General features: G+C 70.4%; 216 protein-coding genes, 5 pseudogenes and 2 riboswitches (2 of these 223 running past the window's edge). Of the genes and pseudogenes, 110 read left to right on the plus strand and 111 right to left on the minus strand.

Translation table 11 applies throughout. The features are described 5' to 3' along the window. Nucleotides 1–261, minus strand: the 5' portion of a protein-coding gene (locus OG714_RS49155) for a zinc-binding dehydrogenase (protein WP_406130997.1). It extends 762 nt beyond the left edge of the window; only the first 261 of its 1023 coding nucleotides appear in the window; its start codon is at nt 259–261; its stop codon lies off the left edge, out of view. Between the two features lie 135 nt (nt 262–396). Here OG714_RS49155 and OG714_RS49160 point away from each other — a divergent pair, with 135 nt between their 5' ends. After that, entirely contained in the window at nt 397–990 is a 594-nt protein-coding gene (locus tag OG714_RS49160; protein WP_406130998.1) for a TetR/AcrR family transcriptional regulator, read from the plus strand. Nucleotides 991–1021: 31 nt separating this feature from the next. Here OG714_RS49160 and OG714_RS49165 read toward each other — a convergent pair whose 3' ends face one another. Genes OG714_RS49165 through OG714_RS49185 form a run of 5 tightly spaced genes read right to left on the minus strand, consistent with a single transcriptional unit; the run spans nt 1022 to nt 5198 of the window. Then, nucleotides 1022–2251 carry an amidohydrolase family protein gene (locus OG714_RS49165; RefSeq protein WP_406130999.1) on the minus strand — a complete coding sequence of 410 codons (1230 nt, stop codon included), beginning with the start codon at nt 2249–2251 and terminating at the stop codon, nt 1022–1024. Between the two features lie 6 nt (nt 2252–2257). Next, complete coding sequence (locus tag OG714_RS49170; protein ID WP_406131000.1) at nt 2258–2578, minus strand: hypothetical protein; 321 nt, start codon at nt 2576–2578, stop codon at nt 2258–2260. After that, nucleotides 2565–3830, minus strand: coding sequence for an aromatic ring-hydroxylating dioxygenase subunit alpha (locus OG714_RS49175; protein WP_406131001.1), 1266 nt, complete (start codon nt 3828–3830; stop codon nt 2565–2567). The genes OG714_RS49170 and OG714_RS49175 overlap by 14 nt, the downstream gene beginning before the upstream one ends. Nucleotides 3831–3834: 4 nt before the next feature. Next, complete coding sequence (locus tag OG714_RS49180) at nt 3835–4497, minus strand: carboxymuconolactone decarboxylase family protein (protein WP_406131002.1); 663 nt, start codon at nt 4495–4497, stop codon at nt 3835–3837. Further along, a complete protein-coding gene (locus tag OG714_RS49185; RefSeq protein WP_406131003.1) occupies nt 4494–5198 on the minus strand; it encodes an SDR family NAD(P)-dependent oxidoreductase in 705 nt (234 codons plus the stop codon). Before OG714_RS49185 ends, OG714_RS49180 begins: the two co-directional genes overlap by 4 nt. A gap of 236 nt (nt 5199–5434) precedes the next feature. Here OG714_RS49185 and OG714_RS49190 point away from each other — a divergent pair, with 236 nt between their 5' ends. The 14 genes from OG714_RS49190 to OG714_RS49255 all read left to right on the plus strand — a co-directional run bounded on the left by OG714_RS49190 (nt 5435) and on the right by OG714_RS49255 (nt 18619). Continuing rightward, nucleotides 5435–6166 (plus strand): SDR family oxidoreductase, encoded by a 732-nt coding sequence (locus OG714_RS49190; RefSeq protein ID WP_327406530.1) that lies wholly within the window; start codon nt 5435–5437, stop codon nt 6164–6166. Continuing rightward, complete coding sequence (locus OG714_RS49195; RefSeq protein ID WP_406131004.1) at nt 6163–7602, plus strand: aldehyde dehydrogenase family protein; 1440 nt, start codon at nt 6163–6165, stop codon at nt 7600–7602. The genes OG714_RS49190 and OG714_RS49195 overlap by 4 nt, the downstream gene beginning before the upstream one ends. Then, the gene (locus OG714_RS49200; RefSeq protein WP_406131005.1) at nt 7599–8804 is read left to right on the plus strand and encodes a CaiB/BaiF CoA transferase family protein; all 1206 of its coding nucleotides are present in this window, start codon (nt 7599–7601) and stop codon (nt 8802–8804) included. Before OG714_RS49195 ends, OG714_RS49200 begins: the two co-directional genes overlap by 4 nt. A 41-nt stretch (nt 8805–8845) precedes the next feature. Then, nucleotides 8846–10213 (plus strand): ABC transporter substrate-binding protein, encoded by a 1368-nt coding sequence (locus OG714_RS49205; RefSeq protein ID WP_406131006.1) that lies wholly within the window; start codon nt 8846–8848, stop codon nt 10211–10213. Between the two features lie 66 nt (nt 10214–10279). Further along, nucleotides 10280–10474 (plus strand): ferredoxin, encoded by a 195-nt coding sequence (locus tag OG714_RS49210; RefSeq protein WP_406131007.1) that lies wholly within the window; start codon nt 10280–10282, stop codon nt 10472–10474. A 36-nt stretch (nt 10475–10510) separates the two neighbouring features. Further along, entirely contained in the window at nt 10511–11887 is a 1377-nt protein-coding gene (locus tag OG714_RS49215) for a cytochrome P450 (RefSeq protein ID WP_406131008.1), read from the plus strand. Further along, nucleotides 11884–13545, plus strand: coding sequence for a thiolase C-terminal domain-containing protein (locus OG714_RS49220; RefSeq protein WP_406131009.1), 1662 nt, complete (start codon nt 11884–11886; stop codon nt 13543–13545). Before OG714_RS49215 ends, OG714_RS49220 begins: the two co-directional genes overlap by 4 nt. Continuing rightward, nucleotides 13542–14474, plus strand: coding sequence for an alpha/beta hydrolase (locus OG714_RS49225; RefSeq protein WP_406131010.1), 933 nt, complete (start codon nt 13542–13544; stop codon nt 14472–14474). Before OG714_RS49220 ends, OG714_RS49225 begins: the two co-directional genes overlap by 4 nt. Next, nucleotides 14471–15088, plus strand: coding sequence for a DoxX family membrane protein (locus OG714_RS49230; RefSeq protein WP_406131011.1), 618 nt, complete (start codon nt 14471–14473; stop codon nt 15086–15088). Before OG714_RS49225 ends, OG714_RS49230 begins: the two co-directional genes overlap by 4 nt. Further along, nucleotides 15088–15918 (plus strand): NAD(P)-dependent oxidoreductase, encoded by an 831-nt coding sequence (locus OG714_RS49235; protein WP_406131012.1) that lies wholly within the window; start codon nt 15088–15090, stop codon nt 15916–15918. Before OG714_RS49230 ends, OG714_RS49235 begins: the two co-directional genes overlap by 1 nt. Nucleotides 15919–16008: 90 nt before the next feature. Then, nucleotides 16009–17328: a cytochrome P450 gene (locus tag OG714_RS49240; protein WP_406131013.1), complete on the plus strand. Its 1320-nt coding sequence runs from the start codon at nt 16009–16011 to the stop codon at nt 17326–17328. After that, entirely contained in the window at nt 17325–17513 is a 189-nt protein-coding gene (locus tag OG714_RS49245; protein WP_405836079.1) for a ferredoxin, read from the plus strand. The genes OG714_RS49240 and OG714_RS49245 overlap by 4 nt, the downstream gene beginning before the upstream one ends. Nucleotides 17514–17523: 10 nt before the next feature. Then, nucleotides 17524–17835 (plus strand): DUF1330 domain-containing protein, encoded by a 312-nt coding sequence (locus OG714_RS49250; protein WP_406131014.1) that lies wholly within the window; start codon nt 17524–17526, stop codon nt 17833–17835. 211 nt (nt 17836–18046) lie between these two features. Further along, entirely contained in the window at nt 18047–18619 is a 573-nt protein-coding gene (locus tag OG714_RS49255) for a TetR/AcrR family transcriptional regulator (protein ID WP_406131015.1), read from the plus strand. Here the strand turns inward: OG714_RS49255 and OG714_RS49260 are convergent. From OG714_RS49260 to OG714_RS49270, 3 genes are read right to left on the minus strand one after another with little or no spacing between them, the layout of a single operon-like run. Then, nucleotides 18585–19385, minus strand: a complete 801-nt coding sequence (locus OG714_RS49260; RefSeq protein ID WP_406131016.1) for an alpha/beta hydrolase fold domain-containing protein — start codon at nt 19383–19385, stop codon at nt 18585–18587. The two genes, OG714_RS49255 and OG714_RS49260, sit on opposite strands and share 35 nt — an antisense overlap. Beyond that, nucleotides 19378–20097, minus strand: coding sequence for an enoyl-CoA hydratase/isomerase family protein (locus OG714_RS49265; protein ID WP_406131017.1), 720 nt, complete (start codon nt 20095–20097; stop codon nt 19378–19380). Before OG714_RS49265 ends, OG714_RS49260 begins: the two co-directional genes overlap by 8 nt. A gap of 4 nt (nt 20098–20101) precedes the next feature. Beyond that, a complete protein-coding gene (locus OG714_RS49270; RefSeq protein WP_406131018.1) occupies nt 20102–21142 on the minus strand; it encodes a 2Fe-2S iron-sulfur cluster-binding protein in 1041 nt (346 codons plus the stop codon). 64 nt (nt 21143–21206) lie between these two features. On the opposite strand from OG714_RS49270, the gene OG714_RS49275 reads away from it, so the two are divergent. Genes OG714_RS49275 through OG714_RS49315 form a run of 9 tightly spaced genes read left to right on the plus strand, consistent with a single transcriptional unit; the run spans nt 21207 to nt 30704 of the window. After that, on the plus strand, nt 21207–22745 hold the full coding sequence (locus OG714_RS49275; protein ID WP_406131019.1) for an AMP-binding protein: 1539 nt from the start codon (nt 21207–21209) through the stop codon (nt 22743–22745). Between the two features lie 35 nt (nt 22746–22780). Continuing rightward, the gene (locus OG714_RS49280; RefSeq protein WP_033282959.1) at nt 22781–23959 is read left to right on the plus strand and encodes an amidohydrolase family protein; all 1179 of its coding nucleotides are present in this window, start codon (nt 22781–22783) and stop codon (nt 23957–23959) included. Then, complete coding sequence (locus tag OG714_RS49285) at nt 23956–25383, plus strand: FadD3 family acyl-CoA ligase (protein WP_406131020.1); 1428 nt, start codon at nt 23956–23958, stop codon at nt 25381–25383. Before OG714_RS49280 ends, OG714_RS49285 begins: the two co-directional genes overlap by 4 nt. Then, nucleotides 25380–26981: a methylmalonyl-CoA mutase family protein gene (locus tag OG714_RS49290; RefSeq protein ID WP_406131021.1), complete on the plus strand. Its 1602-nt coding sequence runs from the start codon at nt 25380–25382 to the stop codon at nt 26979–26981. Before OG714_RS49285 ends, OG714_RS49290 begins: the two co-directional genes overlap by 4 nt. Beyond that, nucleotides 26981–27379 (plus strand): cobalamin B12-binding domain-containing protein, encoded by a 399-nt coding sequence (locus OG714_RS49295; RefSeq protein WP_406131022.1) that lies wholly within the window; start codon nt 26981–26983, stop codon nt 27377–27379. Before OG714_RS49290 ends, OG714_RS49295 begins: the two co-directional genes overlap by 1 nt. A 31-nt stretch (nt 27380–27410) precedes the next feature. Then, nucleotides 27411–28367, plus strand: coding sequence for an LLM class F420-dependent oxidoreductase (locus OG714_RS49300; protein ID WP_033282963.1), 957 nt, complete (start codon nt 27411–27413; stop codon nt 28365–28367). Further along, on the plus strand, nt 28364–29422 hold the full coding sequence (locus OG714_RS49305) for a CaiB/BaiF CoA transferase family protein (RefSeq protein ID WP_406131023.1): 1059 nt from the start codon (nt 28364–28366) through the stop codon (nt 29420–29422). The genes OG714_RS49300 and OG714_RS49305 overlap by 4 nt, the downstream gene beginning before the upstream one ends. Beyond that, complete coding sequence (locus tag OG714_RS49310) at nt 29419–29874, plus strand: VOC family protein (protein WP_406131024.1); 456 nt, start codon at nt 29419–29421, stop codon at nt 29872–29874. The genes OG714_RS49305 and OG714_RS49310 overlap by 4 nt, the downstream gene beginning before the upstream one ends. Next, on the plus strand, nt 29871–30704 hold the full coding sequence (locus tag OG714_RS49315) for an SDR family oxidoreductase (protein ID WP_406131025.1): 834 nt from the start codon (nt 29871–29873) through the stop codon (nt 30702–30704). The genes OG714_RS49310 and OG714_RS49315 overlap by 4 nt, the downstream gene beginning before the upstream one ends. Before the next feature lie 54 nt (nt 30705–30758). Here the strand turns inward: OG714_RS49315 and OG714_RS49320 are convergent, their stop codons facing one another. From OG714_RS49320 to OG714_RS49330, 3 genes are all read right to left on the minus strand, one after another. After that, complete coding sequence (locus OG714_RS49320; RefSeq protein WP_328685609.1) at nt 30759–30944, minus strand: hypothetical protein; 186 nt, start codon at nt 30942–30944, stop codon at nt 30759–30761. Between the two features lie 127 nt (nt 30945–31071). Continuing rightward, a complete protein-coding gene (locus OG714_RS49325; protein ID WP_406131026.1) occupies nt 31072–31833 on the minus strand; it encodes an SDR family NAD(P)-dependent oxidoreductase in 762 nt (253 codons plus the stop codon). Nucleotides 31834–31838: 5 nt separating this feature from the next. Further along, nucleotides 31839–32600, minus strand: coding sequence for an SDR family NAD(P)-dependent oxidoreductase (locus OG714_RS49330; protein ID WP_406131027.1), 762 nt, complete (start codon nt 32598–32600; stop codon nt 31839–31841). 66 nt (nt 32601–32666) lie between these two features. Between OG714_RS49330 and OG714_RS49335 the strand changes: the two genes are divergently transcribed. The 3 genes from OG714_RS49335 to OG714_RS49345 are packed head-to-tail and all read left to right on the plus strand — an operon-like array spanning nt 32667 to nt 36070. Beyond that, entirely contained in the window at nt 32667–34112 is a 1446-nt protein-coding gene (locus OG714_RS49335; RefSeq protein ID WP_406131028.1) for a class I adenylate-forming enzyme family protein, read from the plus strand. Next, on the plus strand, nt 34105–35253 hold the full coding sequence (locus OG714_RS49340; RefSeq protein WP_406131029.1) for a thiolase family protein: 1149 nt from the start codon (nt 34105–34107) through the stop codon (nt 35251–35253). The genes OG714_RS49335 and OG714_RS49340 overlap by 8 nt, the downstream gene beginning before the upstream one ends. A 55-nt stretch (nt 35254–35308) precedes the next feature. Further along, nucleotides 35309–36070: an SDR family NAD(P)-dependent oxidoreductase gene (locus OG714_RS49345; RefSeq protein ID WP_406131030.1), complete on the plus strand. Its 762-nt coding sequence runs from the start codon at nt 35309–35311 to the stop codon at nt 36068–36070. 27 nt (nt 36071–36097) lie between these two features. Here the strand turns inward: OG714_RS49345 and OG714_RS49350 are convergent, their stop codons facing one another. The 5 genes from OG714_RS49350 to OG714_RS49370 form a co-directional block, all read right to left on the minus strand. Further along, a complete protein-coding gene (locus tag OG714_RS49350) occupies nt 36098–36535 on the minus strand; it encodes a hypothetical protein (protein ID WP_406131031.1) in 438 nt (145 codons plus the stop codon). A gap of 116 nt (nt 36536–36651) precedes the next feature. Further along, nucleotides 36652–37458: an acyl-CoA thioesterase gene (locus OG714_RS49355; protein ID WP_406131032.1), complete on the minus strand. Its 807-nt coding sequence runs from the start codon at nt 37456–37458 to the stop codon at nt 36652–36654. Between the two features lie 20 nt (nt 37459–37478). Further along, a complete protein-coding gene (locus OG714_RS49360) occupies nt 37479–38264 on the minus strand; it encodes an acyl-CoA dehydrogenase family protein (RefSeq protein ID WP_406131033.1) in 786 nt (261 codons plus the stop codon). A gap of 2 nt (nt 38265–38266) precedes the next feature. Next, a complete protein-coding gene (locus OG714_RS49365) occupies nt 38267–39382 on the minus strand; it encodes an acyl-CoA dehydrogenase family protein (protein ID WP_406131034.1) in 1116 nt (371 codons plus the stop codon). Next, nucleotides 39379–39825 (minus strand): nuclear transport factor 2 family protein, encoded by a 447-nt coding sequence (locus OG714_RS49370; protein WP_406131035.1) that lies wholly within the window; start codon nt 39823–39825, stop codon nt 39379–39381. The genes OG714_RS49365 and OG714_RS49370 overlap by 4 nt, the downstream gene beginning before the upstream one ends. 159 nt (nt 39826–39984) lie before the next feature. Here OG714_RS49370 and OG714_RS49375 point away from each other — a divergent pair, with 159 nt between their 5' ends. The 7 genes from OG714_RS49375 to OG714_RS49405 are packed head-to-tail and all read left to right on the plus strand — an operon-like array spanning nt 39985 to nt 46213. Then, nucleotides 39985–42099 (plus strand): ABC transporter permease subunit, encoded by a 2115-nt coding sequence (locus tag OG714_RS49375; RefSeq protein WP_406131036.1) that lies wholly within the window; start codon nt 39985–39987, stop codon nt 42097–42099. Further along, complete coding sequence (locus OG714_RS49380) at nt 42080–42790, plus strand: ABC transporter ATP-binding protein (protein ID WP_406131037.1); 711 nt, start codon at nt 42080–42082, stop codon at nt 42788–42790. Before OG714_RS49375 ends, OG714_RS49380 begins: the two co-directional genes overlap by 20 nt. After that, entirely contained in the window at nt 42787–43494 is a 708-nt protein-coding gene (locus OG714_RS49385; RefSeq protein ID WP_406131038.1) for an ABC transporter ATP-binding protein, read from the plus strand. The genes OG714_RS49380 and OG714_RS49385 overlap by 4 nt, the downstream gene beginning before the upstream one ends. Continuing rightward, on the plus strand, nt 43491–43874 hold the full coding sequence (locus OG714_RS49390) for a hypothetical protein (protein WP_019070011.1): 384 nt from the start codon (nt 43491–43493) through the stop codon (nt 43872–43874). The genes OG714_RS49385 and OG714_RS49390 overlap by 4 nt, the downstream gene beginning before the upstream one ends. Beyond that, nucleotides 43840–44163 (plus strand): hypothetical protein, encoded by a 324-nt coding sequence (locus tag OG714_RS49395; RefSeq protein WP_406131039.1) that lies wholly within the window; start codon nt 43840–43842, stop codon nt 44161–44163. The genes OG714_RS49390 and OG714_RS49395 overlap by 35 nt, the downstream gene beginning before the upstream one ends. A 26-nt stretch (nt 44164–44189) precedes the next feature. Beyond that, a complete protein-coding gene (locus OG714_RS49400) occupies nt 44190–45488 on the plus strand; it encodes an amidohydrolase family protein (protein WP_406131040.1) in 1299 nt (432 codons plus the stop codon). Next, a complete protein-coding gene (locus tag OG714_RS49405; RefSeq protein ID WP_406131041.1) occupies nt 45485–46213 on the plus strand; it encodes an enoyl-CoA hydratase-related protein in 729 nt (242 codons plus the stop codon). The genes OG714_RS49400 and OG714_RS49405 overlap by 4 nt, the downstream gene beginning before the upstream one ends. Nucleotides 46214–46279: 66 nt before the next feature. Here OG714_RS49405 and OG714_RS49410 read toward each other — a convergent pair whose 3' ends face one another. Continuing rightward, complete coding sequence (locus tag OG714_RS49410; protein ID WP_406131042.1) at nt 46280–47269, minus strand: enoyl-CoA hydratase/isomerase family protein; 990 nt, start codon at nt 47267–47269, stop codon at nt 46280–46282. A 70-nt stretch (nt 47270–47339) separates the two neighbouring features. On the opposite strand from OG714_RS49410, the gene OG714_RS49415 reads away from it, so the two are divergent. Together OG714_RS49415 and OG714_RS49420 are read left to right on the plus strand one after the other, a co-directional pair. Next, complete coding sequence (locus tag OG714_RS49415) at nt 47340–48374, plus strand: CoA transferase (protein ID WP_406131043.1); 1035 nt, start codon at nt 47340–47342, stop codon at nt 48372–48374. After that, the gene (locus tag OG714_RS49420; protein ID WP_406131044.1) at nt 48368–49618 is read left to right on the plus strand and encodes an amidohydrolase family protein; all 1251 of its coding nucleotides are present in this window, start codon (nt 48368–48370) and stop codon (nt 49616–49618) included. The genes OG714_RS49415 and OG714_RS49420 overlap by 7 nt, the downstream gene beginning before the upstream one ends. Before the next feature lies 1 nt (nt 49619). On the opposite strand, the gene OG714_RS49425 is transcribed toward OG714_RS49420, so the two are convergent. The 11 genes from OG714_RS49425 to OG714_RS49475 all read right to left on the minus strand — a co-directional run bounded on the left by OG714_RS49425 (nt 49620) and on the right by OG714_RS49475 (nt 60442). Further along, the gene (locus OG714_RS49425) at nt 49620–50345 is read right to left on the minus strand and encodes an SDR family NAD(P)-dependent oxidoreductase (protein WP_406132205.1); all 726 of its coding nucleotides are present in this window, start codon (nt 50343–50345) and stop codon (nt 49620–49622) included. A gap of 46 nt (nt 50346–50391) precedes the next feature. Beyond that, nucleotides 50392–51540, minus strand: coding sequence for an acyl-CoA dehydrogenase family protein (locus OG714_RS49430; RefSeq protein ID WP_406131045.1), 1149 nt, complete (start codon nt 51538–51540; stop codon nt 50392–50394). Between the two features lie 11 nt (nt 51541–51551). Beyond that, nucleotides 51552–52697: a thiolase family protein gene (locus OG714_RS49435; RefSeq protein ID WP_406131046.1), complete on the minus strand. Its 1146-nt coding sequence runs from the start codon at nt 52695–52697 to the stop codon at nt 51552–51554. After that, complete coding sequence (locus OG714_RS49440) at nt 52697–53548, minus strand: enoyl-CoA hydratase/isomerase family protein (protein ID WP_406131047.1); 852 nt, start codon at nt 53546–53548, stop codon at nt 52697–52699. Before OG714_RS49440 ends, OG714_RS49435 begins: the two co-directional genes overlap by 1 nt. After that, nucleotides 53545–54750: a CaiB/BaiF CoA transferase family protein gene (locus tag OG714_RS49445; RefSeq protein WP_406131048.1), complete on the minus strand. Its 1206-nt coding sequence runs from the start codon at nt 54748–54750 to the stop codon at nt 53545–53547. The genes OG714_RS49440 and OG714_RS49445 overlap by 4 nt, the downstream gene beginning before the upstream one ends. Nucleotide 54751: 1 nt before the next feature. Beyond that, entirely contained in the window at nt 54752–56350 is a 1599-nt protein-coding gene (locus tag OG714_RS49450) for a FadD3 family acyl-CoA ligase (protein WP_406131049.1), read from the minus strand. A 15-nt stretch (nt 56351–56365) separates the two neighbouring features. Beyond that, a complete protein-coding gene (locus OG714_RS49455) occupies nt 56366–57508 on the minus strand; it encodes an acyl-CoA dehydrogenase family protein (RefSeq protein ID WP_406131050.1) in 1143 nt (380 codons plus the stop codon). Beyond that, complete coding sequence (locus tag OG714_RS49460; RefSeq protein ID WP_406131051.1) at nt 57505–58476, minus strand: acyl-CoA dehydrogenase family protein; 972 nt, start codon at nt 58474–58476, stop codon at nt 57505–57507. The genes OG714_RS49455 and OG714_RS49460 overlap by 4 nt, the downstream gene beginning before the upstream one ends. 2 nt (nt 58477–58478) lie before the next feature. Then, the gene (locus OG714_RS49465) at nt 58479–59279 is read right to left on the minus strand and encodes an enoyl-CoA hydratase/isomerase family protein (RefSeq protein WP_406131052.1); all 801 of its coding nucleotides are present in this window, start codon (nt 59277–59279) and stop codon (nt 58479–58481) included. A gap of 82 nt (nt 59280–59361) precedes the next feature. Next, nucleotides 59362–60162, minus strand: a complete 801-nt coding sequence (locus OG714_RS49470) for a FadR/GntR family transcriptional regulator (protein WP_406131053.1) — start codon at nt 60160–60162, stop codon at nt 59362–59364. 121 nt (nt 60163–60283) lie between these two features. Continuing rightward, nucleotides 60284–60442, minus strand: coding sequence for an Arc family DNA-binding protein (locus OG714_RS49475; RefSeq protein WP_406131054.1), 159 nt, complete (start codon nt 60440–60442; stop codon nt 60284–60286). A gap of 28 nt (nt 60443–60470) precedes the next feature. Here OG714_RS49475 and OG714_RS49480 point away from each other — a divergent pair, with 28 nt between their 5' ends. Then, on the plus strand, nt 60471–61751 hold the full coding sequence (locus OG714_RS49480) for an RNA-guided endonuclease InsQ/TnpB family protein (protein WP_406131055.1): 1281 nt from the start codon (nt 60471–60473) through the stop codon (nt 61749–61751). Here the strand turns inward: OG714_RS49480 and OG714_RS49485 are convergent. Genes OG714_RS49485 through OG714_RS49495 form a run of 3 tightly spaced genes read right to left on the minus strand, consistent with a single transcriptional unit; the run spans nt 61708 to nt 64309 of the window. Continuing rightward, complete coding sequence (locus OG714_RS49485; RefSeq protein WP_406131056.1) at nt 61708–62475, minus strand: SDR family NAD(P)-dependent oxidoreductase; 768 nt, start codon at nt 62473–62475, stop codon at nt 61708–61710. The two genes, OG714_RS49480 and OG714_RS49485, sit on opposite strands and share 44 nt — an antisense overlap. After that, the gene (locus tag OG714_RS49490; protein ID WP_406131057.1) at nt 62476–63642 is read right to left on the minus strand and encodes an acyl-CoA dehydrogenase family protein; all 1167 of its coding nucleotides are present in this window, start codon (nt 63640–63642) and stop codon (nt 62476–62478) included. A 46-nt stretch (nt 63643–63688) separates the two neighbouring features. Next, the gene (locus OG714_RS49495; RefSeq protein ID WP_406131058.1) at nt 63689–64309 is read right to left on the minus strand and encodes an HAD family hydrolase; all 621 of its coding nucleotides are present in this window, start codon (nt 64307–64309) and stop codon (nt 63689–63691) included. A gap of 141 nt (nt 64310–64450) precedes the next feature. Between OG714_RS49495 and OG714_RS49500 the strand changes: the two genes are divergently transcribed. The 3 genes from OG714_RS49500 to OG714_RS49510 all read left to right on the plus strand — a co-directional run bounded on the left by OG714_RS49500 (nt 64451) and on the right by OG714_RS49510 (nt 67717). After that, nucleotides 64451–64831 carry a DoxX family protein gene (locus OG714_RS49500; RefSeq protein WP_406131059.1) on the plus strand — a complete coding sequence of 127 codons (381 nt, stop codon included), beginning with the start codon at nt 64451–64453 and terminating at the stop codon, nt 64829–64831. Continuing rightward, nucleotides 64828–65295 carry a peroxiredoxin gene (locus OG714_RS49505; RefSeq protein ID WP_406131060.1) on the plus strand — a complete coding sequence of 156 codons (468 nt, stop codon included), beginning with the start codon at nt 64828–64830 and terminating at the stop codon, nt 65293–65295. Before OG714_RS49500 ends, OG714_RS49505 begins: the two co-directional genes overlap by 4 nt. Before the next feature lie 64 nt (nt 65296–65359). After that, nucleotides 65360–67717 (plus strand): SpoIIE family protein phosphatase, encoded by a 2358-nt coding sequence (locus OG714_RS49510; RefSeq protein ID WP_406131061.1) that lies wholly within the window; start codon nt 65360–65362, stop codon nt 67715–67717. Nucleotides 67718–67743: 26 nt separating this feature from the next. Here the strand turns inward: OG714_RS49510 and OG714_RS49515 are convergent, their stop codons facing one another. Beyond that, nucleotides 67744–68178, minus strand: coding sequence for a cupin domain-containing protein (locus tag OG714_RS49515; RefSeq protein ID WP_393763040.1), 435 nt, complete (start codon nt 68176–68178; stop codon nt 67744–67746). Nucleotides 68179–68311: 133 nt separating this feature from the next. Beyond that, entirely contained in the window at nt 68312–69142 is an 831-nt protein-coding gene (locus OG714_RS49520; protein ID WP_327406591.1) for an aldo/keto reductase, read from the minus strand. A 174-nt stretch (nt 69143–69316) separates the two neighbouring features. Between OG714_RS49520 and OG714_RS49525 the strand changes: the two genes are divergently transcribed. Then, entirely contained in the window at nt 69317–70297 is a 981-nt protein-coding gene (locus OG714_RS49525; protein ID WP_406131062.1) for a TauD/TfdA dioxygenase family protein, read from the plus strand. Nucleotides 70298–70305: 8 nt separating this feature from the next. Here the strand turns inward: OG714_RS49525 and OG714_RS49530 are convergent, their stop codons facing one another. Together OG714_RS49530 and OG714_RS49535 are read right to left on the minus strand one after the other, a co-directional pair. After that, on the minus strand, nt 70306–71334 hold the full coding sequence (locus tag OG714_RS49530) for an LLM class flavin-dependent oxidoreductase (protein WP_406131063.1): 1029 nt from the start codon (nt 71332–71334) through the stop codon (nt 70306–70308). Between the two features lie 72 nt (nt 71335–71406). Continuing rightward, nucleotides 71407–72912, minus strand: a complete 1506-nt coding sequence (locus OG714_RS49535; RefSeq protein WP_406131064.1) for a metallophosphoesterase family protein — start codon at nt 72910–72912, stop codon at nt 71407–71409. Between the two features lie 88 nt (nt 72913–73000). Between OG714_RS49535 and OG714_RS49540 the strand changes: the two genes are divergently transcribed. After that, on the plus strand, nt 73001–75289 hold the full coding sequence (locus tag OG714_RS49540) for a zinc-dependent metalloprotease (protein WP_406131065.1): 2289 nt from the start codon (nt 73001–73003) through the stop codon (nt 75287–75289). Between the two features lie 250 nt (nt 75290–75539). Here OG714_RS49540 and OG714_RS49545 read toward each other — a convergent pair. After that, a pseudogene (locus OG714_RS49545) lies at nt 75540–76433 on the minus strand (MHYT domain-containing protein); the annotation flags it as partial. Nucleotides 76434–76587: 154 nt separating this feature from the next. Further along, nucleotides 76588–76770 (minus strand): antitoxin, encoded by a 183-nt coding sequence (locus OG714_RS49550; RefSeq protein ID WP_363097619.1) that lies wholly within the window; start codon nt 76768–76770, stop codon nt 76588–76590. A gap of 222 nt (nt 76771–76992) precedes the next feature. Here OG714_RS49550 and OG714_RS49555 point away from each other — a divergent pair, with 222 nt between their 5' ends. Continuing rightward, nucleotides 76993–77928, plus strand: coding sequence for an SDR family oxidoreductase (locus OG714_RS49555; protein WP_406131066.1), 936 nt, complete (start codon nt 76993–76995; stop codon nt 77926–77928). A gap of 14 nt (nt 77929–77942) precedes the next feature. Beyond that, a complete protein-coding gene (locus OG714_RS49560) occupies nt 77943–78785 on the plus strand; it encodes a helix-turn-helix transcriptional regulator (RefSeq protein WP_406131067.1) in 843 nt (280 codons plus the stop codon). A gap of 63 nt (nt 78786–78848) precedes the next feature. Here the strand turns inward: OG714_RS49560 and OG714_RS49565 are convergent, their stop codons facing one another. From OG714_RS49565 to OG714_RS49600, 8 genes are all read right to left on the minus strand, one after another. Then, a complete protein-coding gene (locus OG714_RS49565) occupies nt 78849–80093 on the minus strand; it encodes an MFS transporter (protein ID WP_406131068.1) in 1245 nt (414 codons plus the stop codon). A gap of 49 nt (nt 80094–80142) precedes the next feature. Further along, a complete protein-coding gene (locus OG714_RS49570; protein WP_406131069.1) occupies nt 80143–81069 on the minus strand; it encodes a sugar phosphate isomerase/epimerase family protein in 927 nt (308 codons plus the stop codon). Then, nucleotides 81066–81677 (minus strand): nucleoside deaminase, encoded by a 612-nt coding sequence (locus tag OG714_RS49575; RefSeq protein WP_406131070.1) that lies wholly within the window; start codon nt 81675–81677, stop codon nt 81066–81068. The genes OG714_RS49570 and OG714_RS49575 overlap by 4 nt, the downstream gene beginning before the upstream one ends. A 31-nt stretch (nt 81678–81708) precedes the next feature. Next, the gene (locus OG714_RS49580) at nt 81709–83235 is read right to left on the minus strand and encodes a GMC oxidoreductase (protein WP_406131071.1); all 1527 of its coding nucleotides are present in this window, start codon (nt 83233–83235) and stop codon (nt 81709–81711) included. A gap of 34 nt (nt 83236–83269) precedes the next feature. Then, complete coding sequence (locus OG714_RS49585) at nt 83270–84400, minus strand: ROK family protein (RefSeq protein ID WP_406132206.1); 1131 nt, start codon at nt 84398–84400, stop codon at nt 83270–83272. Between the two features lie 97 nt (nt 84401–84497). Beyond that, a complete protein-coding gene (locus tag OG714_RS49590) occupies nt 84498–85394 on the minus strand; it encodes a carbohydrate ABC transporter permease (RefSeq protein ID WP_406131072.1) in 897 nt (298 codons plus the stop codon). Next, nucleotides 85391–86302 carry a carbohydrate ABC transporter permease gene (locus OG714_RS49595; protein ID WP_406131073.1) on the minus strand — a complete coding sequence of 304 codons (912 nt, stop codon included), beginning with the start codon at nt 86300–86302 and terminating at the stop codon, nt 85391–85393. Before OG714_RS49595 ends, OG714_RS49590 begins: the two co-directional genes overlap by 4 nt. A 7-nt stretch (nt 86303–86309) precedes the next feature. Then, entirely contained in the window at nt 86310–87614 is a 1305-nt protein-coding gene (locus tag OG714_RS49600) for an extracellular solute-binding protein (protein WP_406131074.1), read from the minus strand. A gap of 417 nt (nt 87615–88031) precedes the next feature. Between OG714_RS49600 and OG714_RS49605 the strand changes: the two genes are divergently transcribed. Then, nucleotides 88032–90404 (plus strand): M4 family metallopeptidase, encoded by a 2373-nt coding sequence (locus OG714_RS49605; protein ID WP_406132207.1) that lies wholly within the window; start codon nt 88032–88034, stop codon nt 90402–90404. Between the two features lie 65 nt (nt 90405–90469). Here OG714_RS49605 and OG714_RS49610 read toward each other — a convergent pair whose 3' ends face one another. From OG714_RS49610 to OG714_RS49650, 9 genes are all read right to left on the minus strand, one after another. Next, nucleotides 90470–91657 carry a glycoside hydrolase family 64 protein gene (locus OG714_RS49610; RefSeq protein WP_406131075.1) on the minus strand — a complete coding sequence of 396 codons (1188 nt, stop codon included), beginning with the start codon at nt 91655–91657 and terminating at the stop codon, nt 90470–90472. A gap of 165 nt (nt 91658–91822) precedes the next feature. Continuing rightward, nucleotides 91823–92584: a dienelactone hydrolase family protein gene (locus tag OG714_RS49615; protein ID WP_406131076.1), complete on the minus strand. Its 762-nt coding sequence runs from the start codon at nt 92582–92584 to the stop codon at nt 91823–91825. A gap of 102 nt (nt 92585–92686) precedes the next feature. Then, complete coding sequence (locus OG714_RS49620) at nt 92687–93307, minus strand: L-threonylcarbamoyladenylate synthase (protein WP_406131077.1); 621 nt, start codon at nt 93305–93307, stop codon at nt 92687–92689. Between the two features lie 198 nt (nt 93308–93505). Then, nucleotides 93506–94732, minus strand: coding sequence for a cytochrome P450 (locus OG714_RS49625; RefSeq protein WP_406131078.1), 1227 nt, complete (start codon nt 94730–94732; stop codon nt 93506–93508). Continuing rightward, complete coding sequence (locus tag OG714_RS49630) at nt 94729–95946, minus strand: cytochrome P450 (RefSeq protein ID WP_406131079.1); 1218 nt, start codon at nt 95944–95946, stop codon at nt 94729–94731. The genes OG714_RS49625 and OG714_RS49630 overlap by 4 nt, the downstream gene beginning before the upstream one ends. Then, nucleotides 95943–96566, minus strand: coding sequence for a GTP-binding protein (locus OG714_RS49635; protein WP_406131080.1), 624 nt, complete (start codon nt 96564–96566; stop codon nt 95943–95945). Before OG714_RS49635 ends, OG714_RS49630 begins: the two co-directional genes overlap by 4 nt. Beyond that, nucleotides 96538–96900, minus strand: a complete 363-nt coding sequence (locus tag OG714_RS49640) for a DUF742 domain-containing protein (RefSeq protein WP_406131081.1) — start codon at nt 96898–96900, stop codon at nt 96538–96540. The genes OG714_RS49635 and OG714_RS49640 overlap by 29 nt, the downstream gene beginning before the upstream one ends. After that, nucleotides 96897–97319, minus strand: a complete 423-nt coding sequence (locus tag OG714_RS49645) for a roadblock/LC7 domain-containing protein (protein WP_406131082.1) — start codon at nt 97317–97319, stop codon at nt 96897–96899. The genes OG714_RS49640 and OG714_RS49645 overlap by 4 nt, the downstream gene beginning before the upstream one ends. Further along, nucleotides 97316–98791, minus strand: coding sequence for a sensor histidine kinase (locus tag OG714_RS49650; protein WP_406131083.1), 1476 nt, complete (start codon nt 98789–98791; stop codon nt 97316–97318). Before OG714_RS49650 ends, OG714_RS49645 begins: the two co-directional genes overlap by 4 nt. A 199-nt stretch (nt 98792–98990) precedes the next feature. Between OG714_RS49650 and OG714_RS49655 the strand changes: the two are divergent. After that, nucleotides 98991–100099, plus strand: a pseudogene (locus OG714_RS49655) (alpha-hydroxy acid oxidase). Here the strand turns inward: OG714_RS49655 and OG714_RS49660 are convergent. From OG714_RS49660 to OG714_RS49670, 3 genes are read right to left on the minus strand one after another with little or no spacing between them, the layout of a single operon-like run. Then, the gene (locus OG714_RS49660; protein ID WP_406131084.1) at nt 100065–101105 is read right to left on the minus strand and encodes an NAD(P)-dependent alcohol dehydrogenase; all 1041 of its coding nucleotides are present in this window, start codon (nt 101103–101105) and stop codon (nt 100065–100067) included. The pseudogene OG714_RS49655 and the gene OG714_RS49660 overlap by 35 nt on opposite strands. A 20-nt stretch (nt 101106–101125) precedes the next feature. Beyond that, a complete protein-coding gene (locus OG714_RS49665) occupies nt 101126–101905 on the minus strand; it encodes an SDR family NAD(P)-dependent oxidoreductase (protein WP_406131085.1) in 780 nt (259 codons plus the stop codon). 7 nt (nt 101906–101912) lie between these two features. Continuing rightward, complete coding sequence (locus OG714_RS49670) at nt 101913–102617, minus strand: TetR/AcrR family transcriptional regulator (RefSeq protein WP_406131086.1); 705 nt, start codon at nt 102615–102617, stop codon at nt 101913–101915. A 182-nt stretch (nt 102618–102799) separates the two neighbouring features. Between OG714_RS49670 and OG714_RS49675 the strand changes: the two genes are divergently transcribed. The 3 genes from OG714_RS49675 to OG714_RS49685 all read left to right on the plus strand — a co-directional run bounded on the left by OG714_RS49675 (nt 102800) and on the right by OG714_RS49685 (nt 106981). After that, a complete protein-coding gene (locus OG714_RS49675; protein ID WP_406131087.1) occupies nt 102800–104149 on the plus strand; it encodes a transaminase in 1350 nt (449 codons plus the stop codon). 23 nt (nt 104150–104172) lie between these two features. Continuing rightward, the gene (locus tag OG714_RS49680; protein WP_406131088.1) at nt 104173–104613 is read left to right on the plus strand and encodes an Lrp/AsnC family transcriptional regulator; all 441 of its coding nucleotides are present in this window, start codon (nt 104173–104175) and stop codon (nt 104611–104613) included. 115 nt (nt 104614–104728) lie between these two features. After that, on the plus strand, nt 104729–106981 hold the full coding sequence (locus OG714_RS49685) for an MMPL family transporter (protein WP_406131089.1): 2253 nt from the start codon (nt 104729–104731) through the stop codon (nt 106979–106981). A gap of 36 nt (nt 106982–107017) precedes the next feature. On the opposite strand, the gene OG714_RS49690 is transcribed toward OG714_RS49685, so the two are convergent. Both OG714_RS49690 and OG714_RS49695 read right to left on the minus strand, forming a co-directional pair. Further along, the gene (locus OG714_RS49690; RefSeq protein ID WP_406131090.1) at nt 107018–108136 is read right to left on the minus strand and encodes a PP2C family protein-serine/threonine phosphatase; all 1119 of its coding nucleotides are present in this window, start codon (nt 108134–108136) and stop codon (nt 107018–107020) included. A gap of 44 nt (nt 108137–108180) precedes the next feature. After that, entirely contained in the window at nt 108181–109392 is a 1212-nt protein-coding gene (locus tag OG714_RS49695; RefSeq protein ID WP_406131091.1) for a beta-1,3-glucanase family protein, read from the minus strand. A 361-nt stretch (nt 109393–109753) separates the two neighbouring features. On the opposite strand from OG714_RS49695, the gene OG714_RS49700 reads away from it, so the two are divergent. From OG714_RS49700 to OG714_RS49710, 3 genes are all read left to right on the plus strand, one after another. Continuing rightward, entirely contained in the window at nt 109754–112174 is a 2421-nt protein-coding gene (locus tag OG714_RS49700; protein WP_406131092.1) for a GH92 family glycosyl hydrolase, read from the plus strand. Between the two features lie 225 nt (nt 112175–112399). Continuing rightward, on the plus strand, nt 112400–113290 hold the full coding sequence (locus OG714_RS49705) for a GNAT family N-acetyltransferase (protein WP_406131093.1): 891 nt from the start codon (nt 112400–112402) through the stop codon (nt 113288–113290). Between the two features lie 122 nt (nt 113291–113412). Next, the gene (locus OG714_RS49710) at nt 113413–113763 is read left to right on the plus strand and encodes a hypothetical protein (RefSeq protein ID WP_406131094.1); all 351 of its coding nucleotides are present in this window, start codon (nt 113413–113415) and stop codon (nt 113761–113763) included. A 25-nt stretch (nt 113764–113788) separates the two neighbouring features. On the opposite strand, the gene OG714_RS49715 is transcribed toward OG714_RS49710, so the two are convergent. The 3 genes from OG714_RS49715 to OG714_RS49725 form a co-directional block, all read right to left on the minus strand. Beyond that, the gene (locus OG714_RS49715) at nt 113789–114676 is read right to left on the minus strand and encodes a Gfo/Idh/MocA family protein (RefSeq protein ID WP_406131095.1); all 888 of its coding nucleotides are present in this window, start codon (nt 114674–114676) and stop codon (nt 113789–113791) included. Nucleotides 114677–115121: 445 nt separating this feature from the next. Further along, on the minus strand, nt 115122–116318 hold the full coding sequence (locus OG714_RS49720; RefSeq protein ID WP_406131096.1) for a GDSL-type esterase/lipase family protein: 1197 nt from the start codon (nt 116316–116318) through the stop codon (nt 115122–115124). 114 nt (nt 116319–116432) lie between these two features. Beyond that, nucleotides 116433–117008, minus strand: a complete 576-nt coding sequence (locus OG714_RS49725; RefSeq protein ID WP_406131097.1) for a TetR/AcrR family transcriptional regulator — start codon at nt 117006–117008, stop codon at nt 116433–116435. A gap of 71 nt (nt 117009–117079) precedes the next feature. On the opposite strand from OG714_RS49725, the gene OG714_RS49730 reads away from it, so the two are divergent. The 4 genes from OG714_RS49730 (at nt 117080) to OG714_RS49745 (ending at nt 120857) form a co-directional block, all read left to right on the plus strand. Beyond that, nucleotides 117080–117574 carry an FBP domain-containing protein gene (locus OG714_RS49730; protein ID WP_406131098.1) on the plus strand — a complete coding sequence of 165 codons (495 nt, stop codon included), beginning with the start codon at nt 117080–117082 and terminating at the stop codon, nt 117572–117574. Between the two features lie 255 nt (nt 117575–117829). After that, nucleotides 117830–118687 (plus strand): aldo/keto reductase, encoded by an 858-nt coding sequence (locus OG714_RS49735; protein ID WP_406131099.1) that lies wholly within the window; start codon nt 117830–117832, stop codon nt 118685–118687. Between the two features lie 89 nt (nt 118688–118776). Then, on the plus strand, nt 118777–120549 hold the full coding sequence (locus OG714_RS49740) for an ABC transporter ATP-binding protein (protein ID WP_406131100.1): 1773 nt from the start codon (nt 118777–118779) through the stop codon (nt 120547–120549). Nucleotides 120550–120623: 74 nt separating this feature from the next. Further along, nucleotides 120624–120857 (plus strand): DUF5133 domain-containing protein, encoded by a 234-nt coding sequence (locus OG714_RS49745; protein ID WP_406131101.1) that lies wholly within the window; start codon nt 120624–120626, stop codon nt 120855–120857. Nucleotides 120858–120862: 5 nt separating this feature from the next. Here the strand turns inward: OG714_RS49745 and OG714_RS49750 are convergent, their stop codons facing one another. Next, complete coding sequence (locus tag OG714_RS49750) at nt 120863–121828, minus strand: GlxA family transcriptional regulator (RefSeq protein ID WP_406131102.1); 966 nt, start codon at nt 121826–121828, stop codon at nt 120863–120865. 144 nt (nt 121829–121972) lie between these two features. Here OG714_RS49750 and OG714_RS49755 point away from each other — a divergent pair, with 144 nt between their 5' ends. Next, nucleotides 121973–122440 (plus strand): hypothetical protein, encoded by a 468-nt coding sequence (locus OG714_RS49755; RefSeq protein ID WP_406131103.1) that lies wholly within the window; start codon nt 121973–121975, stop codon nt 122438–122440. Between the two features lie 4 nt (nt 122441–122444). On the opposite strand, the gene OG714_RS49760 is transcribed toward OG714_RS49755, so the two are convergent. Then, the gene (locus tag OG714_RS49760; protein WP_406131104.1) at nt 122445–124484 is read right to left on the minus strand and encodes a SpoIIE family protein phosphatase; all 2040 of its coding nucleotides are present in this window, start codon (nt 124482–124484) and stop codon (nt 122445–122447) included. Between the two features lie 201 nt (nt 124485–124685). On the opposite strand from OG714_RS49760, the gene OG714_RS49765 reads away from it, so the two are divergent. Further along, nucleotides 124686–125843: a serine hydrolase domain-containing protein gene (locus OG714_RS49765; RefSeq protein ID WP_406131105.1), complete on the plus strand. Its 1158-nt coding sequence runs from the start codon at nt 124686–124688 to the stop codon at nt 125841–125843. A 43-nt stretch (nt 125844–125886) separates the two neighbouring features. Here the strand turns inward: OG714_RS49765 and tgmB are convergent, their stop codons facing one another. From tgmB to OG714_RS49780, 3 genes are all read right to left on the minus strand, one after another. Continuing rightward, nucleotides 125887–126873 carry an ATP-grasp ribosomal peptide maturase gene (tgmB, locus tag OG714_RS49770; RefSeq protein ID WP_406131106.1) on the minus strand — a complete coding sequence of 329 codons (987 nt, stop codon included), beginning with the start codon at nt 126871–126873 and terminating at the stop codon, nt 125887–125889. Nucleotides 126874–126889: 16 nt separating this feature from the next. Next, nucleotides 126890–127081, minus strand: coding sequence for a putative ATP-grasp-modified RiPP (gene tgmA, locus OG714_RS49775; protein ID WP_327406634.1), 192 nt, complete (start codon nt 127079–127081; stop codon nt 126890–126892). A 164-nt stretch (nt 127082–127245) separates the two neighbouring features. Then, complete coding sequence (locus OG714_RS49780) at nt 127246–127542, minus strand: YkvA family protein (protein WP_406131107.1); 297 nt, start codon at nt 127540–127542, stop codon at nt 127246–127248. A 156-nt stretch (nt 127543–127698) separates the two neighbouring features. Here OG714_RS49780 and OG714_RS49785 point away from each other — a divergent pair, with 156 nt between their 5' ends. Further along, entirely contained in the window at nt 127699–128502 is an 804-nt protein-coding gene (locus OG714_RS49785) for a helix-turn-helix domain-containing protein (RefSeq protein ID WP_406131108.1), read from the plus strand. A gap of 69 nt (nt 128503–128571) precedes the next feature. On the opposite strand, the gene OG714_RS49790 is transcribed toward OG714_RS49785, so the two are convergent. The 3 genes from OG714_RS49790 to OG714_RS49800 all read right to left on the minus strand — a co-directional run bounded on the left by OG714_RS49790 (nt 128572) and on the right by OG714_RS49800 (nt 131899). Further along, nucleotides 128572–129843, minus strand: a complete 1272-nt coding sequence (locus tag OG714_RS49790) for an alpha-L-fucosidase (RefSeq protein ID WP_406131109.1) — start codon at nt 129841–129843, stop codon at nt 128572–128574. Between the two features lie 162 nt (nt 129844–130005). Next, nucleotides 130006–131151, minus strand: a complete 1146-nt coding sequence (locus tag OG714_RS49795) for a hypothetical protein (RefSeq protein ID WP_406131110.1) — start codon at nt 131149–131151, stop codon at nt 130006–130008. 316 nt (nt 131152–131467) lie between these two features. After that, nucleotides 131468–131899 carry a hypothetical protein gene (locus OG714_RS49800; protein ID WP_406131111.1) on the minus strand — a complete coding sequence of 144 codons (432 nt, stop codon included), beginning with the start codon at nt 131897–131899 and terminating at the stop codon, nt 131468–131470. 245 nt (nt 131900–132144) lie between these two features. Here OG714_RS49800 and OG714_RS49805 point away from each other — a divergent pair, with 245 nt between their 5' ends. The 3 genes from OG714_RS49805 to OG714_RS49815 all read left to right on the plus strand — a co-directional run bounded on the left by OG714_RS49805 (nt 132145) and on the right by OG714_RS49815 (nt 134860). Continuing rightward, nucleotides 132145–132675 (plus strand): PadR family transcriptional regulator, encoded by a 531-nt coding sequence (locus OG714_RS49805; protein ID WP_406131112.1) that lies wholly within the window; start codon nt 132145–132147, stop codon nt 132673–132675. An 89-nt stretch (nt 132676–132764) separates the two neighbouring features. Beyond that, nucleotides 132765–133955: a DUF2306 domain-containing protein gene (locus OG714_RS49810; protein ID WP_406131113.1), complete on the plus strand. Its 1191-nt coding sequence runs from the start codon at nt 132765–132767 to the stop codon at nt 133953–133955. Further along, nucleotides 133952–134860, plus strand: coding sequence for a hypothetical protein (locus OG714_RS49815; protein WP_406131114.1), 909 nt, complete (start codon nt 133952–133954; stop codon nt 134858–134860). The genes OG714_RS49810 and OG714_RS49815 overlap by 4 nt, the downstream gene beginning before the upstream one ends. Here OG714_RS49815 and OG714_RS49820 read toward each other — a convergent pair. From OG714_RS49820 to OG714_RS49830, 3 genes are all read right to left on the minus strand, one after another. Next, on the minus strand, nt 134799–135764 hold the full coding sequence (locus tag OG714_RS49820) for a DUF1152 domain-containing protein (RefSeq protein WP_406131115.1): 966 nt from the start codon (nt 135762–135764) through the stop codon (nt 134799–134801). The genes OG714_RS49815 and OG714_RS49820 overlap by 62 nt on opposite strands. Nucleotides 135765–135930: 166 nt before the next feature. After that, a complete protein-coding gene (locus OG714_RS49825; protein WP_406131116.1) occupies nt 135931–137295 on the minus strand; it encodes an FAD-dependent oxidoreductase in 1365 nt (454 codons plus the stop codon). Between the two features lie 160 nt (nt 137296–137455). Next, nucleotides 137456–138214, minus strand: a complete 759-nt coding sequence (locus tag OG714_RS49830) for an SDR family oxidoreductase (protein WP_406131117.1) — start codon at nt 138212–138214, stop codon at nt 137456–137458. A 244-nt stretch (nt 138215–138458) separates the two neighbouring features. On the opposite strand from OG714_RS49830, the gene glnT reads away from it, so the two are divergent. The 10 genes from glnT (at nt 138459) to OG714_RS49880 (ending at nt 151249) form a co-directional block, all read left to right on the plus strand. After that, nucleotides 138459–139835, plus strand: a complete 1377-nt coding sequence (gene glnT / locus OG714_RS49835; RefSeq protein WP_406131118.1) for a type III glutamate--ammonia ligase — start codon at nt 138459–138461, stop codon at nt 139833–139835. A gap of 33 nt (nt 139836–139868) precedes the next feature. Then, nucleotides 139869–140744, plus strand: a complete 876-nt coding sequence (locus tag OG714_RS49840) for a glutamine amidotransferase (protein ID WP_406131119.1) — start codon at nt 139869–139871, stop codon at nt 140742–140744. After that, entirely contained in the window at nt 140732–141424 is a 693-nt protein-coding gene (locus OG714_RS49845) for a glutamate synthase (RefSeq protein ID WP_406131120.1), read from the plus strand. Before OG714_RS49840 ends, OG714_RS49845 begins: the two co-directional genes overlap by 13 nt. Nucleotides 141425–141440: 16 nt before the next feature. Further along, nucleotides 141441–142769 carry an FMN-binding glutamate synthase family protein gene (locus OG714_RS49850; RefSeq protein WP_406131121.1) on the plus strand — a complete coding sequence of 443 codons (1329 nt, stop codon included), beginning with the start codon at nt 141441–141443 and terminating at the stop codon, nt 142767–142769. After that, entirely contained in the window at nt 142766–143860 is a 1095-nt protein-coding gene (locus OG714_RS49855) for an FAD-dependent oxidoreductase (protein WP_406131122.1), read from the plus strand. Before OG714_RS49850 ends, OG714_RS49855 begins: the two co-directional genes overlap by 4 nt. Before the next feature lie 53 nt (nt 143861–143913). Next, nucleotides 143914–144564: a helix-turn-helix domain-containing protein gene (locus OG714_RS49860; RefSeq protein WP_406131123.1), complete on the plus strand. Its 651-nt coding sequence runs from the start codon at nt 143914–143916 to the stop codon at nt 144562–144564. Between the two features lie 112 nt (nt 144565–144676). Further along, nucleotides 144677–145945 carry an MFS transporter gene (locus OG714_RS49865; RefSeq protein ID WP_406131124.1) on the plus strand — a complete coding sequence of 423 codons (1269 nt, stop codon included), beginning with the start codon at nt 144677–144679 and terminating at the stop codon, nt 145943–145945. Continuing rightward, nucleotides 145929–148649: an MGH1-like glycoside hydrolase domain-containing protein gene (locus OG714_RS49870; protein ID WP_406131125.1), complete on the plus strand. Its 2721-nt coding sequence runs from the start codon at nt 145929–145931 to the stop codon at nt 148647–148649. Before OG714_RS49865 ends, OG714_RS49870 begins: the two co-directional genes overlap by 17 nt. Then, nucleotides 148646–150130, plus strand: coding sequence for an alpha-amylase (locus tag OG714_RS49875; RefSeq protein ID WP_406131126.1), 1485 nt, complete (start codon nt 148646–148648; stop codon nt 150128–150130). Before OG714_RS49870 ends, OG714_RS49875 begins: the two co-directional genes overlap by 4 nt. A 192-nt stretch (nt 150131–150322) precedes the next feature. After that, nucleotides 150323–151249, plus strand: coding sequence for a hypothetical protein (locus tag OG714_RS49880; RefSeq protein WP_406131127.1), 927 nt, complete (start codon nt 150323–150325; stop codon nt 151247–151249). Between the two features lie 60 nt (nt 151250–151309). On the opposite strand, the gene OG714_RS49885 is transcribed toward OG714_RS49880, so the two are convergent. Continuing rightward, nucleotides 151310–151765 carry a MarR family winged helix-turn-helix transcriptional regulator gene (locus OG714_RS49885; RefSeq protein ID WP_406131128.1) on the minus strand — a complete coding sequence of 152 codons (456 nt, stop codon included), beginning with the start codon at nt 151763–151765 and terminating at the stop codon, nt 151310–151312. A gap of 177 nt (nt 151766–151942) precedes the next feature. Between OG714_RS49885 and OG714_RS49890 the strand changes: the two genes are divergently transcribed. Beyond that, the gene (locus OG714_RS49890; RefSeq protein ID WP_406131129.1) at nt 151943–153400 is read left to right on the plus strand and encodes an MFS transporter; all 1458 of its coding nucleotides are present in this window, start codon (nt 151943–151945) and stop codon (nt 153398–153400) included. Nucleotides 153401–153630: 230 nt separating this feature from the next. Here OG714_RS49890 and OG714_RS49895 read toward each other — a convergent pair whose 3' ends face one another. Next, nucleotides 153631–154299, minus strand: a complete 669-nt coding sequence (locus OG714_RS49895) for a TetR/AcrR family transcriptional regulator (protein ID WP_406131130.1) — start codon at nt 154297–154299, stop codon at nt 153631–153633. 99 nt (nt 154300–154398) lie between these two features. On the opposite strand from OG714_RS49895, the gene OG714_RS49900 reads away from it, so the two are divergent. Together OG714_RS49900 and OG714_RS49905 are read left to right on the plus strand one after the other, a co-directional pair. Beyond that, nucleotides 154399–155244, plus strand: a complete 846-nt coding sequence (locus tag OG714_RS49900) for a patatin-like phospholipase family protein (RefSeq protein ID WP_406131131.1) — start codon at nt 154399–154401, stop codon at nt 155242–155244. Nucleotides 155245–155461: 217 nt separating this feature from the next. Further along, complete coding sequence (locus tag OG714_RS49905; RefSeq protein WP_406131132.1) at nt 155462–156685, plus strand: cytochrome P450; 1224 nt, start codon at nt 155462–155464, stop codon at nt 156683–156685. Here OG714_RS49905 and OG714_RS49910 read toward each other — a convergent pair. Together OG714_RS49910 and OG714_RS49915 are read right to left on the minus strand one after the other, a co-directional pair. Continuing rightward, entirely contained in the window at nt 156659–157030 is a 372-nt protein-coding gene (locus OG714_RS49910) for a hypothetical protein (protein ID WP_406131133.1), read from the minus strand. The genes OG714_RS49905 and OG714_RS49910 overlap by 27 nt on opposite strands. Before the next feature lie 25 nt (nt 157031–157055). Beyond that, nucleotides 157056–157928 (minus strand): helix-turn-helix domain-containing protein, encoded by an 873-nt coding sequence (locus OG714_RS49915; RefSeq protein ID WP_406131134.1) that lies wholly within the window; start codon nt 157926–157928, stop codon nt 157056–157058. Nucleotides 157929–158015: 87 nt separating this feature from the next. Between OG714_RS49915 and OG714_RS49920 the strand changes: the two genes are divergently transcribed. From OG714_RS49920 to OG714_RS49930, 3 genes are all read left to right on the plus strand, one after another. Continuing rightward, nucleotides 158016–158612 carry a non-oxidative hydroxyarylic acid decarboxylases subunit B gene (locus OG714_RS49920; RefSeq protein ID WP_406131135.1) on the plus strand — a complete coding sequence of 199 codons (597 nt, stop codon included), beginning with the start codon at nt 158016–158018 and terminating at the stop codon, nt 158610–158612. Between the two features lie 68 nt (nt 158613–158680). Then, on the plus strand, nt 158681–160105 hold the full coding sequence (locus tag OG714_RS49925; RefSeq protein WP_406131136.1) for a non-oxidative hydroxyarylic acid decarboxylases subunit C: 1425 nt from the start codon (nt 158681–158683) through the stop codon (nt 160103–160105). Between the two features lie 44 nt (nt 160106–160149). Next, on the plus strand, nt 160150–160377 hold the full coding sequence (locus tag OG714_RS49930) for a non-oxidative hydroxyarylic acid decarboxylases subunit D (protein ID WP_406131137.1): 228 nt from the start codon (nt 160150–160152) through the stop codon (nt 160375–160377). 15 nt (nt 160378–160392) lie between these two features. Here OG714_RS49930 and OG714_RS49935 read toward each other — a convergent pair whose 3' ends face one another. The 5 genes from OG714_RS49935 to OG714_RS49955 form a co-directional block, all read right to left on the minus strand. Further along, nucleotides 160393–160983, minus strand: a complete 591-nt coding sequence (locus tag OG714_RS49935; protein ID WP_406131138.1) for a TetR/AcrR family transcriptional regulator — start codon at nt 160981–160983, stop codon at nt 160393–160395. A gap of 31 nt (nt 160984–161014) precedes the next feature. Beyond that, nucleotides 161015–161464: a hypothetical protein gene (locus OG714_RS49940; RefSeq protein ID WP_406131139.1), complete on the minus strand. Its 450-nt coding sequence runs from the start codon at nt 161462–161464 to the stop codon at nt 161015–161017. Then, complete coding sequence (locus OG714_RS49945; protein WP_406131140.1) at nt 161454–162869, minus strand: APC family permease; 1416 nt, start codon at nt 162867–162869, stop codon at nt 161454–161456. Before OG714_RS49945 ends, OG714_RS49940 begins: the two co-directional genes overlap by 11 nt. Next, complete coding sequence (locus tag OG714_RS49950) at nt 162862–164772, minus strand: primary-amine oxidase (protein WP_406131141.1); 1911 nt, start codon at nt 164770–164772, stop codon at nt 162862–162864. Before OG714_RS49950 ends, OG714_RS49945 begins: the two co-directional genes overlap by 8 nt. A 120-nt stretch (nt 164773–164892) precedes the next feature. Then, nucleotides 164893–165312: an ATP-binding protein gene (locus tag OG714_RS49955; protein WP_406131142.1), complete on the minus strand. Its 420-nt coding sequence runs from the start codon at nt 165310–165312 to the stop codon at nt 164893–164895. 296 nt (nt 165313–165608) lie between these two features. Between OG714_RS49955 and OG714_RS49960 the strand changes: the two genes are divergently transcribed. The 3 genes from OG714_RS49960 (at nt 165609) to OG714_RS49970 (ending at nt 168314) form a co-directional block, all read left to right on the plus strand. Next, the gene (locus OG714_RS49960) at nt 165609–166706 is read left to right on the plus strand and encodes a PP2C family protein-serine/threonine phosphatase (protein ID WP_406131143.1); all 1098 of its coding nucleotides are present in this window, start codon (nt 165609–165611) and stop codon (nt 166704–166706) included. Between the two features lie 71 nt (nt 166707–166777). Then, on the plus strand, nt 166778–167233 hold the full coding sequence (locus OG714_RS49965; RefSeq protein ID WP_406131144.1) for a MarR family winged helix-turn-helix transcriptional regulator: 456 nt from the start codon (nt 166778–166780) through the stop codon (nt 167231–167233). A 28-nt stretch (nt 167234–167261) separates the two neighbouring features. Further along, nucleotides 167262–168314 carry an Atu2307/SP_0267 family LLM class monooxygenase gene (locus OG714_RS49970; RefSeq protein WP_406131145.1) on the plus strand — a complete coding sequence of 351 codons (1053 nt, stop codon included), beginning with the start codon at nt 167262–167264 and terminating at the stop codon, nt 168312–168314. A 47-nt stretch (nt 168315–168361) separates the two neighbouring features. On the opposite strand, the gene OG714_RS49975 is transcribed toward OG714_RS49970, so the two are convergent. Both OG714_RS49975 and OG714_RS49980 read right to left on the minus strand, forming a co-directional pair. Further along, nucleotides 168362–169309, minus strand: coding sequence for a chitinase (locus OG714_RS49975; RefSeq protein ID WP_406131146.1), 948 nt, complete (start codon nt 169307–169309; stop codon nt 168362–168364). A gap of 208 nt (nt 169310–169517) precedes the next feature. After that, nucleotides 169518–170366 carry a MerR family transcriptional regulator gene (locus OG714_RS49980; protein WP_406131147.1) on the minus strand — a complete coding sequence of 283 codons (849 nt, stop codon included), beginning with the start codon at nt 170364–170366 and terminating at the stop codon, nt 169518–169520. A 59-nt stretch (nt 170367–170425) separates the two neighbouring features. Here OG714_RS49980 and OG714_RS49985 point away from each other — a divergent pair, with 59 nt between their 5' ends. The 13 genes from OG714_RS49985 to OG714_RS50045 all read left to right on the plus strand — a co-directional run bounded on the left by OG714_RS49985 (nt 170426) and on the right by OG714_RS50045 (nt 190231). After that, a complete protein-coding gene (locus tag OG714_RS49985) occupies nt 170426–170908 on the plus strand; it encodes a DUF6194 family protein (protein ID WP_406132209.1) in 483 nt (160 codons plus the stop codon). Between the two features lie 181 nt (nt 170909–171089). Continuing rightward, the gene (locus OG714_RS49990; protein WP_406131148.1) at nt 171090–172118 is read left to right on the plus strand and encodes a hypothetical protein; all 1029 of its coding nucleotides are present in this window, start codon (nt 171090–171092) and stop codon (nt 172116–172118) included. Between the two features lie 196 nt (nt 172119–172314). Next, a complete protein-coding gene (locus OG714_RS49995) occupies nt 172315–173310 on the plus strand; it encodes a LacI family DNA-binding transcriptional regulator (RefSeq protein WP_406131149.1) in 996 nt (331 codons plus the stop codon). 502 nt (nt 173311–173812) lie between these two features. Then, nucleotides 173813–175342: an ABC transporter substrate-binding protein gene (locus tag OG714_RS50000; RefSeq protein ID WP_406131150.1), complete on the plus strand. Its 1530-nt coding sequence runs from the start codon at nt 173813–173815 to the stop codon at nt 175340–175342. Nucleotides 175343–175432: 90 nt separating this feature from the next. Continuing rightward, nucleotides 175433–176374 carry an ABC transporter permease gene (locus OG714_RS50005; RefSeq protein WP_406131151.1) on the plus strand — a complete coding sequence of 314 codons (942 nt, stop codon included), beginning with the start codon at nt 175433–175435 and terminating at the stop codon, nt 176372–176374. After that, a complete protein-coding gene (locus tag OG714_RS50010; protein ID WP_406131152.1) occupies nt 176371–178215 on the plus strand; it encodes a dipeptide/oligopeptide/nickel ABC transporter permease/ATP-binding protein in 1845 nt (614 codons plus the stop codon). Before OG714_RS50005 ends, OG714_RS50010 begins: the two co-directional genes overlap by 4 nt. Continuing rightward, nucleotides 178212–179150: an ATP-binding cassette domain-containing protein gene (locus tag OG714_RS50015; protein WP_406131153.1), complete on the plus strand. Its 939-nt coding sequence runs from the start codon at nt 178212–178214 to the stop codon at nt 179148–179150. Before OG714_RS50010 ends, OG714_RS50015 begins: the two co-directional genes overlap by 4 nt. After that, on the plus strand, nt 179147–180634 hold the full coding sequence (locus OG714_RS50020) for a glycoside hydrolase family 43 protein (RefSeq protein ID WP_406131154.1): 1488 nt from the start codon (nt 179147–179149) through the stop codon (nt 180632–180634). The genes OG714_RS50015 and OG714_RS50020 overlap by 4 nt, the downstream gene beginning before the upstream one ends. A gap of 58 nt (nt 180635–180692) precedes the next feature. Then, the gene (locus OG714_RS50025; RefSeq protein ID WP_406131155.1) at nt 180693–182855 is read left to right on the plus strand and encodes a beta-galactosidase; all 2163 of its coding nucleotides are present in this window, start codon (nt 180693–180695) and stop codon (nt 182853–182855) included. Next, nucleotides 182852–185395, plus strand: coding sequence for a beta-glucosidase (locus OG714_RS50030; RefSeq protein ID WP_406131156.1), 2544 nt, complete (start codon nt 182852–182854; stop codon nt 185393–185395). Before OG714_RS50025 ends, OG714_RS50030 begins: the two co-directional genes overlap by 4 nt. After that, complete coding sequence (locus OG714_RS50035; RefSeq protein WP_406131157.1) at nt 185392–186963, plus strand: DUF4038 domain-containing protein; 1572 nt, start codon at nt 185392–185394, stop codon at nt 186961–186963. The genes OG714_RS50030 and OG714_RS50035 overlap by 4 nt, the downstream gene beginning before the upstream one ends. Nucleotides 186964–186968: 5 nt before the next feature. Then, nucleotides 186969–189641, plus strand: a complete 2673-nt coding sequence (locus tag OG714_RS50040) for a family 78 glycoside hydrolase catalytic domain (protein ID WP_406131158.1) — start codon at nt 186969–186971, stop codon at nt 189639–189641. 176 nt (nt 189642–189817) lie between these two features. Continuing rightward, on the plus strand, nt 189818–190231 hold the full coding sequence (locus OG714_RS50045) for a DUF6069 family protein (RefSeq protein WP_406131159.1): 414 nt from the start codon (nt 189818–189820) through the stop codon (nt 190229–190231). Nucleotides 190232–190273: 42 nt separating this feature from the next. Here the strand turns inward: OG714_RS50045 and OG714_RS50050 are convergent, their stop codons facing one another. The 3 genes from OG714_RS50050 to OG714_RS50060 form a co-directional block, all read right to left on the minus strand. Next, nucleotides 190274–191074 carry an inositol monophosphatase family protein gene (locus OG714_RS50050; RefSeq protein WP_406131160.1) on the minus strand — a complete coding sequence of 267 codons (801 nt, stop codon included), beginning with the start codon at nt 191072–191074 and terminating at the stop codon, nt 190274–190276. Next, nucleotides 191058–191321, minus strand: coding sequence for a hypothetical protein (locus tag OG714_RS50055; RefSeq protein WP_406131161.1), 264 nt, complete (start codon nt 191319–191321; stop codon nt 191058–191060). The genes OG714_RS50050 and OG714_RS50055 overlap by 17 nt, the downstream gene beginning before the upstream one ends. Before the next feature lie 217 nt (nt 191322–191538). After that, nucleotides 191539–192249: a TetR/AcrR family transcriptional regulator gene (locus OG714_RS50060; RefSeq protein ID WP_406131162.1), complete on the minus strand. Its 711-nt coding sequence runs from the start codon at nt 192247–192249 to the stop codon at nt 191539–191541. A 103-nt stretch (nt 192250–192352) separates the two neighbouring features. Between OG714_RS50060 and OG714_RS50065 the strand changes: the two genes are divergently transcribed. Further along, nucleotides 192353–193480: an FAD-dependent oxidoreductase gene (locus OG714_RS50065; RefSeq protein ID WP_406131163.1), complete on the plus strand. Its 1128-nt coding sequence runs from the start codon at nt 192353–192355 to the stop codon at nt 193478–193480. Nucleotides 193481–193551: 71 nt separating this feature from the next. On the opposite strand, the gene OG714_RS50070 is transcribed toward OG714_RS50065, so the two are convergent. The 4 genes from OG714_RS50070 to OG714_RS50085 all read right to left on the minus strand — a co-directional run bounded on the left by OG714_RS50070 (nt 193552) and on the right by OG714_RS50085 (nt 196848). Next, complete coding sequence (locus tag OG714_RS50070) at nt 193552–194529, minus strand: alpha/beta hydrolase fold domain-containing protein (protein ID WP_406131164.1); 978 nt, start codon at nt 194527–194529, stop codon at nt 193552–193554. A gap of 133 nt (nt 194530–194662) precedes the next feature. Further along, nucleotides 194663–195586, minus strand: a complete 924-nt coding sequence (locus tag OG714_RS50075) for an NADP-dependent oxidoreductase (protein WP_406131165.1) — start codon at nt 195584–195586, stop codon at nt 194663–194665. 130 nt (nt 195587–195716) lie between these two features. Further along, nucleotides 195717–196127: a winged helix-turn-helix transcriptional regulator gene (locus OG714_RS50080; protein ID WP_406131166.1), complete on the minus strand. Its 411-nt coding sequence runs from the start codon at nt 196125–196127 to the stop codon at nt 195717–195719. 217 nt (nt 196128–196344) lie between these two features. Further along, nucleotides 196345–196848, minus strand: coding sequence for a hypothetical protein (locus OG714_RS50085; RefSeq protein WP_406131167.1), 504 nt, complete (start codon nt 196846–196848; stop codon nt 196345–196347). Nucleotides 196849–197284: 436 nt separating this feature from the next. On the opposite strand from OG714_RS50085, the gene OG714_RS50090 reads away from it, so the two are divergent. The 3 genes from OG714_RS50090 (at nt 197285) to OG714_RS50100 (ending at nt 199746) form a co-directional block, all read left to right on the plus strand. Continuing rightward, on the plus strand, nt 197285–198007 hold the full coding sequence (locus OG714_RS50090; protein WP_406131168.1) for a metal-dependent hydrolase: 723 nt from the start codon (nt 197285–197287) through the stop codon (nt 198005–198007). Continuing rightward, nucleotides 198007–198582 (plus strand): helix-turn-helix domain-containing protein, encoded by a 576-nt coding sequence (locus OG714_RS50095; protein WP_019056220.1) that lies wholly within the window; start codon nt 198007–198009, stop codon nt 198580–198582. Before OG714_RS50090 ends, OG714_RS50095 begins: the two co-directional genes overlap by 1 nt. 99 nt (nt 198583–198681) lie before the next feature. Further along, a complete protein-coding gene (locus tag OG714_RS50100; protein ID WP_406131169.1) occupies nt 198682–199746 on the plus strand; it encodes a threonine aldolase family protein in 1065 nt (354 codons plus the stop codon). A gap of 84 nt (nt 199747–199830) precedes the next feature. Here OG714_RS50100 and OG714_RS50105 read toward each other — a convergent pair whose 3' ends face one another. The 8 genes and pseudogenes from OG714_RS50105 to OG714_RS50140 form a co-directional block, all read right to left on the minus strand. Then, nucleotides 199831–201231: a glutamate decarboxylase gene (locus tag OG714_RS50105; protein ID WP_406131170.1), complete on the minus strand. Its 1401-nt coding sequence runs from the start codon at nt 201229–201231 to the stop codon at nt 199831–199833. A 203-nt stretch (nt 201232–201434) separates the two neighbouring features. Further along, nucleotides 201435–201998 carry a GIY-YIG nuclease family protein gene (locus tag OG714_RS50110; protein WP_406131171.1) on the minus strand — a complete coding sequence of 188 codons (564 nt, stop codon included), beginning with the start codon at nt 201996–201998 and terminating at the stop codon, nt 201435–201437. 283 nt (nt 201999–202281) lie between these two features. Beyond that, nucleotides 202282–203304, minus strand: coding sequence for a DNA-directed RNA polymerase subunit alpha (locus OG714_RS50115; RefSeq protein ID WP_406131172.1), 1023 nt, complete (start codon nt 203302–203304; stop codon nt 202282–202284). A 376-nt stretch (nt 203305–203680) separates the two neighbouring features. Further along, complete coding sequence (locus tag OG714_RS50120; protein ID WP_406131173.1) at nt 203681–203926, minus strand: hypothetical protein; 246 nt, start codon at nt 203924–203926, stop codon at nt 203681–203683. A 78-nt stretch (nt 203927–204004) separates the two neighbouring features. After that, on the minus strand, nt 204005–204727 hold the full coding sequence (locus OG714_RS50125; RefSeq protein ID WP_406131174.1) for an ATP-binding cassette domain-containing protein: 723 nt from the start codon (nt 204725–204727) through the stop codon (nt 204005–204007). A 159-nt stretch (nt 204728–204886) separates the two neighbouring features. Further along, nucleotides 204887–205036: a hypothetical protein gene (locus OG714_RS50130; protein WP_406131175.1), complete on the minus strand. Its 150-nt coding sequence runs from the start codon at nt 205034–205036 to the stop codon at nt 204887–204889. Then, nucleotides 204985–205479, minus strand: coding sequence for a hypothetical protein (locus OG714_RS50135; RefSeq protein WP_406131176.1), 495 nt, complete (start codon nt 205477–205479; stop codon nt 204985–204987). Before OG714_RS50135 ends, OG714_RS50130 begins: the two co-directional genes overlap by 52 nt. Next, a pseudogene (locus OG714_RS50140) lies at nt 205476–206030 on the minus strand (hypothetical protein); the annotation flags it as partial. The gene OG714_RS50135 and the pseudogene OG714_RS50140, both read right to left, overlap by 4 nt. Nucleotides 206031–206129: 99 nt before the next feature. On the opposite strand from OG714_RS50140, the gene OG714_RS50145 reads away from it, so the two are divergent. The 4 genes and pseudogenes from OG714_RS50145 to OG714_RS50160 all read left to right on the plus strand — a co-directional run. Next, complete coding sequence (locus OG714_RS50145; RefSeq protein ID WP_406131177.1) at nt 206130–206702, plus strand: ABC transporter substrate-binding protein; 573 nt, start codon at nt 206130–206132, stop codon at nt 206700–206702. Between the two features lie 13 nt (nt 206703–206715). Continuing rightward, nucleotides 206716–207153: an AAA family ATPase gene (locus OG714_RS50150; RefSeq protein ID WP_406131178.1), complete on the plus strand. Its 438-nt coding sequence runs from the start codon at nt 206716–206718 to the stop codon at nt 207151–207153. A 256-nt stretch (nt 207154–207409) separates the two neighbouring features. After that, complete coding sequence (locus tag OG714_RS50155; RefSeq protein WP_406131179.1) at nt 207410–208474, plus strand: LLM class flavin-dependent oxidoreductase; 1065 nt, start codon at nt 207410–207412, stop codon at nt 208472–208474. A gap of 20 nt (nt 208475–208494) precedes the next feature. Further along, a pseudogene (locus OG714_RS50160) lies at nt 208495–208662 on the plus strand (AAA family ATPase); the annotation flags it as partial. A 422-nt stretch (nt 208663–209084) separates the two neighbouring features. On the opposite strand, the gene OG714_RS50165 reads toward OG714_RS50160, so the two are convergent. The 7 genes from OG714_RS50165 to OG714_RS50195 form a co-directional block, all read right to left on the minus strand. Beyond that, on the minus strand, nt 209085–209615 hold the full coding sequence (locus OG714_RS50165; protein WP_406131180.1) for a hypothetical protein: 531 nt from the start codon (nt 209613–209615) through the stop codon (nt 209085–209087). Next, on the minus strand, nt 209612–210625 hold the full coding sequence (locus OG714_RS50170; protein WP_406131181.1) for an LLM class flavin-dependent oxidoreductase: 1014 nt from the start codon (nt 210623–210625) through the stop codon (nt 209612–209614). Before OG714_RS50170 ends, OG714_RS50165 begins: the two co-directional genes overlap by 4 nt. Beyond that, complete coding sequence (locus OG714_RS50175) at nt 210622–212352, minus strand: dipeptide ABC transporter ATP-binding protein (protein ID WP_406131182.1); 1731 nt, start codon at nt 212350–212352, stop codon at nt 210622–210624. The genes OG714_RS50170 and OG714_RS50175 overlap by 4 nt, the downstream gene beginning before the upstream one ends. Continuing rightward, nucleotides 212334–213278, minus strand: coding sequence for an ABC transporter permease (locus OG714_RS50180; protein ID WP_406131183.1), 945 nt, complete (start codon nt 213276–213278; stop codon nt 212334–212336). The genes OG714_RS50175 and OG714_RS50180 overlap by 19 nt, the downstream gene beginning before the upstream one ends. Continuing rightward, the gene (locus tag OG714_RS50185; protein ID WP_406131184.1) at nt 213275–214234 is read right to left on the minus strand and encodes an ABC transporter permease; all 960 of its coding nucleotides are present in this window, start codon (nt 214232–214234) and stop codon (nt 213275–213277) included. Before OG714_RS50185 ends, OG714_RS50180 begins: the two co-directional genes overlap by 4 nt. 3 nt (nt 214235–214237) lie before the next feature. Next, the gene (locus OG714_RS50190) at nt 214238–215860 is read right to left on the minus strand and encodes an ABC transporter substrate-binding protein (RefSeq protein WP_406131185.1); all 1623 of its coding nucleotides are present in this window, start codon (nt 215858–215860) and stop codon (nt 214238–214240) included. A 237-nt stretch (nt 215861–216097) separates the two neighbouring features. Beyond that, nucleotides 216098–216223, minus strand: a complete 126-nt coding sequence (locus OG714_RS50195) for a putative leader peptide (protein WP_406131186.1) — start codon at nt 216221–216223, stop codon at nt 216098–216100. Between the two features lie 34 nt (nt 216224–216257). Then, nucleotides 216258–216371, minus strand: a riboswitch (SAM riboswitch). Between the two features lie 169 nt (nt 216372–216540). On the opposite strand from OG714_RS50195, the gene OG714_RS50200 reads away from it, so the two are divergent. Together OG714_RS50200 and OG714_RS50205 are read left to right on the plus strand one after the other, a co-directional pair. Beyond that, nucleotides 216541–217560 (plus strand): MDR family NADP-dependent oxidoreductase, encoded by a 1020-nt coding sequence (locus tag OG714_RS50200; protein WP_406131187.1) that lies wholly within the window; start codon nt 216541–216543, stop codon nt 217558–217560. 30 nt (nt 217561–217590) lie between these two features. Continuing rightward, nucleotides 217591–218031 carry a MerR family transcriptional regulator gene (locus OG714_RS50205; protein ID WP_406131188.1) on the plus strand — a complete coding sequence of 147 codons (441 nt, stop codon included), beginning with the start codon at nt 217591–217593 and terminating at the stop codon, nt 218029–218031. Nucleotides 218032–218307: 276 nt separating this feature from the next. Here OG714_RS50205 and OG714_RS50210 read toward each other — a convergent pair whose 3' ends face one another. Both OG714_RS50210 and OG714_RS50215 read right to left on the minus strand, forming a co-directional pair. Further along, nucleotides 218308–218889, minus strand: coding sequence for a DUF6086 family protein (locus tag OG714_RS50210; protein WP_406131189.1), 582 nt, complete (start codon nt 218887–218889; stop codon nt 218308–218310). After that, nucleotides 218796–219776, minus strand: a complete 981-nt coding sequence (locus tag OG714_RS50215) for a ScbA/BarX family gamma-butyrolactone biosynthesis protein (protein ID WP_406131190.1) — start codon at nt 219774–219776, stop codon at nt 218796–218798. The genes OG714_RS50210 and OG714_RS50215 overlap by 94 nt, the downstream gene beginning before the upstream one ends. Nucleotides 219777–219885: 109 nt before the next feature. On the opposite strand from OG714_RS50215, the gene OG714_RS50220 reads away from it, so the two are divergent. Beyond that, entirely contained in the window at nt 219886–220524 is a 639-nt protein-coding gene (locus tag OG714_RS50220) for a ScbR family autoregulator-binding transcription factor (RefSeq protein WP_406132210.1), read from the plus strand. A 118-nt stretch (nt 220525–220642) separates the two neighbouring features. Here the strand turns inward: OG714_RS50220 and OG714_RS50225 are convergent, their stop codons facing one another. Together OG714_RS50225 and tnpA are read right to left on the minus strand one after the other, a co-directional pair. Further along, complete coding sequence (locus tag OG714_RS50225) at nt 220643–221329, minus strand: TMEM175 family protein (RefSeq protein WP_406131191.1); 687 nt, start codon at nt 221327–221329, stop codon at nt 220643–220645. A 104-nt stretch (nt 221330–221433) separates the two neighbouring features. After that, entirely contained in the window at nt 221434–221832 is a 399-nt protein-coding gene (tnpA, locus tag OG714_RS50230) for an IS200/IS605 family transposase (RefSeq protein ID WP_406132212.1), read from the minus strand. Nucleotides 221833–221834: 2 nt separating this feature from the next. Between tnpA and OG714_RS50235 the strand changes: the two are divergent. The 5 genes and pseudogenes from OG714_RS50235 to OG714_RS50255 form a co-directional block, all read left to right on the plus strand. Further along, nucleotides 221835–222978: pseudogene (locus tag OG714_RS50235) on the plus strand (RNA-guided endonuclease InsQ/TnpB family protein); the annotation flags it as partial. Nucleotides 222979–223199: 221 nt separating this feature from the next. Next, nucleotides 223200–223667: a cupin domain-containing protein gene (locus OG714_RS50240; protein ID WP_406131192.1), complete on the plus strand. Its 468-nt coding sequence runs from the start codon at nt 223200–223202 to the stop codon at nt 223665–223667. Nucleotides 223668–223711: 44 nt separating this feature from the next. After that, nucleotides 223712–224632: an alpha/beta hydrolase gene (locus OG714_RS50245; RefSeq protein ID WP_406131193.1), complete on the plus strand. Its 921-nt coding sequence runs from the start codon at nt 223712–223714 to the stop codon at nt 224630–224632. A gap of 64 nt (nt 224633–224696) precedes the next feature. Further along, nucleotides 224697–225611, plus strand: coding sequence for a helix-turn-helix domain-containing protein (locus OG714_RS50250; RefSeq protein ID WP_406131194.1), 915 nt, complete (start codon nt 224697–224699; stop codon nt 225609–225611). 70 nt (nt 225612–225681) lie between these two features. Next, nucleotides 225682–225762: riboswitch (cobalamin riboswitch) on the plus strand. Nucleotides 225763–225953: 191 nt separating this feature from the next. Further along, nucleotides 225954–226831: the 5' portion of a FecCD family ABC transporter permease gene (locus OG714_RS50255; protein WP_406132213.1), read on the plus strand. It continues 151 nt past the right edge of the window; 878 of the gene's 1029 nt are visible here — the first part of the coding sequence; its start codon is at nt 225954–225956; its stop codon lies beyond the right edge, outside the window.

Genomic DNA, 226831 nt, shown 5'->3' on the forward strand with positions numbered 1-226831 from the left:
CGGGATCCGGCGCTCGGTGCCGGGGCCGTAGTCCACGACCTCGGCGCAGTACTCGTGACCCATCACGATGTCGACGTCCTGGTCGTACGTCGACATCCCGCTGTCGTCGTCGGCGCCCGCCTCCGGATGGTCCATGAAGTGCAGATCCGACGCGCAGATCCCGCACGCCAGCGAGCGGACGAGGAGTTGACCCGGTCCGGGGACCGGATCGGCGACGGTCCGCGCCTCGACGCTCCCGCCCCGCAGCACAGCAGCACGCATCAGAACTCCCCTCCGAACTCCGAGGTCCGTCCCCTTCGGGACTGTAGCCACACAGCGGAAATTACAGAAGACCGTCTCCTATAATTGGGAGAACGCGGGAACACCGGGATGCCGCCCGGTCACTACAATCACGGCATGGCAGAACCGCGCCGCGCCCCGGGCCGTCCACGAGACACGAGCATCAACGAACGGGCCCTCGCGGCAACGCGCGAACTGCTCGTCCAGCGCGGCTTCGACGCGACGACGATCCAGGCGGTGGCCGAACATTCGGGCGTGCACGCCTCCGCCATCTACCGCCGCTGGCCGTCCCGGATCGAGCTGATCGAGGAGGCGACGTTCCCCGGGCTCAGCCCGCTGAGCGTCCGGCCCACGGGAGACCTGCGCCGCGACCTACGGCGGTTCATCCGCGCCTACTTGGCGGCCTTCGGCGCTCCGGCGGCCCGGGCCGCCGCGGCCGGTCTCTTCGCGTACTCCCAGACGTCGAACACGCCCCGGCCGCCGGAGATGCTGCTGCGCGTGTCGGCGCGACCGCAGTTCCAGGACATCCTGCGCGCCGCGCCGACCGGGACCGTCGACCCCGCCGTGGACCCGGACGACGTCTTCGACATGCTCCTCGGCGCCGTACTGACCCGCACCCTCCTGTCCACGGTCACGGCCCGCAACCGCCCCGTCGAGCGCACGGTGGAGATGGTCGTGCGGATGCTACGACCGCTCGACGGGCCGGTGTGATCAACTCCCGCAATCGGCCTGGGCGTTGGAATCAGCGGCGTTCGTCGCGGAACACCTTCCCGCCCTTCATCACGAACCGGACGTCCGCCATCACGGAGACGTCCTCCAGCGGATTGCCCGGCACCGCGATCAGATCGGCGAGCAGGCCGTCCGCGATACGGCCCCGGTCGTCGGCGTCGATCAGCTCCGCCGCGTTGACGGTGGCCGCCTGGAGCGCCTCCAGGGGAGTCATCCCGCGGTCGACCAGGGCGATCAGCTCCTGTGCTCCGCGGCCGTGCGGAATCGCCGGCGCGTCCGTGCCCAGCGCCATCCGGACGCCCGCCTTGCCGGCCCTGGCCACCACCGTCTTCGCCCGGGGGAAGATCTCGGCGGCCTTCTCCTTCAGCTCGGGCGCGGCATGGGACATGTCCATCCCGTCGATGAGAGCGGTGGTCGGCACCAGGAAAGTACCGCGCTCCGCCATCAGCGCGATGGTGTCGTCGTCCAGCAGGAAGCCGTGCTCGATGCAGTCGATGCCCGCCTCCACCGCCGACCGGACGGCATCGGCCCCATGAGTGTGGGCCGCCACCTTCAGTCCGCGCCGATGGGCCTCGTCGACGATGGCGCGCAGTTCCTCGTCGGAGTAGTGCTGCGCGCCGGGGGTGCCGGTGTGGGACATGACGCCCCCGGACGCGCAGACCTTGATGAGCCGAGCCCCGTGCTTGATCTGGTAGCGGACGGCCTTGCGCACCTCGTCGACACCGTTGGCAATGCCCTCCTCCAGGGAGAGAGGCATGATTCCGGGGGCGTACGCCGCGAACATCGTGGGGTCGAGATGCCCGCCGGTGGGTGTGATGGCGTGTCCGGCGGGCACGATGCGCGGGCCGTCGATCCAGCCGGCGTCGATGGCCTTCGCCAGCGCGACGTCCAGCAGATAGCCGCCCGTCTTCACGAACAGGCCGAGGTTGCGGACCGTGGTGAACCCCGCGCGAAGGGTCCGCCGGGCGTTGCCCACCGCGCGGAGCATCCGCAGCGGGGGATCGTCCTGGACGGGGGAGAACGCGAGCGTCTCGCCTCGGCCGCCCATCAGGAGATTGACCTCCATGTCCATGAGACCGGGCAGGAGAGTCACGTCGCCGAGATCGAGAACCTCGTTCTCGGTGACGCCCTCGCCTGTGCCGCCGCTGCGCGTGATGCGGTCGCCCTCGACCGTGATCAGGCCCGGCGACTCGAACTCGCCCGTCTCCACGTGCAGTACACGCGCCGCTCTGAGCGTGAGCACGACCGGTCAGACCTTCGGCTCGACGACGAGGTCCATATAGGCGGCCCCGCTGTCCGGCACCCGGGCCTGCTTCCAGACCTCGACCGGGAACGACACGTTCACCAGGGAGAACATCAGGAGCAGCAAGTTGCGCTCCTGCTCCGGGAGTTCGGACAGAGGGAACTTGTCGAGGTGGTCGGAGGCCTGCTCCAGCAGCGGGAACGCGGCGTCGTAGAAGGCCTGCATCTCCTCCATGGAGCTGGCCAGGCGCTTGCCGTACCGGTCGCGCTCGGACTCCAGGACCCACTCGCTGAACGGCTCGAGTGCCGCGAACTCACTGGGCAGCATCGGTGTGCTCCTTGACGTAGTCGGCGACCGTCTTGTGCAGATGGCGGAGCAGCAACTCCTGGTCGCAGAGCGGGAATTCGGTGACGACCCGGCTCTTGAGCATCGTCTGGGTGGCCTCCAGGGTGTTGCCGTCCTGGAGCGCGTACTCCTTGAACGTCACCGCCGCCAGCTCCTGCTTCAGCCGCTCGCGCGCCGTCTTGGCGGGCACGAAGTACAGGTTGGCCTCGAAGAGGTGCTTGTCCACCGCCGTCGGCCAGTAGTGGTACGTCAGGTACCAGCCGGGCTTCCAGATCAGCAGGGTCATGTTGGGGAAGAACTCGAAGGAGTCGTTGCCCCACGCGCGGTGCCGGCCCGGGTTGAGGCCCGTCGGCAGATTGTCCAGGCCCTCGATGTCGGGCGCCTCCCACGGCCCGAACAGGCCGCTGCGCAGGACGCGTTCGATGGGCTTGACGATGGTCAGGTCCTTGGGTGGGGACATGCCTCCCCAGGACGAGATCATCGAGTGCGGGGAGTGGATCTCGTAGTGCAGTGCCTCGTACCCGACGTTGAAGAGCTTGTCGGCCTCGTCCTTGACGGCCTGCTTCATGTGCAGGACGGGCGCGTGGTAGAACTCCGCGAACGCGTCGATGAACAGCTTCCAGTTGCTGCCGATCTCTGCCTTGTAGGTGAAGACCTCGGTCATCTCGTGGAAGGGGTAGCCCTCCAGACCCTTGGCGAACTCGCCCAAGTACTCCTTGAGCGGCTGGGCTTCGGGGTCGAGGTTGACGAAGACGAACCCCTCCCAGACCTCGCAGCGGACCAGCTTGAGGCCGTAGTCCGCCTTGTCCAGGTCGAAGAACTCCTTCTCCTGCTGGACGAAGGTCAGATCGCCGTCGAGGCTGTAGCGCCAGGCGTGGTACTTGCAGGTGAACTGGCGGCAGGTGCCCTTGACCTCCTCGCCCGGGAAGTCGTTCCACACGAGCTTGTTGCCGCGGTGGCGGCAGACGTTGTGGAAGGCGCGGATCTCCTTGTCCTTGCCCCGCACGATCACCAGTGAGGTGTCGGCGACGGCCAGCTCCTTCGTGAAGTAGCTGCCGACCTTGGGCACTTGCTCGACCCGGCCGACGTTCAGCCAGGTCTTCTTGAAGATCGCTTCCTTCTCGGCCTCGTAGTACGCGGGGTCGATGGAGTCCTCGTAGTTCACCGGGCTGGTGCCCAGCTCGGGGTAGTTCTCGGTCCAGCTCCCGGCCTCGGGCTTGGTGAAGTGTGGCATGGGATCACCCCTCTCGTTTGTGAGAATACCATTCTCGTTTTGGGAAACTGAAGTTCTCTTCCGAGATCGCGGGGTCGAGTTCCACGCCGAAGGTGTTGAGGGCCATCGTGAGCATCGTGTAGGCGCCGATGGTGAACACCAGGTCCATCAGCTGGTGTTCGTCCAGGTCGGCGGCGAGCGCCGCGTAGGTCGCGTCCGACAGGCCCGAGTCGGTGTCCAGTTCGTCCACCGCCCGGTTGAGCAACGTGTCCGCGCCCGTGCGGACTTCGTCGATCTCGGCCTCGGTCACCCCGGCCTTCCGGCCGATCAGGACATGACTCGCCCACTCGTACCGGCTGCCCCGCCGCCAGGCCACCCGCAGGACGGCCAGCTCACGGACGCGCACCGGCAGGGTCGTGGTGTTGAGATGCATGTTGAACGTCAGGAACGCCCGGGTCAGGGCCGGATGGCGCTGGAAGATCCCCAGGACGTTGGCCTGCGGCAGCTTCCGGGGATGGTTGATGGCCGAGAACAGCTCGTGGTCCCAGTCGTCGTACGGCACCGGGGCGATGCGAACCTCGTTCTCGGCGGCGGTGTCGTGGTGCAGGCCGTGCTCGCCGTGCCTGCTGTGCTCGCCGTGCCCGCTGCCCGTCTCGCCGGGTCCGTCGTGTTCGCTCTGCTGGCTCACGTGTTCCGCCCGCCGTTGACGCCCAGGATCTGGCCGGTGATGTAGCCGGCCTCCTCGGACGCGAGGAAGGCGCAGGCCGCGGCGATGTCCTCCGGGCGCCCGACCCGCCGTACGGGAGTGCGCTGGATGTGCTCCTCGACCGTCCCGCCGAGCAGTTGGCGCTCCTCCGAGCGGCGCAGCATGGGCGTGTCGATGAAGCCGGGCGGCACCGCGTTGACGGTGATGCCCTGCGGACCCAGCTCCAGGGCCAGCGATTTGGTCAGCCCGTTGACCGCCGACTTGGCGGCCACGTAGTGCGTCATGAACGGCTGGCCGGACTGCGCGCTGGACGAGGAGATGTTGACGATCCGGCCCCAGCCGGCCTCCACCATGTCCGGCAGAACGGCCTGGACGCAGTGGAAGACGCCGTGCAGATTGACGTCGATCACCCGCTGCCAGGCCTCGAACGTGAGGTTGGCGAAGCGCTTGTAGCCCTCCATCCCGGCCGCGTTGACCAGGACCGTGACCGGGCCGAGCTGCTCCCGGATCTCGGTCAGTGCCTCGTCCACCTGGGCCCGGTCGGAGACGTCGGCTTTCCGGGAGAAGCCCCTGTCGGACGGATTGAGGTCGAGGGTGGCGACCTGGAGACCGTCGTCCCCCAGGCGCTGTGCGATGGCTTGTCCGATGCCGGAGGCGCCGCCTGTGATGAGCGCTGTCCTCATGCCGGAACCCCCTTCGTCTCGATCATGAAAATCTCCCTTCCGGATCTGAGAAGCGTATTCTCGTCTCTGGTGCTTCCGGAAGTCCCGCGCAGGCGAGGGCTGTTCGTCGTGGTCCGAAGGGCTGTCAGCAAGTCGTCAGGATGACATTCTCGCTGCCGGATGGTTGATTCGCGTATAAGGAGAATGTAGTTTCCGCTTCATTGGAGCAAGCCGCCCATCCATGCGAGGAGAACAGGATGCGGTTCCAGGACAAGGTGGCGATCGTCACCGGAGCGGGACAGGGAATCGGCGAGGACTACGCCCGGGCGCTGGCCGCCGAGGGAGCACGGGTCGTGGTCGCCGACATCAACGAGGAGCAGGGACAGCGGGTCGCCAAGGAACTGGACTCCGCGCTCTTCGTCAAGGTCGACGTCGGGGACCCCGCCTCGGCCGACGCGCTGGCCGCGGCCACCGTCGCCGAATTCGGCCGCATCGACTACCTGATCAACAACGCCGCGATCTACCACAGCATGCGGCGCGAGGGCCTGACCACCGTCGACCTCGACTACCTCAACCGCTTCATCCAGGTGAACCTGATGGGCGCCCTGTACGTCACCCGGGCCGTCGTCCCGCACCTGACCGAGGGCGCCGCGATCGTCAACCAGTCGTCGGCCGCCGCCTACATGGCGAGCGGCTACTACGGCCTGGCCAAGATCGGCATCAACCACCTCACCGCGTCCCTCGCCGCAGAACTCGGCGGCCGGGGCATCCGCGTCAACGGCATCGCCCCCGGCCCCACCGACACCGAGGCCACGGCCACCGTCGTACCGGTCGAGTTCCAGGAGCGGATGACCCAGGCCCTGGCCCTCAAACGGATGGGCACGCCCGGCGACCTGACCCCCACCGTGCTGTTCCTGCTCTCCGACGACGCGGGCTGGCTCACCGGCCAGACCATCAGCGTGGACGGCGGACAGGTGGTGCGGCTGTGACCCGCCTGCTCATCGACGGCCAACTGATCGACGGGGAGCGGACGTTCCCCTCCCTCAACCCCGCCACCGGCGAGGTGTACGGCCACGCCCCCGACGCCACCACCGCCCAGGCGGAAGCGGCCGTGGCGGCGGCCCGCACCGCCTTCGACACCACCGCCTGGTCCACCGACGTACAGCTGCGCATCCGCTGTCTCGACCAACTGCACCAGGCACTCACCGACCACGTCGAGGAGCTGCGCGAACTGACCATCGCCGAGGTCGGCGCGCCCCGCATGCTGACCTACGGCCCCCAACTCGACGACCCCGTCAAGCTGGTGCGCTACTACGCGGACCTGCTGCGCAAGTACCCGCTCACCGAAGATCTGGGCGAGGTCGAGATCCGCGGCCAACGCCACCGCCGCTGGGTGGAGAAGGAGGCGGCCGGGGTCGTCGCCGCGATCATCGCCTACAACTACCCGAACCAACTCGCCCTGGCCAAGCTCGCCCCCGCACTCGCGGCCGGCTGCACGGTCGTCCTCAAAGGCGCCCCCGACACCCCGCTGACCACCCTGTTCCTCGGTCAACTCATCGCGGAGCACACGGACATACCGCCCGGCGTGGTCAACGTCCTCACCTCCTCCGGAGCCGACGTCGGCGAGACGCTCACCACGCACCCCGACGTCGACATGATCACCTTCACCGGTTCCACCGCGACCGGCCGCCGCATCATGGAGGCCGCGAGCCGCACGGTGAAGAAGGTCTTCCTGGAACTCGGCGGCAAGTCCGCCATGATCGTCCTCGACGACGCCGACTTCGCCACCGCCGCCATGTTCGCGGCCGGCACCATCTGCTCCCACTCCGGGCAGGGTTGCGCGCTCACCTCACGGCTGCTCGTGCCCAGGGAGCACCATGACGAGATCGTCGCCATGGTGGCGGCGGGCCTCGGCCGTATCCCGCTCGGCGACCCGGCCGACCCCAAGACCTTCGCGGGCCCGCTCATCAGCGAGCGTCAGCGCGAGAAGGTCGACGGCATGGTCGAGAGGGCCGTAGCCGCCGGTGCGAACCTCGTTGTCGGAGGCGAGAAGATCGATCCCGGATTCTTCTACAAGCCGACGCTCCTCAGCAACGTCGACCCGGACAGCGAGATCGCCCAGGACGAGGTCTTCGGCCCGGTGCTCGTGGTGATCCCGTACGACGACGATGACGACGCCGTCCGCATCGCCAACAACTCCGTCTTCGGCCTCTCCGGCGGCATCCAGAGCGCCGACGACGAGCGGGCCATCGCGCTGGCCCGCCGCATCCGCACCGGCACCTTCAGCATCAACGGCGGCAACTACTTCGCCGCCGACGTGCCGTTCGGCGGCTACAAGCAGTCGGGCATCGGCCGCGAGAGCGGTGTGGCCGGTCTTGAGGAGTTCCTGGAGTACAAGTCCTTCGCGGTCGTGGTCCGGTCATGATGCCGCTCGAAGGCATCCGCGTCCTCGAAGTCGCCATGTACGGCTTCGTACCCTCGGCGGGAGCCGTCCTCTCCGACTGGGGAGCGGACGTCATCAAGGTCGAGCACGCCGTTACCGGCGACCCGCAGCGCGGTCTGCGCCAGACCGGCACGATGCGCGTCGAGGGCGACCCCAACCCCAACGTCGAGCACGCCAACCGCGGCAAGCGCAGCCTCGGCCTCGACATCTCCCGCCCCGAGGGCAAGGAGGTTCTCTACGACCTCGCCCGGCGCTCGGACGTGTTCCTGACCAGCTTCCTTCCCGGTCACCGGGAGCGGTTCGGCATCGACGTCGACGACATCCGTAGCGTCAATCCCCGAATCATCTACGCCCGGGGCAGCGCCTTCGGCCCGCGTGGAGCGGAGGCGGGGAAGGGTGGCTACGACATGACGGCCTTCTGGGCCCGCGCCGGCACCGCCGCGAGCATCACCCCCGAGGGCACCGACGGCATCATCAACCCGCCCGCACCGGCCTACGGCGACACCATCTCCGGCACCAACCTCGCCGGCGGCATCGCGGCCGCGCTCCTGAAACGCGAACGCACCGGTGAACCGTCGGTCGTGGACGTCTCCCTGCTCGGCAGCGGACTGTGGGCGATGGGCCACGCCACCGCGCTCTCCCTGCACCTCGGCAAGCCCTGGATCCCGCCGCCCGTCGGCACCCACGGCTCGGTCACCAACCCCCTGTCCGGGCTGTACGAGACGTCCGATGGCCACCATCTGGCGTTCGTCATGATGCAGCCCGGCAAGTTCTGGGCCGATGTGTGCCGGCACATCGACCGCCCCGAACTCGCCGAAGACCCACGCTTCGACACGGCCGAGAACCTCGTTTCCCACACGGCCGAGGCCGTCAAGATCCTGCGCGAGGTCCTCGCCACCCGCACCCTCGCGGAGTGGAGCAGGCGCTTCACCACCCTGGCCGGGCCGTGGGCCCCGGTGCAGGACTCCCTGCAAGTGGGCGACGACCCGCAGATCAGAGCCAACGAGTACCTGCTGCAGGCAGGAGAACTCGAACTGGTCAGCAGCCCCGTGCAGTTCGACGTACAAGCCCCACAGCTCGGGCCCGCGCCCGAGTTCGCCGCCCAGACCGAGGAGATCCTCCTCGAACTGGGCCTGGACTGGGACCGCATCATCGCGCTCAAGGCGGCGGGCGCCGTCACCTGACCACCCGACAGCGGGACTCACATTCTCAACGAGGAGAACCGATGAGACGCTTGCTCATCCCCGCGCTCGTCCTGGCCCTCGCGGCCGCGGCCGGATGTTCCGGCCGCACCAAGTCCGCGGACACCAGCAGCCCTTCCACCACCGGAGCCGCCGACACCGCCACTGCGGACTTCGGCACGCTGAAGTCCGTGTGCGGGAAGGGGACGGCCAAGACCGTCACCAGCCAGGGCGTCACCAGCTCCGACATCAAGGTCGGCGTCTTCACCGACGTCGGGTTCACCAAGAACCCGGAGTTCGAGAACGCGGCGAAGGTCTTCACCTCCTGGTGCAACGCCGCAGGCGGCATCAACGGGCGCAAGATCACGCCCGTGACGCACGACTCCCAGCTCATGCAGGTCAACCAGCAGATGATCTCGGCCTGCCGCACCGACTTCTTCGAGGTCGGCGGCGGCGCCGCCCTCGACGGCCTGGGCGTCAAGACGCGGTTGAAGTGCCTGCTCCCCGAGTTCCCGGCACAGGTCACCTCCGAGGTCGGCGCCGATCTCCAGGTGATGACCCAGGGCGCCTCGTCCGGGTACGCACCCTACGCCGGCTACTTCTCCTGGCTGTTGAAGGAGGCATACCCGTCCTCGGCGAGCGGCGTCGGCATCATCACCGGAGATGTGCCCGTCACCAAGGTCATCGCCGCCGAGGACAAGGAAGTCCTCACCGCGATGGGCGGCAAGGTCACCTACTCCGACCTTTACCCGGCCCAGGGAGTCTCCGACTGGACGCCGTACGCCCAGTCCATCAAGACGAAGAAGGTCAAAGGCCTTGTCTTCCTGGGGGACTTCACCCAGTTGGCGAAGTTGGAGCAGGCGCTCACCAACATCGACTACAAGCTCGACTGGATCGACGCAAACAACAACGCCTACGGCCCGGCGTTCCTCAAACTGGCCGACACCGCGCTGAGCTCCCAGACCAACTTCGCGAGCATCGACGGGACTTACCCGCTGGAGAAGGCGGACGACAACCCGGCGACCAAGGAGATGGTCGCTCTGTTCAAGAAATACGCGCCCGACGCGCAGATCACCCTGCCCGCCGTGCACGCCTTCTCCACCTGGCTGCTGTTCGCCACCTCGGCCCGTGACTGCGCGGAACTGACCCGCAGTTGTGTCCTCGCCAACGCCAAGAAGCAGGCCGAGTGGACCGGGGGAGGGCTCCAGGCCCCGGTGAACCTGACCAAGCCCGACGAGCCCGTGAAGTGCTTCAACGTGGAGAAGGCCACCACCAGCGGCTGGGTCCCCGCCGACTTCAAGCCGACCGACGGCGCCTACCGCTGCGACGCGCCCGTCTACAAGTACAAGGGCAACTACGGCAAGCCGCCGACGCTGGCGGACGTCGGCAAGTCGATGGCCGACCTCAAGTAGCTACGCCACGCTACCCGTTCACCACTGCGGGCACCGCGGCATCCACCACGGCAGGAAGGAAGGACCGTGAAGGTACGAGTCGACCCGGAGCGCTGCCAGGGCCACACGCTCTGCGCGATGCGCGCTCCGGACACCTTCGAACTCAGCGAGATCGACGGGCACTCCTCGGTCGTCCACGAAGAAGTCCCCGCCGACCAGGAGGCGGCCGTCCGCGAGGCGGTCCTGTCCTGTCCGGAGCGGGCGATCTCCCTCATCTCCTGACCCCCACCTCATCCACCGAGCAGGAGAGGACTCCGCATGACCACGGAAGACGCGGCCGTCGACGACGACGCCGGCCGCAAGCACCCGCAGGTGCACTTCGACCGGCACACACCCGACTACCGCGACCGGTTCGAGGACATCACCCACGAGCTGCACGGACAGTGCCCGATCGCCTGGACGGAGACCCACGGCGGACACTGGGTCGCCAGCGGCAACCGTGAGGTCTTCGAACTCGCGAGGTCCGCCGAGTTCCTCTCCAACGACCATGACGTGAAAGGGGAACGGCGCGGCTACACGGGCATCTCCATCCCCCCGCCGCCCCGCGCCCGGGAGGCCCAGGGTGGTTTCCTGGAGATGGATCCGCCGGACCAGCGCTACTACCGGCAGACCCTCAACCCGTATCTGTCGCCGGCGGCCATCCAGCGCTGGATCCCGTTCGTCGACGAGATCGTGCGCGCCAGCCTCGACGAGAAGATCGAGTCCGGGCGCATCGACTTCGTCGACGACCTGGCCAACATCGTCCCGGCCGTCCTCACGCTGGCGATGATGGGCATCCCGATCGAGCGCTGGACCATCTACAACGAACCGGCCCACGCCTCCGTCTACACACCCCCCAACTCCCCGGACCGAGAACGGGTGTTGGACCTCAGTCGCAAGATGGGCATGGACCTCATGGGTCAGCTCATGGAGATCCGCAAGGCGCCCCGCCCCGGCCTGGTGGACGCGCTGGTCCGCGCCGACCTCAACGGCCGCACCCCGGACGACGGCGAACTCCTGGGCGTACTCGCCCTGTTGATCGGCGGCGGCTTCGACACCACCACCGCCCTCACCGCCCACGCCCTCGAATGGCTCTCGCAGAACCCCGGGGAACGCGCCCGGCTCAGCCGCGACCGCAAGACCCTGCTGGACTCCGCGACCGAAGAGTTCCTGCGCTTCTACACCCCGGCCCCCGGTGACGGACGCACCTTCTCCGCCGACTGCGAGATCGCCGGCACCGAGTTCAAGGAGGGCGAACGCCTCTGGCTCTCCTGGGCGATGGCCAACCGTGACCCGTCGGTCTTCCCCGACCCGGACACGATCGACATGGAACGCAAGGGCAACCGCCACAGCAGCTTCGGCCTCGGCATCCACCGCTGCATCGGCTCCAACGTGGCCCGCACGGTGTTCAAGCGGATGGTGACAGCCGTACTCGACCGGATGCCCGACTACGCGTGCGACCCCGAAGGCGCCGTGCACTACGAGACCATCGGCGTCATCCAGGGCATGCGCCACCTCCCCGCGACCTTCACCCCGGGCAAACGGCTCGGCGCCGGACTCGACGAGACCCTCGCCGAACTGCAGAAGGTCTGCGACGAGCAGCGCCTCGCCGAACCGGTCACCGTCCGTAGGGGGAAGGCACGGATCGGCACATGAACTCCCCAACCCGCCCGGGGCCGTTGGTCACCGAGGAGAACGCGTTCTTCTGGGCCTCCGGCGCGGACGGCCGGCTGCGGCTGGCGGAGTGCGGGTCGTGCGCGGCCCTCATCCACCCGCCGCAGCCGGTCTGCCGGTACTGCCACGGGCACGACATCGGCGTCCGGGCCGTCTCCGGCCGCGCGACGCTGATCGGCTTCACCGTCAACCACCGCTTCGCCCTGCCCGGCCTGCCCGCGCCCTACGTCGTGGCCCAGGTCGCCGTCGAGGAGGACCCCCGGGTCCGGCTCACCACCAACGCCGTCCAATGCGCCCCGGACGAGCTGGAGTTGGGCATGCGGATGGAGGTCGTCTTCGAACAGGTCGAGGACGCCTGGCTGCCCCTGTTCCGACCGGCCCGCGACCACCCGGCCTCCGACCCCCTGCCGCTCGCCGAGGTCGACACCCACCAACTCGCCCGCCGTGTACGGCCGATGGTGACCACGGAGAAGTTCGAGGACAAGGTCGCGATCACCGGCATCGGCATGTCGGAGATCGGCCGCCGCCTCCTGGTCCCACCGGTGTCCCTGACCGTCCAGGCCTGCGAACGCGCCATCGCCGACGCCGGCCTCACCGTCGACGACATCGACGGCCTCGCGACCTACCCGGGCGCCGGTGCCGCATACGGCGGCTTCGGCGAGGGAGGCGTCACCGCCCTGGAGTCCGCCCTCGGACTGGAACCCACCTGGTACAACGGCGGCAGCGAGACCTTCGGCCCCTGCGGCTCACTCATCTCCGCGATGCTCGCCGTCGCGGGCGGTCTGGCCCGCCATGTGCTGTGCTTCCGTACGGTCTGGGAGGCGTCGTACGGCGACCTCGTGCGCCGGGGCCGGATCGCCCAGCCTCCATCGCGCCAACTGGACGGCTGGATGAAGCCGTTCGGAGCGATCTCGGCTGCCCACACCCTCTCCCAGAACGCCCAACGCCACTTCCACCGCTACGGCACCACCCGCGAGACCCTCGGCTGGATCGCTCTCAACCAGCGGGCCAACGCCGCACTCAACCCCACGGCGATCTACCGCGACCCGATGACGATGGACGACTACCTCAACGCCCGCCCCATCACCACCCCGTTCGGCCTCTACGACTGTGACGTGCCCTGCGACGGAGCGGTCGCCGTGATCGTGTCGGCCGTGGACGCGGCCCGGGACCTCGCCCAACCCCCCGTCTTCGTCGAGGCAGTCGGTACCCAGATCCTGGAACGGCTCGAATGGGACCAGAGCACACTCACCCACGAACCCCAAGTCCTCGGCCAGTCCGCCCACTTGTGGTCACGCACCGCACTGCGCCCCGAAGACGTCGATGTGGCCGAGCTGTACGACGGCTTCACCTTCAACTGTCTCTCCTGGCTGGAGGGGTTGGGGTTCTGCGGCATCGGCGAGGCCAAGGACTTCCTGGACGGAGGCAAGAACATCGCACGGGACGGCGTACTGCCCCTGAACACCCACGGCGGACAGCTCTCCCACGGTCGCACCCACGGCATGGGACTGGTCCACGAGGCCATCACCCAACTGCGCGGCGGGGCCGGTGCACGCCAGATACCCGGCGCCCGCGTCGCGGTGGCGAGCAGCGGCGGACTCACCCCGAGCGGCGTGATCCTCTTCCGGGCGGATGGATGAACTCCCGTACCACGGAGGTCGTTTCGCGCGTCGTCGACGTCGACGGCATTCCCATGTCCGGGCTGTTGTGCGAGGTCCGCAACCCGCGTGCGGTCGTCGTGGCACTGCACGGGGGAGCGGTGACGTCGAGCTACTTCGACTACCCGGACCAGCCCCGGCTGTCCCTCCTGCGCACCGCGGCGGCACTGGACTACACGGTCGTCGCCATCGACCGTCCGGGATACGGCAGTTCGGCTCCGCACAGCGAGACCATGGCTTCCCCGGCGCGGCGCGTCGATCTCGCCTACGGAGCGGTGGAGCGGCTGCTCGCCTCACGTCCGCGCGGAGCGGGACTGTTCCTCTGGGCCCACTCGATCGGCTGCGCCCTGGGCGTGCACATGGCCGGCGACGAACGCCGGAACGACCTTCTCGGTCTGGAGATCGCCGGTACCGGACGCCACCACGCGCCCGGCGCCGTCGAGATCCTCGACTTCCGCCGGCGGGACCCGGCCGTGCCGCGACGCTCCGGACCCGGCCTGCGCGACCTCCTGTGGGAACCGTCGCGCCTGTACCCGGACGAGATCGTCGGCGCCCCTCGTATCCAGTCACCGGGGCCGCCGTACGAATCCACCGTCGCCCGCCGCTGGCCACTCGAGTTCGCCGAAGTCGCCGCCCGCGTACGGATTCCCGTCCACTACACGCTCGGCGACCATGAACGCGTGTGGGCCTCCGGGCCCGAGGCCATGGCTGACATCGCGAGCCTGTTCACCGACTCCCCGCGGGTCGTCACCGACGAACAGGCCCACAGCGGCCACAACTTGAGCATCGGGCACACCGCGACCGGATACCACCTGAAGATCCTCTCGTTCGTCGAGGAGTGCGTTCTCGGATACGAGAACGGTGGATACGGCAACGGCGGGATCGACCGTCTCCCGAGGAGGGCCGGATGAGTGACGCCGACGTCGCGGTACTGCTGCTCGTACGCGTGGTCGCAGGGCTGATCATGATCATGCACGGGCTGAATCACTGGCGAGGCGGCGGCCGCATCGAGGGCACGGCCCGCTGGTTCACCGGACTCGGCCTGAGACAGGGCGTGTTGCAGGCCTGGGCGAGCGTACTCACCGAGGTCGGCGCGGGCGTTCTCCTTGTCCTGGGCCTGCTCACCCCGCTGGCCTGCGCGGCCGTGATCTCCGTGATGCTGGTCGCGGGGCTGCTCGCCCACCGGCCCAACGGGTTCTTCGTCTTCAAGGACGGCTACGAGTACGTCCTCACGCTCGCCGTCGTCGCCCTGGCCCTCGCGGTACTGGGCCCCGGCCGCTGGTCCGTCGACCACGCGGCCGGCATCGGCCTGACCGGCTGGACCGGCGGCGGCATCGCGCTGGGCGCGGCCGTGGTGGCGACCGGGGGACTGCTGGGCACGTTCTGGCGACCGGAACCGAAGGCTGACGCCGAGGCCAAGGTGGGCGCCGAGCCTCAGAGCGCAGCCGAGCCGGAGCCCGACGCCGTACCGCCCGGACCGGAGTCCGGGAACACCCCCGAGTCGGTCGATCAGGAGGCCCGCTGATGCGCGTCGGATTCATCGGGCTGGGCAGTCAGGGCGCTCCCATGGCACGCCGGATCGTCGAGGCGGGCTTCGCCACGACGCTGTGGGCGCGCCGCCCGGCCACCCTCGCCGCGTTCGCGGACACGGCGGCGCGGCGGGCCGCGTCCCCCGTCGAACTGGCCGCCGCCAGCGACCTGGTGTGCGTCTGCGTCGTGGACGACGCCGATGTCGAACAGGTCGTCACCGGCGAGCAGGGCGTGCTGAGAGGACTGCGCCGGGGCGGGGTGATCGCCGTACACAGCACCGTCCACCCCGACACCTGCCGGCGGCTCGCCGAACGCGCCAAGGTGCACGGCGTCTCCGTGGTCGACGCACCCGTCAGCGGCGGCGGAAAAGCGGCAGCCGAGGGGCGCCTGCTGGTGATGGCGGGCGGCGAGTCCGGCACGGTCGCCTACTGTCGCAAGGTGTTCGAGACGTTCGGCAATCCCGTCGTCCACATGGGCTCGCTCGGCTCGGGACAGATCGCCAAACTCCTCAACAACCTGTTGTTCACCGCCAACTTGGCGACCGCGGCCGACACACTGGCCCTGGCGCCGGGGTTCGGCATCGACCGCGGTGCCCTCGCCGAGGTCGTCCTCCACGGCAGCGGATCGAGCTTCGCGCTGGACCGCGTGCGGGCCGCCGGCGGCACGCTCGACCGTCTCGCTGAACGTGCCGGACCGCTGCTCCGTAAGGACGTGAGGCTGTTGGCCGACCTCGCCGACGCGGCGGGTGCCCCGACTGGCACCGTACTGGCGGCCGCCGACGCGGCCCTCGGCCACATGGGCCAAGGACGCCTGACGGCACCGTAACTCCCGCTCCACGAAAGCGAAAACGACCTTCTCGCATCGGGAGAACATTGATATCGTCGCTCGTCGTCAGACTGGTGACGGAAGGGAACCGTGCACACCGTGAAGGACTTCGAGGCGATCGACTTCTTCCAGGACGACGAAGTCGTCGCGGACCCCTACCCCTACTTGGCGGCCCTGCGCGGGAAGTGCCCGGTGCAGCACGAGAGCCACCACGACGTGACGATGGTGACGGGATACGACGAGGCGATCCAGGTCCTCAACGACTCCGACACCTTCTCGTCCTGCCTCTCGGTGACCGGCCCCTTCCCCGGGTTCCCGGTCCCGCTCGTGGGCGACGACGTGAGCGCGCTGATCGAGCAGTACCGCGACCAGCTCCCGATGAGCGACCAGTTGCCGACGCTCGACCCGCCCATGCACACGGATCACCGCGGACTGCTCATGCGGCTGATCACCCCGCGCCGCCTCAAGGAGAACGAGGCGTCGATGTGGCACCTCGCCGACGCCCAGCTGGACGCCTATCTCGCCGCCGGCGAGGGCGACTTCATCAGCGGCTTCGCCGGTCCGTTCACCCTGCGGGTCATCGCCGATCTGCTCGGCGTGCCCGACGAGGACCGCAACACGTTCGTGGAGGGTCTGGAGCACCAGCCGCGGGGCGGCATCGGGAGTACGGACGGCGAGGTGGCGCACTCGCCGCTGGAGTACCTGTACGGGCAGTTCTCGGCTTATGTCGAGGAGCGCCGCCGCGAACCCCGCGAGGACGTGATCACGGGTCTCGCCACCGCGAAGTTCGCCGACGGCTCGACCCCCGACGTCGCCGACGTGGCCCGCGTCGCCACCAACCTCTTCGCGGCCGGCCAGGAGACCACCGTCCGGCTGCTGAGCAACGCGCTCAAGCTGATCGCCGAAGACCCCGATCTGCAGTGGCTGTTGCGCGCCGAGCGCGACCGCATCCCGAACTTCATCGAGGAGACGCTGCGCACCGAGAGCCCGATCAAGGGCGACTTCCGGCTGTCCCGCGTACCGTCCGCGGTCGGCGGCGTCGACATCCCCGCCGGCACCACCCTCATGGTCCTCAACGGCGCCGCGAACCGCGACCCGCGCCACTTCGAGGACCCCGAGACCTTCGACCCGGCCCGCGCCAACGCCCGGCACCACCTCGCCTTCGGCCGCGGCCCCCACACCTGCCCCGGTGCCCCGCTCGCCCGCGCCGAGGCCCGGGTGGGCATCGAGCGCATGCTCGACCGCACGACGGACATCAGGCTCTCGGAGAGCGTGCACGGCCCTGCCGACGCACGGAAGTTCCACTACCTGCCGACGTACATCCTGCGCGGACTCACCCATCTCAACCTGGAGTTCACGCTCGTCGAGGAGTCCGCGACCTCCGAGAAGTCCGAGGAGCCCGCGCGATGAAAGCCGTCGTCGACACCGACCGTTGCCGCGGTCACGGGATCTGCTGGTCGATCTGCCCCGAGGTGTTCGACCTGACCGACGACGGGTACGCCGAGGTGCTGACCCCCGAGGTCCCCGCGGAGTACGAGGAACAGGTCCGCACCGCCATCGGCAGCTGCCCCGAGCGCGCGATCACAGTGAGCTGAGGAGAACCGGATGCCCAAGGGGTACGTCATCCTGACCGAGTCCATCAAGGATCCGGCCGGGATGGACGCCTACGGCCGGGCGGCCGGTGCGTCGATGGCCCAAGGTGGCGCCACCGTCCTCGCGGTCGACGGCCGGCCACAGCTCCTCGAAGGCGAGTGGCACGGGGACCGGACCGTCGTTCTCGAATTTGAGAGCGTCGAAGCGGCGAGAGCCTGGTACGAGTTGGAGGCGTACGAACGCGCGAAGCCCCTGCGGCAGGCCGCGGCCGACACGCACGTCGTGATCATCGCGGGCTTCGAACCGCCGTCCCGGGGTGCCTGAGAGGGCCCCGTCCGGCGGGTCGTCACCGGGCCCGGCTTCCGGCCGGCGGCCCGGTCCGCGTACGCCCACCCTTCCGACACCTTCCGGAGCGCGCCGACCGGCTCCGGCACCGTCGTACGGTCCAATGGCTCCGCAATGGCCGGAAGGGTCGCCCGATCGCGACGGCAACCGTAATGTCACCTGGGTGTTGCCGTGGTGGAAGGGGTGCTCGATGACGACGGCCCGACACGAGGAGATCCTTGTCGCCGCGCTGGGGGTGTTCGCCGAGCGGGGCTACAAGAAGGCGTCGATCGATGCCGTGGCCGAGCGCGCCGGCCTGACCAGGCAGGGCGTACTGCACTACTTCCCGAGCAAGAAGCGGCTTCTCCTCGCCCTCGTCCAACTCCGCGAGGACCTCGCCCGCGAGCACTTGGCCGCCCTCCACGCGGACGCAGGCAAGGACCTGCCCGGGCTGCTCGCCGAGGTCATCACCTACGACCACAAGAACCCCGGTCTCGCTCAGATCCACAGCGTTCTCGTGGCCGAGGGCGTCACCGGCAGCGACGAGGCACAGCGGTTCTGCCACGACTACTACCGGTCGATCCAGGACCACACCGTCGCGCACCTCACCGCGCTCTACGGTGACCGCGTACCCAGCGGCCTGTCCCCCCGAGCCGCCGCCACCGCCGTGGTGGCGATGCTCGAAGGGGTTCAGCAGCAGTGGATGCTCGACGAGGAGCAGACCGACTACCCCGAGATCATCCGCGATGTCATGGGCGTGCTGCTCGGGCCCACGCCTGTATGAAGTCGGCCATGGCCGTGACGCTCTCGGGATGCAGACTCACCGCGTCCGGCCGGACCCGGAGATCCACCGTGACACCCGAGTGCGCCGCACGGGCGGCGAACGACAGGGAGTCGTCCAGCAGCGGATCGGTACCGGCGACCAGGAGCTGTAGCGGCGGCAGCCCGTGCAGGTTGGCGTGCAGCGGGCTCAGCAGCGGGTTGGTCCGGTCGGCGCCGCCCGCGAACCGGGCCGCGTGCAACCGGAGTTCGTCGATGTCGAAGCCCGGATCGGCGGCCGCGTTGAACAGCAGACTCGGCGCGTCCAGCGTCAGGTCGAGCAGCGCCGAGATCAGCACCGCGCAGTCCGGCTCCGGCGCCCCCATGTCCCGCAGCCGCACCAGCAGCGAGGCCGCGAGCCCGGCCCCCAGCCGCTCACCGGCCAGCGCGACCGGACCACGCGCCTGACAGGAGCTGTATACGGCGTGCACGTCGTCCAGCGCCCCCGGGAACGACGACCGGTACCGCGGGCACACCACAACTGCCCCCGTCCGCAGGGCGAGCCGCTCCGCGAGGTCCACCGCGGACTCCGGCGAACCCGACGACAACTGCCGGTCCCCGTGCAGATACAGGATGACGAGATCGCTCGCGTCCGGCGGCCGTACGATCGGCCCCACCGGGCTCGACTCGACCCGCACCCGTCCGTCGCCGGCCGCCGCACGGTCCGTGTCCGCTCGTACGTCCGTCAGGTCGGCGCTCGCTCCGGTCGCCCCAACTCGTGTGTCACCCACGGGATATCACCCTCTCCGCTGCCTGCCAGTGCTCGTCGGACACCCAGAGGCGGGCGAAGGCGCGGGCCGCCTCCTCCTCCGGGACGGCTCCGCTCATCACGCGTTTGATCTCCCGCGCCGGATTGGTCGCGAGGGACCTGGCGAGCGTGCGCCAGCCCTCGGCGAACTCGGCGCGGGGCAGGACCAGTTCGAGCAGTCCGACGCGCTGGGCCTCAGCCGCGTCGAGCACGGTCCCGGCACCGGCCAGCATCAACGCCCGCCCCTTGCCGACGAGTTCGGCGAGGCGCTCGGCGCCGCCCCACGCGGGCATGATGGCCAGGGCCACCTGGTTGAAGCCGATCCTGATGTCGTCGGCGGCGACCCGGATGTCGGCGGCCACCGCGACCTCGGCGCCGCCGCCGAACGCGTGGCCGTTCAACGCGGCGATCACCGGTCCGGGGAAGGCCGCGATGCGATCGCAGATTCCCCTCATCCGCAGGGCCATGGCCATCGCGTCCTCCTCGGTCCGGATCGCACTCAGCTGTTTCAGGTCCCCGCCCGAGACGAACGCCCGGTCGCCGGCCCCCGTGATGACCAGGGCCTTGGCACCCGCGGCCGCGTCGAGCGCCTTGTCCAGTTCGTCCATCGTGGTCGGGGCGATGGCGTTGCGGGCGTGCGGTCGGTCGATGGTGACGACCGCCAGGCCCTCGTCGAGTTCGAGATCTACGTCCATGGCCTCAGTCCTCGTATTCGACAGTGACGTGCGGGGTGGTCGGCTCGCCCTGGCAGGTCAGGACCCAGCCGTCGGCGATCTCGTCGTCGTCGAGCGCGTTGTTGACGCGCATCTTGGCCTCGCCCTCGGTGACTTGGGCGATGCAGGTGGCGCAGTTGCCCGCCTCGCAGGAGAACGGCGGGGCCAGACCCGCCCGACGCGCGCTCTCCAGGAACGTCTCACCGGAGCGCTGCGCGAGCGTGTGCCGCTTGCCGGAGAGCACGAGCGTGAGGGTGCCGTCCTGTTCGGAGGGTTCTTCGGGTTCCTGCTCGGGGTTCTCCTGGCGCGGGCGATCGGCGGCGGCCTGTGCGAACCGCTCGACCAAGATCCGCTCCGGGGCGACACCGTGGGCGAGAAGCGCGTTCTCCACCAACTCCATGAAGGGCGCGGGCCCGCAGAGGTAGAAATCCGCGTCCGGGTCGCCGCCCGCGAACTCCCGCACCTGTTCCGCGGTGACGAACCCCTGCCGGTCGTCGAGATGGTGAAGGACCTCGAACCGGTCCGGGTACCGCCCGGTCAACTCGCCCAGCGCTGCGGCGAAGATGACGGAGCCGGCGTCCCGGTCGGCGGTCAGGACCCGCACCGGGCGCCCGGTGCCGGCCAGCGCCGACTTGGCGAGCGACAGGATCGGCGTGATCCCGCTGCCCCCGCAGAACGCCACCACCGGAGCGGCCAACTCGTCGGCTGCGCCTGCCCCGTCGCCCTCCCGCAGACAGAACACCCCTGCGGGCAAAGTGGTTTCGACGACATCGCCGGGCGCGAGATGGTCGTGCATCCAGTTGGACACCAGACCCCCCGGAACCCGCTTCACCGTCGTCATCAGCTCGGCGTCCGTCTCCGGCGAACTGGACATGGAGTAACTGCGCAGCGTGCCACAGGCCTTGATCGTCACGAACTGGCCCGCCCGGTACGGGAAGGGCGCGTCGAGTACGTACGTCCGTGTGTCGGGCGTCTCCTGGATGATCCGTGTGATCCGCACCGGGTGGAACCCGTGGTCTCGTCCCATGTGTGGAATTTACCTTCTCGCTCTGAGAGAGTGCAATTCTCAATGACGAGAGGAAGTTTTTGTCGTGCGAACGATCCCCGCTGAACTGGTCGACCGCTACGAGGCGGAGGGCTGGTGGACCAGTGAGACGATCGGTGACCTGCTGACGCGGGGACTGGCGGCCGCCCCGGGGGCCGTGTTCCGCGTGCACTCGGCGGTACGGCCCTGGGAAGGGACCTTCGCCGAGGTCGAGTTGACGGCCCGCAGACTGGCCGCCGGACTGCGCGAACGCGGTGTGGGCCCCGGTGACGTCGTGGCACTCCAACTGCCCAACTGGATGGAAGCCGCCGCCGTCTTCTGGGCCTCGGCCTTCCTCGGCGCGGTCGTCGTGCCGATCGTCCACTTCTACGGCCGCAAGGAAGTCGGTTACATCCTGGAGACCGTCGAGCCCAAGGTCTTCGTCACCGCCGACCGGTTCGGACATCTCCGCCACGACCCCGAGCTGAGCGCGAAGATCCCCGTGGTCGGCGTCGTAGGGCGGGACTTCGACGAGCTGTTCGCCGACGAACCGCTCCTCGGTGTCCTACCGACGGACCCGTCCGCGCCCGCGCTGATCGCCTTCACCTCCGGAACGACCCGCGACCCCAAGGGGGTTGTGCACAGCCACCGCACCCTGGGTTTCGAGACCCGTCAACTCGCCGGCCGCTACCCGCCCGACCGCGGTGGCCAGCTCACCTCCGCGCCCGTCGGCCACTTCATCGGCATGGTGAACGCCTTCCTGATCCCCGTCCTCGACGGCTCCCCGGTGAACCTCGCCGACACCTGGGACCCGGGCCTCGCCCTGGAGTTGATGGCCCGCGACGGACTCACCGTCGGAGGCGGCGCCGCCTACTACATGACGAGCCTCCTCGACCACCCCGACTTCACGCCCGGCCACCTGGTATGCATGAAATACGCGGGCCTCGGCGGCGCGGCCGTACCGAACGCGGTGACCAGACGCCTCGCGGACCTCGGCATCACGGTCTTCCGGGCCTACGGCAGCACCGAGCACCCCTCGATCACCGCCTCGGCCCACACCGCGCCCGAGGACAAGCGGCTCTACACCGACGGGGACGCGCTGGCCGGAGTGGAGATCCGGCTCGCCGAGGACGGCGAGATCCTCAGCCGCGGCCCGGACCTGTGCCTCGGCTACACCGACGAGGCCCTCACCGAGCGGGCCTTCGACGCGGACGGCTGGTACCGCACCGGCGACATCGGTGAGTTCGACGAGGACGGATACCTGACCATCACCGACCGCAAGGCGGACATCATCATCCGCGGCGGCGAGAACATCGGCGCGCTGGAGGTGGAGGAGGTTCTCCTCGCCCTGCCGGCCGTCGCAGAGGCCGCGGTCGTGGCCGCCCCGGACGCCCGCCTCGGCGAGCATGCGGCAGCCGTCGTACGACTGCGGCCCGGCCACCCCGAACCCACCCTCGACGACCTCCGCGCCCACTTCGCCGCAACGGGTCTGGCCCGACAGAAGTGGCCGGAGGAACTGCATGTCGTCGAGGACTTCCCGCGTACCGCCAGCGGCAAGGTCCGGAAGTTCGTTCTCCGCAAGGATATTGCCGCCCGTCAAGAGTGAGAATAGGATTCTCGCAATCTGCGAAGGAGGATCTCATGCCATCGCGCGTGCCGCCGTATCCACTGTTCGACGCGGACAACCACCTGTATGAGACGGAGGATGCGCTCACTCGGTACCTGCCCAAGCAGTACGCGAGCGCCATCCAGTACGTGCAGGTCAAGGGCCGTACGAAGATCGCCATCCGCGGTCAGATCAGCGACTACATCCCCAATCCCACCTTCGAGGTCGTCGCCCGGCCCGGCGCGTGGGAGGACTACTTCCGCGAGGGGAACCCGGAGGGCAAGTCCCACCGGGAGCTGTTCGGCGAGCCGATGCGGTCGATCCCCGCGTTCCGCGAGCCCGGGCCGCGCCTGGCGCTCATGGACGACCTGGGCATCCAGCAGACCCTGATGTTCCCGACCCTCGCCAGCCTGGTCGAGGAACGGATGCGGGACGACCCGGAGCTGATCCACGTCGTCGTGCACGCCCTCAACCAATGGCTGCACGAGACCTGGCAGTTCAACTACAAGAACCGCATTTTCACCACGCCGGTGATCAGCCTGCCCATCCTGGACAAGGCGATCGCCGAACTGGAGTGGTGCCTGGAGCGCGGAGCGCGGGCGATTCTCATCCGGCCCGCCCCGGTCCCCGGCTACGGCGGCTCGCGGTCCTTCGCGCTGCCGGAGTTCGACCCGTTCTGGAAGCGGGTCGAGGAGGCGGGCGTGCTGGTCGCCATGCACTCCTCCGACAGCGGCTACTCGCGCTACTCCAGCGACTGGGAGGGCAAGAGCCAGGAGATGACGCCGTTCCAGGCGCAGGTCTTCCGGATGATGTCCGAGTGGCGGCCGGTCACCGACGCGGTCGCGTCCTGGGTCTGCCACGGAGCCCTGTTCCGCTTCCCGGAACTGAAGGTCTCGGTCATCGAGAACGGCTCCTCCTGGCTGCTGCCGCTGCTCGACCAACTGGGCAGCACCTACAAGAAGCAGCCGAAGGGCTTCCTCGGCGACCCGGTCGAAGAGGTCAGGAAGCGGATCCACATCAGCCCGTTCTGGGAGGAGGACATGGCCGCGCTCTCCGAGGTCGTAGGAGTCGAGCGCGTCCTGTTCGGGTCCGACTACCCGCACCCCGAGGGGCTCGCCGACCCGGTCTCCTACATCGACGCGCTCCAGGGCATGAAGGAGGCCGACCAGGCCAAGATCATGGGCGGCAACCTCGCCCGGTTGATCGGCGTATGACCTGGGAGAGCATCCCGCAGATGGTGCTGAGCGCGGCCGACCGCTTCGGTGATGCCGAAGCCGTGGTGGACGGCCCGCTCCGCCTCACGTTCACCGAGCTGGTCGAGCGGGTGCGTGTGGCTGCGGGTGCGTTCGCGTCGGCCGGGGTGGAGCAGGGCGACCGGGTCGCGATCTGGGCGCCCAACTCCGCCGAGTGGATCGTCGCCGCCTTCGGTCTCATGACCGCGGGCGGTGTGGTGGTGCCGGTGAACACCCGCTTCAAGGTGGACGAGGCGCACGACATCATCGTGCGCAGCGGTGCGAAGGCCGTTCTCGTCCAGGAGGCCTTCCTCGGCCTGGACTTCAAGGCACCGCCCGGCGTGCCGGTCATCGACCTCAAGTCCGGCTTCCTGGCGAGCGGTTCACCCTTCGAGCGGAAGGTGACCGGCGACCAGGTCAGCGACATCGTCTTCACCTCGGGCACCACCGGCCGGCCCAAGGGCGTCCTCATGACCCACGCCCAGACGCTCCGCCTGTACGCGGAATGGTGCGATCTGGCCGGGGTCAGGGAGGGCGACCGCTACCTGATCGTCAACCCGTTCTTCCACATCTTCGGCTTCAAGGCCGGCATGGTCGCCTCGCTCATCCGCGGCATGACCATCCTGCCCGTGCCCGTCTTCGACGTGGACACCGTCCTCGACCTGGTCGAGCGCGAGAAGGTGACGGTCCTGCCCGGTCCGCCCACGCTCTACCACTCTCTGCTCACCGCCCGCGGCACAAGAGACCTGTCCTCACTGCGCGTCGCGGTGACCGGGGCCGCGGACATCCCCGTCGAACTGATCCGCCGCGTGATGACCGAACTGCCCTTCACCTCGATCATGACGGGCTACGGCCTCACCGAGGCGGGCACGGCCACCGCCACCCGGCCCGGCGACTCCTTCGAGGACATCGCCACCACCGTCGGCACCCCCTGCGACGGAGTCGAGGTCCAAGTCGCCGACGACGGCGAGGTGCTGGTCCGCGGCTACAGCGTGATGCGCGGCTACTTCAACGACCCTGATGCCACCGCCGAAGCCATCGACGAAGACGGCTGGCTGCACACCGGGGACCTCGGCACGCTCGACGAGCGCGGTTACCTGAGGATTGTCGGCCGCAAGAAGGACATGTTCATCGTCGGCGGCTTCAACGCCTACCCGGCCGAGATCGAGGGCTTCCTGATGGAACACCCGGCGGTCGCCCAGGCCGCCGTGATCGGCGTCCCCGACGAACGGATGGGTCAGGTCGGCAAGGCCTTCGTCGTCCTCCGACAGCCGCTGACCGCCGACGAGTTGATCGAGTGGAGCCGGCTCCGGATGGCCGGGTTCAAGGTGCCCCGGACCGTGGAGTTCCGCACGGAACTGCCACTGAACGCCACCGGAAAGGTGATGAAGGACCTCCTGCGATGACGCCTCCCACACCGCCCCAGGGCGACGACCTCATACGGACCGCGTCCGGCCTGCCCCTCAAACCGGTCTACGGCCCCGACGACGTCGACGCCGCACCGCCTGCGCCGGGCAACTTCCCCTTCACGCGCGGCAATTACGCCACCGGCTACCGGGGACGGCTGTGGACGCTGCGCCAGTACTCCGGCTTCGGCACCGCCGAATCGTCCAACCGCCGCTACCACTACCTCCTCCAACAGGGCGGCACCGGACTCTCGGTGGCGCTCGACCTGCCCACGCAGTGCGGTTACGACTCCGACGACCCCGAAGTGGCCGAGGAGGTCGGCCGGGTGGGCGTCGCCGTCGACACACTCGCCGACGCCGAGGTCCTCTTCGAGGACATCCCCCTCGACAAGATCAGCACCAGCTTCACCATCAACGGAACGGCCGCGATCCTGCTCGCCTTCTACGTCGCCGCGGCCGAACGGGCGGGCGTGCCACGGGCGAAACTCACCGGGACGATCCAGAACGACATCCTCAAGGAGTACGCGTCCAGAGGCACTTGGATCTGGCCGGCCGAACCGTCCCTCCGACTCATCGCCGACACCATCGAGTTCTGCGCGGCCGAAGTACCGCGCTTCAACGCGATCTCGGTCGCCGGTTCGCACTTCCGCGACGCCGGCGCCAACGCCGTACAGGAGATGGCCTTCACGCTCGCGGACGGCGTCACCTACTGCGACACGGTGCTCGCCCGCGGCCGTATGACGATCGATCAGTTCGCCCCGCAGGTCTCCTTCTTCTTCTACACGCACGGCGACTTCTTCGAGGAGATAGCCAAGTACCGTGCCGGACGCAGGCGTTGGGCGACCATCGTGCGCGAGCGGTACGGGGCGGGCAGCGACAAGGCGGCCATGTTCCGCTTCGGCTGCGTCGCCGGAGGCGCCTCGCTGTACGCACCCCAGGCGCAGAACAACACCATCCGGGTCGCCTACGAGGCACTCGCCTCGGTCCTCGGCGGCGTCCAGTCGATGTTCACGGCAGCCTGGGACGAGCCGTTCGCCCTGCCCAGCGAGGAGTCGGCGACACTCGCGCTCCGCACGCAACAGATTCTCGCTCATGAGACGGGCGTTACCCGGGTCGCCGACCCGCTCGGCGGCTCGTACTTCGTCGAGGCGCTCACCGACGCCACCGAGGCCCGCATCGTCGAGATCATGGACGACCTGGAGCAGTACGGCGGCATGGTCCGGGCCATCGAGGACGGCTATCTGCAGACCCTCATCGCCGACGAGGCCTACCAGTTGCACCGCGAGGTCGAGGCGGGCACCCGGCCGGTCGTCGGCGTCAACCGCTTCGTCTCCGACGAACCACCGCCCGACCTCGCCACGTACGAACTCGACGCGGAGGGCCGCGACCGGCAGCTGAGACGGCTCGCCGACGTCAAAGCCACCCGCGACGCGGCTCTCGTACGGCAACGCCTCGCCGAACTGGCCCGCGCCGCGGAAGGTACCGAGAACCTCATGCCCATCCTGATCGACTGCGCCAACGCCTACTGCACGGTCGGCGAGATGGTCGCCGCGCTCAAGGCGGTCTGGGGCGAGTTCCAGCAGCCGGTGGTGTTCTGATGAAAGCCCGCGTACTGGTCGCCAAACCAGGGCTCGACGGACACGACCGCGGGGCCAAGATCGTCGCGCGGGCCCTGCGCGACGCGGGCTTCGAGGTGATCTTCACCGGGATCCGGCAGCGCGTCGACGACATCGTGGCCGTCGCTGTCCAGGAGGACGTGGCCGTGGTCGGCCTCAGCATCCTCTCCGGGGCGCATCTCGCGCTGACCACCCGCGTGATCGAGGCGCTGCGTGCCACGGGGTCCGAGGACATCGCCGTCGTGGTGGGCGGCACCATCCCGCCGGCCGACGTGCCGAAGCTGCTCTCGGCGGGAGCCGTCGCGGTCTTCCCCACGGGCACGCCGCTCGACGCCCTCGTGGCCAAGGTGCGCGCTCTGACATCCGTCACCCCGCCATGACCCGGCGGCGACCCGAAAACCTGGAGGCAGCGTGCGTATCGGAGTGATGATCGGGCCCGAACGCGGGGACTCGGTCCGCAAGGTCACGCGGATGATCGACGACGTGACATGGGCCGAGAAGGCGGGCTTCGACACCGTGTGGGTGCCGCAGATCCCGACCGACTTCGACGCGCTCACCGCGATCGCGCTGATGGGCGCGCGGACCGAACGCATCGAACTGGGCACCGCCGTCGTCCCGTTGCAGGCCCAGCACCCCATCGCCCTTGCCCGGCAGGCGATCTCGGCCCAGGCCGCGGCCGGGGGACGGCTCGCGCTGGGCCTCGGACCGTCCCACCACTGGATCATCCGGGACATGCTGGGACTGCCGTACGAGAAACCGGCCGCCTTCACCCGCGACTACCTGGACGTCCTCGACGCGGCGTTCGGCGGAACGGACATGGTCGATGTCGAGAACGACACTTTCACCGTCCACAATCCGCTCACCCTCGCCCCCGTCTCCCCGCTGCCGGTCCTGATCGCGGCCCTCGGCCCCGTCATGCTGCGGCTCGCCGGGGAACGGGCCGACGGGACCGTGCTGTGGATGGCCGACGAACGAGCCGTCGCCGAACACGTCGTCCCCCGCATCACCAAGGCCGCCGAGAGCGCCGGACGCCCGGCACCGCGGATCGTCGCGGGCATCCCGGTCTGCCTGTGCAGCCCCGACCGGGTCGACGAGGCCCGCGAGCGCGCCAACCGGATCCTCGGCGAGGCCGAGATCTCGCCCAACTACCAACGCGTTCTCGAGTACGGCGACGCCCGCGACGTCGGCGATCTCTGTGCGGCGGGCGACGAGAACGCCATTGCCGCCCGCTTCAAACGGTTCGCGGACGCGGGGGTCACCGATCTTTCCGTACGGCTGCTGCCCATCGGCGACAACCGCGACGAGCTGGTCGCCTCCAAGTATCGCACCCGCGACATGCTCGCCGCCCTCGCCGCGGACCTGCGATGACCGCCGGACCGCTGGACGGAATCCGCATCCTGGAGGTCGGCCACATGCTGGCCGGTCCCTACGCCACGATGATGCTCGCCGACCTCGGCGCCCAGGTCACCAAGATCGAGCCGCCGGGCGGGGACATCTCCCGTCAGGTGAGCGAGGCCTACTTCGCCAGCCTCAACCGCGGCAAACGCAGCATCCGCCTCGACCTCACGACCGACGACGGACAGGCCCGGCTCGGTGAACTCGTCGCCGACGCCCACGCGTTGCTCGTCAACCTCAAACCGTCGGCCATCCACCGGCTGGGCCTCACGTACGACGTGCTGCGCAAGTGGAACGAGCGGATCGTGTGCGTCGCGCTCACCGGATACGGGCTGGACGCGGGCGACGAGCCCGCCTTCGACTACGTCGTCCAGGCCGCCACGGGAGTCGCCGCCCTCACCGGCGCCCCGGACGACCCGCCGACCCTGCCCGGCTACTCCTCGGCCGACAACTCCTCAGGACTGACAGCCGCGTTGGGGCTCCTCGCCCAGATCGTCTCCGGGCGCGGCGGCCAAGTCGAGGTGTCCTTGCGGGATGTGATGCTCTCTCAGCTCAACTACCGTGCCTCCGCCTACCTCAACGAGGGCGTCGAACCACGCAGACTGCCGCTCGGCGCGCACTCCTACTACGTGCCCGCGCAGCTCTTTCCCACCGCCGAGGGCTACTTGGCGCTCTTCATCACCCACGACGGCTTCTGGAAGTCCTTCGCCACCGAGGCCGGCGTCCAGGGATTCCCCACCATGGCCGAACGCGCGGAACGCCGCGAGGAGGTGCTCGCCGCGGTGACGGACGCCCTGGCCGATGACACCGCCGCGGCCTGGGAGGCGCGGCTGCGTCCGCTCGGGGTGCCGGCTGCCGCCGTACGCACGCTGCCGCAGGCGTTGGCGGCGACGCCGGAGGCCGTCGTGACGGCCGGGGACTTCCGGCTGGTGCGCAGTTCCGTGCGGGTCGAGGGGTACGAGCCGGACTACGGGCCGCCGCCCCGGCTGGGCGAGCATGACGTCTCCGGGGTGGTGGGGGAGTCGTGAGGGCGGAGAACCAGTTCCATCTCGGGCTTGTCGTCGAGGACTTCGAGGGCACGCTGGCCGAGTTCTCGGCCGCGTTCGGGTACGAGTGGTGTGCCGAGATCGGCGGGGCGGTTCCGTTGACGCTGCCGACTGGAAACGCCGTTCTCGACATCAGCTGCGCCTACTCCCGGACACTGCCCCGGCTGGAGATCGTCCGCCGTATCCCGGGGACGCTGTGGGAACCGGTGCCCGGCGGCGGTGTGCACCACGTCGGCTACTGGTCCGACGACGTGGCCGCGGACGCGGCCGAACTCACCCGGCAGGGCTTCACCACCGAGGCGACCCGGGCCGGTTCCGGCGGAGCGCCCTTCGCCTTTCTGCGCGGCCCGAGCGGCCTGCTCGTGGAACTCGTGGACCGGGTGGCGCGGCCGGGGCTGGAGAAGCTCTGGGGCCATGGAGGAGGGGACGCATGACGACCGTAGGCATCGCGACCGGCGCCGGGCGCGGCATGGGACTGGCCTGCGCGCGGCGGCTCACCGACTTGGTGGACACGCTGCTGCTGGTGGACCGGGACGAGTTGGCCGTGACCGCCGCGGCGAAGGAACTGGCCGCAGCGGAGGACGAGATCAAGGTCGAACCCTTCGTCCTCGACATCACCGATACGGCCGGGCTATCCCGACTCACTTCCCGCGTCGCCGAGTTGGGCTCCCTCAGGGCCGTCTCCCACGCCGCCGGGATATCGCCCACCATGGCCGACTGGCGGCGCATCTTCGAGGTCGACCTCGTCGGCACCGCGCGCCTCGCCGAGGCACTCCGCCCGCTCGCCACCGAGGGGACCGCGATGGTGTGCTTCGCCTCGATGGCCCCGCTCCTCGGCAACCTGGAGGCCGATCCCGCCGTAGCGGCGATCCTCGACGACCCGCTCCAGGACGACTTTCTCGACCGGCTCCGCGAGGCTCTCGGGCCTTCCGTGGAGAACACCGGGCTCGCGTACGCGTGGGCCAAGCACGGGGTGCACCGGTTCGTACGGCGGGAGGCGGTACGGCTCGGGCCGCACGGCGCCCGGGTGTGTTCCGTGTCGCCGGGCGTCATCGACACCCCTCAGGGGCAGCAGGAGGCCTCGGCCCAGCCCGCCATGGCCGCTCTGGTGGAGCAGACGCCGCTCGGGCGGGTGGGCCGGGCCGAGGACGTCGCGGCTGCGGTGGCGTTCCTGTTGTCGGACGAGGCCGCTTTCGTTTCCGGAATCGACGTTCTCGTCGACGGCGGGGTCTGTGCGGCGGTGCGAGAACGCGCCGGGCGGTGACCGGTCAGCGGCTGCCGGAGGCGGGGCGCGCCATGGACGGAGCGCGCCGCTTCCTCAGCGCCGACGTCCGCTGCTGCGGCGGGCGGACCAGCCGGACCCCACGCCGGCCGAGTGCGCGGCGAGGAAGGCGAGCCCGAGAAGCATGAGGCTCGTCGAGCTGAAGACGATCTGGGTCGATGTCTCGGTGACACGGATGATGAAGGCGATGAAGAAGAGTGCGGCCGCCACGAATGCAAGCATCTGTTAACCCCTACGGATAGACGGCGAGCCACCGGTGATCCCGGTGGCTGCGCCGTTGTCTCCCGAGTGCCCCGGATGATGCCGAACAGTCATGGCCATCCCGCGTCGCCCGCAGGCCAACTGCCTTTCAGGCAAGGGATTCCGAGCGCTGGACGGTTCCCGTGAGGCCGGTGGCGTCCTGCCCCGCGAGGATGACCGCGGCCCGCGCCATCGCCTCCGGAGGCTCCACCATCTCCGGCGGGATCTCCCGGCCCCCGCCACCCGCCTGCCAGCCCTCCGTGAGCACCACCCGTGACGGAGCAAGGCAGTTGACCGCGATGTTGTCCTTCCTCAGGTCGGCGGCGAGGCCCAGGTAGAGGCGCTCGACCGCCGCTTTGGACACCCAGTACGCGTTCGCGCCCCGGTCCGTCATGCCCACCCCGCCGGTCGTCACGGCCACCAACGAGCCACCGCCACGCGTGCGTACGTGCGGAATCACCGCGCGGGTCACCAGGAACACCCCGGTCAGATTGACGTCCAGGGACAGCTGCCAGCGCTTGAGCGGTGTCGACTCGACCGGGCCGAGCCACAGCACCCCGGCATTGGCGATGAGAATGTCGATTCCGCCGAACTCCGCGACCGCGGCGGCCACGGCCGCGTCGACCGACGCCTCGTCGCTGACATCGCAGGGCACCGGCAGGGCGCGCCCGCCTGCCGCGGTGATCCGGTCCGCGACCGAGTGGATCGTCCCGGGCAGCCGCCCCTCCCGCTCGGTGCGCGCGGCCACCGCGACCGACGCGCCGGCCTCGGCGAGCGCCAGCGCGACCGTACGGCCGATGCCACGGCTGGCGCCCGCGACGAACGCGACCTTGCCCTTCAACTGCCCGCTCACGCCCGGCACTTGACTCATGCCCGCTACTTCGGCGGGAACCGGAGGGCGCCGTCGAGACGGACGACCTCGCCGTTGAGATAGTCGTTCTCGACGATGTGCTGCACGAGACCCGCGTACTCGACTGGCAGCCCCATGCGCTTCGGATACGGGATCTGCGGTCCCCAGTAGGCCTCCAACTGGTCGCCCGCCTTGCCATAGGCCGGTGTGTTGAAGGTGCCCGGCGCGATCGAGACAACCCGGATGCCGAGCGGGGACAGGTCGCGGGCGGCGACCAGGGTCATGCTGACGACCCCGCCTTTCGCCGCCGCGTAGGGGAGTTGGCCGATCTGGCCCTCGTACGCGGCGATCGAGGCCGTGCTGACGATGACGCCCTGGCCGCCCTCGGCGGGCTCCTGGCGGGCGATGGCGGCCGCGGCCAGGCGCATCACGTTGAACACGCCGGTCAGATACACGTCGATCGTCGTGCGGAACCCTGCGAGGTCGAGGGGCGAGCCGTCCTTGCCGACGAGCCTGCCACCGCTCGCCGGGCCGCCGTGCGCGTCCACCGAGATGCGGAGCGGTCCCGCCGACTCGGCCTCGGCCAGGGCCGCTTGGACGTCCTCCTCGGAGGTGGCGTCGGTGCGCACATAGCGGACCCCCAGCTCCTGCTCCAGGGTCTTGCCCTTCTCGTCGGCCAGATCGGCTACGACGACCTTCGCTCCCGCCGCGTGCAGTCGACGGACGGTGGCCTCGCCCAGGCCGCCCGCCCCGCCGACGACCACCGCGGAGCTCCCACTGATCTGCATCAAGGATTTCCTCTCTTGCGAACAGCGCTCTAGTGAGACGAGAATAGCATTCTCATGAATATAACCATGATTCTCGAGATGGTGGCCTCGGGCGGCGACCGACCGGTGGTCACGGCGAACGGCCGCTCCCTGACCGCCTCGGACCTGCTCGCCTGCGCCCGCGCCGCCGCGCACCGCTTCCAGGGCCACCCGGCCGTGCTCTATCTGAGCCCCAGTCACCTCGCCTACCCGGTGGCCCTGTTCGGCGCCGCCCTGGCGGGCATCCCGTTCATCCCCCTCAACTACCGCCTCGGCGAACAGCAGTTGGCCCGCCTCCTGGCCCGCCACCCCGGCGCCCTCGTACTGGGCACCGACGACCTCGACGCCCTGCTGAGCGCAGAAGAGGTCACCGGCGCACCGGAGTCGGCCCAGGACCAGGACTCCGTCGCCGTGGTCCTCTACACGAGCGGCACCACCGCCGAGCCCAAGGCGGCCCTGCTGCGCCACCGGCACCTGCTGGCGTACGTCCTGAACACCCAGGAGTTCGCCTCCGCCGAGGAGGGCGACGCGGCACTCGTGGCCGTTCCGCCGTACCACGTGGCCGGGTTGATGAACCTGCTCACGAACCTCTACTCGGGCCGCCGCCTGGTGTATCTGTCCGCGTTCGACGCGGGGGAGTGGCTGGAGACCGCGCGCCGCGAACAGGTCACCCACGCACTCGTCGTACCCACCATGCTGGCCCGCATCGTCGCGGAGGTCCCGTCCGGCGACGCAGGCACTCCCACGCTCCGGAGCCTCGCCTACGGCGGCGCCAGGACCCCACGACCGGTGGTGGAGCGCGCGTTGGAGATCTTCCCCGGGACGGGGTTCGTCAACGCGTACGGCCTGACGGAGACGGCCTCTTCCGTCGCCGTGCTGGGGCCCGACGACCACCGTGACGCGCTCGCGGCATCCGACCCGGCCGTCCGGGACCGACTCGGTTCCGTGGGCCGGTCGTTGCCCGGCGTCGAGATCGAGATCCGTGACGACGACGGGAAGTTGGCCCGTGCCGGGGAGACCGGGCTGGTGTTCGTGCGCGGGGAGCAGATCTCCGGCGAGTACGTCGGCCGCAGCGCCGTCGACGCTGGGGGCACCTCCCAGCCCCCTGGGGCTGGGGGAGGCTGGTTCCCCACCCGGGACCGGGGCCGGCTGGACGCCGACGGCTATCTGTTCATCGAGGGACGCGCCGACGACACCATCATTCGCGGCGGCGAGAACATCGCTCCCGCCGAGATAGAGGACGTTCTCGTCGCCCACCCCGGCATCGTCGAGGCGGCGGTGATCGGCGTGCCCGACCCGGAGTGGGGGCAGCGGATCGTCGCCGTCGTGGTCGGCGAGGGCGACCCGGCGGAGGTCCGCCAATGGGTCAAGGACCGGCTGCGCTCCTCCAAGACCCCCGACGCCATCGTGTTCCGCGCCGAACTCCCCAAGACCGAGACCGGAAAGCTGCTGCGCCGCACCCTGCTGGCCGAGTTGGAGACCACCCATGCCTGAAGCAGTCCTCGTGTCCGCCCTGCGCACCCCCGTCGGCACCGCCGTCAAGGGCACCCTGCGCGACACCACCGCGTTCGACCTGGCCCACCACATCGTCGCCGCGTCGGCCGCCACGGACGGCCTCGACCCGGACGCGATCGACGACGTGATCCTCGGCGAGGGCCTGTACGGCGGCGGCGTCGTGGCCCGGCACGCGGCACTGACCGTCGGCCTCACCTCCGTACCGGGCCTCGCCCACAACCGCCACTGCGCCGCCGGACTGGCGGCCGTGCAGAGCGCGGCGGCGAGCATCCGCGCCGGCATGGACGAACTCGTCATCGCCGGTGGCGTCAACTCGGTTTCCACCTCCCCGAAACAGCGTTTCCGCGTCGACGGGGAATGGGTCGAACCCTGGAGCCCGCCCACACATCCCGACCGGCCCGACGCCCCCAACCTGGACATGTCGATCACGGTCGGCTGGAACACCGCCGTCCGGGCCGGCCTCACCCGCGCCGACATGGACGCATGGGCGCTGCGCTCCCACCAGAACGCCATTCGCGCCATCGACGAGGGCCGTTTCGACGCGGAGCTGGTGCCCATCGACACACCGCACGGCCTGTTCTCCGTCGACGAACACCCCCGCCGCACCACCAGCCTGGAGAAGCTTGCCTCGCTCAAGCCGTTGCACCCGGAGATAGACGGCTTCTCCATCACGGCGGGCAACGCGGGCGGCGCCAACGACGGCGCAGCCGCCCTGGTGGTGGCCAGCGACCGGCTGGGCCTGCCCGCCCTCGCGGTCGTCCGCTCGTGGGCGTCGGTCGGCGCCGACCCCGCCGAGACGGGCCTCACCCCGGTGAAGGTGATCCCCAAAGCCCTTGCCCGCGCGGGACTTTCGACCGCCGACGTCGACCTCTTCGAGATCAACGAGGCCTTCGCCGCCGTGCCCGTCGCCGCGGTGAAACTGCTCGGCCTCGACCCCGACCGCGTCAACGTCAACGGCAGCGGCTGCTCCCTCGGCCACCCGGTCGCCGCGACCGGCGCCCGGATGCTGGTCACCCTCGTGCACGAACTCCGCCGCCGAGGAGGCGGCATCGGCGTCGCCGCGATGTGCGCGGGCGGCGGCATGGGCTCGGCCACGGTCATCGAGGTACCGGCGCCCTGACGGGTGAGTTGTCGGACCCAGTGGTGGAGAGCGTCGACGAGGTGAAGGGAACAGTATGGAGGGCTTGAAGGAGAAGGCCGTTCTCGTCGCCGGCGCGGCCACCGGGCTGGGGGCCGCCTCCGCCCGGCGACTGGCCCACGAGGGTGCCAGGGTCGTCGTCGGCGACCTCGACCTCGACGGAGCCCGGCGAACCGCCGGGGTCATCCGCGATGCCGGTGGCGAGGCGATCGCGGTGGAGTTCGACATCGCCGACGAGACCTCGGTCGGCGAACTCGTGCGGACCACCGTGCGGACGTACGGCGGTCTCGACGCCGTGCACATCAACGCGGGCGACATGGGCACCGTCTCCAGGGACACGGACGTCGTCGACATGGAACTCGCCGTGTGGGACCGGACGTTCGCGGTCAATCTGCGCGGCCACATGCTCGTCACGCGGTACGCCGTTCCCGAACTCCTGGCCCGGGGCGGCGGCGCGATCGTCTACACCTCGTCCATCGCGGCCTTCACCGGCGAGGCCGCACGCCCCGCCTACTCGGCGACCAAGGCGGGCATCAACGCCCTCGCCCGCCATGTCGCCTCCCGCTGGGGCCGCGAGGGCATCCGCGCCAACGCCGTCGCGCCGGGCCTGATCCTGACCCAGGCGATCCAGGAGGGCGCGGCGCCCGACCTGTTGGAGGCGCTGCTCGCCCGCACCCGCAGCACCCGCCACGGCCATGCCGACGACGTCGCCGGCATGGTGGCCCACCTCATGTCCGCCGCGGGGGGCTGGATCAACGGCCAGGTCATCAACGTCGACGGCGGCACCGTCATGCGCTGAGCGCGCGGCAGCGGTCGCCCGCCCTGGTCAACGTGTCAGGTACCACACCGTCAACGGGAGGACGGGCAGCACGAGACCGGCCACGATCCACCCCTGGCGACTCTTGCGTGTCCGCTCGTCGTACGAGGCCAGGTCACCGACGAACAACCAGTCGGCGGGCGAGCGGTCGCTCCGGGAGAGCACGGGCACCTCCGCTCCGACCTCCGGCGGAAACGTCCACGGCCGCGCCTTCGACGTGATCTCCACAGGCTCACCGGTCTCGGGGACGAACCTGACCGTGGGCCGGTACACCTCGTGGGAGCCGCCGTCGTCGGAGTACGACTTGTCCTCGTACCCCGTCACCACACCGGACGTGCACGTCAGCCGCGCCCTGACGGCCTGGTGATACGAGCGCAGCAGCAGAGGAACGACTCCGGGTACGACCACCAGCCACAGGACGAGAGCCAGGACGCCGGTCGAGCTCAACTCGGCGCTCCCTTCCGACGAGTTCCTTCGCGTAATGACCATGGCAGTCTGCCAGTTGCCCGGCCGAGGTGTCAGTAGTGGAACCACGCGTTGATCGCTCCACACCAGCGCAGGAGCTACTCTTCGGGCGCCCGGAAACGCAGCAGCGCCTCCTGCGCGAACGACGCGACGAGCGACCCCCGCGCGGTCAGCACATCGCCCCGGCCGTAGCAGCGGCCGTGGGCGAGAAGCGGGCTCCGGTGGCGCAGGAGAAGCCAGTCGTCCGTGGTGAAAGGGCGGTGGAACCACACCGTGTGCGCGGTGACGGCGGAGGTGAACGCCGTTCCCGAATCGTGCTGGGTGACCCCCTCCAGCGGGCGGAGCGCCGTACCGATCAGACTCAGATCGCTCGCGTACGCCGTCAACGCCGGGGCCAGCTCCGGGGCGACGGTCGGCGTGCGCATCCACAGGTCGTACTCGGGCGGCTCCGACTTCGGCGAGTCCACGTCGACCGTGGCCCGGGTGTCCCAGGGAAGCAGCGACAGGTCCACGTTGCGCTCCGCCCCCGGCACCGGGGGCATCGGGAACCCGATCTGCTGGTCGGGGCCGTCCTCGTGGGAGTGCAGCGATACGGCGGCTACGGCCGCGACGCCCTGTGTCTGCCGCGCCACGACCGTCAACGTGGCGAAGGAGCCGCCCTCGTGATGACGCGTCACTTCGTACCGCACCGGTTCCTGCGGGCGCCCCGCGCGCGCGAACTGCACGTGAAGGCTCTTAACTGCTTTCTCCGGGCAGGCCAGTTGGGCGGCGCGCACGCTCTGGGCGAGCAACTGCCCGCCGAAGATGCGGTGGTAGCCGAGTCGTTGGTTGCGGCCCTCGAACACGGAGCCGGGCCGGGGGTCGAGGTCCAGGCAGGAGAGCAGGTCGCTCCAGAGATCGGTCACTGATGTCACTCCTCGGTCGATCACAGGTGGACGAGCCGTGGCGCGGACCCGCCGGCCCGCAGCAGTGCCCCCGCCTCGCGCGTCAACTCCCGTGCGCTGCCGAGCAGTCCGTCCAGCACCATGGCCCGCCGCACGTGCCGGTGCAGATCGTGCTCGGCGGTGAAGCCGATCCCGCCGAGGACCTGCTGGCAGTGCCGGGCCGCCGTCAGAGCCGCCTTTCCGGCCGCCGCCTTGGCCAGCAGCGCGCCCAGCCCGTCCTCGGCGGCCACCAGCGTGGCCTCGGCACCGTCCAGCGTCACGAGGGTCTCGGCGAGCCGGTGCCGCACGGCCTGGAAGGAGGCGAGCGGGCGGCCGAACTGTACGCGGTCCACGGCGTGTTGGCGGGCCAGCGTGAGCATGGCGCGACCGGTTCCGAGCAGCCACCAGCCGAGCGCGACACGGCCGGCCGCGAGTGGTACCGGGGTTCCGGCGGGCACGGTGTGCAGGGGGAGTTCGGCGTCCAGGGTCGTCCCGGCGGCAGCGTCGTCGCGCTCCCAGACGACCCACGAACCACCCGTGAACGGCAACGGCAGCGTCCCGCCGGCCGGACGGCCCGCCGCGCTCAGCAGGACGTCGTTCAGGAGCGGTGCGTGGGCACCCGTCTCGCCCAGCAGACGGAAGGCGATCGGGACGGCGATGTCCGGTTGATCCGCGAGGAGTTCGGCCCAGCCGAGGTCGGCCAGGGCGGCGTCCAGCGCCTGTCCCGACGCCGCTGTCATCGTCTTTTGGAGCGTCTCGGCGAGCAGATGCCGTTCGGCGGCGTCCACGGCTACTCCCTCCCCAGGTCGAGCAGTCTGCGCGCGATGATGTTCCGCTGGATCTCGGCCGTGCCGCCGTAGATCGTCGCGGCCCGCGCGTAGAGGTACTCGGAGCGCCACGGCGTGTCCGTCAACTCCACTACGCCGGGCAGGAGATCGCGCACGGTCTCGAAGAGGTGTTGCTCGGCGGTGGCCAGCAGCACCTTGTCGACCGACGTCTCCGGGCCCAGCCGCTCACCCGCGGCCAGGCGTCGCTGTGTGCCGTGGGAGCGGCAGCGGACGGTGTGCAACGCCAGGTAGGCGGCGCCGAGTTCGGCGTCGTCCGGGACGCTCGTCTCGGCCAGCAGACGGTCAAGTCGCGTGTAGAGATGGGCGATCCGGTGCCAGAAGCAGGTGGACCGCTCGTGCGGGAGCAGGTCCATCGCCAGGCGCCAGCCGTCGCCGGGGCGGCCCAGTATCCGGTCGGCGGGCACGATCACGTCGTCGAAGAACACCTCGGCGAACTCGTCCACGCCGTGCATCGTGCGCAGCGGCCGGACGGTGATGCCGGGGGTGTCCATGTCGACGAAGAACGCGGTGATCCCATCGTGGCCCGGCGCGGTGCGGGTCAACAGGACGCAGCGGGCGGCGAATTGGGCGAGGCTCGTCCACACCTTCTGCCCGCTGATCTGCCAGTGGTCGCCGCGCGGAACGGCCCGCGTGGTGAGGGAGGCGAGGTCGCTGCCGGAGCCGGGCTCGGAGAAGCCCTGGCACCACTGCTCACGGCCGCTGAGCAGCCGCGGGACCATCTCGGCGGCGAGCGCCGCAGGGGCGTACGAGATCATCGTCGGGGCGAGGACCTCGATCATCGAGTAGATCCCCGGCTCGGCCAACTCCCTCGTGGCGACCTCCTCACCGAGCACCGCCCTCAGCACCGCGGGCCCGCCGAGCCCCCTCACCTCGGCGGGCCAGCCGTACCGCATCCAGTCCGCGTCGAACAACGCCCGGCGCACCCGGGCCAGTTGAGCGACCTGGGCGTCCAGGGAGTGGTCGGAGCCGGGGGACAGGTCGTGCTCGTCCAGCCAGGCGCGCAGGCCCGAGCGGAAGTCGGCGACGTTCATGTTTCCCGGCACTGAGGCGACGCTCATGTACCCGGGCGCTGATAGGCGTGCGGGCGGCCCGAGTCGTGGACTCCGCTGCGGCGGATGAACGTCATCGCCCGCGTGCGCAGCCGCCACCCCTCGTCCGTGCGGACATAGGTGTCGTTGTAGTAGCCGATCCGCAGGTCGTGTGTGGCGTGGTCGACGAAGCAGAGCGGCTGCGTGCCGGTCGCCGTGTCGCCGGACAGGTCGACGGCCGGCGTACCCGTGAGGAACAGCCCCTTGGGTGCGGCGGCCACGAGCGCAGGGAACTCGTCGAGGCCGTAGGAGTCCCCGAAGGCGCTGTACGTGCCGTCGGGAGTGAAGACGCCCAGCACCCCGTCCAGGTCACCGCGGGTGATGCACACCGCGTAGCGGGCGAGGAGCTGCTGGATCTCCGTCAGGTCGTCGGTCGGACCAGGAGGAGGAGCCGGAACGGGCAAGGAGGACAAGGACTTTCCACCCTTCACCATGAGTGAGAATGGCATTCTCTCAGATGAGTGGCAGATTTCCATGGTGGGTGAGGCGACGTCAACAGTCTCTGTCTGAATGGTTGATTCTCCGTAGATGAGAAGCTAGTTTCCAGCGATGGAGAGGGGAGATCCGACGCGATGGACCAGTTCCTCACCTTCGGGATCGTCGGCCTGAGCACGGCCGCGATCTATGCCGTCATCGGCAGTGGGCTCGTGCTCACCTACACCACCACCGGCGTGTTCAACTTCGCGCACGGCGCGGCCGGCATGCTGTCCGCGTTCATGTACTGGCAGCTGACCGTCGGCTGGGGCTGGCCCGTTCCGGTCGCCCTGGTCGTGGTGCTGCTCGTGCTCGCCCCGGGCTTCGGACTGCTCGTGGAGCGGTTCGTGCTGCGACCCGTCCAGGCCCTCGGCGAAGCCGAACGGCTGGTGATGACGGTCGCGCTGCTCAGCGGGCTCATCGCGGCCGCGCGCTGGATCTGGGACCCGAACGTGGCGCGGCCCCTGCCGATGTTCTTCGCCGCCCGCAAACCCATCCACCTCGGCCCGGCCGTCATCACCTGGCACCAGGCCATCACCATGGCGGTGGCCGTCGCCGTCGCCGTCGGCCTGCGCGTCCTGCTCTACCGGACCCGCGCCGGAGCCGAGATGCGCGCGGCCGTCGACGACCGGGCACTCGTCGGCCTCACCGGCGCCGACCCGGTCCGCGCGGGCCGGGTCTCCTGGATCCTCGGCACCCAACTCGCCGCGATCGGCGGCATCTTGATCGCCCCGACGGTCACCCTCGACGCCGCCCAGCTCTCCCTGCTGATCGTCAGCGCGTACACCGCGGCCGTCTTCGGCCGGCTCCGCAGTCTGCCGCTCACCTTCCTCGGCGCCGTCGTCGTCGGCTGCATGGAGAGCTACCTGACCGGCTACCTCCCGCAGAACGATTACCTTCCCGGACTACGGCTCGCCGCCCCCGCCCTGCTGCTCCTCCTCGCCCTGCTGGTCTTCCCGCACCGACGCCTGCGCGGCCGCGAACGACGGCTGGCCCGCGTGCCGCTGCCGAGCGCGCGCGGCACCCTCGTGTTCGCCGCGGTCGTCGTCGCCTTCGGCGCGGTACTGGCCTCCCTGCTCGGAGAAGCCGACCTGATCACCTACGGAGCGATCTTCTCGCTGGGCGTAGTGGCTCTCTCGTACGTCCCGCTCGCCGGATACGCCGGACAGGTCTCCCTGTGCCAGCTCAGCATGGCCGGCATCGGAGCCGTCGTCTGGGGACACCTCGGCGCGCACGGCCAACTGTGGGCACTCGGGGCCGCGATCCTCGTCTCGGCGGCGGCCGGAGCACTGGTCGCACTGCCCGCACTGCGACTCTCCGGCGTGTATCTCGCCCTGGGGACGGCCGCGTTCGCCGTGATCCTCGACCGCTGGATCTTCACCATCCCGGCGTTCCACGTCTTCGGCCTGCGGATCGCCCTGTTCGACCAGGGCTCGGTCGACGTCTCCGGACCCCACCTCCTCGGCCTACGGCTCGACAGCGGGCGGGAGTTGATGGTGTTCGCCGCCGTCTGTCTCGCTCTCGCCTCGATCGGCGTGGCGGCCCTGCGCCGCAGCCGCTTCGGCCGACGGCTGATCGCCCTGCGCGACAGCGAGGCCGCCTACGCGACCCTCGGCGGCAACCTGCTGGTCGCCAAGGTCGCCGTGTTCGCCCTCGCCTCCGGCATCGCCGGACTCGGCGGAGCACTGTACGGAATGCAGCAACGCACCGTCACCGCCGACCAGTTCAGCCTCATCGCAGGACTGCCCATCTTCCTCGTCGCCGTGGTCGGCGGACTCGGCGCGGTCGGCAACGGCCTCTTCGCCGGCACCGCCTTCGCCGGCCCGACGAACGCCCTGATCGCCATCGCCCCCGGCACCGCGAACCTGGTCGCCCTGCTCCCCGGCCTGGCCGGCGTCGGACTCGGCCACAACCCCGACGGCATCGTCCCCCGCTTCCGCCGCCAGTGGGAGCCCCTGGGCCGCGACCGCCTCGCCCTGTCCACCCTGCTCTGTGCCCTCGCCCTGGCCTGGGCCCTGCGCTTCACCGAGGTCATCAACGACTGGACGTACTACGGCGGTTCACTCGTCCTCGCCGTCGCGCTCCGCATCTGGGCCAGCGCCCGGCAGACCACTCCGGCCGAACCGGAGATCCCCGTCGAGTGGTGGGGCCTACGGCGTGACTGGCGCCCCGAGGACGAGGAGGTGCTGGCCCGTGGCGTCGCTGCAGGTTAGTGGAGTGACCGTCTCCTTCGGCGGGAACCGCGCTCTCGACGGGGTCGCCCTGACCGCCGAGGCGGGCCGGGTCACCGGACTCATCGGACCCAACGGGGCAGGCAAAAGTACTCTGTTCGACGTCGCCTCCGGACTGCGCAGACCCTCCTCCGGGCAGGTCCGGCTGGACGGCCGGGACGTCACCCGCGCCCGGCCCTCCGCACGCGCCCGGCACGGACTCGCCCGCACCTTCCAGCGCCTGGAACTGTTCGGCCGGCTCAGCGTGCGCGACAACCTCCTCGTCGCCGCCGAACTCGGCCCCGAACGCCGCCGCGCCGACCAGGTCGTCACCGAGATCCTGCACCGGCTCGGACTCGCCGACATCGCCGACACCTCACCCGACGCCCTCCCCACCGGAGTCGGCCGTCTCGTCGAGGTGGGAAGGGCGCTCGCGATCCGACCGAAGGTGCTTCTCCTCGACGAACCCGCCGCAGGACAGGACGCGGAGGAGACCGAACGCTTCGCGGAACTCCTGCGCGCCCTCGCCGACGACGGAACCGCCGTCGTCCTCGTCGAACACGACATGAGCCTCGTGATGGCCGTCTGCGACGAGGTGTACGTCCTCGACCTCGGCAAGATCATCGCCGTCGGCCCGCCCGAGGTGATCCGCAGCGACGAAACGGTTCTCGCCGCCTACCTGGGGGACGCGTGAGCGCACTTCTCGAACTGCGCGGCATCCGCGCCGCCCACGAACGCATCACCGTCCTGCACGGCGTCGACCTCGACGTCGCCGCCGGACAGGTGGTGGCGCTGCTCGGACCGAACGGCGCCGGAAAGACCACCACCCTGCGCGTCGCCGCCGGAGTCCACCCCGCCGAGTCCGGCCAACTCGTCCTCGGCGGACGGGACGTGACCGGCGCCGACCCCCGCGACCTGGCCCGCGCCGGAGTCTGCCTCATCCCCGAAGGACGAGGCGTCTTCCCGAACCTGTCCGTCCGCGACAACCTCCTCATGATGACCTTCACCGGCCGCAGCCGCGAGGAGATCGAGGAGATCGCGTTCGCCCGCTTCCCCGTCCTCGCCCAGCGCGCCGGACAGGCCGCGGGCACCCTTTCCGGCGGCGAACAGCAGATGCTCGCCCTCGCCCGCGGCCTCGCCACCGACCCCGCCGTACTGCTGCTCGACGAACTCTCCATGGGGCTCGCCCCGTTGGTCGTCGGCCGGCTCTACGAACAGGTCGGCGAGATCGCCCGGCAGGGCGTCGCCGTGCTCGTCGTCGAGCAGTTCGCCGCCGCCGTCCTCGACATCTGCGACCACGCCGCCGTCCTCGTACGCGGCCGGGTCGAACGGCAGGGCCACCCCGACGGCGACCTGCGCGCCGAACTGTCCGCTCTCTACCTGGGGAGTTCCACATGACGTCCACCGAGACGCGAGCGGACCGCTTCGTCCGCGAACTCACCGTCCTGAAAATCCCCGACCCGGCCGCTGGAAGGGCCGCTCTCTGGCTGCGCGCCGGCGCCGCGCTGATGACGATCGGCGTCGTCCTCGGCGTGAGCGCCTACTTCATCTCGCACAACACCAGCGATCCGCTGGTGCAGAACGACGCTCTCACCCTCGGCCTCGCCGCGGTCGCCGGGAGCGTCGTCGGCTCCGCGCTCTTCCTGCGGTACTCGCTCACCGGCTTCCTGCGGTACTGGATGGCCCGTCAGTCCTACGACGTGGAACTCCTCGCCGACCGCCTGCTCGAAAGGGAACTCCGCCATGACCCCACCGGCACCGACGCCGCGCCCCGGTGACCAACTCGCCAGCACCGTCTGCGGCACCCGCGTGGTCGTCATCCGCGCACCCGGCGCCGCCCAGCCGCAGCCCCAACTGACCTGCGGCGGCAGCCCGTTGGTCCCCGCGGCCGACGCACCCCCGGCGAAGCCCGGACCGGCCGGCACCACCACCCTCATCGGCAAGCGGTACGTCGACACCACCGGGACGCTCGAACTCCTCTGCACCGCCTCCGGCGCCGGCGAACTCACCTGCGACGGCGCCCCCATGACCCTGAAGGCGGCCAAGCCGCTGCCCGCCTCCGACTGACCGACCCACCCCCGTAAGGAGCCGTCATGGACCGCGACGACCTCATCCTCATCAGCGTCGACGACCACATCATCGAACCCCCCGACATGTTCGTGAACCACCTCCCCGAGCGCTACAAGAAAGACGCGCCCCAACTGGTGCACCGGGACGACGGAACCGACGTGTGGCAGTTCGGCGGCGCGACCATCACCAACTCGGCGCTCAACGCGGTGGCCGGCCGGCCCAAGGAGGAGTACGGCGTCGAACCGCAGGGCCTCGACGAGATCCGCCCCGGCTGTTACGACGTGCACGAGCGCATCAAGGACATGAACGCGGGCGGCATCCTCGCCCAGATGAACTTCCCGTCCTTCCCCGGCTTCTCGGCCCGCCTGTTCGCCACCAAGGACGTGGACTTCTCCCTCGCGCTCGTCCGGGCCTACAACGACTGGCACATCGACGAGTGGTGCGCCGCCTACCCGGGACGCTTCATCCCGATGGCGCTGCCCGCCATCTGGGACGCGGAGCTGTGCGCGGCGGAGGTCCGCCGGGTCGCCGAGAAGGGCGTTCACTCGCTCACCTTCACCGAGAACCCCGCCGTCCTCGGCTACCCGAGCTTCCACGACCCGTACTGGAACCCGCTGTGGCGCGCGCTGTCCGACACGGACACCGTCATGTCGGTGCACATCGGCTCCTCCGGCAGGCTCGCCGTCCCGGCCGCCGACTCGCCGCCCGACGTGATGATCACGCTCCAGCCGATGAACATCGTCTCCGCTGCCGCCGACCTGCTCTGGTCGCCCCCGATCAAGCAGTTCCCGAATCTGAAAATCGCCCTCTCGGAAGGCGGAACGGGCTGGATCCCGTACTTCCTGGAGCGTCTCGACCGCACCTTCGAGATGCACTCGACCTGGACCCTCCAGGACTTCGGCGGCAAGCTGCCCTCCGAGGTGTTCCGGGAGCACTTCCTGACCTGCTTCATCACCGACAAGCTGGGCGTACGGCTGCGCCACGACATCGGCATCGACAACATCTGCTGGGAGGGCGACTACCCGCACAGCGACTCCCTGTGGCCGGACGCCCCCGAGCAGCTGCACGACGTGCTCTCGAGCTGCGACGTCCCCGACGACGAGGCCCGGAAGATCACCTACGAGAACGCGATGCGCTGGTACTCCTTCGACCCCTTCGCGCACATCCCGCGCGAGCAGGCCACCGTGGGCGCACTGCGCAAGGCCGCCGAGGGTCACGACGTCAGCACCCGTTCCCGCAGCCACCAACTCATCGAGCCCGCCGAGAAGTTGGAGGCCTTCCGCTCCAAGGCCCGGGCGGCCGTGGCGGCGGCGGCCCGATGAGCGACCTGGTCCTGACGGAGCGGACCGGCGCCGTCCTCGTGGCGACCCTGAACCGTCCGGAGGCCCGAAACGCCCTGAACCCGGAGCTGATTGACGAACTGTCAGCCGTGCTCCGGGAGGCGGACACCGACCCGGCGGTCCGTGCGATCGTCCTCACGGGCGCCGGAACGGTCTTCTGCGCCGGCATGGACCTCAAGGCGTTCGCGAAGGGCGGCGGCAGGTTCGACGGTCTGGTGTGGTTCTTCCGCGAGGGCATCACCACACCGGTGATCGCGGCCCTCAACGGTTCGGCACTTGCCGGCGGCTTCGAACTCGCCCTGGCCTGCGATCTGGTGGTCGCCGCCGAGGACGCCAAACTGGGGATCGCGGAGGTGAAGCGCGGGCTGTTCGCGGCGGGAGGCGGTACGACCCTCGCCGACCGGGTGCCGCTGGCCGTGGCCCTGGAGATGGGGCTGACCGGCGACCTCGTCACCGCGGCGGACGCGAAGCAGTTCGGTCTGGTCAACCGCGCGGTCCCGGTGGGGGAGGTACGGGATACGGCACTGGCCCTGGCCGGGCGCATCGCCGAGAACGGTCCTCTCGGCGTCGCGATGACCAAGAAGCTGATGCGCGAACACCGTTGGGCCGAACCCGCGGAGGTCGAGTCGGTGTTCAGGAGCGCCGACGCGGTGGAGGGGGCACGGGCCTTCGCCGAACGCCGTAGCCCGGTGTGGACGGGGAAGTGACGGAACTCCGGTGTCCCCGAGGCAGAGGGATGGTCTCGGGGGTACTGGAGTGAAGCTCCCAGTGGCTTAGTGCCGGAAGGCTTGCTGAGGATCCGCAGAAACGTCGTCCGCGTCACTGATCTCGTCCACGAGCCCCCAGCGCAGCGCCTCCTCGACGCTCAACTCGGCTCCGGACAGGGCGAGATACGCCGTGCGCTCCCGACCGACCCGAACGGGAATGCTCGCCGTACCGCCCGCGCCCGGAATCAGCCCCATCCCGATCTCCGGCAACCGGATCACCGTGTCCGGAGCGGCGACGACACGCCCCGCGAAGGCCGCGAGCTCGATCCCCGCGCCGACACACGCACCGTGCAGATGCGCGGTCACGCGGGGACCGCAACGGTTCAGTAGCGCGCCCGGGCTGCGGTGAACGCGCACCAGGTGAGCTTGCGCCGGGTCACGTGACGTACCGAACTCGGCGAGGTCGCCGCCGCTGCAGAAGGCCGGACCGCTGCCGTACAGATCGACTCGACTGATTGACGGGTCGGCCACGGCGACCTGGAGCGCCTCGCACAGCGCGTCCCGCGTCGCCGCGTCGAACGCGTTGCGCACCCAGGGCCGGTCCAGCGTGATGGACAGCCGGGAACCGTCACGGTCGAGCTGTACGGGAGTCTCGGCGGGGCGGGGGGTGCGCCGGGGAGCGGCGGCCAGCCAGGACCGGAAGTCCACTCCGCCCTGAAGCGTCGAGTACGCGAGGGATTCGAGAACCAGCCTGTCGGGGATCGAGAGCCCGCTGCCCATCCGCAGCACCTGCACCAGCGCGACGGACGCGGCGGGCCGACTCTCGACGACGTGCCCCAGCTTGCGGGCTGTCGCATGCGGATCCACGCACCCCACCCACGGCCTGGGCGGATCGGGGACACCGGTGAGCAGGATGTCGCATCCCTCGACCGCAACTCGTGGTTCCGCTGCCACACCGATCACGACACGGTCCCGGTCACGAGCCTCCGTTTCATATGCGGGGGTGTGGCTCTCGGGGGAGTGGTCGAGGTCGACGATCACGAAGGTCGACTCCACAGTGATCTCCCTCCAGGTGTGGACCGGAGTGTAATTTGAGATCACCTTGGGAGAGAAGGGGGTTCGACTCATGGAGAATCACGTTCTCCGTGCCTGGATGGACTCCATCGAGCCGTTCCTGGCCCCCCTCGCCGATGTGGCCCGTTCCTTCACGGACCTGACGGGTGTGCCGGTCGACCTGCCGACCGCTCTCTTCCTACGGGCCCAACTGGCAGGCCTGGAACGCCCGGGCAGGACATCCGCCAACGGCTCCTGCCACCTTCTCAGAACCGCCGATGGCTGGGCCGCCTTGAACCTGGCCCGTCCCGACGACCTGGCCGCCGTACCGGCACTACTGGGTCTTCTTGGCTCACCGGATGAGCCCGGGGGCCTGCCGACTGCTGTACGACGGGTCACGGCGGCCGAGGTGGTCCGGGGCGCGGAGCTGCTCGGCATCGCCGCCGCGGTACCGGGATCGGCTCAGGGTGCGCGGCCTGCGGTTCATGCCGAGCGGTGGGGTGAAGGGAGTACCCCCCGTGCGATGGCGGAGATACGGATCGTCGACTTCTCCGCGCTCTGGGCGGGACCGCTGTGCGCACGGCTGCTGGGGCTGGCAGGCGCGCGGGTCGTGAAGGTGGAGAGTGCGACGCGACCCGACGGCGCGCGCTTCGGGACGCCCGCCTTCTATCGCTGGCTGCACGACGGGCACGACAACCTGGTCGTCGATTTCGCCCCCGGTGCGCTGGATGAGATCGTCGCCGAGGCCGACGTCGTCATCGAGGCGTCACGGCCACGCGCGCTGCGCCGACTCGGCCTCCGCGCCGAGGAGTTCCTCGCAGCCAGGCCCGGTCGGGTGTGGGTCGGCATCACCGGATACGGACGCGAGAACGACCGTATCGCCTTCGGAGACGACGCTTCCGTGGCCGGCGGGCTGACCGGTGTCGACGCGAACGGCGACCCCGTGTTCCTGGGCGACGCGCTCGCCGATCCCGTGACCGGTGTGTTCGCCGCCCAGGCCGCGGCCCGTTCCCTCGCCGCGGGAGGCGGAGAACTGCTCTGCGTTTCCATGGCGGCCTGTGCCGCGACACTCGCGGACGTACGAAACCGGGTCCAACCGCCGTGTTGATCAGGAACGTTGAGGTCGAGGGCCACGAGGTGGTGGTGGATGTACGGATCGACGGTGGGCGGATCACCGAGATCGGGTCCGGGCTGAGGGGCGCGGTCGACGTGGACGGCCGGGGCGGTGCGTTGCTGCCGGGCCTGCACGACCACCACGTACACCTCGCGGCGCTGGCCGCCGACGCGGTCTCCGTGCGTGTCGGGCCGGCGGACGTGCGGGACCGAACGGCGTTTGCGGAGGCCTTGGTTGGTGGGCCAGCGGGGGAGTGGGTGCGGGCGGTCGGCTATCACGAGAGTGTCGCGGGGGAGTTGGACCGGTGGGTGCTGGACGCGCTCGCGCCGGATCGGCCGGTGCGGGTGCAGCATCGCACCGGTGCGCTGTGGGTGTGGAACAGCGCCGCGCTCCGGGCGGTCGGGCTGGACGGCGACGGGCTGTTCTGGCGCGAGGACGAGCGGTTGCGCGGGTTCGTGCCGCCCGTGCGGCTGGATCTGGAGGGGGTCGGGCGGCGGGCCGCGGCGCTCGGCGTCACGGGGTTCACCAACGCCGACCCGCACCCCGCGAGCGGGCTCACCCAGATGCTGTCGGTCCTCCCGCAACGGCTCCTGGTGATGGGCGTCGACGAGCCCGTGAAGCTGATGCTCGACGATCCGACACTCCCCACTCCCGCCCAACTCGCCCGCACCATAGGGGAGATCAGGCCCCGTCCGGTCGCCGTGCACTGTGTGACCCGGGTGCAGTTGCTGGTGACGCTGCTCGCCCTGGACGAGGCGGGACCGGCCGACGGCGACCGGATCGAGCACGGGTCGGTGATCCCGGCCGAGACGATTCCCCGGCTACGGCGGCTCGGCGTGACGGTCGTGACCCAGCCCCACTTCCCGGTCGAGCGGGGCGACGCGTACGCCACCGACGTGGACGCCGACGACCACCCGCACCTCTACCGCTGCCGGACCCTGATCGAGGCGGGCGTGCCGCTCGCAGCCGGCACCGACGCGCCGTACGGCACCTCGGACCCCTGGGCGGTCATGCGGGCCGCGACCGAGCGGGACGACACGGAACGACTCCAACCCCGGGCGGCCCTGCTGCTGTTCACCGGTGAGCCCCAACACCCTGCGAGGGCACGTCGGTTGACGGTCGGCGCGGATGCCGACCTGTGCCTGCTCCACGTGCCGTTGCGCGAGGCCCTCCGCACGCTGTCCGCGGAGCTGGTCCGTGCCGCCTATGTGGCCGGCCGGCGCATCGACGCCCTGTGACCTACACGCTGTATCCGCCGTCAACTCCCAATGCCTGCCCGGTGATGAACCCGGCCCGGTCCGAGGCGAGGAAGGCGACCGCCTCCGCGATGTCCGTCGCATCGCCGAAGCGGCGCATGGGGATGTTGCGGCGGGTGACGGCGAGCGCGGCCTCGTCCAGTTCGCCGGAGCTGATCAGGCGGCCGGCGATACCGTCGTTGAGCATGCCGGGTGCCACGCAGTTCACGCGGACGCCGTAGCGGCCCTCCTCGGCGGCGAGCGCCCGGGCGACCGCCTCCACGGCGCCCTTCGCACCCGACGAGAGTCCGTCCCGTACCGGGAAGCGGCGGGTGGCGACGGTCGTCACGGCGACGATGTTGCCCCGGCTCTCGCGCAGCAACGGCAGCGCTGGATGCACCAGGTTGAAGAACGCCACGGCGTCGCCTTCGAGTTGGGCGCGGTACTCGCCCGGCGTCACCTTGCTCAGGTGCCGCATCGGTACGTGCGGGCCCGCCGCGTACACGAGAGTGTGGATGCCACCCGCTGTCTCCGACACGGCCTCGGCTGTGGCGGACTCGTCGGTCAAGTCCACTCGGATAGAACGGATTTGACGGCCCAGCTTCGTGACCTCGGCGGCCACCACGTCGGCCGCCTCCTGGTTGGCGCGGTAGGTGAAGACGATGTCGCTGCCGCGCTCGGCGAGGAGCCGGACGATCGCCGCCCCGATTCCGCCCGAGCCGCCCGCCACGAACGCGACACCTGGTCTGCTGGAGAAGTCCGGCACCGTAACCGCCTCACAATCCGAGGGACTTGGCGATGATGACCTTCATGACCTCGCTGGTCCCGGCGTAGATGCGGGTGATGCGTGCGTCCGCGTAGAGCCGGGCGATGGGGTATTCCAGCATGTAGCCGTAGCCGCCGAACAGTTGCAGGCAGCGGTCGACCGCGCGGGCCTGCATCTCGGTGCAGAACAGCTTGACCTTGGCGGCGTCGGGTCCGCTCAGTTCGCCCGCGACGAGTTCGAGTACCGCGCGGTCCAGCATCGCCTGCGCGGCCTCGATCTCGGCTGCCACGGCGGCGAGTTCGAACTTGGTGTTCTGGAAGGAGGCGACCGTCTTTCCGAACGCCTTGCGCTCCTTGACGTACGCGATCGTCGTGTCCAGCGCCGCTCGTGCCTGTGCGACCGAGCCGACCGCCACGGTCATCCGCTCCTGCGGCAGGTTGTTGCCGAGGTAGCCGAACGCGGCGCCCTCCTCGCCGAGTCGATTGGCGACCGGTACCCGTACGTCGTCGAAGGCCAACTCCACCGTGTCCTGCACCTTGATGCCCATCTTGTGCAGCACCCGGCCGCGCGTGAAGCCGGGCATGCCGTCCTCGACGACCAGCAGGGTGAGCCCGGCACGCCGGTTGTCGGGGTCGGTCGACGTACGGGCCACGACGATCACCAGGTCGGCGAGGAGGCCACCCGTGATGAACGTCTTCGCGCCGTTGAGAACGTACGAATCCCCGTCGCGCATCGCGGTCGTACGGATCCCGGCGAGATCGGAGCCGGTGCCGGGTTCAGTCATCGCGATGGCCGTCAGCAGCGTCCCGGACGCCAGGCCGGGGAACCAGCGCTCACGCTGATCGGGGTCGGCGTAGGTGAGGAAGTACGGGAGCACGACGTCGAGTTGGGTGCGTACGGTGCCCAACGTCACCAGGGCGCGAGCGGATTCCTCCTGGAGGACGACGTTGTAGCGGTAGTCGGCGAGGCCCGCTCCGCCGTACTCCTCGGGGACGGCCGTGCCCAACAGGCCGAGCGAGCCCAGCTGTTCGAAGAGCGCGCGGGGGAGTCGGCCGGCCTCCTCCCATTCGGCGTAGTGGGGGACCACCTCCTTGGCGATGAAGTCCCGCGCGAGGCGGCGGAACGCCTCGTGGTCGTCGGTGAAGACGTCTCGGCGCACAACATCCCCTGTCAGGAGGCGAGTTCGACGACGGTGGCGTTGGCGGTGCCGCCGCCTTCGCACATGGTCTGCAGGCCGTAGCGGATCCCGTGGTCCCGCATGTGGTGGATCATGCGGGTCATCAGGACGGCGCCCGACGCGCCGAGCGGATGACCGAGCGCGATGGCGCCGCCGAGCGGGTTGAGCAGGGCCGGGTCCGCGCCGGTCTCGGCCAGCCAGGCGAGCGGGATCGGCGCGAAGGCCTCGTTGACCTCGAAGACGCCCACCTCGGAGAGCCCCACTCCCGCCTTGCGGAGCACCTTCTCGGTCGCCGGGATCGGACCGGTCAGCATGAGGACCGGGTCGGAACCGGTGACCACGCCCGCGCGGTAGCGGACGATAGGTGTCAGCCCCAACTCGCGTGCTTTTTCAGGGGTGGTGACCAGCAGCGCGGCGGCCCCGTCGGAGATCTGCGAGGAGTTGCCCGCGTGGATCACCCCGTCCTCCTGGAAGGACGGCTTCAGCCTCGCGAGAGTGTCGACGCCGGTACCGCGCCGTATGCCCTCGTCCGCGGTCACCGTGTTCGCACCGTCGGCCACCGGCACGATCTGCGCGTCGAACGCCCCGCCGTCCTGCGCGGCCGCCGCCCGTTCGTGCGACAGCGCGGAGAACGCGTCGAGCGCACCCCGACCCAGTCCCCACTTCAGCGCGATCTTCTCGGCGGAGATGCCCTGGTTGAAGGAGAACCCCTCGTAACGGGCGAGGACTTGGGGGCCGTACGGCATTCCACCGGCGCGCGAGGCGCCGAGCGGTATCCGGCTCATCACCTCGACACCGCCCGCCACCACGACGTCCTGCTGGCCGGACATGACCGCCTGGGCGGCGAAGTCCAGCGCCTGCTGGCTCGACCCGCAGGCCCGGTTGACCGTGGTCCCCGGGATGGTCTCGGGCCAGCCCGCGGCCAGCACCGCGTAGCGGCCGATGTTGCTCGACTGGTCGCCCAACTGGCCGACGCAGCCCCAGACCACGTCGTCGACGACTTCGGGGTCAAGACCCGTGCGGTCGACAAGGGCCTGAAGGACGACGGCGGAGAGATCGGCCGCGTGCACATCGGCCAGCCCGCCGTTCCGTTTGCCGACCGCGGTGCGGACCGCCGCCACCACCACTGCCTCACGCATCACATGTCCTCCGTAGCTGTCGGCACGGCTGCTCCCGGCACCGCTGTACCTGGCACCGCCGTTGCCGGCACCGCCCAGCACCCCGTGTAGTGAGGCGGGCGCTTCTCCACGAAGGCGGCGTACGCCTCCGGGACGTCTGCCGTGGCGAAGTTCATGGCCTGCGCGCGTGCCTCGCCGGCAAGGGCCTCGCGCAGGGTGCGATCGGCGTTCTCGTTGAGGAGCGCCTTGTTCTGGGCGAGCGCGACCGGCGCTCCGGCCACCAGCCGGACGGCGAGGCCGTCCACGAAAACGTCGATCTTGTCGGCGTCCACGACCCACGTCACCAGGTTCAGCGCGTGGGCCTCCTCGGCGCTGATCGCCTCGGCCAGCAGCACGAGCCGCTTCGCCTGCTGCAACCCCACCAGCTTCGGCAACAGCCACGAGCCACCACAGTCCAGGGACAGGGCGCGGCGCGCGAAGATCTGCGAGAACGTGGAGGCCGGGGTGGCCACGACGAAGTCGCAGCCCAGGGCGAGATTCCAACCCGCCCCGACCGCAACGCCGTTCACCTTGGCGATGGTGGGGATCGGCAGCTCGTGCAGCAGCAGCGTGACCTCGCTCAAGGTCCGCATCCGGTACAGGGGATGCTCGGTGCTCACGCCGTTGCGGATGTCGGCCCCGGAACAGAACGCGCCATCGGCACCGGTCAGGACCAGCCCACGCACCGTACGATCGCTGCCCGCTGCGGAGAGTGCCTGTCTCAGGGCATCCCACAACTCGGCGTCGATCGCGTTCTTACGGTGGGGCCGGTTCAGGGTGAGTGTCCGAACGCCCTCGGCGTCGCTCGTGAGCAGGACCGGCTGCCCGGTCATCGCACCGCCCCCTGCGCCCGGAGAACGGCGATCTCCTCGTCCGCCAGCCCGAGTTCGGCGAGTACGGCGTCCGTGTGCTGGCCGAGAGCGGGAATCGCGCCCATCGGCGGGTCGTACCCGGCGATGACCGGAGGCGGCAGCAGCGCCGGGACGGGACCCGACGGGGTGTCGATCTCGCGCCACCGGTCGCGGGCCTGGAGATGGGGGTGGGCGATGACGTCGCTGGGCGTGTTGTAGCGGGAGTTGCCGATCCCGGCCGCGTCCGCGCGGTCCTGCACGTAGGCGAGGTCGTGCCGTGCGCACCAGGCGGAGATCTCCGGCTCCAGCACGGCACGCTGTTCCACCCGCCCCGCGTTGCTCGCGAAGCGCGGGTCGTCCGCCAGGTCCGGCCGGTCGATCAACTCCCGTGCCAGGCGCTGCCATTCACGGTCGTTCGTCGTGCCGAGGACCACGGTGTGGCCGTCGGCGGTGCGGTGGGCGCCGTACGGCGCGACGGCGGGGGAGCTCATGCCGAGCGGCTGTTGCTCGATCCCGGAATGGCGGGTGTAGGTGAGGGGATACCCCATCAGCTCCGTCATCGTGTCGAACAGACTCACCGCGACGGACGAGGCCGCAGGTCCCGGCCCCACTCCGCGTTCCCTGCCGCACAGCAGCGCGACAACCGACAGGGCCGCGTACAGGCCGCTGCACACGTCGGCCATCGGCGGTCCCGGCTTGGCGGGCGCTCCGGGGTGGCCGGTCACCGCGCAGGCGCCCGACTCGGCCTGTACGAGAAGGTCGTAGGCGCGCTTGTGGGAGAGGGGGCCGCCGGCGCCGTATCCGTCGATCTCGACGGCGATCAGTTCGGGGTGGCGTGTCTTCAAGTCGTCGGGGGAGATGCCGAGTTTGGCCGTGGTGCCGGGTGTGAGGTTGGAGACGAGGACGTCGGCGCGTTCCAGCAGCCGGTGCAGAATGCCCATGCCGCCGGGTGTCTTCACGTCCAGGGCCACCGACTCCTTGCCCCGGTTGACCCACACGAAGTGCGCCCCCAGGCCCTTGACCACGTCGTCGTAGTGGCGGGCGAAGTCGCCGCCCTTGGGGTTCTCCACCTTGATCACGCGGGCGCCGAAGTCGCCGAGCGTGCGGGTGCACATGGGAGCCGAGATCGCCTGCTCCAGCGCGACCACGGTGATTCCGGCCAGCGGCCCTGTTGTTGTCGTCATCTCAGATCGTCGCGTCTCGGGTGGCGGCCGTGAACTGTGCCCGGAGTTCGTCCTTCAGCACCTTCTGGCTCGCGTTGCGCGGGAGTTGGTCGACGAAACGGACATGCCGGGGGACCTTGAAGTTGGCCATGTGCTCGCGGGCCCAGGCGATGACCTCGGTCTCGGTCGGCGTCTGTGCCGGGGACGCGACCACGAAGGCGCAGCCGACCTCGCCGAGCCGTTCGTCGGGAACCCCGATCACGGCGACCTGCTGGACGTTCTCGCAGCCGAGAAGCAGCTTCTCTATCTCCGCCGGGTAGGCGTTGAAGCCGCCGACGATGTACATCTCCTTCTTGCGGTCGACGATGGCGAGATTGCCGTCGTCGTCGAGCCGCCCGACGTCCCCGGTGTGCAGCCAGCCCTCGGCGTCGATCGTCGCGGCGGTGGCGTCGGGGTCGTCCCAGTAACCGCGGGTGACGTTGTAGCCCCGGACGAGGATCTCGCCGTCGAGGCCGATCGGGACGTCGAGACCGTCGGCGGCGACGATCCGGACCTGGACACCGGGAATGGCGCTTCCGGTGGTGTGAGCGACCGTCTCCTCGGAGTCGCCGACGCGGGTCGTGGTCACCAGCGCCGTCGACTCGGTCAGGCCGTAGGCGCTCATCACGATGTCGAACGACAACTCCGTTTTCATGGCGCGGATCAGCGATTCCGGGATCGTCGTACCGCCCGTCATGGAGACCCGCAGCGACGACAGGTCGCGGGCGGCACGGTTCGGGTGGTTGACCAGGTCGTGGAAGATGGTCGGCGGCCCCAGGAGGATGCTCACACCCTCCCTCGCGATGATGTCCAGCGCGCGCCCGGCGTCGAACACGGGCATGGGAATCACGGTCACGCCGTGCATGAGGGAGGCCAGCCAGCCCGCCTTGTATCCGAAGCAGTGGAAGAACGGCGGGATCACGAGGAAGGTGTCGGAGGCTTCGAAGGTGTACTCCTTCGCCATCCACCCATAGGCACGCAGGGACTGGCCGTGGGTGAGCATCACGCCCTTCGGATGGCCGGTCGTGCCGGACGTGAACATCACGTCGGACACGTCGTCCGGCGCCAACCGGTCGATCGACTCATGGGCCGCCGCCGCGGAAACGCCTTCTCCCGCGCCGAGAAAGTCGTTCCAGGTCAGCTCGGCCGCGCCCTGCGGACCGAGAACGGACACCGTCTTGTGCAGGGCCGACAGGCCAGGATCGGCCTTCCGTAGTTCGCCGATGTAGTCGTTGCCCAGGAAGGGTGAGGCGAAGACGGCCGCCGCCTCCGACTTCCGCAGGATGTAGGAGATCTCCTGCGCCTTGAACCGCGTGTTGAGCGGAACCAGGATGGCTCCGGCGCCGTGGATGCCCAGCGCGGTGAAGATCCACTCCGCCGAGTTGGGGGCGCACAGCCCGACCCGGTCCCCCGGCTTTATGCCGAGCGCCATGGTGGCGCGGACCGAGTCGACCATCTGCTCCGCCAGCTCCCGGAACGTCCAGCGGCGGTCACCGTCGATGAGCGCCGTGGCGTCCCCGAAATGCCTGGCCGCCAGCCTGATGACGTTCGGGATGCTCAGGAATTCGTCGTCGTAGCGCATCAGTTGGCTCCAGGGCTAGCCGTTCGAGGGCAGGTGCAGGATCCGCTTGGCGATGATGTTCCGCTGGATCTGGGAGGTGCCGCCGTAGACGGAGGCCGCACGGGAGTAGAGGTAGTCGCCGAACAACTCGCCTCCTTCTCCGGCGAGTTCGGCCGGGAACACCTCGAGTGCCGTGTCGTAGAGCCGCTGTTCGGTCCTCGTCATCAGCAGTTTGTCCACGGACGACTCCGGGCCGGCGACCTGCCCGGCGAGACGTTCGGCGGTGCGGCGGCGGGCGTGCGCGACCAAGACCTCGTAGTCCACGACACACCGGCCGATCCGGGACAACAGCCCGTCGGGCAGGCGGCCTTGGTACTCGGCGGCGTGGCTCCGCAGCCGTTCGACGAGCAGGCCGTACTTCGAGATGTGCCCGGTGTCGAGGGCGTTGCGCTCGTACGACACCGTCGTCATCGCCAGCGCCCAGCCGACGCCCTCGGCGCCGACGCGTTCGGACTCCTCGATGCGGACGTCGTCCAGGAACAGCTCGCAGAACTCGTCGTCGCCGTTGGCCGCGCGCAGCGGTCGTACCGTCACGCCGGGCCGGTCCAGGGGCAGGACGAACGCCGAGATGGACTTGTGGGCCGGTGCCGAGCGGTCGGTGCGGGCCAGCAGCAGGCACAGGCCGGAGTACTGGGCGTAACTCGTCCAGAGCTTCTGTCCACGCGCCGTGTAGTGGCCGTCGTCGTGCCGCTCGGCGAAGGTGCTCATGCCCGCCAGGTCCGAACCGGCACCCGGCTCGCTGAAGCCCTGGCACCACACCTCGTCACCGGCCAACATCCTTGGCAGGAAGCCCAGTCGCTGCTCCGCCGAGCCGAACTCCAGCAGCGCGTGGGCGAGATAGCCGATCCGGGGGACACCCGGGGCCCGGCAGGCGCCCAGTTCGTCACTGATCGCCACCTGGTGCAGCGCGGTCAGGCCCCGGCCGCCGTAGCGTTCCGGGACGTCGAGGCCGACCCAGCCGCCCGAGTGCAGCAACCGGTGCCAGCGGCGCAGGAAGACCGGTACCGGTTCGCCCGACTCCCGCTCGGGGAGCGGGTGTTCGGCCAGCCAGGCACGGAACTCCCGCCGCAGCCGATCCAGATCGGCCGGGTCGCCGAAGTCCAGCGGGGCGTCGGTCATCGCGTCACCTCCGGCACGGCCAGCGCGGGGAGCAGATCGGCCGTCGTGGCGAGCAGCGTCGAGCCCAGCCGCACCTTGCGCAGATACAGGTGGGCGACGTGCTCCCACGTCTGGGCGATACCGCCGAAGACCTGCATCCCGGCGTAAACCGCCTCCAGCGCCGAGGAGTTGACCTCCACCTTGGCGACACGCGCCGCCGTCAGGGCCCGCTCCGGGGGTTCGTTGTCGAGACACCAGGCCGCGTAGCGCGTGACGCTGGCGCACGCCTCGACGAGGACCGTCGCGTCCGCGAGGAGATGCTGTACGGCCTGGAAGGAGCCGATCGGCTGTCCGTACTGGCGGCGGACGCGGGCGTATTCGACCGCCTGGTCCACGAACGAGCGCGCCGCGCCGACGAGTTCGGAGGCTACGACGACAAGTGCGTAGGCCTGCCAACGGAGTTGGCCTGGTGGGGCGAGACGGCCGACGGCCTCCACGGGGGCGTCGGACGGCACCGCACGCACCGAGCGCAGGAGGTCCGTGCTCGGCGCCGCCGGTCCCAACTCGACCCGGCTGACCGTCCCGTCGGCGGTGACACAGAGCGCGCTGTCGGCTCCCTCACAGTCCCAGGCGACGAGATCCGTCGGCGTCCGTCCGGGGAACCGGAGCTCACGGGTGAGCGCGATGGTGGGGGTCGACTGCGGGGTGTCGGCGCCGAGCAGGCGGAGCAACTCCGGTGCCAGCAGAACGGTGCCGAGCAGGGACGTCGTGAGCGGGCGGCGGCCGTGTTCCTCCGCGAGCAGCGCGCACTCCTGTGCGGTCGCCGCCGGGGGAGAGGTGCGCCGTAGATCTGCCAGACCCAGTTCGTCCAGGGCCTGTTGCGTGGCCGTCCGGGTCGAGGGCTTCACCTCGTCCGCCGAGGTCACGCCGAACCGGGTCGCGAGTGAGCGCACCATGTCGCGGACCAGGACGAACTCCTCGCGGTCCACGCTCAGTTCTCCTCAGGGGGGTTGGCGCGCCGTTCGGCGCGGGCCGCGAGTTCGGTGATGATGCGGATGTGGTCAGGGCTGGTCATCGTGGCCCGCTCGGCCATCAGCGCCGCTTCCATACCGCCGCGCGACACCTGCTCGACGACGGCCGCGAGGGCCAGCTTGGTGGCGCGGAGGGCCTCGGCGGGCTGGGCCGCGAGCCGGTGGGCCAGGGCGAGCGCCTCGCGCATCAGGTCGTCGTGCGGCACCGTGCGGTTGGCGAGGCCGAACTCGACCGCCTTGGCGGCGGGGATGCGGTCCCCGGTGAAGAGGTACTCCTTCACGCGCAGCAGGCTGGTGAGCATCGGCCACAGGGTGACCCCGCCGTCGCCGGCCACCAGGCCCACCGAGATGTGCGGGTCCGCGAAGTAGGCGTCCTCGGAGATCAGCACCAGGTCGCAGGCGAGGGCGAGGCTGCAACCCAGGCCCACCGCCGGGCCGTTGACGGCGGCGATCACCGGCAGCGGGAAGCGGATCATCTCGGTCTGGATGGTGCGGTCGAGACTGATGGACCGCTCCCGTAGCTCCGGGTCGGTGTGGTGCCGTAGGAGATGGTCGAAGTCGCCGCCGGCGCTGAACGCCCGTCCCGCGCCCGTGAGGACGACGGCTCGGGCCTTGGTGTCGTCCGCGAGTTCACGCCACACCTCCGACAGGCGGCGGTGCAGTTCCTCGGACACGCCGTTCAGCCGGTCGGGGCGGTTCAGGGTGACGATGCGGACGTCTCCGTCGGCGGCCACGGTCAGCACGGGAGTCACCTTGCTCATACCGGGATGGTATTAAAGGTCAGACCGATACTGTCAATGGTGTTGCACGAAGAAGAGAATCACATTCTCACGTTCGGGTGGGTCAGTTCTCGGAATCCGTGAGCTCCACGCCGTCCCGGCGGTCCACCTCTGCGGCGGCGCGGGCGAATCCGCACACATGGCGTGTCATACGGCGCATGGCCGCCTCGCTGTCGCGGTCCCGGATCGCCTCGGTGATCCGGGCGTGCGCGCGGGCGGTGAGTTTGCGGATGTCCGCGTCCATGAACTGCTCGATGTTGGTGGCCGCGTGGATCGACTGGGAGAGAGCGCTCATGAACCCGATGAGAAGCTCGTTCTCACCGGCCCTCGCCACGGCGTTGTGCCAGCGGATGTTGGCGCGCAGGAAGCGCTGGATGTCCTCGCCCGCCGAGACCAGGTCCGTGTGGGCGTCGTCCAGCTCCGTGAGGTCGGCGTCCGTGTGGCGCCGGGCCGCCAGTGCCGCGCAGGCGGGCTCGATCGCCTCCCGCGTCTCGTGCAGGTCCTCAAGGCGAATGCGCTGCCCCCGGATCACCAGCCGCACGGTGTTGGCGAGCGATTCACGGCCCGGCCGGTGCACGAACGCGCCGCCCCCGCGTCCCGGCCGGATCTCCAGGAGCCGTTCGACCTCCAGGATGCGCAGCGCCTCGCGCACTGTCGCCCGGCTCAGCCCGGTCTGCTCGACCAGTTGCCGTTCCGGCGGCAGTGCCGTGCCCTCGGTGAACTCCCCGGAGAGGATCCGCTCGCGCACCTCCGTCGCCAGTACGTCCGAGGCCTTGGGGACGGTGAGCGTGTCGAAGCGCGGCCGGGGCTCACCGGCCGTAGCGCGCCCCCGAAGGGTGCGGGAAGGGTGCTCGGCGCTCTGCACAGGTTCAGGCCTCTCGTCGAAAGCCGTGCTCTTCGGCCTCTTTGGCTGAACCATTCAACACAGCACGCGCGTCGACTGCCACCAGGTACCTCTGAGGATGCCCTGGCCTTGAGGATCGCCGTCAGGGCGATTTGGCGTCCGCAGTGGCGGCGTCGCGCTCACCCTCCAGCCTGTAGACGATCTCGGAGTTGAGAGACCTGCGGGCGGACTTGGCCTGAGCGGTGAGCCATCGGTGCAGTTCCGTGGGGAGCCTGAGTGTGATCTTTGTTTCTCCATCCATGCCCCTAGCGTAGTAGTAGTGTGGTGGCATGACGACCCTAAAGGAAGCCGAGGATTCCGGAGGCGCCCGGTACACCTATCGGCTCCGCCTGTCGTCGACCGCTCGCACCGCGCTGGAGGCGGAGTGGGCGCGCTGTCGGTGGATCTGGAACGAGTGCTGCGCCCGCTCCAAGAAGGCTTACGCCGACGAGGAGAAGTGCGGCCCGGCCCGCCTCGACAAGATGCTGACCGAGGCCCGCACCGCGAACGCCTGGCTGCGCGAAGGTAGTTCGGTACCCCAACAGCAGACGATCCGCGACTTCGCCAAGTCCCGGGCCAAGGCCCTGAAGGACATCAAGGCCCGACTGCCGCAGCACCAGCGGGCTGGGATGCCGAAGCGCAAGAAGAAGCGGGTGGCCGACCCGACGCTGAATTACACGCAACGCGGGTTCCGACTCAAAGAGGGCCGCCTGCATCTCGCAGGCGGGATCGTGCTGAGTGTGGTGTGGTCGCGGGACCTGCCCAAGCCGCCGTCCTCCGTCCGCGTTTACCGCGACAGCCTCGGCCACTGGTACGCCTCGTTCGTCGTGGCGACTACCACCGAGGCACTGCCTGTCACCGGCCGGGTGATCGGCATCGACTGGGGAGTGAGGGAAACCGCGACCACCACCAGCGACGCCTACGACCTCCCGCATCCCCAGCACGGCAAGACCGCAACCGCCCGCCTCGCCCGCTACCAGAAGCAGATGGCCCGCCGCCGTGCCCCCAGAGGCAAGCCGCGGTCCAAGGGCTACCGGCAGGCACAGGCTCAGGCCGCGAAGGTCCACAAGAAGGCCGCGCGGCAACGGCAGGACACCGCTCGCAAGTGGGCCAAAAGCATCGTCTGTGACTTCGACCAGTTGGCGGTTGAGGATTTCCGCCCGAAGTTCCTGGCGAAGTCCACGATGGCCCGCAAGGCTGCGGACGCGGCGATCAGCACGACGAAGGCGGCCCTGCTGGACATGAGCCGCAAGCACAGCCGGACCGTGCACCTCGTACACCCCGCATACACCACTATGGACTGCGCCCAGTGCGGAGCGAGAACCAAGCACGCACTGCCCCTCTCGGAACGAACCTACGCGTGCACCGCGTGCGGAACCGTGTCTCCCAGGGACAAGAACTCCGCCCGTGTGATGCTCGTCCGGGCTGGTCTCAACCCGGTTGGTGCTGATCGTGCAAGAGCTGCCGGACCGCAGGTCCACAGCCAACGTGAGCCAGGAATCCCGCGCCCATCGGGCGGGGGAGGTTTCAAATCACCATGCCGCCGTCCACCGGCAGGACCTGCCCGGTGATGAAGGACGCGGCGTCCGAGGCGAGGAACACGAAACTGCCCGCGATCTCCGCCGGCTCGGCCCACCGCCCCAGCGGAATGCGGGCGAGCATCTGGGCCGAGAACTTCTCGTTGGTGCGGATGGTCTCCGTCATGGGCGTGGCCGCCAGCGGCGCCAGGGCGTTGACCAGCACGCGCCGACGCGCCAGTTCGCGGGCCAGGGACTTCGTCAGGCCGATGATCCCCGCCTTGGCGGCCGAGTAGTTGACCTGCCCGAGCGTGCCGACCAGGCCCGCCGACGAGGTGACGTTGATGATCCGCCCCCTGCCGTCCTCCGGCAGGAACGGCAGCGCGGCCTGCGCGCAGTGGAAGGTGCCCATCACATGGATGTCGAGGACCCGCCGGAACGCCTCCTCCTCCAGCTTGTCGAACATGGCCGGCGCGATGACCCCGGCGTTGTTGACCAGGATGTGCAGCGTCCCGTCGGCGAGCGCCGCCGCGCGCGCCACCGCCGCGTCGGCGGCGGACCGGTCGCGTACGTCGAGTGCGGCGCTGTCCGCCGTCAGGCCCGCGGCGTTGATCTTCCCCGAGACGGCCGCGGCGGCCGGCTCGTCGACGTCGGTCACCAGCACCGCGGCACCCGCGCGCGCCAGCGCCTCGGCGACGGCGGAACCGATGCCGCCCCCGGCGCCGGTGACCAGTGCCGACCGGCCCGTGAGGTCGAACAGCCCTGTGCTGTCGGTCATTCAGTAGCTCCTCGGGAGTCCCAGCGTGTGTGATCCCAGGTAGTTCAGGATCATTTCCTGACTGATCGGTGCGATGCGCATGAGGCGGGCCTCGCGGAAGTAGCGGGCCACGGCGTACTCCTCGGAGTAGCCCATGCCGCCGTGCGTCTGTACGGCCCGGTCGGCGGCCGTGAACCCGGCGTCGGCGCACAGGTACTTGGCGGTGTTCGCCTCTCGCCCGCAGGGCCTCCCGTTGTCGTACAGCCATGTCGCCTTGCGCAGTACGAGTTCGGCGGCGTCGAGGCGGGTGAGGGAGTCGGCGAGGGGGAACTGGATGGCCTGGTTCATGCCGATGGGGCGGCCGAAGACGATGCGCTCCTTGCCGTACCGCACGGCCTTGTCGAGCGAGGCCCGGCCGATGCCGAGGGCCTCCGCGGCGATCAGCATGCGTTCCGGGTTGAGGCCGTCGAGGAGGTAGCGGAAGCCCTGGCCCTCCTCGCCGACGCGGTCCGCGGCCGGGATGCGCAGGTCGTCGATGAAGAGTTCGTTCGAGGTGACGGCGTTGCGGCCCATCTTCGGGATCGGGCGGATGTCGATCCGGTCGCGGTCGATGTCCGTAAGGAAGAGGGTCATCCCGTCGGTCTTCTTGGCGACCTCGTCGGCCTTGCTGGTGCGGGTCAGCAGCAGGATCTTCTCGGACTCCATGGCCTTGGAGATCCACACCTTGCGGCCGTTGACGACGTAGTGGTCGCCGTCCCGTCGTGCGTACGTCGTGATGCTCGCGGTGTCGAGTCCGGCGCCCGGTTCGGTGACGCCGAAGCAGACGTGCAGGTCGCCGGAGGCGATGCGTGGGAGCGTCCGCCGTTTCAGCTCCTCGGAGCCGTGCACCACCACCGGATGCATGCCGAAGATGGACAGATGGATCGCGCTGGCCGCGTTCATGCCGCCGCCCGACCGGGCCACCTCCTCCAGCAGCAGGCTGGCCTCGGTGATGCCGAGGCCGTGGCCGCCGTACTCCTCGGGGATCGTGATCCCGAGCCAGCCGCCGCCCGCGACGGTGTCGTAGAACTCCGTCGGGAACTCGTGCGCCTGGTCCTTCTCCATCCAGTACTGGTCGTCGAAGTCGCGCAGCAGTCCGGCGACGGACTTGCGGATCGTTTCCTGGTCCTCGGTCAGCTCAAAGTCCATGGAATGTGGACCCTTCTCCGGTTCCGATGGCGAAACATATCAAAGGTCAGACCGAAACTGTAGGGTCCAGATGCGCGGTGATCCGTGCGACCGTGCCGGCGTTGTCCTCGAACAGGTGCGCCCGCATCCCGGCGGCACGGGCGGCCTCGATGTTGCGCGCGAAGTCGTCGACGAACAGGCAGTCGCCGGGCCGCACTTGGAGCCGGGCGCAGGCGATGGCGAAGGCCCTGGGGTCGGGCTTGCGGACGCCGATCTCGTGCGAGTAGACGATCTCGTCGACCAGCCGGTCGAAGCCGTAGGCCGCCGTCTCCAGCTCGCGGGCGCCCACGAAGCTGTTGCTGAGGATGCCCAGCCGGCAGTGCGGGCGGCGCAGCCCCGCCACGTAGTCGATGAGTTCGGTGTTCGGGGTGCCCAGGTACTCGTCCCACAGGTCGGCCATGAAGGACTCGGTGTCCACCGGGCCGAGTCCCAGCCGGGCGGCCACCTGCTCGCTCACCTCGTCCTCGGCGATGGTCCCGACCTCTCCGGCCTCCCATACGTCGGCCAGCCGCCGGTCCGCCGTGCCCGGTGGGAGGCCGAGGCGCTCGTCCCAGCGGGCGAGCCAGCCCGTCCGGGGCGTGAGCTCCAGGACACCGCCGATGTCGAGGATCAGACAGCGCGCGTTCATGCGGGTTCCTCTCGTTCGTCTCCGCACGACCCTCCGGCCTCACCTTTGGGCAAGGTCAACCGGCACCGCTGGACAAGGCCGGCCGTCACCGCCCGTCTACCGTGGAGTAACATCGCGCGGCAGGCCATCAGAGGAGGAACCGTGCCACGGTCCGAACGCTCGTCGCTGCTGCTCGCCGGTCTGTTGGCGACCGCGGGGGTCGCCCACTTCGCCTCGCCGAGACAGTTCGACGCGACGATCCCGCGCTCCCTGCCGGGGTCGCCCCGGGCCTGGACGTACGCGAGCGGTGTCGTCGAACTGGCACTGGCCGCGGGGATCGCGGTGCCGCGTACCCGGCGTACGGCCGCGCTGGCCGCGGCGGGATTCTTCGTGGGCGTGTTCCCCGCCAACGTGAAGATGGCGCTGGACTGGCGGGACCGGCCGGCGCCCCAGAAGGCCGCCGCGATCGGGCGGCTGCCGTTGCAGGTGCCGCTCGTACTGTGGGCCCGTAGTGTCGCGAAGAATGGGGAGGGACGGTCATGACGGGACGCCTGAACGTCGGTGACAAGGTCGAGGACTTCACGCTGCCGGACGAGACCGGCGCCGAGCGCGGCCTCACCGAACTGCTCGCCGAGGGGCCGGTGGTGCTCTTCTTCTATCCGGCCGCCCTGTCCCCCGGCTGCACCACCGAGGCCTGCCACTTCCGTGATCTGGCCGCCGAGTTCGCGGCCGTCGGCGCGCGGCCCGTGGGCATCAGCGGCGACTCCGTCGACAAGCAGCAGGAGTTCGCCGGGAAGCACACCCTCGGCATGCCGCTGCTCTCGGACGCCGACGGCACGATCCGGGAGCGGTTCGGGGTGAAGCGCGGGTTCTCGCTGGCGCCCACCAAGCGGGCCACCTTCGTCATCGGCGAGGACCGCACGATCCTCGAGGTCGTCTCCAGCGAACTGCGGATGAACACCCACGCCGACCGCGCCCTCGCCGCACTCCGCGCCCACCGGAAGTGACACAGGAGCCACAAATGCCGTAGCGCGGTTGTTGCGGCGCGGTAATAGGACCATCCTGGACGATATGGAGCAGGCCTCCGCCGCGGCGGTCATCAATGCCCGAGGCATCGTGACGGGGTGGAGCGAAGGTGCCCGGACACTGACGGGATACCCGGCCGAGGAGGCCGTGGGCCGGTCGGTGGGGGCACTCCTCGCCGAACCTCCCTCCACCACGGCCCTGGCCGCGCTGGAGGGCCCCCTGGTCCTACGGCACCGGGACGGATCGCCGCTCCCGCTCACCGTGCGGGCCTGCCCGGTGCTCGGCGCGGACGGCGCACCGGACGGATACGTCCTCACCGCCGAACCCCTCGCCGCACCCGAACCTGAACCCACACCCGCGTCCACCTTGGCCGAGCAGGCCTTCCAGCAGGCGTCGATGTCGCTGTCCGTCTTCGACACCGAGCAGCGCTACCTCCGCCTCAACGACGTCGCCTGCCGGGTGATGGGAGTGTCCGAGGACGTCCTGATCGGCCGGTTCTTCCCGGAGAGCGTGGAGGACGCCGAGCACAGCCGGAGCTTCCTGAGCAACCTGCGCCTGGTCGCCGAGACGGGCAGACCGGTCCGCTACAACAGCTGGGCGGGCGCTCCCGCCCTGAACCGGGAGCACGCCTGGAGCATCGAGATGTGGCCCCTCAAGGACGACTCCGGCGGGGTGACCGCGGTCGCCCTCGCGGCGTTCGACAGTACCGAGCAGTACCTCGCCCAGCAGCGGCTGGCCCTGCTGAACGAGGCGGCGGCCGGCATCGGCACCACCCTCGACGTGGTCCGCACCGCCGAGGAACTGGTGGAGATCCTCGTGCCGCGCTACGCCGACTTCGCCAGCGTGGACCTGCTCCCGTGGGTGCTCGGCGCGGAGGAACCACCACCGGCGTCGGACGGTGAGATCGTGCTGCGGCGCGTCGCCCACGGCTCTGTCGACGAGGGCACGCCGGGCGCCGCCGTACGCCTGGGACAGACGGACGTCTACGAGCCGTCCTCGCCACCTGTGCGTGCCCTGCGCGAGGGACGGGCGGTGCGTAGTCAGGCGGGCGAACCCGATTTCGTGCGGTGGGTCGCGGACCGCAACGCGCGCTCCCCCGAGGGCAGTTCCTACCGCGTGGGCGTCCACTCGATGATCGCGGTGCCGTTGCGGGCGCGCGGCACCACACTCGGCGTCGCGGTGGGCGTCCGCATGGCCCACCCGGACGACTACGCCGCCGACGACGCCGTACTCGCCGAGGAGTTGGCCAGCCGAGCCGCCGTCTGCATCGACAACGCGCGCCGCTTCGCCCGCGAGCGCTCCACCGCGCTCGCCCTCCAGAACAGCCTGCTCCCCAGGGACTTGCCCGGACAGGCGGCCGTCGAGGTGGCCCACCGCTACCTGCCCTCCGGATCGCTCGCGGGCATCGGCGGCGACTGGTTCGACGTCATTCCGCTGTCCGGCAGCCGGGTCGCCCTGGTCGTCGGCGACGTCGTCGGACACGGCATCCCGTCCTCGGCGACCATGGGCCGGCTCTGCACGGCCGTCCGCACCCTCGCCGACGTCGACCTGCCGCCCGACGAACTCCTCACCCACCTCGACGACCTGGTCACCCACCTCGCGACGGACGACACCGGCGACGAGGTCGCGGAACTCGGCGCCACCTGCCTCTACGCCGTCTACGACCCGGTCTCGCGCCGCCTCACCATGGCCGCCGCCGGACATCCACCGCCGGCCGTCGTCCTGCCCGACGGGACCGCGAGCCTCGTCCCCATGACCGCGGGACCACCGCTCGGCGTCGGCGGACTCCCTTTCGAGGCAGCGGAGTTGGAGCTGCCCGAGGGCGCCACCGTCGCCCTGTACACGGACGGTCTGATCGAGGACCGCGACCGCGACGTCGACCACGCCACCGCCGAACTGTGCCGTGCGCTCACCGCGTCCGCCGAGTCGCTGGACGCGCTGTGCGACTCGGTGCTGAAGGCGGTGATGCCGGAGGAGCCCAGCGACGACGTGGCCCTGCTGCTGGTGCGCACCCGGGCACTGGGCGCCGACCGGGTCGCCACCTGGGACATCGACCCCGACCCCGCGCACGTGGCCGGGGCCCGGCAGGCCGCCACCGAGCAACTCACCGCGTGGGGACTGGACGAGGAGTCCTTCGTCACCGAACTCGTCGTCAGCGAACTCGTCACCAACGCCATCCGGTACGGCGAACCGCCCATCCAGCTCCGCCTGATCCGCGACAGCGCCCTCATCTGCGAGGTCTCCGACGGCAGTTCGACCTCACCGCATCTGCGCCGGGCCCACGCCTACGACGAGGGCGGACGCGGACTCCTCCTCGTCGCCCAGCTCACCCAGCGGTGGGGCAGCCGGCAGACCGGGAGCGGCAAGACCATCTGGGCCGAACAGCCGCTGCCGCCGAACTGACCGGACCGTTCGTCGACCGGGAGGGCCTACTCGAAGGGGCACCCGGGGTTCGGCGCGTCCTCCGAGAACGGCGATCCGTGCGGCAGGACGTACAACACGTCGAGGACGAGAGGGACGTTCCCCAGATTGCGGCCGATGTGCACGTTGCCCGAACCGGCCGGCTCCTGGATGGGACTGCCCGCCCGGTACACGCCGTCGGAGGCGCAGCTGGAGTCGAAGTGGCTGAGGGTGCCCTGCTTGACGATGCCGTAGAGAGGGCCGTCGTGGTAGTGCCAGCCGGTGGCCTGGCCGGGCGGAATGGTGATCTCGCGCAGGGTGTAGTCGGTGTCGCCGATCGTCGTCTGGCTGATCAGCCGGGCGGTGACTCCGGGCCCCGCCGGGGTTGCCTGGGCGGTGCCGCCGACCAGCAGGGCGGCGGCGGCCACCGACCCGGTCACGGCGGTACGGAACGCGGTGCGCATACGAGAACCTTCCGATGAGATCCTGAGCATCCGCCGTGAACATAGAGGCAGGGAAGGCGAGTTGGGGGCAGAAACGCCGACTTCCACCCCCTGAACCCTCAGACTTCCGGAAGCCCCGGAGCTCCCAGGGCTCTCAGAACTCCTCGTGCGTCTCCGGGTCTCCGCCCAGCCGCTGCGGCGTGTGGTCGGCGATGGCGGCCAGTTGGGCCGGGCCCAGCTCGAAGCCGAAGATGTCGAGGTTCGCGCGCTGCCGGTCGGGATCCGCCGACTTGGGGATCGGAATGGCCCCGAGCTGCGTGTGCCAGCGCAGCACCACCTGAGCCGGAGTCACACCGAAGGCCTCGGCGACCGTCACCACGGCGGGGTCGTTCAGCAGCTCGGAACCACGCCCGAGAGGACTCCAACTCTCCGTGAGAACCCCCTTCTCGGCATCGAAGGCGCGCAGTTCGTCCTGCGGGAACAGCGGGTGCAGCTCGATCTGGTTGACGGAGGGCAGGACGCCGGTCTCCTTCTCCAACTGCTCGATGTGCCCGGGGGTGAAGTTGGAGACGCCGATCGAACGGACGAGACCCTCCTCACGGAGCTTGATCATCGCCTTCCAGGAATCGACGAACTTGCCGACGCGGGGCAGCGGCCAGTGGATGAGATACAGGTCCACGTACTCCACGCCGAGCCGCGCCCGGGACTCCTCGAAGGAGGCGAGGGTCTCCTCGTAGCCGTGGTGGCGGCCCGGCAGCTTCGTCGTCACGAGGATCTCCTCGCGCGGCACCCCGCTGCGGGCGATGCCACGGCCGACGCCGGTCTCGTTGCGGTAGTTCGTCGCCGTGTCCACCAGGCGATAGCCCATGCGCAACGCGCCGGCGACGGCTTCCTCGGCCGTCGCGTCGTCCATCGGCCAAGTGCCCAGGCCGATGGCGGGGATCTTCGTGCCGTCGTTGAGCGTGTGCGTCGGGATGCTGATCACGGTCGGACCTTCCCTTGACTGTGCGGTACACCCAGTATGGGCGACCTGAACCCCTGTCGCCCTGTGCGGGGATCACTGACACGATCTTCCTTGGAACCCGTACGACCTGGGTACGACCCGGTAGGGAGGCCTGGTACGGACGACCGGCCGGGCACGTACGACGACGGAGCGGGCATGACGACGGACAGCAGCGGTACGACGACGGACGGGGCGGTGCGGGTGGACGGCATGGAGGTGCGGCCGGCCGCCGGGCACATCGGGGCCGAGATCACCGGTGTCGATCTGGCCGGTGAACTCGACGACGCCGTGGTCGCCGCGATCCGCGCCGCGGTGCTGCGCTGGAAGGTCGTGTTCTTCCGCGGGCAACGCCTCGACCACACCGGACATGTGGCGTTCGCGCGCCGCTTCGGGGAACCCGTCGTGCTCGGGCGGCGTGGCAGCGCGTCACCGGCCGGCTTCCCCGAGGTCGAGACGACCGCCGACCGGCTGGAGTTGGGCGGCCGGTTCGGCATGGAGCACGAGGAGTGGCTGGAGCGGCGCAGGCACACCCTCCTGCGCGGCTGGCACTGCGACCACGGTGCTCGCGTCGACCCGCCCGCCGCGACGATCCTGCGCGCGGAGACCGTCCCGCCGTACGGCGGCGACACCACCTGGTCGAATCTGGCGGCCGCGTACGCCGGACTGTCGCAGCCGGTGAGGGAGTTCGTGGACGGGCTGCGGGCCGAGCACCGGCTCGGCGTCGGCTATCAGCCGCGGCCCGGCGACGACGCGTACGTCCGCCACCTCCTGGACCACCAGGTCGCCTCGGTGCACCCGCTGGTACGAGTGCACCCCGAGACGGGGGAGCGGGTGCTGTTCGTCAACGGCTACTACCTGGAGCAGATCACCGACGTCTCCCGCGCGGAGAGCGCCGCGATCCTTGAGATGCTGCTCGCGCAGGCGACCCGGCCCGAGTACACGGTCCGCTTCCGCTGGGAGCCGGGCAGCGTGGCCTTCTGGGACAACCGGGCCACCATCCACCTCGCCCCCGGCGACAACGCCCATCTCAGCTTCCCGCGGACCATGCACCGGGTGATGCTGACCGGCGACATACCGGTCGGCGTGGACGGCAAGCCGTCGGAGCCGATCGTCGGCACCGAGCCCGGCCGCTGGTGACACCGAGGTCAGACGGTGGGCTTCCACCCGAGCGCCGGGCCCAGCTTCGTCGCCATGTCCGTGAGGATCTGCACGTAGTCCTCGTGCTCGAAGGTGAACGGCAGCGCGAACGCCACCTCGTCGATCTCCCTGAACGCGGCGTGCGCGTGCAGGAGTTCGGCGATCTCCGCCGAGGTGCCGACGATGTCCGGCGCGAACATCAGCCGGGCCGGGCCCTGCGGTGACGTCGTACGGGGAGTGCGCTTGCGGGCGAACTCCTCGTACTTCGCGCGCTGTTCGGGCGACGCGGAGTCGGTGGGGATGACCACCAGGCCCTGGGAGACGCGGGCGGCGTCGCCGTCGGGGTGGTGGGCGCGAAACGTACGGACGTGGGAGAGCTGGATCTCGGCGAAGTCCCTTGACTCGTCCGGCCCTTCGGCCTTGACGACACTGCTCGTCAGGAAGTTCATCCCGTGCTCGCCCGCCCACTTCGCCGAGCCCGCGCTGCCGCCGCCGTACCAGAGGCGACGGCCCAGGCCGGGGGAGTGCGGCTGCACCCGGTCGGAGAACACCTCGAAGCCCTCGACCCCGCTGAAGTCCGTGGCCGGTTTGCCGCGCACGAAGTCCAGGAGCCGCCGCACCCGCTCGTAGCCGAAGTCCTCGACGTCGGCCGTGTCGGGGTACAGCGCCTCCTTGAGCTGGTCGAAGTGCATCGGCGGGCCGACGCTCACGCCCGGGTTGACGCGGCCCCCGGACAGGATGTCGACGGTCGCCAGGTCCTCCGCCAGCCGCAGCGGGTTCTCCCAGCCGAGCGGGATCACCGCCGTGCCGAGTTCGATACGGCTGGTGCGCTGCGAGGCCGCCGCCATGACCGCGACCGGGGAGGAGATGCCGTACTGGAGATGGCGGTGGCGCAGCCACGCGCTGTCGAAGCCGAGGCGCTCGCCCAGTTCGATGATCTCCAGCGTCGATTCGTGGCCCCGGCGCGGATCGTCCTCGTCGAAGAGGCCGATCGTGAGGAAGCCCAGCTTCCGCAACGGGCGTGAGGTGGGCGGCACGGGCTCCTCCGGCGGTCGTACGTCAGTTCTGTTCTGTCCTGATTGTGACAGGCGAACATTGCGGGCGTGTGATCAGTGCAGCGGGATGGTGATCTCGTCCTCGACCGGCGGGTCGATCTCCTGGGCGTGGTTGCCGGTGGCCGCGAAGCAGCGCAGGCGGATCGCGTCCGGGGTGACGTCCAGCCGCAGGAAGCACTTGAAGAAGGGCGGGCTGTACGTCACCGAGCTGGGCGAGAAGAGCTGCGTGTAGATCTTGCGCACCGGGAGGCGGAAGCGCGAGCGGCGGTCGGGGCGGCCCCCGGCGCCGAGCAGGCTCGCGACCAGGCGGACGCGCCGGGTGATCCGGACGGGCGGGCCCGGGGTGCGGGTCGGCGGGATGCCGAGGCGCTCGCAGATCACGGCCGACGCCTCGGCCTCGGTGAGGGTGAAGAAGCGGCGCAGGTGCAGTCGGCGGCCGTACAGCCTGCTGTAGAAGGCGAGGGAGTCGCCGCGCAGCGGATAGCAGCGGAAGTCCCGCTCGGTGACGTCGGCGATGTCGACGCGCGGCACGGTGTGGGTCGCGTGCATGAACGCGCCGCCGCCGCCCGAGACCACGTACTGGAGCGTGCGACCGTCCGCCAACTGCACTGGATAGCGTTGGTAGTTGTGGATGTCGCCACCTATCGCGGCGACGAAGTGGTGGGCCGGATCGCTGACGATGTCGTCGACCGTGCCGCCGCCCTCGATGGCGCAGGGGTGGTGCTCGCCGTCCACGTACAGGGGTGAACCGGTGATCAGGATCTTCGGCGTGGGCCCCTTCGCCACCTCGCGCAGCCAGGCACCCTGTTCGGCGTCGATCGTGCCCAACAGGCCCGTGTCGATACCGATGATGCGCACCGGTCCCGCGTCGATCGCCCAGTACGGGCCCGGCTGCACGGCCTGTTGGACCGGTGAGGAGCGCAACTCCCTTGCCTTGTCCAGGCGTTCACCGTCGGACGGGCGGGGGCGGTGCCACAGCAGCGAGCGCAACCAGGCACGCGTCAGGGGGCGCGGCGCCTTCGGTGCGGGCAGCGCGGGCGCGTCGTCGCAGAAGACGCGCATGAAGCCGCCGAGGTCCTCGTACCAGTCGTGGTTGCCGGGTATCGCGTAGATGGGCGCCGGATAGGCCTGGTACGGGCGGAAGAACTTCGTCTCGTAGTCGTCCGCGGCGCCGACGGGATAGATGACGTCACTGGCGACCACCGCGAACGCCGTGTCCTGACTGGCCCTCAGGAAGCCCGGCACGACGGCGTATTGGGGATCGTCGCCCTCGCCGGTGTCACCGATGACCATGAAGGAGAAGGTGTCCGGATCGTCGCGCCGGATCACCTTGTCGACGGGTGCGCCGGCCTCCGCGCGCTGTGCCACCCAGCGGCTGCGGGTGTCGCCGGTCGGGTCCCCGAACCAGGACGCCAACACACCGTTGCGTGCGGCCCACAGGGTCTTCGGGTCGAGCCACGAGACCTTCTCGACGTGGGACGGCATGAGCTGCTGATACGCGCCGCGCTCCGCGGTGCCCCAACCGGCGCCCTCGGGAGTATCGCGTGAAGATTCAGACACCGGTGCACCGTAACAACGGGCCAGCGCGGTGCGAGAGGCAGGGGCCTGACAACATCAACTCGACGTTGCTCAACCGAAAGGCCCCCGCATGCCCGGCGAAGCCGACTTCATCGACCTGATCCCCGACCCCGAACTCCGTTCGGACCGGCTGCTGTTGGGCATCCGCCACTTCGACGAACCCTTCCTCCTCTCCGTCTCCCTCTCCCAGGGCCTGGGCTCCAGCGAGCTCTGGCTGGACCGGGGCAAGGCGGGCCGGACCTGGCTCGCGGAGTTCCGGCGGGTCGGCGACCGGGTCCTGTTCGCCGTCCGCAACAAGCACTTCCTGACCTCCGGCGACGCGGCCGCCGTACGGGCCGGGGACGAGTCGTTCGCGCTGTCCGTGCTGTGGAGCGGGCCCGTGCTGCGCGAGGAGAACGGCGCGGCGGTCGTCGATGCCACCGGGCTAGTCCTCGCCGACCACGACGCGATCGCCGAGCATCTGCACGCCCGCGAGCAGGGCGACTACACGATCGACGCGTCCACGAGCCTCCCGCTCGTCGCCGACAGCCGCACCGGCCCCACCGCCGTCCGGCTGCCCGCGCTGCTCACCTTCCGGGGCCCCGGCCGCGGCTCGGCGGTCCGGGCCGTCGCCGCCGACCCGCGCGCCCTCACCGTCGTCCAGCAGCTGAACCTGCTGCGGCTGCCCGCGTCCCCGCTGCCCGTACGGCGCTACCACCCCGCCTCGGGCGGCTACGGCATCGGCTACGCCGACCACGGCCTCGTCGGCCGGGCGAGCACCCAGGTCAAGCTCCAGCCCCGCTTCCGCGCGGAACCCGGCGGCGTCCCGATCGTCTTCCGGATCGACCCGGCCGTCCCCGAACCGTTCCGCTCGGCGGTCGTCGAGGGCGGCAACTGGTGGCAGCGGGCCTTCGCCCGGATCGGACTCCCGGACGCCTATCGGGTCGAGCCCGGCGACGACGGCTTCGACCCCTACGACTCCGACGTCAACGGGGTGGTCTGGGTGCACCGGGCGGGCCGCGGCTGGTCGCTCGGGCAGGGTCTGACCGACCCGCGCACCGGCGAGATCCTGCACGCCCGGGTACGACTCGGCTCCCAGCGCGTCGAACAGGTCCGCGCGCTCGGCGAGGCCCTCCTCGCACCGTACGGCCGCCCGGACGAGGCCGAACGGCTCGCCGCCGTCGAGGAGTTGGTGCTCGCCCGGCTGCGCCAGCTCGCCGCGCACGAGATCGGCCACGCCCTCGGCTTCATGCACAACTTCGCCAGTACGGGACACCCCGAGCCGTCCGTCATGGACTACCCGCACGCGCGCATCCAGGTCACGGAGGACGGGGACCTCGACCTGTCCGCCGCGTACGGCACGGGACTCGGTCCGTGGGACCACTTCCTGGTCGCCCATGCCTACGGCCGGTTCGACGCCTCCGACGAAGAGACCGCGCTCGCCGAACTGCGCCGCGAGGCAGCCGAGTCGGGCCTCGGCTACATCTCCGACGAGGATGCCCAGGGCCCGAACGCCGCCCACGCCGACGCCGTCACCTGGGTCAGCGGGCCGGACGCCCTCCAGGCACTGGAGACGATGCTGCGCGTCCGCCGCAGCGCACTGGACGGATTCTCCCGAGGGGTGCTGCCGCCCGACCGGCAGACCGGTGAACTGGAGGAACGGGCCGTCCTGGTGCACCTTCTGCACCGCCATGAGGTGACGGCCGTGGCCCGGCTGGTGGGCGGGGTGCGCTACGCGTACGGCCTCGCGGGCGAGGACGGCCGTGGCGCACAGGCGGTCGACGCGGCCACCCAGCACACGGCGCTGACCCGCCTCGCCGAACTGCTGAGGGCCGAGCAACTCGCCCTGCCCAACTCGGTGTTGGACACCCTCACCCCGCCCGCGATCCGCTACGGCCGGACGGACCAGTACCTCGACACGGGTGCCGGGCGGATCTTCGACCCCTTCGAGGCCGTACGGGTCGCGACCGCGCTGGTCACGGAGGAGTTGCTGGACCCGGCCCGGCTCAACCGCGTGGCCTGGCAGCATGCCGCCGACCCCGCGGTGCCCGGTGTCACCGACATCGTCGACGCGCTCCTCGCCCCCACCTGGCGCCGTACCGACCCGGTACCCGCCGAGCTGCCCGGCGGGGCCGCCGTGCAGCACGCGGCCGACTGGACCCTCCTGAACCACCTGCTGACCCTGCTCGACGACACGGCTCTGCACGCGCCGGTCCGCATGTCACTGCGCGGTGCCGTGCGGCGGCTCGGGACGGAGCTGCGGTGCCAGGGCGACGAACAGACGGGTGAGGCGGGCGAGTTGATCCGGGCCTTCCTGGCCGATGCCGGGTCGGTGCGGCTCGATCCGCTGCCCAGGGTGCCGCCGGGCGCACCCAACTGAGCCTGCCGTAGGGCCACGTGACGGCTACGGCAGTGAGGGGCTCAAGTCGGGCCGTGGCGCGCGGTGTTGGTCACCACTCCCCGGGGCGCCGCGGGGTGCCGTACGGATCGGGGCGGCCGCGTGCGGGAGCGGCCGGGGCGCTGTAGGCGTCGCGGGGACTCGGCGGCGACGGGATGGTGGGGCCGCCATGCGGGGCCTGTCGGCCCGGGGCCGGGGTGGCGGGGTCTCTGCGGGTGTTCCGGCTCCGGCTCCGGCGGCTGCCCGGTGGGGCGGCTGGGCTCTCGTAGCGGCCGGGTTGGCCGGCGGCGGAGCGCTCGTGTGTGTCGAAGAGCGAGTCGGGGCGCGGGGTGGGCCGCTTGCCGCCGGTGTCCGGGCCGACCGGGTGGCGTGCGAAGGAGCGGTCCCAGTCGCCCTCGCCCATCACCAGCAGCGGGTCGAACATCACGACGACCCCGGCCAGCAGCAGGAAGACGGCCGGTCCCAACAGCATGGGCAGCAGTATGGAGTTGGCCGAGTCGCCCGTCCACGCTCCGCTGGTGCCGTGCAGGTGGACACTCACGGCGGCCATGCCCGTGTAGTGCATCCCGGACACCGCCACGCCCATCACCAGGCTGGCGCCCAGACTCGCCAGGAAGCCCCGGATGGAGACTGCCGCCCACAGGGCCGCCGTCGCGGCGACGATCGCGATCACCACGGAGAGCGCGACCGTGCTCGTCCGGTACTCGATGTCGCCGTTCAACTTCAGGGCCGCCATGCCCAGATAGTGCATGGCGGCGACTCCCAGTCCGGTGATGACGCCGGCCGCGGAGAGTGTGCCGGCGGTCGCGCCGCGGTAGCCCACGGCGAACACGCCGACGCCGACCACGACGATCGCCACGGCCAGACTCAGCACCGTGAGGCCGGCGTCGTAGCCGATCCGGGTCTCCTCGACCTGGAAGCCGATCATCGCGATGAAGTGCATCGTCCAGATGCCGCTGCCGATCGACGTCGCGCCGAGCGCGAGCCAACCCGCTTTCCACGACTGTCTGTTGTGCAGGGACCGCACCACGCAGCGCAGTCCCAGAGCCCCTCCCAGGCAGGCCATCAGATAGGCCGCCACCGGGGTCACCGCACCGTAGCGGAACCCGTCGATCGTGCCTTGCATGAGCCAGCTCCCCCCAGAGTTGTGGCTTCTTGTGGGGGGAGTATGTATGGATCAGGCCCAGGGCGCGCAACCCTTTCACGTCAGCTGTCGATTAACTCTGTGCTTTCCGGGGTGCACTTCGGTCGCATCGCGGGCGATACGGGGACAGAAGCAGTCAGGGCTGTTGCGGCTTCTCGCGGTCGATGAAGTCCTTGGCCTTGTCCTGCGCCATGTCGACCTGCTTGGCGTGCTTGCCGCCCGTGCGCTCGTCGATCATGTCTCCCGCCCGGTCCACGCCTTCCTTGGCCTTGTCCGAGTGCTGGCCCAGCATTCCCTTGACCTTGTCCATGATCGACATGGCTGTCCTCCTTCGGACGTGCGTTGGCCCTCCCAGCATCCCCCGGCTTACCGCGCCCCGCATGTCGGTGCCGGGCGGGGCCCAGGCAGGGATCGGTTGTCCCTGGATGCGTTGTGCCTTCCTCCGCGCGGGCGGCGCCGGAATCGTGGGTGGTGGCGGATTCGCCGCCCTTCGTCTGCACATCCGGCCATCAGCCAGCCCCGACCGAGGAGCCGAACCATCATGAACATCCCCGAACCGGCCGTGCCCGATCTGACCGGAAAGCTCGCCGTGGTCACCGGCGGAAGCGACGGCATCGGGTTCGGTCTCGCCGGCCGTCTCGCCGCCGCCGGAGCCGAGGTGATCCTGCCCGTGCGCAACCAGGCCAAGGGCGGCGACGCCGTCGGCCGTATCAAGGCGGCCCACCCGGGCGCACAGGTCTCGACCCGCCCGCTCGACCTGTCCGCACTGGACTCCGTCGAGGCCCTAGCCGCGACCCTGATCGACGAAGGACGGCCCGTCCACCTCCTGGTGAACAACGCGGGCATCATGGAGCCGCCCGCGCGTGCGGAGACCAAGGACGGCTTCGAGCTTCAGTTCGGCACGAACCATCTCGGCCACTTCGCGCTCACGGCACGGCTGTTGCCCCTGCTGCGCGCGGCGGGCGGCCGGGTCACCGCCCAGTCGAGCGTCTCCGCGAACATGGGCGGCATCAACTGGGCCGACCCCCAGTGGCGCGCCACGTACAAGCCCTCCCGCGCCTACAGCCACTCCAAGATCGCGCAGATGCTCTTCGCCCTGGAACTCGACCGCCGTAGCGCACGGCTCGGCTGGGGGATCACCAGCAACGTCGCCCACCCCGGTGTCACCCCCACCAACCTGCTCGCGGCGCAGCCGCACATGGGCCGGTCCCAGGACACCGCGTCGGTGAAGATCATCCGGCGTCTCGCGGGCGCCGGTCTCCTCGTCCAGCCCCTCGACGCGGGACCGCTTCCGGCGCTGTACGCGGCGACCGACCCGGCCGCGCGGGGCGGCGCGTTCTACGGCCCCTCGGGCTTCCTGCACCTGAGCGGCGCCCCCGCCGAACAGGCCGTCTACAAGAACGTCCGCAGCGAGGCCGACGCCCGGCGGATCTGGGAGCTGTCCGAGGAACTGACCGGCGTCCGCTTCCCCGTCTGAGAAAGAATCACGTCATGGACCGAGCACAACTGTCCGACTTCCTGCGGACCCGGCGCGAGGCACTGCAACCCGAGGACGTCGGTCTGCCCCGCGGACCGCGCCGCCGCACCCGGGGCCTGCGGCGCGAGGAGATCGCCCTGCTCTGCGGCATCTCCACCGACTACTACGCACGCATCGAGCAGCAGCGCGGGCCGATGCCGTCCGAGGCGATGCTCGCCGCCATCGCCCGTGGCCTGCATCTGTCCCTGGACGAACGCGATCACCTGTTCCGGATGGCCGGCCACAACACACCCAGCCGCGGTCTCGGCACCGACCATGTCAACCCGGGCATCATGCGCATCCTGGACCGCCTCGCGGACACGCCCGCCCAGGTCGTCAACGGCCTCGGCGAGACCCTGATCCAGACCCGCCTCGCGGTCGCGCTGATCGGCAACGAGACCGGGTTCACCGGCTTCAGCCGCAGTCTGGGCTACCGCTGGTTCACCGACCCGCTGGCCCGACGGATCTACCCCGAGGCCGACCACGCGCTGAACAGCCGTGTCTTCACCTCCGAGATGCGCGCCGTCTACTCCCGCCACGGCGCCGACTCCCGGGTGGGTGAGATCGTCGAGGCGCTCCTGGCTCAGAGCGAGGAGTTCGCCGGACTGTGGAGCGACCACGAGATCTCGGTCCGCAGACCCGACGACCGCAAACGCATCAGCCACCCCGACCTCGGCATCCTCGACCTCCGGTGCCAGGTCCTCTTCGACGCCGACCAGGCGCAGGCCCTCCTCGTCTACACCGCCACACCCGGCACCGAGAGCCACGAGAAGCTCCAGCTCCTGTCCGTCGTGGGGGACCGTCAGCCACACCTCTGACGTCACCGTCGTAGTGCGCGGCCCTGCTCTCCCGGCCCTCGGGAAGCCCGGCGATCCCTGCGCTCAGGCACGTACGAGTGGCTCGAATCCGTCGGTGTCGCGGGCCTTGCGGGTGCGGGACACGGCGAGCAGGAGTGCCTGGAAGACCGCTCCGGACAGGCCCACCCACAGGGCGAACCGGTAGCTGACGTGGTCGGCGAGGAGTCCGCCCAGGGGTGCGCCGATCGCCACCATCCCCCAGTTGAACGAGCGGATCGTGGCGTTCATCCGTCCCCGGAGCCGGTCGGGCGTGACCGCCTGGCGGTAGCTCATCTCCACGGGACTCCCGAGCGAGATGGCGCAGGATACGACGAAGAAGGCCAGCGACACCGAGACCAGGGCCCACGGTCCACGCTGGGCGAGGACCAGCGGCAGCCAGCCGACGGCGGCGACGAGACGGCCGGCGACCAGCACGGCGCCGATGTCGAACCGCCGTGCCGCGCGTGCGGAGAACGCGCCGCCGAGCACTCCACCGAGGCCCGCGCAGGCGTACGTCACGCCCAGGCCGAAGTCCCCGATCCTCAGCTCACGCAGCGCGAAGACGACGAAGACCGTGCTGACGACGGTGTTGAAGAGGAGCATCAGGTGCGAGGTCAGCGCGATGGACGCCAGGATCCGATGCCGGTAGACCCAGGCCACGCCCTCACGCAGTTCGCCGAGGAGACCGCGCCGCGCGCCGCGGTCGGGCACGGGGTCGTCGGCCCGCACCGTGGTGAGCAGCAGGCCGGACACCAGATAGCTGACGGCGTCCACGAGCACGGCGAGCGGCGCGCCGACCACCTTGATCAGCACTCCGGCGATCAGCGGCCCGGTCGACCCGGCCGCCGCGTCGGCCTGTCCCACCCGGGCATAGCCCGCGTTGAGGAGTTCCTTGGGGACCAGCTGCGGGACGTAGGAGTGGTTGGCCGCGTCGAAGAAGAGACACAGCAGCCCGAAGGCGAAGACACACGCGCAGAGTGCGGCGATGCCGAGCCGGTCCAGCGCGTACAGCAGCGGGATCGCGCCGAGGAGGGCGGCCCTGCCGAGATCCATGGCCACCATGACCGGCTTGCGCCGGCAGCGGTCCACGAGCACCCCGGCCAGGAGCCCGAAGAGCAGATAGGGCGCCCAGCGGGCCGCGCTGACCAGACCCACCTCCGTGGCGGACGCGCCCAACGTGACGGCGGTGAGGATCTGAAGTGCCAGCCCCGTGATCTGTGAGCCGAACGACGAGATCGCGGAGGCGGTCCAGAAGCGTACGTACCCAGGAACGTCCACCAGGCGCGGCATGATCGGATCGTATCAAGTGGCCGTTCTGCCAAGGCAGTTGAGCCGCCGGTCAGGGCAGCACCGACGACGCCACCGCCCTTCCCGCCAGCAGCGCGGCGACCGGATCGGCGGCCTCGTCCAGTTCGATGAGCACCGTGCCGGCGCCGGGCGTACGGGACATCGCGTCCGCCCAGCCCTTCCAGTCGACGATGCCCGAGCCCAACTCGGCCATGTAGGGCTGCTGTTGGGCGAAGACCGTCTCGTCGATGGTGAGTTCCACGTCGATGGGCCTGACCGCGTCCTTCCAGTGCGCCAGGGCGACGCGTCGCGCGTGACGGCGTGCCACGGCCACCGGATCACCACCGCCGAGCGCGATGTGGCAGGAGTCGGGGCACAGCCAGACGTAGCGCGGATCGGTGAAGGACATGAACAGGTCGATGTCGCGCTCGTACCAGAGGGTGCTGTTGGACTCGGTGTGGAAGGCGAGCCGCACGCCCTGCCGCGAGACGGCCTCGCCCACCGCGTGGGCGATGTCGGCCATGCGGGTCATGTACGGGGCGTCGACGAAGAGGGGCGGCCGGGTCCCGAACGTCGTGCGCATCGGGAGCCCCGCGACGAGAAGTTCGGCCCCCACGTCGACGAGGAAGGCCGCGCGTCGCTCGGCGTCGGCGACGATCGCGGGCAGGTTGCCGGCGTCCCGCCAGTCGGGGCTGTCCTCCCCGGCGACGAACGCGCTCACGACGGCCAGCCCGCGGGACACCAGCTCGCGGCGGAAGCCCTGCGCGCTGCCGAAAGCCCGCAGCGCCGACTCGATGTCGCCCGGCGCGAAGGTGAGTTCGATGCCCGTGACGCCGGCCTCGTCCAGCGCGTCCATCACCCGCGCCCAGAAGAGCTCGGGGTGCGCCAGCGCCCACGCGCGCACCGCGTCCGCGGAGGGGAGACCCCAGAAGTCCGGGTGGTAGAAGGTGACGACATCGGTCGCGAAACGCGGGGTCACGCTGTGCCTCCCCGTGCGTTGTAGACGACGACGCCGTCCGCCGCGTCCACGGCCTTGCGGTAGTTCCGGAACACGGCCAGCGCCTCGTCCCGGAGCACATCTCCTACGACGTCGATGCCCCGTGCCTCGAACTGCCCGGCCCAGTCCGCGCCGAGCGGGCCCTCGTCGAACGTGGTGATCTCCTCCAGCTCCGGGCCCTCGCCCGCGACCACCAGACCGCGCACCCCGGACCACAGGGTGGCGCCGTAACACTGGACGCAGGGGCGCCAGTTGACGACGAGCTCGTGGAGCGGGAGGCCGGTGGCGCCCAAGTCCCAGCCGCCGGTGGCCACTTGGGCCAGACCGAGCGCCACGACCTCCGCGTGTGCGCTGGAGACTCCCGAGGCGAGGACGACGTTCACGCCCACCGAGACGATCCGGCCGGTCTCGCGCTCGGCGACGAGGGCCGCGAACGGACCGCCGTTCCCCTCCCGCCAGTTGCGGTCCGCGAGCCGGTGCACGAGGCGCATCCGGTCCTCGCGGCCGGGGACGACGGCGGGCACGTCGGCCAGCTCGTCGTCGATCCACGCCGGCAGCGCCACGCGGTATTCCTTCACGATGTCGATCACGATCGGGCTTCCTTCACGTTCGGGCTTCCTCTCAGTGCGCGGCGAGCGGCGCGGTGCGGGTGGTGACGGCTCGTGCGGCCCGTACGGCCGTGACCGCGCCGGTCAGTGTCACGTTGGCGGCCATCGGTGTGGGGATCACGCCGGTGCCGGCGACGTACAGGTTGTCGAAGCCCCACACCCGGCCGTCCGGGTCGCACACGCTGGTCCCGTCGTCGGCGGTGCCCGACCGGACGGTGCCGGTCAGGTGCAGGGACGAGCCGGGCGGGAGCAGGGCGAGTTCGGTGGCGGGGTCGAAGGGACCGAACTCCTCGGCCAGTGAACGGACTTCGGCGATCCCGCGGTCGATCAGCGCCCGGTCGGTGTCCGTGTAGGCGAACTCGACGCCGATACGCGGCAGTCCGGCGAGGTCGGTCTCCGACTCCGAGAAGACGAGCCGGTGTTCGGGCCGTGACTCGACGGGGACGAGCAGCGCCAGGCCCACGGCGTGTGCGAGGGGGCGACCGTGCTCGTCCACGTACGTCCGGTTCATGATCTGGCCGTGGAACGGCTGCGCCGGCCCGTTCTGCGGCACCCACAGCGAGTCCGTGCTGAACTCGCCGGGGCGCGGGAGCGGCAGATCGTCCAGGGCGATCCCGAACCGGTCCAGATCCAGCAGGACTTGGGCGGTGATGAACGCGTGCTCGTTGAGGTGGCGGCCCAGCGCCTCGGGGCGGATGCCCGAGGCGAACAGGAGTTGCGGGGATCGCAGCGCGTCGGCGCACACGACCACCGTGTCCGCGTGGAGTTCGGACTCCGTGCCGTCGGCGACGCGGCGCAGTCGGGCGCCGGTGGCACGGCCGTCCGCGACGAGCAACCGGGTCGCAAGGGTCCCCGTCAGCAGCGTGAACGCGGGGTCGCCGCCCGCCGCGATCGCCGGGAAGATCGTCCCCGGCGCCGTGCGCGGCATGGGGCCCGAGGCTGTCGGCGTGACGGCCATGGGCATCGGCTGGGGGCGCCGGCCGACGGGTGCGGTGTCGTCGTAGCGGCGGTGCAGGACGTCGAGGACGGTGCGGCCGACGTCGGTCGGGCCGATGGGGGAGGGGGAGACGGCGAGCAGGCGGCGCGCGGTGTCCAGGTCGGCCGCCCAGCGGGCCGGGTCGCCGTAGTCGAAGACCTCGGGGCCGGCCGGCCATGGCGTCGCGGCGGTCCAGTGGACGCCCATGCCGCCCGCGTTCCACGCGAACGCGGTCGCGGGCATCGCCTCGGCGTCCTCGCCGAAGGCCAGCGCGTGGAACATGCCGGGCGCCAGACCGGCCAGGCTGTCCGCGACCTCGCGCACCACCTCGGCGCCGGTGTACATGCCCTGGATACCGGAGTCGACCCGCTCGTTGTACCGCGACCAGAGGGCCGGGTCGGCGACGTCGTGCAGATGCAGCCCGGGCGCCTCGCCGATCGCGCTGCCGCCGTCGACCATCGTGATGCCCAGCCCCGGATCGCTCTCCCGCAGCAGCCGGGCCACGACGGAACCCATGATGCCGCTGCCCACGATGAGGACGTCGGTGTGCGGGGTGTCGGTCACAGGGAGACTCCAAAGTCGGTTGCTGTGGGGGGAGTTAGGAGCTGGGGACGAGCGGTCCGAACAGCTCGGTGTCCATGCGGTCGAGCGCCAGTTTCACGGCGCCGATCAGCGCGGCGTCGCGGCCCAGCCCGGTGGCGCGCAGCTCGATCGCCGGGGTACGGGCGACGCGCATCGCCTCGCGGACCCGGGGGAGCAGCACATCGGCGGCGTCCTCCAGTCCGCCGCCGAGCACGATGAGCGAAGGGGCGACCGTCCACGACAGGGTGGTGAGGATGGAGGTGATGTTCTCGACGAACTCGTCGACCTCGGCGAGCGCTTCCGTGTCTCCCGCCCGGGCGGCGTCGAAGCGTTCCCACGCCACCTTGCGCTGGGCCGCCTCCGGTGAACTCAGCCAGGCCACCGGGCGGTCGGCGATCGTGCCGGTCGGGATCGACCGCGCCTCGACGATCTCGCCCGCCGCGCCGTCCAGACCCCGGTGCACGGCACCTCGGATCAGGATGCCGAGACCGGTCCGGTTGCCGAGGATCGCCCACACGACGTTGTCGTGATCACCGGCCACACCCCGCCAACGCTCGGCCAGCGCACCGAGGTTGGAGTCGTTGTCCGCGAACCACGGGACCCTGATGCGCTGTTCGAGCTCCTTGGGCAGATGCACGCCCTCCCAGCGGGTGGTGTGCACCAGGCGTCGTACGACCCCCTCGTCGTCGATCGCGCCACCGGCCGCCACCGCGCCCGCGCGCAGCCGGTCCGGTGATCCGCCCGCGTCGTCGAGCGCCTCCCGCACCAGGGCCGCCGCGTCGTCGAGGGTGAGCTGAGGGTCCTGGTAGGCGCGCAGCGGGCGGTGCGCCCGGCCGACGATCCGGCCGCGTACGTCGGCGATCACCGCGGAGGCGTCGGCGGTGTTGACGTAGACGGCCGCCAACAGGGCGTGTTCCGCGCGCAGTTCGTACCGCCGGGCCGGCCGTCCAGCACTGCCGCTGGTCGGAATCCGCTCCAACTCGGCCACCCAGCCCGCCTCGACGAGCGAGTCCAGGATCAGCTCGATGGTACGGCGGGACAGCCCGGCCCCCTCGGCGAGCGCGGTCAGTGTCGTGGGCCCCGCGGACACCGCGAGCGCGCGCAGGACGACCGAGGTGTTGACGCGCCGCACGGCGCTCTGGTTCATCCCCGACATCAACACCCCTCCGCCTCCTCGGACTTGCCCAGTACGACGGGATCGGACACCCCGGTTGCGGGAGCGTGGACGGTGTCCGTCATGGGCGTCACCGCATTCCCGATCCGGCGATGCCCTGCACGAAGTACCGCTGCAGGAACAGGAAGAGTACGAGGACCGGCAGCATCACGACGATCGCGCCGGCGAGGACCAGACCGTAGTCGGTGACGTGCTGGGCCGCCTGGCTGGTGGCGGCGAGTCCGACCGGGAGGGTGTAACTCGCCGTGCTCTGGGCGACGATGAGCGGCCAGATGAAGTTGTTCCAGGAGTTCAGGAACGACATGATCGTGATCGTCGCGACCGCCGGACCGGCCAGCGGCAGGAAGATCCGGAAGAAGATCCGGAACTCGCCCGCGCCGTCGATGCGCGCCGCCTCCAGCAACTCGTCGGGCACCGACTGCGCGTACTGCCGCATGATGAACACCGACAGCGGGAGCGCCACCCCGGGCAGTGCGATACCGGTGAGGGTGTCGGCGAGGCCCATGTCGACGGTGATCACGAACTGGGTGACGAACACCGTCGTGAACGGCACCATCATCGCCGCCATCACCGCGCCGAACGCGAGCCGCTTGCCCGCGAACTCCAGCTTGGCGAGGGCGTATCCGGCCGCCGAGGCCGCCACGATGTTGCCGATCACCACCATGAGGGCGACCAGGACGCTGTTGGTGAGGAAGCGTCCGAAGCCCTCGGTCCGGAACAGCCGAACGAAGTTGTCGAGGGTGACGTGCTGCGGCAGCCACGCGCCCGGGTCGGACCGGATCTCGTCGAGACCGCGCAGCGAACCGCTGACCACCCAGAAGAAGGGCAGCAGGGTGAGCAGCGCGCACAGCGCCAGCGCGCCGTACAGCAGCGGGCGGGCAACGGACCGTGTGGGTACGGCGGTTCGGTCCTCGACGGCGATCAGGTCGGCGTCGGCGTCGGTCAACGACGCGGCTACGGCGGTCATGTGCGGGGCCTCAGCAGTCGGAACTGGACGACACTCACCAGCAGCACGAGCAACAGCATCACGAAGGACGCGGCCGAGGACATGCCCAGCTGGCCGGATCCGAACTGGTGGTAGGTGTACAGCGACACGGACTCGGTCGACCCCAACGGGCCGCCGTCGGTGAGGAGATAGGGCTCGTCGAAGACCTGGAGGTAGAACACGGTCAGCAGCACCGACACCATGAGGGTGGTGGGCAGGAGGAGCGGCAGGGTGATGTGCCTCAACTGCCGCCAGCGGCCCGCCCCGTCGAGCGCGGCGGCCTCGTACACGTCCTCCGGCACGGCTTGGAGCCCGGCGAGGAACAGGACCATCGCGGTGCCGAAGTTGCGCCACACGCCGAGCAGGATCACCACGGGCATCGCGAGGTGCGGATCGTCCAGCCAGTTCGGTCCTGCGAAACCCACCGCGGCCAGCGCCTTGTTGACGGTGCCGCCCGCGTTGAAGGCGTACTGCCAGATGAGCGCGACCGCGACGACGTTGGTGACGACCGGCGCGAAGAAGACCGTACGGAACACCCCGCGCATCCGCCGGATCCCCGAGTTCAGCGCCACGGCCAGCGCGAAGCCGATCGCCATGGTCAGCGGCACACCGACGGCGACGAAGACGGCGGTGTTCAGGATGTCCCGCAGGAAGGTCGGGTCCTGGAACAGGCGCAGGTAGTTGTCCAGGCCGGTGAAGTCGACCGCGAGGGGATGGCGCAGGTCCGAGCCGCGCAGGTCGGTCAGGCTGAAGCCGAGCGCGGCCACCGTGGGGATCGCGGTGTAGAGCAGGAACACGACGGCGAACGGCGCGAGGAACAGCCAGGCGACCGCCGTACGGCGGGAGTTGCGTGCCCGGCGCCGCGTTCCCGGGACGAGCGTGGTGGTCATCCGCGGCTCACTCCGTGCCCGTGCCGAGACTCGTGGCATACGCCTGGACGCTCGCCGCGGCCTGCTCGGCGGTCTGTGTGCCCTTCGCGACGGTCTCCATCTCCTTGCCCAGCCGGGTGGCGACCTGCTGCCAAGTACCCACCTGAGGAAAGGCCTTGGTGTTCTTCAGCTGGGTGAGGAAGGCGTCGAGGAGCGGCTGCTTCTTGACCGCCGGAGCGTCCCAGGCCGAGATCACGGCGGGCAGCGAGCCGTACGCCGAGTACTGCGCGACCTGCGTGCTCGGCTTCGCGGCGTAGCGGACGAACTTCCACGACGCGTCCGTGTTCCCGCCGTCCGCGAGGACGCCCCAAGTCCCCCCGGCGGAGAAGGAGACGCTGCCCGAGGCGCCGGCCGGCAGCGGGGCCGTGGCGACATGGGCCGCCGTCCAGCCGGACTTCTTCGCGGCGGTGTCCAGTTGCCCGAGCACCCAGGGCCCGGTGATCATCGTGGCCGTCTTCCCGGACACGAAGTACGGCTGCGCGTCGAGGAAGGTGGGCGTCGCGGTGTCGGCCGAACCCGAGGTGAAGAACGACGCGTTGTACTTGAGGGCGTCGACCATCGCGGGTGTGTCGAGGGTCCAACCGCCGCTGGAGGAGAGCAGGTTGCCGCCCGCCTGCCAGGCGTACATCGCGACGTCCTGGCCGTTGAAGATGTCCCAGCCGTTGTCCGCCCCGAGCCCGTGCACGGCTCCGGCACCCTTCAACGCCTTGAAGAACGGCACCATTTCGGCCCAGGTGGTCGGTGCCTTGACGCCCGCCTTCTCGGCGAGGTCGGCGCGATAGACGAGTGCGTACGTGTACGCGTACCAGGGCACCGTGTACGCCACGTCCTTGACCAGACCCGCGTCCCACAGGCTCGTGAAGAAGGCGCCGGAGTCGACGAGTCCGTCCGGTACGGGCTGGAGGATCGACGGGTCGAGGAACTGCGCCTGCGACTCGGGGAAGAACTGGGCCACATCGGGGCCCTTGCCGGCCGCGATCGCCGCCTGGAGCTTCGTGTAGTACTCGGAGTTCGGTATCAGCGTGAACTTCACGGTGACGTCCGGGTTCGCGGCCTTGAAGGGCTTGATCACCTTGTCGAGGACGTCGGCGTCGCCCTGGGCGGCCCAGACGTTGACCGTGCCGGTCGCCGGCTTGTCGTCGACCGACTTCGCGGAGGCCTTCGCGGAGGCGGTGGCGGTGTCGCCGCGCCCACAGCCCGCGAGGGCGAGGGTGCCGAGCAGAGCGGTGCCGGCGGACAGTCTGAGGACGCCGCGGCGGGAGGGATCGGACACTCGGGGGCTCCTGTCTCATGGGGCGCTGAGGACAGTGAAGGGATTTTCGGGGAAAGCAGCGTTATCGGTCCGGCGGCCGTAATGCGGCTGATGGGACCTCTGTGGCTGACTGCGACATTAGGAAGGGTCTGTTTCGCCGGCGTGGCTCAGCCGTCACGAATAATTTCGGAACTTGTAGCGAAATCCCTGACAGAGGGAAAACCCTTGAGTGCCCCTGACCTGCGTGACATGGACGGGTCAACGCTGTCATCCTCCACGCAGCCACCCCCACGATTCCTCCACGGATTGGTCAAAGTTCCGCCGGTCCCGCACAGCTCAGCTCTTCCCGGACAGCAGACCCGGCTGCCCGGTCTGTCACCGGCCGCGCTCGCGGTCGTCGCAGTAGGAGTAAGAGTGAGACGCATCCCCCGCAAGCGGATGGCGGTAGGAGCCCTGGTCTCCACCGCCGCCTTCCTGGCCGTCGGCATCCAGTCGGTGCCGGCGACCGCGAAGCCCGCCTCCCCCCACCCGAGTCCGCTGCTCACCGGCAGCCTGGAGGCGAAGCTCACCCCGGCCCAGCGCACCGCCCTGGTGAAGAGCGCCACGCAGAACACCACGGCGACCGCCCGCACCCTCGGCCTCGGCGCCAAGGAGAAGCTGGTCGTCCGGGACGTCGTCAAGGACAACGACGGCACGCTCCACACCCGCTACGAGCGCACCTACGCGGGCCTCCCGGTCCTCGGCGGCGACCTCGTCGTGCACACCCCGCCCGCCACCGTGGCCACGGGCACCGTGAGCGCCACGTTCAACAACAAGCGCACCATGGCGGTCGCCTCCACCACCGCGTCGTACACCAAGGCCGCGGCCGAGACCAAGGCCCTCACCACGGCCAAGGCCCTCGACGCCAAGAGCCCCTCCACCGACAGCGCCCGCAAGGTCATCTGGGCCGGCAGCGGTACCCCGAAGCTCGCCTGGGAGACCGTGGTCGGCGGCTTCCAGGACGACGGCACGCCGAGCCAGCTGCACGTCATCACCGATGCCTCCAGCGGCGCGGAGCTGTACCGCTACCAGGGCATCAAGACCGGTACCGGCAACAGCCAGTACAGCGGCACGGTCACCATCGGGACCACGCTGTCCGGTTCGACGTACCAGCTGAACGACACCACGCGCGGTACCCACAAGACGTACAGCCTGAGCAACGGCACGTCGGGCACCGGCACCCTGATGACCGACGCCGACGACACCTGGGGCACCGGCTCCGGCTCCAACACCCAGACCGCGGGCGTCGACGCGCACTACGGCGCCCAGGTGACGTGGGACTTCTACAAGAACACGTTCGGCCGCAGCGGCATCAAGAACGACGGCGTCGCCGCCTACTCGCGCGTCCACTACAGCACGGCGTACGTCAACGCCTTCTGGGACGACGACTGCTTCTGCATGACCTACGGCGACGGCACGAGCAGCACCCACGCGCTCACCTCGCTGGACGTGGCAGGGCACGAGATGAGCCACGGTGTCACCTCCAACACCGCCGGGCTCAACTACACCGGTGAGTCGGGCGGGTTGAACGAGGCGACCTCCGACATCTTCGGCACGGGCGTGGAGTTCTACGCGGCCAACTCCAGCGACGTCGGTGACTACCTCATCGGCGAGAAGATCGACATCAACGGCGACGGCACGCCGCTGCGTTACATGGACGAGCCCGACAAGGACGGCGGCTCCGCCGACAGTTGGTACTCCGGCGTCGGCAACCTCGACGTGCACTACTCCTCGGGCCCGGCGAACCACATGTTCTACCTGCTCTCCGAGGGCAGCGGCACCAAGACCATCAACGGTGTCACCTACAACAGCCCGACCTCCGACGGCGTCGCCGTCGCCGGTATCGGCCGGGCCGCGGCCCTGCAGATCTGGTACAAGGCGCTGACGACGTACATGACGTCCAGCACCACGTACGCCCAGGCCCGCACCGCCGCACTGAACGCCGCCGGCGCGCTGTACGGCACGAGTTCCGCCCAGTACGCGGGAGTCGGCAACGCCTTCGCCGGTATCAACGTCGGCAGCCACATCACCGTGCCGACCACCGGCGTCACGGTCACCAACCCGGGCAGCCAGTCCTCGACCGTCGGTACGGCGGTGAGCCTGGCGATCACGGCCAGCAGCACCAACAGCGGCACTCTGACGTACGCCGCGACCGGACTGCCGACCGGCCTGTCGATCAGCAGCTCCACGGGCGCCATCACCGGCACCCCGACGACCGCGGGCACCTACAGCTCCACCGTCACGGTGACCGACTCCACCGGCGCGACCGGCACGGCGTCCTTCACCTGGACGGTGAGCGCCACCGGCGGCGGCAGCTGCACCTCGACCCAGCTCCTGGGCAACGCGGGCTTCGAGTCGGGCGCCACCACCTGGACCGCGACCAGCGGCGTCATCACCAGCTCCAGCAGCCAGGCGGCGCGCACCGGTTCGTACAAGGCCTGGCTCGACGGCTACGGCTCCACCCACACCGACACGCTGTCCCAGTCGGTGACGATCCCGAGCGGCTGCACGGGGACGACGTTCACCTTCTACATCCACATCGACACGGCTGAGACCACCACCAGCACCGCGTACGACAAGCTGACGGTCACCGCCGGATCCACCACCCTGGCCACCTACTCCAACCTCAACGCGGCCAGCGGGTACGTCGCGAAGTCCTTCAGCCTGTCGGCCTTCGCGGGGACCACGGTCGCCCTGAAGTTCAGCGGTGTCGAGGACTCCTCGCTCCAGACCAGCTTCGTCATCGACGACACGGCCGTCACGACCAGCTGATCCGCTTTCCCCGCTCCATCCGGCACCCCGCACGCGCCCCCAGGCGTGCGGGGTGTCCGGTTTCCTCAGCTCAGCGGGTCCAGCGTCAGATAGGCCTGCTGCGGGTTGCCGTCGTTCACCAGGGACTCCTGGGCGCCGACGTCGTCGAACGCGAACGCGTACGCCTTGCCGTCGGCCATCTGCGCGTGGATCTTGCGCGCGTACTGGTTGGTCACCGTGTCCACGTAGAAGTTCGCCGTGGTGGTGTCCGGCTGGTTGGGGTTGACCAGGAGCGTGGAGCGGTTGAAGCCCGCGCACAGCGTGCGCGAAATCGGGCCGCGTACCAGGTCGTTGGGGGCGTCGAGGTACTTGTAGCAGCCGAAGATGCTGGCCGCGTCCGGCTTCTGGAAGGTCGTCACGACCGCCCCGGAGCTGTTGGTGAAGTTCATGACGTTGCCCGAAACCCGGCCGAAGTACTTCGTGTTCGGCTGGTTCGCGAACGGTGTCACGGTCAGCGTCGACGACGCGTACTTCGACCAGACACGGTTGATGTAGTCGTCCATCACGGTGCTCGGCAGGGCGCCCGTCTCGATCCCGTACGTCGGTGAGAGCGCTCGCAGAACCGTGCCGTCGGACCGGGTCTGGATCAGGTTGGCCCAGCCGCCCGGCTGCCCGCGCAGCGCGTTGAAGAACCCGGTGTAACCACCCGACTTGAGATGTCCGGTGGAGGCCGTGCTCCCGTCGGACCGCTGCACCCCGACCGCGTACGGTGCGGAGAACATGTCCACCTGGGTGCTGTTGATCCACAGCCCGGAGTCGTTCAGCGTGTACTCGGACCAGTTGAAGAGGATGTTGCGGTTCGGGTCGGTCGGGTTCTGCACCGCCGGCTGCACCAGACCGCCGGTGGTCAGCTTGAACACCAGCTTCTGGCCGTACGAGAAGTAGATGCGGCCCGAGAACTTGGGGATCCGGATGGTGCTGGACTGCCCGGCCGCCGGGCCCGCGATCGACGCGTCCGGCGCCGGGGTCGGCGGGTTGCCACCGGCGGGCCAGGCGTGGAACGTACCGGCCGCGTCGGCCCAGCCCTGTTGGCCCGTGGTCAGGTTGGTGCCCAGGTTGTAGACGTAGACCGCGTCGCCGCGGCCCGAGTTGTTGGTGATCTTCAGCGGGATCGTGGCGGGTACCGCGGCATCAGCCGTCAGCGGTGTGGCCAGCGCGAGCATGGTGGCCACCGCGGTCGCGGCGCCCAGTCGGCGCAGGAGTCTGACGAGCACTGCTCACCTCCGTGTGGGGGGTGTACGAATAATTGGTCCGTACCTATGTGAGAGCGCTCTCAGAGTCGCGCCGAGGCGCGGGCATGTCAATGAGTTGAACGAAAGGTGCCCACGGCAACTCGCGCCGTGGGCACCCGCGTTGAATGAGTGAAAGCGGTCTGTCGGTCAGAACGTGCGGTCCAGCAGGTCGAGCAGCGCGACCCAGTGACGCTCGTCGGCCTTCGCGTCGTACGACGAGGTGTCGGCCTGCGTGTAGCCGTGCCGAGCACCGGGGTAGACCTCGCAGCGGTGCCGGACACCGGCCGCGGTGAGCGCGTCCTCGAACCGCTCGATCTGGTCCTCGGGCAGCGAGGGGTCCTGGTCGGCGTGGCCGAAGTACAGCTCGGCGGTGATGTGTTCGGCGGCCAGGTGCGGGCTGTCCGGGTCGTCGGTGGCCAGCAGTCCGCCGTGGAAGCCGGCCGCGGCCGCCACCCGGTCCGGGTAGGCGCCGGCGGTGTACAGCGCGAGGCGGGCGCCCATGCAGTACCCGGTGATCGCGATCGGCCCGTCGGCGACCAGCGGGGACTCGGCCAGCCAGCGCAGATAGGCACCGGCGTCCCGCTCGATCAGTTCGGGATGCCGGGCCAGCCCCATGATCAGCGGGCCGACCTTCTCGAAGATCTCCGGACGCCCGTCGTGGTCGATGAACTCGGGCAGCTCGACGACCGGCGCGCGCCCCTCCCGGTAGAACACGTTCGGCACCAGAACCGCGTAGCCCGCACCGGCCAGCCGGTCGGCCATCGACCTCAGGTGCGGACGCAGCCCGAAGGCGTCCTGGTAGAGCAGCACGGCCGGACGGGGACGCTCGTCACCGGGATGCACCCAGTAGGCGTCGGCGATGCCGTCCTCGGTGGGGATGTCCACGGCTGTGCCCTGTACGGCGGTCATGGCGGAGGTGCCTCCCAGCGGATCGGCGCCGGGCCACCTGCCGGCCCGGCGCGGCGTGTTCCGATCATCGTGGCACGCCCGCCCACGGCCCCTCCGCCGGGGTCACTCGAAGCGGGAGACGTCGCCCGCGCCCTTGCGGACGATCTCGGCCTCGCCGCTGGAGAAGTCGATGACGGTCGTCGGTTCCGTGCCGCAGTCCCCGGAGTCGACCACCGCGTCCACCACGTGGTCGAGCCGGTCCTTGATCTCCCAGCCCTGCGTCATCGGCTCCTCCTCGTCGGGCAGGAGAAGGGTGCTGGACAGCAGCGGCTCGCCCAGCTCGGCCAGCAGCGCCTGGGTGACGACGTGGTCGGGGATGCGCACGCCCACGGTCTTCTTCTTCGCGTTCAGCAGCTGGCGCGGCACCTCCTTCGTCGCCGGCAGGATGAACGTGTAACTGCCGGGCGTGGAGGCCTTGATGGCGCGGAACACGTCGTTGTCGATGTGCACGAACTGGCCCAGCTGGGCGAAGTTCTGGCACACCAGCGTGAAGTGGTGCCGGTCGTTCAGCTGCCGGATCGTCTTGATCCGCTCCATGCCGTCACGGTTGCCCAGCTGGCAGCCCAGCGCGTAGCAGGAGTCGGTCGGGTACGCGATCAGCGCACCCGAGCGAACACTGTCCGCGACCTGGGAGATGGTGCGGGGCTGCGGATTGTCCGGATGCACGTCGAAGTACTTGGCCACCCGCCGAGCTTATGCCGTGCCCGCGCCGGTCGCCGCGCGGGCCCGCTGCGGGTGCTCGGTCCGGCGGGTGTGTACCCCGGCGAATCAGGGGAATCCGACGAGAGCGCTCGGGTCTCTCCCCCGAACCCGGGCAGGACCGGCTCCGCCCGCGGCCCACCTCCGGGGCCGCGGCGGGGCGGTTCCACGCTGTTGGACGGCTCAGCCGTCCAGCCGTACCGGCACTTCCTGCCAGCCGAAGGCGATGAACGACGGCACCTGGCGCAGTTCGTCCGCGTCCACGGCGAGCCGGGCGGCCGGGAAGCGGTCGAAGAACGCGGGCAGTGCGGTCAGCGCCTCCACCCGGGCGAGCGGTGCCCCGATGCAGCGGTGCACGCCGATGCCGAACGACAGGTGGTCGTCGGCTCCGCGGGCCGCGTCGAAGACGTCCGCGTCCGGGCCGTAGTGCGCGGGATCGAGCCCGGCCGCGGCGTACGTGGTGATGATGGCGTCGCCGGCCGGGACGGTGACGTCGCCGACCGTGAGATCACCGACCGCGAACCGCAGCGGCAGCGAGGCGATGGACGGATGCACGCGCAGGGTCTCGTCGACGACAGCGTCCCAGCCGATCTTCCCGGCGCGCACGTCCGCCAGCTGCTCGGGGCGCTTGAGCAGGGCGACGATCGCGTTGCCGATGAGGTTGACCGTCGTCTCGAAGCCCGCGCCGATCACCAGCAGCAGCGTGTACAGCAGTTCCTCGTCGCTGAGCCGGTCGCCGTCCTCGTCCCGCACCCGGATCAGCTCCGTGGTGAGGTCGTCGCCGGGGTGCTCGCTGCGGTGGGCGATCAGCGCGGGCAGCACCGTGCCGATCTGTTGCTGCACGAACGCCGCGTGCTCCGGGGACGGGTCCGAGGTGTCCATGATGGCCGCGATCAGCCGCCCGGTGTCGTCCACCAACTCGTCGGGCACACCGAACAGTTCGCAGATGATCCGCATCGGCAGGGGATGGGCGAGGGCCGCCCTGATGTCGACCACCTCGGCGTCGTCGGCCGCCACCGCGTCGAGCAGTTCGGTCGTGATCGCCTCGACCCGGGTCCGCATCGCCTCGGTGCGCCGGTGGGTGAAGCTGGGCGCGACGAGTTTGCGCAGGCGGGCGTGGTCGGTGCCGTAGGTGGAGAGCATGTTGATCACGCCGACCCAGCCCAACACCCAGCCCCAGGAGGGGTGTTCGCCGATCTCGGGCCACAGGTTCCAGTGCAGCCGGGGGTCCCTGCTGACCTGCGGGTCGAGGATCAGTTCCTTCAGGGTGTCGTAACCGGTGGGGGCCCAGGCGGGGATGCCGCCGGGCAGTTCGACGGGCACGATCGGGCCGAGGGCACGCAGCTTGGCGCTCTCGGCGGCCATGTCGGCGCCGAACGGGTCGAGGGCGATGCGGTCGGACACGGTCACGACGGGTCTCCTGGCTGGTCGGGGGAGCGCGGACTGAACCGGACGGGCAGCGAGGTGAGCGAGCGATGGAAGGGGCCGGGACGCCAGGTCAACTCCGCGCGCGGTACGACGGGTTCGAGGTCCGGCAGCCACAGGGTGAGCCGCTCGATCGCCTCCGTCGCGATGAGTAGCGTGTGCTGCTTGACCGGGCAGGCGTGCGGCCCCGCCGACCACGACAGGTGCGAGGCGTCCTTCGGGTGCCGGCCGGTGACGACCTCCTGCTCGGCGAAGTGCGCGAGCGCGCCGTACGAGACGACGACCGGGATCGCGGGCCGGATCCACGCCCCGTGGAACGTGACGGGTGAACGGGCGTAGTGGATCCCGTAGTTGGCGAGCGGGGTCTCGTGGTGCAGGACCTCCACCACGGCGTCCATGACCGGCCGGGCGCCACTGGTCAGCGTGGAGTAGTAGACCGAGGTGCCGAGGATCCGGGACAGGGCGTTGGACACCAGGTTCGCGGTCGGCTCGTGGCCCGCGCCCAGGGTGAGGAACACCTGCCAGGTGACCTCCTCCGGGGTGAGCCCGGCCGGATGGTCGAGCAGCCAGCTCGGGAGGTCGTCGCCGCGCGCCTGCGCCTTGGCGGCGATGAGTTCGAGGACGTAACCGCCGAACTCGGCCTCGCCCTCCGCCGCTTGGGCGCCGCCCTCCATCATCTTGCCCAGCGCCCGGTCCAGCCGCTCGCTCTGGCTGTCGGGCAGCCCGAACAGGCTGTTGAACACCAGCGCCATCAGCGGCCTGGCGAACTCGCCCACCAGATCGGCCTCTCCGCGCGGCCCGATGCGGCCCACCAGCACATGCACCGCCCGGTGCACCCGGGCCCGCAGGTCGTGCGGCTCGATCCGGTCGAAGGTGTCGATCAGCGAGGCACGGTAGCGGACGTGCGCGGTGCCGTCCGAGAACAGGGAGTTGGGCCGCCAGCGCATCATCCCCAGGACCGGCGAGTCCTCGGCGACCGTCGACTCCCACGGCCGGGGATCGTGCGAGAACGTGTCGGTGTCGCGCAGCAGCTCCAGCGCGGCCCGCCGCTCGGTGACGACGTACGCCGGTACGCCCGGGGCGAGTTCGGCCCAGCCGACCGGGCCCTGGGCGCGCAGGGCGGCGTAGTAGCCGTAAGGGTCCAGCGCGAAGCCGTCCTCCCACAGGCGGACGGGTCGGGTGGGCGAGGAGGTGGTCACCGGTGCTCCGGGGGGTCGCGGTCGATCAGATGCTGGACCAGGGCGAGCAGCGCGTCGAGGGACGAGTCCGCGTCCCGGGCGTCACAGGTCACCAGCGGCGTGCCCGGCTCCAAGTCCAGGGCGGCGCGCAGCTGTTGCCCGGTGTGGTGGCGGGGCGCGTCCGGGAAGGTGTTGAAGGCGACGGCGTACGGCAGCCCGCTCTCCTCCACCAGCCCGAGCACGTCGAAGGAGGCGTCGATGCGACGGCTGTCGACCAGGACGAGCGCCCCGAGCGCGCCGTACGCGATGTCCTCCCACAGGGCCCGGAACCGCTCCTGCCCGGGCGTGCCGAACAGATACAGCACGATCCCGCCCGGCAGGCTGATCCGCCCGAAGTCGATCGCGACGGTCGTCGTCGACTTCTCCCGCACCCCGTCGAGGTCATCGACGGGGACGGACGCCTCGCTGAGCCGTTCCTCGGTGTGCAGTGGCCGGATCTCCGACACGGAGTCGATGAGGGTCGTCTTGCCCACCCCGAAGGGCCCCGCGATCAGGATCTTGACCAACTCGCGTGCGGTGTCCGGCAGATGGATGCCGCTGGTGGTGCTGCCGCTAGTGGTGCTTGAGGGCGCGTAGGCCATCTGCGACTCTCTTCAGCAGGTCGGGGTCGAAGCGTTCGGCGGGCGGGATCGGGGCGCGGGCGAGCGCCAGGCTCAGATCGACGAGACCGGCGGCCAGGACACGCACCGCGGACACGGGCAGCTCCAGCAGGGCCGCCGCCTCCAGCACCGTCAGCGAACCGCCGTACAGGGCGTCCAGCAGGGCGAGTTGAGCCGCGGGCAGGCCGGCGGGGGCGGGCTCGCCGCTGCCGCTGAGGACCGTCAGCCGTTCCAGGTGCGGGCGGGTGGGCCGGGCCACACCGCCGGTCGCCAGATACGCGGGAACGAGAGGACGGCCGCCGCGGCGGCCCGTCATGCCGGCGCGCCGCCGTCAACTCCCCGCGGAGCGGCGGCCATCGCCTTCTCGCCCAGCCGCGCCACCTGCGAGTGCACCCGGTGCGCCAGCAGGTCCAGCCGCACCTCGGTGTCGCCGTAGGCCGCCACACAAGTCCCGTGATCCGTGGGGACGATGAGGACGTACCCGTGGTCGGACTCGATGACGACCTGCCGTATCTCGGCCCGGTCCCGGTCGGCGAACGCCGCCGCGGCGGTACGGCACGCCCCCTGCACCGTGCTGGTGATCGCGGCCACCCGCTCGCCCGAGGCCTGGGACAGCGCGTCGGTGTACCCCCGCACCAGCCCGTCCCGGGTCAACAGCACCGCCGCCACCACATGCGGCACCTCCAGGATCGGATCGAGCGCCCATGCCGTGTCGCCCCCATCGCGGCTGATCATCTAGCCGCTCCCCCTTCGTAGTTGTTCAGTGGTGTGTCATGCGCTGTCACTGTCTCGCCCGCCGCGGCCCGCTCTCCTACGGCGGTCCCGGCGTCGTCGATCGCGGCCCGCGCGGCGGCGGTGCCGGACTGGAGGGCGCCGAGTGCGGCGGCGGCCTGCTCCGGGCGACGCTCGGCCTGGTGCGTCTCCGGCCGGTGTGCTTCCGGCACGGCCGGTGCGACCGGTGGGGCGGCGGCCGGGGTGCGGCGACGTCGCCGCGGCAGGCCACCGGCATCGGGTACGGCCTGATGCCCGGACACGTCGGCGACGCCCCGCGCGGCTCGCTCGGCCCGCTCGTCGCGCTCGGAGCCGTAGGAGTGGGCCGGTGCGGTGGCGGGCGCGCGGGTGGGTGCGGGGGCCCGGCGGGTCGAGCGCGGGGCGCCGGCCGCGGGCGGCTGCTGCTCGGGGTCGATCCGGCTGAGGAGATGGCTGTCGATCCGCAGGACCGCGCGGACGCCGCCGTACGGCGAGGGCGAGGACACGTCGACGCTCAGGTCGAACTGCCGGGTCAGGCGACCGATCGCGGCGAACCCCATACGCGGCGGATCACCCAGGTCGGTGAGCAGGATCGGGTCGGAACCGGCCACCATCCGCCGGGCGTGGTCGCGTTCGTCCTGGGTCATGCCGAGCCCGGCGTCGTCGACGGTGACGCAGGCGCCGTGATGGACGTGCTCCAGGTTGACCACGACGTCGGTGTCGGGGGCGGAGTGCCGCAGCGCGTTGTCGAGGAGTTCGGCGACGATGATCGCGACCGGTTCGACGGCGTGCGAGACGAGCGCGGTGCCGGCCTCGAGGTGGTTGTGCACCCGCACGCGGTGGTACCCGGCGAGCCGGGCCTGCCCGCCGGTGACGGCCTCGACGAGGTGCGACTCCTCACGCGCGAGCCCCACCCACGCGCCGCACACGACGGCAGCGACCTGCGCACGGCGCAGCGACTGCTCGTTCTCGTGGTCCAGCATGAACAGGGTCTGTGCCAACTCCGGGTCGTCGTACCGTTGTTGGAGCGAGCGCAGGGCGTCCTGCAGGCGGTACAGCGCGGCCTGGATCTCCCGGGTGGCCCCGCGCATCCCGGCCTGCGCGGCGGCGTCGATGCGGGTGCGCTGCGCGGCGAGTTCCGAACGCACCGCCTTCAGCACGCTCTCGAGGGCGATCCCGAGGGGCGAGCCGATGAACTGCGGCTGCCCGGGCCCCGGCACGGCGACCCGCGGATGTGTCAGGTGCCGCGCGGCGGCCGGAATCCGCTGGAGTGCCAGATGCTCGACCTCGGCCGCCAACGCCGCCTGGACACCGTCCAGTCGGGCCCGCAGCTCGGCGATCTCCTCGTGTTGCAGGGCGCGTTGACGCCGCGACCGCAACAGCCCGGCACCGAGCGCCAGCGCGGACAGCGTGCCGGCGGCGAGAGCACCGGCCACCAGGTCCGGTAATTCGGTCATCGAATCGAGTCCAAGCGAAGTCGGGCAGGGCTGAGTCCGGGCCCCTCAGGCGGGGCGCCCGGAGCACAGTACACACCGTCATCGACCGCTCTCGCACGGTGTAACAGGACTTCCCTTCGAAACTGACCGGCCTCTGTTCACTTCTGCGCCAAGTGTCTGAAATGGCGTGTGGGGAAAGCGAGTTGAGTCGCTAAGGTCGATGCATCACGCACGAAGGGGGAGCGGTGTGACGGGCGTGGCCCGCTGGCTGGACGGCATCGAGGAGCGGGCTGCCGGTCTCCTTCCACCGGAGATCCACGCCTACTTCCGCAGAGGCGCAGGCCAGGGCCTCAGCGTGGCCGAAGCCGCCCCGGCCTGGGACGGATTCCGCCTGCGGCCGCACATCCTGCGGGACGTGTCCCGGTGCGACACCTCGACGACCGTAGTGGGCACGGCGGTCGACACCCCGGTCCTCATCGCCCCGAGTACCCTCCAACGCCGTGCCCATCCAGACGGCGAGGCGGCCACCGCGCTGGGCGCCGCGGCGCGGGCTCGCTGCTCGCGGTGACCTCGAACACCGCGGTCCCGTTCTCCGCCCTTGAGCCCTCCGGCGCGCCGTGGTGGGTGCAGGTGTACGTGGCCCGCGACCGGTCCCTGACCGAGGAGACGCTCCGGCGAGCCGTGGCGGCCGGCGCCCGGGCGGTCGTCCTGACCGCCGACACACCCGTCATCGGTTCGCATGGCCGACCCGGCGCGCACGTCGCCGACTTCGTGGGACCGGAGGACCTCTACGGCAACGTCAGCGGAACGCCCGACCGGGAGGCCGCCGAGCACGCGCCGGACCTCACCCCGGACGTCATCGCCTGGCTGCGCGACCTGACCGGGCTGCCGGTCGTCGTCAAGGGCGTCCTGCGCGGCGACGACGCCCGAGCCTTCGTGGACGCGGGCGCCGCCGGACTGATCGTCTCCAACCACGGTGGCCGCCAGCTCGACGGCCTGGTCCCGACCGCCTGGGCGTTGCCGGAGGTGGTCGACGCGGTCGCCGGGACGGGCGCCGAGGTGTACGTGGACGGCGGGCTGCGCCGGGGCACCCACGTCTTCGCCGTGCTCGCCCTCGGGGCCCGAGCGGTGTTCGTCGGCTGCCCTGCCCTGTGGGCCCTGTCCCTGGCCGGCGCGGCGGGCGTGACCCGTCTGATCGGGGACCTGACGGCGGAACTCGTCGAGACGATGCGCCTGACGGGAGTGCCGGAACTCCCGTCGATCGGGCGGGACTTGCTGTACCTGTCGGCGGACGTCAGCCGTTCGGCAGGATCACCGCGCGCCCGTTGATCTTCCCGGCGTGCAGCCGCTCGTACGCGAGCGGAGCCTCGTCCAGCGTGAACGTCTCCGTGTGGACCGACACCGCGCCGGAGCGGGCCAGCGCCAGGACCTCGCCCAGTTCGCTGCGGCTGCCCCAGTAGGGCGCGTTGACCGACACCTCGAAGGGCAGCTGACCGAAGCCCACGGGCAGGGCGCCGCCGCCGATGCCGACGATCGCCACCTCACCCTCGACGGCCGCGACCGCACCCGCCGTCCTGACGGTGGGGTCCGCGCCGACGAAGTCGAAGACCGCCTCGGCACCGATGCCACCGGTGAGTGCACGGACCACCCGCGCGGCCTGCTCGTCGGACAACACCGTGTCGTGGGCGCCGACTTCACGCGCCAGCCGGAGCTTGTCCTCGCTCACGTCCAGCGCGATCACCCGCGCCGACGTCATGGCGCGCAGCAACTGGATCGCCACATGGCCGAGTCCGCCCGTGCCGATCACGACCGCCGTCGAACCCGGTACCAGCTTGGGCAGCGCCCGCTTGATCGCGTGGTAGGGGGTCAGTCCCGCGTCCGTGAGTGGCACCGCCGCGACCGGGTTCAGCCCGTCGAGCGGGATCAGGTGCCGGGCGTCGTCCACGAGCAGGTACTCGGCCATCGCACCCGGCGCGCCGAGCCCCGGCGGGTGAATGCCCAACTCGGCTGCCCGCAGGCAGTAGTTCTCCTTGCCCTCGGCACACTTGGCGCAGGTGCCGCAGCCCCAAGGGCCGTACACCGCGACCGGGTCGCCCTCCCGTACGCCGGTGACTCCGGCGCCGAGCGCGGCCACCGTGCCCACGCCCTCGTGGCCCAGGGTGAGCGGGAGGTCGTAGGGAAAACTCTCGGCGGGCCAGCTCATCACGGCGATGTCGGAGTGGCAGACGCCTGCGGCCGTGACCTTCAACAGGACCTGGCCGGGGCCGGGTTCGGGGTCGGGGACCGTGAGCACCTCGGGGGCGGCGCCGATGGTGCGGTACTGAAGTGCCTTCATGGCCGGGCTCCTTTCCGGGCTCAGACGGCGGTGTAGGCGCCGTCGACGAGGTGGTAGCCACCGTGCACGAACGAGGCGCGGTCGGAGAGCAGGAAGACGATCAGTTCGGCGACCTCCTCGGGGCGGCCGAGGCGGCCGGCCGGGTGCAGGGCCACGAGACCGTCGTAGGCGGACTTGTCCATGCCCTGGAGGAGCGGGGTCTCGATGAAGCCGGGGCCGACCGCGTTGATCCGGATGTTCTTCGACGCGTACTCGGCGGCGGCCGTCTTGGTGAGGCCGACCACGCCGTGCTTGGCGGCGACGTACGCGGGGGAGCCGGCGAAGCCCGTCGAGCCGAGGATGGAGGAGACGTTGACGATCGCGCCGCCCCGGCCCGCGGCCTCGATGGCCGGGAGTTCGTGACGCAGCGAGTAGAAGACGCCGTCGAGGTTGGTGCGGACGACCCGGTCGTACGCCTTGACGTCGTACGCGCCGGTCGGCGCGCTCGGGCCGCCGATCCCGGCGTTGTTCACGGCCAGGTGGAGGCCGCCGAAGGTGTCGACGGCGAAGCGTACGGCCGCCTCGACGGACTCTGGGAGGGTCACGTCCAGCGCGACGGCGGCGGCCTTGACGCCCTCCGCCTTCAGCTCGGCGGCGGCCTTCTCGGCGCCTTCGGCGTTGTAGTCGGCGATGACGACGTTCGCGCCGCCCGCGCCCAGACGGCGGGCGGTGGCCAGGCCGATGCCGGAGGCGGCGCCGGTGACGAGGGCGGTCCTGCCGGCGAACTCGGTCGCGTAGTCGGTGACGGGGATGGTGCTCATGGTGGGCTCACTGTTCGGTAGTGCTCCGGGAGGCAGCGTCCGCGGCCTCCCCGATCAGGGCGTCGTAGGCCCGCTCCACCAGGGCGGCGAGGTCTGCGGCTCCCGAGTCGTGCTCGTCCGTGCGGCGCGCCCAGATGCGCAGGGCGGCCGTGAGGACTCCGGCGGCGGCGTCGACGACGACGGCCGGGCGTACGTCCCGGACGTCGTCGGTGCCGAGCCGGTCGGCGAGGATGCGGATCGACTCCTCCTGGGCGTCGACCCGGATGCGTTCGTAGGCGGCGAACAGGGCGGGCTCGCGGTCCACCAGGGCCAGCAGCCGCCGCATCCGCGGTCGTAGGTGCCAGGCCGGGTTCTCCCGGTCGGCGAGCCAGTCGCGCACGGCCCTGCGATAGGCGAGGAGCGGCGGTTCGGCGGCCGGCCGGGTCCGCAGCAGGGCGTTGATGCGGTCTCCGTCGCCCCGGACGAAGTCGAGCGCCGCGTCCTCCTTGCCGGTGAAGTGCCGGCTGAAGGTGCGCCGTGTGACGTCCGCGCGCTCCGCGATCGCCTCGACCGTGGTCGCGGCCAGGCCGTGCTCCAGGATCAGGTCCAGGGCGGCGGTGGCCAGCGCGTTACGGGTCTGCCGCGCCTTGCGCTGCCGCCGGTCCCCGGAGGCGGTCCCGGCGGGATCAGCCGGGGTGCTGTCGGGGTCGGCGAGGGGCTCCATTGCCTTCATGTCTTCGACCGTACACCCGTGATGTCCCACTGGGACATCAGTCCCGATGAGACTTGTGTCCCATCGGGACATAGGCGTGAATCACTTGTCGCGACAATCGATTCAGCGGCAAACTCTTGTCTGATGACTGGTTTCGGTCATATGGTCCGGGTATTCCATCGCCGATGCCACCGAGGTGCCCCATGGACCGCACTCGCCTGAAGGACCTGCTCGCCCGGGAGAGCGCCGAGGCCGAGCGGCTCAACCCGCGCTCGAAGGCCGCCTACGCGCGCGCCGAACACCTCTTCGGGCGGGTGCCGATGACCTGGATGAACAAGACCGCCGGAGCCTTCCCCCGCTACCTCGACACCGCCCGGGGCGCCCGCGTCACCGACATCGACGGCCACGAGTACATCGACTTCAGCCTCGGCGACACCGGAGCGATGGCCGGGCACTCGCCCGCCGTCGTCGCGGAGGCCGTGCAACGGCGGTTCGCCGAACAGGGCGGCGCTACGGCGATGCTGCCCACGGAGGACGCCGAGTGGGTCGGCGCCGAACTCACCCGCCGCTTCGGGCCGGCCCGCTGGAGCTTCGCGCTGACCGCGACCGACGCCAACCGCTGGGCGATCCGGCTCGCCCGTGCCGTCACCGACCGCCCCAAGATCCTGGTCAACAGCTACAGCTACCACGGCAGCGTCGACGAGTCGCTCATCGTCGTAGGACCGGACGGACACGGCACCGCCCGCCCCGGCAACGTCGGCGCCCCCTGCGACGTCACGCTCACCAGCCGCGTCGCCGAGTTCAACGATCTCGCCCAGCTGGAACGGGAGTTGGCGCACGGAGACGTCGCCGCCGTCCTCATGGAACCCGCGCTCACCAACATCGGCATCGTGCTGCCCGACCCCGGCTACCTGGCCGCCGTACGCGAACTGACCAGGAAATACGGCACGTTGCTCATCAACGACGAGACCCACACGTTCTCCGCGGGACCGGGCGGCTGCACCGCCGCCTGGGACCTCGAACCCGATCTGCTCACCATCGGCAAGGCGATCGGCGGCGGCATCCCGGCCGGTGCCTACGGCCTCTCCGTCGAACTCGCCGACCGCCTGCTCGGCCGCGCCGACCTGGACCTGGTCGACATGGGCGGCGTCGGCGGCACGCTGGCGGGCAACGCGCTGTCGGTCGCCGCGATGCGCGCCACGCTCGAACACGTCCTGACCGACGAGGCGTTCGCCCACATGGCCAAGCTGTCCGAACGCTTCGCGGCCGGCGTCCAGCAGGGCATCGACGCCCACGCGCTGCCCTGGACGGTGAGCCGCCTCGGCGCCCGCAGCGAGTACCGCTTCGCGTCCCCGGCACCGCGCACCGGCACCGAGTCCGAGGCCGCCGGCGACCCGGAGTTGGAGGACTTCCTGCACCTCTACCTCGCCAACCGGGGCATCCTGCTCACCCCCTTCCACAGCATGGCGCTGATGTGCCCCGACACCACCGAGCAGGACGTGGACACCCACACCCGGGTCTTCGCCGACGCGCTCGCCGAACTGGCGCACTGAAACAGGGAGTTGGAGGCAAGCACGTGGACGACATCGACCGCGCCATCCTGCGTGAGCTGCAGACCGACGGACGTATCGCGTACGCCGACCTCGGACCGAAGGTCGGGCTGTCCGCGTCGGCCGCCCGGCAGCGGCTCCAACGCCTGTTGGACTCCAAGGCGGTTCAGGTCGTCGGGGTCACGGACCCGATGGCCATGGGCGGGCAGGCCATGGCGATGCTCGGCATCGACGTGGACGGCGACCCGCGTGCCGTAGCGGACGAACTCGCCCTGCGCGACGAGGTGGTGTACTCCGTGCTCACCTCCGGCGGCTTCGATCTGTTCGCCGAGGTGGTCACCCCGGGGCCGCGGGACCTGCTCGACTTCGTCAACGACGTCGTGCGGCCGATCGAAGGGGTGCGGAGCGTCCAGTCGTTCCCGTACTTCGGCATCCACACGCACCGGTTCCTGTGGGACGTGGGCTGACCTCGCCCAGGACGCCGATATGCCTGAGACGGCGGTAGGCCCGAGATGCCGGAGTGATCTCTTGGGCGTCTAATAGGGATGTCGGAAATGTCACCCGGCGGAAGAGGCCGAGGCCATGGCGCCCACGGAATCCAGCGCAGGGGACGGCGGGACGGCTGCCAAGGGGGTGCTGCGGCGGCTGGGGGAGTGGTGCGCCCGGCACTTCGTGATCGTCATCGTCGCCTGGCTCGTCGCGCTGGCCGCGCTCCAGGTCCTCAACAGGTCTTTCGGGGGCGACTATTCGGACGACTTCTCGCTGTCCGGCGTCCAGTCCCAGCATGGTTTGCAGGTTCTGAAGGAGCACGATCCGGCGGCCGGCGGCTACAGCAGCCAGATCGTCCTGCACGACAAGGACAAGCAGCTCACCTCCCTGAACTCGCAGATGTCCGAGACCGTCGGCGACCTGCAGAAGCTCCCGCACGTCCTGTCCGTGCAGAACCCGCTGCCCCAGCCCGGAACGCAGACGCCGGCGTCCACCGGACCGAACGTCGGCCCCCTCTCCTCCGACGCGAAGACCGCGTACATCACCATCCGCTTCGACGTGCAGCCGTCCACCCTCGGCGACGGCTACCTCCACGGTGTCGACACCTCCGTGAAGCCGCTTCGCGCCGCCGGCGCCCAGGTCGAGTACGGCGGACCGCTCGGTGAACTGGCCCGGCCCGCCGCCGACGACCGGATCAGCGAACTCATCGGGTTCGCCGTGGCGATCGTCGTCCTGCTGATCGGCTTCGGCAGCGTGGTCGCTGCCGCGATGCCCCTGGTGACCGCGCTGATCAGCGTGATCGGCGGACTCGCGTGCCTCGGCCTGCTGGCGGCGGCGTTCACCTTCGCGACGGTGTCGCCGACCCTCGCGACGATGATCGGCATCGGGGTCGGCATCGACTACGCCCTGTTCCTGATCACCCGTCACCGGCAGAACCTCATGAACGGCTCCGATCCGGTGAGCGCCGCCGGACAGGCCACGGCGACCAGCGGCCGGGCTGTGCTCGTCTCGGGCTGCACCGTGATCATCGCGCTCGCCGGACTCTTCGTGTCCGGCGTGCCCTTCATCGGCAAACTCGGGCTCGCCGCCGCCGTGACGGTCGTGTCGGCGGTCATCGGCGCGCTCACCCTCGTGCCCGCCCTGCTCGGGCTCCTCGGCAAGCGGATCGACCGGTACCGGGTGCGCCGTCCGGTCGCCGAGACCGACGCCGCGCCGGGCACCGAACCCACGGGCACCTGGCACCGCTACGCACAGCGCGTGGAACACCGGCCGTGGACGTTCCTCGCGGCGGGCGTCGCGGCCGTCGTCGTCCTCGCGATCCCGGTGTTCTCCCTCCAGCTCGGCCACATCGGCGACGGCGCCGACCCCACCTCGTTCACGGACCGCCGCGCCTTCGACCTGATGACCGACGCCTTCGGCCCCGGCTCCAACGGCCCGCTCACCATCGTCATCGATCAGACGGGCGTTCCGACCTCCCAGCGCTCGGACCTCTCCAGCCAGGCCCAGAAGACCCTCGACGGGGTGCAGGGCGCCGCCAAGGTCACCCCGCTGACGACCACCAAGGACGGCGACGTCCTCGTCGGCACCGTCTACTCCAAGCAGTCCCCGCAGAGCGCCGACACCACCGACCTCACCAACCGGCTCGTCCACGACACCCTCCCGGACGCGGTGTCCGGCACCTCCGCCAAGGGCTACGTCACCGGCACCACGGCCGCCCAGGTCGACTTCCGCGACATCGTGTCGAGCAGGCTGCCCCTGATCATCGGCGTCGTGGTCGCCCTGGCCTTCCTGATCATCCTCGCCGTCTTCCGCGGCCTCCTCGTCGCCCTCAAGGCCGCCGTCCTCAACGTGCTCTCCATCGCCGCCTCCTACGGTGTCGTCGTCGCCGTCTTCCAGTGGGGCTGGGGCGGCCCCGCGCTGGGCGTCTCCGGCAAGGTCCCCATCGAGAGCTACGTCCCGATGATGATGTTCGCGATCATCTTCGGCCTGAGCATGGACTACGAGATCTTCCTGCTCTCCCGCGTCCACGAGGCCTGGCTGCGCACAGGCGACGCCGAGGCGTCCGTCGCCCACGCCCTGGAGATCACCGCGCGCGTCATCACCTGCGCCGCGCTGATCATGGTCAGCGTCTTCGCGGCCTTCGTCGTCAGCGACAACATCGTGGTCAAGATGCTCGGCCTCGGCCTCGCCGTCAGCGTCCTGATCGACGCGACCGTCGTACGCCTGCTGATGGTGCCCGCGGTCATGACCCTGCTGGGCCGGCACGCCTGGTGGACACCCCGGTGGCTGGACCGGATCCTGCCGCACATCGACGCCGAGGGCGACCACGAGCAGCAGCAGGCGTGAGCCTCAACTCCCTGACGGCGGGCGGGGCTTGCGTCCTCAACCACTGACCGGCCGTGTCCGGGGCGTGAGCACGAGCATCGTCACGTCGTCCCGGATCTCCGGGGAGTGCCGCAGCAGGTCGGCCCACACCCACTCCGTCATCAAGGCCGGTTCCTCGTCGGCGAGTCGGGTCAGCCGCTCGACGAAGGGATAGAAGGCGCCGCCCGTGTCCCGTGCCTCCCACACCCCGTCGGAGGCGAGGAACAGCCGGTCACCGGGCCGCAGTTGGACGCTCACCCCGCTCGGCGGACCGGCGTCGGACAGCCCGAGACCGAGCGGCGTCCACGCCTCGACGCCGATCTCCGTGACCCGGCCCCCGCGCAGCAGCACGGGCGACGGATGCCCGCAGGCCACGATCCGCACCGCCCCCGCGTCCGCCGTGAACTCCAGCAGCAGTGCCGTGGCGAACAGCTCCGCGTGCGCCGACCGCGCCGAGTCCACCACCAGCCGCCGGTCCAGCCGAGCCGCGACCGCCTCCAGGTCCGGCAGGTCGAGCACCGCCTCCCGGAACGCCCCGAGCAACGAGGCCACCGTAGAGACGGCAGACAGCCCGTGCCCCTGCACATCGCCCATGACCGCCCGCACGCCGTACGGCCCGTCCCGCACGTCGAAGAAGTCCCCGCCGACCAGTGTCCCGCGCTGCGCCGCCCGGTACAGCCCCGCACACCCCACCGGCCCCACCCGCTCCGGCAACGGCGGCACGACGGCCCGCTGCGCGGCCTCGGCGACCGTACGCTCCAGGTCCAGCTGGGCGTCGCGACGGCTTCGTACGAAGGAGATGAACACACTCAGCAAGGCGACGAAGCAGATCGTCAGCAGATCCGTACTGCCCGGATCATTGAGGTGGAAGGCCGGGACGGTCAGCAGGGCGACGCTGAGGCCGCCGAAGAGCACGGTCGCCACCGGGCCGTACGACAGCCCGGCCAGCGGCGGGATGGCGCCCAGCACGAAGCCGATGTCGAGGGAGTGCGGGCTCACCAGCGTCGCCACACCCACCCCGCCGACCAGTACACCCGGCAGCACCCGCACCCACCGCGGCGCCGGCGCGCCCCGAAGCCACCCCCGCCGGGCCGGCTCCCGGACCCGGCGGAACGACGGCACGCGCACCTTTCCCACACCACCACGCTCCTACGGCGGGACCGGCCCCGCACGCCGAGCGCCTAGAACGGCGTGAGCGTCAGCCGTATCGCCGTGGGAACCGTGTCCTGGACGTACGACGCGAAGTCCGCCACGTCGTCGAAGGCGAAGCCGTACGCCTTGCCGTCGGCGGTGGCCGCGTGGACCGCCTTCGCGTAGTGGTTCGTGAGGCCGGTGCCGTAGAAGCTCGACGGGTCGGTGGTCGGCTGGGCCGGGTTCGACAGGAGCGTCGAGCGGTTGAAACCGGCGCCGAGGACGGCCGCGACCGGGCCCGTGGTGCCGTCGTTCGGGGCGGCCAGGTTGCCGTCGCAGAACAGCACGTCCCGCGTCGACGGCCTGGCGAACGAGACCGAGGCAGGCCCCGTGAAGGTGAACCGGTCGGCGCGCACCCGCCCGGTGAAGGCGCCCGCGTTCGTGGTGACCGTGAGGTCCTTGCCGGTGTACGTGCTCCACACCTCGTCGATGTACGGCGCGAAGTAGTCCGCGGCGAACAGTCCCGCGTCCAGCCCGTGCCCCGGCGCGATGACCCGCGTGTCGCCCACGACCAGCGGGGCGAACGCCTCGACCTTCCGTACCGCGTCGAACACCGACGTCCGTCCGCCGTCGCGCAGGGTGCCCGTCGTCTGGTCCTGCGCGCCGGTCAGCCGGATGCTCAGCGGCACGCTGAACATGTCGACCATCGTCGTGTTGCAGAACATGCCGGACGCGTTGTGCGTGAACTCGGCGCAGTCGTGCAGGACTTCGTAGTTGGGGTCGGAGGTCACCCAGCCGGCCGGGTACTGCAGGGCCGGGTTGCCGTCGCCGTCCGCCACGGCCTTGAACTTGAGCTTCGCGCCGAGCGAGACGTAGATGCGGCCCGACAGGTACGGGAGCGAAATCGTCGTCTCCGCACCCGAGTCGAGGCTGATCGCGTAGTCGGTGAAACCGTCGGCGCCGTTGTCCGCGAGCGCGATCGGCGCGATCGTCCCGTCGGGAGTGACCCGCACCTGCTTGCCGTCCACGTTTCCGACGATGTAGACGTGCACGTTCGCGTTGTCGAACGAACCGCTGTTGTTGACCAGGGTCAATGGAAGTGCGCCGGCCTCAAGTGCGCTGGTCTCCATGGACTTGGTGTCCGCGAGGGCGTGCGGGGCGAGCGCCGCGACGGCGGGGGCGGCCACCACCGCGCCACCGAGGGCGAAGAGCAGCTTGCGGCGGCCGAGCGGGCGCTGGTGACGAGGAGTCGGGGGAGTCATGTGGGGGGACCTCCGGACGAGTCGGGCTGTTCGAAGCGGACGGTGCCGACGCTTTGAGAGCGCTCTCACAGCGTGCGCCGACACCGCCGCCGAGGCCCGATGTTACGCACGACCACGGGCGGGGCCAACGGTTCCGCGGGAAGTCGTCACCGCGCTGACCTGCACAGACGTGGTGGGATGGGTGGCTTAACCCCCACTTAAGGGCCACTTAAGCGCCCGGCGAAGCGTTCACCCGTACTTCATCACCCGTACGCGGGCGCCTCTTCCCTCCCATCGCGCGGCCTCCTAGCCTCGCGACGCCCCTGTCTCTTCGGCCCCCACATCCCTTCCCATGTCCCTTCCCCGAAAGGCGACTTGACGCATGCGTCATCAACTACTGGGCACGGCAAGACGGTTCGGCGTCGGAGCCGCTGCCGTGGCGGTCACGACCGCGCTCGCCGCGGCCGCCCCCTTCCCCGCCCTCGCCGCGGCGACCGGCGCGTCCGAGCGGCCGTCCGCGCTCGTCGACCCGCTGATCGGTTCCGCCAACGGCGGCAACACCTATCCCGGCGCCACCCTCCCGTACGGCATGATCGCCTGGTCCCCGACCAGCACCACCGGCGACCAGACCAGCACGGGAGCCGCCAACGGGTACGAGTACGGCGCCACCCGCATCCGCGGTCTGAGCCTCACCCACGTCAACGGCGCCGGCTGCAACCCCGGCGCGGCGGGCGACGTACCGATCATGCCGTTCGTCGGCGACGTCACCTCGTCACCCTCGTCCGACACCAAGGACGCCGTGTACGCGTCGAACTTCTCGCACGCCGACGAAAAGGCAACTCCCGGCCGCTACACCCTCGGCCTCGCGTCCGGCGCCACCGCCGACCTGGCTGTCGGCAAGCGCGCCGGAGTCGCCGACTTCACCTTCCCCGTCGACCGCCCGGCGAGCCTGCTCTTCCGCGTCTCCAACTCCCTCAACGGCAGCCAGGACGCACACGTCGACATCGACACCGCCCACCGCAAGGTGACCGGCTGGGTGTACACCGGCGCCTTCTGCGGGCGCCGCGCCAACGGGGGCGTCAACAACCGAAAGAGCTACTACAAGCTCTACTTCAGCGCCTCCTTCGACCGCGCCTTCTCCTCGGTCGGCACCTGGCACGACAGCACGGTGTCACCCGGGTCGACGTCGGCCTCCGGAGGCGAGGGATACGCCACGGGCGCCGACCGCGCGGGACGCGGTTCCGGCGGCTGGGTCGGCTTCGACACAGGATCTGACAACGATGTCCGCATGCGGATCGGCATCTCCTACGTCAGCCTCGGGGGAGCCGAGTCCAACCTGCGGCAGGAGATCGCCCCGCACGCGCGCGTGGCCGACGTCGCCGAGACGGGCGCCCGCGCGTGGGACCGCGAACTGAGCACCGTACGCGTCGACGGCGGCACCCCCGCACGCCGCCAGACCTTCTACACGGCGCTCTACCACGCCCTCATGCAGCCCAACCTGATCAGCGACGAGGACGGCCGCTACTGGGGCATGGACCAGGCCGTGCACCGGCTCGCGCGCGGGCAGCGGGCGCAGTACAGCAACTTCTCCGGCTGGGACCAGTACCGCGCCCAGATCCAACTCCTCGCCCTTCTCAAGCCCACCGTCGCGGGCGACTTCGCCCAGTCCCTCTACAACTTCGCCCAGCAGAACGGCGGAGTGTGGGACCGCTGGGTGCACATCAGCGGCGCCACCCACGTCATGACCGGCGACCCGTCGGCCGCGACCCTGGCCACCTTCTACGCCATGGGCGTCCGCAACTTCGACTACGAGGGGGCCTTCGACTCCCTCGTCCACCAGGCCACAGTCCCCAACCCGGACGAACTCTCGGACGCCGGCTGCCCCGGCCAGTGCGTGGGCCAACGCCCCAACCTCGCCCAGTACTTGACCTCCCACTACGCCGCCCAGGACGCGTGCCACTGCTGGGGCGGCGCCGCCGAGACCCTGGAGGACGCCGTCGCCGACTCCGCCCTCGCGCGCTGGGCGAAGCTGCTGGGCCGTACCGCCGAGGCGAAGACCTTCACTGAACGGGGCGCCTACTGGCGCAACGTCTTCAACCCCGCCACCGGATACATCCAGGCCCGCAAGCTCGATGGCTCCTGGGTGACCCCGTTCAACCCGGCGAGCGATCTCGGCTTCGCACAGGGCTCGGCCGCCGCCTACGTGTGGATGGTCCCGCAGGACGTACAGGGACTGGCCGAGGCGATGGGCGGCCGCGAGAGCGCCGCAACCCGGCTCGACGGCTTCTTCCACACCGCCGACGGCGCATGGTCGGTCCGGGGCGGCGACGCCCTGCGCTACGACCCGACCAACGAGCCCGACATCCACGCGCCCTGGCTCTACAACTCCCTCGGACAGCCCTGGAAGACCCAGGCGACGGTCCGCCAGATCCTCGACACCGCCTACGGCACCGGCCCCAAGGGCCTGCCCGGCAACGACGACCTGGGCACCATGTCCGCCTGGTACGTCCTCTCCGCCCTCGGGATCTATCCGCGCACCCCGGGCAGCGCCGACCTGCTGCTCGGCGCACCGCTCTTCCCGAAGGCGGTCGTGGACCGGCCGGGCCGCACGGACATCGTCATCACCGCACCCGACGCCGACGACACCCACCAGTACGTCGACGCCGTACGCCTCGACGGCCGTGACCTCACGCGCGCGTGGACCGGCGCGAACCTGACACTCAAGGGCGGCAGGCTGGACTTCCGGCTCGCCACCGAACCCGACACGAGCTGGGGGACCGACCCGGGACAACTGCCGAAGTGACGCACACCGGCCCGGCGGAGTCGCGCTCCGCCGGGCCGACCCGGAAATACGTTGGACGGACGGGAGATCAACCCCTTAGCGTGTGCGTGCACGCCCTGAGACCAGCGGAAGGAGGCGAGTGCCATGAGGTTCACAACACCCCAGCGCTCCCTCCCCGTTGACCCGGCGTGCCTCGCCTGACCTGACCGGGAGCGCTCCACGCAGCAACCCTCCCGGAGGAATCCGATGACCGATCTGGTCATTCGCTCGCTCGACGAGAGCGACGCCCATCTTTTCGACGCCCTTCCCGACTCGCTCGGCGCCCGAACCGAGCACCGCCTGACGACCTGGCGGCCCGACTGGCAGCGAGTGGCACTGCGCGACGGCACGGTCGTCGCGCGCGCCGCCTGGTGGTGCGGCCCGAACGACACCGAACCCCTTGCCGTCGACTGCTTCGACCTGATCGAGGGAGAGGAGGAGGCCGGCGCCGAACTTCTGCGCAGCGCACCCTGGCGCGTCGACGTGGAACTCAACCTCCCGGCCGGCTGGCGCGACAACCCCGAGACCCGCGCCGCCGCCGAGGCACGCTTCACCGCCCTGCGCGCGGCCGGATACGACCTCCTGGTCGAGCGTTTCATCTACCGGTGGACCCCGGAGTGCGGGCTGCCCGAACGCCCCGGACGTCTCGTCTTCGCCCCCGAACCGGACGACGCCGTGTTCTTCGACGCGCTGCGCCGCATCCACTCCGTCACCCTCGACGCCCACGCCCAACGGGCCATCCGGGAAGGGGGAGTCGACAAGGCCGCACAGGAGGAGATCGACTTCTTCCGCTGGTGCCCGTCCCCGCGCGAGTGGTGGCAGGTCGCACGCACCCCCGAGGGAGACCTCGCGGGCATCCACATCCCGGCCCGCAACCCGTCGGGCCCCTGCGTCGGCTTCATCGGCGTCGTACCCGAACAGCGCGGCCACGGCTACGCCCGCGACCTGCTGGCCGAGTGCACGCACCATCTCGCCGAGCGCGGCGCCGAGTTCATCGCCGCCGCCACGGACCAGGGCAACTTTCCGATGGCCGCGCACTTCGCCGAGGTCGGCTACCCGGTCATCAGGGAGCGGGCCAGCTTCCATTTCGTCGTGTAGGCGCGACCGAACGTAGACGGACAGCACATCGCCCCGGCCCGCTCGCGATGCGGGTCGGGGCGACTGTCAGTGCCGGGTGCCATGCTGGCGGCAGGTCGATCCACGGCGGGATGGAGGCGGGCATGGGGTTCGTCGGCGAGGTCTGGCAGGTGCGCAGGGGCGAGGAGCCGGTCGGGGAGATCCTGATCGACGACGCCGACTTCCCCTGGCTGTCGGGCAAGTTCACCGCCGGCCCGGCGTTCGGTGACGTAGAGGAGCTTTTCGCGCGGGAACTGGCCCTGACGAAGGCTGACGACGACGGGCACTGGGCGCGGTGGGAAGAGGCCTACGACGAGATCAGCCGACAGGTGACGCTGACCTCGCCGGACGGACCCGTGCCCGAGTTCCTGCTCCACATCGAGGGGGAGCGGGCCTGGTTCCGGTGGAGCGACGAGCCGTTCGACGAGGACGAGGAGCCACCGGGTGGTGCGTGATCAGGCGACCGGCCGCGGCGCCTGATCAGACGGTCTCGCTGTCCACCATCGCCTCGGCCTCGGCCAGGATCTCGGTGACTCGCTGCCCGAAAGCCGCGTCGCAGGAGTGCGGCCGCCCGGTGCGGACGGCCTCGCTCAGCGCGTCGGCGGCCCGGACCAGGGCGGACACCGCATCGCCCGAGCTGTCCGGAAGGCTGGTCACTCCGGCTTCCCCGCGCAGTTCGACCGTGACTCCCGCCGCCGCGGTCGGCGCGGTGAGACTCAGCGTCAGCGTGCTGGACGCACCACCGACGTGATCCAGGACCAGCAGGGCCGTGTCCCCGGGACCCCGCACGGCGGCGGCCACCCGGTGGACATCACCGAGGACCGGCAGCAACACGGACAGGGCATGCGGGCCCACGTCCCACAGCGCGCCCTTCTCCTGCCGCCACGGCGAGGCCGCGAACGGGCTGTCGCTGGTGAACACCGAGCCGAGCCACTCGGCCCGAGCCGTGAACCAACCCTCCGCGGCGGCCTGTTCGGTGATCCACGCGTCGGTCTCCGGCTGGAAGCGGCTGGTGAAGAACACGACCGACGCGACCCCGGCCTCCCGCACCGCGTCGACCACGGCCCGCCCCTGTTCCACCGTCGGGGCGAGGGGCTTGTCCAGCAGCAGATGCCGGCCCGCCCGCGCGGCCCGCACCGCCAACTCGGCCTGGACGGACGGCGGCAGCGCCACGGCGACGGCGTCCACGTCCGCGAGCAGGGCGTCCACATCGTCGTAGGCCGGTACGCCGTGCTGGTCGGCCAGTTCCTTGGCGGCGTCGGCGCGGCGACCCCACACGCCCGCGAAGTCCCATGCGTCGTGCCCGCTGAGGGCGGGGGCGTGAGCCATCTGAGCCCAAGGGCCGGTGCCGAGCAGTCCGATACGCATAGCGGTGCCTTTCCACGGTCGAACCTGGTGACGCGACCGGACCCGATCCGATCAGCCGGTCGCCGGTGAGCGTGCCACACGAACGGGGCGGGTGCGCAAGCCCTTACCGCGACCGGGCCTGCCGAACCACGCGCCGAGAAGCCTGTGGCCGGCGGTCCGGCTGGGGATCGTCGGTGGTCTGCGCGGCCCATGAGACGAGGACGCGGAATCGGTCGTGGCCAGGGGCGCCGAGCTCGGCCGGTCGGCCCCCTCCCATGACGGCAAGGCAGCTGCGGGCGGCGGTGCGCTCGCCGCCGCTATGCGTGGTTCCCGGCCCGGGGACGGTCGTTGGGCGGTGGTTGGACGGCGAGGAAAGCCGCTGGTTCCGCGGACCCGTCTCGAAGTCCCGCTCATGTCCGCCCAGTTGAGCCGCAGCGCAGCGCGATCGTGATCCTGCCAAGTCGCCTCAGCCGCCGCCGCCGCCGGTCCCGGTCCCGGTCGCGAAAACGCCGCCCTCGCCGAACACCAACCGCCCGAAGTTCTCCCCGATGCGCCGATGTCCCGCCGGATCGGGATGGATCTCGTCGGGGAGCGGCAGTTCGGCGTAGTCCTCCTCGCCGTAGAGGGAACGGCCGTCCAGGTAGTGCAGGTTCGGGTCCTCGGTCGCCCGCTGTTCGACGATGCGGGCGAGTGCGTCGCGGATGACGGTGAGGGTCAGGCGCCCGGCGGCGCGTTCGGCCGGGTCGCCCGTCGCCCTGAACCGCAGGGTCCCGTCCGCGAAGTCGGGCATGAGAGGGCCGGGCGTGTCCTCCTGGACCGGGCAGAGGATGGCGGACACGACCAGCAGCGGTGCGGTCGGATGCCCCTCGCGGATGGTGTCGAGGAAGCCGTGGACCGCCGGGACGAAGGCGCGCAGGCGCATCGCGTCGGCGTTGACGACATTGATGCCGATCTTGACGCTGATCAGGTCCGCTGGCGTGTCCCGCATCGCGCGGGCGGTGAACGGGTCGAGCAGTGCGCTGCCGCTGAACCCCAGGTTGACGAGCTCCACTTGGCCCCGGGCGGCAGCCAGAGCGGGCCAAGTGCCGGTCGGATGCGTGGCGTTCGAGCCGTGGCTGATGGAACTGCCGTGGTGCAGCCACACGTTGCGCCCGCTGTCCGGCGCCTTTTCGACGGGGGCGTCGGTGCGCAGCGCGATCAGTTCGGTGGCCTCCGTGTGCGGGAGCCAGATCTCGATGTCCTTGTCACCGGCCGGCAGATCGGCGAACCGGGCGGTGCCGGGCCGCCCCTCCGTCAACTCGAAGGACTGGGTCACCATGTCGGTGATCGTGCGCACGTTGCCGCCGGTCACCGTGGCCTGGGCGGTGGGACGGCCGTCGACCAGCAGGTCGTACACACCGTCCGGCGGGGCCGGGAACCCCAGGTGGACGCGCTTGGTGGGCAGCGTGTCCAGCTCGATCGTGGTGGCCCGGGTGCGGAAGACCAGCCGTACACCGGAGGGCTGTGCCTCGGCGACGGCCAGTTGGTCGTCGGGGATCTGCCGGCGCGCCCGGGCGGGCAGGCGGTGCGGCAGCAGACCGTGCGCGGTCGCCTCCACGTCGAGGAAGCCGCGCAGCATGTCGGTGGTGACGGGTGTGGTGATCGTGTCGTGCTCGGTGCTCATTGCCTCAGCCTGTTGATCGAGGAGTCCGGAACAGGCCGGACCCGGAAGCGGAAGACGGCCCTGGAAGCGGAGGACGTCAGCCCCGGAGCCGGGATGCGCCGGGCCAGGAATACGTCAGATGCGGGGCGCGGCCCGGTTCCGCAGCAGCGCGTCGAGCGAGTCCACGATCCAGGCCCAGGATTCCCGCGCGTCGGGCGCGCTGTGGTCGAAGCCGCCGGCCAGTTCCAGGCTGACGTAGCCGTGGAAGACGCTGCCCAGCATCCGGACCGCGTGTGTCTGGTCCGGCTCCGCCAGGTCGTAGCCGCGCAGGATCGCCCGGGTCATCTGCGAGTGCCGCACCCCGGCGCTGGCGGCCGCCGTCTCGGGGTCGAGCCGGAGCCGTGCCGCCGCGTACCGGCCAGGGTGCTCCCGGGCGTAGTCGCGGTAGGCGTCCGCGAAGGCGGAGAGAGCGTCCTTGCCGGCCCGCCCGGCCAGGGCGTCGGAGACCCGGTCGGCGAGTTCCTCCAGCGCGAACAGGGCGATCCTGGTCTTGAGTTCGTGGGAGTTCTTCAGATGCGAGTACAAGCTGGCGACCTTGACGTCGAACCGCCGGGCGAGCGCCGAGACGGTCACCTGGTCGAAGCCGACCTCGTCGGCCAGCTCCGCCCCCGCCAGGGTCAGCCGCTCCGCCGTCAGTCCTGCTCTGGCCATAACCTTCCTCCCATTCGACGATAGCCATTATGCATTTGCCTAAAGGTTTTAGGCAAACTAGCGTGCCATTCATGAGACCACTGACCGAGCCCGAGATCCGCGCCGCCTTCGTGAACTGCACCAAGGGCGAGGCCAAGCGGCTGTCCGTCCCCCGCGACCTGGCCGAGCGGCCCTGGGACGACCTGGACTTCCTCGGCTGGCGGGACCCCCAGGCCCCCGACCGCGCCTACCTCGCCATCGAGCTGGACGGCCGCCCGACGGCGATCGCCCTGCGCTCTCCCGGCGCCGCCTCCTGGCAGACGCGGCGCAGTATGTGCTCGATGTGCCTGACCACGCACACCGGCGGCGTCTCGCTGATGACCGCCGCGAAGGCGGGCAGGGCCGGACAGCAGGGCAACTCCGTGGGTGCCTACATATGCAACGACCTCGCCTGCCCGCTGTACGTCCGCGGCAAGAAGGTCGCGGGTATCGGCGCACGACTGCCCGAGTCGCTCACCCTGGAGGAGAAGATCCAACGGACCGTCACCAACCTCACGGCGTTCATCGCCAAGGTCGCCGCTCGTTGAGCAGTCCCGACGAAGCACTCCCGACGAAGTGATCCCGACCAAGCACTCCCGGCCGAACGGTTCCGACCAAGCGGTCCCGATTGAGCAGCCCCACTGCTGGATGCGTTCGATTTCTTCTATTGGACCTGGGGACCCGGGCCGGAGAGGCTGGACGATGCGTCCCGCCCGTCGTGAAGCCGATCCGCGATCCGAGATCCGGCTCCGGCGATGCTGGACGGCACGGTCCCGCGTGACAGCCGGAGGAGGAGCACCAGCATGGACACCCGCCGTATCGGTGACGTCGAGGTCAGTGCGATCGGCCTGGGCGGTATGCCCATGTCGATCGAGGGGCGGCCGGACGAGGCACGCTCCCTCGCGACCATCCACGCCGCGCTCGACGCGGGCGTGACGCTGATCGACACCGCGGACGCCTACCACCTGCACGCCGACGAGGTCGGACACAACGAGACCCTGATCGCCAAGGCACTCGCCTCCCACGACCGGGGCGCGGACGTCCTCGTCGCCACCAAGGGCGGCCATCTCCGCCCCGGGGACGGCAGTTGGACCCTGAACGGCAGCCCCGCATACCTGAAGGAGGCCTGCGAGGCGTCCCTGCGTCGGCTCGGCGTGGAGGCCATCGGGCTCTACCAGTTCCACCGCCCCGACCCGAGGGTCCCGTACGCGGACTCCGTGGGCGCGGTACGGGAGTTGCTCGACGAGGGCAAGATCCGCCTGGCCGGTATCTCGAACGCGGACCCGGAGCAGATCCGGCTGGCGAACGAGATCCTCGACGGCCGGTTGGTCTCCGTGCAGAACCAGTTCTCGCCGGCCTTCCGCTCCAGCGAGCCGGAGCTGGACCTGTGCGACGAACTCGGCATCGCGTTCCTGCCCTGGAGCCCCCTCGGCGGCATCGCCCGCGCCGGTGAACTCGGCTCCGCCTACGCGCCGTTCGCCCGGACCGCCGAGAAGCACGGCGTCAGCCCGCAGCGTGTGTGCCTGGCCTGGATGCTCGCCAAGTCGCCGGTCGTCGTACCGATCCCGGGCGCCAGCCGCCCCGAGACGATCCGCGACTCGGCCGCCGCACCCGAACTCACCCTCTCCGCCGAGGAGATCGCGGAGCTGGACGCCGTCTGAGTAGCCTGTGACGCCTGAGGTGCCGTCGTGGCGGGCAAGGATGGAAAGCGCTTGCCCGCCACCCGGTCGCAGGGGAAGGATCACTGCCCATGGCGTCCCCCGCAGAGAAACCGCTCGACCACCACTACCGCGACGAACACCCGATCCGCACCCTCGCCTACCTCTTCCGGGCCGACCGAAGACGACTGGCCCTGGCCGTCGGCGTGTTCACGGTCAAGCACAGCCCCATCTGGCTGCTCCCCCTGATCACCGCGTCGATCATCGACACGGTCGTCCAGCACCAGCCGGTCAGCGGAATCTGGATCAGCACCGGCATCATCCTGTTCATCCTGCTGATCAACTACCCCCTGCACGTGCTCTACGTACGCCTCCTCTACGGCAGCGTCCGCCGCATGGGCACCGACCTGCGCTCGGCACTGTGCACCCGCATGCAGCAGCTCTCCATCGGCTACCACTCCCGGGTCAGCGCCGGAGTGCTCCAGGCCAAGGTCGTGCGGGACGTGGAGACGGTCGAGCAGATGGTCCAGCAGACCGCGGAGACCGGGCTCGGCGCGATCACCGTGCTCACCGGCGGCCTGGTCATCATCGGCATCCGGACACCGGAGTTCGTGCCCGTCTTCATCGTCGTCGTACCGGTCGCCGCGCTGCTCGTCTCCCGGCTCAAGGCACGCCTGCGCACCCACAACGAGCAGTTCCGCCACGAGGTGGAGACCCTGTCCTCACGCGTGACGGAGATGACCCGTCTCATCCCGGTCACCCGCGCCCACGGCCTGGAGGGCAAGGCCCTGCGCCGCATGGACGGCACCTTGCGCCGCCTGCTCACCTCCGGAAACCGCCTCGACCTCCTCAACGGCCGCTTCGGATCGCTGGCCTGGGTCGTCCTCAACGTCGTCGGCGTCCTGGTCCTCGCCGGCGCGGCCCTGGTGTCGTACTACGGCGCCTGGGGAGTCACCGCCGGCGACGTCGTGATGCTGAGCGCCTTCCTGACCACCCTCACCAACTCCACCACGACCCTCACGACCCTGGCCCCGGTCATCACCAAGGGCCTGGAATCGGTCCGTTCGGTCGGCGAGGTGCTCCAGGCACCCGAGTTGGAGGACAACGAGGGCAAGGCGGAGGTCGCCGAGGTGCGCGGAGCCGTCACCTTCCAGAACGTCGGCCACACCTACGACAACGACCAACTACGGCCCGCCGTGCACGACTTCACGCTCGCCGTCGCACCCGGCGAGACCGTCGCCCTCGTCGGCGCGTCCGGCGCGGGCAAGTCCACCGTGCTCAACCTCGTCATCGGCTTCATCCGCCCCACCACCGGTCAACTGCTGCTCGACGGCACCGACATGAACACCCTCGACCTGCGCACCTACCGCCGCTTCGTCTCGGTCGTCCCCCAGGAGTCGATCCTCTTCGACGGCACGATCCGCGACAACGTGGCCTACGGCATGGACGACGCCGACGAGGATTCGGTGCGCGCGGCGCTGCGGGACGCCAACGCCCTGGAGTTCGTGGACAAGTTGCCGCAGGGGCTGGAGACCCTGGTCGGCGAACGCGGGGCCCGGCTGTCCGGCGGCCAGCGTCAACGCCTCGCCATCGCGCGGGCGTTGATCCGCGACCCCAAGGTGCTCGTCCTGGACGAGGCGACCTCGGCCCTGGACACGCGCTCGGAGGCCCTCGTCCAGCAGGCCCTCGCCCGGCTGCTGCGCGGCCGTACGACCTTCGTGGTGGCGCACCGGTTGTCCACCGTCCGAGGCGCCGACCGGATCGTGGTGATGGGGGAGGGGGAGATCCTGGAGATCGGCACGCACGACGAACTCCTGCGCCGGGGCGGGGCGTACACGGCGCTGCACAGCGGGCAGGTCGCCTGACCGGATCTCGCGGCCGGCTGGTTGGACCGGCGCGGGCTGGGCACACGGAGCGAAAAGCGAGAGAGGGGCGTTCCGTGCTGGTGCCGGACCCGAAGGTCGTCAGAAAACTGCTCACCCGGTACGCGGTGCTGCGTATCTCCCAGGCGGAGCGCCACCGAGCCCAGGCGGCCGACGAGTTGAACGACGTCGTCTACACCCTCTGCGTGATGATGGGCACCACCGGCATCCGGGAAGCCATCGTCAAGGCGGACGCCTTGTTGGCGACGGCGCGCGGGAGCGGGGTCGCGGACGGCCGTGCCGCGGCGTAGGTCCGTCAGGGGAGCGCCACTTCGGGGACCGTCCTGCCGTGGAACGCCGAGCGGTACGCCTGCGGACTGGTGCCGACCACCCGGCGGAAGCGCTCGCGGAACGCGGTGGGGGAGCCGAACCCGGCCTGCTGGGCGATGCGCTCGACGGTGTGGTCGCTGTTCTCCAGCAGGTACTGGGCGCGTCGAACACGGGCCCGCAGCAGCCACTGAAGCGGTGTGCTGCCCGTCTGTTCGCGGAAACGGCGGCTGAACGTCCGCTCGCTCATGCCCGATCGCGTCGCCAGCGCGCCCAGGGTGACCTCATGGGAGAGGTTGTCCTCGATCCACCGGAGCAGCGGTTCGAGGGTCGAGCCCTGGGGGACCGGCGGGTGCTGGTGGACGATGAACTGGGCCTGCCCGCCCTCGCGTTCGAGTGGCATGACCGACATCCGGGCCGCGTCCGCGGCGACCGCCGAGCCGTAGTCCCGCCGGATGAGGTGCAGGCACAGGTCGAGGCCTGCGGCGGCCCCGGCCGAGGTGAGGATCTGCCCGTTGTCGACGTACAGCACGTCCGGCTGCACCTCGACCAACGGGTAGGTGCGGGCAAGCAGTTCGGCGGCCACCCAGTGCGTGGTGGCGCGCAGCCCGTCCAGCAGACCGGCCTCGGCGAGCACGAAGGCACCTACGCAGATGGACACGATCCGGGTACCCGCCGCCGCCTCCCGCAGCGCCGCCAGCACCCGGGCGGAGGGCGGCGCGGCCCGCTCCGAGCGGCCCGGGACGATGATGGTGTCCGCGTCCACCAGCGCTTCGAGCCCGTGGTCGACCCGCAGCGCGAACCCGTCCGTCCGCACGTCCGGCGTCTCGGCGCACACCCGCACCCGGTACGCGTTCCGGCCGTCCGGCAGCCGGGTACGCCCGAACACCTCCATCGGTGTCGCCATGTCGAACGGCACCACATGATCGAGGACCAGGATCGCGACGGTGTGCATGAACGCCACGATAGACGGATTCCCGCCAGGGACGTGACATGGCCTTTCACCACCATGGCCCCCTCAGGGGCATTGGCGAGAATCCGTTGGAGGCTGTCATTTCAGCCCCTGTGTTCCCGCGTCGGACGTCCCTAGCCTGGGCCGGTGACCAAGATCCTTCTCACCCTGCACGTCCTGGCCGCCATCGTCGCGGTCGGCCCCGTCACCGTCGCCGCCAGCATGTTCCCACCGGCGGCCCGCCGCGCTCTCACGGGCCCGGACGGACCCGACGCGGGGGTGACGACCGTGCGACTGCTGCATCGCATCTGCCGTGTCTACGGCGCGGTCGGGCTGGCGGTGCCCCTCTTCGGCTTCGCCACCGCGTCCGCGATGGGCGTCCTGGGCAGCGGCTGGCTCATCGCCTCCATCACCCTCACCGCGGTGGCGGCCGGCATCCTGATCGCCTTCGTGCTGCCCCGCCAGGACGAACTCCTGGAGCAACTCGGCGCCCAGCGGCCCGTGGAGCGGGCCGGGACCGTTCAACTCGCCATGTTCACCGGCATCTTCAACCTGCTGTGGGCGACCGTCACCGTCCTCATGATCATCCGTCCCGGTTCGACGACGGGCGCCTGACCGGTCAGCCCGTGGCGCGGACCAGAAGCAGGGCGACGTCGTCGTCGGGTTCAGGGCGCAGCGCGTTGAGGAGCATGTCGCTCGTCTGCTCCAGGGGACGGCGGGAACTCTGCAACAGCCGCGTCAGCGCGTGCAGCCCCACGTCGATGTTCTCGCCGCGGTTCTCCACCAGCCCGTCGGAGTAGAGGGCGAGCAACGCGCCCGTGGTGAAGTCGACTTCGGCGGTCCCGAAGTCCACCCCGCCGACGCCGAGCGGGACTCCGCCGGGGATGTCGAGGAGTTCCGCGGTGCCGTCCGGGTGGATCAGGACGGGCGGCAGATGCCCGGCACTCGACAGCTCGCAGGTGCCGCGCCCGAGGTCGACGACGCCGTACGCACAGGTGGCGATCGCGTCGCCGAGAGAACCGGCGAGGTCGTCGAGGTGGTGCAGCAGTTCCGCCGGTGGCAGGTCGAGCCGGGCCAGTGCGCGGGTCGCGGTGCTCAACTGGCCCATGATGGCGGCGGCTTGGACGCCCTTGCCCATCACGTCGCCCACGACGAGCCCGGTGCGGCCCGGCCCCAGCGGCAGCACGTCGTACCAGTCGCCCCCGACCTCGCTCAGTGCCGGCAGATAGCGGGCGGCGATGTCGAGCCCCTCCTGGCGGGCCGGGGCCGGTGGCAGCAGGCTGCGCTGGAGGGTCAGCGCGGTGGTGCGCTCGCGGCCGTAGAGGCGGGCGTTGTCGATGCAGATCGCGGCGCGCGCGGCGAGTTCCGTGGCGAGGACGCGGTCCTGTTCGTCGAAGGGGCGCTCGTTGACGGTGCGGTAGAGGCTCAGCGTGCCCAGCACCTCGCCGCGCGCCATCAACGGGACGGCCAGGTAGGAGTGGACGCCCGCCGTGCGCAGGGTCTGCGCGGCGCGGCCGTCCCTGGCGATGCGGCGCATCATCGGCGGGTCCACCCGCTCGACCAGGATCGGGCCGGCCTCGCGGACGCATTGGGTGATGATGCGGTTGGGGCCGTAGGTGGCCAGTTCGCCCACCGGGTCCGCCGCGTGGATCGCGTCGGTGAGATAGCCGGCGGCGACGGCCAGCGCGCGGAACTCGACCTGCGCGTCCTCGGTCACCGGAGTGATCGTGCCGTCCGTGACGACCGACTCCAGTACGTCCACGGCGGCCAGGTCGGCCACATGGGGTACGGCGACGTCCGCCAGTTCCCGCGCGGTCTGCTGGAGGTCCAGCGTCGTCCCGATCCGCACCCCGGCCTCCGCCACGACCGACAGATGCTGGCGCGCCTGCGCGACCTCGGCCGCCGCCTGCTCCCGCTCGGTCACGTCCAGGACGGCCATCGCCAGCCCGAGCACCCGGCCCTGCGCGTCCTCGATGCGGTGATACGACTCCGAGTACGCCCGGTCCGTGACGTCAGCCGCCGTCCGGCCCACGGTCTGCTGGTCCAGCAGCGGATTGCCGGTGATCAGCACATGCCGCATCCGGGACTCGATCGCCGCCACGTCGAGATTCGGCAGCACCTCGCCGACCCTGCGCCCGACGAGCTCGGCCTCCGGCACGCCGTTCATCCGCTCCAGGGCCGGGTTGACGCCGACCCACCGCAGATCGGTGTCGAACACAGCGATACCCACCGGGGTCTGACGCACCAGGCTGTGGGACAGCGCCAGGTCCCGCTCCACACCCCGTACGGTCGTGGCGTCCGCCGCCAGCCCCAGCAGATGCGGCTGGCCGTGGCTGTCGCGCAGCCGCATCGTGCGGAACTCCACCGGGCGCTCCGTGCCGTCCCGGTGCAGCAGCGGGAAGACCCCCGCCCAGCGGGCGCCCGTACCGACCTGGGCGAACAGTTCACGCGCCCTGACCCGGTCGTCGGGCGACACCAGCAGCCGGTCCGCGCGCTGGGTCAGCGCCTCCTCGGGGGAGTAGCCGAGCAACTGCTCCGCCTCGGGGCTCCACAGCGCGATGTACCCGCCGGCGTCCAGGACCACCGCCGCGACCCGCAACAGGTCCAGCAGCCCTCCCGGGGCGGCCGAGACACCGTCCCCGGCACCGTAAGCGTCCATCCCAGCCGCTCCTTCCGGCGCGGCGAGGCACCACCAAGATCCGAACCGCGGGTCATCCGATTACGGCACAGCACGCCCCGCGGGGCAACACCGCGTGAGGTGAACAGGCGGAGGGGGCCGTATGGAGCACACGCCCGCGCGGACACCGACGGGCCCCCGGATTCTGGTCGTGCCCCGACCCCACTGCCCCCAGGACACTCCATGCCCCTGCCGCTCCGCCTCGTCTCCCTCCTGGTCGCCACCTGCGTGGGTGCCCTCGTGCCCGCGTCGCCCGCCGCGGCCGACGACCACTCCCTCCAGCGCGGCCTCGACGACCTGGTCGCCGCCCCCGACGGCCCGCCCGGCGTGATCGTCGTGCTCCGCGACGGCGACCGACAGCGCGTGCTGCGCGCCGGCACCGCCGACATCACCACCGGCCGCCCGCTCGAACCGGGTGACCACACCCGGACCGCGAGCACCAGCAAGGCGTTCAGCGGAGCGGTGGCCCTGAGTCTCGTACGACAACACAGGCTCGCCCTCGACGACACGATCGGCACCCGGCTGCCCCGCCTGCCCCGGGCCTGGCGGAAGGTGACCCTGCGCCAGCTGCTCCAACACACCAGCGGGCTCCCGGACTTCAGCCAGAGCCCACGGTTCCGGAGCCTCATCGCCGCCGACCCGCACAGGCTCTTCGACTCGCGGCGGCTGCTCGACTTCGTGGCCGGCGAACCGCTGAACTTCACGCCGGGCTCGCAGTACCGCTACTCCAACTCCGACAACATCGCCGTAGCGCTGATGGCGGAGGCGGCGACCGGCGCGCGGTACGAGGACCTGCTGCGCCACGACGTGTACCGGCCGCTGGGGTTGCGCGACACGAGCCTGCCGCAGGGGTACGAGATGCCGGACCCGTACATGCACGGCTATGCGGTCGGCGGACCGTCCGGACCGGAGGACGTCTCCGAGACGATCGGCATGTCGGGCGTGTGGGCGTCAGGCGGGATCACCTCCTCGCCCCGCGACCTGACCGCGTTCATCAGCGGCTACGCCGCCGGGGCCCTCACCTCGAAGGCGGCCGTGCGGGAACAGCGGCACTGGATCCCCGGCGCCTCCGAACCGGCCGGCCCGGGCCGCAACAGTGCCGGACTCGCCCTCTTCCGCTACGACACCCGGTGCGGGGTGGTCCTCGGACATACCGGGAACACCCTTGGTTACACACAGTTGATGGCGGCGACCCCGGACGGCCGACGCTCGCTCACTTTCTCATTGACAACTCAGGTGAACCAGGCGGGGAACCCGGAACTGCTGCGCAAGGTGCGCGCTGTCGAGGAGGACGCCGTGTGCAGCCTGCTGGGGACATACGGGGCAGAGCGCCACTCCTGACCCGGGGCGCTCACCCCCGCTGCCTCAGGTGAACCGTTACTGCTCAACCGACCGCGCTGTCCGACCCGTTGACGAGGCCCTCCCGTTCCGAGGCGGCGGGCAGGGCCAGCCACTCCGCGATCGTCCGGGCGATCGGCTGACCGGTCTCCGCCTCGACGAAGCCGAACTGGCCCGACTGGTTGCACTCCAGGAACCACCAGGTCCCGTCGCTGTCCTCGGCGAAGTCGAAGGCGCCGTAAGCCAGTTCGGCGTTCCGCATGTACGTCAGGACGGCCGCGGCGATGCGCGGCGGGACCTCGGTGGGACACCAGGGCTGCGCCGACACGGCGAAGCGGACGTCGACCTCGGCCGGGTCGGGGTCCGGGGCCGTAGCCGTGCGGGCGGCGAGCATCCGGTCGCCCACCACGGTGAGCCGGATGTCGGCCCGCTTGGCGACCCGGCGTTGCAGCAGTGTGGGACCGAACGCGACGGCGGCGAAGTCGGTGTCCGGCGCGACCCGGCTCGTCGGCACCGCCCGGGGCGGATCCTGCGGGTGGGCGCCGGAGACCGGCTTGACCACCAGGTCCGGGAAGCGCCGCGAGAACTCGCGGGCGGCCTGCGGGAACGTGGTGATGAGAGTGGCCGGCACGGGCAGCCCGCTGCGCTGCGCCAAGTGCAGCTGCCAGGGCTTGTGCCGGGCGCGGCGGGACGCGTCGGGGTGGTTCATCCAGCGGGCGCCGGAGCCGCGGAGCATGCCGTAGAGCGCCTGTGAGGCCTCCTCGGTCAGCCATGCGGAGGGCTGGGGCGCGCGGGTCGCCGGGGCGCCCGGTCGGCGCACCCAGATGGACCGCAGCCCGCTCACGCTCACCAGCCGCCCCCCGGCGGACAGATGGCCGCGGAAGGCTCCGTGCACGTACTCCCCGGACAGCGCGACCCCGCCGGTGAGGTCGGCGGGATCGATCCGGACCACGGGGACGCCGGACGCGTGGAGGTGGACCACCACCATGTCCGCCGTGACGTCCTCTTCGCAGGTAAGGACCAGGACGGTCATTTTCGTCGTTCCGTGTTCAGTCGTCGAAGTGAGTCTTCGATCCCGCGGTGGACGTCGTGGTCCCCAGTTCTCTCAGCAGAGCGAGATCATGGGCGGCGACCCGTCCGTCGGCGAGCACGTTCAACTGCAGTCCGGAGTCGTAGCTGTACGGAGCGCTGAGCTCCAACTGTGCTGCCGGGCGAGCGTAGTTGAGCGCGAACGGTTGCATCGTCTCTCCCTCGTCGGTACTGCCTCGTGCAAGCGGTGGCCACCCCGCGAGATCGCTTGGCCCGCTGACTTCCGTCTGCTTCCAGAGACTTATACGAATCGAACGAGTGAATGGTTTCCTTACGCTGCGTAATCACAGGAAGGAGTCCGGCACGCGCGCCGGGGTCAGTCGAGGTCGCCCGGCAGCCCCTTCTCCTGCTCGCCGAGGGAGTTGCGCATCGTGCGAAGAGCGAGGAGAAGTACGGCGATGTCGTCCAGATACACGGGATCGGGCATCAGATCGGTCGGCAGTACGAAGTAGAGGACGGCACCCCAGAAAACCCATTTGGGGCCGGTCGGAAGCCCTGCGCGCCGCATGGAGCGCCGCATGCGGACGAGCCGCACCAGCACTCCGACGGCCACGGCGAGCAGCACCACCGCGAGCACCGCGACGATGACGATCACGGTCGTGGTCGAGTCCACTGGCGCCCCTTTTTCCGGTACGGCCGCACGGCATGTGCCCTATCCGGATGCCCGGTTACGGCCCCGGTATGGCCGACGAGGGGAACATCACACCCGAACGCTTCGAAGAGTCTTGACAGGCGCCGGGCCCTTGTCGGGCACTGGTACGTTTTCACCGTGAGCGCGACCATCGGCACCGGAACCCACGTACGGATCGGCCTCGACGCCCCACCACGCGTGGCCAGCCTCGGCGTCGGCGTGCACGGGACGGCCGGCCCGCGTGACGTGTTCCGGCTGCCCGACCTCTGGCAGCTCCACCTGTACGCCTACGAGGCGGAGTTGACCGTCGACGGTGTGGCGCACGAGATCAGGCCCGGCCATGTGAGCCTGGTGCCGCCCGGCGCGCTGGTGCGGTTCCACTACCGGGGCCGTTCCGAGCACCTCTTCGCCCACCTGGAACTCCCGTCGGCCGGCGAGCGGTTGACCGTTCCCGTGATGCAGGACGCCGGTACGCAGACGCCCGTGCTGACCGACCTGATGCGGCGGGCCGTGGCGGCGGCACCGCGCAACTCCGCCCGCGCGGCGGCCGAGTTGTGGACCGTGCTGTGGCGCGTGGCGGACCTGGCGACCCCGGCGGCCGGTGGGACCACGGGACCGCACCCCGCGGTCGCCCTCGCCGTCGCGCACATCGAGTCGCACCTGGCGGCCCCGCTGACCGTCCCCGCCGTGGCCCACGCGGCCGGCGTCTCGCACAACCACCTCATCCGCCTGTTCCGCGCCGGGACCGGCACCACGGTCGTCGCCTACATCCGGCACCGCCGCATGGAACGCGCCCGGCACCTGCTCCGCGAGTCGACCCTGTCCGTCCCGGCGATCGCGGCCGCCGTCGGCATCGGCGACCTCCAGGCCTTCAACAAGGCGTGCCGACGCGAACTGGGCGCTTCACCCAGGGCGGTTCGGGCGCGGGTGGGCGGGACCTGAAGGCCGTGTGTGAGGGACCTGAAGGCTGGGCGTGCGGGCCGGTGTCACGGGTGAAGGGTGGCGGATGCCTCAGTCCCGGCCCGCTCCCCGGTACACGTCCAACTCCCCGTCCAACTCGACCGCCAGGACCGTCGCCGACTCGTCCACGTCGGCCGCGCCCGGGGCGTCGATCCACGTCACGCCCGGCACGTCGCCGAGCCCTCCGATGACGTCGTGGGCGAGTTCGGCACCGGTGCCGAGAACAGTGACCCGCTTGACCGGCGTACGCAGGCCACGCAAGGACACCGACTCGCGCGGCGGATCGAAGCACACCAGGTACAGCGTGCGGCGGTCGGCGGAGAGGGTGCTGGGGCCGTAGTGGTGCCCGGCTGGCAGACCGGCGACCGTGCCGTACACCGCCTCGGAGTGCCGGGCGATCCACGCGCCGAGCCCCTCAAGTCGCTCCGTCTGCGCGGGCGTTATCGTCCCGTCCGCCCTCGGGCCGACGTCGAGCAGCAGATTGCCGCCCATGCCGATCGTCTCCGTGAAGTAACGCACCAGCTGACGCACCGACTTGTGGTGCTCGTCCCCGTGCTGGAAACCCCATGAGTCGTTGACCGTCAGGCACAACTCCCAGGGCCCGTCCGGCGCTTGCAGCGGCACCCCCTGCTCGGGAGTCGCGTAGTCCCCGTAGCTGAGCATGCGGGCGTTGAGGACGGTGTCGGGGTTCCCGCCGAGAATCAGCTCGGCCAACTCCCGCATGCCCCACTGCTCTTCACTGCGCTCCCACTCGCCGTCGAACCACAGCAGGTCGGGCCGGAAGCGCTCGACCAACTCGCCGACCTGGCCGTCGCGGTAGGCGAGGTAGCGGGCCCAGGCGGCCGGGTCCTCGTGGCCGGGTCGTGCGGAGGCGTACGGGTTGGTGCGGATCTCCTCGTCGGGCGGCTGGGGGTGCACGGTGCTGGCGTAGTCGGGGTGGTTCCAGTCCGAATGGGAGTAGTACAGGCCGACGTTGAGACCCTCCTCGCGCAACGCGTCGGCGTACGGCCCGATCAGATCCCGGCCCGCCGGGGTGCGGCGGACCACGTCCAGGTCACCGTGGGCGGTGTCCCACAGGGCGACGCCGTCGTGGTGGCGGGCGGTCAGCACCGCGTACTTGGCACCCGCCCGCGCGAAGAGCCGTGCCCAGGCCCGTGGTTCGTAGCGGGCGGCGGTGAACCCGTCGAGCTGCCGCATGTACTGGTCGTGCGGGACCTGGCCCGAGTAGAACGACCAGGACTCCGGCACGCCGTCGACGGCGTAGATCCCGTAATGGACGAAGATGCCCAACTTGGCATCGCGGAACCAGGGTTGCATCGGCATGCCGCCAAGCTAGGACGGACGGTGCCGGGGGCGCGTGGGCGGCGATCACCACTGGTGGTCGATTTTCACCACGGGTATTGCGCTGCGTAGGCCTTCGGTAGGGCCGAGGTGCCTGGACGTCATCTGAGTGACGACGTTTTCCTCGGCCCCGCCGTCGATCGTCTACTGCTCCTCGGCCGGGCGGCTGCCGTCACCCGGTGGATCGGCACGGTCGCTGTCGGTCGGCGGTGAGGGGCGCAGAGCCTTCGTCGCGTCCCTCAACCGGCCGAACGTCCGCTGGAACGGAGACCCGGCGGACTGCTGAGGCAGGCCGGACATGGCGCCGGACGACTCGCGCAGCGCGGCCAGTGCCTCGTTGGCCCGGTCCGCGGACTCCCGGTACAGATCACGGGACTTGGTCATCGCCTCAAGCGCCTCGGCGTACATGGCCACGAGCCTGCGCTCGCGGGCCAGTTCCTCCTCCAGCGTCATCAGCTTCCACTGCTCGCGCAGCGCGGTGACCGCCTCCTGGCCGCCGTCCGGCAGGGGACGCGCGGAGGCGGCGTAGCGGCAGAGGACGTCCACGAGTTCGGTGGGCTCGGAGCTGTCGAGGAAGACGCTGCGCACGGAGAACTCGCGCACGTCGTAGGAAGGGGCCACCGGACTGGTGGGCAGGATCACGGCACCGCCGCGCGGCACCTGGAAGTCGAACTCGCGCAGCAACGCCCAGTTGACGGACCGTAGTTGGTCCGGCGTGGCCCGGTGCTCCACCACGCAGTGCCGGAGGCTCGCGGGCAGCAGCCGGGCCAGGGGCAGTCGGCCCTGCGCGTCGGGGGTCATCGCCTCGTGCACGACGACGTGGATGCTCCAGCCGTCCTGCGCGCAGCTGCGGAACAGGCGCCGTAGATCCTTCTCGTCGGAAGGCAGCGGATTGACCTGCCGGAACCGGAGCTCCGGAACCGTCACGTGGTCCCAGCCGGCATCCGCTTCCTCGGGCCAGAACATGGTCGCGGGGGAGGGCCACCGGGGATCCCAGACCCGCTCGGCCTCCGCGACCAGGAGCCACTCCTGGCCCTCGTCCGAATCGGAGCCGGCCGGGTTCGCGCCCGGTTCCGGAGGGGGCGGGAAGGTCAGCCGTGCCCGCACGGTCACCGTCCCCTCGACCCGCCACCGGGCCTCGAAGACCCGCTCGCGCGGATCCTCGTGCTGGTCGTCCTCCGGTTCCAGGTGGTCGTCGATGACCTCGCGGTCCTTGAGCCGTTGCAGCTGTCGCCGTACGACATCCGCGGCGTCCTCGGACCCGACGTGGCGGCCGCGAGCCAACCACACCGTGTGGGGGATCGTGGGCGAAGCTGTGGAGGAGTTCGACATAGGCCAATCTGCGGGCGGGGGCGGTGCTGACCCACCAGTATCACCGTGGGAGATCTTGGCGGGTCAAGCGGGGGGTCGAGCAGGGGTCGTAGCGTCTCGTATGCCCGATTTTCCTGGGATACGGCGCGAGTTTACGCGCGGGGTGTGATCGGTTCACTCCGGGCAGGCGGGTTTCACGCGTGCCTCTGACGTGAACCTGTCCGCAGAATGGTGGGGCGGACGGGACCCGCCCACCATCCGCTCGGGGCGGGTCTCTTCCGTGTGTCATCGGGTCTCACCGTCCCCGACGCCTGTCCGCGGCGCCCGGCCGGGACGGGGTGCCCGGTGCGGGCGGGGGCGCGCTGAAGCCGGCCGGCACCGAGCGGGCGCTCGTCGCGGACGGCGCCTCCAGCGGGACGACCGTCTCCTCGCGCGGCGGCCGGGTGCGCGGCAGCGGCTTGCCGACGACGCGGGTGTGCGTCATCAGCGAGGCGCAGGCCGCGCAGACCTCGGCCAGGGTCCACACCTGGCCGACCGCGGGATCGTGGCGCAGCACGAGCAGCACCGAGCCCGAGCAGTCGACCCGGGTCCCCTCGTGCGCCGCGCAGCGCTGGCGACGGCAGCCGCAGGCCGCGTCGGGGCGCACGGTCGCCGCTCTGACGTGGGCCGCCGCATGGGCTTCGGCGAAGCGGCGCAGGGCCGCGATGTCACGCGACCGGGCGGGCATGCCGCACCCGGAGGAGCAGCTGACCGAGGCGGTACGGTCGCGGTGACCTGTGATGCGAATAGTCCAGGTGCGCCCCGGCCGGCGGGCTGATGGGGCGTCAGGGTACGCGAGAGCCAAGACCACAGTTCCTTTGAGTGGAGGTGTTCACGCGGAGAAGGCGCTGAGTTAAGAACTACCCGTCGTGGGGCAGTTCACAGCATTTACGGCCCTGAAGTATTCGTTCGACACCGCGATACGGTCGGCGCATGTCTGACGCGCGGCTGACCACCTCCTCCTTCCTCGTCCTCGGCATCATCGACAAACTGGGCGAGGCGAGTCCGTACGACGTGAAGACGGAGGCCGCGCGCACGGTCGCGCCGTTCTGGTCGGTGCCCCACGCGCAGGTGTACGCGCAGTGCGACCGGCTGCTGGAGGCGGGCCTGCTGTCCCAGGTACGACAGGAGAGCGGCCGCAACCGCCGGGTGCTGACCCTCACCGGCCAGGGCCGGGCCACCCTCCGGGGCTGGCTCGATGACCCGGAGTTCGTGCCGGTGGAGGCCAGGGAGCGCGGCATTCTGAAGCTGTGGTTCGGCGGCCGGCCCGACGTCCTCGCCCCGGTCCAGCTCGGCGAGCACGAGAAGACCCTGCGCGGCTACGAGGAACTCGCGGACGGCGTGGGTGAGTTGCTGACCCCGGGACAGCGCGAGGCGCTGGAGTTCGGCATCCGGTACGAGCGGATGATGGTCGACTTCTGGCAGTGGGTGCGGCACCGCGACGAACGCGCGCAGGACCGTTGACCCCGACGACGGCCGCCTCTACCGTCTCGATAGTCCAGACGAGACTATCGAGGGCCGGGCCGAGGCCCTGAGCCGGCAGGGGGGCCGCCGTGCGCCGTCCGACGAACAGCACCTGGCGCCGCGCCACGATGATCGCCGTGACGGTCGTGTGCCTGGCGTACGCGCCGATCGCGATGACCGAACTCTGGCCGTACGCCCGCCCCGGCGCCCCCGCCCTCGGCGAGTGGGTCATGGGCCGCGTCGTCTCCCCGCGCTACGTCACCGACGCCCTCGCCGACCGCGTCGCGCCCTACCGCCACAGCCTCGTACCGATGATCGTGCACTCGGTCCTCGGCGGCGCCCTCATGCTGCTCGGCCCCGCCCAACTCCTCACCGCCGCACGCCGACGCACCCGCCTGCACCGCACGCTGGGCGTGGTCTTCGCGGTCACGGTCTACGTCTCGATGGCGGGCGCCGGAATCTACCTGGCGCGCACGGCCCCCGAGGACGCCTTCAGCGGCCCCGCGTTCTGGATCGTGCTCGCCACCCTGCTGGTCGGCACCGTCCTGAGCGTGACCTTCGGCATCCTCGCCGCGGTCGGCGGACTCCCCGACCTGCACCAGCGCTGGATGCTCCTCTGCTACGGATTCCTCCTCACCGCACCGCTGCTGCGCCTCGAATGGGGCTTCCTGCCCCGGCTGTTGCCCGGTCTGACCATGGAGCAGATCAACCAGGTGGCGATCACGCACCTCGGCGCGGTGGTCGCGTTCGGCGCGCTGATCGCCTCACGCGCACGGGACCGGCGTACGACGGTGGAGGGCGTCTCGGGTTCCTGGGCACCGCTGCCCGTGCTCGCCGTCGCGCAACTCGCCGGGGCGGCCGCCCTGTTGTGGATCGCCCGCTCCTACCTCGACTTCGGCGCGACCGGACGGCGACTGCTGTGGGCCTATCTCCTTCCCTACGCGGTCGGTTACGCGGTGATGGCCGTCAACGCCCGCCGCGCCGGACGTCAGGGCCGGCCCTGGGCCCGGGAGGAATGGCGACTGCACCTGACGGCCCTGAGCCTGGCCCCGGTGCTGTCGATCGGCGCGGCTCCGGTCTTCCAACGGGCCCTCGGCCTCGACCGGTTGACGGCCCTGTCCGCCGGTGTCGCCGTCGGCTGCGGCATGCTCGCGTTCGCCGCGACCACGGTGGTGAGCCTGCGCGTGATGTACGGCCGTGAACTGCTGAAACGGACCGAGCTCGCGGACTCGGCCCCAACGCCCCGTCTGTCCACGCCGGTCGCGCAGGGACGCCCATGACGAACGCACCGGCTGTGGTACCGGTGGGCGGGCGTCCGCTCACGGCCGGAGTCGCCGTGCTGGCCACCGCCGTCGCGGTCGTCAGCCTCCTCGTCGGTGGACTCCTCACAGCGGTGAGCCTCACCGGCCATGTCCTCGGTGCGTGGCCCTCGCCCGAGTCCGTGAGCCCGGGCCTGATCGGCGCGGCGATGCTGGGCACCGCGCCGGGTCTGTTCACGGTCGCCAGGGCACGGCTGTGGGAGGAAGTGCGCACGCTGGTCCACCCGTTGGGGATCGTGCTCGTCGGCCTCTTCGCCGTGACGCTGCTCAACGCGGGCCGGCTGTACATCGCGCGCGGCGGGTCGATCATCCCCGTGCTGTTCAGCCTGGGCTGGCTGTTCACGCTGGGCCTCCTGTGCGTGGCCGCGCTGATCACCCTGACCTGGCAGCACCTCACCCCGGCCGGCCCGCCACCGCCGCGCACGGCCCCGCTCCCGGGCTGGTCGAAACCGCCGCTCGCCGTACTCGGTTCGGCCTGGCTGGGCATCGGCGCGGGCCTTTTGACCCGGCCCGCCTTCTGGGCCGACTTCGTTCCCTGGGCCGTGAACCGGGTCGACGCCCAGGCCCTCGGCGTCTGGGCCCTGGCACTGGGCGTGGGTGTCCTCGGCGCCCTGGCCGAGGACGACCTCGACCGAACTCGCCCCGCGCTTCTGGCACTTCCCGGCACGGCGATCGCCGCCGCCGTCGTGCTGGCCTTCCGCGCGGCCGGCGTGAACTGGTCGTCCGGACCCGCCCTCGGCCTCGTCTGCATGCTGACCGGCCTGCTCCTCGCGGGCGCGAGCGGGCGCCTCCTTGTCGGTTCGGTCAGTGGGGATAGGCGCGCGGCGGCCGCTGCCGGGGCAGTTCGTCGCGGAACTCCTCGATGAGCGAACTCACTTGGCGGATGAGCGTGGTCCGCTCCAACCGGTCGAGATAGAGGTTCCGGCGCGCGAGTCCCGGTGCGTCCACGCAGAAGTACAGCGCCATCAGCGGATTGATGAACAGCTCGCCGCCGCGCGTGCGTTCGGTGAAACGGACGTCACCGAAGTCCCCGCGTACGGCCGCCGCGACGGAACCGTTGACGATGCTCGGATGGTCCGGCGTGCACTCCTGGGCGTGGGCCACCGCATCGAGATACAGCTGCCCCTCGCGGCTCCCACGCGGGAGCGAGAACGCGCCGAGGTAGGCACCCTCGCGATCGAGCGCGGCCAGATTCTCCAGCACCAGCGAGTGGTTGACCCCGTGATACGCGTCCACTCCGAACCCGAGGCAGGCCACCAGCCGCACCGGCACCTCGTCGAGCCCGTTCACCGCCGCGAGGCTGACCATGTCCTCCTCCGGGGTCCCCAGCCCGTGCTCGTCGCCCCGCATCAGGATGTCGGTGCCGCCGTCCACCAGCACGACGGCGTCGACGCCGCCGAGATGCGCGATCAGCGTGCGGTACGCGTCCCGCAGGGGCCCCACACCGGTCAGGGGGAACGCGTACACGGTCGACGGCAGGTCGTGCAGGTCGAGCCAGCGGGCGAGGGACCGCTCGGGGAAGTAGTCGCCCCTGGCCTGCGTGTCCGGGCGTACGGCGGCGACGTCGTGGTCCACCCACACGTCCTGGTCGAGGCCGTACAGATCGGCGAAGGACAGGTTCGCGAGGTGCACCTCCTTGCCGGCCGAGCGCAGCGCGAGGGCCAGCGGCAGCCCGGCGTAGACGTCGAAGCCGCCGCCCGCGCCGGCGACGAGGATCCGGCGCGCGTCGCGCAGACGGCTGAGGAACGGGGGTTCGAGGAGGGAGAACACCGGGGGACGTTAGCAGGCCCGTACGGCCCTGTCGGGCGGGTGGACTTGGAGCCGTACCGGGGCAGTTGGTGGTGAGAGGTTCCGGCCGGTCGGCACGCAGACCTGCGCGAGGGGCCCGGCGGTACGGCCGCCGGGCCCCTCGGTCTCAGCTGTGCGGGAGGGAGGCTTACGCGCCGCTCGCCCCGAGCATGTCCTCACGCTCGACGATCTTCACGCGCTCGCGGCCCTGCGGCTCGCCCAACGCCTTCTCGGCGGCGTCGAGTTGGTACCAGCCGTCCCAGGTGGTGAAGCGGACGTTCCGCTCGGCGAAGAACGCATCCACGGACTCCGGGTCGGGCGAAACAGGCGTGTGCAGACGGCCGTTGGCGTGGTCGTCGAGCAGGTTGGCGACCGTTTCGTTGGCGTCGCCCTTGGTGTGGCCGATCAGGCCGACCGGGCCGCGCCGGATCCAGCCGGTGACGTACGTCGACTGGAGGTGTTCGCCGGTCTCCTGGATGACCCGGCCGCCCTGGTCCGGGACCGTGCCCGAGTCGATGTCCCAGGGGAGCTTGGGGAGTTTGTCGGAGAGGTAGCCGACCGCGCGGTAGATCGCGGTGACGTCCCAGTCCTTGAACTCGCCGGTGCCCTTGACGTTGCCGGTGCCGTCGAGCGCGGTGCGCTCGGTGCGCAGGCCGATGACCCTGCCGTCCTCGCCGAGGATCTCGGAGGGGGACTCGAAGAAGTGCAGGAACAGCTTGTGCGGGCGGTCGCCGACATCGCGGATCGCCCAGTTCTCCAGGGTCTTGGCGACCATGTCGGCCTGCTTGTTGCTGCGCCGGGTGGTGATCGAGCCCTCGTCGTAGTCGATGTCCTCGGGGTCGACGATGACCTCGATGGTGGGGGAGTGGTCCAGCTCCCGCAGCTCCATCGGGGAGAACTTCGCCTGCGCCGGGCCGCGGCGGCCGAAGACGTGGACTTCGAGCGCCTTGTTGGCCTTGAGGCCCTCGTGGACGTTCGGCGGGATCTCGGTCGGCAGCAGTTCGTCGCCGGTCTTGGCGAGGATGCGGGCCACGTCGAGAGCCACGTTGCCGACACCGAGAACGGCGACCTTCTCCGCCTCCAGCGGCCAGGTGCGCGGGACGTCGGGGTGGCCGTCGTACCAGGAGACGAAGTCGGCGGCGCCGTAGGAGCCGTCGAGCTCGATGCCGGGTATCGACATGTCGCGGTCGGCCGTGGCGCCGGTGGAGAAGACCACCGCGTCGTAGAAGCTGCGCAGGTCGTCCAGGCTGATGTCGGTCGGGTAGTCGACGTTGCCGAAGAGGCGGATCTGCGGCTTGTCCAGGACCTGGTGCAGGGCGGTGATGATGCCCTTGATGCGCGGGTGGTCGGGCGCGACGCCGTACCGGATCAGGCCGAAGGGCGCGGGCATCCGCTCGAAGAGGTCGATGGACACGCCGGGTTCGGCGGCCACCTCGGACTTGAGCAGGGCGTCGGCGGCGTAGATCCCGGCGGGGCCGGCTCCGACGATGGCTACCCGCAGGGGGCGCGGCATGATCAGGTTCCCTTCGAGCGATGACAAGCGACTCGACGGGAAGCCTAAACTAAGGCATGCCTAAGTCGGTATGCGGGTCCGGTCTATGACCTCATAAGGCCGGCTTATGAGGTGCCCAAGGCTCACGCATGACCGGTGTGTGGACTGCGCGGGGGTCTTCTCAGCCCGCCGGACGGATGTGCACCACGTCCTGGACGACCTCGGGCGGTGTGCTGAGCAACTGGAACATCACCCGGGCGACGGTGGCCGAGGGGAGCGGCTTCATGGCTCCCACCCTGGTCAGATAGCCGTCCGCCTCCCATATCGGGGCTGCGCGCTGTCGGTCCTCGCCGGGGAAGTTCTCGAAGAAGGCGCTGTCCGAGATCGAGCCGAGGATCAGCAGGGCGACCCGGATTCCGTCGCCGCGCAGCTCCTTGTGCATCGCGGCGGTGAAGCCGTTCAGGCCGTGCTTGCTGGCCGCGTACATGGCCATCAGCGGCATGTGGTCCAGGGTGATCTCGGAGGAGATGTTGAGAATGTCACCACCTCCGGCCGCCCGCAGCAGGGGTACCGCCGAGCGGATCGTGTGGATCGGGCCCAGGAGGTTGGTGCCGATGCAGCTGTGGATGTCCTCGTCGGCGGTGTCCTCGATGGCGCGGATGCGGGCGACACCGGCACTGTTCACCAGGATGTCCACCCGCCCGAACCGCTCCTCGACCTGAGCGAACGCCGCGCGGACGCTGTCACCGCCGCTGACGTCGGTCGGGATCGTCAGCACCGACCCCGCCATCTCCCGCGCGGCCGCCTCCAGCCGGTCGGCGCGCCGGGCGAGCAGGACCACCTCCGCCCCGTTCTCGGCGAGCAGCGCTCCGACGGCCCGCCCCACACCGGTCGAACCTCCGCTGATCACGGCGACCTTGCCCTGCATCGTGCCTGCCATGACGGCCTCCCCGGCGAGACGTTGACGAGACGGAACGAGCTGCGACGATCAAGTGAGAGGCTACCTCTCGATAAATGAGAACGCCATAATCATCACCGGAGATCGGTCCTGCGTCACGGGCGGCCCCGCCCGGCAGTTGGCAACAGGCTGCTTCCGTGCGGGAAACGGGCCGGTAATGCCCGCGCGGTTTCCTCGGGAGAAATCGAGATTCACATCAGGAAACCCCGGATGCTGGGAGCCTCCCATGGCGATGGACACCGCAGCCGCACGGCCCACGAGTACCGACCCGGCACGGACCGCCGACCCGGCACCCGACCTCGCCGCCCAAGTCCGCGCCGACGGCATCGAGTTCGTCCTCGCCGTCTTCGTCGACCTCGCGGGCAAACCCTGCGCCAAGCTCGTCCCCGTCGAGGCGGTCGAGGAACTCCAGTCCGACGGCGTCGGATTCGCGGGTTACGCGGCCGGCGCCCTCGGCCAGCAGCCCAGCGACCCGGACGTCATCGCGCTCCCGGACGTCGCCTCGTACACCCCACTGCCCTTCGTGCGCCCGGGACTCGCCCTCGTGCACTGCGACCCGCACGTCGAGGGCAAGCCCTGGCCTTACGCACCCCGCATCATCCTGCGCGCGGTCCTGGCACGCGCCGCCGAACTCGGACTGTCCCTCGCGGTCGGCGCGGAGATCGAGTACTTCCTCGTCAACCGCGACAACCACGGCACGCTCTCCGTCGCCGACAGCCGCGACACCGCAGCCCAACCCTGTTACGACGCACGCGGGTTGACCCGGATGTACGACCACCTCACCGCCGTCTCCAAGGCGATGAACTCCCTCGGCTGGGGCAACTACGCCAACGACCACGAGGACGGCAACGGCCAGTTCGAGCAGAACTTCGCCTACGCCGACGCCCTCACCACCGCCGACCGGGTCATCACCATGCGGTACCTGGTGTCGGTACTGGCCGAACAGCGGGGCATGACAGCCACGTTCATGCCGAAGCCGTTCACCGACCGCACCGGATCCGGGATGCACATGCACCTGTCGCTGTGGCGGGGGAGCGAGCCCGCCTTCCCCGACGCCTCCGACACCCGGGGCCTCGGCCTGTCCCCGCTCGCCTACTCCTTCGTCGGCGGCATCCTCGACCACGCCCGCGCCCTCCAGGCCGTCATCGCGCCCACCGTCAACTCGTACAAGCGCACCGGCGCGATCTCGACCCGCTCGGGCGCGACCTGGTCACCCCGCAAGGCCGGCTACGGCGGCAACGACCGCACCCACTTCATCCGTGTCCCCGACGGCAACCGCGTCGAACTGCGCGGCGGCGACGGCTCCGCCAACCCCTACCTCGCGGCAGCCGCGGCCCTGGCGGCGGGACTCGACGGCATCGAACGAGCCCTGGACCCCGGCGAACCGGGAGACGCGGCGGCCACGGCGTCCCGCCCCGAACTGCCGCCGACCCTGCTGCACGCCGTTGAGGCACTGGCCGCCGACCAGGTGATCGGCGGGGCTCTCGACGCGGCGGGTCCCGGCGTCAGCGCGTACTTCGGCGAGGTCAAACGCCAGGAGTTCTTCGACTGGCACGGCACGGTCGGCGCCTGGGAGCTGGACCGCTACCTCACCGCCTTCTGACCCACCCGTTCCTCCTCATCGGAAGAGAGCCGCATGTGCGGAATCGTCGGGCTCCATCTGCGTGAGCCCTCCCTCGAACCCCGGCTCGGTGAACTGCTCACCGCCATGCTGGGCCAGGTCGTCGAACGCGGCCCGGACTCGGCGGGCGTCGCGGTCTACGGCGACCCGCGGCTGTCACCGCCAGGACACGCTGTCGTCTCGCTGCTGGGCGTGACCCCGCAGGAGGCGTCAAACGCCCTGCCGGACGCGGTGGTTGTCGCGGCCGACGCCACGACGGTGGTCCACGCGGAGTCGTCGATCCCCGAGTTGCTCGCCACCGTCGCGTCCGCACTGCCGCAAGCCACCGTCATCGGCTCGGGGGAGGGCTTCGCCGTACTCAAGGGCACCGGAAATCCAGTCCGGTTGGCCGAGTCGTTCGGGCTCGCCGGAGTGACCGGCTACCAGGGCGTCGGCCACACCCGCATGGCCACCGAATCGGCCGTCACCCCCGAGGGCGCGCACCCTTTCTCCGTCGGCCCCGGTCAATGCCTGGTCCACAACGGGTCGTTCGCCAACCACGCCACCATCCGACGCGAACTCCGTGCCCAGGGCGTGGAGTTCGACAGCGAGAACGACTCCGAGGTCGGTGCCCGCTTCGTCGCCCACCACCTCGCCCGTGGCACCGACCTGGAGAAGGCGCTGCGGCTGCTGTGCGAGCGCTTCGACGGTTTCTACACGCTGCTGGTCTCCACCACCGACTCCTTCGCGGTGGTCCGCGACGCCATCGCCTGCAAGCCCGCACTGGTCGCGGAGACCGACGCCTGGGTGGCCATGGCCTCCGAGTACCGCGCCTTGGACGTCCTGCCGGGCATCGAGCACGCCCGCATCTTCGAACCCGAGCCGGAAGAGGTGTACGTATGGCAGCGCTGACCGAGGCGGAAGTCGTAGACCTCGTGGCCTCCTCCGTCCGTGATCTCAACCAGGCTCTCCACGCTCCCCAACCTGCCGCATCCTGGCGGGTGTTGAACCCCCGAGGCGCCCACAGCGTCGCCTGCGGGCTCAAGGACGCGGTGACCGTCGACATCGAGGGCCACGTCGGCTACTACTGCGCCGGCATGAACCAGCACGCCACGGTCACCGTGCACGGCAACGCCGGAGTCGGCGTCGCCGAGAACATGATGTCCGGCACGGTCCGGGTGCGCGGCGACGCCTCCCAGTCCGCCGGGGCCACCGCACACGGCGGCCTGTTGGTGATCGAGGGCAACGCGGCGGCCAGGTGCGGGATTTCGATGAAGGGCGTGGACATCGTCGTCGGCGGGAACGTCGGCCACATGAGCGCGTTCATGGGACAGGCGGGACGGTTGGTGGTCTGCGGCGACGCGGGTGATGCCCTCGGCGACTCCCTCTACGAGGCCCGTATCTACGTCAAGGGCACGGTCAAGTCCCTCGGCGCGGACTGCGTGGAGAAGGAGATGCGGGACGAACACCTCACGGAACTTGCCGAGTTGCTCAAGGCGGCCGATCTCGACGAAGATCCGGCCGACTTCCGCCGCTACGGATCGGCCCGGCAGCTGTACCACTTCAAGGTCGACAACTCGACCGCGTACTGAGGGAGTTGTTACTTTCATGGACTTCGCATCCCGCGGCCTGCGCGAGTCGGCCACCTTCGACCGCGCCACCATCCACGCCATCCAACGGGCCGCCGCGACCGGCGTCTACGACATCCGGGGCTGGGGCGCCAAACGAGCCCTCCCGCACTTCGACGACCTGCTCTTCCTCGGCGCCAGCATGTCCCGCTACCCGCTGGAGGGTTATCGCGAGCGCTGCGACACGGACGTCGTCCTCGGCGCCCGCAACGCCAAGTACCCGCTGCACCTGGACATCCCGGTCACCATCGCCGGCATGAGCTTCGGCGCCCTGTCCGCGAACGCCAAGGAGGCGCTGGGGCGCGGGGCGAGCGCGGCCGGCACCTCCACCACCACCGGCGACGGCGGCATGACCCCGGAGGAGCGCGGCCAGTCCAAGCACCTCGTGTACCAGTACCTGCCGTCCCGCTACGGCATGAACCCCGACGACCTGCGCAAGGCCGACGCCATCGAAGTGGTCCTCGGCCAGGGTGCCAAGCCAGGCGGCGGAGGCATGCTGCTCGGCCAGAAGATCACCGACCGCGTCGCCGGGATGCGTACCCTGCCGGTCGGCGTGGACCAGCGCAGCGCCTGCCGCCACCCCGACTGGACCGGCCCCGACGACCTCACCATCAAGATCGGCGAACTCCGCGAGATCACCGACTGGGAGAAGCCGATCTACGTCAAGGTCGGCGCCACGCGCACCTATTACGACGTGAAGCTCGCCGTCCACGCCGGCGCCGACGTCGTGGTCGTCGACGGCATGCAGGGCGGTACCGCGGCCACCCAGGACGTATTCATCGAGCACGTCGGAATCCCCACCCTCGCCGCGATTCCCCAGGCGGTACAGGCACTTCGGGAACTCGGCGTCCACCGCGAGGTCCAACTCATCGTCTCCGGCGGCATCCGCACCGGCGCCGACGTGGCCAAGGCCATCGCACTCGGCGCGGACGCGGTCGCCATCGGCACCGCCGCCCTGATCGCACTCGGCGACAACCATCCGCGCCATGACGCCGAATACCGCCAACTCGGTTCGGCGGCAGGCTACTTCGACGACTTCCAGGACGGCCGCGACCCGGCCGGCATCTCCACCCAGGACGAGGAACTCGCCGCCCGCCTCGACCCCGTCGAAGGCGGACGCAGGCTCGCCAACTACCTCCGCGTCCTCACCATGGAGGCCCAGACCCTCGCCCGCGCCTGCGGCAAGGCCCACCTCCACCACCTGGAACCCGAGGACCTGGTCGCCCTCACCATCGAGTCCGCCGCCATGGCCCGCGTCCCCCTCGCCGGCACCGACTGGATCCCCGGCACCTCCGGAACCGCGCTGTGATCGCCGTCGTAGGAGCGGGCCTGATGGGCGCGGCCACGGCCTGGCAGCTCGCCCGGCAGGGCCACGAGGTCACGCTCGTCGAGGCGTACGAGATCGGCCACAAGTCCGGTAGCTCGCACGGCAGTTCACGCATCTACCGGCGCGCCTACGCCGATCCCCTCTACGTCCGCCTGACCGGCGAGGCCCGCGAACTCTGGCAGGAACTGGAGCACGACACCGGCGCCCGGCTGCTGCGCCTCACGGGGGGCCTGGACTTCGGCGCGGGCCGCGACCCGGAGGGCATCGCGGGCATCCTGGCGGCAGCCGCCGTACCGTACGAACTGCTGAGCGCGGCCGAAGCGACGGACCGCTGGCCGCAGTTCCGCTTCGACGGACCCGTGCTCCACCACCCGGACGCGGGTACGGTCGACGCCGACGCGACGGTGGCCGCCGCCGTACGCCGGGCCGCCGAACTGGGCGCCCGCGTACTCGCCGGCGTCCGCGTCACCGGCGCGGAGATCCGCAACGACGGCCGCGTCGCGCTGAGTTCGGACGGCCCAGCCGTCGTGGCGGACACGGTCGTGGTCGCGTCCGGTGCCTGGCTGCCCCAACTCGCCGCGCCGCTGGGCATCGTGGCGCCCCTGCCGCCCCTCCAGGTGACCCAGCAGCAGGTCTTCCACTTCCGCCGCCGCGACCCGGAAACGACAGCCTGGCCGGTCTTCGTCCACAAGGATGAACTGAGCCTCTACGGTCTCCCCTCCGGAAGCGACGGTGGCCCCCTCCCGGCGTTCAAGGTCGCCCAGCACGACGAGGGCACCCCGACCACAGCGAACACCCGCACTGGAATCGTGGACGCCGTCTCGCGCGACAAGGTCACCGCCTGGGTGGAACGCGCCATGCCGGGCCTCGATCCCGCCCCTGTCGCCGAGGCCAGCTGCCTCTACACCACCACCCCCGACGAGGACTTCGTCCTCGACCGCACCGGCCCCTTCGTCGTCGTCTCCCCGTGCTCGGGGCACGGCGCGAAGTTCACGCCGCTCATCGGCGGGGTGGCCGCCGACCTCGCACTGGGCCGCGCCGAACCCCATCCACGTTTCGCCCTGAACCGTTGACCACCGATCCGCAACTCCCGGGAAACCAGGGCCCATCAGGCAGAATGACCGCCATGGGCACCGACCACCACGACCAGACAGCCGCGCTGCCGGATCGGGAGATCACCCCCGAACAGGCCGACGGGCCAGTGGACTTGGAGACCGCGATCGCCCGCCAGGTGCGTCGCTACCGGATCGCGGCCGGGCTGTCGGTGGCGGAGATGGCGGCCCGGGTCGGCATCTCGAAAGCGATGCTCTCCAAGATCGAGAACGCGCACACCTCGTGCAGCCTCACCACGCTCGGCCGCCTCGCCACCGGCCTGAACGTCCCGGTCACCGCCCTCTTCCGCGGGGTCGACACCGAACGCGAGGCCGTCTACGTCCCCGCCGGCCACGGCGCCCAGATCATCCGCCGCGGCAGCCGGGTCGGTCACCTCTACGAACTCCTCGGCGCCCTGCGCGGCCCCCACAAACGCATGGAAGCCGTCCTGGTCACCCTCACCGAGTCCAGCGAGGTCTTCCCCCTCTTCCAACACCCCGGCACCGAGCTGCTGTTCATGCTCGAAGGCGTCATGGTCTACGGCCATGGAGAGGCGGCCTACACGATGCGCCCCGGCGACGCCCTCCAACTCGACGGCGAGGGCGCGCACGGCCCCCAGGAACTGGTCGAACTCCCCGTCCGCTTCCTGTCGGTCACGGCTTTCGGGGACCACGGAAGGGACTGAACGGTCTGGTGACGGGCCGGTTCGCTCGCTAGGCTGCGCGGCAGAACAGGGATCGTCCACGCGTTGGTGGCTGGGGTGGCGCGTCTCTCCGACGTGTTCACGGGAGACGCCGATGGCGTACCGATCCCTTGTCCGTATCCCCGGCGCGGCATTCTTCCCGCTGGGGTTTCTGGCCCGCCTTCCCTACGCCACCTCTTCCCTCGCGACGCTCGTCCTCGTCCAGGCCGCCTCCGGCAGTTACGCCTTCGCCGGACTCGCCGGGGCGGCCCAGGGCGTCGCCAACGCACTCGGCGCCCCGATCGCCGGGGCACTGGCCGACCGCCACGGCCACCGCCTCGTCGGGGCGGTCACCGCACTCGCCAACGCCACCGCCCTGACCACCCTCGTCCTGGCGAGCCACACCGGCCGCGCGAGCATGCTGGTCGCTGCGGCCCTGTCCGGGCTCACCCAACCACCGGTCGGCCCCCTGGTACGGGTCCACTGGGCACGCCTGCTCCACGCCCGTGCCCGGCCCGACCTCATACCCACAGCCTTCTCGTACGAGGCGACCGTCGACGAGATCAGCTTCGTCGCCGGGCCCGCGCTCGTCGGACTGTTCACCCTCGTCGGCCCGACCGCGCCGACCGTGGCCGCCATCGCCCTCCTCGTCCTGGCCACCCTGCCCTTCGCACTCTCCCTGGCCCGGGGGAGTACCGAGCACCGGCAGAGCCCGCGCGCCTCGCGAACTCCCCTGCCCCGACTGCCACTTGGCGCGATGTTCCTCGCGATGGCCGCGGTGGGCGCGCTGTTCGGCGCCGTGCAGACCGGCGTCACCGCCTACTCCGACGAGAGCGGGCACCCGGGCAGCGCCGGACTCCTCTACGCCGTCTTCGGCATCGGCAGCGCCCTGGCAGGCGCCGCCTGCGCCTGGCTCCCCGCGCGCTTCACTCTCCGCCACAGGTATGTGACCTTCGCGGCGACCTTGCTGCTGGGCGCGCTCACCCTGGTCGTGGGGGACGGACTGCACGCCGTTCCTACGGCCATGACCGTCGCCGGTGTGACCGTGGCCCCGTACCTGATCAGCCTCTACGCCCTCACCGAACGTCTCGTACCCGCCGACCGGGCGACCGTCGCCCTGACGATCCTGTGCGCCGGCGGACCGCTCGGCACCGCGACCGGGCAGGCGCTGGCCGGGTATCTCGCCGACCGTCATGGCAGCGGAGGAGCTTTCCTGGTGGCGCCGATCGCGGCAACGGCTGCTCTGCTCCTGGCCGTTGCGGTGTTCCTGGCGGACGCCGAGGCCTTCCGCCCGGCTGTTCGTGTTGCCGTCGGGTCCGGGACACCCGAGTCTGGGGGAATGGGCCGGGCCAAGGGGAGGACACACGATGGGGACGAGCGATGACACACCGGATGCCGAGCGGCGACGGCTGGCCGAGGCCGACGAATCCGGGGTGCCCTGGCGCCGTTGGGGCCCGTATCTGAGCGAGCGCCAGTGGGGGACGGTCCGGGAGGACTACAGCCAGGGCGGCGACGCCTGGTCCTACTTCACGCACGACCAGGCACGCTCCCGCGCCTACCGCTGGGGCGAGGACGGCATCGCGGGCGTCAGCGACGACAAACAGCGTCTGTGCTTCGCGCTCGCTCTGTGGAACGGCCGCGACCCGATCCTCAAGGAGCGGATGTTCGGCCTCACCAACTCCGAGGGAAACCACGGCGAGGACGTCAAGGAGTACTACTTCTACCTCGACAGCACGCCCACGCACTCGTACATGAAGTACCTCTACAAATACCCGCAGTCGGAGTACCCGTACGAGGACCTCAAGGCCACCAACCAGGCCCGTGGGCGCGGTGACTTCGAGTACGAACTCCTCGACACCGGCATCTTCGACGAGGACCGCTACTTCGACGTGTTCGTCGAGTACGCCAAGGCGGGCCCCGACGACCTGCTGATCGAGATCACCGCGCACAACCGCGGCCCCGACGAGGCACCCCTGCACCTGCTGCCGACCCTGTGGTTCCGGCACACCTGGTCCTGGGCCGGTGGTACCGCCGTACCGTCCATCCGCCAGGAACCCGGCGGCCCGCTCCGCGCCGACCACGAGGAGCTGGGCCCGCGCCGGCTCTACTGCGACGCGGACGCGCAGACCCTGTTCACCGAGAACGACACCAACAACGAGAAGATCTTCGGCAGTTCGAACTCCTCCCCGTACGTCAAGGACGGCATCGACCGGTACGTCGTCGGAGGCGAGACCGGAGCCGTCAATCCCGAGCGGACCGGCACCAAGGCCGCCGTCCACCACGTGCTCACCGTCCCCGGCGGTCAGAGCGCCACCGTCCGCCTGCGCCTCACCGCCACCGAACTGCCCGACTGGACCGGCGACTTCGACACCGTCTTGACCCAACGCCGCGCCGAGGCCGACGAGTTCTACGACGGCATCACTTCCGCCGACTCGTCGGTCGACGAACGGCGGCTGGTCCGGCAGGCGTTGGCGGGGATGCTGTGGAGCAAGCAGTACTACTACCTCGACGTCGAGCGCTGGCTGTCCGAGCACGGCGTCGACCCGCTCGCCTCCGACCCCCGGATACGGAACAGCAACTGGTACCACATGGTCAACGACGAGATCATGTCGATGCCGGACACCTGGGAGTACCCGTGGTTCGCGGCCTGGGACCTCGCCTTCCACACCGTCGCCCTCTCGATGGTCGATCTCACCTTCGCCAAGGGCCAGTTGGACCTGTTGCTGCGCCGCCTCTACCTCCATCCCAACGGCCAGATCCCGGCGTACGAATGGAACTTCGGCGACGTCAACCCGCCCGTGCACGCCTGGGCCACCCTGTTCCTCTACGAGCTGGAGAAGCACCGCACCGGCAAGGCCGACCGCGCCTTCCTGGAGAACGCCTTCCAGAAGCTGATGAAGAACTTCAGCTGGTGGCTCAACCGCAAGGACACCGACGGCAACAACGTCTTCCAGGGCGGCTTCCTCGGCCTCGACAACATCGGCGTCTTCGACCGCAGCGCCCCGCTCCCCACCGGCGGCCACCTCGACCAGGCCGACGGCACGGCGTGGATGGCGCTGTACTGCCAGAACCTCCTTGAGATCGCCATAGAGCTGGCCGTCGACAACCCCGTCTACATCGAGCAGGCGCAGTCCCTGTTCGAGCACTTCGCGTGGATCGCCGTCGCCATGAACCGCATCGGCGCCGACAACGCGAGCCTGTGGGACGAGGAGGACGGCTTCTTCTACGACGTGCTGCGGCTGCCCGACGGCACGGCGACCCGGCTCAAGGTCCGCTCCCTCGTCGGACTGATCCCGCTCGCGGCCACCAGCCTGGTCGGTGGCTGGGCGGACCAGCGCTTCCCCGAACTGGTCGCGGGGGCAAGGGAGTTCATCGAGCGGCATCCGGCGGTGGCAGCCACCATCTCCTCGCACGAGGCGCTGGGTCCGAACGCCGACGGCCGGTATCTGTTCGCCCTGTTCGGCGAGGACCGGCTGCGGCGCGTCCTGTCCCGGATGCTCGACGAGGGCGAGTTCCTCGGCCCGCACGGCATCCGCTCCCTCTCCCGTTACCACGCCGAGCACCCGTACACCTTCGAGGTGCACGGGGAGTCGTACGGCGTCGGCTATCTGCCCGCCGAGTCCGACTCCGGGATGTTCGGCGGCAACTCCAACTGGCGTGGTCCGGTGTGGTTCCCGGTCAACCTGCTGCTGATCCGCGCGCTGCTCAACCTGCACGCCTTCCACGGCGCCGAGTTCACCGTCGAGTGCCCCACCGGATCGGGCCGACAGCTCACGCTCTACGAGGTCGCCCGCGAGATCGCCGACCGGCTCACCGCCACCTTCCTCAGTGACGAGGACGGGCACAGGCCGGTGCACGGAGCCCAGGCCAAGTTCGCCAAGGACCCGCACTGGAAGGATCTGATCCTCTTCTACGAGTACTTCCACGGCGACAACGGCGCCGGCCTCGGCGCCTCCCACCAGACCGGCTGGACCGGCCTGTCCGCGGTCACCGCCACCCTCTTCCACACCCTGGGCGACGGCGAGTGGTCGGCACGGGGCCGCGAGAGCCTGCGCCCCACCGGTGACCGAGAGGAGCCCCTGTCGTGACCGCCTGGCCCGAGCAGCCGGTGATCTACGAGATCAACACCCTTATCTGGCTAGGGGAGTTGAGCAGCCGCTACGGCCGTACCGTCACCCTCGGCGAGGTGCCCGCGCCCGCCTGGGACGAGGTCGCCCTCCCGGGCGTCGACGCCGTCTGGCTGATGGGCGTGTGGGAACGCAGCCCGGCCGGACTGGAGATCGCACTGCGCGACGCCTCGCTCCAGGCGTCGTTCCGCGCGGCACTGCCCGACCTGCGCCCGGAGGACGTGGCCGGATCGCCGTACTGCGTCCGCAACTACGTCGTGGACGCAGCCCTCGGCGGCCCGGAGGGACTGGCGGCAGCTCGCGCCCAACTGGCCGCCCGTGGTGTCCGGTTGATCCTCGACTACGTCCCCAACCACGTCGCCCCCGACCACCCCTGGCTGACCGAACGCCCCGCCTGCCTGGTCCAGGGCACTCAGGACGACCTCGCCCGCGACCCGGCCGCCTTCCTGGAAGCCGGCGGCAAGGTCTTCGCCCGGGGCCGCGACCCGTACTTCGCGCCCTGGCCGGACGTCGTCCAACTCAACGCCTTCAGCGACGAGTTGCGCACCGCCGCCGTCGACACCCTGGCCTCGATCGCCGGCCAGGCGGACGGCGTGCGCTGCGACATGGCCATGCTGCTGATGACCGACGTCTTCGCCAAGACCTGGGGCGCACGGGCGGGCACGGCACCGGCCGAGGACTTCTGGCCGTACACGATCCCCAAGGTCCGCGAGCGCCACCCCGACTTCCTGTTCGTCGCCGAGGCGTACTGGGACCTCGAATGGGCCCTCCAGCAACAGGGGTTCGACCACTGCTACGACAAACGGCTCTACGACCGACTGCTGCACGAGGGCGCCGACTCGGTGCGCGGCCATCTACAGGCCGACGTCCGCTACCAGCGCGGCCTGGTCCGCTTCCTGGAGAACCACGACGAACCCCGGGCCGCCGCCACCCTGTCGCCCGAGCGAGAACGCGCCGCGGCGGTCACCATCGCGACCCTGCCCGGCGCGACGCTCTGGTACGAGGGGCAGTTCGAGGGGCGACGGGTGCGACCGCCGGTCTTCCTCTCCCGTCGGCCGGAGGAGCCCGTCGACAAGGAACTCCTCGCGTTCCACCACCAGTTGCTCGCCGCGGTCGCCTCCTCCGGTATGCGCGCGGGAGGGGAGTGGCGGCTGCTCGACTGCACGGGCTGGCCCGACAACCCCACCCACGAGAACCTCGTCGCCTGGTCCTGGACGACTGATTCCAGCCGTCACCTAGTCGTCGTCAACCTCTCGGACCAGCCCGCCCAGGGCCGCGTCCGCCTCCCGTGGACCGACCTGCGCGGCGACTCCCGCCAACTCACCGAACTGCTCGGCGACTTGACCTACGACCGGGACGGCGACGAGCTGGTCGACCCCGGTCTGTATGTCGAGTTGGAGGGGCTGCGCTGGCATCTGGTCGCGGTCCTGCCCCGATCTTGACCTGTGGCCAACTGGTGAAGGATTGACGGGAGTTGTGAAAGGTGACAAGAATTCGGCTTACTTCGCTGTGCCTTTACTGAGCGAAGTGCCTGCGAGCGGTCCGGTCGCGCACGCCCTCGATCGTCTCCCTTCGTGCGCCCGCCGCTCGCGATCTGCCACCTCCCACACCTTTCACCATCGTCGAGGCTCACTTTGTCACGTTCGCACCACCTCCCATCCCTGTCCGCCCTCGCGGCCACCGCGTTCATAGCCGCCGCCGCTCCCGTGCTCGCGGCCGGCCCGGCGAGTGCCGGCGACGCCGACGCCTGCCAGTCCGCCACCGTGCAGTACCGCATCGTCGGCGCCGATGGAAACGTTGTCGGCGCGGACTGGACCTCGCAGGGCGGGTTCCTCCAGTGGGACACCATCCCCGGCACCGTCGAGGTCCGGCTCGCTCCCGACCAGAGCGTCGGAGACAGCTGCAAGTACCCCGTCTCCCTCGCCGAGTACACCGCCGAGGGCTCCAACTGGTACACCTCCGGCCATCAGACCATGGTCGACAAGGCCACGGTCTACCTCACCGCCAAGGACGTCGCCGGCGCGACCGACGCACAGCGCACCTGGCAGCAGCTGAAGGTCAAGTCGCCCGACTGCTACGGCCAGATCGACCTGTACGGCGACGACGTCACCTATGACGGCGGTACGGGCGAGGGCCACGGCCCCCTTCCCTACGAGCCGGACAACATCATGACCCCGTACCACCTCATCGCGGCCTGGAACGGAGGCGACAAGGAGTGCACCCCGAGCACCCCGGACTCGCCCACCCCGACGCCGACGCAGCCGGCCTCCGCGCCGCCCGCGACGCCGTCGGCCCCGGCCGACAGCACGCCTCCCGCCGAGGAGTCGACCCCGTCGGCCAGCCCCAAGCCGTCGACGACACCTCCCACGTCCGCGCACGTCCCGCCGCTGAAGTCGTCGCCCTCGCCGACTCCGAAGGCGACGCCGAACGGCGGCAACCAGCCGCTGGCGGAGACCGGTTCCAACGCGCCGGTCGGACTCATAGCGGGCGGTGCGGCCCTGGTGATCGCCCTGGGCGCAGGCGGGGTCTACGCGGCCGGCCGCGCCCGCCGCTCCTCCTGACACGGACACGCCCGGCGTGAACTGACGGCCCCGCCCCGTGCGTTGTGCACGGGGCGGGGCTCACGGCCGTGGCCAGGGACGCCCGCCGAGCCGTTCGATGTCGGTGTTGAAGCGTCGTAGAAAAGCCGCGAAGGCGTCGATGTCCTCGTCCGACCAGTCGTCCATGATCTGGTCCAGGGACTGGACGAGACCCTCGCGCTCCTCGTCGAGCATCCGTGCGCCCAGGTCCGTGATGCGGAACTTGCGGGCCATGCCGCCCTGCGGATCGGGGATGCGCTCCACCAGCCCGGACCGCATGGCGGCCGCCGTCTGCCGGTTGAGGGTGGACGTGTCGAGACCGAACGCGTCGCTCAACTCCCCGATGGACATGGGCCCTTGGATGCGGATCCGGCTCAGCAGGATGTAGGCGCTGCGCTCCAGCACACCGTCCTTGCGGCGCCCGCCCTTCTGCGCGAGCAGCCCGTGCCGGCTGAGGAGCATCTGCTCGTACTCGATCTCGCGCGTGCGCCTGTCCATCGGTCCGCTGCCTCCTGCTTCCTGCCGATGCCGCCGCCGGATCCTGCGGTTCGGGGCGGCCGGGCCCATCCTCGCACGACGGTATGCATCATCCCCATCACATGGTTGATACATGCGATGTGTACGATGCACATTCCTTCATATCCCGACTGAACAGACATGCCGAGGAGTCCCGTCATGGACGCCCCCCAGCCCTCAGCCCGCGCAGGCGGCGTGATCGCCACGCTCGCCTTCGCCGGCACCACCGCGGCGATCATGCAGACGCTGGTCACACCGCTCATCGCCGACCTGCCGGAGATGCTGCACACCTCGTCCTCGAACGCCGCGTGGGTGATCACGGCCACGCTGCTGGTGGCCGCGGTCTGTGTGCCGGTCGTCGGCCGCCTCGGTGACCTGCTGGGCAAGCGCCGCATGCTGCTCGCCTGCTCCGTCCCACTGATCGTGGGCTCGGTGGTCTGCGCGCTCTCCTCCTCCGTCGTCCCGATGATCGTCGGACGCGGTCTGCAGGGCATGGGCATGGGCATGGTCCCCCTCGGCATCGCCCTCCTGCGGGACGTGGTCCCGCAGGAGCGACTGAGCCCCTCCATCGCCCTGGTCAGCGCCTCCATGGGCATCGGCGGCGGCCTCGGCCTGCCGATCGCCGCGGCCATCGCCCAGTACGCCAACTGGCGTGCCCTGTTCTGGGGTTCGGCCGCCCTCGCCGTGGTCGTCGCCGCGCTGATCTGGTTCCTGATCCCGGACGTACCGGCCGCCGCCAAGGGCCAGCGCTTCGACGCCCCCGGCGCCCTCGGCCTCGCCGTCGGCCTCGTCTGCCTGCTGCTCGGCATCTCCAAAGGCGCCGACTGGGGCTGGGGTTCGGCCACCGTGCTCGGCCTCTTCACCGTCGCGATCGTGGCCTTCCTGGCCTGGGGCGTGTGGGAACTGCGCACCGGTGACCCGCTGATCGACCTGCGTACGACGGCCCGCCCCCGGGTCCTGATCACCAACATCGCCTCGGTCTTCGTCGGCGTCGGCATGTACTCGAGCATGCTGGTCGTCCCGCAGCTGCTCCAGTTCCCCGAGGCCACCGGCTACGGCCTGGGCCAGTCGATGCTCGCCTCCGGCCTCTGGATGGCCCCCGGCGGCATCATGATGATGATCGTCTCCCCGCTCGGCGGAATGCTCACCAACGCCCGCGGACCGAAGTTCACCCTGATCAGCGGCGTCCTCGTCATCACCGCCGGCTACGCCCTGTCCATGGGCCTGATGAGCTCCGCCTGGGGCCTCATGGTCGTCTGCATCGTCATCAACAGCGGCGTCGGCCTCGCCTACGGCGCGATGCCCGCCCTCATCATGAGCTCGGTCCCCCTCTCCGAGACCGCCGCGGCGAACGGCTTCAACACCCTGATGCGCTCCCTCGGCACCTCGATCGGCGCTGCGGTGATCGGCGTGGTCCTCGCCCAGATGACCACCACGGCGGGCGGCTACACCTTCACGTCCGAGGGCGGCTTCCGCACGGGCCTCATCATCGGCGGCGGCGTCGCCCTGCTGGCGGCCCTGGTCGCGGCGGCCATCCCGGCGGTACGGGCAGCCGCACCGACCGAGGAGAAGGCCGAGCAGGCCGGCGCGCTGGAGGAGGCGGGGGCCGAGTCCTGACCTCGGTGGGCTGAACGTACGGAGGCGTGCTGCCCGGCGCTGGAGGATCGAGGGATCGGTCCTCTGCGCCGGGCAGCGCGCTGTCTGGTCGTCAACTCCCCGGTGGGCAAGGGCCCTTGCGGTGAGGTGACCGGACCTGGGATGCCGGTCCTGGACAGGGTTGGGGGCCAACTGCGGTCGGCGCACGGCCGTAGACCGGTCCGCGGCGGTGAACTCACGCCATAGACCAGTCAGTTGCCCGACCCGAGGCCTTGAAGCGCGTCGTTGAGCTGGGTCGCGGTGAGGGCGGGGGAAGGGAGCGCGGTCGTGGTGGGGGCGGCGCGCAGGCCGTCGAGAAGGAGTGCGAGCGGGCGGCGCCAGGCGTCAGGGCCGGCGGAGGCGGTGAGGGACGGGACGGTGCGGCCCAAGGCGGCGAGGGCGAACAGGACGTCCTCCGGGGTGACATCCGCACGGACCGTGCCCTGGTCGCGGCCCCGGCTCAGCAGCAGGTCCACGGTGTGGCGGTTGTGGGCGTGCACGGCCTGGAGCGATTCGACGCCGTCGAGGTGGGTGGTCATCAGGTCGTTGGTGCCGCGGTCGGCGGCCAGTCCGGCGAAGACGGTCTCCAGATAGCCGGTCAGCCCGGCCCACGCGTCCTCGGCCGCGCGCGCCTGCTCGCCCACGGTCATCGTGTCCGTGAGCAGGTCGCGGAAGACCGCGTCCACCAGCGCGGCACGGGTGGGGAAGTGGCGGTACAGCGTGGCGTTGCCGATGCCTGCGCGGCGGGCGATCACGTCGATCGGCGCGTGCAGCCCCTGCTCGGTGAAGACGTCGTGGGCGGCCTCGATCAGCAGCTCCCGATTGCGCCGCGCATCGCGGCGTCGGGCAGGTGCCGTCGCGTCGTTCGGGCCCGTCATCATCGTCCTCCGAGCTGGTGGGGAGTGCTCCCCGGTACTGATGCTATCGTCAATCCATCAAGTGGGGAGCAGTCCCCACTTTGACGACGATGGGGTGGCGTCATGCATGGCACGGCACTGGTCCTGGGTGGTGGTGGGCCCGTCGGCGGGGCGTGGATGACGGGCGTGCTCGCGGGTCTCGCGGAGGCAGGTGTCCACCTCGACCGAGCCGACGTGATCATCGGCACCTCCGCGGGTGCGATCTTCGGCGCCCGGCTCGCGGCCGGCGAGGCGCCGCAGGAGTCGTACGAACGTCAGGTGACCCGCGCCGACAAGGTGGAGCTGCGGGTCACCGCGGCCCAGACGATCCGATTCCTGTGGGCGGCGCTGGGATCCCGCGATCCGCAGCGCTCCGTACGACGGCTCGGCCGTGCCGCCCTCACCGCACGCACCGGACCCGAGTCCGAACTCCTCGACGCGGTCGGCACGTTGCTGCGCGGTGCACGGGACTGGCCCGACCGCGCCCTGCGGATCGCAGCCGTCGACGCCACGACCGGGGCTCTGGAGACGTTCGACGCCGACTCGAAGGTCCCCCTCCTCGAAGCGGTCGCCGCGAGCTGCGCCGTTCCCCTCGTCTCGCCGCCCATGACGGCCGCGGGCCGACGCTGGATCGACGGCGGCAGCCGCACGACCGCCAACCTGCACCTGGCCGCCGGCCACCGCCACGTCCTGGCCGTCGTACCGATCCCGAAGGCGGTCGGCCCGCACCCCAGCGCCCAACAGCAGGCGGCCCAACTCGCCGCCCAGGGAGCCGAGATCACCCTCGTGACCCCCGATCGCTCGGCCAGAGGCGCGATGGGGCGCGACTTGACCGCCGACACGCGCCGTCCGGCGGCCGCCAGGGCCGGCCACGTCCAGGGGACGGCCATCGCGCACGCGGTGCATGCCGCGTGGCGCGGCGGCGTGTGACCGTCCGATCCCGAGTGCCCGTACCGATCGAGAGGATGCTGTGCCGGACCTCCGATCGCGCGGCCGGGCATGCGCTGAGCCGCGACTTGACCGCCGACGCCCGACGCCCGACCGAGCCGGCCATGCCCGGGCGACGCTCCTCATGCACGCGGTGTGTGGCGCGGCGGCGTGTGACCCGACCGGCCCTGACAGCTCCGCGACCATCGAAAGGAGTGCCATGCCGGCACCCACCCTGCAGGACCTGACCCCCGACGGCCTCGACCCGAGCGCGGATCCCCACCTCGTCTACGCGGCCCTGCGTGAGCGCGGGCCCGTGCACCGGGTCCTGGTGCCGGGCAGCGGGGAGACCTGGCTGGTCGTCACCCGGGACGCGGCGCGCGCCGCACTGACCGACCCGCGCCTGCGCAACGACATCCGCCACTCCTCGATCTGGCAGGACGACGGCGGACACGCCCTCGGCCGCAACATGCTGCAGACCGACCCACCGGACCACACGCGTCTACGGCGGCTGGTCGCGGGGCACTTCACGCCCGCGCGGATCGCCGCCCTCCGCCCGCGCATCGTGGAGATCGCCACCGATCTGCTCGCCGAGCTGCCGGCGCGGGGGACGGTGGATCTGGTGAGCCGGTACGCTCTGCCGCTGCCCGTCACGGTGATCTGCGAGCTGTTCGGAGTGCCCACCGCGGACCATGCGGTGTTCCATGCCTGGTCGAACGAACTCGTCATGCCCGCGTCGCCCGAGTCGGGTGCCTCGGCCGCCGCCGCCCTGGGCGGCTACCTGACCGAATTGATCCACCGGAAGCGCGACGCACGCGACGCCGATCTGCTCGGTGATCTGGTCGCCGCAGCCCGCGAACCCGGCGCCGAGCCGCCCCTCACCTCCGAGGAACTCCTCGGGATGGCTTTCCTCCTCCTGGTCGCCGGCCACGAGACGACCGTCAATCTGATCTCCGCGACCGTCCACGCCCTGCTCACGCACCCTGACCAACGGGAACTGCTGCGCTCCGAACCGGACTTCGCCGGTGCCGCCGTGGAGGAGGCGTTGCGCCACTACTCACCCGTCCACGCCACCGCGTTCCGTTTCGCGGCCGAGTCCCTGGACCTCGCCGGTACCCGCATCCCGGCCGGGGACGCGGTGCAGATCTCCCTGGCCGCGGCTTCCCGCGATCCGCTGCACTTCCCCGAGCCCGACCGCTTCTCCCTACGGCGCCGGGGACCCGGACACCTAGCCTTCGGCCACGGCCTCCACCACTGCCTGGGAGCACCCCTGGCCCGCACCGAGGCGGCCATCGCCGTACGCCTCCTCCTGCACCACTGCCCGGACCTCGCCCTCGCCACCGACCCCGCGACACTGACGTGGCGAACGAGCATGCTGCTGCGGGGCTTGAGTGAACTGCCGGTGCGTATCGGCCCGTCAGGAGACCGGGGCGGTTCCGACTAGCCCAAGTCCATTACGCCGGTGGGCAGTTGGGGGTCGGGCCAGTGAGGTTCGTAGCGCCACTTCCCAAACCCCCCGTTCCGTCAGGTCCAGGAGCCGCCAAGTCCAGTGGCCGAGCCGCCGGTTGTCGTCGGCCAGGTTCGGCAGGGCGCGCAGCCGGACGGTCTCGTCGCCGGTGCGCGGCCACTCGATCCAGGTCGTCGGGACCAACAGCTCCGCGCCCGGACGGCGCCCCGGAACCAGCGCCTCCGCGGTGTCCTCGACGACCCGTAACGCGTGGGCGCTCCACACCTTCCGCCGGAACACGTCGCGCCACACGGCGGTATCACCCGGCTGGAACTCCCGCATACCCACATCCGGTTGCTCGGGTGAGTCATGTCTGCCCGCGCGCCACCGCCCGGAACTCCAACGGCGTACGACCCTCCCGCTTGCGGAAGAACTTCGCGAAGTCGGTCGGCTCGCCGAAACCGAGGGTGCGGGAGACGTCCGACGCCGTCGCGTCGGTGTGGACGAGGAGGCGCTTGGCCTCCAGGAGGACGCGGGCGTCCAGGTACTGCTTGGCGGTCGTGCCGGTCGCCGCGAGGGTCGCGCGGGTGAGGGTGCGCGGGCTGTAGCCCAAGGCGGCCGCGTAGTCGGCGACTTGGTGGCTGGTGCGGAAGTCGCGTTCCAGGGCGGCGCTGTAGCGACGGAACGGGTCGTCGGCCGGGGCGGACGACACCGGGTCCGGGCGGACGTGGGAGAGGCGGAGCAGCAGGACGGAGAGGAGCATGCGGAGGGTCTGGAGGTGGGCGTCGAGCGGGAGCGAGGCCAAGTCTGCGTACTCGTGGGTGAGATGACGGAGTGTCAGGCTTGCCGCTCGCGCGTGCGGTCCCGCCGGGAGCAGGGGTGACTGGTCGAAGGGGGGATCGGCCAGGACGAAGCCGGGCTGCCAGATGACGATCGTGCCGCGGGTCGTCGTCAGGTCGGCGAGGACGTACTGGTGCACCTGCCCCGAGCTCACCCACAGCCAGCCGCCCTCCTCCACGACGCAGTCCGTGAAGTCCACCCGGTGGCGCAGCGTGCCCTCCGTGACGTGGATCAGGTGGTGGAAGTCCGGCCGCTGCGGTGCCGACAGGTCGATGCCACGACGGGCACCGCGCGCCAGCAGCTCGGCGAATCCCACGATGTCCATACCGATGGGCGCGCTGAGTGAAGGACGGTACGACACGTCCGTGATCTCGGGTCGATACTGACCGTTTTTTCCCATGGTGAGTCCCGAGCCTACCCTTGTCGGGCCCCGAACCGCTCCTACGGTCGAAAGCACAGAGACCGGACTGGGCAAGGAGCTGGCGACGTGCGACTGATCGTGGGGATGACCGGAGCGACCGGGGCCGTCCTCGGCGTCCGGCTGCTGGAGCAGCTCGCCGAGCTGCCCGGGGTGGAGACCCATCTCGTCCTCAGCCGCTGGGCCCGGACCACCCTGGAGCTGGAGACGGGACGCACCGCCCGCGAGCTCGCCGAGCTCGCCGACGTCGTGCACAGCCCCGAGGACCAGGGCGCCACCATCGCCTCCGGGTCGTTCCGTACCGACGGCATGGTGATCGTGCCCTGCTCCATGAAGACCCTGGCCGGCATCCGCACCGGCTACGCCGACGGGCTGATCGGACGGGCCGCCGACGTGATCCTCAAGGAGCGCCGCCCGCTGGTCCTGGTCCCGCGCGAGACACCCCTGAGCGAGATCCACCTGGAGAACATGCTCGACCTCGCGCGCAAGGGCGTCCGGATCGTGCCGCCGATGCCCGCCTTCTACAACCACCCCGCCACGGTCGACGACATCGTCACGCACATCACCACCCGCGTCCTCGACCAGCTCGACCTGCCCGCCCCCGCCGCCAAGCGCTGGGAAGGCATGCGAACCGCCCGCGACGCCCGCGTCCACCCCGCCGCCTGACACACCACCAGAGACATCCGAGGCGCCCAAACCCCTGCGCCACAAGCCCCTTCACGTACGGAGCCCCCATGCCCTACGACGACCTGCGCAGCTTCCTGGACACCCTGGACAAGGAGAACCAGCTGCTGCGGATCACCGAACAGGTCCTCCCCGAACCGGACTTGGCCGCCGCCGCCAACGCGGCCGGACGCATCGGCGAAGGCGCCCCCGCCCTCTACTTCGACAACGTCAAGGGCTTCACGGACGCCCGGATCGCGATGAACGTCCACGGCTCCTGGCGCAACCACGCCCTCGCCCTCGGACTGCCCCCGGACACCTCCGTGCGCGAGCAGGTCGAGGAGTTCGCCCGCCGCTGGGACGCCTTCCCGGTCGCACCCGAGCGCCGCGAGGACGCGCCCTGGCGGGAGAACACCCAACAGGGCGCCGACATCGACCTGTTCAAGGTCCTCCCGCTGTTCCGGCTCAACGACGGCGACGGCGGCTTCTACCTCGACAAGGCCGCCGTGGTCTCCCGCGATCCGCGCGACCCGGACCACTTCGGCAAGCAGAACGTCGGCACGTACCGCATCGAGGTCATCGGCCGCGACCGCCTCGCCTTCCAGCCGGTCCCCATGCACGACGTGGCCCAACACCTGCACGCCGCCGAGGAGTCGGGCGAGGACCTGCCCATCGCGATCACCCTCGGCAACGACCCCGTCATCACGGTCGTCGCCGGCATGCCGATGGGCTACGACCAGTCCGAGTACGAGATGGCCGGCGCCCTGCGCGGAGCCCCCGCCCCCATCGCCACCGCCCCGCTCACCGGCTTCGACGTCCCCTGGGGTTCCGAGGTCGTCATCGAAGGCGTCGTGGAGAGCCGCAAGCGCCAAATAGAGGGCCCCTTCGGCGAGTTCACCGGCCACTACTCCGGCGGACGACGGATGCCGACGATCCGCGTCGACCGCGTCTCCTACCGCACCGACCCCGTCTTCGAGTCCCTCTACCTGGGCATGCCGTGGACCGAGGTCGACTACCTGGTCGGCCCCAACACCTGCGTTCCCCTCCTCAAGCAACTCCGCGCAGAATTCCCCGAGGTACAGGCCGTCAACGCCATGTACACCCACGGCCTCGCGGTGATCGTCTCGACGAAGAAGCGCTACGGCGGTTTCGCCAAGGCGGTCGGCATGCGCGCGATGACCACACCGCACGGCCTCGGCTACGTCACGCAGGTCATCGTCGTGGACGAGGACGTCGACCCCTTCGACCTGCCCCAGGTGATGTGGGCGATGTCCGCGAAGGTGAACCCCCAGGACGACGTGATCATCGTCCCCAACCTGTCGGTCATGGCCCTGGCACCGGCCGCCAACACCCCCGGAATCACCAGCAAGATGATCATCGACGCCACGACCCCGGTCGCACCGGACAACAGGGGCCACTTCGACACCCCGGTACGGGACCTGCCCGAGACTCCCGAGTGGGCCGACCGGTTGCGCGCCCTCATCGCCGCCCGCTGAAGCCCGCCGAACGCCCAGCGAACCGACCTCAGGAGTCACCCGCCATGATCTGCCCCCGCTGCGCCCACGACACGGTCGACACCGTGACCACCTCGCCGGTCCCCGGCGTGTGGGACGTACTCCAGTGCGTCCGCTGCCTCTACATGTGGCGCACCACCGAACCCGACCGCCGCACCCGGCGCGAGGCGTACCCCGTCGAGTTCCGGATGACGCGGGCCGACATCGAGGCCGCCCCGGAGGTGCCCGTCGTACCGCCGCTGCGCGTCGGCTGAATCACCCACGCCCGGCTACGGCCGCAACGCGCCCAACAAGCCCTCGAGTACGGCCTCTTGACGCCGGGGCGTAGTGGTGTGGGGCAGCAGGACGGCATTGATCTGGAAGCCCATGAGGGCCGCGAGCAGTGTGTCGACGACTTCGTCGTCCGGGGTGCCCGTGACGATGTCGCCGTGCCGGCGGGCCTTTTGCAGGTAGTCGCGTATCTGGGTGCGCCAGGCCGCCATGGCGTTCTCGTGCACCTCGGCCATGCGCTCGTCGTGGACGGCGCGGTCCCAGAAGGCGATGACGACCCGGGCCTCCATGAGGCGCGCCTCGTCGAGCGGCATGATCTCCAGGCAGAGCAGGCGCAGGGCCGGGAGGCCGGTCGCGTCGCCGATGGACTCGCGGGCCCGGACGTTGGTGCTCTCGAAGGCGTGCTGGAACGCGGCGAGAAGGATCTCGTCCTTGTTGCGGAAGTAGCCGGCCAGCGCACCGTTGGCGTATCCGGCCTCGGCGGCGAGGTCGCGCATGGTGACGGCGTCGAGCCCGCGTCTCGCGATCAGGGCCCATACGGCTTCGATGATCTCGCGGCGGCGAGCGTCATGATCGACGATTTTGGGCATGCCCAGACCTTAATCCAGCCGCTCCGGCCGGTCAGGCCAGCATGGCGGCCATACCGAGTGCCATCAGCGCGCCGCCCGCGTCGCCGAGCGGATCGGCGCAGGGCGCACCGGGACGCAGCGCCCGGTGCAGGACGGCGCCCGCCCGCGCCAGCACCCACAACACCACCGCAAGCGCGAACAGTCCGTGACCGTCGGTGTGGTGGTGGTGCCCCTGCGGAAGCCGGGCCATCGCCACCGTGACCACGGCCATCACCGCGAGGTCGGCGGCGACCGGCCCGCGGGCGAACAGGCACATGCCCGTCGTCACGGCGGCGCACGCCAGCAGCAGGTACGGCCCCGGGCTCCCCACCACCATCAGCAGCGTCACGGCGAGGACGACGGCGTGCGGCCCCCAGCGCCGTACGGGCCCCGGTACATGCCCCGCGAGGCACAGACCGGAGCCCGCCAACGCGACGGCGGCCGGGAGGACGTCAGGCGTCACGACGGCGCCGGACGACGGCCGAGACCGCACCGGCGGCGAAGAACAGCACGACGATCCCCTCGAAGAGCCGCGCGAGGCCGGCCGAACCACCGATCAGCGTCGTGAAGTTGGCCAGCACCATGAACGTGATCCCGCACAGCCCCAGGGCGCCGAGCGCCGGCGCGAGCCGGGTGTGCCACAGCCGGGTGTCCGCGCCGGTCCTGGCGAAGAAGGCGATGATCGCGACCCCGACCAGGATCATCAGCACCAGCACACCGAGCGTGGCCAGACCGCTCATCCAGGTGAACAGCTCCAGCACCGGATCCGACCCGGCGAGCACGAACGCCCCCACCACCACCGCAGCCGACCCGCTCTGCACCAGCGAACCGGCGTGCGGCGAGCCGTGCCTGGCGTGACTGCGGCCCAGGACGGCCGGGGCGTCGCCCTGGCGGCCGAGGGAGAACAGATAGCGGGAGATCGCGTTGTGGAAGGCGAGCAGCGCCGCGAACAGGCTGGTCAGCAGCAGGACTTCCATCGTGTCGGAGGCGGCCGGACCGACGTACCGCCCGGCCACCGTGAAGACCAGCCCGCTCGTGTCCTTGGCCGCCGCACCCCGTACGTCGTCCGTGCCGACGGCCAGCACGACCGCCCAGCTGGACACCGCGTAGAAGCCGCCGATGGCGATGACGGCGAGGTAAGTCGCCCTGGGCACACTGCGCTTGGGGTCCCTGGCCTCCTCGCTGTAGAGGGCGGTCGCCTCGAAACCGACGAAGGACGCGACCGCGAACATCACCCCGATACCCGGCGATCCCGTGGTGAAGGCGCCAGGGGTGAAGGAGCCGAAGTCGATGCCGTGGGCGCCTCCTTGGGCGAGGATCGCCACCGTCATCACCGTGACGATGCCGACCTCCAGGATCAGCAGCACCGACAGGACCTTCGTGCCGACCTCGATGTTGCGGTAGCCCAGCACCGCGACCAGTCCCCACAGCACACCGGCCCACAGCCACCACGACAGGTCGGGGCCGCCGTACTTCACGACCAGCCCTTGCAGGGTGACGCCGGCGAGGCCGTAGATCCCGGCCTGGATCGTGCTGTACGTGAGCAGCGCCAGCCCGGCCGCTCCGGTGCCGGTGATCCGGCCAAGCCCGGCACTCACGTAGGAATAGAAGGCGCCGGTGTCGACGACATGGCGGCTCATCGCCGCGTAGCCGACGCTGAACAGCAGCAGGACGACGGCGACAAGCAGGTAAGCGGCCGGTACGCCGGGGCCGTTGCCGATGGCCAGCATCACCGGCAGGGCACCGCCGATGGCGGTGAGCGGCGCCGCTGCCGCGACGACCATGAAGACGATCCCGCCGACTCCGATCGAGCCACGGAGTTTTGACGGTGCGTCAACTGTGCTGGTTCTGATGGTCTGTTCAGACATGGCAGCCCCCTGTGCCCGTCTCGCAGGTGGAGTGAGCGGAGGTGCTCGCAGGTATGTCGAGGGTGGGGTTGCGGTCGAAGAAGCCGACCGGCTTGAGCGTGAAACCCGTGGTGTCGACCGGCATGATCGGCCAGTCCTCGGGACGCGGTGCGTGGGTGAGGCCGAAGGTGTGCCAGACGACGAGGTCCTGCCCGTCGAGGTCCCGGTCGGCGGCGGCGTACGCGGGCAGTCCGGCCCCGCCGGGATGCTGGTTGACGAAGTCGCCCGCCGGATAGCGCTCGGCCGGGTCGTAGGCGGTGACCCAGAGGTGCTTGGTGGCGAAGGCCGCGCGGGCCGCCACTGACGATCCGGGATCGGCGAGCAGGGCCGGCTTTCCCTCCGGGTGCAGTGCGTAGGCGACCGGCCGGCCGAGCCGGTTCAGCGACCCGGGGTTGGAGATGTGCCACACGCGGTCCACGCCCGCGTCGGCCATCCGCTGTGCCTCGCTCTCCCGGGTCAGAGGGGTGCGCTTGAGGGCGAAGGCGTTGCCGCGCGTGTTGCCGGGGCCCATCGGCACCCGGACCGTCTCGACCTCCTCGACGCGGTTGACGGGGCCGTCCACGGCCATGTCCAGCCGTGCGCTGAACAGGTGTTGGTGGTAGGGCGCGCCGAGACCGGGGGCGATCTCGGTGGCGTACGGGTGGTCGCCGCCGGGGTGGGCGGAGGTGAAGACGACACCGGTGGCCTTGGCCTCGAACTCGATCGTGCCGTCGAGGTACAGGTACCAGTAGAAGCCGTAGTCGTAGTTGCCGACGGTGGTGAAGAAGGAGAGCACCATGCGCCGCTGCCGCCGGGTCTCGGCCGAGCCGGCCCAGAGGTCGGTGTGCTTCCAGAGGATGCCGTAGTCCTCCTCGTGCAGGCAGACGGCGTTGGTGAGGGTCTGGGGTGCGCCGGTCTCGTCGGCGACGACGGCATCCAGGTAGGTGATGTCGCCGAGACAGTCGCAGCCGAGCTGGAGCGCGTTGGCGCAGCGGCCGATGAGGTACTCGCCGGTGTCGAAGTAGTTCTGCCAGGACCGGACGGGGGAGGGGTCGGCGTACGGGACGACCATCTCGGCGATCGACGCGCGATGGATCACCGGGCGCCCGGCGAAGGCGAGTTGATGGAGTATCAGCCCCTCACGGGCGTCGAAGCCGATGCGCAGGGACCAGTTCTCCCACGTCAGGGCGTTGCCTTCGAGGGCGAAACTGGGACCCTGCGGCTGGGTGATCTCGATGGGCTTCAGGGTGGTGCGCGGCGGGCCGGTGACGGCCGGGTCGTCGAAGTTCCCCGACTCCGCCGGCACCGGTACCGGGCCGAGGTCGATGACCTGGTCCACGGTCCGGTTGAGGACGTCCACGTAGGCGACGAGGCCGTCGACGGGGTGCGCCCACGCGTGGTCCTTCGGGTGTTCCTGTAGGAAGGCCAGCCCGCGCAGGATGCGGCGGCCCCGTTCCTGCGGGTACTCCTCGTCGTACACGCCCGCGGACAGCGGGGCGACGCGCACCGAGTCGACGTCCAGGCCGCGGGCGGTGAGGGCGTCGAGCCAGCGCCCGTCCTTGGCGAGGATCTCCTCGACGAGCGCGAACTCCTCGTCCAGGACCGGGAGTTGCCCTTCCGTCGCGGCGTCGATCAGCCGGTGCGAGTCGACCCGCGTGTCGGTCAGTGAGACCGTCGCGTCGCAGGACGGGCCGCCGGAGATGTCGAGCAGCAGGACGCGCAGTCGGCGATCACCGCGCGCGGGCGTGTTCTTGGGCGGGTCCAGGAGTCCGAGATAGGCGAAGCGGGTGGTCTCCGTGACCAGTCCGGCCGCCGCGAGGATCTCGCGGGCGACGGTGATCTCTTCCGGGGCGAGCGGGTCGAGGGGATGACGAGCGGCAGCCATGCGGGCCTCCGGGGATCTTTTTCTCTACGTCTGTAGAGCAAAAAATCGCGCGGCCACGTTTCGCTCGGCAGTACGCCCGCGTTGCTTTGCTGTTAAGCCCGTCGGAGCCGGCGCGCCGGGTCAGATCGCCAGGATCGCCCGCACCCGCTTGCCGCCCCCGGTGAGCGGGGTGACGTCGAGGCGGTGGGCCAGGCAGCGGACCATGGCCAAGCCGCGTCCGCTCTCGCCCTCGGCCGTCATCTGCCGTACGCGGGGCGGGGCCGGGTTGTCGTCGTAGACCTCGACCGTGACCCGCTCGTCGGACAGTTGGAGGCGCAGCCGGCACTCGCCGCGTCCGTGCTCGGTCGCGTTGGCGACGAGTTCGGACACGATGAGCGTCGCGTCGTCGATCTGCTCCGCGTCCACCCGCGCCAGCTGATGGCGGGAACGCGCGAGGAACTCCGACGTCAACTTCCGTGCCTGACCCGCCGACGCGGCCTCGTCGGGCAGCAGGTACTCCACGCGTACGGAACGCCTATGGGTACGCCGATGCGCACGCATGGCGAATCACTTCCCCTCCTAGGACAACCCGGTATCCCCGCGGCGCCACCGCACCGGGGCCGCCGCAGATCTTGCGCGGCCGGTCCTACACAGTTCACTTGCCCGGAGTCCGTGATCGGCAACCAGGCGGCGCCACTTGGTTGTCGTCGATCAGGAAATGTCCGCTCTCGGACTCAATTGGGTAAAGCGCCGGGCGCGCCCAGGGGATTGCCTGGCAGCCTTGCGATGTCCAAAGGTGGGGGAGGGGCCCCTGCGGAAGGCGGCTCCCGAAAGCCGCGACGCCCTTGGAGTCGACCATGGCCGCAGCGAAGCCGCAGCGCAGTCTCTCCGTGCTGACCTGGCTCCCTGCCGCGGTGATGGCGGTGGTCGCGGTCGGGGACATTCTCACCGGCCCCGGACTCGGCTTCCTGCCCCTGGCCTCCCTCGGACCCGCCTTCGCCGGACTCGTCGGCAGCTGGCGCCGCACCGCGTGGTTCGGCGCCGCCGCGCTCGCCCTGTGCGTCGGACTCGGCCTCTACGACGGCCTGTTCCAGGAACGCCGGGGCTTCCTCGCGATGGTGTCGGTGGTCGGCGTGACCGGCGCGGGCATCGCCGCCGCCGTGATGCGCGGCCGTCGTGAGGCCGAACTCGCCAGCGTGCGCTCCATCGCCGAGGTCGCGCAACGAGTACTTCTACGTCCCGTGCCGCTGACCGCGGGCCCCCTCCAGGCGGCGGTGTCGTACACCTCGGCTGTCGCGGAGGCCCGTATCGGCGGTGACCTCTACGAGGTGGTCGCCTCCCCGCACGGCGTGCGGGTCATCGTCGGCGACGTACAGGGCAAGGGACTCGCCGCGGTCGAGACGGCGGCCGTGGTGCTCGGCGCGTTCCGCGAGGCCGCGCACGACGAACCCGACCTGGTGGGACTCGGCGAACGCCTGGAACGCAGCGTCTCCCGCGTGCTGTCCGACGAGAAGTTCGTCACCGCCGTCCTCGCCGAGATCGGCACGGACCACGAGGTGCTCTTCCTCAACTACGGCCACCCGCCCCCGATGGTCGTCCGCCGCAACGGCACCGCCGACTTCCCCGCGCCGCCCGCCTACGCCCCGCCGCTCGGCCTGGGCGGCGCCCAGGGCAGCGAGAGCCCGAAGCCGTTCTCCGTGTGCTTCGCACCGGGCGAGCAACTGCTGCTGTACACCGACGGCGTCACCGAGGCCCGCGACGACCGCGGCACCTTCTATCCGCTGGGCGACCGGGCGCACCTGTTGAAGGAGCCCGACGCGCAGAGCGCCCTGGACTCCCTGCGCGAGGACCTGGTCCGGCACACGGCCGGACCGCTTCACGACGACGCGGCGATGCTCCTGCTGCGCTATCACGGCCACGCGACCACGACGGGGGACGAGCCGCCCGACCGGTGAGCACGGAAGGTTCGAGGCAGCCGTGGTGGTCGACCCACTTGCTTGCTTCGTCAATCAAGTAAACTGGTGGCATGACCACGCCCGAGCAGCCACTGCGCCCCATGAGTCCGCACGAGGAGGAGCTGGTGCGCGAACTCGCGCGGGTGATGCTCGTGCTGCCCCGGGCCGTCGACGCCGACATGACGCGCGAGCAGCGCCTGCCGCTGTCCGAGTACACGACCCTCATGCACCTCTCCGAGGCCACGGACCGGCGGATGCGCATGAGCGAGCTGGCGTCCGTCTGCAATCTCTCGCTGAGCGGCATGACCCGCGTCGTCACCCGCCTGGAGACCCAGGGACTGGTCGGACGGGAGCGGTGCGCCGAGGACGCCCGCGGCTGGAACGCCGTCCTCACCGACCAGGGCCTCGCCCGCCTCCAGGAGGCATGGCCCGCCCACCTGTCCAGCGTCCGGCGCCATGTCCTCGACCACGTCGACGCCGCCGACCTGACCCGGCTCCTCGGCGTGATGCGCCGTATCGCCACCTGACACACCGAGCAGAGCCAAGGAGCATGAGATGACCACCCCGACCACCCCCTTCGACATCACGCTCGGCCTGGACACGTTCGGTGACGTCACCAACGACGCTGAGGGCACGCCCCTGACCCACGGCCAGGCCATCCGCCGCCTCGTCGAGGAAGGCGTCCTCGCCGACCAGGCCGGCGTCGACCACTTCGGCATCGGCGAACACCACACCGAGTCGATGCCCCTGTCGGCCGCCGACGTCGTCCTCGCGGCCATCGCCGCGCGCACCGAGCACATCCGCCTCAACTCGGCCGTCACCGTGATCAGTTCGGACGACCCGGTCCGCGTCTTCCAGCGCTACGCCACCCTCGACGCCGTCTCCGCGGGCCGCGCCGAAGTCATCCTCGGCAGAGGGTCGAGCACCGAGTCCTTCCCGCTCTTCGGCTACGAACTGAACGACTACGAGGAGTTGTTCGAGGAGAAGGTCGCCCTCTTCGCCGAACTGCTCAAGGAGAAGCCCGTCACCTGGTCCGGCACCACCCGTGCCGCCCTCGACGGTGTCTCCGTCTACCCGCACAGCGAGACGGGCTCGATCCCCACCTGGATCGGGGTCGGCGGCAGCCCCCAGTCGGTCGTCCGCACCGCCCAGTACGGGTTCTCCCTGATGCTGGCGATCATCGGCGGGGACGTGGCCCGCTTCGCCCCGTTCTCCGAGCTGTTCCGGCGGGCACTGGCGGAGTTCGGCCACCCCGCGCGCCCCATCGGCGTGCACGCGCCCGGTCATGTCGCCGCCACCGACGAACAGGCGGTGGAGGAGTTCGTGCCGGCCTTCCAGCAGCTGATCGCGAGCGTGGCGCGGGAACGCGGCTTCCGCACCCCGACCCGCGAGAGCCTCATGCGGGACGTCGGCCCCGGTGGCGCCCTGCACGTCGGTTCACCGGAGACCGTGGCCCGCAAGATCGCGAGCACCCTCAAGACCCTCGACGCGACCCGCTTCAACCTGAAGTACGGGATCACCGGAATGCCCCACGACACCCTCATGACCAACATCGAGCTCTACGGCACGAAGGTGGCGCCGCTGGTGCGCGAGATGATGCAGGACTGACGCGACGCCGCCCTGGGGGAGGCGGCGACACGCAGTCCGCCGAGCCGCTAGTGGTGGTAGCCGAAGTCGCGCGTGAACGACTTGAAGGTGTGGCTGAAGTACCAGGTGTCCTGGGCGATCCCGGAGCAGTTGTTGGCGCCCCCGGTGCCCACGCAGTTCCCGTTGTCGCGCTGAAGTGCCCAGAACGAGAGCGTGTTGATGCCCCGGGCGACGGCCCACTTCTTCACCGTGACCGCGTTCTGCGTGGTGAAGGTCTCCGCCGGGCCGAAGTCGTCGATGCCGGGCATCTCGGTGACGCCGATCGTCTTCCACAGCTTCGCCGGGTTCTTCTTCGGGTAGAGCGCGGCGAGTTGGGAGTGCAGGCCGGTCGCCGCGGTCTTGGTGTCCTCCGCCATGTCGTGGGTGGCGCCGTCGTAGTAGTCGAACGTCATGATGTTGACGACGTCGACGCGCGCGCCGTTGTCGACGGCATTCTGCAGCAGGGCGACGCCGTTGGGCGCGAGGCCGGTGGTGGTGGTCGGCAGCGTGTAGGAGAACTCCACGCTGCGGCCGGTGCGTTGGGCCCAGCGCTGCACCTTCGCGATCGCCTTGTTGCGGCGGTCGATGCCGGCCGTGTTGTTGATGGAGTCGGCCTCGATGTCGAGGTCGATCCGGCTCACGCCGTAGGTCGTGACCAGGCTCTCGTAGACCTTCGCGATGGCGTCGACATCGGTGCAGCTGTCGGCGAGTTCGGTGTTGGTGGTGTCGGCGCTGTAGCCGCCGAAGGACGGGATGACGTTGCCGCCGCGCGCCTGGATCGTGGCGATGTCCTTGCCGAAGGTGGACTTCGAGATCGGCTGGGCGGGCAGTCCGTTCCAGTACGCCGTGCACGAACCGGGCGCCTCGGTCTGCAGGAAGGCCATCGTGAGGTACTTGTTGCCGGACGCGGCGGCGAGCGCCGCCGGGCTCTCACCGGTCCACGCCTCGAAGTACGGCGCCGCCACATGGTCTGGCATGGGCTGCACGCGATGCGTCGCACTCGCGTCACCTCCGCCGAGAGCAACAAGCCCCGTGGACAAGGCGGTTACGGCCGCGCAGGACAGCGACGCGCGAAGAGGCCCAGGTCGTTTCATTGACGCTCCCATGCTGAAAGGAGGGAAGTCGCCCCTGACCGGGACGAACAGCGACCATATTTGGACTAGACCAATCGTCTGTCAAGGTTCTTTACAGTGAACTGGCCGTGCCGGTTCGGGAATTCGGTGAGGGGCGTCCGGGCTCCTCGGCACTGACCGGTGCCGGAACGGATCGGACGGCCGCCGGTTCCTGGGCTGCGGCAGCCGTGACGACGGCTGCCAGGTCGGCCCCCGCGTGGAGCAGCCCCACGGTCCGCAGCGCGATCCGGTCAAGACGTTCACGCAGGACGCGCTGGGCCTCCTCCGCGCCGTCGAGTTGCCGCAGGGACGCCACGATCTCGCGGACCGCGGGAACGCCGTAGCCGGCGCTGCGGAGGGCCGTGACGATGCGGGCCGTCCTGATGGCGGGGAGGTCGTAGCGGCGGGCCCGGAGGGAGGTCACCCGCTCGGGGGTGACGAGTCCCTCCTGTTCCCAGAACCGCAGGGTCGACGGGCGTACGCCGAGTGCTCTGGAGAGTTCGGTGATCGTCATCGCGTCGCTGTCCCGCTCGGAGTCCTGCTCCCACTCCGGTGTGTCCGCCTCGGCCCGGATCGCGTGCAACGCCTGTTGGGCGCGCAGGGCCTCCTCGCGTTCGCGCGCGAGCCGCACATGGACCTCGTTGATCGCCGACGCGGCCTCAGTGATCGTCGCCGTGCGCAGTTCGGCGAGCAACTGCCGTGCCACGACTGGTCCTACAGCACCTGCGAGGCCTCGATAAGCGCGGAGAGCGTTGACGTGCGGCGGTGCGTAGGAACGGTAGCCGTTGCTCGACCGGGTCGCCGGAGGGATGACACCCAGCCGCTCCAGGTCGCGCACCTGCTGCACCGAGTACCCCGACTCCCGCGCGACATCGGCCGTCCTGAGCGGCGCCTGCTGCGGACCGCCCACCGGCTCATTCATCGGCTCACCCATCGGCCAACCCCACATAAGCACTTGAAGGTCATGCTCGAACCATGAGTATGGAACAGATCATCGCGACCGTACGAGACTTCACCGGCGCGCTCGTCGTCGTACCGGAACCGGGCGGCGACTTTCCCGAACTCGCCTGGGGCGACGCCTTCTTCTACTACGCCCCCGATGGCCAACTGCCGCGCACCGTCCAGCCGTACGGGACCGTCGTCACCAAGAACTACCCCGACGACACCGCGTCCGACCTTGACCCGCCGGGGCGTTGGCGCGTGAACGTCCACGTCGGTCGTGCGGCGTTCCGCGAACTCACGGGGGAGCGGCAGCCGCACGGTCTCGACCGGTCCCACGACTTCGCGGCCACCGACACCGTGCTGCCGCACCCGGTGTACGGAGCGCTCGGCTGGATCTGCGTCGTCAACCCCGGTGAGAGGACAGGGGAGTTGGTGACGGAGTTGCTGCGCGGTGCCCATGACGACGCCCGAGCCAGGTTCGCGCGGCGCGAAGAACACGGCAGGCCGGACGGGAACGGTTGAGCTCCGTGCCCCTACGGGCAGTTGGAGTGGGTCTTCGGCGGAGATCACTGCCCCGGAGGACCTGGCGGGGGCATCCGGCCTGCGGTTAGACAGCGATGATCGCGATTCCAGGCCAGGAAGTGAGCACGTGCACGCCCGAGACGAAGTCCGCCCGAAGGAAGGCGCAGCCCGGCGCGCCTCGGTGAGCAGCCCCGCAGTCAATACCGTCCAGCCTCCGCACGAGTTGCTGTCGCTCCAGGGCAGGGCGGGCAATGCCGGAGTCGTGCGGATGCTCGGCGAGGGGGGTCACTCCTGGGCCGGGCAGGGGGTCGAGCCCGCTCCGGCCGTGCAGAGGGCGGTGGTTCAGCGGAGCAAGTTGTCGCACGGGAACATCTCGTTCACCAACGTGTCGCTCAAGTACCCGGAATCGCAGGGGAAGGCCACGCGGATTCTGGAGCTCCTGGCCTCCAACAGCAAGGTCACGTCCTTTCTCGCCGACCGGAGTTGTCGGATCACGCTGGAGAAGCGGACGACGGAGACGCCGGCGGACGTGGTCGACAAGGGGGCCGAGGGCGTCTTCGTCACGCTGGCCTCCTACTACCTCGAGAACTACGACATCGGCTACATCGTGGGCATGCTGTGCCATGAGTTCGGCATACATCCGATGGCGCAGGCCGCCCCGAACATGAACGAGGAAGAGGAGACCTTCCGGGGCATGCCGTACCCGGTGCCGGGTCTCGAGGGGAAGGACGTTCCCGACGGATTCGCGTCGATGAACTCCGACACCGCCAAGCAGGCCGATCACGTGCTCGGCGTCATCCCGGGAAGCCCGCGGTACACCGTCTACCGTGACGTCACCCTGGAGATGGCGGACCTGCTGCTGCGGGACGTGCACAACAAGCGGGACGGCGCCCGGGAGCAGGACGTCACCGACCTGATCGACTGCTTCCTCATGGACGTGGCGTCGATCGCCGCGACGAACGACAACCGTATGCGCGGCATGCCGATCCTGGGCAACGGCGAGGGTGAGTCGATCCGCAAGGACATCGCGGCGGTCTACAACGCCTACAAGGCCCGCCTCTCCCAGGACCTGCCGCTGGACCGTCAGCCGATCAAGCCCCTGTTCCCGCCGGAGAAGACCCCGGAAGCCGTCAAGGCCGACTTCAACACACTCCTCAAGCGCATCGCCACGGGGAAGCTCTGGGCCTGGAGCATCGACAACAGCGAGTGAGAACGCTGTCGACCGGCGCGCGGCGGCGTCGCTCGACCAAGCGAAGCCCGCGAGTTGCCCGTACGGGATTTTCGCGGCTCGGGGTGTCCGGAGTATCGGACATCCAGCATGCTCACTGTTACGATTCAGTAGAGTTCGCTGCTCAGTCGGACACCCCGTGACCGGGACTGTCCAAGACCCTCCACAGGAGACTTCCATGGCGCGCAGGACCGGCCGCGTGACGGCGACCGACGTCGCCAAGGAGGCGGGGGTCTCGCAGACCACGGTCAGCTATGTGCTGAACGACGTGTCGCACCAGAAGATCTCCGACCAGACCCGCCGCAAGGTGCTCGACGCGGTGGCGAAGCTGGGCTACGAACCGTCGGCCGCCGCACGCGCCCTGCGCCTGGGCCGCAGCGACCTGGTCCTGCTGTTCCTTCCGGACGTTCCTGTCGGCGGCACGCTGACCGCCCTGGTGGAACTGCTCGGTGACGAACTGGAGCGGCACGGCCTGAACCTCGTCACGCGACGCGAGCGGCACGCCCCGCTGAAGTCGCTGTGGCGTGAGCTCATGCCGGCGGCCGTGATGACGGCCTTCGACGTCGGTGCCGACGACGTGGCCAGTATGCGCGCGGCGGGCATCCACGTGGTCAGCGCCGGGATGGGCCCCGCGGTCGCCCCGGGTGTCCTGACCGTTCCCCAGACCCTGATCGGTGCGATGCAGGTCGAGCGGCTGGCGGCGACGGGCCATGTGCGCATCGGCTACGCCGCCCCCGGGGATCCCCGTCTGCGGGACTTCCTGGACCTGCGGCTCGACGGCGCCCGTACCGCCTGCGCGGAGCGCGGTCTCGAGCCGCCGGTCGTGCTGGAGGTGCCCCTCGACATCTCGGCCGCCGCCGCGGCGGCCGAGCAGTGGCAATCGGCCGTCCCCGCCGTCACGGCGGTGTGCGCCTACAACGACGAGACGGCCTTCGCCCTCCTCGCGGGTATGCGCAGGGTGGGCCTCGCCGCCCCCGGCGACCTGGCCGTGATCGGCGTCGACAACGACAAGTTGGCGCCGTTCGCGGTACCGCCGCTGACGACGATCGACAACAATCTCGATGTCGCCGTGGGCCGCCTCGCCCGCATGATCGTCAACGGCGTGACCGGTGAGTCTCGGCCGCCGGCGCCCCAGGTGACTCCGCTGACGCTGGTCGTGCGCGAGTCCGCCTGACGGAACCCGGACCGACGTGAACCAGGTCGGCCGGACGCTTGCCGAGCAAGTCCCGCACGTATGCCTGGCCGGTCCTGACGCAGGCCCGGCCAGTCTGACGCGCGCCGAGCCGATCTGCCCCACACCGGTCTCACCTGGACGTCTTCGTCTGATTCCGGGGAGGCCGGCTCCCCGCGCAGTACGGCGTCGGCTCCCTGCACGCCATGACGCCAACGCCTGTCGCGGTTCGTCCGAACGTCCGCTTCCCAAAAAGCTGTTGCACGGCCCTTGTGGTCCACCAGGTGCGGGGCTACGTTACGCATACGTTTCACTTGTACGTATCAGTGGCTGATTTCGGACCCACCGAAAAACGGTGGACATATAGCCCCCTTCCGCCAGGAACGGCTGACCGCCAAGAACGGTCCAGGCCGCGTCAGGACCTGGTGTCCCACTCCCTCCGAGGCCCTTCAGGGTGGCTCGCTGTCCGATGCCGCCCGGTCATCCACTCACCAGCGGAGCACCCATGCGAAGAATCGCGCTGACCGCCGTATCGGCTGTCCTGATGTTGTCCGCGGCCGCGTGCGGCTCGGGATCGGGTTCCGGTTCGGGCAAGGCGGCCACCGGCGGCACCCTCACCCTGGCCCCCCTGGTCGCCGCGCAGCCGTGGGATCTGGCCGACGCCGGTCTCGGCAACAACACGCAGTACTACCAGCCCGTATACGATTCGCTGCTCCGGCTGTCCCCGACGGCCGAGGTCGAGCCCAACCTGGCCACCAAGTGGTCGTACAACGCGGCCCGCACGGTGCTCACGATGACCCTGCGAACCGGCGTCAAGTTCACCGACGGCACCGCCCTGGACGCGACGGCGGTCAGGACCAACCTGCTGCACACCGAGAAGGGCACCAGCGAGGCCGCGGGCCAGCTCAAGGGCATCAGCGGGGTCGATGTCGTCAACGCCACCACGGTCGCGGTCAAACTCTCCGCCCCCGACCCGTCGTTGGTGCCGAACCTCGGCAACGTGGCCGGCATGATCGCCAGCCCCAAGGCCATCGCCGCGGGGACGATCAAGACCACCCCGGTGGGCTCCGGGCCGTACACCCTGGACAAGTCCGCGACCACGGTGGGCAGTACGTACACCTTCGTGCGCAACCCGGGCTACTGGAACAAGGCCGCCTTCCCCTTCGACAAGATCGTCCTCAAGCCGCTGACCGACCCGACCGCCGTGCTCAACGCGCTGCGCTCGGGGCAGGTCAACGGCGCCCTGCTGGCCAGTGCCAAGAACGTCGCGCCGGCCAGGAGCAGCGGGCTGAACGTCACCAAGTACACCTCCGGCGACGTCGAGGGCGTCTACATCTGGGACCGCGAAGGGAAGATCGTCAAGGCGCTCGGCGACGTCCGGGTCCGCCAGGCACTGAACTACGCCTTCGACCGCTCCACGATCGTCAAGACGGCGAAGCAGGGGCTGGGCAAGGCGACGACCCAGATCTTCAACCCTTCGAGTTCCGCCTTCGACAGCTCGCTGAACTCGAAGTACTCCTACGACCCGGCGAAGGCCAAGCAGTTGCTGGCCGAGGCGGGCTACCCGCACGGCTTCTCGGTCACCGTCCCGGACGTGTCGTCGGTCTTCCCGGACCAACAGGCCGCCATGGTCCAGCAGTTGGAGGACATCGGGATCAAGGTCAAGGTCGACAAGATCCCGGTCACTCAGTTCATCAGCGCCCTCCTCGCGGGCAAGTACCCGCTGTCGTACATGACGTTGGCCTCCTTCCGCCCCTGGGACACCATCCAGATCGAGGTGGAGAAGAGCGCGCTGTGGAACCCGCTGCACAGCGCCGACCCGAAGGTCACCGACCTCATCACCAAGGCACAGTCCGCGACCGGTGCCACCCAGGACGCGCTGTTCAAGCAGCTCAACACCTACCTCGTCGACCAGGCGTGGAACGCGCCCTGGGACTCCGTGGAGAACACCTACGCGACGACCAAGAACGTCACCTTCACACCGCAGACGTTCGCCGCCGTCCCGCCGATCTACAACTTCAAGCCCGCTGGCTGACCAGGGAGCCGGACCGGGCGGGAGCGGTGACACGGCTCCCGCCCGGCCGCCGACGAACTCCGGTCAGGGAGAGGCAAGGTGGAGAGACAGATGATCGTTTTCTTGGTCCGGCGCATCGCCGCCGGGCTGGTCCTGGTCCTGGTCATCGCGACCACGACCTTCGCGCTGATGGGCCTCACCGGCTCCGACCCGGTCCGCCAGATCGTCGGGCAGACCGCCACCCGGCAGCAGGTGACCGCCAAGTCCGCCGAACTCGGGCTCGACCAGCCCTTCGTGGTCCGCTACGGCCACTGGCTCGCGGACGCCGTGCACGGCAACCTCGGCAGCTCGTGGTTCAGCGACGAGTCCGTGACGAGCTCGCTGGAGAACAAACTGCCGGTCACCCTGTCGATCGTGCTGGTGGCCCTCCTGGTGTCGGCCGTACTGAGCACGGTGCTGGGAGTGGCCGCCGCGGTCCGACGGGGCGCCCTGGACCAAGTGGTGCAACTGCTCGCGGTGTTGGGGTTCGCCGTACCCAGCTTCCTGGTCGCGCTGGTGTTCGCCGTGGTGATCGGCGTCGACCTGGGCTGGCTGCCCGCGACCGGTTACGTGCCGCTGGCGGACTCGGCGGGTGGCTGGCTGCGGTCGGTCACCCTCCCCGCGCTGTCGCTGTCCGTCGGAGCGATCGCGGCCACTGCCCAACAGGTGCGTGGCTCCATGGTCGACGTCCTGCGCGCCGACTACGTACGCACCCTCCGCAGCCGCGGCATCAGCGAGCGCAGCCTGCTGTTCCGGCACGCCCTGCGCAACGCCGCCCCGGCCGCGCTGACCGTGCTGGCCCTCCAGTTCATCGGCCTGGTCGGCGGCGCGGTGGTCGTCGAGAAGGTCTTCGGCCTCAACGGGATCGGCAGCCAGGCGACCACCGCCGGGTCCCAGGGCGACACCCCGGTGGTCATGGGAGTCGTCGTGGTCATGGTCGCCCTCGTCGTGGTCGTCAACATCCTGATGGACCTCGCGTACGGCTGGCTCAACCCGAAGGTGCGTGTCGGATGACGCTTCCCCAGTCCGAAGAACCGGCGGGCACGGTCGCCACGGCCGTCGCCGCGCAGGGCCGGGCCGGACTCCTGCGCCGGCTGCTGCGCAGCCCGGTGGCCGTGACCTGCCTGGTCATCCTCGCCCTCATCTCCCTGGCCAGCCTGTTCGCACCGCTCCTCACCAGCCAGGACCCGGCCCACACCTCACTGACCGACAGCCTCGCCCCGATCAGCGGCAAGCATCCGCTGGGCGGCGACGGCGTCGGCCGTGACGTCCTGGCCCGACTGCTCTACGGCGGCCGCACCAGCCTGCTCGGTGCGCTGCTCGCGGTGGCCGTCGCCGTGGTGATCGGCGTTCCGGCCGGTCTGGTGGCCGGCTACTACCGCAAGTGGTTCGACGCCGTGAGCAGTTGGGTGTCCAACCTGCTGATGGCCGTACCGGCGATCATCGTGCTGCTCGTCGTGATGTCCGCGGTGGGCCAGAACACGTACCTCGCCATGGCGGTCTTCGGCGTGCTGATGTCGCCGGGCGTCTTCCGGCTGATCCGTGCCTCGGTGATCTCCGTACGCGAGGAGCTGTACGTCGACGCGGCACGCGTGTCCGGCCTGACGGACGCCCGGATCATCCGCCGGCACATCCTGCCCGTCGTGCAGGCGCCGACCATCATCCAGGCCGCCCAGATGCTCGGCCTCGGCATCGTCATCCAGTCCGGGCTGGAGTTCCTCGGCCTGGGCTCGGCGACCCAGGCGAGCTGGGGCTCCATGCTCAACGACGCCTTCGGCAACATCTATACGAAGCCGGTCCTGATGGTCTGGCCCGGAGTGGCGCTCGCGGTGACCGTGGCCGCGTTCGGCCTGCTGGGCAACGCCCTGCGGGACGCGCTGGACGGGAGCGCGACCGGCGGGCGGAAGAAGATGCGTGGCGCTACGGCCCGTAGGCCGGTCGCGGACAAGAAGGCACCGCCCGCCACAGCTGACGCGAGTGGGGCGGACGACGCCCTGCTCGTCCTCGAAGGCCTGACGGTCTCCTATCCGACGGCCCAGGGCGAGAAGACCGTCGTCGACGGCGTCTCCCTGACGGTGCGCCGGGGCGAAGTCCTCGGACTGGTCGGGGAGTCGGGCTCGGGTAAGAGCCAAACCGCCTTCGCCGTCCTCGGATTGCTGCCCCGGGAAGCCCAAGTCACCACCGCCCGGCTGCTGTTCGACGGCACGGAACTGGGACGGCTCGGCCGCGCCGCGATGAACCGCTACCGCGGCCACCGGATCGCCTACGTCCCGCAGGAACCGATGTCCAACCTCGACCCCTCCTTCCGCATCGGCGCCCAACTGGTCGAGCCGGTACGCCGACACCTCGGGCTGTCGGCGGCCGAGGCGAGGACCAAGACCCTCGGCCTGCTGGAGCGGGTCGGGATCTCCGACCCGGAACGGGTCTTCCGCTCCTATCCGCACCAGATCTCCGGCGGCATGGCGCAGCGCGTCCTCATCGCCGGCGCCGTGTCCTGCGAACCGGACCTGCTGATCGCCGACGAGCCGACCACGGCCCTCGACGTCACCGTGCAGGCCGAGGTGCTCGACCTGATGCGGTCCCTTCAGCGCGAGCGGAACATGGGCATGATCCTGGTGACCCACGACTTCGGTGTGGTGGCCGACATCTGCGACCGCGTGACGGTGATGCAGACCGGCACCGTCGTGGAGTCCGCACCCGTGGCGCGGTTGTTCGCCGATCCGCAGCACCCGTACACCCGCATGCTCCTGGCGTCCACGCTGGAGGACGCCGAGCCGCGGGCCGCGCTGAGCCGCACCATGTCGGCGAGCGCTGCAGGCAGCACGCACACCGGACGTCAGGAGGGTCCGGCATGACCGTGACCATGAACGGGACACCGAACGAGGAACTGCCGGCCGAACCCCTCCTGGCCGTCGAGGACTTGGTCGTGGAGTACCCGTCGAAAGGCTGGCGCAGGCCGCCGTTCCGCGTGCTGAAGGGTGTGTCGATCAGCATCGGCGTGGGCGAGACCCTCGGTCTGGTCGGCGAGTCCGGATCGGGCAAGACCACGCTGGGCCGGGCCGTCCTCGGACTGGCCCCGGTCACCTCCGGCACCGTCCGCTACGACGGCAAGGTCATCTCCGGCCTGGACGCGAAGGAACGCCGGGCGCTCAGCAGCGACATCCAGGTGGTGTTCCAGGATCCGTACACCTCCCTCAACCCGGCGATGACCGTGGACGACATCCTCAGCGAACCGCTGCGCGTCGCGGGAACCCCTCGCGCGGAGGCGGAGAAGCGGGTGCGGGACCTGCTCGACCACGTACGGCTGCCCGCGGACGCGGGGGAGCGGCTGCCGCGGGAGTTCTCCGGCGGACAGCGCCAACGCATCGCCATCGCACGGGCGTTGTCCCGGGACCCGCGTGTCATCGTCTGCGACGAGCCGGTGAGCGCACTGGACCTGTCGACGCAGGCCCGGGTGCTGGACCTGTTCGTCGAGATCCAGGAACGCACCGGTGTCGCCTATCTCTTCGTCACGCACGACCTGTCCGTGGTCCGGCACATCAGTCACCGGGTGGCGGTCATGTCCGGTGGAGAGATCGTCGAGACGGGGGACGCGGCGACCGTCACCACCGCACCTCAACACCCTTACACACAGCGCCTGTTGCTCGCCGCGCCGGTGCCGGACCCGCAGCGGCAGGCGGAACGCCGGGCCGAGCGGCGACGGCTGGCGGAGGCCCTGGCGACCGACCTCTCCGCCGACGCCGCCCCGAACGCCTCCACTGTCGCTTCCACGTCGGGAGACCGAGCATGACCCTGCCCAACCCCGTTCTCCCCGGCTTCCACCCGGACCCCAGCATCACCCGCGTCGGCGACGACTACTACCTCGCCTGTTCCAGCTTCGAGTACCTCCCCGGCGTACCGCTGTTCCACAGCCGCGACCTGGTGCACTGGGAGCAGATCGGCAACGTGGTGACCCGGCCGGGGCAGTTGGCGGTGGAGAAGGTCCCCACGCTCGGCGGTGCCTGGGCGCCCACCATCCGGTTCCACGACGGGCGTTTCTGGCTGGTCGTCACCGACGCGATGGGGCGCGGCAGTCTCATCTTCACCGCCGAACGGGCCGAGGGCCCCTGGTCCGACGGCATCGTCATGCAGGGCGTTGCGGGCATCGACCCGGACCTCGCGTGGGACGCCGACGGCACCTGTTTCGTCACGTACTCGGGTCTCCAGCTCGACGGAGACCGCGCCGGCGAGCATCTCGGCGTCCAGCAGGTCCGCATGGATCTGGAAACGGGCCAAACCCTCGAAGTACCAAGGTCGTTGTGGTCGGGCACGGGTCTGATGTTCCCCGAGGCGCCGCACCTGTACGAGATCGACGGCACCTGGTACCTCCTGATCGCCGAGGGCGGCACCGAGCGCGGGCACTCCGTGAGCATCGCCCGCGGCACCCGTCCCGACGGCCCCTTCGAAGGCGGCCCGGCCAACCCGGTGCTCAGCGCCCGCAGCACCGACCGCCCGGTCCAGAACACGGGCCACGCCGACCTCGTACACACTCCCGACGGCGGCTGGGCGCTGTTCCTGCTCGGTATGCGCCCCGGCGGTCTGACGCGTGCCTTCTCTCCCATGGGTCGGGAGACGTTCAGCACCACGCTGGAATGGGTCGACGGCTGGCCGGTGGTGCAGCCGGTCCAACTGACCCCGCCCACCGCACCGGTTGAGCACCACGACGGCTTCACCGGCGCCCGACTCGGCCCGGAATGGCTCTCCATACGGACACCGGCCGCCGACTGGTCCTCGCTCACCGAACGACCGGGCCACCTCGTCCTCCACGCGGACGGCTCGACCATGGACGACCCACGGCCACGGTTCGTCGGCCGCCGCCAGCAGCACCGGTCGGCCGTCTTCTCGGTCCGCGTGGACAGCGCCGGGGGAGTCGGCGGGCTGAGCCTGCGGATCGACGAACACCATCACTACGACATCGAGGTCGGCGCGGGTGTCGCCCGTGCCCGCGCCCGGGTGGGCGGGCTCTGCCAGAGCTGGGAGCAGCCGATTCCCGCAGGCCCGGTGACCGTACGGATCGAGATCGAGCCGGTCGTCGGCATGGGCCTCGACGCCCTCGGCCCGGACACGGTCCACCTGTCCGTCGACGCCGGCACCGGACCGGTCGAACTCGCGGCGCTCGACGGCCGCTACGTCTCCGCCGAGACCGCCGCGTCCTTCACGGGCCGAGTCGTCGGCATGTACGCCTCCGAAGGCTCGGTCGCCTTCGACCGGTTCGGCTACCGGGGCGAGGACTGACGCCTTCATCCCGTCCGAGACAGCCGACCGGCACCTGAGAGAAAGTCACCAGTACCGTATGGGCACTTCCTCCCCACGCATGCTCTTCGGAGCCGCGTACTACACCGAGTACCAGCCGTACGAGCGGCTCGCGCAGGACCTCGACCTCATGGCCGAGGCCGGGTTCAGCGTCATCCGGGTCGGCGAGTCGGTCTGGTCGACCTGGGAACCCCGCGAGGGCCACTTCGAACTCGACTGGCTGCAACCGGTGCTCGACGCCGCCGCCGACCGGGGCATCAAGGCGATCGTGGGCACCCCGACCTACGCCGTCCCGCCGTGGCTGCGCCGCAAGTACCCGGAAACGGCCGCCCGTTCGGCCACCGGACAGCCCATCCCGTACGGCATGCGGCAGGACGCGGACTACTCGCACCCCGCCTTCCGGCATCTCGCCGAGCGGCTCGTCCGCAACATCGTCGGGCGCTACGCCGACCACCCGGCGGTCATCGGCTGGCAGGTCGACAACGAACCCGGGCTACGGCTCTTCCACAACGACTCGGTGTTCCAGGGCTTCCTCGACCACCTCCGCGAACGCTACGGAGACGTCGAGACACTCAACCGCCGCTGGGGGCTGACCTATTGGTCCCACCGCCTGCGGGACTGGGCGGACCTGTGGACCCCCGACGGCAACTCCACCCCGTCGTACGACCTCGCCTGGCGCCGCTACCAGGCGCGGCTGACGCAGGAATACATCACCTGGCACGCCGAGCTGGTCCGCGGCCTCGTACCGGAGCACCACTTCGTCACCACCTGCGTCGCACTCGGCCAACAGGGCCTGGACATCTCGGCCATCGGCGGGCCCCTCGACATCGCCGGGGCGAACATCTACTACGCCACCCAGGACGGGCTGGCCCTGCCGGGTCCCGACGAACCGGACGGCGGACTGTATCCGTTCTTCGTCTCCTGGTCCGGACCCGCCTGGCTCTACCTCCAGAACGACATGGCGCGCGGCATCCGCCAGGAACCCTTCTTGGTCATGGAGACCAACGCCACGTCGATCGGCGGCTCCGGCGACAACTTCCCCCTCTACCGCGGCCAGGCCCGCCAGGCCGTGTGGAGCATGGTCGCGCGCGGCGCCAGGATGATCGAGTACTGGCACTGGCACTCCCTTCACTACGGCGCCGAGACCTACTGGGGCGGCATCCTCGGCCACAGCCTGGAACCCGGCCGGACGTACGACGAACTCTCGGTGATCGCCGGGGAGTTCAGGCAGGCCGGCAGCGCGATCGAGGGCCTGCGGCCCCGCAGCGACGTCGCGATGCTGCTGTCCGCCGACAGCCGCTGGGCCATGGAGTTCATGGCACCGCTCAGGGGCAACACCCCTGCCTGGTTCGGCGATCCACAGTCCTACGACCGTATCGTCGCCGCGTTCTACCGGGGGCTGTTCGACGCCGGACTCTCCGTCGACATCGTTTCCCCGGAACAACTCCCCTCCGATCCGGAGGAGTTGGTCGACCGCTGGCCGGTCCTGGTCGTCCCGGCGCTGTACATCGCGGACGACGCGACACTCGACCTGCTGCGCCGGTACGCCGAAGCCGGCGGCCACCTCGTCCTCACCCCGCGCACCGGCTACGCCGACGAGGAGGCCGTCGCCCGGCACACGGTCATGCCCGGAGTGCTGCGCCCCGCTGCGGGCGTGCGCTACCAGGAGTTCACCAATGTGCTGAAGCCCGTCACGATCACACCGGGGGACTCGAACGGCCCCGCTCTGCACGGACACGCCACCGCGTGGGCCGACGGACTGATCGCGGAGGGCGCCACCGTCCTCGCCGGGTACGACCATCCGCACCTGAACCAGTTCGCCGCCGTCACCACCCACGAGTCCGGCGACGGCCGCGTGACCTACGTCGGCACCGTCCCGGACCGCGAACTCTCGCACAGCCTCGCGGACTGGATCGCCGCGGTCTCGCTCCCCTCCGACGCCTGGCGCGAGGACCGGCCGCCGTCCGTCACCTGCACAGCGGCCACCACCGCCGACGGCGCCGTCCTGCGCTTCGTCCACAACTGGGCCTGGGAACCGGTCGATCACCGCCTGCCCGCAGACGTCCGCGACCTGTTTACCGGTGAACCCCTTGCCGCCGGAACGGTGCTCGAACTCGGGCCCTGGGACGTCCGGTTGCTCATCGAGCGCGATGGCGACCCCACTTCACCTTCACTCTCACCCTCACCGAGGAGGACGCCGTGACCCGGCAGCCCACCACCGACGCCCCCTCCGCGACCGACGAGGCCGAGCTCGCCAGGCGCCTCGGCACGCTCACCCTGGAACAGAAGGTCAGGCTGCTGACCGGCGCGGACTTCTGGTCCCTCCACCCCGAACCCGCCGTCGGACTCCGCCGGTTGGTCGTCTCGGACGGACCCGCCGGAGTCCGCGGCGAGCTGTGGGACGAGCGCAGCCCCTCCGCCAACGTGCCCTCGCCCACCGCACTGGCCGCGACCTGGGACGAGCCGCTCGTCGAACGACTCGGCGGACTGCTCGCCCACGAGGCACGCGCCAAGGGCGTCGACGTCCTCCTCGCCCCCACCGTGAACCTGCACCGAACCCCTTACGGCGGACGGCACTTCGAGTGCTTCAGCGAGGACCCCCTGCTCACCGCCCGCATCGGGGTCGCCTACGTCCGAGGCGTCCAGGGCGGCGGCGTCGCGGCCACCGTCAAGCACTTCGTCGGCAACGACTCGGAGACCCAGCGCATGACGCTCGACGCGCGCATCGCCGAACGCGCCCTGCGCGAGCTGTACTTGGCGCCGTTCGAGCGCATCGTCGGCGAGGGCCGGGTCTGGGCCGTCATGGCCGCCTACAACGGCGTCAACGGGCACCCGATGACCGAGAGCCCGCTGCTGCGCCAAGTACTGCACGACGACTGGGACTTCGGCGGCCTGGTGATGTCGGACTGGTTCGCCGCCCGCACCACCGAGCCGTCCGCCCGCGCCGCCCTCGACCTGGTGATGCCCGGCCCGATCGGGCCGTGGGGCGACGCACTGGTCGCCTCCGTACGCAAGGGCAAGGTCGACGAGGCTCTCGTCGACGACAAGGTGCTACGACTGCTGCGCCTCGCGGCCCGGGTCGGCGCACTGACCGATGTGCCCGCCCCCACCCTTCCGCCTCACCACGACGCAGCGTCCGTGGCGGCCCGCCTCCGCGAAACCGCCGCCGCCGGATTCGTACTCGCCCGCAACGAGAACGCCCAACTACCTCTGGACCACGCCACGTTGCATCGCGTCGCTGTCCTCGGACCCAACGCCGCCGTGGCCCGGACCCTCGGCGGAGGCAGCGCCACCGTCTTCCCGCCCTACACCGTCTCGCCCCTCGACGGCATCCGCGCCGCCCTGGGCGACGACGTGGAGGTCACCCACGGCGTCGGCGTCACCCCGCAGACCCGCACACCCGCGGCGGCGCTGTCCTATCTCCGCCACCCCGACGGCGACGGCGAGGGCGTGGAGGTGAACTTCCTGTCCGGCGACGGAACCCTGCTCGGCTCCGAGCGCCGCGCCGGAGGCGCCTACACCTGGATGGGGTCCTACGGCCCCGGAGTGCCCACCGGCGAGGTCGCCCGGGTGGAGGTGCGCACCGTGATCCGCGCGACCGACGCCGGCCGGTACGCCATCGGCGGCTCGGGCATCGGACGCTTCCGGCTGTCCGTCGCGGGGGCCGAGGTGTTCGACGTACGCCTCCAACTCCCGCCGGGCGCCGACCTGGTGGAGGGCCTGATGACCCCGCCGCAACGTCTCCACGCCGTCGACCTGGCGGAGGGCGAGGAGACCGAGGTCGTCCTCACCCACGACACAGTCACGCACGACGCAGTCACCCACGGCATCGACTCGACGGACGATGCCCTCGGTGACGCGGTCACCATGTTCCAGCTCAACCTCCAGCCACCCCACGGCAGCGACGACGAGGAGATCGAGCGGGCCGTGGCCCTCGCCCGTGAGGCCGACGTCGCCGTGGTCGTGGTCGGCACCACGGAAGAGGTCGAGAGCGAGGGCTTCGACCGCGACAGCCTGGCCCTGCCCGGCAGGCAGGACGAACTCGTCCGCCGGGTCGCCGAGGCCAACCCCCGGACCGTCGTCGTGGTCAACTCCGGTGCCCCGGTGCTGCTTCCGTGGTCCGAGGAGGTCGCGGCGGTGCTGCTCGCCTGGTTCCCCGGGCAGGAGTTCGGCAACGCGCTCGCCGACGTACTGCTGGGCCTCGCGGAGCCGGGCGGCCGCCTGCCCACCGTCTGGCCCGCCACCGAGGAGGGGTTGCCCGCCACCGAGCCTGTCGACGGCGTACTCGCCTACGACGAGGGGCTGTTCATCGGCTACCGGGGCGACGGCCGCACCGGATGGCGGCCGCCGCGCTACGCCTTCGGTCACGGACTCGGCTACACCACCTGGGAGTACGTCTCGATCGACGTCCCCGGCGAGATGCGTCCCGGCGCCGAACTCGCCGTAGAGGTACGGATACGCAACAGCGGCCCACGGCACGGCAAGGAGGTCGTGCAGGTCTACGCCGGCCGTCCCGGCAGCGCCGTCGAGCGCCCGCTGCGCTGGCTCGCGGGGTTCGCCGTGGTCGAGGCGGAGCCCGGCGAGGAGGCCGTCGCGACGGTCACCGTGGACGCGCGGGCGTTCGAGCACTGGGACACCGAAGTAGGCGGCTGGGCGGCCGAGTTGGGGACCTTCATCCTGGAAGCCGGCTCGTCCTCGGCGACCCTGCCGCTGGTCGTCGACATCGCCGTCGGCGACTCATGAGCGATACACAGCCGGAAGCGGGACCGGTGATCGACCCCTGGCGGCAGACCGAGATCACCCTGACCGGAGCCCGCGACCACGCCAACCCGTACACCGACATCGACGTATGGGCCGAGTTCACGCACGAGTCCGGGACCGTCCTGCGCCGCCCCGCCTTCTGGGACGGCGGCCGGGTCTGGAAGGTCCGGTTCGCCTCACCTGAGGCGGAGGGCCGCTGGACCTGGCGCAGCGGCGGTTCCGTAGCGGACGAAGGACTGTCGGGGCAGGGTGGAACGCTCGTCGTACACCCCGCCCCGGACGACGCCGACTCCTTTCACCGGCACGGGTTTTGGCGGATGTCGCCCGGCGGGCGCAGCTTGGTGCACGCCGACGGGACGCCCGCGCTGATGGTCGGCGACACCGCCTGGGCCCTGCCCTGGCGGGCCACCGAGGAGCAGGTCACGGAGTACGCCACCGACCGGCGGGCCAAGGGCTTCAACGCGGCCCTGTTGATGAGCGTCCAGCCCGACATGGACGCGCGCGGACCGCGCGACCGCGCCGTGGACGAGGGGTTCGACGTCGGCTTCGAGGACCTGCCCACCGGGCACGTCAATGTGCTCAACCCGGCGTATTTCCAGTACGTGGACCGGCTGATCGGGATTCTGCGCGAGCACGGGATCGTCCCCGTACTCCAGCCGCTCTTCCACGGGTTCGGCTGGAAGGGCCTGAGGGTGGCGGGTCCGGTGGTGCCACCGCAGGAGTACGCGCGCTACTGCCGCTATCTCGTCGCCCGTTACGGCGCCGTCCCCGTCGTCTACCTCGTCGGCGCCGACGGCGAGGGTCACGAACCGCAGATCGCGGCGGGCGGCGCGGAGGTCGGCCGCTGGGACGCCTACGGTCAGCCCTGCGGCATCCACTACCGCCCGCACGCCGACAACCGCGCCCACCAGAGCGAGAGTTGGCTGCACTTCCAGTGGTGCCAGACCGGCCACATGGGCGGGCACGTCCAGGAACGGGTCGCCGACATGTGGCGCAACACCCCCGCCAAGGCGGTCGCCAACGCCGAGCCGACGTACGAGAACACCGGCAGCCCCGGCCGCGCCGCCGGCTGGTGGCAGGGACACGAGGCCTGGAGCAACCTCTGCGCCGGCGGCACGATGGGCGTGGTCTACGGCGCGGCGAGCCTGTGGCAGTGGCGCCTGCACGCAGCCGAACCCGGCCACGAGGAGTTCTTCCTGGCCGAGGACGCCGGCTGGCGGGAGGCGCTGCACTTCGACGGCTCGCGCCACGTCGGGCTGATCTCCCGCATCCTCGACGGCCTTCCTCTGACGGACATGCGGCCGGACTGGCGTTCCGCCCTGGCGCCCCGGGGCCTGTCCGTCCCCGGCGTGCTGTACCTCTGCTACGCCGAGGAGGGCGGCCCGCTGTTCATCACCGACCCGGAGAACGTCCCGCTCCCTTACCGGGTGGTGGACCCCCGCACCGGCGAGACCGTCCGCGAGGGCGTACGCGCCACCGCCGTGGAACCCGTACCCGACGAGGGCGGTGCACCGAGGGTGTACATCTGCCATGACCCGAGCCGGAGTTGATCCCCGTGAACGTCACACCGCCCACCTTCGAACACCACCGCGAACCCCTCGGCATCGGCGAGTCCGCTCCCCGCCTCAGCTGGCGCACGGTCACCGACACCGGGGACTGGCATCAGGCCGCCCACCAGGTGGAGATCACCGCCGCCGACGGCACGGTCCTCGCCGACACCGGACGCGTGGAGTCCAGCGCGTCCGTCCTCGTTCCCTGGCCGGGGCCGGACCTCGGCTCCCGGCAGCGTGTCGGCGTGCGCGTACGCGTCTGGGGCGACACCGAGGAGGAGCCATCGCCTTGGTCGGGGACGGCGTACGCCGAGACCGGACTCCTGGAACCGGCCGACTGGACGGCCCGCCCCATCACCCCGGACCCCATCACCCCCGCCGAGGAACCGCTCCCCGCGGCGCTGCTCCGTCGCGACTTCACCCTCACCGGTCCCGTCGCCTCCGCCCGGCTGTACATCACCGCGTACGGCGTCCACGAGGCCGAGATCAACGGCGAGCACGTGGGCGATCACGTCATGGCCCCGGGCTGGACCTCCTACCAACACCGCCTGCGCTACCAGACGTTCGACGTCACACCACTGCTACGAACGGGCGAGAACACCATCGGAGCCCTGCTCGGCGAGGGCTGGTACACCGGACGCCTCGGCTTCCACGGCGGCAGACGCGCCATCTACGGCGAACACCGCGCGCTCCTCGCCCAGTTGGAGATCGGCTACGCCGACGGCACGACGCAGACCGTGCGCACCGACGAACACTGGAGTACGACGACCGGTCCCGTGCTGCGTTCGGAGATCTACGACGGCGAGGCCTACGACGCGCGGCGGGAGCGGCCGGGGTGGTCGGCGCCAGGACACGAGGTGTCCTACTGGAAAAAGGTCACTGAACTGCCCTCCCCGCGAGCCGAGTTGGTGGCACCGACCGGTCCGCCCGTGCGACGCACGCAGACCGTCGCTCCGGTCGACGTCATCACGACGCCGTCCGGGAAGACCGTCCTGGACTTCGGGCAGAACCTGGTCGGCCGGCTACGCGTCCGCGTCTCGGGCCCCGCCGGCCACGAGATCACCCTGCGCCACGCCGAGGTGTTGGAACACGGCGAACTGAGCACGCGCCCCCTGCGGTTCGCCGCCGCCACCGACACGTACGTCCTGCGCGGCGAAGGCGTGGAGGGAGACGAGGACGAGGGGGGCGAGACCTACGAACCCCACTTCACCTTCCACGGCTTCAGATACGCCGAGATCGGGAACTGGCCCGGCCCGCTCGACCCCACCGACATCAAGGCGGTCGTACTCCACACGGACATGACCCGGACCGGCTGGTTCGAGTGCTCCGACCCCCTCGTCAACCGGCTGCACGAGAACGTCGTACAGGGCATGCGCGGCAACTTCCTCGACGTCCCCACGGACTGCCCGCAGCGCGACGAACGCATGGGCTGGACCGGCGACATCCAGGTCTTCGCGCCCACCGCGTCCTTCCTCCACGACTGCTCCGGCATGCTGGCCGGCTGGCTGCGCGACCTGTCCGCGGAGCAGTTGGCGCGACCGGACGGCGTGCCGTCCCTCGTCGTCCCCGACGTGCTGCCGGATGCCTTCCGGGACGCGGGGGCCCAGGCCGTGTGGGCCGACGTCGCGGTACTGCTGCCGTGGACCCTCTACCAGCGGTTCGGTGACCTTGAGGTGCTGCGCACCCAGTACCCGAGCATGCGGGCCTGGGGCGAGGCCACGATCCGGCTCGCCGCCGAGGGCGGCGGACTCTGGCGCCAGGACTTCCAACTCGGCGACTGGCTCGACCCGCAGGCCCCGCCGGACCGTCCGGGGGAGGCGCGGACCGACGGCGACCTCGTCGCCAACGCGTACGTCGTCCGTACCGCGGAGGTCCTTGCCGAGACCGCCCAACTCCTCTACGACGCCGGACACTTGGACGGCAAGGAGGACGACACCGCCCGTTTCCGTGCGCACGCCCGGGCCGTACGCGAACGCTTCGCCGACCAGTTCGTCACGCCGGACGGAAGACTGTCCTCGGACACTCAGACCGCGTACGCCTTGGCCATCGCCTTCTCGCTCCTGCCGACGGAGCGTCAACAGCGGGGCGCCGCCGAACGGTTGGCGCGGATCGTGCGCCGCGCGTCCTTCCGTATCGCCACCGGTTTCACGGGCACGCCACTGATCTGCGACGCCCTGTGCGCGGCGGGGGAACCCCGACTCGCCTACCGCATGCTCCTGGAGAAGGACTGCCCGTCGTGGCTCTACCCGGTGACCATGGGCGCCACCACCGTCTGGGAACGCTGGGACTCGATGCTGCCCGACGGCACCGTCAACCCCGGCGAGATGACCTCCTTCAACCACTACGCCCTCGGTGCCGTCGCCGACTGGCTGCACCGTACGGTCGCGGGACTCGCCGCCGCCGAACCCGGCTGGCGGCGACTGCGCGTCGCCCCGGTCCCAGGCGGCGACCTGACTTGGGCGAAGGCGGCCCACGACACCCCGTACGGCAGGGCCGAGGCGGGGTGGCGCATCGAGGGCGACGTCATCGTCGTGGACGCGCTGATCCCCGCGAACACGCGGGCCGAGGTCCAACTGCCGGACGGCAGCCCCCCGTTCGAGGTCGGCTCGGGACGCCACACCTTCCGATGCCCGTACGCCGCCCCGGCCTGGCCACCGACCGCGATCGGGTACCCGTGACCTGACCGGCGAGGCCGGGTCCTACACCCAGGCCGCACGTCCTCGCTCACCCGCGCTCCAGCGCGCTTGAAGTTTCAAACGGATTCGATCAGACTCTCGTTTGAGTTCAAACGATCCGTCTCGGGGATCTCGGGACTCTCTGCGTTCTGCCCGAGATCTTCCTCCCTGGAGTTGTCATGTCACTTGCCTCTGATGCCGTCGCCGTCCGCCGTGGTCCGCTCGTCGTGGCCGGAGGCGTGCTCGCCGCGATCGTGGTGGCCTGCGCGGCGGACACCGTGCTCGCCCAACTCGCCCTGGCCGCCGGCGCGCCCGACGACTTCCAGCCCCTGAAGGCGCCGTCGTACATCTTCCTGACGACGCTCGGAACAGTCGCGGGAGCCATCGGCTGGGCCATCCTGCGCAAGGTGTCGAAGGACCCCCAGGCGCTGGTGCGATGGCTGGTACCGACCCTCGTCGTGGTGTCCTTCGTCCCCGACTTCCTGCTCTACGGCGACGGCGGCGCGACCGGTGTCGGGGCGCTGCTCCTGATGCACGTGACGGTCGCGACGGCCGCCGTGGTCGCCTACCGCAAGGTGATGCCCCTGTCGTAGGGACACCGACGGCCACCGATGCGGTGGCCGCCGTCCGATTCGCTAAGCGGCTCCGACCGTCGAACGCCACAACTCCCCGGCCTCAGCCGCCGCCTCCGGCGCCACGAGCAGCAACGGCTCACCGTACGAAGGGAGTTGCGGCATGGCCACCGCGCCCGCCTCGGTCGCGATGAGCAGGGCGGGCAGACCGTCCACCGGGTGGAACTCGCCGATCGCGGCGGCCGTCGCCCGGCCCGCCGCCACCTGGACCAACGACAGTGCGGTCGAGCCCATGACGCGGGCCGTACAGTGCCGGTCGGCCAGTTGCGCGAGCAGCGCGTCCAGGCCCGGCCAGTGCGCGTGGGCCGCCCACTCTGTGAGGAACACATGGCCGGTGAGCGTGGTGTGGTCCGCCGCGTGGATCGAAGTCCCGTTCAAGTGCGCGCCCTTGCCCCGCACCGCCGTGAAGACCTCACCCCGCCACGGGTCCGCCACCAGGCCCAGCAGCGGGCTGCCGTCCGGCTCCGCCAGGCCAAGCGAGAAGGAGCACCAGCCAAGCCCGTGGGCGTAGTTGGTCGTTCCGTCCACCGGGTCGATCACCCAGTGCGGCGCGTCGTCCGATGTCCCCTCCTCGACGCCGTACTCCTCGCCGTCGATGCCCCAGTCGGGGAACTCCCGCCGCAGCACCGCCCGCACATGCCGCTCCACCGCCTCGTCCGTGTCCGTGACGATGTCGGCCGGGTTCGCCTTCTGCCGGACCGGACCCGCACCTCCTCGGTTCCCGCCACGAATCGCCTCCGTGGCCCACTCGGCCAACTCCACGGCCACCCGCAGAGCACCGTCCAGGTCATGTCCGTTCGGCACAGCTCTTCACCACCCCGTTCGCGTCGTTGCCAATGATCGCGTCCACACCCCAGGCGAGCAGTTCGGCGCGCCGCTCCGCGTCGTCCACCGTCCAGCGGCTCACCAGCACATCCCGCGCATGCCAGGCGGCCATGGTGAGGGTGGCGGCGCACAGCAGCGCGGCGGCGCTCCGGGCGTTCTGGTTCGGGGGCGGAACGCTCTGTCCCGGCGCACGATAGGCAGGGGTGCCGGTGAGGTTCGGGGACAACCGGATGAACGTGGACTTTTTTCGGGGCGACAGTTCGGCGGGCGGTGCCCAGGCGGGATGCGGTCGCCGGGGTTTCGTACTGGAGCAACTCGGCGCCGAGGCTGGCGTGTTGGGCGCCGGTGATGAGAACGGGTCTGTGGAGTAGGGGCCCTCAGGCATGCGGCGAGCGACGTGACGGTCGTGCCCTGGGCCGTGATGGCCTAGGCCGTCGGCAGCCCTAACCGTCCGTCGGGTGGAGAGCGGTGACGCCCGCGAGGACGAGGTCGATCCCGGCGAGGAACTGCTCGCGGTCGTCGTGCCCGCGTACCTGGTTCGCGACGGCCCGGGTGAACGGGTAGTCGTCGGGGTCGAGTTCTTCCCAGGCCGTCGACACGGCGTCCAGGAACTGGGCGCGGTCCGTGTCGGGCCCGAGAGCGCCGGCGCTCGCGGTGTTCGCGGCGTTCTGGCCGGCGGCGCCGAGGACGTAGTGCATCAATGCCGAGGTCGCGGTGAACCAGCCGGCCTCGGGCACACCCAGCGCGCGGATCTGTCGACCGATGCTCTCGAAGATCCGCGGTGCGACCGGCCCCCAGGGGCTGTGGGAGATCTGTGTCGCGAGCTGGGTGGCGAGCCACGGGTGTTCGTCGATCGCGTCGAACAGGCCGAGCGCGACGGCGCGGATCCCGTCCTGCGGTGCGTCCGGAGATCCGGCGGGCTCGACGGCCAGGGCCGCGGCGACGACGGCGTCGGTGGCGGCGGCGAGCAGCTCACCCTTGTTCGCCACGTGCCAGTAGATCGCCCCGGGCCCGGTGGACAGGCGCTCGGTCAACGCCCGGAACGTCAGCCCGTCCTCGCCGACCGCGTCGAGCAACTCGACGGCGGCCTCGACGATGCGCTCACGGGAGAGCGCCTCCGTGCGCCGCTGTGACCTGCCAGTCCGCGTTGCCATGCGGCCATCTTGACATATCTGGAGCGCCGTTCCAACAATGGAACGGCGTTCCAGAGAGGTCGGCCGGGGTTCACCGGACGGCCCGGATCCCGAAGGAGTCACCATGAACACGCACATCACGATCATCGGCGCAGGACTCGGCGGCCTCACTCTCGCCCGCGTCCTGCACGTCCACGGCATCCCGGCCACCGTCTACGAGGCGGAGCCCGCTCCGACCGCGCGAGCCCAGGGCGGGATGCTCGACATCCACGAGCACAACGGCCAGCCGGCCCTCGATGCGGCAGGCCTGACCGAGGAGTTCCGCGGCCTTGTGCTGGAGGGACGCGAGGCGACACGGGTCCTCGCCCCGGACGGGACCGTCCTGTTCGACGACGACAGCACGCGCGGACGCCCGGAGGTACTGCGCGGCGAACTGCGACGGATCCTGCTCGACTCGCTCCCGGCCGACACCGTCCGATGGGGCCACAAGGTCAACGGCGTCCGCGCCCTCGGCGAGGGCCGCCACGAGGTGACCTTCGCCGACGGCACCACCGTCACCACGAATCTCCTGGTCGGTGCGGACGGCGCATGGTCCCGGGTCCGACCGCTGTTGTCAGGCGCGGCACCCGAATACACCGGCAAGTCGTACGTCGAGACCTACCTGTACGACGCCGACACCCGCCACCCCGCCACGGCGAAAGCGGTCGGCGGCGGATCCCTGTTCGCGCTCGCACCGGGCAAGGGCATCCAGGCACACCGCGAGAACGGCGGCACCCTCCACACCTACGTGGCGCTGTCCAGGCCCCAGGACTGGTTCGCCGGCATCGACTTCACCGACTCCGCCACGGCGGCCAAGCGGACAGCGCGGGAATTCGACGGCTGGGCCCCCGAACTCACCGCCCTCATCACCGACAGCGACACCCCGTTGGTCCTGCGACCCCTCTACGCGCTCCCTATCCAGCACCGGTGGGACCGAGTACCCGGCGTCACCCTGCTCGGCGACGCCGCCCATCTCTCGGCGCCGAACGGGGAAGGTGCCAACCTCGCCATGTACGACGGCGCCGAACTCGGCAAGGCCCTCGCCGCGCACCCCGACGACCCCGAGACCGCCCTTGCGGCATACGAGCAGCCCCTCTTCCCCCGCAGTGCCGCGGCCGCAGCCGATGGCGCCGAGCTCAACGAGGTGCTCTTCGGCGACAACGCGCCGCACAGCCTGCTCGACATGTTCACCGGAAGCGAGGGGACCCACTGAGCTGCTCGCCTCGTGGCCCCAGGGACAGAAAACTCGCTCACTTCGGCAACTCGCTCATTTTGGCAGGTCGCTCACTTCGGCTGGTCGGCGCTGTCGAGGTGGCTGTGCAGGAATTCGGTGATGACGTTCGTGACGGTCGCGGACGACCAGGCAAGGGCGGCGTCCGAATCCGCGAGAACTCCGAAATCCCCGTGATTCGCCCCGGCCACGACATAGCGAGTGCTGTCCATGCCGGCGGTGAGAAGGGCCTGATGCACGTGCTGCGTCTGGGAGGAGGAGACGAGCGTGTCGTCGCTGCCGTGGAGGAGAAGGAACGGCGGTGCTGAAGCCGTGACGTAGGTTGCGGGATCCGCGGCACCGACCGCCTCGGGAATTTCCGAGAACAGTGCGCCTGCCTTGCCGACATAGGCCGAGAAATGCGTGGCCGTGCGCTCGTAGTGGAGTCGCGCCTCCTCGTCGAAGTCGTCGGCGATCGCCGAGAGCAGCGAGGTCCCGAAGGCGTCGACCACGGCCTGCACGGTCCCCGGTGAGAACGCGTCCGAGTCCCCGGAGAACTCGGGCAGGCCGTTGGTGACACCCGTCAGGGCTGCCACATGACCACCGGCTGATTCTCCCCAGACGGCAGCCGTACGCGGGTCGATACCGAAGTCGTCGGCATGCTGCCGCAGATGGACGAGAGCGGCCCGCACATCGTGGACGGAATCCAGGTAGGTACCACCGTCGGGTGCGACGCGGTATTCGACACTGGCGACGACAAAGCCCGATTCGGCGACGTGTCGACGCAAGTCGAACGCCATGGCCTTGTTGCAGCGAAGGAAAGCACCACCGGGAAGGAAGAGAACCAGCGGAAGCCGGTCTTCCGTCGCGGGCCGCAGAATGTCGGCTTTCAGATCACGCGACGCCCCGTTGGGCAGCTCCACGGTGCTGAGGATGACGTCGGGGCGGCTGTCGATGTCGACTGCGCCAAGGGTCATCTGCGGACTCGAACTGACATGCAGCAGGGTGCTGTCGGCGAGGTCGGACGGAGCGATGGTGGTGGCGACGGGCACGGGGAGCTTGGGAGCGGACGGCATCGCAGGTGTCATGTAGCGAGTTTGTCACTGTCGTAAAAAAGCATCAATAGACACGGAGGTGCTTCCTCCACTTCCGTGGATGCTCCGCTGACGTACGGCGGTCTCGGGGTTACGGCACCAGGACGATTCGACCCCTAAGGCCGCCCCGGGCGAGCTGGGCGTGGGCTTCGGCGGCCTGCGACAGGGGGTAGATCCGCGCGACGCGTGGCGTCAGTACGCCGACCTCGGCGAGCGCGGAAAGGTATGAGAGCCGGGTGGGTTCGGGGCCGGCGGCGGTGTGCCGTACGGCCACGCCCCGCTCCGGGGCCGGCAGCGTGTCGAAGCGCACGCTCACGAAGATGCCGCCGTCGCGGACGGCAGCCAGCGCGGGTGCTCCCAGCGCCGCCGCGTCGAGCACGCCGTCCACGCCCTCCGGCACGAACTGGCGTACCGCGTCGCTGAGTTCCTCGTCGCGCGACACGAACCAGGTGGCGCCATGGCTGCGGAGGAACTCCTCGTCCTCGGGCCGCCCCTGCGCCACGATCCGCACGCCCCGCGTCCGGGCCAGCTCGACGGCATAGCCGCCCACGGCACCGGCGGCGCCCGTGACGAGCAAGGTGTCGCGCGGGCGTAGCGGGAGGTGGTCCAGGGCCATCGAGGCGGTCATCGCGTTGAGGGGGATCGTCGCCGCGAGCGTCAGGTCCATGCCCTCGGGGGCGAGAGCGATGGAGTTGAGGTCGGTCACCAGGTACTCGGCCTGGGCCTTCGTGGGGCGCAGCACGGGAGCGTCGAACACGATGACCGGCGTTCCGACCTTCAGCAGGACACCCGCGCCGACCGCGTCGATCGTCCCGGCGGCGTCCAGACCGAGACCCGTGTACGCGACCTCTTCCGGCAACGCGAAGAACCCGGACCACACGGCGGCGTCGGCGGGGTTGAGCGCGGCGGCCGCGACCTTGACGCGGATCTCCAGGGGACCCGGTTCCGGGAGCGGGACCTCCAGGACCTCGACGGCTTCGGGTCCACCGGTCTTCTTGACGACTGCTGCGCGCATGATGTCCGCCATTCCGTTTGCGTATTCGAACACCACGAACGCTAGGCGGGTTACGATCGATTAGTAAGTAGGCACTTTAAAGTGCGTTACAGCCTGCGGGGTGGGGGTGACAGTCGTCGGTTGTCCGTCGTCACTGGTCGGCCTGCCGGGCGTCGTAGTGTGCTCGCGCCTCGTCGACCTCGTCGGTCTTCTCGGCGGCCCAGTCGCGCACCTGGGACAGCAGGCCGTACAGGCCTTGCCCGAGCGGGGTCAGCTCGTAGTCGACGCGTACCGGCACGGTCGGCGTGACCGTCCGTTTCACCATGCCGTCGCGTTCGAGCATGCGCAGTGTCTGGGTCAGCATCTTCTGGCTGACACCCGGGATCTCGCGGCTGATGTGGCTGTAGCGCATCGGGTCGCCGTAGGACCCGAGGGTGCACATCGTCAGGCTGACCCATCGGTTGCTGATCGTCGAGAGCAGGGCCACCGCGGGGCAGTCGTGCATGTACGCCTCGTATGTGCCGGGCTCGATCGAGCGCGTCTGCTTCGTCTTGGCGGCCATTGGTTTCTCCCGTCAGGAGCGCAACGCACTCAAGAGTGCCTACTTACCAATCGATCGTAACTCGCCTGCCGTTCGTGTCATTTGTGTCCATTCATGCCATCCAAGTCGTTCGCCTTCGCGAACGCCGGACGAACTTCGCCCCACCGGTCGAGTGATCGGCGGGGCGAAGTGGCGAAGCGGCGGAGTCAAGGACGACGACGGCGAGCCGGTCGGGAGTTCAGGCGCAGAGGACGCGTGTCTCCGGTGTGTAGACCGGGCCGGCGCTGGTGTTCGTCGAGTCGCTGAACTCGGAGTAGTAGTACGAGTAGAAGCCGATGTTGCCGTTGCAGCCCGAGTCCGCGGCGACCTGCAGGGTCAGCGTCACGGTCCGGCTCTGCCCGGGCGGGATGGTGGCGCCGTAGTCCGGGCCGAGGTCGGTGGGCCCGAGGCCGGTGCAGGGGGTGCTGCCGGTGTCCGTGGTCAGGGCGCAGTCGGTGAAGCTGTACTTGAGGTCGGGTCGCTGGGTGGTCAGCCAGGTGGGCTCGATCGTCTGGTAGACGAACAGGATGTCGTAGGTCTTGTTGTTGGTCAGCGTCATCGAGAGTCTCACCGCGCCGCCGGGGGTGGTGGTGGCGGTGTCGGTGGCGAAGGCCAGATCGGCGTCCGCCGCGCTCGCACTCGGGGCCAGGCCGAAGACGGCGAGGAGGAAACCGAGGACGGTGGCGAGACCCAGGCGTCTCATACGTGGTAATCGCATGGGCCGGGAGGCTAGGCGGGCCGCACGCAGGCCGTCTGCCCCACGGGGAGCGCCAGGATCGCGGATCGGCCGAATGCGCTTCTTGTGTGACAGCCGTGCGGCGAGTGCGTGGAGTGATCGATCGAGTCGCGTACGCGCACGGCATGGGGCGGGTGTGCGGGGTTCGCGCGGGCGGTCGCGCGGCTGCCGGATGCGGGACGACGGGCGCCGACATTGGCGTGATTCCTGACGCGTGGGATGCCGGAACGGGTCCCGTGGGCCGGGTGTTCTCGGGCGTTCGTCGATTTCTGGCCTCTGTGCGAGTGGGGGCGGGGTCCTGGGGAGGGTCGGAAGCGTGTCCAGGTTCGGCGGGTGCGCCGAATCGTTGACTATAACGAACGATGCGTTCAGTATCTCTCGCATAGTTCGGTATAGTGAACGCATGGTTCATTCGATCGCGGCTTCTCGGGTAGGCGGACAGACCAGCGCCTACCTCGACGACACCTACCTGGAGCAGGTCGACACGCGTGTGATCGCGGTCGGCGAGACGGACGGAGTGCCCTGGGCGGCCGTAGGGCACTGTCTGTTTCATCCGCAGGGCGGGGGACAGCCCGCCGACCGAGGGTGGCTGGAGGACGTGGAGGTCCTTCCGGTCCGGGAGCGGGAGTCGGGGCTGGTTGTGGCTACGGCGGCCGGGGGCGGCGGTCTTCCGGACCTCGCCGTGGGGGAGCCGGTGCGCGCCCGGATCGATCTGCCGGCCCGGATGCTGCATGCCGCGCTGCACACGGCCGGGCATCTCGTCGAGGCGGTCGGGCGGGCGCAGGGGTGGGAGATGGCCGGGAGCATTCACTTTCCCGGTCAGGCTCGGATCGAGTTCCAGGCGCCGCACGCGGACGCGCGGCTCGCCGACCCGGACGGGCGGGAGGAAGTGACCGCCGTGCTGCGCGCCGCGGTGGCGGCCGCCGTCGCCGATGATCTGCCGGTCTCCGCGCGGTACCTCCCGGACGGGCGGCGCATGGTGCATCTCGACGCGCTGCACTCCGCGCCGTGCGGCGGCACGCATGTGCGCAGCCTCGGGGACCTGGCCGACGTGGTGCTGCCGACCCTGAAGGTCAAGAAGGGCCGCATCCGCGTGTCCTACGCCGCTACCCACCGGAGCCGTTGATGACGCCCCCGCCGTCCGGCCGTCGGCCGGTGAGCAGCACCGCCGCCGCTGTCGGCGCGAAGATCCGGCTGCGCCGTCAGCAGCGCGGGATGAGCGCCGCGGAGATGGCCCGGCGCGCCGGGCTGAGCAAGGCCACGCTGTCGCAGTTGGAGGCCGGGAACGGCAATCCCACGATCGACACCCTGGACGCGATCGCGATCGCCCTGCGCATCCCGATCGCCGACCTGCTGGCGCGCGACGCCGACACCGGGCCGGTGTTCCGGCCGGGCACGGACATCGAACCCGGCGAAGTCTCCCGGGAGTTGCTGCGCCGGATCAGCAGCGGCAACAGCCTGGAGATCTGGCGGCTGCGCATTCCGCCGGAGACGGAGCTGGCCGGCGTACCGCACGCCACCGGCACGATCGAGCACCTGCTCATCGCCACCGGGCACGTCACCGCCGGTCCCGTCGACGCACCGGAGGATCTGGGCCCCGGCGACATGCTCGCGTTCGCCGGAGACGCCCCGCACTTCTACCGGACCGGTGCCGAGGAGGTCGACATCACCGTCGTCTTCGCCTCTCCCATCAGCACCTGAGGCCATCAGCATCTGAGGCTCAGCACCTGTGGCTCAGCACCTGAGACACCGTCAACAGCCAATACCTCACCAGTACTTGAGACCGAGGAACCCCCTCTCATGAGCACCTCCGCCATCGCCACCACGCCTTCCGGCCGCGCCTTCATCAGCGACAACATGGCCGGAGCGTCCCCGGAGATAGCCCGCGCCGTCGCCGACGCGGCAGCCGGGCAGGTCCTGCCGTACGGCAACGACCCCTTCACCGACAGCGCCCGCCGCAGGCTCGGTGAGATCTTCGAGCGGGACGTCGACGTCTTCCCCGTCTCCACCGGGTCCGCCGCGAACGGCCTGAGCCTGGCCGCCCTCACGCCGCCGTGGGGGAGCGTGCTCTCCCACCCGGACAGCCACATCAACACCGACGAATGCGGTGCTCCGGAGTTCTTCACCAACGGGGCCAAGCTCGTCGGTGTGCCGGGCCCCGACAGCAAGATCGACCCCGCCGCGCTGCGGACGGCGGTGCGTCGCCGGGCCGGTGACGTGCACAGTGTGCAGCCGTCCGCGGTGAGCATCAGCCAGGCCACCGAGAGCGGCAGCGTCTACGCCCTGGAGGAGATCCGCGAACTGTCCGCCATCGCCAAGGACGCGGGGCTGCGGGTCCACATGGACGGGGCGCGCTTCGCCAACGCGCTGGTCCAACTCGGCACCACCCCGGCCGAGATGACGTGGAAGGCCGGTGTCGACGTGCTGTCCTTCGGCGCCACCAAGAACGGCGCGATGACCGCCGACGCCATCGTCTCCTTCGACCCCGCACTCGCCGCCGAACTCGCCTTCCGCGCCAAGCGCGCGGGGCAGCTCGCCTCCAAGATGCGCTTCAACACGGCCCAGATCGACGCGTATCTCGCCGACGGTCTCTGGCTGCGCAACGCCCGCCAGGCCAACGCGATGGCCGCCCGGCTCAGCGAGGGCCTCAAGTCCATCGCCGGGGCAGGCCTGTTGGCGATCCCGCAGGCCAACATCCTTTTCTGCCGACTGCCCCAGCAGGTCACCGAAGGCCTCCTCGCCGAGGGCTACGCCTTCTACCACGACCGCTGGGAGCCGGGCATCGTCCGCTTCGTCACCGCCTTCTCGCACAGGGCCGACGACATCGACCAACTCCTCGACGCGGTCCGCCGTCACACCCGTTGAGGGTGTTCCTGCGAACCGCGCGGAACCGGCCGGTCGGTGAGACGCCGGTGAAGGAGGAGAGGGGCGTGTCCGTGTGCGCCGGTGTCAGGTGGTGACGAGCGGCTTGATCTGCGGCGTGAGCGTCGGGCGGGGCGCGTGGAGGTTCCTGGTGACCTCGGTCAGGTCGGCGATGAACATGCCCGCGAGTTCGGCGGTGAACCCGGTGCGCACCACCAGGCGCAGGACGGAGACGTCCTGGCAGGGGGCGGGGAAGCTGTACGCGGGCAGATGCCAGCCGCGGGCCCGCATCGCGTGGGAGATGTCGAACACCGTGAAGCCCCGCGTGCCGGGGGTCAACCGGAAGGCGAACGCCGGGAGTTCGGAACCGTCCGTGACCAACTCGTAGGGCGCGATGGTCCGGATGCGCGCGGCGAGTGCGCGGGCCGTGGAGCTGCTCTGGGACGCCAGATTGCGCAGCCCTTCGAAGCCGTAGCGGAGGAAGCTGTAGTACTGCGCGACGACGTGCGCGCCCGGCCGGGAGAAGTTGAGGGTGAAGCTGGGGGAGCTGCCGCCGAGGTAGTCGACCTCGAACACCAGGTCGTCGGGGAGGGCTTCGGCGTTGCGCCACAGGGCCCAGCCCAGGCCGGGGAAGACGTGCCCGTACTTGTGCCCCGAGGTGTTGATGGAGGCGACGCGTTCGAGCTGGAAGTCCCACATGAGGCCCGGATCGAGGAACGGGGCGACCATCGCGCCGGACGCGCCGTCGACATGCACCGGGATGTCGGTGCCCGTGGCGGCCTGGTAGCCGTCCAGGGCCATGCAGATGTCCGCGACGGGCTCGTAGGAGCCGTCGAACGTGGACCCGAGGATCGTCACGACACCGATGGTGTTGTCGTCGCAGTAGGCGGTGAGCGTGTCGGCCGTGAGGTGGTAGCGGCCCGGTTCCATCGGGACGTAACGCGGCTCCACCTCGAAGTAGTTGGCGAACTTCTTCCAGCACACCTGGACGTTCGCGCCCATCACGATGTTCGGGCGCGCGGTGTCCTTGCCCTGGGCGCGACGGCGTTCCTGCCAGCGGCGCTTGAGCGCGAGCCCGCCGAGCATGGCGGCCTCGCTGGAACCCGTGGTCGAGCAGCCGCGGACCTCCTCCGCGTGCGGCGCGTGCCAGAGCCGGGCGAGCATCCGTACGCAGCGCTCCTCCATCGCCGTGATCTGCGGGTACTCGGCGCGGTCGGCGAGGTTCTTCTCGGCGGTCTCCGCCATCAACTCCCTTGCCTGCGGCTCCATCCAGGTCGTCACGAAGGTGGCGAGGTTGAGGCGCGCGTTGCCGTCGAGCATCAGCTCGTCACGTACGCGGCGGCAGACCAGATCGGGCTCCGACGCGAACTCGGGCAGCTCGTCGACGGGCTGGAGGAGGTCGACGGCCGGTGGGAGGCCGCCGCCGCGGGAAACGGTCAGGGTGTCGAACTCGGCTTCGGGCATGACGTCGGTATGCGGGATGGGCATGAGTGTCTGGATGCCTTTCTGGTCCGTGCGGCCCCGTGCACTCCGACGCTAGATCGCCGAGCGGTGCGGCGTATGTGGCGATTACACCGATCCAGTGATCGATTTGCGGACTGATGAACTGGATTTTCCCTTGTACGTACTGGGCATTACTTTTCGCAGGGCAGATCTTGATCACCGGTGGGGATCTGACCAGGTTCTTCCGCTCACCGGGACCCGGGCTGCTTGTCCGGACGGGGTCCCGCGCTGGCGTAGTACCCGTCCCGTGCCTGCTTGACGCGATCCCGGGGGGTGCCTTGCTGGGCTCCGGCCAGGTTCAACGGCGGACACAGGCCGGCGATCAGTTCCGTCTCCAGGGGGACCGGGTCGGCCTGCTCGCTCCAGGTGAGTGCCAGGTGTTGTTGCATCCAGTCGGTGAGGCGCTGTTCGTCCTCGTGGATCAGGACGACGCGGTCGGTCCACGTGGTGCGATAGCCCTCGGTGGCCATGAGGAGTCCGGCGAGGGTGCGGCGCAGGGTGGAGCGCCCGGAATCCCGCAGGTGGTACGAGGCGATCCGGGAGCGCAAGCGGCTCGCCTTGCCCAGGTAGAGCAGTCGCCATCCGGAATCACCCGAGTTGAGCGGCCCTGAGAAGGGGGCCAGGACCTCGGGCGGCGCCCACCAGGCGTACAGGCCCGAGGCCGCGGGCAGTGCGGGGACCGCGGCGCTCAAGGTGCGAGGCGCGGACAGCAGGTCGGCGGTGGCCTGCCGGACCGTTGGAGCATCGAGCATGGGCGCAGCCTAGGCGCAGCGGGTGTCGACGGTCACCCGAATCCCCACCAGGAGCGCCGGCTTCCCCGCCCGGGGACCGGCAACCGCCGGTCGGGCGAGCTGCGGGTTTCGGGTTGCGGGTTGCGCAAGAAACGCCAAAGACGCCCGCTTTGTCTGCGGCCGCCTTCGTCAGGGTTCGCGCGCCGGCGCGGAGCCGGCCGAGGTGCCCCTCCGGGCGGGAACAGTGTGGAGGTTCTCCTGTCCCCGCCCGCGAAGTGTCACCAAGGCCGGCGCAGCGCGGCATTCAGTACTGCTCGGTCTCCACGAAGCCCGCGTCCACGTCGTCGTCGACGCCGTAGGTCTCGGCAGCGGCGGAGAGGTTCAGTCCGGGCGGGCTGTCCTTGAGGCCGAGGCCCATGCCGGCCAGCTTCTCCTTGACCTCGTCGATGGACTTCGCACCGAAGTTGCGGATGTCCATCAGGTCGGCCTCGGAACGCGCCAGGAGCTCGCCCACGGAGTGGACGCCCTCACGCTTGAGGCAGTTGTACGACCGAACGGTGAGCTCCAGCTCCTCGATCGGCAGGGCGAGATCGGCGGCAAGGGCGGCGTCCGTCGGGGACGGACCCATGTCGATGCCCTCGGCGTCGATGTTGAGCTCACGCGCCAGACCGAACAGCTCCACCAGGGTCTTGCCGGCGGACGCCATGGCGTCACGGGGACGCATGGCCTGCTTGGTCTCGACGTCGACGATCAGCTTGTCGAAGTCGGTGCGCTGCTCGACACGGGTCGCCTCGACCTTGTACGTGACCTTCAGCACGGGCGAGTAGATCGAGTCGACCGGGATGCGCCCGATCTCCTGACCGACCTGCTTGTTCTGTACGGCGGAGACGTAGCCGCGACCGCGCTCGACGGTCAGCTCCATCTCCAGCTTGCCCTTGCCGTTGAGCGTGGCGAGGACGAGGTCGGGGTTGTGCACCTCGACACCGGCCGGGGGCGCGATGTCGGCGGCGGTGACCAGACCAGGGCCCTGCTTGCGCAGGTACATCACGACAGGCTCGTCCTGCTCACTGCTGACGACGAGCTGCTTGATGTTGAGGATCAGGTCGGTGACGTCCTCCTTGACGCCCGGCACGGTGGTGAACTCGTGCAGCACTCCGTCGATACGGATGGACGTGACGGCCGCACCCGGGATCGAGGAGAGGAGCGTACGACGCAGGGAGTTGCCAAGGGTGTAGCCGAAGCCCGGCTCCAGCGGCTCGATCACGAACCGGGAGCGGAACTCGTCGACGACCTCTTCGGTCAACGAGGGGCGCTGAGCGATCAGCATGCGGTGTTGCCTCCAGTGGTTTGGCGCCCGCTATGTGACGCCGTAGACAACACGAAGAGTACGGGGCGGCAGGGCCGATACGGTCTCCGCCGTGGCCGAACCGCCCGTCTCCCCGACCCGGCGAGGAGGCTTTGGGCGATTTGCTTCCGCCCGCCGCCCCCGTAACCACTTCGGTCTTGCCCGCGTCCAGCACTCGGGCGCGCGGGGCGTCCGGGCAGGGATACGGGGCCGGGATCGGATCGTGTCGTGATCATGGAGTATATGCAGCGCCGGGATCGCGACGACCGGAGCGGGGTCGTGCGGAGCGGTACGGGACGGGCGAACTGGGCGGGACGATGCCGGGTGTGACGGGGGAGACAGACGGGACGGTGCCTGGTCACCCGGTGCCGCGCGACCAGGCGGCCCACAGACGGGCGTAGATCCCGCCGGTCGACCGCAGCTCGTCGGGCCGCCCACGCTGGATGGCCCTGCCGTCGTCCATCACCACCACGACGTCGGCGGTGGCCGCCTGGGACAGCCGGTGGGCGACCACCACCGCGGTACGGCCCTCGGTCGCGGCGAGGGCTGCCCGGTCGAGGGCCTGGGCGGTGTCGCTGCCGCCCTCCGCCGTGGCCTCGTCCATGACGACCACCTCCGGATCGAGCAACAGGACGCGGGCCAGGGCGAGTTGCTGTATCCGGCGCGGGGTGAGACCGACGCCTCAGGTGCCGACGGCGGTGTCGATGCCGTCCGGGAGCGCGTCGATCCACCCCGTCGCGCCCACGACGGCGAGCGCGGCGGCGAGGTCCGACGCCGAGGCGTCACGCCGGGCGAGCCGGAGGTTGTCCGCGACGGTTCCGAGGAACAGGTGGTGTTCCTGGGTCACCAGCATGATCCGGCGCCGCCCGTCCGGCGTGGGGGCGGCCAGGCCGGCGGTGTCGGTGCCGCCGAGGGTGACCCGTCCCGAGGACGGGAGGCGCAGGGCCGCGATGAGACTCGCCAGCGTGGACTTGCCCGAGCCCGTGGCGCCGACGATCGCCAGCCGCTGTCCGGCGCCCAGCTCCAGGTCGACGCCGTGCAGCACGTCCGGGCCGGTGCCGTAGCGGTGGTGGACGTCGTGCACCACAAGTGCCGTTCCCGGATGGCTGATCGGGCCCTGCGGGCGTTCGTCCGACGCGGGGCCGCCGAGCGTGACGCCGACGATCCTTGCGAGGCCGGCCGCCGCCTGCTGCACACTGTCGAATCTGCCGAGCATCGTGTTGACCGGATCGAACAGGCCCACGAAGAACAGCGCGGCCGTCGTCGCCGCGCCCGCGTCGGCCGACCCCGAGTGCACCAGGGCGTACGCCGCGACCAGCACCGCGCTCAGGCCGAGGAGTTCGGCGCCGTTGAGCCGGCCGTAGAACCGGGTCGCCGTGTGCGTGGCCCGCGGTTCGTACGTCATCGTCTCCGCCGAGGCCGCTTCCACCCGGGCGTGCCGGCCCGGGCCCAGGCGCAGCGCCCGCAGCGTGGGCAGCGCGGCGAACGCGCCGAGCAGCGCCGAGGTACGGCGTCCGTCGGCGGTGCGGCCCTCCGCGTAGAGCGGCTGCGAGGTCCGCAGATATCAGCGCAGGGCGTACGCCTGGAGCAGCACCGCGAGCAGCGCCGCGAGCGCGAACCGCCAGTCCAGGGCGGCCAGTCCGACGAGGGTGGCGGCGATCGTCAGCGCCGCCGCGACGAAGTCGCCCAGCGCTCCGGACGCGACCTGTGACACCCGGTCCACGTCACCGGAGACCCGGGAGACCAGATCGCCGGTGCCCCCCCCGCCTCGACGACGTCCACGGGCAGGGCGAGCGCCGCCGTGACGGCGTCCTCGCGCAGCCGGGCGGCGACGGGCTGCACGACACGGGCCGACAGAACGGCCGCGCACCAGCCGGTCACGGCACCGGCAGCGGCGGCACCCGCCAGGAGCAGCACCGGGCAGACCAGCGCGCCCGGGGCCCGCCGGTCGGTGATGGCCTGGGTGATCCGGCCGATGGCCGTCGGCCCGGCGAGGGCGAGGGCGCTGTCGACCGCCAGGGCGGCGACGGCGGCCCACAGCACGAGCCACCTGCCCTGAAGGGCGTCCCGCAGTCGGGCCCGGGTCTGCCGGGCGGTGGCCACCGGGAGCAGCGGCGTCGGGGCGAGGGGCGGGTGGTCGGCGGGTGCGGTGGTCATCGTGCCGTGGTCCTGGGGGTGTTGGGGCGGGCGGGGGGTGGACTGGCGTTTGGCGCAGTGGACTTGGGATGCCGGGGTGTCGGGGGAGTGGGGTTGGGTTGCGTGGCCGTCGGGTCGGTGCACGGTGCAACAGGCTTAGGGAGCGCGGGTATTGGACCGATGTTCGGTGTGGTGGTCTTGGGGCGCGAGGGTGTCGGATCGGTGTTCGGTGCAGCGGACCTGGGGCGTGGGGGTGTCGGATCGGCGCTCGGTGCGGCGGGCTTGAGATGAGTGGGTGTTGGACCAGTCCCGGGTGTAACGGCCTTAGGAGCCACGGCTGTTGAGTCGAAACCTGGCGCAGTGGACACCCTGCCCGTCGCGGACACCTGCACGACGTGATCGCAACGCGCCAACCACGCTGGGCTGTTGGTGACGACCAACGTGGTGCGGCCCGCCCTCGCGCCGCGGACGCGCCCGGCGATCGCGTCCTCGGTCACCGTGTCCACGGTCGTGGTCGGTTCGTGCAGGACCAGTACCGGCGGCCGGGCCGCGAGTGCCCGACCGAGCGCGACGCGCTGGCGCTGACCGACGGAGAGTAGTTCGCCCCGGTCGCCGACGGAGGTGCGCGCGCCCTGCGGTGTCGCCGCGACGACCTGGTCGTCGGCGTCGGCGTGCCCTACCTGTCCAAGGCCTACAAGAAGTTGTCCGCCATCGCGCCGACCACGTTCGCCCCTTTCAAGGACACCGCCACCTGGTCCGCATACCCGGACGCCACCGCCCGGTTCGTGAACCGCACGGCCCAACTGGCCGCGATGAAGCGGAAGTACAAGGGCCGGATCGCGGCGGTACGCAAGACCTACGGTTCGAAGCTGGCGAACGCACGCTGGGACGTGATCCAGGGCGGCTTCGACAACGGCAACTACTGGATCTACAGCGCCGAATCACCGGTCGGAGCGATCCTGACCGAGCTGGGCGTACGGTTCGCCTCGGTCGCCAAGGGCGGCACCAAGTCCGTGTCGTACGAGCGGGCGGATCTGCTCAAGGACGCCGACTACGTCGTCTACTACACGAACAACGACGGTTCCCCCGCCAACAACATCCAGAAGCTGTTCGCGTTGCAGGCGTTCAAGGACCTCCAGGTGGCCAAGTCCCATCACCTGGTAGGTACTTCGGACTTCCTGCCGTGCTCCTACTCGGACGCCATCGGCGTGATCGACAGCCTGGAGAAGGCACTGCACACGTAGACAAGGATGCGCCATGAAGCGTTTCATCCGCACCGGCACACCCGGTGCGGGGAAGACGTCGATCGTCCGTCACCCGCAAGAACGCGGGTTCGACGTCGTCGACGAGGCGGCGACCGCGGTCATCACGCGCAAGCAGGCAGAAGGGGACGCAGAGCCCTGGACGCGGGCGGACTTCATCGAGCAGGTCGTCGAACTGCGGCACCGACGACAGACGCGGCCCACGACGAGAGACGTGTCCGTGCAGGTCTACGACAGGTCTCGGATCTGCACGCACGCCCTCGGCAGCTACCTCGGACGCCCCGTCCCGGAGGCGCTCTCCACCGAGATCGACAGGATCATCCACGAACAGAGCTATCGGCTGTTCGGCTACGACCTGGTGGAGGTGCCGCCCGGTGAGGTCGCCGAAAGGGCGGCGCCCATCGCGGCGAGCATGGCGCGGCTCTCGCGGTGAAACGCGGCGGGGGCCGAACCTCAGGACGGTGTCCCGCGTCGACCTGGGGCCATTGACACGCGGAGCGATGCCTCGGAAACTCGATCACATGACCGAGGTCCTGCTGCTCACCAGGGAGCGCTGCGTCGACCTCGTCCGCGTGTCCAGCGCACTGTGTTGATTGCCTGATCCACACCGCGATCCACGCCGAGTTCCTCCCTATCCCGCCCGGTCCCGCCATCGCTCCGGCGCCGGTCGGGCCGCGATCGGAAGCGCCATGAGCCTGGAATTCCTCTGGTACATCCCCAACACCGTCGAGCCGGGGCACCGCGGCGACGATACGACGGACGGCTGGGGCTCCATCGAGTACTCCACCGACCTCGCCCGCACGGCAGAGCAACACGGCTGGGGCGGCGCGCTGTTGGGCACCGGGTGGGGACGGCCCGACACCTTCACCGTCGCCACCGCGCTGGCCGCCCGGACCACCACCTTCAAGCCCTTGATCGCCGTTCGGCCCGGCTACTGGCAGCCCGCCCACTTCGCCGCCGCGGCGGCGACCCTGGACCAGCTCAGCCGCGGCCGGGTCCTGGTCAACATCGTCAGCGGACTCGACGACCTGGCCGCCTACGGCGACACCCGCAGCGATCCCGCCCAACGGTACGCGCGCACCCAGGAGTTCATGCGTCTCGTACGACGGCTGTGGACCGAGGAGGACGTGACGTTCGACGGCGCGCACTTCCAGGTGAGCCGGTCCACCCTGGCGCCGCGCCCCTACCCGACGGACACGAGAACGCATCCGACGCTCTACCTCGGCGGCGCGTCCGAGGCCGCCGAGCGGGTGTCGGCGGCGGAGGCTGACGTACAGCTCTTCTGGGGCGAACCCCTCGCCGGGCTCGCCGAACGCATCGACCGGCTCAAGGCGTTGAGCGAGCAGGTCGGCCGTCGGCACGCGCCGTTGGAGTTCGGACTGCGGATCACCACCGTGGTGCGTGACACCACGGAGGAGGCGTGGCGGGCCGCCGAGGAGCGGGTTGCCCGGATGGCGGCCGGCCCGGGTGACGAGCTGACCTGGACGGGCAACCGCAAGGCGGCCGTCGGACAGCAGCGGCTCTACGACCTCGCCGCCCGGGGCGAGGTGCTCGACACCTGCCTGTACACCACACCGGGCAGGTTCGGCGGCGGGGGAGCGGCGACGACCTGGCTGGTCGGCTCCGCCGCCGACGTCGCCACCGCGCTGGACGACTACCGCAAGCTCGGCATCACCCATTTCGTCCTCTCCGACACCCCCTACAAGCAGGAGATCATCCGCATCGGCGAGCAACTGCTGCCCCGGCTGCGCTGATCCGCGTGCTGTCGAACGCCGTGCTCATCGTCGGCGGCGGACTCCCCGGCACCGGGAAGACCACGCTGTCCCGACTCCTGGCCGGGCGCATCGGGGCGGTGCACCTGCGCGTCGACACCATCGAGCAGGCCCTCGTCCGCTCCGGTCTGGCGCGGCGCCCCGTGGGGCCGGCCGGATATGCCACCGGTCGTCCCTCGGTGTCCTCGTTGAAGCCGGGGTGGATGAAGTCATGGATGGCGCGGCCGCTCTGCGAACGCCCCCAGCCGTAGGCGTAGTTGATCTCGCCGACCGGCTGTTCCGGGTCGTGGCGGAGATGGCTGACCAGGTCGCGGACCGCGGCGAGGCCCAGCCCGAGGACGAGCGGTTCCTCGGCCTCGTAGGTGAGTTCGTAGATCCAGCCGGGCCGGAACCCGTTGTCGAGGAGGAGGTCGTGCCGGCTCGGTACGACGGCGACGGAGCTTCCTCGCAGATCGCTCCCGCCGCCCTGGAGGCGGGCGAACTGCCAGGTCTCCCGGGGGAGTTCCTCCGGCTCGCTGTGCGGGTACCGGCGCCGGGTGAGCCGTGCGGTGTGTACCCCGTGCGCGCTGACGGGGGAGGATCTGGTGTTCGTTCAGCGGGAGAGCGGGAGCGACCGGACGGGCGTGTCCACGATGAACTCGGCCGTCGTCAGGCCGCGTACGGGTTCCGTGCCCCGCGTCGCCACGGGCAGGTCCAGCAGCAGTCGTCCTTCGCCGGGCAGCAGATCACCCTGCCAGGCGCCGAAGACGACCGTGTAACCGCGCCGAAGGAGATAGCCGTTGCCGGCGTCGGCCGGCGTCCGGGGGCGGTTCGTGTGCGGGGCGTCGCAGAAGTACTGGACGGCCCGCTTGTTGCCCCGATTGCCCCAGTCGAAGAACTGCCGTCTGCGTTCGCCGTCGACCGGCCGCAGGATCTCGACGTCCCCGTTGAAACGCACCACGCCGTCGCCGCCGCTGTCGCGCGATGCGAGGTCCAGGTCTGTGATCGGGCGGTTGGCAGGTGCCTCGGGGTCCACGGCGTAGTGAGCGGTGGCGGTGATCACCCCGTACGCCCCGCCCTCGGTGAAGCGGTGACCGTCCGCGAACGGCTCCCGGGTGTGTGCGTCCAGTCGTACGGCACTCATCGCGCGGCCTCCAACTGCGCCGGACGCCAGCCCAGTTCGGGTGCGACCAGGTGGCGCACGTCGTGCAGGATCTGCTCGTACTCCTCCCGCCGGAACTCGTACGGCAGCTCAAGACGCAGCTCCGGCACGGCCGACACCACTGGATCCGCGGCGAGTTGGTCCAGGATCTGCTCCGCCGTGCCGACCACGTCCGGTGCGAACAGGGTCCGTCTCGGGCCCTGCGGGGCCAGGGTGCGGGCGTGGCGGCTCGCGGCGTACTCCCGGTAGCGGGTGCGGGTGGCCCGGTCCGCGCTGTCGAACGGCACGATCACGCGGCCCACCGCGACGCGGGCGGCGGGCTGGAGCCGCCGGTACTCGGTGAGGAGGTTCGACTGGGCCGTGGTGAAGTCGTCGGTGCCCTCGCCGGTGACGATGTTGCCGGACAGCAGGTTGAGGCCGTTCTCGCCGGCCCAGCGAGCCGAGCGCAGGCTGCCCCCGCCGTACCAAATGCGGTCCACCAGACCGGGGTTGTGCGGTTGCAGACGCGGTCGCTGGGTGTTGCCCGGTGACTGGATCACCGTGTCCGGCCCGCCGAGGTAGTCGCCGCGCAGGTTGTCGACGACACGGGCGACCCGGCCGTAGGACAGGTCGAAGGAGCGCCAGTCGCCGTCGTGCACGAGGTCGCCGAGGATCTCGGCGTGCGGCATGCCGGTGGAGAAGCCGATCTGGAGCCGGCCACGGGACAGTACGTCCGCCAGGGCCAGGTCCTCGGCCAGCCGGAACGGGCTCTCGTAGCCGATCGGGATGACCGCGGTCCCCAACTCGACGCGCTCGGTGCGCTGTCCGGCCGCGGCGAGGAACACCGCGGCCGAACCGACGCCGTGTTCGAGGTGGCGTTGCCGGATCCAGGCGCCGTCGTAGCCCGACCGCTCGCCGTACTCGAAGAGTTGGAGGGTCTCCTCCAGGCCGGTGTAGGGGTCGTCGTCGGCGAAGTTGCCCGGGGTGAGGAAGGCGAGGGAGGTGATGGTCATGCGGTCTGCGTCCTCAGGTCGTGGTCGTCCCGGCGGCCGGGGATCGCCGCGAGCAGTTCACGGGTGTACTCGTGCCCGGGGTGCGTGAAGAGGTCCTCGGGCGCGCCCACCTCCACGATGCGCCCGGCCCGCATGACCGCCACCTCGTGCGCGATCTGGCGTACGACGGCCAGGTCGTGCGAGATGAACAGGTACGCCACACCCGTGTCGGCCTGCAACTCGGCCAGCAGGTCGAGGACTTGGGCCTGGACGGAGACGTCGAGCGCGGACACCGGCTCGTCGCAGACGACCAGATCCGGTGAGAGCGCCAGGGCACGGGCGATCGCCACGCGCTGGCGCTGCCCGCCCGACAGTTCCGCCGGACGGCGCTCCAGCGTCGAGGCGGGCAGCGCGACCCGGTCGAGCAGATCGCGGGCGCGGGCGAGCTGGGAGGTGCGGTCGCCGACCTTGAACGCGCGGAGCGGTTCGGTGATCACCTCGGCGATGGAGAAGCGCGGGTCGAGCGAGGCGTACGGGTTCTGGTAGACGAGCTGGGCCCGGCGGCGCAGTTGGCGGGCCCGCGCGCCCCGGGCGGTGGTGATCTCGGCTCCGTCGAACAGGATGTGGCCCTCGGTCGCGTCGGTCAGGCGGAGCACCAGCCGGGCCGTGGTGGACTTCCCCGAACCGGACTCGCCGACCAGGGCCAGGGTCCGGCCGCGGTGCAGGGTGAAGCTGACGTCGTCCACCGCGCGCAGGGTGCGGGACGCGCCGTCCGCGCGGGGGAGCCTGAACTCCTTGACCGCGTTGCGGACTTCGACCAGTGGTGTCCCTTCGGTGGCCGCGGGCGCGGCGGCCGGGAATCTCGCGCGGGCGGTGGCCAGGCTCGGCGCGCTCGCCAACAGCCGTCGTGTGTACTCGTGTTGGGGGTCGGCGAGGACGTCACGGGTCGGGCCCGCCTCCACGACCCGCCCCTGCGACATGACGACCAGGTGTTGTGCCCGGTCCGCGGCGACTCCGAGATCGTGGGTCACCAGCAGGATCGCCGTGCCCAACTCCTCGGTGAGGCCCTGGAGATGGTCGAGGATGACGCGCTGCACGGTGACGTCGAGCGCGCTGGTCGGCTCGTCGGCGATGATCAGCTTCGGGTTCGCGGCGATGGCGATGGCGATCAGTGCGCGTTGCCGCATGCCGCCGGAGAGTTCGTGCGGGTACTGCCGGGCCCGGGTGGCCGCGTCGGGCAGGCCCGCGCGGTCCAGGATGTCGATCGCCTCCGACGGAGCGGAACGGCGGGTCGCCAGACCGTGGATGCGCAGGACCTCGGCGACCTGCTCGCCGATGCGCTTGACCGGGTTCAGCGACACCGAGGGGTCCTGCGGGATCAGGCCGATCTGTGCGCCGCGTACGGTGCGCAGCTCCGCCTCCGACAGTGCGGTGAGATCGTGCCGGCCGAAGCGGATCGTGCCGCTGTCGATCCTGGCGTTCGGTGCCAGGAGCCGGGTGACCGCGTGCGCGGTGGTGCTCTTGCCGGAGCCCGACTCGCCCACCACCGCGGTCACTTCACCCGGCCGCACGTCGAGGTCGACGTCCCGCACCGCCCGCACGGTGGTGCCGCGGGTGCGGTACGACACCGACAGGCCGCGTATCTCCAGGGCGCCCTGCCCGTTCGGTTCGGTGCTCGTTGTTGTCGTCAAGTTCCCACCCGTTCCGGGGTCGTTCGTCACACGCTCGGTCATCGCTGCCGCGACCATTCGCCGTCCAGCGCGCGTGCGATGCGGTTGGTGGCCAGCACGGTCGCGGCGATCGCCAGTCCGGGCAGCGCGGTCAACCACCAGGCGTTGGCGAGGTAGTTGCGGCCGTCGGAGATCAACGTGCCCCACTCCGGTGCCGGCGGCGGAGCGCCGTAGCCGAGGAAGCTCAGGGCCGACACCGCGAGGATCGAGGAGCCGAAGTCGAGGGTGGCCAGGACGATCACCGGGCCCGCCGCGTTGGGCAGCACATGGCGGCCCAGGACCGAGTACCAGCGGGATCCGCACGAGCGCGATGCCTCGACGAAGACCGCCTGCCGCACCCGCAGCACCTCCGACCGCGTCACCCGCGCGAAGCTCGCGACGCTGGCGATCCCGACCGCGACCGCCACCTTCACCGTGCCGTAGCCCAGCGCGGTGACCAGCGCGAGGGACAGGAACAGCGCCGGGATGGACAGCAGTACGTCGACGAAGCGCATCAGCACGTCGTCGACCCAGCGTCCGACGAACCCGGCGACCAGACCGATCAGACTGCCCACCACGAAGGCGACCGCGACCGCGATCAGCGTTGCCTTCAGGGAGAGTTGGGCGCCGTGTACGACCCGGGAGAACACATCGCGTCCCAGTTCGTCGGTGCCGAACCAGTGCGCGCCGCTGGGGCCGCGGAAATTCTCCGACGGCACCCCCTGCAGCGGGTCCTTCGAGGTGAACAGGTCCGGCCAGAAGGAGGCCAGCACCACCAGGACGACGATCAGGACCGACAGCAGCAGGCCGGGGCGGCGCACCAGGAACCCTCGGACGCGCCGCAGGCCGACACGGCTCCCCGGTTCGGGGCCGTCGCCCGGTCCGGGGTCGCCTGCCGGTTCGACCGGCCGGGCCGGGAGGTCCGGCGCGGCGCCGGTGGCGTCGTCGATCAGTTCCTGGCTCATGCGAATCCCGCCTTCCGGCCCGAGGCCACCACGATCCGCGGGTCCAGCAGCGGATACACGAGGTCGACGACCAGGTTCGTCACCACGAAGATCAGCGCCCCGAACACCACCACCCCCTGGACCAGCGGGATGTCCTGGGCCGTGACCGCGGCGGCCGTCACCCGGCCGAGGCCGTCACGGGAGAACACCGTCTCGACGACCACCGAACCGGCGATCAACTGCCCGACCAGCAGTCCTACGACCGTCAGCGCCGGCAGCGACGCGTTGCGCAGGGCGTGCCGCAGATGGACCCGCCAGCGGCCGGCGCCCTTGGCGCGGGCGGTCTCCACATAGGCCTGGTCCAGTGCCGTGAGGAGACTCTTGGCCAGTACTTGGGCGACCTGCGCGCCGGTCGGGATCGCCAGGGTCACGGCCGGCAGGACCAGCCCCCGCAGCCCGTCGTTGCCGAAGGCGGGGAACCAGTGCAAGCGGAAGGAGAAGGACTCCACGAGCAGCAGACCGGTCCAGAACGTCGGGACGGACACCCCCAACGGCGGCAACGACAGCAGCAGTTGGCGCAGCCAGCGCTGCGAGGTGTACGTCGCCAGCACGGCCAGACCGCCGCCCAGGATCACCGCGAGCAGCAGCGCGGCTCCGGTCAGCTGAAGTGTCTGGGGCAGCGCGTCGGCCAGCGTCGAGGTGACGGGCCGGCCGGTGGAGACCGCGTCGCCGAAGTCCCCGCGCACCGCCTTGCCGAGGTAGTCGGCGTACTGCACCAGGATCGGCTTGTCGAAGCCGTACTCGTGCCGCAACGCCGCGAGTTGGGCCGGATCGACCTGCCCGGAGTCCATTCCGGCGCCGGCCATCGCCGTGACCGGATCGCCGGGCAGGAAGTCGAGGACCAGGAAGGACACCGTGTAGGCGGCCCACAGCACCCCGACGGCCTGGGCGAGCCGTTTGACCGCGTAGCGGCGCACGGGTCAGCCGATCCAGGTGTCGTGGAGCTGGATCCGGCTGGAGGCGTCGAAGTTCAGGCCGTGCACCTTCGTCGCCACGCCGATCTGGGTCTGGAGCTCCACCACCGGTGCGTAGTAGGCGTTCCGCACGATCAACTGCTGGGCCTGCCCGACCAGTTGAGCGCGCTTCGTGGGGTCCGTGGTCGCGGCCTGCTGGGTCAGCGGGGTGTCCAGCGGGCCCACCGGGACGCGGTAGAAGTTGGCCAGCTTGGTCGAGAAGGAGCTGCGCAGGATGTCCGGGTCGGCCCGGGTCACGTTCCCCCACGCCGCGTCGTAGTCACCCGACTGAAGCGTCGGGGCGAGCTGGGTGACCTGGAGCTGCTTGAGCGTCAGGCCGACACCGACAGCCTTGAGTTGCTGCTGGATCAACTCCAACGCGGGCTGGTTGGTGGCCGAGTTGGGAATCCAGTTCACCGTCAGGCTCAGCTTCCTGCCGTCCTTCGTACGGATGCCGTCGCTACCGGTCTTCCAACCGGCCGCGTCCAGCAGGGACTTCGCCTTGGCCGCGTCGGTCGTCAGGTCCGAGGAGAGGTCCGCGTAGTCGGGTGTGGTGTGCGCCAGGACGCTGGTCGCGGGCTGGGTCCCGGTCGGGAACACGGTGTCGGCGATCTGCTTGCGGTCGATGGCGAACCCGATGGCCTGGCGTACCCGGGCGTCCTTCAGAACCAGCCGTGAGTTGTTGAAGGCCAGGCCGAACACCACGCCGGGGTTGGCCCGTCGCTGGAGGGTGACCTGGCCGCCCTTCAGCGCCGCTTCGTTGGCCCTGCCGACGCTGCTGATCGCGTCCACCTGCCCCGACTGGAGGCTGCCGGCCCGTACCCCCGCCTCGGGCACGACCTTGAAGACCACCTTGTCCAGGTAGGCCTCGCCGCTCTTGTGCCACAGCGAGGAACCCCAGGCGTACCCGGTGCGTTTCGCCAGCGTGATCGACTGGTTCTGCACGTACTGCTTGAGCACGAAGGGCCCGGAGCCGACCACTCCCTGGCTGCACTTCTGCTGCGGGGACCTCTTCACGCTCGCCGAGGACTCGATGCCCAGCGAGTGCGTCGAAGTCGCTTGCAGGAACTGGGCGTTGGGCTGCTGGAAGGTCACCTTGACGGTGAGCGGGCCGACCACGGTGGTGCTCTTGACGCCGCTCAGATAACCCTCGGCGAGGGTCCCCAGCGCGCCGAGCTTCGGCACCGCGTCGAAGTTGTCCTTGACCACCTGAGCGGTCAGCTCGGACCCGTCGCTGAAGGTCACACCCGACCTGAGGTGGAAGGTGAACGTGGTCGCGTCGGAGCTGATGTCCCAGCTCTTCGCCAGCCAGGGCACGATCTTGCCGGTCCCGGGGTCCTGGTCGGTGAGGGAGTCCACGACCTGACGTACCGAGTAGATGGTGTCGTTGCTGGCCACCTGCTGCGGATCCACGCAGCCGGCGTCGGAACCCACCGCGAAGGTCAGGGTGCCACCGGACTTCGCCGGGCCACTGCCGCTGCCCGAGCCGCCGCTGCTGCCGGACCCGCAGGCGGTGAGCAGGACGCTGGTGGTCAGGAGGGCGGCAAGCGCCGCCCATCGGGTGGGGCGGATGTCCGGATGTGCTCTCACGAAGGGTGCTCCTACTCGTGTCACTACGCATGGGGGTGCCCCGCGGATCACGGCTGCGCGCGCGGGCGCGCCGCTCCGGTCGGCGCAACGCCGAGGACGGGCAGTGCAGTTCGGGGGTCGGGCGGGAGGGGACGCGGCGGTTGCGGACCATGTCCGCGAACACGGACAGGACCGCGAGAGGCTGCGGGAGAACGCCTACAGGCCGCGACAGACGTCAGACGGACGTGGTCAAGGCGGTCAGGCGCGACACAGACAGCTGGTGAAGCGCTGCAGGTCGATGTGGCGGCGGCGCGAGAACCGGGAGAACACGGTCGCGGCCGTCAGGGAGGCGGGGGAGACACTCGGGTCACTGCTGTGTCGCACGACCGTCCTCCACATCTCCGACCCCGGCCACAGGGCCTCGCGCTTGCAGAGATCCTCGGTGATCCTGCCGGGCTTTCACCTGGAGCACCCCACCGCGTCGGAGGGTTGCCGGTCAGCAAGCCAGGGCTTGACGCTGACACTCGATGCCGATCGTGATCGTACGGAGCGACATCGTCGTACGTCAATGGCAGGTGCGGGCGGGCGAGCGGCAGCGACCGGACCGTCGCTCCGGCTTGCCCTTGACGTACGCGTCAACTTTTAACGTCGGGGGCGCCGCACGAGGTGTGCGGCGCCAACAACCCGTCAGGAGCCCGTAGATGTCTCGGTCGAACCTCCCCGCCACACATCGCGAGGTCCGTCTCGCCGCCCGTCCCGAACGCGCCCTCGACCCGGACCACTTCGCCGTGGTGGAGGTTCCCGTTCCGCGACCGGGACCCGGACAGGCGCTGGTACGCAACCGCCTGATGAGCGTCGCCGCCTCACTGCGCACCCTGATGAGGGGCGACGCGGGGATGCCGATGCCGTCGTTCGAGGTCGGCCGGCCGTTGTCGGCTCCGGCCGTCGGCGAGGTGGTGACGGCTCCCGAGGGCGGGACGCTGCGCCCCGGTGACCTGGTGTCGCACTGGGCGGGGTTCCGCGAGTACGCCGTGGTGGAGGCCGACGCGGTGCAGCCCGTCGACCTCACGGTCCTGCCGGACCCGGTGGCGTACCTCTCGCAGGGTCCGTCGGCCTGGATCGGCGTCGTCCGGGGAGCCGAAGTACGCGACGGAGACACGGTGTTCGTCTCCGGCGCGGCGGGCGGACTCGGCACCCTGGCCGGACAGTTCGCCCGCCTGCGCGGGGCTGGCCGGGTCATCGGCAGCACCAGCTCACAGCGCAAGGCCGACTACCTGGTCGAGACGCTGGGGTACGACGCGGTCGTGCTGCGTGGCGCCGGACCGATCGAGGACCAGTTGCGCAAAGCGGCCCCCGAGGGCATCGACGCGGTCGTGGACACCGTCGGCGGGGAGCAGCTGCGAGCCGCGCTGGCGCTGGCCCGTCCCGGTGCCCGGGTGGGACTGATCGGAGCGCTCTCCGCACAGGTGTCGGGCGAGGACACGGCGCCCGTCGAGATCGACACCTACTCGCTCATCGTGCGGGGCATCGAGGTCCGCGGCGTCAGCGGCGCGCGCCACCGGGACGCGCTGGCGGAATACCCGGAGACGTTCGGCCGTTGGCTGCGCGAGGGCTCGGTCACCGTCCCGCACACCCGCCTGTCCGGAATCGACCAGGCACCCCGCGCCCTCATGGAACTGCTCGAAGGACACCACATCGGCACGGTGGTCGTGGAGTTGTAGTCGCCGGCCACCCGACTTCCGGAGGACGGAATGCGCATCGGCGACGCGGCGGCAGCCGTGGGTGTCACCACCCGCACCCTGCGCTACTACGAGCAGCGCGGCCTGGTCACGGCACGGCGTACGGCGTCGGGACAGCGGGAGTACAGCGAGGAGGACGTACGCCGACTCCACGCCGTCCGCGGGCTGTTGGACTCCGGCCTCACCATCGGCGATGTGCGTCGCCTCATCGACATCATCGACGCGCTGCCCGCCAGCCCGACCGTGCCGCAGGTCCGCCCTGGTCCCTACTCGGACAAGTGCGTCGTCCCGCTGGTGGCCATCCGGCGACTGGCCGAACTCGACGCCCGCATCCACCGGTTGACGGAGCTGCGCGACCGCCTCGCCGACGGGCTCGACCTGCGGTTCGGTGTCCTGGTCGGCCAACTCATCGGCCTCGACGCCCCCATGAGCGATGCGCGGACCGGGTCCTGACACGGGCGTCGCCGTAGGTGCGCAGCCTCGCACGGCGCGCACTCCGCCGGGTCTGCGCCCAGCGAGCCGGGGCGCCCCTCTGGCTCGGTGAAAGGGGCTTGTAGGGGCGGTGGTTGGCACCGTCGGGAGTGGTGGATGTGGCGGGTGCGGTTGCTACGGCCGGACGGTGACTCTGGCGGACCTCGGAGACGGATTTCGGGATGATGATCAGCGGAGGCGGGTGCAAGCGGTCGTCCACGATCGCTTGGCTGATGATCGCGAGCCGCAGGAATGCCGTTACCTCATGCGGTTGGTTGAGGATCGCGGGTTCAGGGCTGCTGCGGACGGCAACGGATGACGGGCCATCCAGCGATCGATCTCCCGCGCCCGGGTGTCCGGCGTGGTGGCGACGGCGGTCGACGCGGTTCTGGGGTTGCCGGGAACCTGGATGTCGTTCTGGGCGCGACTACCGATGTGGCCGGCTTCCGGTTCCGGGATCGGCACCTCGATTCCGGCGCGCCGCGCGAGTGCGACCGCCGTCGCCACGAACCCCTCGGACAGCGTGAGGATCACGGAGTGGCCTGTCCGGCATTGGCAGGCGACCAGCTCACGTACGAACTCCGCGTAGGCGGCCGGATCGACCTCGAGCTGCCCTGTGCCTGGTGGGTTTTGCGTTGGGCGCCCGTCCTTTGATCGGACAGGCGTCCATCGCAGGTCGACAACGGGGGTTGAAAAGCGGGGCTGTTGCACGAGGTGTACGTCAAGCCGCGCCCCTTGAAGTGGAGTTACCCCTCCGTCGCGAACGACAGCGTGCCGGAGGCGGTCGTAGCGCCGCCCTGGGTGACCTGGAAGGTCCAGCCGTCCTCGGCCGGTCCGCATTCGACGTGGACGGGGGAGTTCCACTCGGTGAAGCGCAGGGCCTGCATGCGGCAGCCGTTCAGTCGGCCGGGGGAGGCTCCCGCCAGGCAGGCCGCCTGGCGGGCGGCTTCCAGGAGGACCATGCCGGGGACGTGGTCGCTGGGGTGGTCGAAGAACCGTGGGTGGCGCAGGTCGGCGGGCGCCACCAGCAAGGCCCCGGCGGGGTCGCGGACCAGCATTACGTCGCCGGGGGAGGGAACCGACACCTCGGTGGGCGACGGGCGCCAGTGCACGTCGTCCGGGACGGGGCCGGCGGCGGCGTTCGGGCCGCGAAACGTCTCGTACTCCTCCTCGGACAGCACGCGGACGCGTCCGAAGGCCGAGCCGAACTCCCGTCCGGCGGCGGAGAATTGGATCCGTACGTTCAGCGCGACCGGCCAGGGCACGTCGTCGACGTGGCGTACGTCGTGCACCTCGGCCCGGCACAACACATCCGTGGCGCCGTAGCCGACCACCGGCTCCGTGCTGTTGTCGAGCTGGAAGCCGACGCTTCTGATGACGGGCCTGCTCGTGCTCGGGGCGCCGAGGAAACGCTGGCAGATGTACAGACCGACCTGACGGATGGTCTCGGCGGCGAGCATCGGATCGTGCCGCTCGCCGGAACCAGAACGAGAACCAGAACGCGAACCGGTGGCCGTACCCGTACTGGAGGCGACCGACGTGGCATACGAGCGCGGCCACTGCGCGGCGAGGAGGTAACGGCCGTCGGGCAGCACTCGGGCGTCGGTGAGCAGGACTTCGGCGACCGCTTTCCGGTGCACGAGAGTCCGGGACACGCAGGTGTCCCAGCTCAACGTCAGCTGTTCCGGGTCGGTTTCGGGCAGGGCAAAAGAGTGTGAGTCAGTCATAAAATAATAGAAGCTATGGTTCTCTGTCATACGTGTGGGAAACGGCGGCCGGTCGGCTAGATTCACCGGAAAAGACGATCCGGCACGCAGGACAGGGACGACCGAGAATATGCAGGAACGTGCGGAAGCCACCCGGCGGGCTGTTCTGGCGACGGCCGCGGTGCTGTTCGAACAGCACGGGTACGTCGGTACGAGCATCAGCGACGTGGCGCGTACGAGCGGGTACACCAGCGGGGCGATCTATTTCCATTTCGGCAGCAAGGAAGGGCTCGCCCGAGGTGTCCTGGAAGCCCATTTCGCCGAATGGCCGCGATACGTGGAGCGTTGGGAATCCCAGGAGGGCCCGGTTCTCGACCGGTTGGTGGGCCTGAGCCTCGCCGTCGCCCGGGAATTCCGAGACAACGTCATCGTCCGGGCCGGCAACAGGCTCTGGAGTGAGCGCAGGACCATCCCCGTTTCCCTGCCCAGGCCCTTCGTGGGGTGGATCGACGCGACCGATCGCATGCTGACCGCCGCCGCGAAAGCGGGCGAACTCGCCCCCGGCATCGACGCCGAGCGCGCCGCACGGGTCCTCGTCTCCAGCTTCTTCGGAGTGCACACCGTCTCCGACGCGCTGGACGACCGCCGCAACATCGAGGAGGCGGTGAGCGACCTGTGGATGATGCTGCTGCCGGGATTGCAGGCGGCGCCGGTGGATCCGGTGAAGTGTCTGGAGGGGGCCAAGAATTTGTTGGCGGTCACCCGATGACGGCCTGCGCCGAGTGGTGAAGTGAACGAACGCGCCTGACCGTACGAAGCGCTGGAGAGCGGTGCTGTTCCCGGAATCACACGGCCACCCGCTCAACACCCTTACCGCCGAAGCGAGTTCAGGGCGTCGACGGACCCTCGGTCCAATCCTCCAGGCCCTGCTGCCCGGAACGGTTCCTGCGCGCGTCGACGACCGAGTCGAAGACCGGGACCACGATCCAGCAGATGTAAGCCCAGTTGGTGACGTGCGCGACCAGGATCGAGACCGGGAATCCCAGGGCCACCAGGCCGATACGGCGGATGACCCGGGCGAAGAGCTCGGGCGGGGTGCCGACGCGCTGGAGGCGGTCGCGGCGGACCTCACGGACCATCAGGATGAACAGGAGACAGGCCAGGAACTGCACGACGGCGTAGAAGATGAATCGCGCCTGGAACGCCCCGTGGTCGCCGGTCACGTCGGTCACGAACGGGGTGACCACCAGCATGAGCTGGCAGTGCATGGTGAAGGCCGTCAACCGGCTGTTGGTCGCCGTGACGTAGCGGAACACCCGGTGGTGTGAGCGCCGGTGCGCGACGATCACCACGAAACTGATCATGAACGCCAGATAGCTCGCACGGTGTGACGTGGCCGGGTGCCACAACTCGGAGTTGGTCGACCCCTCCGGTACCGGCAGTTCCAGAGCCAGCAATGTGAGCGGGATGGCGACCACCGCGTGACCGAAGAACGTGAGGCGCTCGCCGGAGACCGCCCGGACCTCCATGTCCTGGTCCTCGGACGGCAGTTCTTGATCAGTCGAGACATCCATCCCTTGTTCTTCGCAGGGAATCCCGGCCTTCAGGCCGGGCGGGAATGCGATCCTGGGCCAGGAGGTGTGAAGCGCGGGAGATCTCTGCGTCTTCGGGGTGGTGGTCAGGCTGGGCGCTTCTGGTTCTCGATGTACTCCTTCACGATGCTCAACGGTGCGCCGCCGCAGGACCCCGCGAAATAGGACGGGGACCAGAACACGGATCCCGTCCCGATCCGGTTGATCCGGCCGGTGTACTCCGCGCGCAGATATCGGGAGCTGACGCCCTTGAGGGAGTTGACGAGCTTGGACAGGGCGATTTTCGGCGGGTAGTGCACGAGTAGGTGGACGTGATCGCCTTCGCCGTTGAACTCCCGCAGCTCCGCGCCGAAGCTCTCGCACACGTCCCGCATGATCTCCTCGCAGCGCGTCAGCATGTCGTCGTTGAAGATCTCACGCCGGTATTTGGTGACGAACACCAAGTGGACGTGGAGGGTGTAGATGACGTGGTTTCCCCGTCTGATGTCGGGATCACTGCTCCCTCTGCAACGGGGCCTTGCAGGAACGCCGTGACGCCTATCGGCACGCCACGAAGACGAGCGTGAAGTACGGGCAGCAGTCCGCGCAGCTCAAGGATCCGGGTGTTCGACCCCGAGCGGCAGGGCCGCTGGTCGTTCAGTTCACAGCAGGTCACCTTGCGCCGTCTCGACAAGGCGTTCACCGCGTTCTTCCGCCGGGTCAAGTCCGGCGATGCCCCGGGCTACCCGCGCTTTCGCGGGGTGAACTGGTTCGACACGGTGGACTTTCCCAAGGACGGGGACGGCTGCCGGTGGAATTCCACCCCGCACGAGCCCGTGACCCGGGTCCGCTTCCAGGGCGTCGGCCATGTCAGGGTCAACCAGCATCGCCCGGTGGCCGGCCACGTCAAGACCGTGTCGGTGAAGCGCGAGGGCCGAAAGTGGTTCGTCGTGCTGACCGCTGAGCAGGACCAGCCCGAACCGCTGCCCGCGACCGGCTCCGTGGTCGGCATCGACCTGGGCATCGCGAACTTCCTCGCCGACTCGAACGGCGGGTTCGTGCCCAGCCCGCGCCACGGCCGCCGTGCGGCCGCGAAACCGGAGGCGGCACAGCAGGCCCTGTCCCGGTTCCCGCGCCGCAAGGCCAAGGACCGCACCGCCAACCACCAGCGGGCCGTGGAGAAGGTCGCCCAGCTACACGGCAAGGTGCGGCGCCAGCGGCTCGACCACGCACACAAGACCGCCCTGGGCCTGGTCCGCGCGCATGACGTCATCGCGCACGAAGACCTCAAGATCCGCAACATGAGCAAGGCCCCCGCACCCAAGCCCGACCCCGAACAGGCAGGTGCGTTCCTGCCCAATGGGGCCGCCGCCAAGGCCGGGCTCAACCGCAGTATCGCTGATGCCGGTTGGGGGGTGTTCCTGACGATCCTGCACGCCAAGGCTGAAAGCGCCGGACGGGAAGTGATCGCCGTGGACCCCCGCAACACCTCCCGCACCTGCCCCGAATGCGGGCACACCGCCAAGGAGAACCGGCCCACACAGGAAAAGTTCCACTGCGTGGCCTGCGGCCACACCGCGCACGCCGACACAGTCGGAGCCACCAACGTTCTACGGGCCGGGCTGGTCCGTCGCAACGCCAACCGGGCGTAACGAGAAACCCCCGGCTTCAACCGGGGGAGGAGTCACGGCAGCAGAGAATGCCACAAGCCGCGAGAGGCCCCGAATGCGCCTGGCACCGAGGGCCGGGCCGGGGGAGTGGTACTGCTGGTCCTACCCGCACGGCTGGCGGCCGGCGGGTGCGGAAGAGGATCATCGGAGGGCAGGGCACGGCCCCGACCGGAGACCGCCGAGCGCGCAGAACGGACAGCCACATGACCATGGCCTACCTCGCACAGCCCGAGCAGCAGCAGCGACTCGAATGGCTCGACGGCAGCGAGTTCGCCGTACTCCTCGACGCCGCGGCGACCGGCGGACAGCTGACCGTGGGACGGTTCTCCGTCGCGAAGGGCGAGGCACCGCCGTACCACAAGCACACCCGTGAGGACGAGGTCTTCATGCTCATCAAGGGGAGTGCGCTGCTGTGGTGCGACGACGAGGAGATGGAGTTGTCGGAGGGCGGCATCGTCTTCCTGCCGCGGAACGTCCCGCACGGCTACCGGATCACCTCCGACACCGCCGACCTGCTGATGATCTGCACGCCCGGCGGCATCGAGGGCATGTTCCGGCACGCGGGACGTGACCTCGCGACCCCGCGCCCCGAGGGCTTCGAGATCTCGCGGGACGTCATGGCCGAGGCCGCCGACCTGTACGGCCAGGTCATCGTCGGCCCGCCACGCTGACCCACCGCTCCACCGCATCGACCGGAACCACGAAAGGCACAGCCATGTCCCGGCAACAGCGCCAGGCCCTCGACGAGATGCTGCGGCACGGCCCGCTCGACCTCGGAGGGGACGTCACCCAACAGCGCGCCCTCTTCCACGACATGATGACGGCCATCCCCCTGCCGCCCGACGTCAAGACCACGGAGGGCGACCTGGGCGGCGTACCGGTCGTCACTGTGGAGACGCCTGCGAACGACCCGGCGACCGTCCTGCTGTACCTGCACGGCGGCGCGTACGTCATCGGCTCGGCGGCCGACGCCGCGGGGCTGGCCGCCGAGGTCTCCCGGCGCACCGGCGCACGCGCCGTCTGCGTCGACTACCGGCTGGCACCCGAGCACCCGTTCCCCGCGGCGGTCGACGACGCCCTGGCCGTGTACCGGGCCCTGCTCGACGACGGAACTCCCGGCTCCGCCATCGCTTTTGTCGGTGAGTCCGCGGGCGGTGGTCTCGTCGCCGCGACGCTGGTCGCCGCCAAGGACGCGGGCCTGCCCCAGCCGTCATCGGCCACCGTCTTCTCCCCGTGGGCCGACCTGAGCGTGTCCGGCGACAGCGCGGTGGGCAAGGCCGCGGTCGACGCCTCACTGACCCCGGAAGGCCTGCGCACCCGCGCCCGCGACTACCTCCGCGACACCGACCCCACCACCCCGCACGCCAGCCCTGTCTTCGCCGATCTGACCGGCCTGGCACCCCTGTTCATCCAGGTCGGCTCGTACGAGATCCTCCTGGACGACGCCGTACGACTGGCCGCGCGCGCCGCCGAGCACGACGTCCACGTAGAACTGCAGGTCTGGCCCCAAGTCCCGCACGTCTTCCAGGCGTTCGCGTCGCTCCTCGACGAGGGCGCCGCCGCGCTCGACGCCGCCGGAGCCTTCATCCGGGCCCGGTGGGCCGACGGCGCGGACGTCGAGGAGTCCGGCGAGTAAAGACTCCGGCGGGCCGCGGCTGAACGGCCGTGTGCCGCGCGCCAGTTGAACGACAATGTGCTCCATGGCGGCCAGGACGAACCACTTCGGCATCGCGCTGCGGGGGTGGCGCGAGCGCGTGTCACCGCGGGACAGCGGGCTGGAGGCGGGCGGGGACCGGCGCATCCCCGGGCTGCGCCGGGAGGAACTGGCCCGGCTGGCAGGCCTGTCGGTCGACTACGTGGTCCGGCTGGAACAGGGCCGCGCCCGGAACCCCTCGGCCCAGGTGGTCGCCGCACTGGCCAGGGCGCTGCGCCTCGAACCGTCCGAGCGCGACCACCTGTTCCGCTGCGCGCACCTCGCACCGCCCCCGGCCGGGAACGTGTCCCGACACGTTCCCGCGAGGGTGCACCGGCTGATGGATCAGCTGGCGGGCAACCCCACCGCGGTGTTCGCCGCCGACTGGACCCTCGTCAGCTGGAACGGGATGTGGTCCGAGGCGATCGGCGATCCCCGGACGTACGGCTGGGTCGAGCACAACCTCGTGGCCGGCATGTTCCGGACGAGCGCCGCACGGGGGCGAGAGCCGATCGGGGCCTGGCCGGTCCGCTCCTGGGCGGGCGACGAGGTCGAGGAGGAGGACCTCGTCGCCGACCTGCGGGTGACGGCCGCCGCCCATCCCCATGACGCGCGGCTCGCCGCGTTCGTCGACCACATGCTGCACGACAGCCCGCGCTTCGCCCGCCTCTGGTCCAACGGCACGGCCCGTACCCACGTCGGCGACCGCAAGACCGTCGAACACCCCCGGGTGGGAGCCATCGACCTCGACCTCGACATCGTGATGGCCGCCGGCACCGACCTCAGGGTCGTCACGTACACGGCGGCGGCCGGGACGACCGACGCGGAGAAGGTGGACGCGCTGCGCGCCACCTGCCGGGAGCCGGCCGGCGCCATGCCGAGGGCGGGCGGCCTGAGTTCCGAGGTGTTATCAGGCAGCTGACGGGAGGGGTGCGGTTCAGGCGCCGTCGGCCCGCTCCGCGGCGTTTGTTACGCTCCCCGAGCCTCCCGCGGGGGAAGTCCGGTGAGAATCCGGCGCTGACCCGCAACGGTGTGCGTGGCGACCCCTGGTCGTCGCGTGAGTCCGATCGCCCGTGGGTGGTGCGTACCCGTTGACTGCTCGCCGTGGACTGCGAGAGGGGACCGAGCGGCCGGCACGGTCGTCCGGGCTGTCTCCTCGATCGAGGTTCACCAGGCGGCCCCAGGTGAAGGACCGCCGATCGTGCTCCGACGTCCGAGAACCGGCTCCGGCCGTGGCCAGAGTCCAGGGCGTGATCCGCGCCGGATACCCCAACCCCTTCTGCTGCTCGGGCTGTTGCTCCTGCTCTGCGTCTCCCTCGTGTGCGGCGTCGGTCTCGGCGCGGCCGGAATCGGTGCGGCGGACGTGTTCCGGTTCCTGTGGGCCGGAGTCACCGGCGGGACCGTGCGGGCCGGTGACGCCGCCGCCTACACCATCGTCTGGGAGATCCGGTTGCCGCGGGTCGTCCTCGCGGCCGTCGTCGGGGCCGGGCTCTCCGCTGTCGGCGTGGCCGTACAGGCCATGGTCCGCAACGCGCTCGCCGACCCGTTCGTGCTGGGCATCTCCTCGGGGGCCGCGGTCGGCGCCAACGCCGTCATCCTGCTGGGCGCGTTCGCCGGGCTGGGGGTGTGGGCGCTGTCGGTGTCCGCGTTCGCCTCGGCGCTCGCGGCCATGGTCCTGGTCTACGCGGTGGCCCGCTCGCCGCACGGCCTCACCCCGCTGCGGCTGATCCTGACGGGCACCGCGCTGGCGTACGGCTTCGAAGCCGTCACCACCGTGATGGTCTTCGGCGCGGCCCGGGGCGAGGCGGCCCGCTCGGCGATGATGTGGCTGCTGGGGAGCCTGGGCGGGGCGACCTGGGCGCAGGTGCCGTTGGCCGCCGTCACCGTGGCGGCCGGCTGGGCGTGGCTGCGCCGGCGCGCGGAGTCGCTCAACGCCCTCGCGATGGGGGACGAGACCTCCGCCGCGCTCGGCGTCCAACCGGGCCGACTGCGGCGGGAGTTGTTCCTCGTGACCGCCGCCGTGACGGGAACGGTCGTCGCGGTCAGCGGAGCCATCGGCTTCGTCGGACTGATGGTCCCGCACCTCGTACGGATGCTCGTCGGCGCCGATCACCGCAAGGTCCTCGCCGTCGCGCCGCTCGC

This window comes from Streptomyces sp. NBC_00989 (assembly GCF_045162655.1).
Classification (GTDB): domain Bacteria; phylum Actinomycetota; class Actinomycetes; order Streptomycetales; family Streptomycetaceae; genus Streptomyces.

Bases quoted from the DNA above. Each gene is read 5' to 3' on its own strand.
- OG714_RS49160 (WP_406130998.1), top strand. From the start codon at position 397: ATGGCAGAACCGCGCCGCGCCCCGGGCCGTCCACGAGACACGAGCATC.
- OG714_RS49170 (WP_406131000.1), bottom strand. From the start codon at position 2,578: ATGCTGCCCAGTGAGTTCGCGGCACTCGAGCCGTTCAGCGAGTGGGTC.
- OG714_RS49175 (WP_406131001.1), bottom strand. From the start codon at position 3,830: ATGCCACACTTCACCAAGCCCGAGGCCGGGAGCTGGACCGAGAACTAC.
- OG714_RS49185 (WP_406131003.1), bottom strand. From the start codon at position 5,198: ATGAGGACAGCGCTCATCACAGGCGGCGCCTCCGGCATCGGACAAGCC.
- OG714_RS49190 (WP_327406530.1), top strand. From the start codon at position 5,435: ATGCGGTTCCAGGACAAGGTGGCGATCGTCACCGGAGCGGGACAGGGA.
- OG714_RS49200 (WP_406131005.1), top strand. From the start codon at position 7,599: ATGATGCCGCTCGAAGGCATCCGCGTCCTCGAAGTCGCCATGTACGGC.
- OG714_RS49205 (WP_406131006.1), top strand. From the start codon at position 8,846: ATGAGACGCTTGCTCATCCCCGCGCTCGTCCTGGCCCTCGCGGCCGCG.
- OG714_RS49215 (WP_406131008.1), top strand. From the start codon at position 10,511: ATGACCACGGAAGACGCGGCCGTCGACGACGACGCCGGCCGCAAGCAC.
- OG714_RS49220 (WP_406131009.1), top strand. From the start codon at position 11,884: ATGAACTCCCCAACCCGCCCGGGGCCGTTGGTCACCGAGGAGAACGCG.
- OG714_RS49225 (WP_406131010.1), top strand. From the start codon at position 13,542: ATGAACTCCCGTACCACGGAGGTCGTTTCGCGCGTCGTCGACGTCGAC.
- OG714_RS49230 (WP_406131011.1), top strand. From the start codon at position 14,471: ATGAGTGACGCCGACGTCGCGGTACTGCTGCTCGTACGCGTGGTCGCA.
- OG714_RS49235 (WP_406131012.1), top strand. From the start codon at position 15,088: ATGCGCGTCGGATTCATCGGGCTGGGCAGTCAGGGCGCTCCCATGGCA.
- OG714_RS49245 (WP_405836079.1), top strand. From the start codon at position 17,325: ATGAAAGCCGTCGTCGACACCGACCGTTGCCGCGGTCACGGGATCTGC.
- OG714_RS49250 (WP_406131014.1), top strand. From the start codon at position 17,524: ATGCCCAAGGGGTACGTCATCCTGACCGAGTCCATCAAGGATCCGGCC.
- OG714_RS49255 (WP_406131015.1), top strand. From the start codon at position 18,047: ATGACGACGGCCCGACACGAGGAGATCCTTGTCGCCGCGCTGGGGGTG.
- OG714_RS49265 (WP_406131017.1), bottom strand. From the start codon at position 20,097: ATGGACGTAGATCTCGAACTCGACGAGGGCCTGGCGGTCGTCACCATC.
- OG714_RS49270 (WP_406131018.1), bottom strand. From the start codon at position 21,142: ATGGGACGAGACCACGGGTTCCACCCGGTGCGGATCACACGGATCATC.
- OG714_RS49280 (WP_033282959.1), top strand. From the start codon at position 22,781: ATGCCATCGCGCGTGCCGCCGTATCCACTGTTCGACGCGGACAACCAC.
- OG714_RS49285 (WP_406131020.1), top strand. From the start codon at position 23,956: ATGACCTGGGAGAGCATCCCGCAGATGGTGCTGAGCGCGGCCGACCGC.
- OG714_RS49290 (WP_406131021.1), top strand. From the start codon at position 25,380: ATGACGCCTCCCACACCGCCCCAGGGCGACGACCTCATACGGACCGCG.
- OG714_RS49295 (WP_406131022.1), top strand. From the start codon at position 26,981: ATGAAAGCCCGCGTACTGGTCGCCAAACCAGGGCTCGACGGACACGAC.
- OG714_RS49305 (WP_406131023.1), top strand. From the start codon at position 28,364: ATGACCGCCGGACCGCTGGACGGAATCCGCATCCTGGAGGTCGGCCAC.
- OG714_RS49315 (WP_406131025.1), top strand. From the start codon at position 29,871: ATGACGACCGTAGGCATCGCGACCGGCGCCGGGCGCGGCATGGGACTG.
- OG714_RS49320 (WP_328685609.1), bottom strand. From the start codon at position 30,944: ATGCTTGCATTCGTGGCGGCCGCACTCTTCTTCATCGCCTTCATCATC.
- OG714_RS49325 (WP_406131026.1), bottom strand. From the start codon at position 31,833: ATGAGTCAAGTGCCGGGCGTGAGCGGGCAGTTGAAGGGCAAGGTCGCG.
- OG714_RS49330 (WP_406131027.1), bottom strand. From the start codon at position 32,600: ATGCAGATCAGTGGGAGCTCCGCGGTGGTCGTCGGCGGGGCGGGCGGC.
- OG714_RS49335 (WP_406131028.1), top strand. From the start codon at position 32,667: ATGATTCTCGAGATGGTGGCCTCGGGCGGCGACCGACCGGTGGTCACG.
- OG714_RS49340 (WP_406131029.1), top strand. From the start codon at position 34,105: ATGCCTGAAGCAGTCCTCGTGTCCGCCCTGCGCACCCCCGTCGGCACC.
- OG714_RS49345 (WP_406131030.1), top strand. From the start codon at position 35,309: ATGGAGGGCTTGAAGGAGAAGGCCGTTCTCGTCGCCGGCGCGGCCACC.
- OG714_RS49365 (WP_406131034.1), bottom strand. From the start codon at position 39,382: ATGAGCGTCGCCTCAGTGCCGGGAAACATGAACGTCGCCGACTTCCGC.
- OG714_RS49375 (WP_406131036.1), top strand. From the start codon at position 39,985: ATGGACCAGTTCCTCACCTTCGGGATCGTCGGCCTGAGCACGGCCGCG.
- OG714_RS49390 (WP_019070011.1), top strand. From the start codon at position 43,491: ATGACGTCCACCGAGACGCGAGCGGACCGCTTCGTCCGCGAACTCACC.
- OG714_RS49395 (WP_406131039.1), top strand. From the start codon at position 43,840: ATGACCCCACCGGCACCGACGCCGCGCCCCGGTGACCAACTCGCCAGC.
- OG714_RS49400 (WP_406131040.1), top strand. From the start codon at position 44,190: ATGGACCGCGACGACCTCATCCTCATCAGCGTCGACGACCACATCATC.
- OG714_RS49405 (WP_406131041.1), top strand. From the start codon at position 45,485: ATGAGCGACCTGGTCCTGACGGAGCGGACCGGCGCCGTCCTCGTGGCG.
- OG714_RS49415 (WP_406131043.1), top strand. From the start codon at position 47,340: ATGGAGAATCACGTTCTCCGTGCCTGGATGGACTCCATCGAGCCGTTC.
- OG714_RS49435 (WP_406131046.1), bottom strand. From the start codon at position 52,697: ATGCGTGAGGCAGTGGTGGTGGCGGCGGTCCGCACCGCGGTCGGCAAA.
- OG714_RS49440 (WP_406131047.1), bottom strand. From the start codon at position 53,548: ATGACCGGGCAGCCGGTCCTGCTCACGAGCGACGCCGAGGGCGTTCGG.
- OG714_RS49445 (WP_406131048.1), bottom strand. From the start codon at position 54,750: ATGACGACAACAACAGGGCCGCTGGCCGGAATCACCGTGGTCGCGCTG.
- OG714_RS49450 (WP_406131049.1), bottom strand. From the start codon at position 56,350: ATGCGCTACGACGACGAATTCCTGAGCATCCCGAACGTCATCAGGCTG.
- OG714_RS49455 (WP_406131050.1), bottom strand. From the start codon at position 57,508: ATGACCGACGCCCCGCTGGACTTCGGCGACCCGGCCGATCTGGATCGG.
- OG714_RS49465 (WP_406131052.1), bottom strand. From the start codon at position 59,279: ATGAGCAAGGTGACTCCCGTGCTGACCGTGGCCGCCGACGGAGACGTC.
- OG714_RS49475 (WP_406131054.1), bottom strand. From the start codon at position 60,442: ATGGATGGAGAAACAAAGATCACACTCAGGCTCCCCACGGAACTGCAC.
- OG714_RS49480 (WP_406131055.1), top strand. From the start codon at position 60,471: ATGACGACCCTAAAGGAAGCCGAGGATTCCGGAGGCGCCCGGTACACC.
- OG714_RS49485 (WP_406131056.1), bottom strand. From the start codon at position 62,475: ATGACCGACAGCACAGGGCTGTTCGACCTCACGGGCCGGTCGGCACTG.
- OG714_RS49490 (WP_406131057.1), bottom strand. From the start codon at position 63,642: ATGGACTTTGAGCTGACCGAGGACCAGGAAACGATCCGCAAGTCCGTC.
- OG714_RS49495 (WP_406131058.1), bottom strand. From the start codon at position 64,309: ATGAACGCGCGCTGTCTGATCCTCGACATCGGCGGTGTCCTGGAGCTC.
- OG714_RS49505 (WP_406131060.1), top strand. From the start codon at position 64,828: ATGACGGGACGCCTGAACGTCGGTGACAAGGTCGAGGACTTCACGCTG.
- OG714_RS49510 (WP_406131061.1), top strand. From the start codon at position 65,360: ATGGAGCAGGCCTCCGCCGCGGCGGTCATCAATGCCCGAGGCATCGTG.
- OG714_RS49515 (WP_393763040.1), bottom strand. From the start codon at position 68,178: ATGCGCACCGCGTTCCGTACCGCCGTGACCGGGTCGGTGGCCGCCGCC.
- OG714_RS49525 (WP_406131062.1), top strand. From the start codon at position 69,317: ATGACGACGGACAGCAGCGGTACGACGACGGACGGGGCGGTGCGGGTG.
- OG714_RS49540 (WP_406131065.1), top strand. From the start codon at position 73,001: ATGCCCGGCGAAGCCGACTTCATCGACCTGATCCCCGACCCCGAACTC.
- OG714_RS49550 (WP_363097619.1), bottom strand. From the start codon at position 76,770: ATGTCGATCATGGACAAGGTCAAGGGAATGCTGGGCCAGCACTCGGAC.
- OG714_RS49555 (WP_406131066.1), top strand. From the start codon at position 76,993: ATGAACATCCCCGAACCGGCCGTGCCCGATCTGACCGGAAAGCTCGCC.
- OG714_RS49560 (WP_406131067.1), top strand. From the start codon at position 77,943: ATGGACCGAGCACAACTGTCCGACTTCCTGCGGACCCGGCGCGAGGCA.
- OG714_RS49565 (WP_406131068.1), bottom strand. From the start codon at position 80,093: ATGCCGCGCCTGGTGGACGTTCCTGGGTACGTACGCTTCTGGACCGCC.
- OG714_RS49585 (WP_406132206.1), bottom strand. From the start codon at position 84,400: ATGAACCAGAGCGCCGTGCGGCGCGTCAACACCTCGGTCGTCCTGCGC.
- OG714_RS49590 (WP_406131072.1), bottom strand. From the start codon at position 85,394: ATGACCGCCGTAGCCGCGTCGTTGACCGACGCCGACGCCGACCTGATC.
- OG714_RS49595 (WP_406131073.1), bottom strand. From the start codon at position 86,302: ATGACCACCACGCTCGTCCCGGGAACGCGGCGCCGGGCACGCAACTCC.
- OG714_RS49605 (WP_406132207.1), top strand. From the start codon at position 88,032: ATGGCGGTAGGAGCCCTGGTCTCCACCGCCGCCTTCCTGGCCGTCGGC.
- OG714_RS49615 (WP_406131076.1), bottom strand. From the start codon at position 92,584: ATGACCGCCGTACAGGGCACAGCCGTGGACATCCCCACCGAGGACGGC.
- OG714_RS49635 (WP_406131080.1), bottom strand. From the start codon at position 96,566: ATGGCCTACGCGCCCTCAAGCACCACTAGCGGCAGCACCACCAGCGGC.
- OG714_RS49640 (WP_406131081.1), bottom strand. From the start codon at position 96,900: ATGACGGGCCGCCGCGGCGGCCGTCCTCTCGTTCCCGCGTATCTGGCG.
- OG714_RS49645 (WP_406131082.1), bottom strand. From the start codon at position 97,319: ATGATCAGCCGCGATGGGGGCGACACGGCATGGGCGCTCGATCCGATC.
- OG714_RS49650 (WP_406131083.1), bottom strand. From the start codon at position 98,791: ATGACCGAATTACCGGACCTGGTGGCCGGTGCTCTCGCCGCCGGCACG.
- OG714_RS49660 (WP_406131084.1), bottom strand. From the start codon at position 101,105: ATGAAGGCACTTCAGTACCGCACCATCGGCGCCGCCCCCGAGGTGCTC.
- OG714_RS49665 (WP_406131085.1), bottom strand. From the start codon at position 101,905: ATGAGCACCATCCCCGTCACCGACTACGCGACCGAGTTCGCCGGCAGG.
- OG714_RS49670 (WP_406131086.1), bottom strand. From the start codon at position 102,617: ATGAAGGCAATGGAGCCCCTCGCCGACCCCGACAGCACCCCGGCTGAT.
- OG714_RS49675 (WP_406131087.1), top strand. From the start codon at position 102,800: ATGGACCGCACTCGCCTGAAGGACCTGCTCGCCCGGGAGAGCGCCGAG.
- OG714_RS49685 (WP_406131089.1), top strand. From the start codon at position 104,729: ATGGCGCCCACGGAATCCAGCGCAGGGGACGGCGGGACGGCTGCCAAG.
- OG714_RS49695 (WP_406131091.1), bottom strand. From the start codon at position 109,392: ATGACTCCCCCGACTCCTCGTCACCAGCGCCCGCTCGGCCGCCGCAAG.
- OG714_RS49700 (WP_406131092.1), top strand. From the start codon at position 109,754: ATGCGTCATCAACTACTGGGCACGGCAAGACGGTTCGGCGTCGGAGCC.
- OG714_RS49705 (WP_406131093.1), top strand. From the start codon at position 112,400: ATGACCGATCTGGTCATTCGCTCGCTCGACGAGAGCGACGCCCATCTT.
- OG714_RS49710 (WP_406131094.1), top strand. From the start codon at position 113,413: ATGGGGTTCGTCGGCGAGGTCTGGCAGGTGCGCAGGGGCGAGGAGCCG.
- OG714_RS49715 (WP_406131095.1), bottom strand. From the start codon at position 114,676: ATGCGTATCGGACTGCTCGGCACCGGCCCTTGGGCTCAGATGGCTCAC.
- OG714_RS49720 (WP_406131096.1), bottom strand. From the start codon at position 116,318: ATGAGCACCGAGCACGACACGATCACCACACCCGTCACCACCGACATG.
- OG714_RS49725 (WP_406131097.1), bottom strand. From the start codon at position 117,008: ATGGCCAGAGCAGGACTGACGGCGGAGCGGCTGACCCTGGCGGGGGCG.
- OG714_RS49730 (WP_406131098.1), top strand. From the start codon at position 117,080: ATGAGACCACTGACCGAGCCCGAGATCCGCGCCGCCTTCGTGAACTGC.
- OG714_RS49735 (WP_406131099.1), top strand. From the start codon at position 117,830: ATGGACACCCGCCGTATCGGTGACGTCGAGGTCAGTGCGATCGGCCTG.
- OG714_RS49740 (WP_406131100.1), top strand. From the start codon at position 118,777: ATGGCGTCCCCCGCAGAGAAACCGCTCGACCACCACTACCGCGACGAA.
- OG714_RS49750 (WP_406131102.1), bottom strand. From the start codon at position 121,828: ATGCACACCGTCGCGATCCTGGTCCTCGATCATGTGGTGCCGTTCGAC.
- OG714_RS49760 (WP_406131104.1), bottom strand. From the start codon at position 124,484: ATGGACGCTTACGGTGCCGGGGACGGTGTCTCGGCCGCCCCGGGAGGG.
- OG714_RS49765 (WP_406131105.1), top strand. From the start codon at position 124,686: ATGCCCCTGCCGCTCCGCCTCGTCTCCCTCCTGGTCGCCACCTGCGTG.
- tgmB (WP_406131106.1), bottom strand. From the start codon at position 126,873: ATGACCGTCCTGGTCCTTACCTGCGAAGAGGACGTCACGGCGGACATG.
- tgmA (WP_327406634.1), bottom strand. From the start codon at position 127,081: ATGCAACCGTTCGCGCTCAACTACGCTCGCCCGGCAGCACAGTTGGAG.
- OG714_RS49790 (WP_406131109.1), bottom strand. From the start codon at position 129,843: ATGCCGATGCAACCCTGGTTCCGCGATGCCAAGTTGGGCATCTTCGTC.
- OG714_RS49800 (WP_406131111.1), bottom strand. From the start codon at position 131,899: ATGCCCGCCCGGTCGCGTGACATCGCGGCCCTGCGCCGCTTCGCCGAA.
- OG714_RS49805 (WP_406131112.1), top strand. From the start codon at position 132,145: ATGTCTGACGCGCGGCTGACCACCTCCTCCTTCCTCGTCCTCGGCATC.
- OG714_RS49815 (WP_406131114.1), top strand. From the start codon at position 133,952: ATGACGAACGCACCGGCTGTGGTACCGGTGGGCGGGCGTCCGCTCACG.
- OG714_RS49825 (WP_406131116.1), bottom strand. From the start codon at position 137,295: ATGCCGCGCCCCCTGCGGGTAGCCATCGTCGGAGCCGGCCCCGCCGGG.
- OG714_RS49830 (WP_406131117.1), bottom strand. From the start codon at position 138,214: ATGGCAGGCACGATGCAGGGCAAGGTCGCCGTGATCAGCGGAGGTTCG.
- glnT (WP_406131118.1), top strand. From the start codon at position 138,459: ATGGCGATGGACACCGCAGCCGCACGGCCCACGAGTACCGACCCGGCA.
- OG714_RS49840 (WP_406131119.1), top strand. From the start codon at position 139,869: ATGTGCGGAATCGTCGGGCTCCATCTGCGTGAGCCCTCCCTCGAACCC.
- OG714_RS49845 (WP_406131120.1), top strand. From the start codon at position 140,732: ATGGCAGCGCTGACCGAGGCGGAAGTCGTAGACCTCGTGGCCTCCTCC.
- OG714_RS49850 (WP_406131121.1), top strand. From the start codon at position 141,441: ATGGACTTCGCATCCCGCGGCCTGCGCGAGTCGGCCACCTTCGACCGC.
- OG714_RS49860 (WP_406131123.1), top strand. From the start codon at position 143,914: ATGGGCACCGACCACCACGACCAGACAGCCGCGCTGCCGGATCGGGAG.
- OG714_RS49865 (WP_406131124.1), top strand. From the start codon at position 144,677: ATGGCGTACCGATCCCTTGTCCGTATCCCCGGCGCGGCATTCTTCCCG.
- OG714_RS49870 (WP_406131125.1), top strand. From the start codon at position 145,929: ATGGGGACGAGCGATGACACACCGGATGCCGAGCGGCGACGGCTGGCC.
- OG714_RS49885 (WP_406131128.1), bottom strand. From the start codon at position 151,765: ATGGACAGGCGCACGCGCGAGATCGAGTACGAGCAGATGCTCCTCAGC.
- OG714_RS49890 (WP_406131129.1), top strand. From the start codon at position 151,943: ATGGACGCCCCCCAGCCCTCAGCCCGCGCAGGCGGCGTGATCGCCACG.
- OG714_RS49895 (WP_406131130.1), bottom strand. From the start codon at position 154,299: ATGATGACGGGCCCGAACGACGCGACGGCACCTGCCCGACGCCGCGAT.
- OG714_RS49900 (WP_406131131.1), top strand. From the start codon at position 154,399: ATGCATGGCACGGCACTGGTCCTGGGTGGTGGTGGGCCCGTCGGCGGG.
- OG714_RS49905 (WP_406131132.1), top strand. From the start codon at position 155,462: ATGCCGGCACCCACCCTGCAGGACCTGACCCCCGACGGCCTCGACCCG.
- OG714_RS49910 (WP_406131133.1), bottom strand. From the start codon at position 157,030: ATGCGGGAGTTCCAGCCGGGTGATACCGCCGTGTGGCGCGACGTGTTC.
- OG714_RS49915 (WP_406131134.1), bottom strand. From the start codon at position 157,928: ATGGGAAAAAACGGTCAGTATCGACCCGAGATCACGGACGTGTCGTAC.
- OG714_RS49925 (WP_406131136.1), top strand. From the start codon at position 158,681: ATGCCCTACGACGACCTGCGCAGCTTCCTGGACACCCTGGACAAGGAG.
- OG714_RS49930 (WP_406131137.1), top strand. From the start codon at position 160,150: ATGATCTGCCCCCGCTGCGCCCACGACACGGTCGACACCGTGACCACC.
- OG714_RS49935 (WP_406131138.1), bottom strand. From the start codon at position 160,983: ATGCCCAAAATCGTCGATCATGACGCTCGCCGCCGCGAGATCATCGAA.
- OG714_RS49945 (WP_406131140.1), bottom strand. From the start codon at position 162,869: ATGTCTGAACAGACCATCAGAACCAGCACAGTTGACGCACCGTCAAAA.
- OG714_RS49950 (WP_406131141.1), bottom strand. From the start codon at position 164,772: ATGGCTGCCGCTCGTCATCCCCTCGACCCGCTCGCCCCGGAAGAGATC.
- OG714_RS49955 (WP_406131142.1), bottom strand. From the start codon at position 165,312: ATGCGTGCGCATCGGCGTACCCATAGGCGTTCCGTACGCGTGGAGTAC.
- OG714_RS49960 (WP_406131143.1), top strand. From the start codon at position 165,609: ATGGCCGCAGCGAAGCCGCAGCGCAGTCTCTCCGTGCTGACCTGGCTC.
- OG714_RS49965 (WP_406131144.1), top strand. From the start codon at position 166,778: ATGACCACGCCCGAGCAGCCACTGCGCCCCATGAGTCCGCACGAGGAG.
- OG714_RS49970 (WP_406131145.1), top strand. From the start codon at position 167,262: ATGACCACCCCGACCACCCCCTTCGACATCACGCTCGGCCTGGACACG.
- OG714_RS49975 (WP_406131146.1), bottom strand. From the start codon at position 169,309: ATGCCAGACCATGTGGCGGCGCCGTACTTCGAGGCGTGGACCGGTGAG.
- OG714_RS49980 (WP_406131147.1), bottom strand. From the start codon at position 170,366: ATGAATGAGCCGGTGGGCGGTCCGCAGCAGGCGCCGCTCAGGACGGCC.
- OG714_RS49985 (WP_406132209.1), top strand. From the start codon at position 170,426: ATGGAACAGATCATCGCGACCGTACGAGACTTCACCGGCGCGCTCGTC.
- OG714_RS49995 (WP_406131149.1), top strand. From the start codon at position 172,315: ATGGCGCGCAGGACCGGCCGCGTGACGGCGACCGACGTCGCCAAGGAG.
- OG714_RS50000 (WP_406131150.1), top strand. From the start codon at position 173,813: ATGCGAAGAATCGCGCTGACCGCCGTATCGGCTGTCCTGATGTTGTCC.
- OG714_RS50005 (WP_406131151.1), top strand. From the start codon at position 175,433: ATGATCGTTTTCTTGGTCCGGCGCATCGCCGCCGGGCTGGTCCTGGTC.
- OG714_RS50010 (WP_406131152.1), top strand. From the start codon at position 176,371: ATGACGCTTCCCCAGTCCGAAGAACCGGCGGGCACGGTCGCCACGGCC.
- OG714_RS50015 (WP_406131153.1), top strand. From the start codon at position 178,212: ATGACCGTGACCATGAACGGGACACCGAACGAGGAACTGCCGGCCGAA.
- OG714_RS50020 (WP_406131154.1), top strand. From the start codon at position 179,147: ATGACCCTGCCCAACCCCGTTCTCCCCGGCTTCCACCCGGACCCCAGC.
- OG714_RS50025 (WP_406131155.1), top strand. From the start codon at position 180,693: ATGGGCACTTCCTCCCCACGCATGCTCTTCGGAGCCGCGTACTACACC.
- OG714_RS50035 (WP_406131157.1), top strand. From the start codon at position 185,392: ATGAGCGATACACAGCCGGAAGCGGGACCGGTGATCGACCCCTGGCGG.
- OG714_RS50045 (WP_406131159.1), top strand. From the start codon at position 189,818: ATGTCACTTGCCTCTGATGCCGTCGCCGTCCGCCGTGGTCCGCTCGTC.
- OG714_RS50060 (WP_406131162.1), bottom strand. From the start codon at position 192,249: ATGGCAACGCGGACTGGCAGGTCACAGCGGCGCACGGAGGCGCTCTCC.
- OG714_RS50065 (WP_406131163.1), top strand. From the start codon at position 192,353: ATGAACACGCACATCACGATCATCGGCGCAGGACTCGGCGGCCTCACT.
- OG714_RS50075 (WP_406131165.1), bottom strand. From the start codon at position 195,586: ATGCGCGCAGCAGTCGTCAAGAAGACCGGTGGACCCGAAGCCGTCGAG.
- OG714_RS50080 (WP_406131166.1), bottom strand. From the start codon at position 196,127: ATGGCCGCCAAGACGAAGCAGACGCGCTCGATCGAGCCCGGCACATAC.
- OG714_RS50085 (WP_406131167.1), bottom strand. From the start codon at position 196,848: ATGAGACGCCTGGGTCTCGCCACCGTCCTCGGTTTCCTCCTCGCCGTC.
- OG714_RS50090 (WP_406131168.1), top strand. From the start codon at position 197,285: ATGGTTCATTCGATCGCGGCTTCTCGGGTAGGCGGACAGACCAGCGCC.
- OG714_RS50095 (WP_019056220.1), top strand. From the start codon at position 198,007: ATGACGCCCCCGCCGTCCGGCCGTCGGCCGGTGAGCAGCACCGCCGCC.
- OG714_RS50100 (WP_406131169.1), top strand. From the start codon at position 198,682: ATGAGCACCTCCGCCATCGCCACCACGCCTTCCGGCCGCGCCTTCATC.
- OG714_RS50105 (WP_406131170.1), bottom strand. From the start codon at position 201,231: ATGCCCATCCCGCATACCGACGTCATGCCCGAAGCCGAGTTCGACACC.
- OG714_RS50110 (WP_406131171.1), bottom strand. From the start codon at position 201,998: ATGCTCGATGCTCCAACGGTCCGGCAGGCCACCGCCGACCTGCTGTCC.
- OG714_RS50115 (WP_406131172.1), bottom strand. From the start codon at position 203,304: ATGCTGATCGCTCAGCGCCCCTCGTTGACCGAAGAGGTCGTCGACGAG.
- OG714_RS50120 (WP_406131173.1), bottom strand. From the start codon at position 203,926: ATGGACGAGGCCACGGCGGAGGGCGGCAGCGACACCGCCCAGGCCCTC.
- OG714_RS50125 (WP_406131174.1), bottom strand. From the start codon at position 204,727: ATGACGTACGAACCGCGGGCCACGCACACGGCGACCCGGTTCTACGGC.
- OG714_RS50135 (WP_406131176.1), bottom strand. From the start codon at position 205,479: ATGACCACCGCACCCGCCGACCACCCGCCCCTCGCCCCGACGCCGCTG.
- OG714_RS50150 (WP_406131178.1), top strand. From the start codon at position 206,716: ATGAAGCGTTTCATCCGCACCGGCACACCCGGTGCGGGGAAGACGTCG.
- OG714_RS50155 (WP_406131179.1), top strand. From the start codon at position 207,410: ATGAGCCTGGAATTCCTCTGGTACATCCCCAACACCGTCGAGCCGGGG.
- OG714_RS50165 (WP_406131180.1), bottom strand. From the start codon at position 209,615: ATGAGTGCCGTACGACTGGACGCACACACCCGGGAGCCGTTCGCGGAC.
- OG714_RS50170 (WP_406131181.1), bottom strand. From the start codon at position 210,625: ATGACCATCACCTCCCTCGCCTTCCTCACCCCGGGCAACTTCGCCGAC.
- OG714_RS50175 (WP_406131182.1), bottom strand. From the start codon at position 212,352: ATGGTCGCGGCAGCGATGACCGAGCGTGTGACGAACGACCCCGGAACG.
- OG714_RS50180 (WP_406131183.1), bottom strand. From the start codon at position 213,278: ATGAGCCAGGAACTGATCGACGACGCCACCGGCGCCGCGCCGGACCTC.
- OG714_RS50200 (WP_406131187.1), top strand. From the start codon at position 216,541: ATGTCTCGGTCGAACCTCCCCGCCACACATCGCGAGGTCCGTCTCGCC.
- OG714_RS50205 (WP_406131188.1), top strand. From the start codon at position 217,591: ATGCGCATCGGCGACGCGGCGGCAGCCGTGGGTGTCACCACCCGCACC.
- OG714_RS50210 (WP_406131189.1), bottom strand. From the start codon at position 218,889: ATGCGGACCGGCCGAGGACGGCTGGACCTTCCAGGTCACCCAGGGCGG.
- OG714_RS50215 (WP_406131190.1), bottom strand. From the start codon at position 219,776: ATGACTGACTCACACTCTTTTGCCCTGCCCGAAACCGACCCGGAACAG.
- OG714_RS50220 (WP_406132210.1), top strand. From the start codon at position 219,886: ATGCAGGAACGTGCGGAAGCCACCCGGCGGGCTGTTCTGGCGACGGCC.
- OG714_RS50225 (WP_406131191.1), bottom strand. From the start codon at position 221,329: ATGGATGTCTCGACTGATCAAGAACTGCCGTCCGAGGACCAGGACATG.
- OG714_RS50240 (WP_406131192.1), top strand. From the start codon at position 223,200: ATGACCATGGCCTACCTCGCACAGCCCGAGCAGCAGCAGCGACTCGAA.
- OG714_RS50245 (WP_406131193.1), top strand. From the start codon at position 223,712: ATGTCCCGGCAACAGCGCCAGGCCCTCGACGAGATGCTGCGGCACGGC.
- OG714_RS50250 (WP_406131194.1), top strand. From the start codon at position 224,697: ATGGCGGCCAGGACGAACCACTTCGGCATCGCGCTGCGGGGGTGGCGC.